The sequence below is a fragment of the Micromonospora sp. NPDC049559 genome (assembly GCF_040676675.1).
GTDB lineage: Bacteria > Actinomycetota > Actinomycetes > Mycobacteriales > Micromonosporaceae > JBFAPK01.
The window spans coordinates 312546-541050 of record NZ_JBFAPK010000001.1; the positions used below are offsets into that span (position 1 = coordinate 312546).

Annotated in this window: 204 protein-coding genes, 4 tRNA genes, 2 pseudogenes and 1 riboswitch (2 of these 211 only partly in view); of the genes and pseudogenes, 98 read left to right on the top strand and 112 right to left on the bottom strand. The window is 73.1% G+C overall.

The annotated features are described in order from the left end of the window. From AB0J86_RS01380 to AB0J86_RS01390, 3 genes are all read left to right on the top strand, one after another. Positions 1-1526, top strand: partial view of a hypothetical protein gene (locus tag AB0J86_RS01380; RefSeq protein WP_363850675.1) — the 3' portion only. The gene continues 475 nt to the left of window position 1, outside the view; 1526 of the gene's 2001 nt are visible here — the last part of the coding sequence; the start codon falls outside the window, past its left edge; the stop codon is at positions 1524-1526. A gap of 379 nt (positions 1527-1905) precedes the next feature. Then, a complete protein-coding gene (locus AB0J86_RS01385; RefSeq protein WP_363850678.1) occupies positions 1906-4671 on the top strand; it encodes an RICIN domain-containing protein in 2766 nt (921 codons plus the stop codon). Between the two features lie 33 nt (positions 4672-4704). After that, positions 4705-5604 carry an aminoglycoside phosphotransferase family protein gene (locus AB0J86_RS01390; RefSeq protein ID WP_363850681.1) on the top strand — a complete coding sequence of 300 codons (900 nt, stop codon included), beginning with the start codon at positions 4705-4707 and terminating at the stop codon, positions 5602-5604. 9 nt (positions 5605-5613) lie between these two features. Here the strand turns inward: AB0J86_RS01390 and AB0J86_RS01395 are convergent, their stop codons facing one another. The 5 genes and pseudogenes from AB0J86_RS01395 to AB0J86_RS01415 all read right to left on the bottom strand — a co-directional run bounded on the left by AB0J86_RS01395 (position 5614) and on the right by AB0J86_RS01415 (position 11373). Beyond that, the gene (locus AB0J86_RS01395; protein WP_363850684.1) at positions 5614-6369 is read right to left on the bottom strand and encodes a 2-phosphosulfolactate phosphatase; all 756 of its coding nucleotides are present in this window, start codon (positions 6367-6369) and stop codon (positions 5614-5616) included. Between the two features lie 574 nt (positions 6370-6943). Next, a pseudogene (gene purL, locus AB0J86_RS01400) lies at positions 6944-9406 on the bottom strand (phosphoribosylformylglycinamidine synthase subunit PurL); the annotation flags it as partial. 64 nt (positions 9407-9470) lie between these two features. Then, positions 9471-10154: a phosphoribosylformylglycinamidine synthase subunit PurQ gene (gene purQ, locus AB0J86_RS01405; protein WP_363850686.1), complete on the bottom strand. Its 684-nt coding sequence runs from the start codon at positions 10152-10154 to the stop codon at positions 9471-9473. Beyond that, positions 10151-10414: a phosphoribosylformylglycinamidine synthase subunit PurS gene (gene purS, locus AB0J86_RS01410; RefSeq protein WP_363850688.1), complete on the bottom strand. Its 264-nt coding sequence runs from the start codon at positions 10412-10414 to the stop codon at positions 10151-10153. The genes purQ and purS overlap by 4 nt, the downstream gene beginning before the upstream one ends. Before the next feature lie 170 nt (positions 10415-10584). Continuing rightward, entirely contained in the window at positions 10585-11373 is a 789-nt protein-coding gene (locus AB0J86_RS01415) for a TMEM165/GDT1 family protein (RefSeq protein WP_363850691.1), read from the bottom strand. 365 nt (positions 11374-11738) lie between these two features. Between AB0J86_RS01415 and AB0J86_RS01420 the strand changes: the two genes are divergently transcribed. Then, positions 11739-12422, top strand: a complete 684-nt coding sequence (locus AB0J86_RS01420; protein ID WP_363850694.1) for a DUF1986 domain-containing protein — start codon at positions 11739-11741, stop codon at positions 12420-12422. A 226-nt stretch (positions 12423-12648) separates the two neighbouring features. Continuing rightward, positions 12649-13110 (top strand): YbjQ family protein, encoded by a 462-nt coding sequence (locus AB0J86_RS01425; RefSeq protein ID WP_363850697.1) that lies wholly within the window; start codon positions 12649-12651, stop codon positions 13108-13110. A 101-nt stretch (positions 13111-13211) separates the two neighbouring features. Here AB0J86_RS01425 and purB read toward each other — a convergent pair whose 3' ends face one another. The 3 genes from purB to AB0J86_RS01440 form a co-directional block, all read right to left on the bottom strand. Continuing rightward, positions 13212-14657, bottom strand: coding sequence for an adenylosuccinate lyase (purB, locus tag AB0J86_RS01430; protein WP_363850700.1), 1446 nt, complete (start codon positions 14655-14657; stop codon positions 13212-13214). A 94-nt stretch (positions 14658-14751) separates the two neighbouring features. Next, positions 14752-15498, bottom strand: coding sequence for a Clp protease N-terminal domain-containing protein (locus AB0J86_RS01435; RefSeq protein ID WP_363850703.1), 747 nt, complete (start codon positions 15496-15498; stop codon positions 14752-14754). A gap of 84 nt (positions 15499-15582) precedes the next feature. Then, complete coding sequence (locus AB0J86_RS01440; RefSeq protein ID WP_363850706.1) at positions 15583-16056, bottom strand: Clp protease N-terminal domain-containing protein; 474 nt, start codon at positions 16054-16056, stop codon at positions 15583-15585. Between the two features lie 94 nt (positions 16057-16150). Here AB0J86_RS01440 and AB0J86_RS01445 point away from each other — a divergent pair, with 94 nt between their 5' ends. Then, entirely contained in the window at positions 16151-17272 is a 1122-nt protein-coding gene (locus AB0J86_RS01445; protein ID WP_363850709.1) for a DUF4037 domain-containing protein, read from the top strand. A 12-nt stretch (positions 17273-17284) separates the two neighbouring features. Here AB0J86_RS01445 and AB0J86_RS01450 read toward each other — a convergent pair whose 3' ends face one another. Both AB0J86_RS01450 and AB0J86_RS01455 read right to left on the bottom strand, forming a co-directional pair. Continuing rightward, positions 17285-17443 (bottom strand): hypothetical protein, encoded by a 159-nt coding sequence (locus tag AB0J86_RS01450; protein ID WP_363850712.1) that lies wholly within the window; start codon positions 17441-17443, stop codon positions 17285-17287. Beyond that, positions 17440-17580, bottom strand: coding sequence for a hypothetical protein (locus tag AB0J86_RS01455; RefSeq protein ID WP_363850714.1), 141 nt, complete (start codon positions 17578-17580; stop codon positions 17440-17442). Before AB0J86_RS01455 ends, AB0J86_RS01450 begins: the two co-directional genes overlap by 4 nt. A gap of 182 nt (positions 17581-17762) precedes the next feature. Between AB0J86_RS01455 and AB0J86_RS01460 the strand changes: the two genes are divergently transcribed. After that, entirely contained in the window at positions 17763-19730 is a 1968-nt protein-coding gene (locus AB0J86_RS01460) for a discoidin domain-containing protein (protein ID WP_363850716.1), read from the top strand. A gap of 69 nt (positions 19731-19799) precedes the next feature. Here AB0J86_RS01460 and htpG read toward each other — a convergent pair whose 3' ends face one another. From htpG to AB0J86_RS01475, 3 genes are all read right to left on the bottom strand, one after another. After that, positions 19800-21728: a molecular chaperone HtpG gene (gene htpG, locus AB0J86_RS01465; RefSeq protein ID WP_363850718.1), complete on the bottom strand. Its 1929-nt coding sequence runs from the start codon at positions 21726-21728 to the stop codon at positions 19800-19802. 109 nt (positions 21729-21837) lie between these two features. Further along, on the bottom strand, positions 21838-23763 hold the full coding sequence (locus tag AB0J86_RS01470; RefSeq protein ID WP_363850721.1) for a sugar ABC transporter permease: 1926 nt from the start codon (positions 23761-23763) through the stop codon (positions 21838-21840). Positions 23764-23838: 75 nt separating this feature from the next. Continuing rightward, the gene (locus tag AB0J86_RS01475) at positions 23839-25131 is read right to left on the bottom strand and encodes an acetyl-CoA C-acetyltransferase (protein WP_363850723.1); all 1293 of its coding nucleotides are present in this window, start codon (positions 25129-25131) and stop codon (positions 23839-23841) included. Between the two features lie 55 nt (positions 25132-25186). Here AB0J86_RS01475 and AB0J86_RS01480 point away from each other — a divergent pair, with 55 nt between their 5' ends. Genes AB0J86_RS01480 through AB0J86_RS01490 form a run of 3 tightly spaced genes read left to right on the top strand, consistent with a single transcriptional unit; the run spans position 25187 to position 27880 of the window. Continuing rightward, on the top strand, positions 25187-26560 hold the full coding sequence (locus AB0J86_RS01480) for a 3-oxoacyl-ACP reductase (RefSeq protein WP_363850726.1): 1374 nt from the start codon (positions 25187-25189) through the stop codon (positions 26558-26560). Continuing rightward, positions 26560-27486, top strand: coding sequence for a MaoC/PaaZ C-terminal domain-containing protein (locus AB0J86_RS01485; protein WP_363850729.1), 927 nt, complete (start codon positions 26560-26562; stop codon positions 27484-27486). Before AB0J86_RS01480 ends, AB0J86_RS01485 begins: the two co-directional genes overlap by 1 nt. 10 nt (positions 27487-27496) lie before the next feature. After that, entirely contained in the window at positions 27497-27880 is a 384-nt protein-coding gene (locus AB0J86_RS01490) for a VOC family protein (protein WP_363850732.1), read from the top strand. A gap of 76 nt (positions 27881-27956) precedes the next feature. Here the strand turns inward: AB0J86_RS01490 and AB0J86_RS01495 are convergent, their stop codons facing one another. Then, positions 27957-29582, bottom strand: a complete 1626-nt coding sequence (locus tag AB0J86_RS01495; RefSeq protein WP_363850735.1) for an alkaline phosphatase PhoX — start codon at positions 29580-29582, stop codon at positions 27957-27959. A 355-nt stretch (positions 29583-29937) separates the two neighbouring features. Between AB0J86_RS01495 and AB0J86_RS01500 the strand changes: the two genes are divergently transcribed. Next, entirely contained in the window at positions 29938-30915 is a 978-nt protein-coding gene (locus AB0J86_RS01500) for a pectate lyase (RefSeq protein ID WP_363850738.1), read from the top strand. Between the two features lie 275 nt (positions 30916-31190). Then, positions 31191-33143, top strand: coding sequence for an amino acid transporter (locus tag AB0J86_RS01505; RefSeq protein ID WP_363850741.1), 1953 nt, complete (start codon positions 31191-31193; stop codon positions 33141-33143). Here the strand turns inward: AB0J86_RS01505 and AB0J86_RS01510 are convergent. After that, a complete protein-coding gene (locus tag AB0J86_RS01510) occupies positions 33140-34165 on the bottom strand; it encodes a YafY family protein (RefSeq protein WP_363850744.1) in 1026 nt (341 codons plus the stop codon). The two genes, AB0J86_RS01505 and AB0J86_RS01510, sit on opposite strands and share 4 nt — an antisense overlap. A gap of 62 nt (positions 34166-34227) precedes the next feature. Between AB0J86_RS01510 and AB0J86_RS01515 the strand changes: the two genes are divergently transcribed. Further along, positions 34228-35343 (top strand): epoxide hydrolase family protein, encoded by a 1116-nt coding sequence (locus AB0J86_RS01515; protein ID WP_363850747.1) that lies wholly within the window; start codon positions 34228-34230, stop codon positions 35341-35343. 117 nt (positions 35344-35460) lie between these two features. Next, positions 35461-35685 (top strand): hypothetical protein, encoded by a 225-nt coding sequence (locus tag AB0J86_RS01520; protein WP_363850750.1) that lies wholly within the window; start codon positions 35461-35463, stop codon positions 35683-35685. 108 nt (positions 35686-35793) lie between these two features. On the opposite strand, the gene AB0J86_RS01525 is transcribed toward AB0J86_RS01520, so the two are convergent. Together AB0J86_RS01525 and AB0J86_RS01530 are read right to left on the bottom strand one after the other, a co-directional pair. Then, complete coding sequence (locus AB0J86_RS01525; protein WP_363851588.1) at positions 35794-35985, bottom strand: DUF397 domain-containing protein; 192 nt, start codon at positions 35983-35985, stop codon at positions 35794-35796. Then, positions 35982-36731, bottom strand: coding sequence for a DUF5753 domain-containing protein (locus AB0J86_RS01530; RefSeq protein WP_363850753.1), 750 nt, complete (start codon positions 36729-36731; stop codon positions 35982-35984). Before AB0J86_RS01530 ends, AB0J86_RS01525 begins: the two co-directional genes overlap by 4 nt. Positions 36732-36936: 205 nt before the next feature. Here AB0J86_RS01530 and AB0J86_RS01535 point away from each other — a divergent pair, with 205 nt between their 5' ends. Beyond that, complete coding sequence (locus AB0J86_RS01535) at positions 36937-38181, top strand: helix-turn-helix transcriptional regulator (RefSeq protein WP_363850756.1); 1245 nt, start codon at positions 36937-36939, stop codon at positions 38179-38181. A gap of 51 nt (positions 38182-38232) precedes the next feature. Here AB0J86_RS01535 and AB0J86_RS01540 read toward each other — a convergent pair whose 3' ends face one another. After that, positions 38233-38787 carry a helix-turn-helix domain-containing protein gene (locus AB0J86_RS01540; RefSeq protein WP_363850758.1) on the bottom strand — a complete coding sequence of 185 codons (555 nt, stop codon included), beginning with the start codon at positions 38785-38787 and terminating at the stop codon, positions 38233-38235. A 78-nt stretch (positions 38788-38865) separates the two neighbouring features. Here AB0J86_RS01540 and AB0J86_RS01545 point away from each other — a divergent pair, with 78 nt between their 5' ends. Continuing rightward, positions 38866-39720: an alpha/beta hydrolase gene (locus AB0J86_RS01545; RefSeq protein WP_363850761.1), complete on the top strand. Its 855-nt coding sequence runs from the start codon at positions 38866-38868 to the stop codon at positions 39718-39720. Between the two features lie 43 nt (positions 39721-39763). On the opposite strand, the gene AB0J86_RS01550 is transcribed toward AB0J86_RS01545, so the two are convergent. Then, on the bottom strand, positions 39764-40213 hold the full coding sequence (locus AB0J86_RS01550) for a carboxymuconolactone decarboxylase family protein (protein ID WP_363850764.1): 450 nt from the start codon (positions 40211-40213) through the stop codon (positions 39764-39766). Between the two features lie 83 nt (positions 40214-40296). Here AB0J86_RS01550 and AB0J86_RS01555 point away from each other — a divergent pair, with 83 nt between their 5' ends. Next, the gene (locus AB0J86_RS01555; protein ID WP_363850767.1) at positions 40297-41172 is read left to right on the top strand and encodes a sigma-70 family RNA polymerase sigma factor; all 876 of its coding nucleotides are present in this window, start codon (positions 40297-40299) and stop codon (positions 41170-41172) included. A gap of 27 nt (positions 41173-41199) precedes the next feature. On the opposite strand, the gene AB0J86_RS01560 is transcribed toward AB0J86_RS01555, so the two are convergent. Continuing rightward, positions 41200-41835: a TetR/AcrR family transcriptional regulator gene (locus tag AB0J86_RS01560; RefSeq protein WP_363850770.1), complete on the bottom strand. Its 636-nt coding sequence runs from the start codon at positions 41833-41835 to the stop codon at positions 41200-41202. Positions 41836-41906: 71 nt separating this feature from the next. Between AB0J86_RS01560 and AB0J86_RS01565 the strand changes: the two genes are divergently transcribed. The 3 genes from AB0J86_RS01565 (at position 41907) to AB0J86_RS01575 (ending at position 45273) form a co-directional block, all read left to right on the top strand. Further along, positions 41907-42359, top strand: a complete 453-nt coding sequence (locus tag AB0J86_RS01565) for an SCP2 sterol-binding domain-containing protein (protein ID WP_363850772.1) — start codon at positions 41907-41909, stop codon at positions 42357-42359. A 2-nt stretch (positions 42360-42361) separates the two neighbouring features. Beyond that, positions 42362-43576, top strand: a complete 1215-nt coding sequence (locus AB0J86_RS01570; protein WP_363850775.1) for an acyl-CoA dehydrogenase family protein — start codon at positions 42362-42364, stop codon at positions 43574-43576. A 92-nt stretch (positions 43577-43668) separates the two neighbouring features. Then, complete coding sequence (locus AB0J86_RS01575; protein WP_363850778.1) at positions 43669-45273, top strand: AMP-binding protein; 1605 nt, start codon at positions 43669-43671, stop codon at positions 45271-45273. A gap of 145 nt (positions 45274-45418) precedes the next feature. Here AB0J86_RS01575 and AB0J86_RS01580 read toward each other — a convergent pair whose 3' ends face one another. After that, a complete protein-coding gene (locus AB0J86_RS01580; protein WP_363851591.1) occupies positions 45419-46297 on the bottom strand; it encodes an endonuclease/exonuclease/phosphatase family protein in 879 nt (292 codons plus the stop codon). Positions 46298-46572: 275 nt separating this feature from the next. Here AB0J86_RS01580 and AB0J86_RS01585 point away from each other — a divergent pair, with 275 nt between their 5' ends. Genes AB0J86_RS01585 through AB0J86_RS01605 form a run of 5 tightly spaced genes read left to right on the top strand, consistent with a single transcriptional unit; the run spans position 46573 to position 48799 of the window. Next, positions 46573-47019 carry a YbaB/EbfC family nucleoid-associated protein gene (locus tag AB0J86_RS01585; protein WP_363850781.1) on the top strand — a complete coding sequence of 149 codons (447 nt, stop codon included), beginning with the start codon at positions 46573-46575 and terminating at the stop codon, positions 47017-47019. Further along, a complete protein-coding gene (locus AB0J86_RS01590; RefSeq protein ID WP_363850783.1) occupies positions 47019-47348 on the top strand; it encodes a hypothetical protein in 330 nt (109 codons plus the stop codon). The genes AB0J86_RS01585 and AB0J86_RS01590 overlap by 1 nt, the downstream gene beginning before the upstream one ends. 4 nt (positions 47349-47352) lie before the next feature. After that, positions 47353-47847 (top strand): hypothetical protein, encoded by a 495-nt coding sequence (locus AB0J86_RS01595; protein WP_363850786.1) that lies wholly within the window; start codon positions 47353-47355, stop codon positions 47845-47847. A 3-nt stretch (positions 47848-47850) separates the two neighbouring features. After that, positions 47851-48357, top strand: a complete 507-nt coding sequence (locus AB0J86_RS01600) for an EndoU domain-containing protein (RefSeq protein ID WP_363850788.1) — start codon at positions 47851-47853, stop codon at positions 48355-48357. Between the two features lie 40 nt (positions 48358-48397). Further along, on the top strand, positions 48398-48799 hold the full coding sequence (locus AB0J86_RS01605) for a hypothetical protein (RefSeq protein WP_363850790.1): 402 nt from the start codon (positions 48398-48400) through the stop codon (positions 48797-48799). Between the two features lie 108 nt (positions 48800-48907). Here the strand turns inward: AB0J86_RS01605 and purD are convergent, their stop codons facing one another. Next, positions 48908-50161: a phosphoribosylamine--glycine ligase gene (purD, locus tag AB0J86_RS01610; protein ID WP_363850792.1), complete on the bottom strand. Its 1254-nt coding sequence runs from the start codon at positions 50159-50161 to the stop codon at positions 48908-48910. A gap of 133 nt (positions 50162-50294) precedes the next feature. Then, on the bottom strand, positions 50295-51581 hold the full coding sequence (locus tag AB0J86_RS01615) for an adenylosuccinate synthase (protein WP_363850795.1): 1287 nt from the start codon (positions 51579-51581) through the stop codon (positions 50295-50297). Positions 51582-51705: 124 nt separating this feature from the next. Between AB0J86_RS01615 and AB0J86_RS01620 the strand changes: the two genes are divergently transcribed. Continuing rightward, on the top strand, positions 51706-52698 hold the full coding sequence (locus AB0J86_RS01620) for a hypothetical protein (RefSeq protein WP_363850797.1): 993 nt from the start codon (positions 51706-51708) through the stop codon (positions 52696-52698). 115 nt (positions 52699-52813) lie between these two features. On the opposite strand, the gene AB0J86_RS01625 is transcribed toward AB0J86_RS01620, so the two are convergent. Beyond that, on the bottom strand, positions 52814-54397 hold the full coding sequence (locus AB0J86_RS01625) for a hypothetical protein (protein ID WP_363851666.1): 1584 nt from the start codon (positions 54395-54397) through the stop codon (positions 52814-52816). Here AB0J86_RS01625 and AB0J86_RS01630 point away from each other — a divergent pair. Beyond that, on the top strand, positions 54288-56096 hold the full coding sequence (locus tag AB0J86_RS01630) for a chromosome partitioning protein (protein WP_363850800.1): 1809 nt from the start codon (positions 54288-54290) through the stop codon (positions 56094-56096). The two genes, AB0J86_RS01625 and AB0J86_RS01630, sit on opposite strands and share 110 nt — an antisense overlap. A gap of 101 nt (positions 56097-56197) precedes the next feature. On the opposite strand, the gene AB0J86_RS01635 is transcribed toward AB0J86_RS01630, so the two are convergent. Next, on the bottom strand, positions 56198-56626 hold the full coding sequence (locus AB0J86_RS01635) for a DUF3151 domain-containing protein (protein WP_363850803.1): 429 nt from the start codon (positions 56624-56626) through the stop codon (positions 56198-56200). A gap of 278 nt (positions 56627-56904) precedes the next feature. Between AB0J86_RS01635 and AB0J86_RS01640 the strand changes: the two genes are divergently transcribed. Continuing rightward, positions 56905-58278: a hypothetical protein gene (locus AB0J86_RS01640; RefSeq protein WP_363850806.1), complete on the top strand. Its 1374-nt coding sequence runs from the start codon at positions 56905-56907 to the stop codon at positions 58276-58278. A gap of 136 nt (positions 58279-58414) precedes the next feature. On the opposite strand, the gene fbaA is transcribed toward AB0J86_RS01640, so the two are convergent. Continuing rightward, complete coding sequence (gene fbaA / locus AB0J86_RS01645) at positions 58415-59440, bottom strand: class II fructose-bisphosphate aldolase (protein WP_363850808.1); 1026 nt, start codon at positions 59438-59440, stop codon at positions 58415-58417. 133 nt (positions 59441-59573) lie between these two features. Continuing rightward, positions 59574-59957 (bottom strand): phage holin family protein, encoded by a 384-nt coding sequence (locus tag AB0J86_RS01650; protein WP_363850811.1) that lies wholly within the window; start codon positions 59955-59957, stop codon positions 59574-59576. Positions 59958-60160: 203 nt separating this feature from the next. On the opposite strand from AB0J86_RS01650, the gene AB0J86_RS01655 reads away from it, so the two are divergent. Then, a complete protein-coding gene (locus AB0J86_RS01655; RefSeq protein WP_363850814.1) occupies positions 60161-60376 on the top strand; it encodes a hypothetical protein in 216 nt (71 codons plus the stop codon). Positions 60377-60478: 102 nt separating this feature from the next. Here AB0J86_RS01655 and AB0J86_RS01660 read toward each other — a convergent pair whose 3' ends face one another. The 3 genes from AB0J86_RS01660 to AB0J86_RS01670 form a co-directional block, all read right to left on the bottom strand. Further along, positions 60479-61558, bottom strand: coding sequence for an LCP family protein (locus AB0J86_RS01660; RefSeq protein ID WP_363850817.1), 1080 nt, complete (start codon positions 61556-61558; stop codon positions 60479-60481). Next, the gene (locus tag AB0J86_RS01665; RefSeq protein WP_363850820.1) at positions 61558-62046 is read right to left on the bottom strand and encodes a SigE family RNA polymerase sigma factor; all 489 of its coding nucleotides are present in this window, start codon (positions 62044-62046) and stop codon (positions 61558-61560) included. The genes AB0J86_RS01660 and AB0J86_RS01665 overlap by 1 nt, the downstream gene beginning before the upstream one ends. Positions 62047-62161: 115 nt before the next feature. Further along, on the bottom strand, positions 62162-62749 hold the full coding sequence (locus AB0J86_RS01670) for a helix-turn-helix domain-containing protein (protein ID WP_363850822.1): 588 nt from the start codon (positions 62747-62749) through the stop codon (positions 62162-62164). Positions 62750-62904: 155 nt separating this feature from the next. Here AB0J86_RS01670 and AB0J86_RS01675 point away from each other — a divergent pair, with 155 nt between their 5' ends. From AB0J86_RS01675 to AB0J86_RS01690, 4 genes are all read left to right on the top strand, one after another. Beyond that, positions 62905-63975, top strand: a complete 1071-nt coding sequence (locus tag AB0J86_RS01675) for an alpha/beta hydrolase (protein ID WP_363850825.1) — start codon at positions 62905-62907, stop codon at positions 63973-63975. Between the two features lie 53 nt (positions 63976-64028). Beyond that, complete coding sequence (locus AB0J86_RS01680) at positions 64029-65534, top strand: 3' terminal RNA ribose 2'-O-methyltransferase Hen1 (RefSeq protein ID WP_363850828.1); 1506 nt, start codon at positions 64029-64031, stop codon at positions 65532-65534. Further along, the gene (locus AB0J86_RS01685; protein WP_363850830.1) at positions 65531-68059 is read left to right on the top strand and encodes a polynucleotide kinase-phosphatase; all 2529 of its coding nucleotides are present in this window, start codon (positions 65531-65533) and stop codon (positions 68057-68059) included. The genes AB0J86_RS01680 and AB0J86_RS01685 overlap by 4 nt, the downstream gene beginning before the upstream one ends. A gap of 127 nt (positions 68060-68186) precedes the next feature. Further along, positions 68187-68993 carry a DedA family protein gene (locus AB0J86_RS01690; RefSeq protein WP_363850833.1) on the top strand — a complete coding sequence of 269 codons (807 nt, stop codon included), beginning with the start codon at positions 68187-68189 and terminating at the stop codon, positions 68991-68993. Positions 68994-69606: 613 nt separating this feature from the next. Here AB0J86_RS01690 and AB0J86_RS01695 read toward each other — a convergent pair. The 9 genes from AB0J86_RS01695 to AB0J86_RS01735 form a co-directional block, all read right to left on the bottom strand. Beyond that, positions 69607-69984: a metalloregulator ArsR/SmtB family transcription factor gene (locus tag AB0J86_RS01695; protein ID WP_007073957.1), complete on the bottom strand. Its 378-nt coding sequence runs from the start codon at positions 69982-69984 to the stop codon at positions 69607-69609. Positions 69985-70041: 57 nt separating this feature from the next. After that, positions 70042-70581 carry an orotate phosphoribosyltransferase gene (gene pyrE, locus AB0J86_RS01700; RefSeq protein WP_363850835.1) on the bottom strand — a complete coding sequence of 180 codons (540 nt, stop codon included), beginning with the start codon at positions 70579-70581 and terminating at the stop codon, positions 70042-70044. Positions 70582-70771: 190 nt separating this feature from the next. Then, complete coding sequence (locus tag AB0J86_RS01705; protein WP_363851594.1) at positions 70772-71581, bottom strand: SDR family oxidoreductase; 810 nt, start codon at positions 71579-71581, stop codon at positions 70772-70774. A 64-nt stretch (positions 71582-71645) separates the two neighbouring features. Beyond that, on the bottom strand, positions 71646-72293 hold the full coding sequence (locus AB0J86_RS01710) for a hypothetical protein (RefSeq protein WP_363850837.1): 648 nt from the start codon (positions 72291-72293) through the stop codon (positions 71646-71648). A gap of 87 nt (positions 72294-72380) precedes the next feature. After that, positions 72381-73199: a hypothetical protein gene (locus AB0J86_RS01715; RefSeq protein WP_363850840.1), complete on the bottom strand. Its 819-nt coding sequence runs from the start codon at positions 73197-73199 to the stop codon at positions 72381-72383. A gap of 285 nt (positions 73200-73484) precedes the next feature. Then, complete coding sequence (locus tag AB0J86_RS01720; protein WP_363851596.1) at positions 73485-74012, bottom strand: DUF2617 family protein; 528 nt, start codon at positions 74010-74012, stop codon at positions 73485-73487. A gap of 64 nt (positions 74013-74076) precedes the next feature. Then, on the bottom strand, positions 74077-74460 hold the full coding sequence (locus AB0J86_RS01725) for a hypothetical protein (RefSeq protein ID WP_363850843.1): 384 nt from the start codon (positions 74458-74460) through the stop codon (positions 74077-74079). A gap of 114 nt (positions 74461-74574) precedes the next feature. Then, a complete protein-coding gene (gene clpB, locus AB0J86_RS01730; protein ID WP_363850845.1) occupies positions 74575-77166 on the bottom strand; it encodes an ATP-dependent chaperone ClpB in 2592 nt (863 codons plus the stop codon). 235 nt (positions 77167-77401) lie between these two features. Beyond that, the gene (locus tag AB0J86_RS01735; protein WP_363850848.1) at positions 77402-78625 is read right to left on the bottom strand and encodes a hypothetical protein; all 1224 of its coding nucleotides are present in this window, start codon (positions 78623-78625) and stop codon (positions 77402-77404) included. Between the two features lie 79 nt (positions 78626-78704). On the opposite strand from AB0J86_RS01735, the gene AB0J86_RS01740 reads away from it, so the two are divergent. Next, positions 78705-79205 (top strand): TrkA C-terminal domain-containing protein, encoded by a 501-nt coding sequence (locus AB0J86_RS01740; RefSeq protein ID WP_363850851.1) that lies wholly within the window; start codon positions 78705-78707, stop codon positions 79203-79205. A 7-nt stretch (positions 79206-79212) separates the two neighbouring features. Beyond that, positions 79213-80418: a cation:proton antiporter gene (locus tag AB0J86_RS01745; protein WP_363850854.1), complete on the top strand. Its 1206-nt coding sequence runs from the start codon at positions 79213-79215 to the stop codon at positions 80416-80418. Between the two features lie 114 nt (positions 80419-80532). Here AB0J86_RS01745 and AB0J86_RS01750 read toward each other — a convergent pair whose 3' ends face one another. After that, the gene (locus AB0J86_RS01750; protein ID WP_363850857.1) at positions 80533-81399 is read right to left on the bottom strand and encodes an SDR family NAD(P)-dependent oxidoreductase; all 867 of its coding nucleotides are present in this window, start codon (positions 81397-81399) and stop codon (positions 80533-80535) included. 118 nt (positions 81400-81517) lie between these two features. Between AB0J86_RS01750 and AB0J86_RS01755 the strand changes: the two genes are divergently transcribed. Together AB0J86_RS01755 and AB0J86_RS01760 are read left to right on the top strand one after the other, a co-directional pair. After that, positions 81518-82045, top strand: a complete 528-nt coding sequence (locus AB0J86_RS01755) for a helix-turn-helix transcriptional regulator (RefSeq protein ID WP_363850860.1) — start codon at positions 81518-81520, stop codon at positions 82043-82045. A gap of 269 nt (positions 82046-82314) precedes the next feature. Beyond that, positions 82315-82746 (top strand): hypothetical protein, encoded by a 432-nt coding sequence (locus AB0J86_RS01760; RefSeq protein ID WP_363850863.1) that lies wholly within the window; start codon positions 82315-82317, stop codon positions 82744-82746. A 39-nt stretch (positions 82747-82785) separates the two neighbouring features. Here AB0J86_RS01760 and AB0J86_RS01765 read toward each other — a convergent pair whose 3' ends face one another. The 4 genes from AB0J86_RS01765 to dnaK all read right to left on the bottom strand — a co-directional run bounded on the left by AB0J86_RS01765 (position 82786) and on the right by dnaK (position 87404). Next, a complete protein-coding gene (locus tag AB0J86_RS01765) occupies positions 82786-83229 on the bottom strand; it encodes a helix-turn-helix transcriptional regulator (protein WP_363850866.1) in 444 nt (147 codons plus the stop codon). Between the two features lie 26 nt (positions 83230-83255). Further along, complete coding sequence (gene dnaJ, locus AB0J86_RS01770) at positions 83256-84455, bottom strand: molecular chaperone DnaJ (RefSeq protein WP_363850869.1); 1200 nt, start codon at positions 84453-84455, stop codon at positions 83256-83258. Positions 84456-84527: 72 nt separating this feature from the next. Further along, positions 84528-85469, bottom strand: a complete 942-nt coding sequence (gene grpE / locus AB0J86_RS01775; protein WP_363850872.1) for a nucleotide exchange factor GrpE — start codon at positions 85467-85469, stop codon at positions 84528-84530. Positions 85470-85514: 45 nt separating this feature from the next. Next, positions 85515-87404, bottom strand: coding sequence for a molecular chaperone DnaK (dnaK, locus tag AB0J86_RS01780; RefSeq protein WP_363850875.1), 1890 nt, complete (start codon positions 87402-87404; stop codon positions 85515-85517). Positions 87405-87629: 225 nt separating this feature from the next. On the opposite strand from dnaK, the gene AB0J86_RS01785 reads away from it, so the two are divergent. The 9 genes from AB0J86_RS01785 to AB0J86_RS01825 all read left to right on the top strand — a co-directional run bounded on the left by AB0J86_RS01785 (position 87630) and on the right by AB0J86_RS01825 (position 100884). Beyond that, entirely contained in the window at positions 87630-89507 is a 1878-nt protein-coding gene (locus AB0J86_RS01785; RefSeq protein ID WP_363850878.1) for a GTPase domain-containing protein, read from the top strand. Next, positions 89504-91207 (top strand): GTPase, encoded by a 1704-nt coding sequence (locus AB0J86_RS01790; protein WP_363850881.1) that lies wholly within the window; start codon positions 89504-89506, stop codon positions 91205-91207. Before AB0J86_RS01785 ends, AB0J86_RS01790 begins: the two co-directional genes overlap by 4 nt. Positions 91208-91518: 311 nt before the next feature. Beyond that, entirely contained in the window at positions 91519-91980 is a 462-nt protein-coding gene (locus tag AB0J86_RS01795) for a hypothetical protein (protein ID WP_363851599.1), read from the top strand. Next, positions 91980-93482: a hypothetical protein gene (locus AB0J86_RS01800; RefSeq protein ID WP_363850884.1), complete on the top strand. Its 1503-nt coding sequence runs from the start codon at positions 91980-91982 to the stop codon at positions 93480-93482. Before AB0J86_RS01795 ends, AB0J86_RS01800 begins: the two co-directional genes overlap by 1 nt. After that, a complete protein-coding gene (locus tag AB0J86_RS01805) occupies positions 93479-94948 on the top strand; it encodes a VWA domain-containing protein (protein WP_363850887.1) in 1470 nt (489 codons plus the stop codon). Before AB0J86_RS01800 ends, AB0J86_RS01805 begins: the two co-directional genes overlap by 4 nt. Before the next feature lie 13 nt (positions 94949-94961). After that, entirely contained in the window at positions 94962-96080 is a 1119-nt protein-coding gene (locus AB0J86_RS01810; protein WP_363850890.1) for an AAA family ATPase, read from the top strand. Further along, complete coding sequence (locus AB0J86_RS01815; RefSeq protein WP_363850893.1) at positions 96077-98950, top strand: DUF5682 family protein; 2874 nt, start codon at positions 96077-96079, stop codon at positions 98948-98950. Before AB0J86_RS01810 ends, AB0J86_RS01815 begins: the two co-directional genes overlap by 4 nt. A 181-nt stretch (positions 98951-99131) precedes the next feature. Next, positions 99132-100349 (top strand): hypothetical protein, encoded by a 1218-nt coding sequence (locus AB0J86_RS01820; RefSeq protein ID WP_363850896.1) that lies wholly within the window; start codon positions 99132-99134, stop codon positions 100347-100349. Positions 100350-100422: 73 nt separating this feature from the next. Continuing rightward, positions 100423-100884: a tetratricopeptide repeat protein gene (locus tag AB0J86_RS01825; RefSeq protein WP_363850899.1), complete on the top strand. Its 462-nt coding sequence runs from the start codon at positions 100423-100425 to the stop codon at positions 100882-100884. 11 nt (positions 100885-100895) lie between these two features. Here AB0J86_RS01825 and AB0J86_RS01830 read toward each other — a convergent pair whose 3' ends face one another. Together AB0J86_RS01830 and AB0J86_RS01835 are read right to left on the bottom strand one after the other, a co-directional pair. After that, the gene (locus tag AB0J86_RS01830) at positions 100896-101831 is read right to left on the bottom strand and encodes a hypothetical protein (protein ID WP_363850902.1); all 936 of its coding nucleotides are present in this window, start codon (positions 101829-101831) and stop codon (positions 100896-100898) included. Next, positions 101828-102889 (bottom strand): SPFH domain-containing protein, encoded by a 1062-nt coding sequence (locus AB0J86_RS01835; protein WP_363850905.1) that lies wholly within the window; start codon positions 102887-102889, stop codon positions 101828-101830. The genes AB0J86_RS01830 and AB0J86_RS01835 overlap by 4 nt, the downstream gene beginning before the upstream one ends. A 78-nt stretch (positions 102890-102967) precedes the next feature. On the opposite strand from AB0J86_RS01835, the gene AB0J86_RS01840 reads away from it, so the two are divergent. Continuing rightward, positions 102968-103660 (top strand): NUDIX hydrolase, encoded by a 693-nt coding sequence (locus tag AB0J86_RS01840; protein ID WP_363851602.1) that lies wholly within the window; start codon positions 102968-102970, stop codon positions 103658-103660. Positions 103661-103726: 66 nt separating this feature from the next. Here AB0J86_RS01840 and AB0J86_RS01845 read toward each other — a convergent pair whose 3' ends face one another. After that, positions 103727-104638 (bottom strand): hypothetical protein, encoded by a 912-nt coding sequence (locus AB0J86_RS01845; protein ID WP_363850908.1) that lies wholly within the window; start codon positions 104636-104638, stop codon positions 103727-103729. Positions 104639-105115: 477 nt separating this feature from the next. On the opposite strand from AB0J86_RS01845, the gene pdhA reads away from it, so the two are divergent. The 5 genes from pdhA (at position 105116) to AB0J86_RS01870 (ending at position 111534) form a co-directional block, all read left to right on the top strand. Then, on the top strand, positions 105116-106294 hold the full coding sequence (gene pdhA, locus AB0J86_RS01850) for a pyruvate dehydrogenase (acetyl-transferring) E1 component subunit alpha (RefSeq protein WP_363850910.1): 1179 nt from the start codon (positions 105116-105118) through the stop codon (positions 106292-106294). After that, complete coding sequence (locus tag AB0J86_RS01855) at positions 106294-107283, top strand: alpha-ketoacid dehydrogenase subunit beta (RefSeq protein WP_363850913.1); 990 nt, start codon at positions 106294-106296, stop codon at positions 107281-107283. The genes pdhA and AB0J86_RS01855 overlap by 1 nt, the downstream gene beginning before the upstream one ends. A 5-nt stretch (positions 107284-107288) precedes the next feature. After that, on the top strand, positions 107289-108761 hold the full coding sequence (locus AB0J86_RS01860) for a dihydrolipoamide acetyltransferase family protein (protein ID WP_363851605.1): 1473 nt from the start codon (positions 107289-107291) through the stop codon (positions 108759-108761). A 218-nt stretch (positions 108762-108979) separates the two neighbouring features. Continuing rightward, positions 108980-109117 carry a hypothetical protein gene (locus AB0J86_RS01865; protein WP_363850916.1) on the top strand — a complete coding sequence of 46 codons (138 nt, stop codon included), beginning with the start codon at positions 108980-108982 and terminating at the stop codon, positions 109115-109117. Between the two features lie 350 nt (positions 109118-109467). Beyond that, the gene (locus AB0J86_RS01870; RefSeq protein WP_363850919.1) at positions 109468-111534 is read left to right on the top strand and encodes a hypothetical protein; all 2067 of its coding nucleotides are present in this window, start codon (positions 109468-109470) and stop codon (positions 111532-111534) included. 97 nt (positions 111535-111631) lie between these two features. On the opposite strand, the gene AB0J86_RS01875 is transcribed toward AB0J86_RS01870, so the two are convergent. After that, positions 111632-113050: an MFS transporter gene (locus AB0J86_RS01875; protein WP_363850922.1), complete on the bottom strand. Its 1419-nt coding sequence runs from the start codon at positions 113048-113050 to the stop codon at positions 111632-111634. Positions 113051-113185: 135 nt separating this feature from the next. Here AB0J86_RS01875 and AB0J86_RS01880 point away from each other — a divergent pair, with 135 nt between their 5' ends. Continuing rightward, entirely contained in the window at positions 113186-115021 is a 1836-nt protein-coding gene (locus AB0J86_RS01880; protein ID WP_363850925.1) for an NHL domain-containing thioredoxin family protein, read from the top strand. An 88-nt stretch (positions 115022-115109) separates the two neighbouring features. On the opposite strand, the gene AB0J86_RS01885 is transcribed toward AB0J86_RS01880, so the two are convergent. After that, entirely contained in the window at positions 115110-115859 is a 750-nt protein-coding gene (locus tag AB0J86_RS01885) for a 5-oxoprolinase subunit PxpA (RefSeq protein WP_363850927.1), read from the bottom strand. An 89-nt stretch (positions 115860-115948) separates the two neighbouring features. On the opposite strand from AB0J86_RS01885, the gene AB0J86_RS01890 reads away from it, so the two are divergent. Continuing rightward, positions 115949-116626, top strand: coding sequence for a hemolysin III family protein (locus AB0J86_RS01890; RefSeq protein WP_363850930.1), 678 nt, complete (start codon positions 115949-115951; stop codon positions 116624-116626). A 139-nt stretch (positions 116627-116765) separates the two neighbouring features. Here AB0J86_RS01890 and AB0J86_RS01895 read toward each other — a convergent pair whose 3' ends face one another. Then, a complete protein-coding gene (locus AB0J86_RS01895) occupies positions 116766-117035 on the bottom strand; it encodes a DUF6458 family protein (RefSeq protein ID WP_363850933.1) in 270 nt (89 codons plus the stop codon). 115 nt (positions 117036-117150) lie between these two features. Between AB0J86_RS01895 and AB0J86_RS01900 the strand changes: the two genes are divergently transcribed. Continuing rightward, entirely contained in the window at positions 117151-117717 is a 567-nt protein-coding gene (locus AB0J86_RS01900) for a histidine phosphatase family protein (protein WP_363850934.1), read from the top strand. Between the two features lie 107 nt (positions 117718-117824). On the opposite strand, the gene AB0J86_RS01905 is transcribed toward AB0J86_RS01900, so the two are convergent. Both AB0J86_RS01905 and AB0J86_RS01910 read right to left on the bottom strand, forming a co-directional pair. After that, the gene (locus AB0J86_RS01905; protein WP_363850937.1) at positions 117825-118430 is read right to left on the bottom strand and encodes a dihydrofolate reductase family protein; all 606 of its coding nucleotides are present in this window, start codon (positions 118428-118430) and stop codon (positions 117825-117827) included. An 88-nt stretch (positions 118431-118518) separates the two neighbouring features. Beyond that, positions 118519-119295, bottom strand: a complete 777-nt coding sequence (locus tag AB0J86_RS01910) for a methyltransferase domain-containing protein (RefSeq protein ID WP_363850940.1) — start codon at positions 119293-119295, stop codon at positions 118519-118521. 204 nt (positions 119296-119499) lie between these two features. Between AB0J86_RS01910 and AB0J86_RS01915 the strand changes: the two genes are divergently transcribed. Then, positions 119500-120381 carry a helix-turn-helix domain-containing protein gene (locus tag AB0J86_RS01915; protein WP_363850943.1) on the top strand — a complete coding sequence of 294 codons (882 nt, stop codon included), beginning with the start codon at positions 119500-119502 and terminating at the stop codon, positions 120379-120381. Positions 120382-120386: 5 nt separating this feature from the next. Here the strand turns inward: AB0J86_RS01915 and AB0J86_RS01920 are convergent, their stop codons facing one another. The 4 genes from AB0J86_RS01920 to AB0J86_RS01935 form a co-directional block, all read right to left on the bottom strand. Beyond that, on the bottom strand, positions 120387-120656 hold the full coding sequence (locus AB0J86_RS01920; RefSeq protein WP_363850946.1) for a DUF6458 family protein: 270 nt from the start codon (positions 120654-120656) through the stop codon (positions 120387-120389). 140 nt (positions 120657-120796) lie between these two features. Continuing rightward, positions 120797-122653, bottom strand: a complete 1857-nt coding sequence (locus AB0J86_RS01925; RefSeq protein WP_363850949.1) for an acyl-CoA dehydrogenase — start codon at positions 122651-122653, stop codon at positions 120797-120799. 143 nt (positions 122654-122796) lie between these two features. Continuing rightward, on the bottom strand, positions 122797-123921 hold the full coding sequence (locus tag AB0J86_RS01930; RefSeq protein WP_363850952.1) for a PP2C family protein-serine/threonine phosphatase: 1125 nt from the start codon (positions 123919-123921) through the stop codon (positions 122797-122799). Positions 123922-124041: 120 nt separating this feature from the next. Further along, complete coding sequence (locus AB0J86_RS01935) at positions 124042-124671, bottom strand: septal ring lytic transglycosylase RlpA family protein (protein WP_363850955.1); 630 nt, start codon at positions 124669-124671, stop codon at positions 124042-124044. 155 nt (positions 124672-124826) lie between these two features. Here AB0J86_RS01935 and AB0J86_RS01940 point away from each other — a divergent pair, with 155 nt between their 5' ends. Continuing rightward, positions 124827-125405 carry a phosphoribosyltransferase family protein gene (locus tag AB0J86_RS01940; RefSeq protein WP_363851608.1) on the top strand — a complete coding sequence of 193 codons (579 nt, stop codon included), beginning with the start codon at positions 124827-124829 and terminating at the stop codon, positions 125403-125405. Between the two features lie 52 nt (positions 125406-125457). On the opposite strand, the gene AB0J86_RS01945 is transcribed toward AB0J86_RS01940, so the two are convergent. Continuing rightward, positions 125458-126342 carry an LLM class flavin-dependent oxidoreductase gene (locus AB0J86_RS01945; RefSeq protein WP_363850958.1) on the bottom strand — a complete coding sequence of 295 codons (885 nt, stop codon included), beginning with the start codon at positions 126340-126342 and terminating at the stop codon, positions 125458-125460. Between the two features lie 303 nt (positions 126343-126645). On the opposite strand from AB0J86_RS01945, the gene AB0J86_RS01950 reads away from it, so the two are divergent. From AB0J86_RS01950 to AB0J86_RS01975, 6 genes are all read left to right on the top strand, one after another. After that, positions 126646-127587 (top strand): SDR family NAD(P)-dependent oxidoreductase, encoded by a 942-nt coding sequence (locus AB0J86_RS01950; protein ID WP_363850961.1) that lies wholly within the window; start codon positions 126646-126648, stop codon positions 127585-127587. A 48-nt stretch (positions 127588-127635) separates the two neighbouring features. After that, positions 127636-128610: an aldo/keto reductase gene (locus AB0J86_RS01955; RefSeq protein WP_363850963.1), complete on the top strand. Its 975-nt coding sequence runs from the start codon at positions 127636-127638 to the stop codon at positions 128608-128610. A gap of 149 nt (positions 128611-128759) precedes the next feature. Next, complete coding sequence (locus AB0J86_RS01960; RefSeq protein WP_363850966.1) at positions 128760-129203, top strand: GNAT family N-acetyltransferase; 444 nt, start codon at positions 128760-128762, stop codon at positions 129201-129203. A 71-nt stretch (positions 129204-129274) separates the two neighbouring features. After that, positions 129275-129802, top strand: a complete 528-nt coding sequence (locus tag AB0J86_RS01965; protein ID WP_363850969.1) for a GNAT family protein — start codon at positions 129275-129277, stop codon at positions 129800-129802. A 156-nt stretch (positions 129803-129958) separates the two neighbouring features. Continuing rightward, positions 129959-130258, top strand: a complete 300-nt coding sequence (locus AB0J86_RS01970) for a muconolactone Delta-isomerase family protein (RefSeq protein WP_363850972.1) — start codon at positions 129959-129961, stop codon at positions 130256-130258. A gap of 120 nt (positions 130259-130378) precedes the next feature. Then, a complete protein-coding gene (locus AB0J86_RS01975) occupies positions 130379-130768 on the top strand; it encodes an SgcJ/EcaC family oxidoreductase (RefSeq protein ID WP_363850975.1) in 390 nt (129 codons plus the stop codon). Between the two features lie 9 nt (positions 130769-130777). Here the strand turns inward: AB0J86_RS01975 and AB0J86_RS01980 are convergent, their stop codons facing one another. The 4 genes from AB0J86_RS01980 to AB0J86_RS01995 all read right to left on the bottom strand — a co-directional run bounded on the left by AB0J86_RS01980 (position 130778) and on the right by AB0J86_RS01995 (position 133747). Then, on the bottom strand, positions 130778-131911 hold the full coding sequence (locus tag AB0J86_RS01980; RefSeq protein ID WP_363850978.1) for a hypothetical protein: 1134 nt from the start codon (positions 131909-131911) through the stop codon (positions 130778-130780). A 152-nt stretch (positions 131912-132063) separates the two neighbouring features. Next, the gene (locus AB0J86_RS01985) at positions 132064-132348 is read right to left on the bottom strand and encodes a hypothetical protein (protein ID WP_363850980.1); all 285 of its coding nucleotides are present in this window, start codon (positions 132346-132348) and stop codon (positions 132064-132066) included. A gap of 112 nt (positions 132349-132460) precedes the next feature. Further along, entirely contained in the window at positions 132461-133132 is a 672-nt protein-coding gene (locus AB0J86_RS01990; protein ID WP_363850983.1) for a hypothetical protein, read from the bottom strand. A 93-nt stretch (positions 133133-133225) separates the two neighbouring features. Next, entirely contained in the window at positions 133226-133747 is a 522-nt protein-coding gene (locus tag AB0J86_RS01995) for a GNAT family protein (RefSeq protein ID WP_363851611.1), read from the bottom strand. Between the two features lie 399 nt (positions 133748-134146). Between AB0J86_RS01995 and AB0J86_RS02000 the strand changes: the two genes are divergently transcribed. Further along, on the top strand, positions 134147-134518 hold the full coding sequence (locus AB0J86_RS02000) for a hypothetical protein (protein ID WP_363850986.1): 372 nt from the start codon (positions 134147-134149) through the stop codon (positions 134516-134518). A 1010-nt stretch (positions 134519-135528) separates the two neighbouring features. Here the strand turns inward: AB0J86_RS02000 and AB0J86_RS02005 are convergent. Together AB0J86_RS02005 and AB0J86_RS02010 are read right to left on the bottom strand one after the other, a co-directional pair. Further along, the gene (locus tag AB0J86_RS02005; protein WP_363850988.1) at positions 135529-135921 is read right to left on the bottom strand and encodes a hypothetical protein; all 393 of its coding nucleotides are present in this window, start codon (positions 135919-135921) and stop codon (positions 135529-135531) included. A 102-nt stretch (positions 135922-136023) separates the two neighbouring features. Continuing rightward, positions 136024-136097 (bottom strand) — tRNA-Gly (locus AB0J86_RS02010). Positions 136098-136293: 196 nt separating this feature from the next. Here AB0J86_RS02010 and AB0J86_RS02015 point away from each other — a divergent pair. Further along, complete coding sequence (locus tag AB0J86_RS02015; RefSeq protein ID WP_363850990.1) at positions 136294-137334, top strand: zinc metalloprotease; 1041 nt, start codon at positions 136294-136296, stop codon at positions 137332-137334. A 6-nt stretch (positions 137335-137340) separates the two neighbouring features. On the opposite strand, the gene AB0J86_RS02020 is transcribed toward AB0J86_RS02015, so the two are convergent. Then, positions 137341-137955 carry a pyridoxamine 5'-phosphate oxidase family protein gene (locus tag AB0J86_RS02020; protein WP_363850992.1) on the bottom strand — a complete coding sequence of 205 codons (615 nt, stop codon included), beginning with the start codon at positions 137953-137955 and terminating at the stop codon, positions 137341-137343. A gap of 112 nt (positions 137956-138067) precedes the next feature. Between AB0J86_RS02020 and dcd the strand changes: the two genes are divergently transcribed. Then, the gene (dcd, locus tag AB0J86_RS02025; protein ID WP_363850995.1) at positions 138068-138646 is read left to right on the top strand and encodes a dCTP deaminase; all 579 of its coding nucleotides are present in this window, start codon (positions 138068-138070) and stop codon (positions 138644-138646) included. Positions 138647-138768: 122 nt separating this feature from the next. Here the strand turns inward: dcd and AB0J86_RS02030 are convergent, their stop codons facing one another. Next, a complete protein-coding gene (locus AB0J86_RS02030) occupies positions 138769-139662 on the bottom strand; it encodes an NlpC/P60 family protein (RefSeq protein WP_363850998.1) in 894 nt (297 codons plus the stop codon). Between the two features lie 151 nt (positions 139663-139813). Continuing rightward, positions 139814-139953, bottom strand: a riboswitch (cyclic di-AMP (ydaO/yuaA leader). Positions 139954-140184: 231 nt separating this feature from the next. Between AB0J86_RS02030 and AB0J86_RS02035 the strand changes: the two genes are divergently transcribed. Next, positions 140185-142161 carry a peptidoglycan recognition family protein gene (locus tag AB0J86_RS02035; RefSeq protein WP_363851001.1) on the top strand — a complete coding sequence of 659 codons (1977 nt, stop codon included), beginning with the start codon at positions 140185-140187 and terminating at the stop codon, positions 142159-142161. Positions 142162-142364: 203 nt separating this feature from the next. Here the strand turns inward: AB0J86_RS02035 and AB0J86_RS02040 are convergent, their stop codons facing one another. Continuing rightward, positions 142365-143402 carry a hemolysin family protein gene (locus AB0J86_RS02040; protein WP_363851004.1) on the bottom strand — a complete coding sequence of 346 codons (1038 nt, stop codon included), beginning with the start codon at positions 143400-143402 and terminating at the stop codon, positions 142365-142367. 54 nt (positions 143403-143456) lie between these two features. Then, on the bottom strand, positions 143457-144773 hold the full coding sequence (locus tag AB0J86_RS02045) for a hemolysin family protein (RefSeq protein ID WP_363851614.1): 1317 nt from the start codon (positions 144771-144773) through the stop codon (positions 143457-143459). A gap of 227 nt (positions 144774-145000) precedes the next feature. Here AB0J86_RS02045 and AB0J86_RS02050 point away from each other — a divergent pair, with 227 nt between their 5' ends. Further along, positions 145001-145663: a DedA family protein gene (locus AB0J86_RS02050; RefSeq protein ID WP_363851007.1), complete on the top strand. Its 663-nt coding sequence runs from the start codon at positions 145001-145003 to the stop codon at positions 145661-145663. A gap of 187 nt (positions 145664-145850) precedes the next feature. On the opposite strand, the gene AB0J86_RS02055 is transcribed toward AB0J86_RS02050, so the two are convergent. The 4 genes from AB0J86_RS02055 to AB0J86_RS02070 all read right to left on the bottom strand — a co-directional run bounded on the left by AB0J86_RS02055 (position 145851) and on the right by AB0J86_RS02070 (position 150527). Continuing rightward, complete coding sequence (locus AB0J86_RS02055) at positions 145851-146495, bottom strand: response regulator transcription factor (protein WP_363851010.1); 645 nt, start codon at positions 146493-146495, stop codon at positions 145851-145853. Further along, positions 146486-147709, bottom strand: coding sequence for a sensor histidine kinase (locus AB0J86_RS02060; protein WP_363851013.1), 1224 nt, complete (start codon positions 147707-147709; stop codon positions 146486-146488). The genes AB0J86_RS02055 and AB0J86_RS02060 overlap by 10 nt, the downstream gene beginning before the upstream one ends. 99 nt (positions 147710-147808) lie before the next feature. Next, positions 147809-150022: a (Fe-S)-binding protein gene (locus AB0J86_RS02065; protein ID WP_363851016.1), complete on the bottom strand. Its 2214-nt coding sequence runs from the start codon at positions 150020-150022 to the stop codon at positions 147809-147811. Positions 150023-150263: 241 nt separating this feature from the next. Then, positions 150264-150527: a cell division protein CrgA gene (locus AB0J86_RS02070; protein WP_363851019.1), complete on the bottom strand. Its 264-nt coding sequence runs from the start codon at positions 150525-150527 to the stop codon at positions 150264-150266. Between the two features lie 276 nt (positions 150528-150803). On the opposite strand from AB0J86_RS02070, the gene AB0J86_RS02075 reads away from it, so the two are divergent. From AB0J86_RS02075 to AB0J86_RS02090, 4 genes are all read left to right on the top strand, one after another. After that, positions 150804-151610: a DUF881 domain-containing protein gene (locus AB0J86_RS02075; protein WP_363851022.1), complete on the top strand. Its 807-nt coding sequence runs from the start codon at positions 150804-150806 to the stop codon at positions 151608-151610. 1043 nt (positions 151611-152653) lie between these two features. Beyond that, entirely contained in the window at positions 152654-153544 is an 891-nt protein-coding gene (locus tag AB0J86_RS02080) for a class E sortase (protein WP_363851025.1), read from the top strand. 7 nt (positions 153545-153551) lie between these two features. After that, entirely contained in the window at positions 153552-153842 is a 291-nt protein-coding gene (locus tag AB0J86_RS02085) for a hypothetical protein (RefSeq protein WP_363851028.1), read from the top strand. A 4-nt stretch (positions 153843-153846) separates the two neighbouring features. Then, a complete protein-coding gene (locus AB0J86_RS02090) occupies positions 153847-154497 on the top strand; it encodes an aminodeoxychorismate/anthranilate synthase component II (protein ID WP_363851031.1) in 651 nt (216 codons plus the stop codon). A gap of 152 nt (positions 154498-154649) precedes the next feature. Here AB0J86_RS02090 and pknB read toward each other — a convergent pair whose 3' ends face one another. The 7 genes from pknB to AB0J86_RS02125 all read right to left on the bottom strand — a co-directional run bounded on the left by pknB (position 154650) and on the right by AB0J86_RS02125 (position 163683). Further along, complete coding sequence (gene pknB, locus AB0J86_RS02095; protein WP_363851034.1) at positions 154650-156470, bottom strand: Stk1 family PASTA domain-containing Ser/Thr kinase; 1821 nt, start codon at positions 156468-156470, stop codon at positions 154650-154652. A gap of 19 nt (positions 156471-156489) precedes the next feature. After that, positions 156490-157968 (bottom strand): protein kinase, encoded by a 1479-nt coding sequence (locus AB0J86_RS02100; RefSeq protein ID WP_363851617.1) that lies wholly within the window; start codon positions 157966-157968, stop codon positions 156490-156492. Between the two features lie 2 nt (positions 157969-157970). Next, positions 157971-159467, bottom strand: coding sequence for a penicillin-binding transpeptidase domain-containing protein (locus tag AB0J86_RS02105; protein ID WP_363851037.1), 1497 nt, complete (start codon positions 159465-159467; stop codon positions 157971-157973). Further along, on the bottom strand, positions 159464-160909 hold the full coding sequence (locus AB0J86_RS02110; RefSeq protein WP_363851040.1) for an FtsW/RodA/SpoVE family cell cycle protein: 1446 nt from the start codon (positions 160907-160909) through the stop codon (positions 159464-159466). Before AB0J86_RS02110 ends, AB0J86_RS02105 begins: the two co-directional genes overlap by 4 nt. Positions 160910-160988: 79 nt before the next feature. Further along, positions 160989-162419: a BofC C-terminal domain-containing protein gene (locus tag AB0J86_RS02115; RefSeq protein ID WP_363851042.1), complete on the bottom strand. Its 1431-nt coding sequence runs from the start codon at positions 162417-162419 to the stop codon at positions 160989-160991. Then, positions 162416-162898, bottom strand: coding sequence for an FHA domain-containing protein (locus tag AB0J86_RS02120; RefSeq protein ID WP_363851045.1), 483 nt, complete (start codon positions 162896-162898; stop codon positions 162416-162418). Before AB0J86_RS02120 ends, AB0J86_RS02115 begins: the two co-directional genes overlap by 4 nt. Before the next feature lie 5 nt (positions 162899-162903). Continuing rightward, positions 162904-163683: a DUF3662 and FHA domain-containing protein gene (locus AB0J86_RS02125; protein ID WP_363851048.1), complete on the bottom strand. Its 780-nt coding sequence runs from the start codon at positions 163681-163683 to the stop codon at positions 162904-162906. Between the two features lie 313 nt (positions 163684-163996). Here AB0J86_RS02125 and AB0J86_RS02130 point away from each other — a divergent pair. The 5 genes from AB0J86_RS02130 (at position 163997) to AB0J86_RS02150 (ending at position 168471) form a co-directional block, all read left to right on the top strand. Next, positions 163997-164079: transfer RNA gene (locus AB0J86_RS02130), tRNA-Leu, on the top strand. Positions 164080-164186: 107 nt separating this feature from the next. Continuing rightward, the gene (locus AB0J86_RS02135; protein ID WP_363851051.1) at positions 164187-165260 is read left to right on the top strand and encodes an NAD-dependent epimerase/dehydratase family protein; all 1074 of its coding nucleotides are present in this window, start codon (positions 164187-164189) and stop codon (positions 165258-165260) included. Positions 165261-165297: 37 nt separating this feature from the next. Next, positions 165298-166104, top strand: a complete 807-nt coding sequence (locus AB0J86_RS02140) for a WecB/TagA/CpsF family glycosyltransferase (protein WP_363851054.1) — start codon at positions 165298-165300, stop codon at positions 166102-166104. Between the two features lie 77 nt (positions 166105-166181). Continuing rightward, on the top strand, positions 166182-167603 hold the full coding sequence (locus tag AB0J86_RS02145; protein WP_363851057.1) for a hypothetical protein: 1422 nt from the start codon (positions 166182-166184) through the stop codon (positions 167601-167603). A 76-nt stretch (positions 167604-167679) separates the two neighbouring features. Next, positions 167680-168471 (top strand): 3-ketoacyl-ACP reductase, encoded by a 792-nt coding sequence (locus tag AB0J86_RS02150; RefSeq protein ID WP_363851060.1) that lies wholly within the window; start codon positions 167680-167682, stop codon positions 168469-168471. Positions 168472-168543: 72 nt separating this feature from the next. On the opposite strand, the gene AB0J86_RS02155 is transcribed toward AB0J86_RS02150, so the two are convergent. Further along, on the bottom strand, positions 168544-170412 hold the full coding sequence (locus AB0J86_RS02155; RefSeq protein WP_363851062.1) for a S8 family serine peptidase: 1869 nt from the start codon (positions 170410-170412) through the stop codon (positions 168544-168546). 183 nt (positions 170413-170595) lie between these two features. Here AB0J86_RS02155 and AB0J86_RS02160 point away from each other — a divergent pair, with 183 nt between their 5' ends. After that, positions 170596-171222 carry a hypothetical protein gene (locus AB0J86_RS02160; RefSeq protein ID WP_363851065.1) on the top strand — a complete coding sequence of 209 codons (627 nt, stop codon included), beginning with the start codon at positions 170596-170598 and terminating at the stop codon, positions 171220-171222. On the opposite strand, the gene AB0J86_RS02165 is transcribed toward AB0J86_RS02160, so the two are convergent. The 3 genes from AB0J86_RS02165 to AB0J86_RS02175 all read right to left on the bottom strand — a co-directional run bounded on the left by AB0J86_RS02165 (position 171190) and on the right by AB0J86_RS02175 (position 173036). Further along, positions 171190-171603, bottom strand: a complete 414-nt coding sequence (locus tag AB0J86_RS02165; protein WP_363851068.1) for a hypothetical protein — start codon at positions 171601-171603, stop codon at positions 171190-171192. The two genes, AB0J86_RS02160 and AB0J86_RS02165, sit on opposite strands and share 33 nt — an antisense overlap. Positions 171604-171963: 360 nt before the next feature. After that, positions 171964-172185: a DUF397 domain-containing protein gene (locus tag AB0J86_RS02170; protein WP_363851619.1), complete on the bottom strand. Its 222-nt coding sequence runs from the start codon at positions 172183-172185 to the stop codon at positions 171964-171966. After that, entirely contained in the window at positions 172155-173036 is an 882-nt protein-coding gene (locus tag AB0J86_RS02175; RefSeq protein WP_363851071.1) for a helix-turn-helix transcriptional regulator, read from the bottom strand. The genes AB0J86_RS02170 and AB0J86_RS02175 overlap by 31 nt, the downstream gene beginning before the upstream one ends. Before the next feature lie 466 nt (positions 173037-173502). On the opposite strand from AB0J86_RS02175, the gene AB0J86_RS02180 reads away from it, so the two are divergent. Beyond that, positions 173503-173802, top strand: a complete 300-nt coding sequence (locus AB0J86_RS02180) for a hypothetical protein (RefSeq protein WP_363851074.1) — start codon at positions 173503-173505, stop codon at positions 173800-173802. Positions 173803-173835: 33 nt separating this feature from the next. On the opposite strand, the gene AB0J86_RS02185 is transcribed toward AB0J86_RS02180, so the two are convergent. Then, on the bottom strand, positions 173836-174546 hold the full coding sequence (locus tag AB0J86_RS02185; RefSeq protein WP_363851077.1) for a PASTA domain-containing protein: 711 nt from the start codon (positions 174544-174546) through the stop codon (positions 173836-173838). A gap of 184 nt (positions 174547-174730) precedes the next feature. Next, positions 174731-175405 carry a PASTA domain-containing protein gene (locus tag AB0J86_RS02190; RefSeq protein ID WP_363851080.1) on the bottom strand — a complete coding sequence of 225 codons (675 nt, stop codon included), beginning with the start codon at positions 175403-175405 and terminating at the stop codon, positions 174731-174733. A gap of 269 nt (positions 175406-175674) precedes the next feature. Here AB0J86_RS02190 and AB0J86_RS02195 point away from each other — a divergent pair, with 269 nt between their 5' ends. Further along, positions 175675-177063 carry a hypothetical protein gene (locus AB0J86_RS02195; protein WP_363851083.1) on the top strand — a complete coding sequence of 463 codons (1389 nt, stop codon included), beginning with the start codon at positions 175675-175677 and terminating at the stop codon, positions 177061-177063. A gap of 84 nt (positions 177064-177147) precedes the next feature. Here AB0J86_RS02195 and AB0J86_RS02200 read toward each other — a convergent pair whose 3' ends face one another. Continuing rightward, the gene (locus AB0J86_RS02200; RefSeq protein WP_363851086.1) at positions 177148-178626 is read right to left on the bottom strand and encodes a glutamate-cysteine ligase family protein; all 1479 of its coding nucleotides are present in this window, start codon (positions 178624-178626) and stop codon (positions 177148-177150) included. A gap of 286 nt (positions 178627-178912) precedes the next feature. Beyond that, entirely contained in the window at positions 178913-179494 is a 582-nt protein-coding gene (locus tag AB0J86_RS02205) for a YceI family protein (protein ID WP_363851089.1), read from the bottom strand. A gap of 98 nt (positions 179495-179592) precedes the next feature. On the opposite strand from AB0J86_RS02205, the gene AB0J86_RS02210 reads away from it, so the two are divergent. Continuing rightward, the gene (locus AB0J86_RS02210) at positions 179593-180081 is read left to right on the top strand and encodes a MarR family transcriptional regulator (RefSeq protein ID WP_363851092.1); all 489 of its coding nucleotides are present in this window, start codon (positions 179593-179595) and stop codon (positions 180079-180081) included. A gap of 295 nt (positions 180082-180376) precedes the next feature. Here the strand turns inward: AB0J86_RS02210 and AB0J86_RS02215 are convergent, their stop codons facing one another. Beyond that, the gene (locus tag AB0J86_RS02215) at positions 180377-182956 is read right to left on the bottom strand and encodes a helix-turn-helix domain-containing protein (protein ID WP_363851095.1); all 2580 of its coding nucleotides are present in this window, start codon (positions 182954-182956) and stop codon (positions 180377-180379) included. A 473-nt stretch (positions 182957-183429) separates the two neighbouring features. Here AB0J86_RS02215 and AB0J86_RS02220 point away from each other — a divergent pair, with 473 nt between their 5' ends. Further along, a complete protein-coding gene (locus AB0J86_RS02220; protein ID WP_363851098.1) occupies positions 183430-184998 on the top strand; it encodes a helix-turn-helix transcriptional regulator in 1569 nt (522 codons plus the stop codon). A gap of 63 nt (positions 184999-185061) precedes the next feature. On the opposite strand, the gene AB0J86_RS02225 is transcribed toward AB0J86_RS02220, so the two are convergent. The 3 genes from AB0J86_RS02225 to AB0J86_RS02235 all read right to left on the bottom strand — a co-directional run bounded on the left by AB0J86_RS02225 (position 185062) and on the right by AB0J86_RS02235 (position 188909). Then, positions 185062-186210 carry an acyl-CoA dehydrogenase family protein gene (locus tag AB0J86_RS02225; RefSeq protein ID WP_363851101.1) on the bottom strand — a complete coding sequence of 383 codons (1149 nt, stop codon included), beginning with the start codon at positions 186208-186210 and terminating at the stop codon, positions 185062-185064. A 168-nt stretch (positions 186211-186378) separates the two neighbouring features. Then, positions 186379-187911, bottom strand: coding sequence for an acyl-CoA carboxylase subunit beta (locus tag AB0J86_RS02230; protein ID WP_363851104.1), 1533 nt, complete (start codon positions 187909-187911; stop codon positions 186379-186381). 35 nt (positions 187912-187946) lie between these two features. Beyond that, on the bottom strand, positions 187947-188909 hold the full coding sequence (locus AB0J86_RS02235) for a hypothetical protein (protein WP_363851106.1): 963 nt from the start codon (positions 188907-188909) through the stop codon (positions 187947-187949). A 153-nt stretch (positions 188910-189062) separates the two neighbouring features. On the opposite strand from AB0J86_RS02235, the gene AB0J86_RS02240 reads away from it, so the two are divergent. After that, positions 189063-190205 carry a histidine kinase gene (locus AB0J86_RS02240; RefSeq protein ID WP_363851109.1) on the top strand — a complete coding sequence of 381 codons (1143 nt, stop codon included), beginning with the start codon at positions 189063-189065 and terminating at the stop codon, positions 190203-190205. Further along, positions 190202-190852 carry a response regulator transcription factor gene (locus AB0J86_RS02245; protein WP_363851112.1) on the top strand — a complete coding sequence of 217 codons (651 nt, stop codon included), beginning with the start codon at positions 190202-190204 and terminating at the stop codon, positions 190850-190852. Before AB0J86_RS02240 ends, AB0J86_RS02245 begins: the two co-directional genes overlap by 4 nt. Before the next feature lie 59 nt (positions 190853-190911). On the opposite strand, the gene AB0J86_RS02250 is transcribed toward AB0J86_RS02245, so the two are convergent. The 6 genes from AB0J86_RS02250 to AB0J86_RS02275 all read right to left on the bottom strand — a co-directional run bounded on the left by AB0J86_RS02250 (position 190912) and on the right by AB0J86_RS02275 (position 199531). Then, positions 190912-191418 carry a hypothetical protein gene (locus tag AB0J86_RS02250; protein WP_363851115.1) on the bottom strand — a complete coding sequence of 169 codons (507 nt, stop codon included), beginning with the start codon at positions 191416-191418 and terminating at the stop codon, positions 190912-190914. A gap of 164 nt (positions 191419-191582) precedes the next feature. Continuing rightward, positions 191583-192488, bottom strand: a complete 906-nt coding sequence (locus tag AB0J86_RS02255; protein WP_363851622.1) for a hydroxymethylglutaryl-CoA lyase — start codon at positions 192486-192488, stop codon at positions 191583-191585. A gap of 137 nt (positions 192489-192625) precedes the next feature. Continuing rightward, positions 192626-193963, bottom strand: coding sequence for a biotin carboxylase N-terminal domain-containing protein (locus AB0J86_RS02260; RefSeq protein WP_363851118.1), 1338 nt, complete (start codon positions 193961-193963; stop codon positions 192626-192628). A gap of 53 nt (positions 193964-194016) precedes the next feature. After that, positions 194017-194628 (bottom strand): TetR/AcrR family transcriptional regulator, encoded by a 612-nt coding sequence (locus AB0J86_RS02265; RefSeq protein ID WP_363851121.1) that lies wholly within the window; start codon positions 194626-194628, stop codon positions 194017-194019. A gap of 129 nt (positions 194629-194757) precedes the next feature. Next, positions 194758-197733, bottom strand: a complete 2976-nt coding sequence (locus AB0J86_RS02270; RefSeq protein ID WP_363851124.1) for a hypothetical protein — start codon at positions 197731-197733, stop codon at positions 194758-194760. A gap of 4 nt (positions 197734-197737) precedes the next feature. Continuing rightward, positions 197738-199531 carry an HSP90 family protein gene (locus AB0J86_RS02275; RefSeq protein WP_363851625.1) on the bottom strand — a complete coding sequence of 598 codons (1794 nt, stop codon included), beginning with the start codon at positions 199529-199531 and terminating at the stop codon, positions 197738-197740. 236 nt (positions 199532-199767) lie between these two features. Here AB0J86_RS02275 and AB0J86_RS02280 point away from each other — a divergent pair, with 236 nt between their 5' ends. Continuing rightward, positions 199768-201156 (top strand): MFS transporter, encoded by a 1389-nt coding sequence (locus AB0J86_RS02280; RefSeq protein ID WP_363851127.1) that lies wholly within the window; start codon positions 199768-199770, stop codon positions 201154-201156. A 58-nt stretch (positions 201157-201214) separates the two neighbouring features. On the opposite strand, the gene AB0J86_RS02285 is transcribed toward AB0J86_RS02280, so the two are convergent. Then, entirely contained in the window at positions 201215-201784 is a 570-nt protein-coding gene (locus AB0J86_RS02285) for a VanZ family protein (RefSeq protein WP_363851628.1), read from the bottom strand. A gap of 119 nt (positions 201785-201903) precedes the next feature. Between AB0J86_RS02285 and AB0J86_RS02290 the strand changes: the two genes are divergently transcribed. The 3 genes from AB0J86_RS02290 to AB0J86_RS02300 are packed head-to-tail and all read left to right on the top strand — an operon-like array spanning position 201904 to position 204061. Then, on the top strand, positions 201904-202527 hold the full coding sequence (locus tag AB0J86_RS02290) for a TetR/AcrR family transcriptional regulator (protein WP_363851130.1): 624 nt from the start codon (positions 201904-201906) through the stop codon (positions 202525-202527). Continuing rightward, positions 202524-203159 (top strand): VC0807 family protein, encoded by a 636-nt coding sequence (locus AB0J86_RS02295; RefSeq protein ID WP_363851133.1) that lies wholly within the window; start codon positions 202524-202526, stop codon positions 203157-203159. Before AB0J86_RS02290 ends, AB0J86_RS02295 begins: the two co-directional genes overlap by 4 nt. 50 nt (positions 203160-203209) lie before the next feature. Further along, positions 203210-204061, top strand: a complete 852-nt coding sequence (locus AB0J86_RS02300) for an alpha/beta hydrolase (RefSeq protein WP_363851136.1) — start codon at positions 203210-203212, stop codon at positions 204059-204061. A 148-nt stretch (positions 204062-204209) separates the two neighbouring features. Here the strand turns inward: AB0J86_RS02300 and AB0J86_RS02305 are convergent, their stop codons facing one another. From AB0J86_RS02305 to AB0J86_RS02320, 4 genes are all read right to left on the bottom strand, one after another. Beyond that, entirely contained in the window at positions 204210-205112 is a 903-nt protein-coding gene (locus AB0J86_RS02305) for a sulfurtransferase (protein WP_363851139.1), read from the bottom strand. Between the two features lie 28 nt (positions 205113-205140). Continuing rightward, entirely contained in the window at positions 205141-205917 is a 777-nt protein-coding gene (locus AB0J86_RS02310) for an SGNH/GDSL hydrolase family protein (protein WP_363851142.1), read from the bottom strand. 244 nt (positions 205918-206161) lie between these two features. Then, positions 206162-207349 carry a hypothetical protein gene (locus AB0J86_RS02315; RefSeq protein ID WP_363851145.1) on the bottom strand — a complete coding sequence of 396 codons (1188 nt, stop codon included), beginning with the start codon at positions 207347-207349 and terminating at the stop codon, positions 206162-206164. After that, a complete protein-coding gene (locus AB0J86_RS02320; protein ID WP_363851148.1) occupies positions 207346-207876 on the bottom strand; it encodes a SigE family RNA polymerase sigma factor in 531 nt (176 codons plus the stop codon). Before AB0J86_RS02320 ends, AB0J86_RS02315 begins: the two co-directional genes overlap by 4 nt. A gap of 130 nt (positions 207877-208006) precedes the next feature. Here AB0J86_RS02320 and AB0J86_RS02325 point away from each other — a divergent pair, with 130 nt between their 5' ends. Further along, positions 208007-209776, top strand: a complete 1770-nt coding sequence (locus tag AB0J86_RS02325) for a proline--tRNA ligase (protein ID WP_363851151.1) — start codon at positions 208007-208009, stop codon at positions 209774-209776. A gap of 73 nt (positions 209777-209849) precedes the next feature. Here the strand turns inward: AB0J86_RS02325 and rfbC are convergent, their stop codons facing one another. Beyond that, a complete protein-coding gene (gene rfbC / locus AB0J86_RS02330; protein WP_363851154.1) occupies positions 209850-210473 on the bottom strand; it encodes a dTDP-4-dehydrorhamnose 3,5-epimerase in 624 nt (207 codons plus the stop codon). Positions 210474-210616: 143 nt separating this feature from the next. Between rfbC and AB0J86_RS02335 the strand changes: the two genes are divergently transcribed. Both AB0J86_RS02335 and AB0J86_RS02340 read left to right on the top strand, forming a co-directional pair. Next, the gene (locus tag AB0J86_RS02335; RefSeq protein WP_363851157.1) at positions 210617-211042 is read left to right on the top strand and encodes a CBS domain-containing protein; all 426 of its coding nucleotides are present in this window, start codon (positions 210617-210619) and stop codon (positions 211040-211042) included. A gap of 39 nt (positions 211043-211081) precedes the next feature. Beyond that, a complete protein-coding gene (locus AB0J86_RS02340) occupies positions 211082-211501 on the top strand; it encodes a SufE family protein (protein WP_363851160.1) in 420 nt (139 codons plus the stop codon). A gap of 134 nt (positions 211502-211635) precedes the next feature. Here the strand turns inward: AB0J86_RS02340 and AB0J86_RS02345 are convergent, their stop codons facing one another. After that, positions 211636-212187 (bottom strand): YbaK/EbsC family protein, encoded by a 552-nt coding sequence (locus tag AB0J86_RS02345; protein WP_363851631.1) that lies wholly within the window; start codon positions 212185-212187, stop codon positions 211636-211638. A 187-nt stretch (positions 212188-212374) separates the two neighbouring features. Next, a complete protein-coding gene (locus tag AB0J86_RS02350; RefSeq protein ID WP_363851162.1) occupies positions 212375-212533 on the bottom strand; it encodes a hypothetical protein in 159 nt (52 codons plus the stop codon). 111 nt (positions 212534-212644) lie between these two features. Here AB0J86_RS02350 and AB0J86_RS02355 point away from each other — a divergent pair, with 111 nt between their 5' ends. Then, positions 212645-213469, top strand: coding sequence for an alpha/beta hydrolase (locus AB0J86_RS02355; protein WP_363851165.1), 825 nt, complete (start codon positions 212645-212647; stop codon positions 213467-213469). 180 nt (positions 213470-213649) lie between these two features. Then, positions 213650-214084: pseudogene (gene soxR, locus AB0J86_RS02360) on the top strand (redox-sensitive transcriptional activator SoxR); the annotation flags it as partial. A 301-nt stretch (positions 214085-214385) separates the two neighbouring features. On the opposite strand, the gene AB0J86_RS02365 reads toward soxR, so the two are convergent. Continuing rightward, a complete protein-coding gene (locus tag AB0J86_RS02365; RefSeq protein ID WP_363851168.1) occupies positions 214386-215000 on the bottom strand; it encodes a TetR/AcrR family transcriptional regulator in 615 nt (204 codons plus the stop codon). Positions 215001-215046: 46 nt separating this feature from the next. Here AB0J86_RS02365 and AB0J86_RS02370 point away from each other — a divergent pair, with 46 nt between their 5' ends. Beyond that, positions 215047-216636 (top strand): FAD-dependent monooxygenase, encoded by a 1590-nt coding sequence (locus AB0J86_RS02370; RefSeq protein ID WP_363851170.1) that lies wholly within the window; start codon positions 215047-215049, stop codon positions 216634-216636. A 352-nt stretch (positions 216637-216988) separates the two neighbouring features. Beyond that, positions 216989-221602: a cation-translocating P-type ATPase gene (locus AB0J86_RS02375; RefSeq protein ID WP_363851172.1), complete on the top strand. Its 4614-nt coding sequence runs from the start codon at positions 216989-216991 to the stop codon at positions 221600-221602. Here the strand turns inward: AB0J86_RS02375 and AB0J86_RS02380 are convergent. Beyond that, positions 221599-222261, bottom strand: coding sequence for a permease prefix domain 1-containing protein (locus AB0J86_RS02380; protein WP_363851175.1), 663 nt, complete (start codon positions 222259-222261; stop codon positions 221599-221601). The genes AB0J86_RS02375 and AB0J86_RS02380 overlap by 4 nt on opposite strands. Before the next feature lie 206 nt (positions 222262-222467). On the opposite strand from AB0J86_RS02380, the gene AB0J86_RS02385 reads away from it, so the two are divergent. Continuing rightward, positions 222468-223763 (top strand): FAD-dependent oxidoreductase, encoded by a 1296-nt coding sequence (locus AB0J86_RS02385; RefSeq protein ID WP_363851178.1) that lies wholly within the window; start codon positions 222468-222470, stop codon positions 223761-223763. A gap of 73 nt (positions 223764-223836) precedes the next feature. On the opposite strand, the gene sigJ is transcribed toward AB0J86_RS02385, so the two are convergent. Beyond that, on the bottom strand, positions 223837-224715 hold the full coding sequence (gene sigJ / locus AB0J86_RS02390; RefSeq protein WP_363851181.1) for an RNA polymerase sigma factor SigJ: 879 nt from the start codon (positions 224713-224715) through the stop codon (positions 223837-223839). Positions 224716-224736: 21 nt separating this feature from the next. Then, positions 224737-225675: a LysR family transcriptional regulator gene (locus AB0J86_RS02395; protein WP_363851183.1), complete on the bottom strand. Its 939-nt coding sequence runs from the start codon at positions 225673-225675 to the stop codon at positions 224737-224739. A 79-nt stretch (positions 225676-225754) separates the two neighbouring features. Between AB0J86_RS02395 and AB0J86_RS02400 the strand changes: the two genes are divergently transcribed. Both AB0J86_RS02400 and AB0J86_RS02405 read left to right on the top strand, forming a co-directional pair. Next, on the top strand, positions 225755-226711 hold the full coding sequence (locus tag AB0J86_RS02400) for an EamA family transporter (RefSeq protein ID WP_363851186.1): 957 nt from the start codon (positions 225755-225757) through the stop codon (positions 226709-226711). After that, positions 226708-227346 carry an NAD(P)H-binding protein gene (locus tag AB0J86_RS02405; protein WP_363851189.1) on the top strand — a complete coding sequence of 213 codons (639 nt, stop codon included), beginning with the start codon at positions 226708-226710 and terminating at the stop codon, positions 227344-227346. The genes AB0J86_RS02400 and AB0J86_RS02405 overlap by 4 nt, the downstream gene beginning before the upstream one ends. Positions 227347-227425: 79 nt before the next feature. Here the strand turns inward: AB0J86_RS02405 and AB0J86_RS02410 are convergent. The 4 genes from AB0J86_RS02410 to AB0J86_RS02425 form a co-directional block, all read right to left on the bottom strand. Then, positions 227426-227498 (bottom strand) — tRNA-Ala (locus AB0J86_RS02410). A gap of 43 nt (positions 227499-227541) precedes the next feature. Then, entirely contained in the window at positions 227542-227670 is a 129-nt protein-coding gene (locus AB0J86_RS02415) for a DLW-39 family protein (protein ID WP_363851192.1), read from the bottom strand. Between the two features lie 42 nt (positions 227671-227712). Continuing rightward, positions 227713-227789: transfer RNA gene (locus tag AB0J86_RS02420), tRNA-Ile, on the bottom strand. 248 nt (positions 227790-228037) lie between these two features. Continuing rightward, positions 228038-228505 carry the 3' portion of a DUF3566 domain-containing protein gene (locus AB0J86_RS02425; protein WP_363851195.1) on the bottom strand. The gene runs 420 nt beyond the window's last position, so the window shows 468 of its 888 coding nt (coding positions 421-888); the start codon falls outside the window, past its right edge; its stop codon occupies positions 228038-228040.

The following is a 228505-nucleotide window of genomic DNA, read 5'->3' on the forward strand; positions in this document are numbered from 1 at the left end:
GCGTGGCGCTCAACGACGGCCAACACCAGCCGATCCTCATGACCACGGGTGGCAGCGGCACCTTCAAGTTCACCGGCACCGCCAGCAACCCGATCTCGCCAGGACAACTCGTGATCGGCGCGCGGAAGGGCAGCAGCCCGACCAAGAGCCTCCAGATCAACGCGAACGCCGGGCAACGGATCACCGGCCAGGTGATCCGGCTGGCCATCTCGCCCTCCCCGTCCGCCTCGGCCGCCGCGACGGAGGACGAGGTCGTCCCGACCGAGGACGAGGCCCTCCCGTCGGACGACGGCTCGGCGGCCGACGGCGCCACCCCCTCCGCCGGCGCGCAGACCCCGGCGAGCAACGAGGGCTCCGGCGGCATGGCCTGGCTGCTCATCGTCCTCGGCGGCCTGCTGGTCGCGCTCGGTGTCGGCGCCATCGTCCTGCTCTGGATGCGCCGCAAGGAGAACAACGAGGACGACGACGAGGACGACGACGACGGCAACAACGCTGGTGGTGGCGGCGGCCGTGGCTACCGGGGCGGCGACGCCACCCGGGTGGCGAACCGGGCCGGCGCGGGTGCCGACGCCACCATGGTCGCCGGGCCGTCGCTGGCCGACGCGCCGACGATGATGCACAACCGCCCGCTCGTCGACGACGAGTTCCCCGACCCGTACGGCGCGCCGCTGCCGCCCCAGGGCGGTCCGCAGGGGCCGGCGTACGGCGGCGCCCAGCAGGGCGGCTGGGACGACGGCGGGTACGGCAACGCCGGCGCCCCCACCCAGCCCGACTACGCCGCCGGCGGCGGCTACGGCAATGCGCCCTCCTCCGGCGGCCCGTACGGCAACGCGCCGGGCTCCGGGGCCGGCTACGGCGCCCCGGGCGGCGGCTACGGCAACGCGCCCTCCTCCGGCGGCCCGTACGGCAACGCGCCGGGCTCGGGCGCCGGCTACGGCGGCGGCCGGGACTACGGCGCACCCGCCGGGGCGGCCTCGGGCGGCTACCCGGGTGGCGGCGCCGGCGGCGGGTACGGCGACCAGCGGTACGACGAGCCCACCGGCCGCTACACCGGCGGCGGCGCGGAGGAGTACGCGCCTCCGGCCGACCCGTACGAGACCAGCTACGGCCAGCCCGGATCGTCGCGCGGCTACGGCGACGCCGGCAGCGGCGGCGGTGGGTACGACCAGCCCAACGCGGGCGGCGGCTACGGCCAGCAGGGCGGCGGCGGGTACGGCGGCGCGCCGAGTGCCGGCGGCGGCTACGAGGCCGGCGACGGGTACGGCCAGCAGGGCGGCGGCGGGTACGGCGACCAGCGGTACGACCAGCCCAGCGCCGGCGGCGGGTACGACGCCCAGGGCGGCGGCTACGGCCGGGTCCCCGAGCAGCGTGGCGACGGCTACGGGCAGCAGGGCGGGGGCGGGTACGGCCAGCAGGGCGGCGGCTACTACGACGACCAGCGGGATGCCGACGACCGGACCCGGGTCGACGGGCCACCGCCGCAGAGCCGCTCCGGCCGGCGTACCGTCGACTGGCTGGACGACTGAACACTCGCGCGAACAGAACCTCCGATGGGGTGACCGGGCTTTCCGGTCACCCCATCGCCGTCTCGGCCGCCGTGCGGTGGCGGGTCGTCCCGGCAACCGGTGGCGGTCCGGCCGGGTGTGGTCCGGAGCCGGTCGGGCCGCACGACCACGCGGTGGTGCTGAACCCGAACCACCAGGCCGCCGACCGCGCGGCCCCGGTCGTGCCCCGGGTCGTGGCCGAGGCGCTGCCGGCACGGGCCGCCGGAACTGGCAGCTTCTCCCCGTCCACCCGGGCCGGCGCGTCGGTAGCTTTCCTCCGGACCCGGCTGCCCCGGCCGGTCGGTCCCGGGTGGACCGTCCACCGTGGCGCGCCGGTCAGACAGGGGGAGGCGAGACCGGAATGTCGCAGATCTTGAGCCCGGCCCGTCGGCCGTACGCCGGCGTCACCGCGCTGGCGCTGGCCGCGACGCTGGCCGTGCCGGGCGCGGCCGGTGCCGCCCCGCCGGACGGCCCGTCCGGCCCCGGTCGCCCGGCCGCCGCGAGCGCCGCCAACGCGGACGGCTCCCGGGCCACGGCGAACTCCGGCGCCACGAACGGCGCCAGCGTCACTGCCGGCGCCGACGTCACCGCCGACGCCGGGCAGCGGCTCGGCAGCGACCAGGCGATGTACCCGCGCGCGATCAGGCTGGAGCACTCCGGCGCCGCCAACGGCTCGCTCGTCGCCAGCGTCTCGACCTCCTCGTCCGGCGGGGTCACCGACTCGGTCGCCTTCTTCGAGAGCGCGGACGCGGGAGCGAGCTTCCAGCGCGTCGGCACCCTCAGCGACCCGCAGGCCGCGCAGGGGCGCGGCTCCTGCTGCGGGAGCCTCTTCGAGCTGCCGCGACAGCTCGGTACGCAGCCCGCCGGGACCCTGCTCTACGCCACCACGGTCGGCCTGCCGGACGCCCCGGGCCGGGTACCCGAGATCCGGGTCTGGAGCAGCACCGACCGGGCCCGCAGCTGGCGCTACCTGTCGAGCTGCGCGAGCGCGCCCAGCACCGTGCCGGCCGGACGCGGGCTCTGGGAGCCGGAGCTCTCCGTCGACGCCCGCGGCTACCTCAACTGCTACTACTCCGACGACGCCCGGCCCGGTTCCGGGTACGACCAGGTTCTCGCCGTCGTGACCTCCACCGACGGCGGCGCGAGTTGGAGCGGCCCGCGCGACGTGGTGGCGATCCCGAGCACGGCCACGACGAGCTACCGGCCGGGCATGGCCGGGGTACGCCAGCTTCCGAACGGCAGCTACTTCATGTCGTACGAGGTCTGCGGCAGCGGCCTGCCCGACTCCTGTGTGGTGCGATACCGCACCTCGGCGGATGGCTGGAACTGGGGCGACCCCGGCGATCCCGGTACGGTGACGCAGACCGTCGGCGGGCGGCGCCTCTTCCACGCCCCCACCGTCGCCTGGGCGCCCGGCGGCGGCCCGAACGGCCGCATCCTGCTGATCGGCGGCCTCGTGAAAGACGCCACCGGCCGGATCATGCGCCCGAACAGCGGCTCGACCGTCCTCGTCAACACCGCGAACGGCGCCGGCGCCTGGTCCGAGGTGGACGCCCCGGTCACCGTCGAGTTCTCGCCCGAGCCGGACCACGAGGAGATCGTCTGTAGCAACTACAGCTCCAGCCTCGTACCGTCGGCCGACGGTACCCGGGTGTTGGAGCTGGCGACCCGACGGCAGGCCGACGGGACCTGTGCCGCGTTCTTCGCCACCGGCCCGGCCACCGCCACCCCCACCTCGCTGGCGGCCACCCGCACCTACCGCCTGCGCGCGGCGGTCAGCGGCCACTGCCTCGACGTCACCGGGGGCTCCGTCACCTCAGGCACCAAGCTCCAGCAGTGGAACTGCAACTCGCTCGACCCGCAGAACTGGAAGGTCACCGCCGTCGCCGGCGGCTACCTCACCCTCACGAGCGAACAGAGCGGCATGTGCCTCGACGTGCCCGGCAGCTCCACCACCAACGGCGTACGCCTCCAGCAGTGGACCTGCAACAACACCAGGGCGCAGCAGTGGCGGGCGGTGAGCGTGGGGCGGGACGCGTACACGATCGTCTCCGCGGTCAGCGGGCTCTGCCTGGACGTCGCCGACGCCTCCACGGCGCCCGCCGCCGCCGTGCGGCAGTGGACCTGCGACGGCACCAGGGGACAGCTCTGGGACGCCGAGCGGGCGCTGACCGTACTGCCGCTGGGCGACTCGATCACGGACGGGCTGGACGGTACCGGTGGCTACCGGGCCGACCTCTGGCAGCTGTTCCGGGCCGACGGCGGCTACGTCGACTTCGTGGGCTCGCAGTTCGCCGGCCCCGAGCGGCTGGGCGACCGGGACCACGAGGGGCATCCGGGCTGGCGCATCGACCAGATCGACGCCCAGGCCACCGCCTGGATGACGAGCTACCAGCCGGACGTGGTGCTGCTGCACGTCGGCACCAACGACGTGATCCAGAACTACGCGCCGAGCCAGGCGCCGAGCCGGCTCTCGGCCCTCGTCGACCACCTCGGCGCGGCGGTGCCCGCCGCCGACATCCTTGTCTCGACCATCGTGCCCTTCGCGGACGCGCCACGGGAGGCGCTGACCCGGGCCTACAACGCCACGATCCCGCCGATGGTGGCCGCCAAGGCCGGCGCTGGCAAGCGCGTCCGCCTGGTGGACCTGCACGCCGCCCTCACCCCGGCCGACCTGCTCGCCGACGGGGTGCACCCGTCCAACGGCGGATACTCCAAGATGGCCGTCGCCTGGTACGCGGCGCTGACCGGCCGGGTGACCAGCCGTACCGAGGCCGAGAGCGGTACGAACACGCTCGTCGACGCGGTCACCGTCGCCACCGTCAACGCGTCGGGGAACCTGAAGGTGGGCCACCTCGACAACCCGGGCAGCTACCTCGAATTCACCGTCACCGCCACCCAGCGCCGGACGTACCGGATGTACGTGCGGGCCGCCAACGGCACGGAGACGCCGTGCGGACACGCGGTGACCGTGAACGGGTCGGCGCCCCGGCGGGTGAGCTACCCGAACTACGGCTGGGACCAGTGGGCCGTGGTCGCCGTGAACGTCGCGCTGCACCCCGGTACGAACACGATCCGGTTCGCCCACGACACCTGCTACGCCGAGTTGGACGCCGTGAATCTGTGACCCCCGCGCGGGCCGGTACGCGATGATGTCGCGATGCGGACACCTCCGGCGGACATCGCCAGCGACGCCGAGCTGGTGGCGCGACTGGTCGAGGCGCAGCATCCGGACCTGGCCGGCCCGCTGACCCAGGTGGGCAACGGCTGGGACAACGCCGTCTACCGGCTCGGCGACGAGTACTGCGTACGCCTGCCGCGCCGGCGGGTGGCGGTCGAACTGGTCCTGAACGAGCAGCGCTGGCTGCCGCGGCTCGCCCGCCGGCTGAACGTACCGGTGCCGGAGCCGGTACGCGTCGGCGAGCCGTCCGACGGCTATCCCTGGCCCTGGACGATCACGCGCTGGCACGCCGGCCGGACCGCCGCCGACGTACCGCCGGTCGGGCGCGACGATCTCGCCCCCGGGCTGGCGGAGTTCATGGCCCGGCTGCACGTGCCGGCCCCGTCGGACGCCCCGCGCAACCCCGTCCGGGGCGTACCGCTGGCCGACCGTGGCCCGGCCGTCGCGGAGCGCCTCGCCTCCGGACTGCTGCCGCACTCCGACGAGCTGCACGGGCTCTGGGAACGGCTGGTGGCGGCGCCGCCCTGGACCGGCCCCACGCTCTGGCTGCACGGCGATCCGCACCCGGCGAACCTGCTGCTGCGGTACGACCCGGAGAACGGCCGGGCCGGGCTGGCCGCCGTACTCGACTTCGGCGACCTCACCGGCGGCGATCCGGCCACCGACCTCGCCGCCGCCTGGATGGTCTTCGGTCCGGCCGGCCGTGCCGCGTTCCGGGACCGCCTGGACCGGCTCGCCGCCGTCGACCGGCAGACCTGGGACCGGGCCCGGGGCTGGGCGTTGAACATCGGCAGCGCGATAGCGGTCCACTCGCACGACAATCCGGAGATGGCCGCGATCGGCCGGCACGCGCTGGAGCAGGTGCTCCTGGAGCCCTGAACGGCAGGGTCAGCCGGCGGAGAAGACACCGTTGGTGAGGACGGGCACCACCCGCGAGACGCCCAGTTGCACGGCCAGCTCGACGTCGCCCGCGTAGCCCCGCTCGACCAGTTCCCGCCCGGAGACGCAGGCCCGTACCGCCGCCGGCACGTCACCGGCGCTGGCGAGCGTGGCCAGCGCCATCGCCGCCTCGACCGAGAGCCCGCCCGGTACCCCGGACAGCGCGTCGAGCACCGCCGCCGCCCCGAGCAGGTCCTCCACGCAGGGGCGCAGCGAGCCGTCGGGCCAGCGCTCCCCCGCCGCGATCACCCCGACCGGGGCCTGCGACGTGCCGTACCCCTGGCGGCGCAGCCAGCCCCCGACGGCGGGCGCGTTGCGCAGGCTGGCCGCGACCACCGGTACGCCGGTGGTGCTGGCCGCCGCGCAGATGGCGGAGCCGTTCGGCGAGGGCAGTACCAGGTCGTCCACGACCGGCGCGGTGCTCAGCGCCGCCGGCGAGAGCGACCAGGGGTGTTCCCGCGTGACCGCGGCCCGGCCGACGGCCGCTACCGCCCCCAGCCGCTGGGCGTACTCGGCCGCCTGGGCGCCCCAGGGGAACGGGTGCACCCGCATCCCCCGGCCGACCGCGACATCCACCGACGTGGTGAACGAGAGCACGTCGACGACGACCAGCGCCGCACAGACGCGCCCCAGCTCCGTGGCGCCGACGAGACCCCACTCGAAGCGGGCTCCCGCCCCGGGCTGGCCCTGGATCGCGGCGACCAACGCCTCAGTCGTTATCCCGGGCGGGCGGCGCGTCGGCGGCTGGGTGCTTCGCGACCTGCGCATCGTCCGCCGCCGTGTCCTCTGCCGGGGTGGTGGTGGCCGGCGTCGCGGTCACCGGGGTCGTCGGGGCTCCGGTGGCCGAGGTGGCACCGGGCTGCGGCGGGGCCGCCTCCGCCACCTCGACCGCCGCTGTCTCCGCCGCCTCCGTCACCTCGGTGTCGGCTCGGCCGGTCGCCGTCTCCTCGGCGCCCGCCGTCCCCGTACCGGTGGCGTCCGTCGCCACGGCGTCGGCCGCCGGGGCGGGGTCGTCCGCCGCCGCGTCGCCGGTCGCGGTGGCGGGCGTTGCCTCGGCGTCCCCTCCCGGACCGGCCGCTGCCGGTTCGGCGGCTGCCGGCTCGGGTGTCGTCGGTTCGGCTGCTGCCGGCTCGGGTGTCGTCGGTTCGGCGGCTGCCGGCTCGGGTGTCGTCGGTTCGGGCGTCGCCGTCGGAAGGTCGGCGAGGGTGGCCGGCGCGCCGGTGGACCGGGTCGCGGCGACCAGGGCCGCGCCGGCGATGTCGCGCTGCTGCTCCTCGGTCGCGCCGCCGAAGAGCCGGGGCAGCGTACCGGTGAAGGCTCCGCGCAGCTCGTCGAGGCCGATCGTGAACTGCCCGCGTACCTCCAGCTCGCCGCCGGCCGCGTCGGTGACGCCGATCAGGGTCCACGGCAGGCCGTGCTCGACGCAGAGCGCCGTGAACGCCTTCTCGTGCCCGCGCGGCACGGTCACGATGGCCCGGCCGGTGGACTCGCTGAAGAGGTAGACGAACGGCATCGAGCCCCCGCCGAACTCCGGTGGGAGCGCGATCCGCGCGCCGACGTTGCGCCGCAGGCAGGACTCGACCAGAGCCTGGGCCAGACCGCCGTCGGAGAGGTCGTGCGCCGACCGGAGGTGCCCCAGCCGGGACGCGTCGGCGATCAGGTCGCCGAGCACCCGCTCACGGTCCAGGTCGACCCGGGGCGGGACGCCGCCCAGGTGCTCGTGGGTGACCCAGGCCCACTCGGAGCCGGAGAGCTCCACGGCGGTGTCGCCGAGCAGGAAGATCAGGTCATGGTCGCCGCCGGGGCTCGGGGCGAAGCCCATCGGTACCCGCTGCGTCACGTCGTCCAGCACGCCGAGCACGCCGACCACGGGGGTCGGGTGGATCGCCGCGGCGCCGGTCTGGTTGTAGAAGCTGACGTTGCCGCCGGTGACCGGGATGCCCAGCTCGGCGCAGCCGTCGGCGAGACCGCGGACCGCCTCGGCGAACTGCCACATCACGCCCGGGTCCTCCGGCGAGCCGAAGTTCAGGCAGTTGGTCACCGCCACCGGCTTCGCGCCGCTGACCGCCACGTTCCGGTACGACTCGGCGAGCGCCAGCTTCGCCCCGTGGTACGGGTCGAGGCGCGCGTACCGGCCGTTGCCGTCGACCGAGAGCGCGACGCCGAGGTTGGTCTCCTCGTCGACGCGAATCACGCCGGCGTCCTCGGGCTGGGCGAGCACCGTGTTGCCGAGCACGTAGCGGTCGTACTGCTCGGTGACCCAGGACTTGTCGCAGAGGTTCGGCGACGCGATCATCCGGAGCAGCGTCTCGCGCAGCGCGTCCGGGTTGGCCGGGCGCGGCAGCGTCTCGGCGCGGTCCGCCTGGAGCAGGATCAGGTCGGCCGGCTCCCGCATCGGGCGGGCGTAGACCGGACCGTCGTCGACCAGCGAGCCCGGCGGTACGTCGACCACGGTGTGGTCGTTCCAGGTGATCAGCAGCCGGCCCGGCCGGCCGTCGCCCTGGTCGGCGGTGACCTCGCCGATCGCGGTGGCGAGCACGCCCCACTTCTCGGCGGTCTTGAGCACGGCGTCGAGCTTCTCCGGCGCCACGATCAGCAGCATCCGCTCCTGCGACTCGCTCGCCAGGATCTCGTGCGGCTGCATCGACGGCTCGCGCAGCGGCACCCGCTCCAGCCACACCCGCATGCCGGTGCCGGCCGCCGCCGCGGTCTCCGTCAGCGCGCAGGTCAGCCCGGCGCCGCCGAGGTCCTGGATGCCGACGACGAGTTGGGCGTCGTAGAGCTCCAGGCATGCCTCGATCAGCAGCTTCTCGGTGAACGGGTCGCCGACCTGTACCGACGGGCGGCGCTGCTCGCTGCCGTCGTCGAAGGTGGCACTGGCGAGCACGGAGACGCCGCCGATGCCGTCGCGACCGGTCTTGGCGCCCATCAGCACCACGACGTTGCCGGCGCCGGCGGCCTCCTTCTTCTGCAGCCGGTCGACCGGCAGCACGCCGAGGCAGAGCGCGTTGACCAGCGGGTTGCCCTGGTACGTGGGGTCGAAGACCACCTCGCCGCCGATGTTGGGCAGGCCGAGGCAGTTGCCGTACCCACCCACGCCGGCGACGACGCCGGGCAGCACCCGGGCGGTGTCGGGGTGGTCGGCGGCGCCGAAGCGCAGCGGGTCCATCACGGCGACCGGGCGGGCGCCCATCGCCAGGATGTCGCGGACGATGCCGCCGACGCCGGTCGCGGCGCCCTGGTACGGCTCGACGAAGCTCGGGTGGTTGTGCGACTCGACCTTGAAGGTCACCGCGAGCTTGTCGGAGATCTGCACGACGCCGGCGTTTTCGCCGATCCCGGCGAGCAGCCGGTCGCTCGGCGGTGCCTTCTCACCGAACTGCCGGAGGTGGACCTTGCTCGACTTGTACGAGCAGTGCTCGCTCCACATGATCGAGTACATGGCCAGCTCGGACTGGGTCGGCCGGCGCTCCAGGATCTGCCGGATCCGCTCGTACTCGTCGTCGCGCAGGCCCAGCTCCGGATAGGGCTGGAGCTCGTCCGGGGTGGCGGTGGCGCGCTGCACCGTGTCCGGCCCGTCGAGGTACCCGTCGACCGTGATCGCGATGTCGTCGCCCGCGGGCGCGGAGCCGCCGTCACGGACGGCCGGTACGGGGTTCTCGGACTCGGGGTGGGCGGGCTGCTCGGCCGGCGTGGACACGGCGTTCGCCTCGCTCGACTCGGTGTCGGACTGGATGGTCATGACGTCTCCTCGCTGCACTCGTCGCCATGACGTCGAGGGTGGAACCGGTCGGTGGCCGCACCGGTCATGCCGGTGCTCCGGCCAGGTGCTTGAGGATCGAGGTGAAGAAGCCGAGGCCGTCGAGGGACGGACCGGTCAGCGCCTCCACCGCGTGCTCGGGGTGCGGCATGATGCCGACCACGTTGCCGGCCTCGTTCGTGATCGCCGCGATGTCGCGCTGCGAGCCGTTCGGGTTGCCGCGCAGGTACCGGGCGACCACGCGCCCGGTCGCCTCCAGCTCGTCGAGGGTGCGCTGGTCGGCGACGTAGCAGCCCTCGCCGTTCTTGACGGGGATGAGCAGTTCCTGGCCGGCCTGGAAGACGTTGGTCCAGGCGGTGCCGGTGGCCTCGACGCGCAGCCACTGGTCCCGGTTGCGGAAGTGCAGGTGCTGGTTGCGGGTCAGCGCCCCGGGCAGCAGGTGCGCCTCGCAGAGGATCTGGAACCCGTTGCAGATGCCGAGGACGGGCAGCCCGTCCCGGGCGCCCTCAATGATCTTCTCCATCACCGGGGCGAACCGGGCGATGGCGCCGGTACGCAGGTAGTCGCCGTAGGAGAAGCCGCCGGGCAGGACCACGGCGTCGACGCCGTGCAGGTCCGCGTCGCCGTGCCAGAGCCGTACCGCCTCCGCGCCGGCCAGCCGCACCGCACGGGCCGCGTCCCCGTCGTCGAGCGAACCAGGGAAGGTCACCACACCGATCCGGGCGGTCACGGGTGCGCGCCCTCGGTGTCGGCCGCGTCGGCCAGCCGGACCGAGAAGTCCTCGATCACGGGGTTGGCCAGCAGCTTGTCCGCGATCTCACGAGCCCGCTCCAGGTCCGGCTCGCCGGTGAACTCGATCTCGATCCGGCGCCCGATGCGCACGGACGAGACATCGCTGACGCCAAGCCGCGGCAGCGCGTTTGCGACGGCCTGGCCCTGGGGATCGAGGATCTCGGGCTTGAGCATGACGTCGACGACGACGCGAGGCACAGGGCACTCCTGACTGTGTGCGCAGCTGGGTGCCGGCCCACAAATGGGCGAGCGCAGCCAGCCTACCTGGCAGATGGACCGGCGGACGCACCCGGTGGTCCCGTTGGACGAACCCTGTGGGCGGTATCGCACCCGCGGCGGAGCGCGCCGGGAAAAGCCGGTGGGACAGCTCACAGCAGCCCGGCGACGACGGTCATGGTAGCCAGCGCCGCGCAGCCCGCCGCACCGAGGTACCGGAGCGCGGCGAGGCGGCTCACGCTCCGGTACCCGGCGAACCGGAGCCGGCCGGGCGGCCGGCCGCGGGACCCCGGGCCGGACGGCCGGACGTGGCGCCCCCGGCCGGACGGAGCGCCGGGGAGGAGCCCGCCGTACGGCCAGGGCAGCGCCGTCGGGACCACGAGTTCGTCGGCGGTGCCCGGCACCGCACCGGCGACCGCCACCCCGGGCCGCGCCGGGGCCCGGGTGACCGCCACGCGGGCGACCATGGCGCTCGCCAGCACCGCGCCGAGCAGGATCGGCGACGCGGGCCGCCCGGCGGCCACCAGGCCGGCCACGACCAGGGCCGAGTGGGCGTACCAGCGGGCGCCGAGCAGCATCCGGAAGCTGGCCGCGGCGGCACGCCAGCCATGCCGCCCCAGGGTGACCCGGTCGGCGTACCCCCGCTCCGCCTCGGCCCGGTCGACGTCGGCCTGCCGGGCGCCGCGCAGCAGCAGCGCCGCCGCGGCGGCGAGGAGCCCGGCGGCGACCAGCGCCCCGGGCCGGCCGGGGAGGCGGGCGAGCAGGCCACCGACGCCGACCGCCACCAGGCAGCGCAGACCGAGCGCGGCCACCGCACCGAGCCAGACCGCCAACGGGGCGAAGCGGGCGCCCAGGACCCGGATCGCGACGAAGGCGCGATCGGACAACTCGACCGGCAGGACCACGGCCAGCGCGGTGAGCGTCACGGGCAGGTACGACATCTGGGCGGTCCTCGTGGGCGGGCAGCGGTTGCCGGGCGGACCGCGCCCGCGGTTCGGTGACCCGGGGGCGGACGCACGGCACGCCCTAAGCGGAGCGGCCACGGCCCGCCCGGAATGGGCATCTCGGCCGACACCCGTCGGTCGGCACCCTACCGCCCGGCCGGGTACTCCCAGGGAGATATCGGTGAATCGGGTAAAGGCCACGCGGGGCCTTGAGAATCATTGATGAACGTCTTAGCGTGTGGCGTCGGGCGCCGGCTTACCTACGTCGCGCGCTTCGTGTCCGGATCCGTGGGCGGGCCATCCCAGCCGCCCCGGGCTTCACCTCGACCCGCAACCCGGGTTCAACCCTCGAAGGAGCCCCCATGCGCATCCGCCTCACGCTGGCGCTGCTCGCCGCCGGCCTGACCGGCGCGCTCGTCGCGCCCTCGGTCGCCGCGGCCGCACCGGCCGGCCCGCAGCCCATCATCGGCGGCGGTACCGTCTCCTCGGCGCCGTGGGCCGCCGCGGTCTTCGCCAACGGCTCGTTCACCTGCTCCGGCACGATCATCGCGTCCCGCTGGGTGCTCACCGCCCGGCACTGCCTCAACGGAACCATGTCGGTGCGCGTCGGCAGCGTCAACCGGACCTCGGGCGGCGTCACCAGCTCGGTGAGCGCCACCTACAGCCGCAGCGACCTGGCCCTGCTCTACCTCTCCACCGCGATCAACACGTCGTACGTCACGCTCTCCAGCAGCTACCCGCCGGTCGGCTCCACCAACTCCATCTACGGCTGGGGCATGACCTGCTACAGCGGCTGCGGCGCCTCGACCACCCTGAAGACCGCCAGCGTGCAGGTGACCAGCACCAACGTCACCGACGCGGCCGGCGGGCGGGCCATCCGGAGCACCGCGATCAACGGCAACGCCTGGCGCGGCGACTCGGGCGGTCCGCAGTTCTACAACGGGGCGCAGGTCGGCGTCGCCTCGACGGCCGACGGCGTGAGCATCCAGAACTACGGCAGCGTCGCGTACAACCGGGCATGGATCACGTCCGTCTCCGGCGTGTAGCGACCACCTCTTCCGCGATCTAGGGCAAATCCTCGTTAGATGATCTCCAATCACCGCGATTTGCCCTAGATCGACGAGACCCCCGCAGGGGTGCGGCGCGGACGGACGGGTACGCCCCGCCCGTCCGCGCCGTGCGGTTTTCGGCTCCCCGTACGGTTTTGCGGGATGCGGTGATGTGAACGAAGCTCACAATTGTCCGGGGGGCGCCTCTGCCAGCATTAAATACGTGCTGGTCGTCACGATGGACCATCTTCCTGGATATGAGATCAGAGCGATTCTGGGTGAAGTCGTGTCGTCGGTCGCCCGGACCCGTAATCCCTATCGCGAAGGGGTCAAGAACCTTCGCGGTGGGGCGTACGACCCGAAGGCACCCGAGAACCTCACCCGGTGGCGTACCGACGCCGTGGCCCTGCTCGGCGAGGAGGCGCGGCGGCTCGGCGCGAACGCGGTGATCGGCATGCGCTTCGACCACCGCGACGTCGGCGAGATGTGGATGGAACTCTGCGCGTACGGCACGGCGGTCGTGGTCTTCCAGGCCCCGGACGCGCTGCCGCCGGACAAGCCCGAGGTCGCGGCCGAGATCGCGCACGAGGCGACGATCGGCCCCGAGCCGCCCGGCGTCGGGAACCCGGCCACCGCCCCGGACCTGCGAGGCGCGGCCGGCGAGCCGACGCCCCGGGACAACTGAGATGCCCCGGCGTCCGCCCGCCCGCCGGCATGGGCCGGAGGTCGACGCGGGGCCGACGGTCCCCGGGCCCGGGCCCGGGGCGACGGTCGACGGGCCGGCGGTCAGAGGATCGGTGCGGGCTGGTACACCGCCGCCTCGGGGTGGGCCGCGACCACCGCGGCGACCCGGTCGGCGACCGCCCGTACCTGCGCGGCTGCGGCCCCGGCGAAGGCCGCCCGGTCGGCCACCAGCGCGTCGATCTCGGCGCGACCGAGCCCGAGCCGCCCGTCGGCCGCGAGCCGGTCGAAGAGGTCGTTCTCGGTCGCACCCTTCTCCCGCATCGCGAGCGCCACCGCCACCGCGTGCTCCTTGATCACCTCATGCGCGACCTCCCGGCCCACGCCCCGCCGTACGGCCGCGACCAGCAGCTTCGTGGTCGCCAGGAAGGGCAGGAACCGGTCCAGCTCGCGGGCGATCACCGCCGGGTACGCGCCGAACTCGTCGAGCACGGTGAGGAAGGTCTGGAACATCCCGTCCGCGGCGAAGAATGCGTCGGGCAGGGCGACCCGCCGCACCACGGAACAGGAGACGTCGCCCTCGTTCCACTGGTCGCCGGCGAGTTCGCCGACCATCGAGAGGTACCCGCGGATGATCACAGCGAAGCCGTTGACCCGCTCGCTGGAGCGCGTGTTCATCTTGTGCGGCATGGCGCTGGAGCCGACCTGGCCCGGGCGGAAGCCCTCGGTGACCAGCTCCTGGCCGACCATCAGCCGGATCGTGGTGGCCAGGCTGCTCGGCGCCGCGGCCACCTGGGCCAGCGCGGAGAGCACCGCGAAGTCGATCGAGCGCGGGTAGACCTGGCCGACGCTGTCCAGCACCCGCGCGAAGCCCAGGTGCTCGGCGACCCGCCGCTCCAGCTCCGCCACCTTGTCGGCGTCGCCGTCGAAGAGGTCGAGCTGGTCGGCCGCCGTACCCACCGGGCCCTTGATGCCGCGCAGCGGGTACCAGCCGATCAGGTCCTCCAGCCGCTCGTACGCGATCAGCAGCTCCTCGGCCGCCGAGGCGAAGCGCTTGCCCAGCGTGGTGGCCTGCGCGGCGACGTTGTGCGAGCGGCCGGTCATGACCAGCTCGTCGTGCTCGACGGCGAGCCGGGCCAGCCGGGCCAGCGCGGCGACCACCCGGTCCCGGATCAGCTCCAGCGAGGAACGGACCTGGAGCTGCTCGACGTTCTCGGTGAGGTCGCGGGAGGTCATCCCCTTGTGGATGTGCTCGTGGCCGGCGAGCGCGCTGAACTCCTCGATCCGCGCCTTCACGTCGTGCCGGGTGACCCGCTCGCGGGCCGCGATCGAGTCCAGGTCGACCCGGTCCAGCACCCGCTCGTACGCCTCGACGACCCCGTCCGGCACCGCCACGCCGAGGTCCCGCTGCGCCCGGAGCACGGCCAACCAGAGCCAGCGCTCCATCCGGATCTTCTCCTCCGGCGACCAGAGCCGGACCAGCTCGGTCGAGGCGTACCGGTTGGCAAGCACGTTCGGGATCTGCGGGCGTACCGCGTCGCTCTGGGTCACGTGCCGTATTGTCCCGCACCGCCCGCCGACGCCCCGACGCAGCCCGCACCGCCCGCCGGCGCCCGTACGCGGGGCGCCGGCGGGCGGGCGAGGATCACTCCGCGTCGTCCGGCCGCTCGGCCGCCTCGTCGGCGAGGGCGGCCGTGATGTGCGCCTCGGCGCCGGCTTTGTCGATGCCGAGGCCGGTGAGCAGACCGTTCCCGGCCTCCAACTCCAGCAGGGCGAGCAGGATGTGCTCGGTACCGACGTACTCGTGGCCGAGCCGCAGCGCCTCCCGGAAGGTCAGCTCCAGCACCTTCTTCGCCGACGCGTCGAACGGCACGAGGTCGGGCGAGGTGCCCGTCGAGGCGGGCAGGCTCGCGGTCGCCGCCTCCCGGGCGGTCTCCAGCGGTACGCCCAACGCGGTGATCGTGCGCGCGGCGAGCGACCCGGGAACGTCGAGCAGGCCCAGTACCAGGTGCGCGGTGCCGATGTTCTCGTTCCCCGCGTCCTGCGCCTCGTTCTGCGAGGCCACCACCACGGTGCGGGCCGCGTCGTCAAAGCGGCTGAAGCCCTGGCTTGGGTCGAGGTCCGAGGGTTCGCCCGGGTTCTTCGGTACGAAGCGCTTCTGCGCGGCCTGCTTGGTCACGCCCATGCTCCGGCCGATCTCGGTCCAGGAGGCCCCCGTCCGGCGGGCCTGGTCGACGAAGTGGCCGATCAGGTGGTCCGCGACCTCGCCGAGGTGGTCGGCGAGGACCATCGCGCCGGAGAGCTGTTCGAGCGCGGTGGGATGGGTCTTCGTGATCGCCTCGATCAGGTCGTCGAGGCGGACCGGTCGGGTCATGCGGACAGGATTCGTCATGCGTCAACCATAGGTTGACGCATGCGCTTTCGTCAACCGCAAGTTGACGCCCGTCCGGTCGACTTCCACCGGCGGCGCGCCCGGTCAGCTCGGTGGCTGCGCCGCCGTCCGCTCGGCGTGCGCGGCGTGGACGGCGGCGATGTGGGCCGCGGCCGGCGCCTTCTCCGCCCCCAGCGCGGTCAGCGGGCCGAAGCCGTTCTCGACCTCCAGCAGGGCGAGCAGGATGTGTTCGGTCCCCACGTACCGGTGGCCGAGGCGCTCGACCTCCTCGAAGGAGAGCGCCAGCACCCGCTGCGCCGACGCCTCGAACGGCAGCGGCGGACGCGCCTCGCCGGCCGCGGGTGGCAGCGCGGCGGTCCCGGCCGCCCGCACGGACTCCAGGGGTACGCCGAGCACGGTGATCGTCTGCACACCGAGCGACTGCGGCTGACCGAGCAGGCCGAGCAGCAGGTGAGCCGGGAGGATCTCGGGATTACCGGCCGCCAGCGCCTCCTGCTGCGCGGCGATGAGGATCTTCCGGGCCAGGGTGGTGAAGCGGGTGTAGTCCAGGCTCGTCACCCGTGGCACCCTAGGCGGGCCCGCGAAAAGACGCCGATGTGGGGCGGATCGATACTCGGTGTCGCTCTCGACCGCCGGCGAATAGCGTGGGCGGATGGCCGCCGTCCTCCAGGAACCGTCACCACCGTTCGTACCGGGGCTGCGGCTCTGCCGGGCGTTCTTCGCCGAGGCGGTACGTCCGCTGCTGGACGAGGCGTACCCGGACCTGCGGTACGCGGCGGCGCGGCTCGGTCCCGGATCGGACGTGCTCGGCTTCGACACCGAACGCTCGGTGGACCACGACTGGGGACCCCGGCTGGAACTGTTCCTGACCGCCGACGACGTGGACCGGTACGCCGAACCGCTCTCGGCGCTGCTGGCGACGCGGCTGCCGAAGCGGGTCCGGGGTTGGTCGACACACTTCGAGCCGCCGCAGGGCCGGATCCGAACGATGGCCGCGACGGACGGCCCGGTGGCGCACCGCGTGCTCATCACCGACGTGGGAAGTTGGTGCGAGGAGCGGCTCGGCTTCGACCCGCGCCGGGGCGTCACCACCTTCGACTGGCTGGCCACGCCGGGCCAGCGACTGAACGAGGTGACCGGCGGGGCGGTGTTCCACGACGGGCTCGCCGAGCTGGGCGCGGTACGGCACGCGCTCGGCCGGTATCCGGAGGACGTGTGGCGCTACCTGCTCGCCTGTCAGTGGCTGCGGATCGCCGAGGAGGAGGCGTTCGTGGGCCGCGCCGCCGAGGCCGGCGACGAGCCGGGCAGCCGGGTGGTGGCGGCGCGGCTGGCCCGCGAGGTGATGCGGCTGTCCCTGCTGCTGGCCGGCCGGTTCCCGCCGTACAGCAAGTGGTTGGGGAGCGCCTTCGCGGCGCTGCCGGAGGCGGTGGGCATCGCCGCCGCGCTGGACGAGGCGCTGCGCGTCGACGACGCCGCGCGCCGGCAGGCCGCGCTCTGCGCCGCGTACGAGGCGGCCGGCGACTGGCAGAACCGGCTGGGCTTGGCCGAGCCGGTCGACGCGGTCCGGCGCCCCTTCTTCGACCGGCCGTACCCGGTCATCGACGCCGCCCGGTTCACCACGGCGCTGCTGGCCCGCGTCGAGGACCCGGAGATCGCCGCGCTGCCGCCGGTCGGCGGGATCGACCAGTACGCGGACAGCACCGCGGTGCTGACCCGACCGCGACTGGCCCGGGCGCTGATGATGGCGGCCTGGTACGAGGGGAACGGTCGGTGAGCGGGCCGCGCCTCAGCCACGCGCCTCGACGACCCGTTTGAGTCGGGCGAGGTCGGCGGCGACCAGGTCCGAGGCGTAGTCGTAGACCTCGCTCGCCGGCCGGTCGATCCACTCGCTGAGGTACCGCGACCTGAGGTGCCGCGACGCGGTGCGCCTGGGTGCTGAGGTCACGCCGACACTCTGCCACCCACCACCGACACCTCCGCCCGGGCCGCCGCCCGTTCCTCCCGGGTCGGTACCCGCGCGCCCTCGGCCGGGATCGGGCAAGTCGAGAAGTTGCGGTCGGTGGTCCACAATGTTTCATACATCGATCGAAGTATTGCAATCACGTGAACAGAACTGGCACGATGACGGGCACCAGTTCCCCCACCACGGGCGGAAAGGAACAACCCCGCCCAAACGCCTCGGCCTGCCCGCGGAAGCGCCCACATCTTCCCGGGCGGGTGCGCACGTCTCCACGGACCTCACTCCTCGCGGAAGGGGAGCAGGCATGGCTCTCTCCCGTCGTACCTTCGTCTCCTCGGTCGCCGCGGGCTCCGCACTGGCCGCCGTCTCCGCATCGGAGCTGGCCAGCGCCGTGTCGAGCCCCGCGTACGCGGCCAGCCCGCCCGGCGACGTCGTCGGCAAGATCACCGTCGGCTACCAGGGCTGGTTCTCGTGCCCCGGCGACGGGGCGCCGATCGGCGGCTGGTGGCACTGGAGCCGCGACCGGTTCCAGCCGCCCTCGCCGAGCAACACCACCATCGTCTCCTGGCCGGACATGCGCGAGTACACCCGCGGCTACACCACGGCGTACCCCAACCTCGGCAACGGCCAGCCCGCCCAGCTCTTCTCCTCGTACGACCAGCAGACCGTGGACACCCACTTCCGCTGGATGCAGCAGTACGGCTGCGACACCGCCGCGTTGCAGCGGTTCAACCCGATGGGCGACGAGGGCCCGACCCGCGACGCCATGGCGGTCAAGGTCCGCAGCGCGGCCGAGCGCTTCGGCCGGAAGTTCTACATCATGTACGACGTCACGGACTGGACGAACATGCAGTCCGAGATCAAGACGGACTGGACGAACAAGATGCGGGCGTACACCTCCTCGTCCGCGTACGCGTTCCAGAACGGCAAGCCCGTCGTCTGCATCTGGGGCTTCGGCTTCAGCGAGCCCAGCCGGCCGTTCGCCCCGGCGCCCTGCCTCGACGTGGTCAACTGGTTCAAGGCGCAGGGCTGCTACGTCATCGGCGGCGTACCGACCTGGTGGCGCCAGGGCATCAACGACTCCCGCCCCGGCTTCCTCGACGTGTACCACGCCTTCAACATGATCTCGCCGTGGATGGTCGGCCGCGCCGCGAGCCCCGCCGACCTGGACTCGTACTACAACAACGTCAACCTCGGTGACCAGGCCGACTGCAACGCGCACGGCATCGACTACCAGCCCTGCGTCATGCCCGGCGACCTCTCCTCCGGCCACCGCCGGCACGGCGACTTCTACTGGCGGCACTTCTACAACATGGTCCGCCTCGGCTGCCAGGGCATCTACATCTCGATGTTCGACGAGTACAACGAGGGCAACCAGATCGCCAAGACCGCCGAGACCGCCGCCTCGGTGCCGCAGGGCTCCGGCATCCGCGCGCTCGACGAGGACGGCACCTTCTGCTCCTCCGACTACTACCTGCGGATCACCGCTGACGGCGGACGGATGCTCAAGGGCCAGCTCGCGCTGACCTCGGTACGGCCGACGCCGCCGGTGCTCGGCGGCGGCGCCGACACCACCGCGCCGACCACTCCCGGCGGGCTGGCCGTCACCGCCAAGACGGCGAACAGCGTCTCGCTGGCCTGGACCGCGTCCACCGACGACGTCGGCGTCACCGGCTACCAGGTGCGCCAGGGCGGTACCGTCGTCGGCTCGCCGAGCGGCACCTCGTACACCGTCGGCGGGCTCGCCGCGGCCACCGCGTACAGCTTCTCCGTGGTGGCCCGCGACGCCGCCGGGAACGTCTCGGCGCCGTCGAACACGGTGACCGTCACGACGGACGCCGCGCCCCCGGCCACCACCAACCTGGCCCGGGGCAAGCCGACCGCGGAGAGCGGGCACACCCAGAACTACGGTTCCGGCAACGCGGTCGACGGGGACGCGAACAGCTACTGGGAGAGTGTGAACAACTCCTTCCCGCAGTGGTTGCAGGTCGACCTCGGCGCGGCGACCGCCATCCGCCGGCTCGTCCTCAAGGTCCCGCCGCCCTCGGCCTGGCAGGCCCGGACCCAGACGATCGCCGTGCAGGGCAGCACCGACGGGTCCGGCTTCACCACCGTCGTCGGCGCGACGGGCTACACCTTCAACCCGGCCTCGGGAAACACCGTCACCGTGAACCTCCCCGCCACCACCACCCGGTACGTGCGGCTGGTCTTCTCCGGCAACACCGGCTGGCCGGCCGGACAGGTCTCGGAATTCGAGGTCTACTCGGCCTGACCGCCGTACGCGTCGCGGCCCCCGTACCGGACGAGCGCCGGGTACGGGGGCCGCGCGGACCTCCGGTCGTCAGATGGTACGGGCCAGGCGGTCGGCCAGGAGCCGGGCGAACCGGGCCGGGTCCTCCAGTTCGCCGCCCTCGGCGAGCAGCGCGGTGCCGTACAGCAGCTCGGCGGTCTCGCCGAGCGCCGGGTCCCCGGTGCTCTGCTCGTGCGCCTTGCGCAGGCCGGTGACCAGCGGATGCCCGGGGTTCAGTTCGAGGATCCGCTTGACCCGCGGCACCTCCTGCCCCATCGCGCGGTACAGCTTCTCCAGCGTCGGGGTCATGTCCTGCGCGTCGCCGACGAGGCAGGCCGGCGAGCTGGTGAGACGGGACGAGAGCCGCACCTCCTTCACCTGCTCCGCCAACCGCTCGGTCAGCCAGGTCAGCAGCGGGGCGAACTCCTCCTTCTGCTGGTCGAGCCCCGGCTCGTCGTCCGACTTCGCGTCCGGACCGTCGAGGTCCACCTGTCCCTTGGCGATCGACCGCAGCCGCTTGCCCTCGTACTCGCCGACGCCGTCGACCCACACCTCGTCGACCGGGTCGGTCAGCAGCAGCACCTCGTAGCCCTTGGCCTGGAACGCCTCCATGTGCGGCGAGTTCTCGATCGTCGAGCGGGACTCGCCGGTCATGTAGTAGATGTCCTCCTGGCCCTCCTTCATCCGCTCCACGTACCGCTGGAGGGTGACCAGTTCCTCGGGGTCGCGGCTGGTGGCGAACGAGGAGATGTCGAGGATGGCGCGCTGGTTCTCGAAGTCGTTGACCAGGCCCTCCTTGACCGCCCGGCCGAACTCGGTCCAGAACGTCCGGTACTTGTCGGCGTCCCGGTTCATCAGCTCCTTGACCGTCGAGAGCACCTTCTTGACCAGGCGGCGCCGCATCAGCTGGATCTGGCGGTCCTGCTGGAGGATCTCGCGCGAGATGTTGAGCGAGAGGTCCTGCGCGTCCACCACGCCCTTGACGAAGCGCAGGTACTCCGGCATGAGTTCCTGGCAGTCGTCCATGATGAAGACGCGCTTGACGTAGAGCTGGACCCCGCGCCGGCCGTCGCGGCTGAACAGGTCCAGCGGCGCCTGCGCCGGGAGGAAGAGCAGGGCGTCGTACTCGAAGGTGCCCTCGCCCTTCATGTGGATGATTTCGAGCGGGTCGTTCCAGTCGCGGCTGATGTGCTTGTAGAACTCGCGGTACTCCTCCTCGGCGACCTCCGAGCGCGGGCGGGCCCAGAGCGCCTTCATCGAGTTGAGCGTCTCGACCTCGGCGCTCGCGGCGGTCTCGCCCGCCGCGGTCTCGCCCTCAACGGCCTGCTTGCGCATCCGGATCGGCCAGGCGATGAAGTCGGAGTAGCGCTTGACCAGGTCCCGGATCCGCCAGTCGGCGGTGTAGTCGAAGAGCTGGTCCTCCTCGTCGGCCGGCTTGAGGTGCAGGGTGACGCTCGTGCCCTGGGGCGCCTCGGCGACCGACTCGACGGTGTACGTGCCGCCGCCGTCGGACTCCCACCGGGTGGCACCCTCCTCGCCCGCGCGGCGCGTCAGGAGGGTCACCTTGTCGGCCACCATGAAGGTCGAGTAGAAACCGACGCCGAACTGCCCGATCAGGTCCTGCGAGGCCGCCGCGTCCTTGGCCTCCTTCAGCTGCCGCAGCAGCTCGGCGGTACCGGACTTGGCGATGGTGCCGATCAGCCCGACCACCTCGTCGCGCGACATGCCGACGCCGTTGTCCCGTACGGTCAGCGTGCGCCGCTCCCGGTCGACCTCGATCTCGATGTGCAGGTCGGAGGTGTCGACCTGAAGTTCCTTGTCGACGAGCACCGCCAGCCGCAGCTTGTCCAGGGCGTCGGAGGCATTCGAGATCAACTCGCGGAGGAAGATGTCCTTGTTCGAGTAGATCGAGTGCACCATCAGTTGGAGGAGCTGACGGGCCTCGGCCTGGAACTCAAGCGTCTCGATCCCGGTACCCATGAAATCCCTTTCCCGACGGACGGACCATCCTCGACGGATGGTACGACGCCACGAGTGACGAACCGACTGCGGCCAGGCGTTTCCGGTGCGCTACGTCCGGCCTGTCCCGCTACGCGCCGGATCCGGACGGCGGGTCGGCGGCATCCGCCGGGCCGGCCGGCGCCGGCGTGGCGGGCCCTGGTGCGGGGGCCGGCGCCGGCGTGGCGGCCGGGACGGCGCGCGGGGCCGGCACGGCGGTCGCACCGGGCGTCGGCTCCGGGCCGGGCGTCGGCTCGGAAGCCGGCGTCCCGACCCGGATCGCGAGCCGGTCCAGGTAGCCGACCTGGAGCACGGCGAACGCCAGCAGCAGGAACATCAGCATCGGCAGCGGGAGGACCAGGCCGAGCGCGGACCCGTCCACCGTGAACCACCGCGCGGCGATCATCTGGATGAGGATCGGCCCCGGCATGTGCTTGACGTCGCTCGCCACCAGATACGCCCAGAGCGGCTGTTCGGCGTTGAGCAACCAGGTCAGCAGGAACGCGGCGGCGAGCAGCGGCAACGCCGGCAGCAGCAGTGTCTCGGCGAACCCACGGCCGGCCCGCCACTTGCGCTGCTGGCCACGGAAGAAGAGCGCGAAGACGAAGAGCGCCGGGATGCTGAGCCAGGACGGCGGGATCAGGCCGAGGAACGAGTTCACCTGGTCCAGCTCGGCGGTGCGCTTGAAGAGCGCGACGGCCAGCGGCCCGACGCCGACGAAGAGCCACGGTGCGAACGGCACCAGGAGCAGTTCGCTCCACCGGCCGAACGGGCGCAGCGCGCCGATGCCGAAGCCGGCGAGCGCCGCGAGGCCGACCGAGACCAGCGCCGAGACGAGCGGTGGTAGCCAGGTGTTGGCGAAGACGGTCGTACCGTCCACCGCCGAAGGCAGCGCCTCGCCGCCCCCGAAGATGTGGCCCAGCCAGGGCGCGAGCGCCCAGCCGACAACGCCGACGAAGGCGGCCAGCGCCAGTACCGCAAGGCCGACGAAGACCGGGCGGGCCGCGTCGCTCCGGCCTTCCGGCCCGGCCGAGCCAGCGGATACGACCAAGTCGGCCGAGCGTGCCGGCGGCCGGTCCCACCAGCCGTCGAACTCGATCCGGGTGCGGGTCGCCAGCAGCAGCGCCAGCGCCGCGAGGCCGAGCACCCCGAGCACCACCAGTAGCAGCCAGGAGGTGGCGGCGGAGGGCCCCAGTCGCGCCTGCCGCACGGTCGTCAAAATCGCGCCGAGCAGCGGCGTGGTGGTTTCCTGTTCCCGCCCGCCGCCGGTGAGCAGCGCGGGCGCGGTGAAGACCTGCAACGCGAGGGCGAGGGTGCCCAGGGCCAGGAGACCACCGACGGTCAGCAGCGCGGGTACCCGGCGAGCCCCGGCCCGCTGCCGCAGCGCGCTCAGGAACGCCGTCGCCGCCACCGCGACGACCAGCCCGAAAGTCGTCGTCGCGAGCAGCCGTACCAGCGAGCCGCCGTCACCGGTGCCAGGGCTGGAGTCAGGCCGGTAGGCCCGCCAGGCGAGGAGCACCGCGACCGGGGCGTAGGCCGCGACGGGCAGGGCGAGCAGACCGCGGGCGACCAGCCGGGCCGCCCGGCCGGCCCGGTCCACCACCAGCGCGAGCAGGGGCGCGACCAGCAGCGCGAACACGAGCGGCAGCAGCGCGAGCAGCAGGGCGAATCCGAACTGGCCGGCGAGACCGTCGTCGATGACGTACCGGTAGTTCTCGTAGCCGATCCACTCGGCCGACGACCCGAACAGGGTCTCCTGCCGGAAGCTGGTGACCAGGGTGGAGATCGTGGGCACCAGGTACGACCAGAGCCAGGCGACCAGCGCCGGCAGCAGCAGCGCCAGCCCGATCAACGCCCGCGCCACCGGGGAGAGGCCCGGCCCACGGTACGGCGCCGGGACGTGGCCCGGCGGAGCGGAGCTGTTGCCCGGCGGAGCGGAGACGTGGTCCGGTGCGACACCGGCGGTTGTCGGCGGTACGGGCTGGCCCATCGCGTTTCCCCCATGATCGATCGACATGTCCGGGGAGACGATACTCAACCCGCCAAAGCGGCGAGATCAGGGCAATACGCCGTAGTGTCCGACGAGTCGGAATCACCGTTCCAGGATCGCGACCACGCCCTGGCCGCCGGCGGCGCAGATGGAGATCAGGCCGCGTCCGGAGCCGCGCTCGGCGAGCAGCTTCGCCAGGGTGGCGACGATCCGGCCACCGGTGGCCGCGAACGGGTGACCGGCGGCGAGCGAGGAGCCGTTGACGTTCAGCCGGGTGCGGTCGATCGCGCCCAGCGGCGCGTCCAGGCCGAGCCGCTCCTTGGCGAACTCCGGCGACTGCCAGGCGGCAAGGGTGGCCAGCACCTGCGAGGCGAACGCCTCGTGAATCTCGTAGTAGTCGAAGTCCTGGAGGGTCAGCCCGGCGCGCGCCAGCAGCCGCGGTACGGCGTACGCGGGCGCCATCAGCAGTCCCTCGTCGCCGTGGACGAAGTCGACGGCCGCGACTTCGGAGAAGGTCAGGTACGCCTGCACCGGCAGCCGCCGCTCGGCGGCCCACTCCTCGGAGGCGAGCAGGACCGTGGCCGCGCCGTCGGTGAGCGGGGAGGAGTTGCCGGCCGTCATGGTCGCCCGGTCGGCGTCCGGTCCACGGGTGCCGAAGACCGGCCGGAGCGCGGCCAGCTTCTCCAGCGTGGTGTCCGGCCGCAGGTTCTGGTCCCGGGTCAGCCCGAGGTACGGCGTGACCAGGTCGTCGAAGAACCCGCGCTCGTACGCGGCGGCGAGTCGCTGGTGCGAGGCGAGCGCCAGCGCGTCCTGCGCCTCCCGCTCGACGCCCCACCGTACGGCGGTGCGCGCGGCGTGCTCGCCCATCGAGAGCCCGGTGCGCGGCTCGGCGTTGCGCGGGATCTCCGGGCGGAACGGCTGGAGCGGGCGCAGCCTGCTGGCCGCGCGCAGCCGGCCGCCGAGCGTCCGCGCCGCGTTGATCTCCAGCAGCGTCCGCCGCATCTCCTCGTTCACGGCCAGCGGCGCGTCCGAGGTGGTGTCGACGCCCCCCGCGATGCCGACCTCGATCTGCCCCAGCGCGATCTTGTTGGCGACCAGGATGGTCGCCTCCAGCCCGGTGCCGCACGCCTGCTGGATGTCGTACGCCGGGGTGTGCGGGTCGAGCCGCGAGCCGAGCACGGTCTCGCGGGTGAGGTTGAAGTCGCGGGAGTGCTTCAGTACGGCGCCCGCCACCACCTCGCCGACGCGTACCCCGGCGAGCCCGAACCGGGCGACCAGACCGTCCAGCGCGGCGCCGAGCATGTCCTGGTTGGACGCCTTCGCGTAGCGGCCGTTCGAGCGGGCGAACGGGATCCGGTTGCCGCCGAGGATCGCGACGCGACGGATGGTCTGCACACCGGCCTCCTCTTTCAGGACTTGCACCTAACCTACCCGCCAGTAGGCTACGCCTATGAGCGACAGGTACGCGAGCTTCGCCAACTCGGTCGCCGGCCATGCGCTGATCAAGCGTCTCGGCCTGCCCGACCCGCCCCGGCTGCGGCGGTACCGGCCGGGAGATCCGCTCGTACCCGGCCCGGTGCTGCTCGACGGCGCGCCGGGCGGACGGCTGCGCGAACCCGTCGGCAAGCTGCTGGCCGCGGCCGGCATCGAGCAGCGGGACGCCGAGACGGTCACCGCCGACCCGACCACCGGCCGGATGCCGCTGAACTCCGCGCTGGTCTACGACGCGTCGGGGATCACCGACTCGACCGGGCTGCGCGCGCTCTACGACTTCTTCCACGCCCAGGCGCGGGCGCTCCACCCGAGCGGACGGGTGATCGTCTTCGGTACGCCACCGGAGGCCGCCGGTTCGCCGCGCGAGGCGGTCGCGCAGCGGGCCCTGGAGGGGCTGACCCGCAGCATCGGCAAGGAGTTCGGCCGCGGCACCACCGCCCAGCTCGTCTACGTGCACCCCGGCGCCGAGTCGGCCGTCGAGTCGACCCTGCGCTTCCTGCTCTCCGGCCGCTCGGCGTACGTCTCCGGCCAGGTCGTCCGGGTCGGCGTGCCGCCGGCCGGCACCTCGGCCGCCCCGCCGGCCGACTGGCTGCGCCCGCTCGACGGACGGGTGGCGCTGGTCACCGGCGCGGCGCGGGGCATCGGCGCGGCGATCGCCGAGGTGCTGGCCCGCGACGGCGCGCGGGTGGTGGTCCTGGACGTACCGGCCGCCGGCGAGGCGCTGGCCGGGGTGGCCAACTCGATCGGCGGTACGGCGCTCCAGCTGGACCTGACCGCGGCCGACGCCCCCGCCCGGCTCGCCGACCACTTCGCCGAGCGGCACGGCCGGGTCGACGTCGTCGTGCACAACGCCGGCATCACCCGCGACAAGACCATCGCCAAGATGGACGCCGCCCGCTGGGACTCGGTGCTCGACGTCAACCTCTCCAGCCAGGAGCGAATCAACGACGTGCTGCTGGAGCGGGACCTGATCCCCGCCGGCGGCCGGCTGATCGGCGTCTCCTCGATCGCCGGCATCGCCGGCAACCGGGGCCAGACCAACTACGCCACCTCCAAGGCCGGCGTGATCGGGCTGGTCCAGTCGATGGCGCTGGTGCTGGCCGAACGCGGCATCACCGTCAACGCGGTCGCGCCCGGCTTCATCGAGACGCGGATGACCGCCCGGATGCCGGTGCTGATCCGCGAGGCCGGGCGGCGGATGAACAGCATGTCGCAGGGGGGTCTGCCGATCGACGTGGCCGAGACGATCGCCTGGCTCGCGGCGCCGGCCTCGGGCGGGCTCACCGGCAACATCGTCCGCGTCTGCGGCCAGAGCCTGCTGGGGGCGTGATGCCGGGTCGGGTGGAACTGCCGGCGCTGCCCCCGGCCGGCCCGCTCTACCGGCGGGCGGTCGTCGGCATGCTGCCCGGCCGGGGCGGCGACCGGCACGGCGCCGGGCTGCCCGACGTCGAGCTGCTGGTCCGCGGCGTCACCGTCGACCGCGCCCACCTCGCCGCGTACGACCGGGTCTGCGGGTTCCGGCTCACCGACGCGCTGCCCGCGACGTACCCGCACGTGCTGGCCTTCCCGCTGGCGCTGCGGCTGATGACGGCGCCGGAGTTCCCGTTCCCCCTGGCCGGCCTCGTGCACATCGCCAACCGGATCACCGTCATCCGCCCGCTGGACGCGGGCGAGCCGCTGGAGCTCTCGGTCCGCGCCGCCGACCTACGCCCGCACGACCGGGGCCGGCAGGTCGACGTGCTGGCCACGGCGACGGTCGACGGCGAGGTGGTCTGGCGGGACGTCTCCACGTACCTGCACAAGGAGCGGGCGGCCCCGGACGGTGGGCGGCGCGAGGTGGGCGACCGGCCCGAGCCGCCGGCCGCCACGGCCCGCTGGCGGGTCGAGCCCCGGGTCGGTACGGAGTACGCCCGCGTCTCCGGCGACCGCAACCCGATCCACACCTCCCGGCTCGGCGCCCGGATCTTCGGCTTCCCGGGCCCGATCGCACACGGCATGTGGAGCAAGGCGCGCTGCCTCGCCGCGCTGGAGGGGCGGCTCCCCGACGCGTACACGGTGGCGGTCTCGTTCAAGCTGCCGGTACGGCTGCCGGGCACGGTCGCGTTCAGCGCGAGCCCCGGCTGGACCTTCGCGCTGCACGACGCCCGCTCCGGCCGGCCGCACCTGGCGGGTACCGTCACGCCGGGCGATCATGACGCGGCGGGCGGAGAATACGGCGGGTCAGCGCACGAACCCGACGATTCCGCCCATCGGTAGGAGGCTCAGGATGGCTTCGCCACCACGGATGCACCTCTCCGGCGTCGCCCTCGACGCACCGGACGCCCGCGCGCTGGCGGACTTCTACCGGCGGTTGCTGGGCTGGTCGGTGGAGCAGGACGAGCCGGACTGGGTGAAGCTGCGTTCCCCCGACGGCGGCGCGGGCCTGTCGTTCCAGACCGAGCCGAACCACGTACCCCCGAACTGGCCGGCGGGCCCGGGCGACCAGCAGATGTCGATGCACCTGGACATCGAGGTCGACGACCTCGATGTCGCGGGCGCGCACGCCGTCGCCGCCGGCGCGACCCTGGCGACCTTCCAGCCCCAGCCGGACGTACGGGTCTACCTCGACCCGGCCGGGCACCCGTTCTGCCTGTTCCTGCCCGGGGCCTAGCGGTACCGCCCCCGGAGCGTGGAGGGACCCCGGGACGTCGCGTCGAGCGGCGACCAGGGATCCCTCGCGACCGTGGTCAGTTGGTGCTGGTGATCTCCCAGAGCACGTTCTGGCCGTGCTGCTGGGTCCAGAACATGCGCCACCCGTCCTTGAACGGCTTCGGGTCCTGCGCGCCCAGGATGCCGTTCACGCTCGGGTCACCGTTCGACACGTGGATGCCGGTGATCTCGTTGTCGTCGTCGTTGTGGAAGCCGGCGCTGCCGATGAGCAGCGCGTCCATGGTGGCGTCCTCGTCGCGGCCCTCGGCGAGGAACCGGACCGGGTCACCGGCCTTGCGGTAGTCGGTCCGCACGTCGAAGAGGTACGCCGAGTCGAAGGCGCCGCGTTGGTTGTGCACGGTGGCGCTGGCGTCCTCGACCGCCGCCACGTGGTCGGCGTCGACGAACGTGATGTTGTCCAGGCCGGTGTGCTCCTGGTCGCCGCCGTAGAACATCTTGAGCTTGCCGTGGTCGGAGGCCGGGTTGTCCTGGGTGAGCTGGTACAGCCCACCCCAGCCGCCGTAGCCGGCGTTGGCGTCGCTGGTGGTGTTGGTGTCACCGGTGACCGTGAAGAAGAACTGCCCGAACTTGGTACCCGGCCGGAACACGCCGTTCTCCGGCCGCTTGAAGGGCGTGGCCTGGGCCGCCTTCGCCGCGGCGTTGGCGTCGAACGGCTGCCCGGACCTGTCGGTGGCGGTGTCGTGGATCGTCACCCACCTCGTGTCGAACACCTGCCCGTACGAGCTGATGTCCTTCTGGTCGTCGGTGCGGATCCCGCCGGTCGGGTGGGTCGGGTCGATCGCCTGGAAGGTGATCGGGGTACGGGTCCGGTTGGAGGTGACCTGGAGCGCCTGGAGCTTGCCGCCCTTCTTCAGGTCGGTCCGGTCCACCGGGACGAAGCGGTAGACGAAGCTGTTGGGGTTCTTCGCCGTGCTGCCCGTGGGCGAGGAGCCACCGCTGTCCTCGACGAGCCAGAGGTTGCCGGCGGAGTCGTTCTGGATCCCCTCGTAGCCGGCCCGGCCGAGGACGTCGGAGATGTCCTCCACCGTCGAGTCGATGTCCGGGGTGGCCTGGAGCACCCCGCCCTTGTTGCCGTTCTCGGAGGTCAGTAGCAGCCGCTTGGCCCACGGGTCCCAGGTGGAGCCGTCGATGTTGGGGATCGGCGTGGTGCCGTCGGCCAGCGTGGTGGCCAGGAGCGTGACCCGGTGCGCCGGGTCCGCGTCGAGGTTGACCCGGGTGATGTACCCGGCCTTGCCGCCCTCGTGGCCCTGGAAGACGAACTCCTGGCCGTAGTTGTAGTGCGGGTCGGCGCCGTGCAGGCCGCCCAGCCGCAGGTAGGTGTTCTTGTCCGGCTCCGTCTTGGACGCCTCGGCGGAGCCGTTGGCCGGGTCGGGCACCAGGGTGCCGTCGTTGAGGTAGCCGAAGTACCTGACCAGGTCGGTCGGGTTCTCCAGCCGGTTCGACCCCTGCGCGGCGATGAACTCGCGCAGCTGGGGGGAGAGGCCGTTCGGCGCCGCGACACCCCGGGCGACCGGGGCCGCCGGCACCGAGGTCCAGTCGATCTTCGTGTTCGCGTTGGCGGAGCCGGCACCGAGCGCGCCCACGCCCGCGGCGACGACCACGAGCGCAGCGGCGCCCGCGACCGATCGTTTCCGTGCGGTCATGATCTGCCCTTCTCTAAATGCGATAGCAGCAACCAGGGCAATGTTGATCCCGCCAAAGCGGGCCTTTGACCACCGGAAGTTGACCATCACCCAAACTATTGATCAACGCAAGGAACCCTGCTGACCTGCCGTAATGCATCAGATGGCAGGGCGCGACGGTACAGATATGCATTGAAATCTGTCGTTGACATACCGGCAATCTGTCGATACGCTTCGACAACTAGGAAAGCGCTTTCCAGTACCCCGCCCGGGATCCGTCCCCCCGACGCCCGGGCCACCCGGTGGCGTCCGCGACCCGGGCAGCGCGCCGCCACCGGCCGCGTACCCGTACACCCCCTCTCCAGGAGGCTCCCTCGTGAACGCGAACGAATCGCCAACCCCCGCCCGCCGCCGGTTCGGCCGGGCACCGCTGCTCGCCGCCGCCACGGCGGCGGTGCTGGCCGCCACCTCCCTCGCCTCGATGCCCGCCGCCTCCGCGGCGACCTTCAACCTCGAAGGCTGGGGCACCCAGTGCGGCGGCACCTCCGGCGGCGGCAGCACCTCGCCGGTCACCGTCACCACCGCCTCCGCCCTGATCAGCAACATGCAGGCCAGCGGCGCCCGGGTGATCCGGGTCTCCGGCACCATCGCGATCAGCGGCATGCAGAAGGTGGCGGCCAACAAGACGATCATCGGCGTCGGCAGCAACGCGGCCATCACCGGCGGCGGCCTCAACGTCGCCAGCGTGAGCAACGTGATCATCCGGAACATCAACTTCCGGGACTGGAGCGACGACGCGATCAACGTCCAGTACTCCACCCGGGTCTGGATCGACCACAACAACTTCAGCAACGGCAACGACGGCGCGGTCGACATCAAGCGCAGCTCCGACTGCGCCACGGTGTCGTGGAACCGGGTCTTCAACCACGACAAGTCGTTCCTGCTCGGGCACAGCGACGACAACGCGAGCGAGGACGTCGGCCGCCTGCGCGTGAGCTACCACCACAACTGGTTCGACGGCTCCAACCAGCGCCACCCCCGGGTCCGCTTCGGCAACCCGGTGCACGTCTACAACAACTACTACAACGGCAACGGCGGGTACGGCGTCGCCTCGACCTGCAACGCCGGCGTACTGGTCGAGGGCAACTACTTCGAGAACGTCGACGACCCGTACCACCGGGGTGAGGGCAGCTCGCCGGACGGCAACCTGGTCGCCCGCAACAACCAGCTGGTCAGCTCCGGCAGCGGCGAGACCGGCGGCAGCGTCGCCGGCATCCCGTACTCGTACACGCTCGACGCCGCGAGCAGCGTCAAGTCGATCGTGACCGGCGGCGCCGGTACCGGCAGGATCTAGCCGCCTCCGCCACCGATCCGCACGGCGACGCCAGCGGGCCCCTTCCGGTCGCGCCAATCGACCGGAAGGGGCCCACCGCGAGCCTAGGGCCCGCCCGGCCGAGGCCGGCCCGGTGAACAGCCCCTCGATCGCGCCCGTCGGCCGATGCCGCGCCGGGCGATGCCGCGCCGGGGCGATTCGCACCCTTGCTGCCGGTTCGGGTACGCGGGCCACCCACTCCGGGTGACGATGACTCGCGGCGGACCATCAGTTCCGCCGGGCGGGGGAGCGACGTGGTGGGTCAGTCGGGGGAAGGCGCGCGGCGGGCGCGGCGGCCCGCCCGTGGGCTGCGCGCCTGGCTCCTGCACGGCATCGAACCGGGCCGGGTCAGCGGACCGCACACCGCGCCGCCCGAGCACCAGCGGCGCTGGTGGCAGGTGATGTGCCTGACCGGCCTCGACTACTTCTCCACCCTCGGCTACCAGCCCGGCATCGCCGCCCTCGCCGCCGGGGTGATCTCCCCGATCGCCACCCTGGTCCTGGTCGCGCTCACCCTCTTCGGCGCGCTGCCGGTCTACCGCCGGGTCGCCCGGGAGAGCCCGCACGGCCAGGGGTCGATCGCCATGCTGGAGCGGCTGCTCCCCCGCTGGAACGGCAAGCTGCTGGTCCTGGCCCTGCTCGGCTTCGCCGCCACCGACTTCATCATCACCATCACGCTCTCCGCCGCGGACGCCAGCGCGCACATCCTGGAGAACCCGTATCTGCCGCAGGGGATGGAGGACCAGCAGATCCTGGTGACCCTGGTGCTCGTCGCGGCGCTCGGCGCGGTCTTCATCAAGGGGTTCCGCGAGGCGATCGGCATCGCGGTGGTGCTGGTCGCGGCCTATCTCGTACTGAACGTGATCGTGATCCTGGTGACCCTCGGGTACGTCCTCGAACACCCCGTCCTCTTCTCGAACTGGCGCGCCGAGCTGTTCCGGGCGCACCCCGACCCGCTCGCCATCGGAGTGATCGCCCTGCTGGTCTTCCCCCGGCTCGCGCTCGGCCTCTCCGGCTTCGAGACCGGCGTGGCGGTGATGCCGCTCATCCGGGGCGAGCGGGGCGACCGGCCCGAGTTGCCGCACGGGCGGATCAGGGGCGCGCGGCGCCTGCTCACCGCAGCCGCCGTGATCATGAGCGTCCTGCTGATCACCAGCAGCTTCGTCACCACGGTCCTCATCCCCCAGCACGAGTTCGAGGCCGGAGGCGAGGCGAACGGGCGCGCCCTGGCCTTCCTCGCCCACGCCTACCTCGGCAACGGCTTCGGGACGGTCTACGACATCAGCACCGTGCTGATCCTCTGGTTCGCGGGGGCCTCGGCCATGGCCGGCCTGCTCAACCTCATCCCGCGCTACCTGCCCCGGTACGGCATGGCCCCGTACTGGGTCCGGGCGGTCCGGCCGCTGGTGCTGGTGCTGACCCTGGTCGCGTTCCTGATCACGATCTTCTTCCGCGCCGACGTCACCGCCCAGGGCGGCGCGTACGCCACCGGCGTGCTCGTACTGATCACGTCGGCGGCGCTGGCCGTCACCCTCTCGGCGCGCCGCCACCGCCAGCGTCGGCCGGCCCTCGCGTTCGGCGTGATCACCGTGGTCCTCGGCTACACCACCATCACCAACATCATCGAGCGGCCGGACGGCGTACGGATCGCCTCGCTCTTCATCGTCGCGATCATCATCACCTCGGTGCTCTCCCGGGTGTCCCGCGCCACCGAGCTGCGCGTCACCGCCGTGCACCTCGACCCGCTCGCCCAGCGCTTCATCGCCGAGGAGGCCGCCGGGGAGATCCACATCATCGCCAACGAGCCCAACGAACGCGACGAGGTCGAGTACCGCGAGAAGGAGGCCGAGCAGCGCACCACCAACCACATCCCGGACGGCGAACCGGTGCTGTTCCTGGAGGTCACGGTCCGCGACCCGTCGGAGTTCGAGTGGACCGTCAACGTCACCGGGGAGGAGCGGTACGGCTACCGCATCCTGCGGCTGGAGGGGGCGAGCATCGCCAACACCATCGCCGGCTTCCTGCTCTACGTACGGGACATCAGCGGCAAGCTGCCGCACATCTACTTCGCCTGGACCGAGGGCAATCCGGTGATCTACCTGCTGCGCTACTTCTTCCTCGGCGAGGGCGAGGTGGCCCCGCTCACCCGGGAGATCCTGCGCGAGGCCGAGCCGGACCTGCGCCGCCGCCCGCTCGTGCACGTCGCCTAGCGGAAGCCGGCCGGTCGGCGGCCGGGCGGTGCGTCGGCGGGCGGTGCGTCGGCGGGCGGCGCGTCGGCGGTCGCGCGGGCGTACCGGTCGGTCAGCACGCGCAGCCGCGCGACCAGCTCCGGCGGCTCGGTGACCTCGAAGTCCAGGTCGAGCAGGCCGAGGTGGACGGCGATGGTGTGCGGGGTGTCCGCGCCGGTGTCCAGCACGCAGCTCCGCTCGTCGCGCGCCTCCACCACCCCGACGGCCGGATTGATCCGCGCGGTCACCACCTCGGCGGGCGCGTGCACCAACACCCGGGCCCGGTAGCGCCAGGCGGCGGCCGAGACGCCGCGGGTCACGTACGCGGCGGCGCCGCCCTCGGGCGGCTCCCGGGGCGGGAAGCGCGGGCCGGTCGGGGTGCGCGGCTGGACCCGGTCCACCCGGAAGGTACGCCAGTCCTCGCGGTCGACGTCCCAGGCGACCAGGTACCAGCGACGGCCCCAGGAGACCAGCCGGTACGGCTCGACGGCGCGGACCGTCGCCGACCCGTCGTGGCCGCGGTAGTCGAAGCGCAGCCGCTCCCGGTCCCGGCAGGCCGCCGCGAGCACCGTGAGCACGGCCGGGTCGACGACCGGACCGGGCCGGTCCGGGGGTACCGGCTCGGTGTACGCCTGCAACGCGCCGACCCGGGGCCGCAGCCGGGCCGGCAGCACCTGTTCGAGCTTGGCCAGCGCGCGCAGCGAGGTCTCCTCGATCCCCGCCACGGTGCCGCCGGCCGCATGCCGCAGCCCGACCGCCACGGCCACCGCCTCGTCGTCGTCGAGCAGCAGCGGCGGCATGGCCGTACCGGCGCCGAGCCGGTAGCCGCCGTCGGTGCCCCGGGTGGCGTGCACGGGATAGCCGAGGTCGCGCAGCCGGTCCACGTCGCGGCGTACGGTCCGCTCGCTCACGCCCAGCCGCTCGGCCAGCGCCGGGCCCGGCCAGTCGCGTCTGGCCTGCAACAACGACAGCAGCCGCAGCAGTCGCGCCGAAGTCTCCAACATGTTTCGAGTCTGCCAGGGCTTCAGGACAGGACCTGACCGGAAGCCCCCGTAGCGTTCCTGCCATGAGCGCTGACGACGAGATCAAGCCCTTCCGCATCGCCGTACCCCAGGCCCAGCTGGACGACCTGGCCGCCCGACTCGACAACACCCGCTGGCCGGACGAGATCCCCGACGCCGGCTGGGACTACGGCGTACCGCTCGGGTACGTCCGGCGGCTGGCCGAGTACTGGCGCGACGGGTACGACTGGCGCGCCTGGGAGGCGAAGCTCAACGGGTACCCGCAGTTCACCACCGAGATCGACGGGCAGAACATCCACTTCCTGCACGTCCGCTCGGCGCGCGAGGACGCGCTGCCGCTGGTCCTGACCCACGGCTGGCCCGGCTCGGTCGTCGAGTACCTGCGGGTCATCGAGCCGCTCACCGACCCGGCGCCCGACCAGCCCGCCTTCCACCTGGTCATCCCGTCGCTGCCCGGCTTCGGCTTCTCCGGGCCGACCCGGGAGCGGGGCTGGAACCGGTACCGCACCGCGCGGGCGTGGGCGGAGCTGATGCGGCGGCTCGGCTACGACCGGTACGGCGCGGCCGGCAACGACGGCGGCTCGTTCGTCGCCCCGGAACTGGGGCGGGTCGACCCGGAGCACGTCGTCGGCGTGCACGTGACCCAGATCTTCTCGTTTCCCTCCGGCGACCCGGCCGAGTTCGAGAGGATCACGCCGGAGGAGCAGAAGGCGCTCGAAGTGCTCCAGTGGTTCCACGACAACAAGATGTCCTTCAACATCCTGCACTCCCAGCAGCCGCAGACGCTCGCGTACGCCATCTTCGACTCGCCGGTCGGCCTGCTCGGCTGGAACGCGCAGCTCTTCGGCGACGCGGCCGACGTCGACGACGACTTCGTGCTGACCAACACGATGCTCTACTGGCTGACCGGTACGGCCACCTCGGCGACCCGCTTCTACTACGAGGACGCGAAGGCCGAGCACCCCACGGAGCCGACGACCGTACCGCTCGGGCTGGCGATGTTCGCGGGCGACTTCGTCTCGATGCGTACCTTCGCCGAGCGCGACCATCGCAACATCGTGCACTGGCGGTCGTACGACCGGGGCGGCCACTACGCCGCGCACGTCGTCCCCGACGTCCTCGCCGCCGACCTGCGTACCTTCTACGCCGGTCTGAGCTGACCGAACCGATGCCAGCGCTGGTGCTGCGCATCGCCGGGCGCTCAGCCTCGTCGGCCCACCGCTGCTGCGGCCAATGGAAAGGGCTTTGGCAAGGGGTCGGAGGAATCCTGGTACCCGATGAAGACCTCATCGAAGGTGACCTTGTCGGGTGCGGCCGTGGTACTACTACTGCTGGTTGGCGCCATCACGGCCTTTGTGATCTTCGCTAACAGCTTTGCGACCGACCCGATCGAGGGATGGCTGGACGACCCGCCTACCCCAAGTCCGGCACAGACGGCCGCGGTCGAGCCTGGCGCGCCGGCCACGGCGAAGCCGACCAGCGGGATGACCCAACATCCCTGAGGACCGCTCGGAATCTATCGAGGGCGTTGCTCAACAACGACAGTCAGGCCCGACGAGCATGGCTCGATTAGCGAGGTGTTCTGATTCGAGCATGTCCGGCGGACCAGCTCAAACGGGCCTGGCTGTCTTAACCAGATCGACAAAGGCCCGCCAGGCGGTGGGGGCGAAGGTGAGGGTGCCGCCGTCGCGGTCCTTGCTGTCGCGTACGAGGACGCGGCCGGGGAGGTTGTCGGCGACCTCGACGCAGTTGCCGCCGTTGGAGCTGCTGCGGGTGCTCGTGCGCCAGCGGGCGCCGGTCACTTCATCCATGTTCGCGCCTTCAGGAGGTCTCTCGACATGTCGCGCGGAAGCGCCACCGACCTCAGAGTGTCCCAGACCCGCCAGAGGGCGGCAACGTCGTCGGTGACTCGGCCGGCCGCCTGGTCGTCCAGGTAGCCGACGTCGCCCTCGCCGTCGAGGGTGGCGATGACGAACGGCCCGGCCTGCCCGGCGTGCAGGCCGGCGGTGAGCGGCAGCACGTGCACCATGACGAGCGGGCGGAGCGACATCTCGATGAGGTGGTCGAGCTGCGGGTGCATGATCTCCGGCGCGCCACGCCGCAGCGCCGCCTCGTCGATGAGGAAGACCGCGAGCGGCGGGTCGTCGCGGTCCAGGACGGCCCGCTGCCGGTCGAGTCGCGCCTCGACGTGTCCCTCGACCTCCGCGCCGGCCAGCGGCCCGCTGCTCAGCACCGCGCGGGCGTACGCCTCGGTCTGGAGCAGCCCCGGCAGGACGCTGGACTCGAACGACCGCAGCGACGACGCGGCCTGTTCGATCTGGGCCCACGGGCGGAACCACTCCACGTCCCGCCGCCGGACCGCCTCCGGCCAGAGGTCTCCGATCTGCTGACCGAGCAGCTCCGCCACCGCCGCCCGGTGCCTCGGCTGCGGAACGCGCCCAGGCGAAAGCCACCGCCCCGCCGTCTTCGGATCAACCCCCACCTTGGCCGCCAGCGACTCGCAGGTCTCGCCCGCTGCCGCCATCGCCACTCGCAGCGCCTCTTGCATGGTTACCTCCACACCGGACGATCGGGACGTCCCAAAAGTTATATCGACGTCGTGTGACAATCCGGCGACACACGGCAATCTCGGCTGAGCGGAACCGCTCGGATCTGTCGGCACCGGAAAAGACGGGCGGAACCGTACGGGTGCCGCCCCGGGTTGAAGGGGTCTCGGGGCGGCACCCATCCACGGACCAGCCGAGGGGGAGCCGATGTCGGAGAGCGCTGCCAGCGAGGGGTCCGGGTCGTCCGTGGGGCGGCGGGTGGCGTACTGGCGGGTGCGGCGGGGCATGACCCAACAGATGCTCGGCGACCGGGTCGGCCGGTCGAAGAGCTGGGTGGAGAAGGTCGAGCGGGGCGTGCGGCGCCTCGACCGGGTCTCGGTGCTGCACGAGATCGCCCGGGTGCTGGAGATCCCGGTCGAGCAGCTGCTCGCCCCGGCCGCGCCCGAACAGGCGGCGGACCAGGGGGAGGTGGAGGACATCCGGGCCGCGCTGGCCCGGTACACCTGGTCGGAAGACCCCGACGACGCGGACGCCGTGCCGGCCGACCTGGGCGAGTTGCGCGGCGCCGTCGACCACGCGTGGCTGAGCTTCCAGCACGGCGGCTACGACACACTCACCCGGAGCCTGCCGCAGCTGCTGCGCCGGGCGCAGCACGCCGACACACACCACCGGCACGACGACGACCACGCGGCGCGGGCCGCGCACCTGCTGGCCCAGTCGTATCAGATCGCCTCCTCGACGCTACGCAAGACCGGGCAACCCGAGCTGGCCTGGTTCGCCGCCGACCGGGCCCGCGCGGTCGCGGTCCGCGCCGGCGATCCGCTGCTCGCCGGTACCGCCGACAGTCGCGCCGGCAACGCCCTGCTCACCCTCGGCCGCCCCCGCCCAGCCCTCGAAACGCAGCTCGTCGCCGTCAACCGGCTCGCCCCCGGCGACGCCCGCACCGCCACCGGCCAACAGCTCTCCGTGTACGGATCGCTGCTGCTCCAGGCCGCGATGGCCGCCGCGCACCTCGCCGATGATGCCGGGGTGCGGGACCTGATCGGCGAGGCCGCACGGGTCGTGCGCGACCTGCACCCGGCCGCCAACCACTACTGGACCAGCTTCAACGCCACCAACCTCAGCCTGCACCGGATCGCCGCCGACGTGGAGTTAGGCGAGCACCGCCGGGCCGCCGACGCCCACGACCGGCTCGACGGCCACGCCTTCCGGGGGCTGGCGCCGGAACGCCGCGCCCAACACCTGCTCGACGTCGCCCGCGCCTACTGCCACCTCGGGCGGGCACGCGAGGCGGTACCACTGCTGCTGGAGGCCGAACGGCTGGCCCCTGCCGAGATCCGCCACCGCCCCGCCGCCCACGCCGTACTACGCGACCTCACCCGCCGCATCCCGGGCCGCATCCCCGGACCCGTCACCGACCTCGCCCGCCGCAGCGGAATCCACCCCGGCTGACCGGCGGCCGGGTCACGCGGCCGAGTTTGGAGATCGGCTTTCCCCGGCAGGTCAGAGCCCGAGGAACCGCCGCAGCACCCGGCGCGATGCCGGCAGCCGGTGGCCGGCGTCGAACTCCCGTACCGAGATCTCCCGCGTCATCGCGCCCAGCAGCCGCGCCGCCTCCTCGGCGTCCTCCCAGCCCATGGCCTGCAGGTCGGCCACGCCCGCCGCCGCGAGCCGCTCGCGCCGCGCCTCCATCGAGCCCTGGGCGGCCGGGTCCGAGCGGGCATCCAGCGACAGCGCCTTGACGCCCCGGTTCGCGAGCGAGACGTCGAGGTAAGCCTCGCTACCTCGAAAAAGTCGCTCGGCGCCGGGCGGCAGTCCGGCGATCGCCGCGCCGACGGCGGCCTCGACCCGGGCGTGGAAGCGGGCGTGCATGGCGTCGACGAAGGCCGCGCGGTCCTTGAAGTGGACGTAGAAGGTTCCCTTGGCGACCCCGGCCCGGGCGACCACCATGTTGACGCTGACGCCGGCCAGGCCGTGCTCCTCCGCCAGCGCCGCGCCCGCGTCGAGCAGCGCCTCGCGGGTCTGTTGCGCGCTGGTCGCCCTGGTTCCCTCTGCCATCGCCCGGAGTATAGGCCCGCCGAAATCGGAGAACGGGCGAACTGACCGACCGGTCGGTCATCGTGCTAGGTTGAGCGCATGACCACACTGTCGACATCCGCGGGGACGGTCGGGTACGACTCCCGGGGCAGCGGCGACCCGATCGTCCTGCTGCCCAGCGGCGGGCACGACCTGCACGACTACGACGAGATCCGCGAGCTGCTCCCCGACGGGCTGCGCAGCATCGGCGTGGACTGGCCGGGCCACGGCCGGTCTCCGGCCGGGACGGCGCCCTCGACCGAACTGCGGCTGACCCGGATCGTCGAGGAGCTGCTCGACTCGCTCACCCCCGACGGCGCCGTACTGGCCGGCAACTCGGTCGGCGGCAACGTCGCCGCCCGGCTGGCGATCAGACGGCCCGACCTGGTCAGGGGACTGATGATCATCGACGGCGGCGGCTTCGAGGACACCACGCTCACGGGCCGTGCGTTCTGCGCGCTGATGAGCCGCCCCTGGTTCGTCCGCCTGGTCTATCCCCTCTTCTCCCAGGCGTACCTGCGCCCGCGCAGCACGGCCGACCGTCGGGCGCGAGCCGCCGCCATCGCGATCACGCGCACCACGCCGGGAGTGACGGCGGTCACCGAGATCTGGCACAGCTTCCGCCTTCCCGAGCACGACCTCCGGGCCGAGGCCGGGCGGATCACCGCCCCGACCGTGCTGGTCTGGGGGCGGCACGACCCCGTCCTTCCGCTCCGCGCCGCCGAGACGGCCAGGGACCTGATCCCCGGATCGAGGCTCGTGGTCGTCGACAGCGGCCACCTTCCGCACACCACCGACCCGGCCGCCGTCGCCGCCGAACTCACCGCCCTCGCGAGCGTCGCGTTCCAGGGCGGGGGCGGGACCGACCACGCCCCGCGCCTCCCGTCGGCCAGCGGCGGGGACGCCATCCCTTGAAGTCGAGAAGGCGCGGCCTCCCGGGGATGACGCCCCCGCCGGCTCACCAGGTCTTGCCGGCCTGCTCGCGGACCGCGCGGTTGATCCGGTTGAAGAAGTTGGTCAGCGCGATCTCCAGAATGATGGCGCTCAGCTGACCCTCGCCGAAGTGCTCCGCGGCGGCGTCCCAGATCTCGTCGGTCACGCCGGGCGCGCCGTCCTGGATCCGGGTGGCGGCCTCGGCCAGGGCGAGGGCCGCCCGCTCCTGCTCGGTGTAGAAGGGCGTGTCGCGCCAGGCGACCAGGTTGTGCAGCCGCTCGGCCGTCTCACCCTCCTTCTGCGCCGACTGGACCGAGGAGAAGACGCACGGGCTGCAGCCGTTGATCTGGCTGGCACGCAGATGGATCAGTGACAGCAGGCGCTTGTCGACGCCCCCGGCGTGAATCGCCTTGTACAGGTGCTGGACCGCCGTGATCACGTCGGGGTTCGCCGGGCCGGTCATGCGTGGTTCCATCAGTACTGCTCCTTCATCGGTTACCTGAGCCCCCTGGGGCCCGTCATCACGCATGACGGAGCAGAGCCGAGGAAGGTAACAACATGTCCGACACCAGCCCGGTGGGCCCGATGGTCGAGGCGTTCGAGGCCCAGCGTGACCGCCTGCGCGCGGTCGCCTACCGCATGCTCGGGTCGCACGCCGACGCCGAGGACGTGGTCCAGGAGGCATGGCTGCGCCTCTCCCGCCAGGACGGGGCGACCATCGACAACCTCGCCGGCTGGCTGACCACGGTGGTCGGCCGGATCAGCCTCGACGTCCTGCGGTCGCGCCGGGCCCGCCCGGAGGCGCCCTACGACGACCGCATGTCCGAACTCGTGGTGACGCTCGACGACGGTCCCGTTCCCGAGGACGACGCGGTGCTCGCCGACTCGGTCGGGCTCGCGCTGCTCGTCGTCCTGGACTCGCTCGGGCCGAGCGAGCGGCTGGCATTCGTGCTGCACGACCTGTTCGCGGTGCCGTTCGACGAGATCGGCCAGATCCTCGGCAAGTCCAGTGCCGCCACCAAGATGCTCGCCAGCCGCGCCCGCAGGAAGGTGCAGGCGGTCGAACGGCCGTCCGCCGCCGGACGGGAGCAGCGGGAGGTGGTCGGGGCCTTCCTGGCGGCGGCCCGCCACGGCGACTTCGAGGCGTTGCTGCGGGTGCTCGACCCCGAGGTGAAACTGACCGTCGACACCCCGTCGGGCGTGGTCGTCACCCTCGGCGCCACCCGGGTCGCGGCCGGCGCGCGCCTGTCCAGCACCGGGGTTCACGGGCGCGCGGCGCTCGTCAACGGCCTCCCCGGGGTCATCGCCTGGCGCGAGGACGGCACTCCGCTCTCGGTCGTCGCGTTCACCGTCGTCGACGGCCGGATCACCGAGATCGCGGTCGTGGTCGACCCGGCCAAGCTCGCGCTGATGAACCTGCCCGAGCCGGCCTGAGTCCCTACCGAACGGGTCGCGGCCGGGTCAGGAACCGGGGCGCCAGACCGATCCGGAGAGCAGTTGCGCGCCGCCGAGCCACGCGACGTTCATGAGGCGGGTCGCGGTGCGGTCCGGGTCGGCGTCCGGGTGGTCGGCGAGCCAGTCGGCCAGCGACTCGGCCGCGCCGACGAGGGCGTACGCCATCGTCTCCAGCTCGTCGGCGCGTACCTCGGGGTGCTCCGCCCGTACCGCGCGGGCGAGCATGCCCGCGACCACCTCGACCATGCGGGCCCGCATGGCGGTCACCTCGGCGGCGAAGGGGCGCTCGCCGCGGGCCTGGCGGTAGAGCACGGCCCACCCGTCGCGGTGCGCGCCGACGAAGCCGAAGAACGCCCGTAGCCCGGCCCAGAGCCGCTCGTCCGCGGGCTGGGCGGGGTCGACCGCGCCGGCGATGGTCTCCAGCAGCCGGGTGCCCTCGCGGTGCAGGCAGGCGATGAAGAGCTCCTCCTTGGTGCCGAGGTACGCGTAGACCATGGGTTTGGAGATCCCCGCGTCCTCGGCGATCTCGTCCATGCTGGCGGCGTGGAAGCCGCGCCGGGAGAAGACCCGTACGGCCGCGTCGAGCATCTGCTGTTCGCGTACGGCGCGCGGGAGCCGCTTGAAGGTGGGGGTGCTCGGCACCTTGCGAGCATACCTACTCGTGCGTAAGGTTACGCAGGAGTAACTAGACTTTGCCCGGAAGGTATGACTTCATGACTGACTTCGATCCGGCCACCTTCTCGTCGGTCGATCCCAAGCAGTTCGCCCAGATCGTCAAGTCCACTCCGGACGACAAGATCGCTCAGGTGATGGCGACCGACGTGCGGGGCAAGGTCCTCGGCGAGGTCTTCAACCGGATGCCGTCGCTGTTCCGGGCCGACCGCGCCGGCTCGACGAACGCCGTCATCCACTGGAACATCACCGGCCGCCCCGACGGCGGCACCGACACCTACGAGGTGATCATCGAGAACGGCACCTGCCGGGTCTCCGAGACCCCGGAGCAGGACCCGAAGCTCTCGCTCACCATGGGCCCGGTCGAGTTCCTCAAGGTGGTCTCGGGCGGCGCCAACCCCGTGATGATGTTCATGACCGGCAAGCTCAAGGCAAAGGGTGACCTGGGGCTGGCCGCCAACATCGCCAACCTCTTCGACATCCCCAAGGCCTGACCATGGTCGAGTTCTCGCTAGACCTGAACGAGGAACAGCGGGACCTGCGGGACTGGGTGCACGGCTTCGCCGACGGGGTCGTGCGCCCGGCCGCCGCCGAGTGGGACGCCCGGGAGGAGACGCCCTGGCCGGTGATCCAGGAGGCGGCCAAGGTCGGACTCTACGGCTTCGAGTTCCTCGCGAACTGCTGGGCGGACCCGACCGGGCTCTCCCTGCCGATCGCCAACGAGGAGCTCTTCTGGGGCGACGCGGGGATCGGACTGGCCATCTTCGGCACCTCGCTGGCCGTGGCCGCGATCTACGGCAGTGGCACCCCGGACCAGCTCGTCGAGTGGGTTCCGCAGTGCTTCGGCACGGTGGACGAACCGGCCGTCGCCGCGTTCTGCACCACCGAGCCCGAGGCCGGCTCCGACGTGAGCGCCATGCGCACCCGGGCCCGCTACGACGAGGCCACCGACGAGTGGGTGCTGAGCGGCCAGAAGGCGTACGCCACCAACGGCGGGATCGCCGCCGTGCACGTGGTCACCGCGTCGGTCGACCCGGCGCTCGGCTCGCGCGGACAGGCCGCCTTCGTGGTACCGCCCGGCACGGCGGGACTCGACGCCACCCGCAAGCTCAAGAAGCTGGGGCTGCGCGCGTCGCACACGGCCGACGTCTTCCTCGACGACGTACGCGTGCCGGGGCGGTGCCTGCTCGGTGGCCGCGAGGCCCTGCTGGAGCGGCTCGACCGGGCCCGCTCCGGACAGCGGGCGGCCGGCCAGGCGGCGATGCGTACCTTCGAACTGTCCCGCCCCACCGTCGGCGCCCAGGCGATCGGGGTCGCCCGCGCCGCGTACGAGTACGCGCTGGCGTACGCGAAGGAGCGCGTCCAGTTCGGACGGCCGATCATCGAGAACCAGGCGGTCGCGTTCGCGCTCGCCGACATGAAGATGGAGATCGACGCCGCCCGACTGCTGGTCTGGCGGGCCGCCTGGATGGGCCGGAACAACCGGCCGTTCGAGGCGGGCGAGGGCTCGATGTCCAAGCTGAAGGCCGGCGAGGTCGCCGTGTCGGTGACCGAGAAGGCGGTACAGCTGCTCGGCGGGGCCGGCTTCCTGCGCGAGCACCCGGTCGAGCGCTGGTACCGGGACGCGAAGATCTACACGATCTTCGAGGGGACCTCCGAGATCCAGCGCCTGGTCATCTCCCGTGCCATCTCCGGGATGCAGATCCGCTGACCCGCCGGCAGACTCGTGTGGAAGGGCCTCTTCCCGCACAAAACGCGACAGCGGAGGGGCCCTTCCTGAACCACTGAGGAGGTGGCCCAGCGATGGCCCTGCCGTTCGTCGTCGCCACGATGACCCGCCGGGGAATGCTCACCCCGGGCTCCCCGGTCCGGATCGCGGCCCAGCTCAACGCCCTGCGCAAGTGGGGACTCAGCCTCGCCGGCGAGCTGCGCCAGGCCGCCGCCCGCGACCCCGACCGGACCGCGCTGGTCGACGCGGGCCAGGGTGAACTCACCTACCGCGAGCTGCTGCACCGCTGCGAGCGGCTGGCGGTGGCGCTGCACGGCGCGTACGGCATCGCGGCCGGGGACCGGATCGGGGTGCTCTGCCGCAACCACAGCGGCCTGGTCGAGTCGGCGGTCGCCGGCACCATGCTCGGCGCCGACACGGTGCTGGTCAACACCGGCCTGAGCGCCGCGCAGCTCGCCGTCGTCGCCGAGGAGCAGGGGCTGCGGCTGCTCATCCACGACGTCGAGTTCGCCGAGCGGGTCGTCACGGTGCCGGCGGCGGTGCCCCGGGTGGACGAACGGCAGCTGGCGCGGCTCATCGAGGAGGCGCCCCCGGACGAGCTGCGCCCGCCCGCGCGGGACGGGCGCACCATCGTGCTGACCTCGGGCACCACCGGCACCCCGAAGGGCGCGCAGCGGCGTACGCCCGGCGGGTTCGGGCCGTTGGTCTCCATCATCGACCGCATCCCGCTGCACGCGCGCGACCGCGTGATGATCGCCGCCCCGGTCTTCCACACCTGGGGGTACGCCGCTCTCCAGGTCGCCTTCGCCATGCGCGACACCGTCGTGCTCCAGCGCCGGTTCGAGCCCGCCGAGGCGCTGCGGATCATCGCCGAGCAGCGGTGCGTCGCGCTCTTCGCGGTACCGGTGATGCTGCAACGGCTGCTGGAGGTACCGGCGCCGCCGGAGCCGCTGCCGTTGCGGATCGCCGCGGTCAGCGGGTCCGCGCTCCCCGGCGGGCTGGCGACCCGGTTCATGGACCGCTTCGGCGACATCGTCTACAACCTGTACGGCTCGACCGAGGTCTCCTGGGCCTCCATCGCCACCCCGGCCGACCTGCGCCACGCCCCGGCCAGCGCCGGCCGCCCGCCGTACGGGACCCGCGTGGCGATCCTCGACCGGCAGGGCGAGCCGGTGCCGGCCGGGCACGTCGGGCGCATCTTCGTCGGCAACGAGATGCTCTTCGAGGGCTACACCTCCGGCAACGGCGGCGAGAGCCGGGACGGGCTGCTGGGCACCGGCGACCTCGGCCACGTCGACGCCGACGGGCTGCTCTTCGTGGACGGCCGCGAGGACGACATGATCATTTCCGGTGGCGAGAACGTCTTCCCGTCCGAGGTGGAGGACCTGCTCGCCGGACTGCCCCAGGTACGCGAGGTCGCCGTGATCGGCGTACCAGACCCGGAGTTCGGTCAGCGGCTCGCCGCGTTCCTGGTGCTGCACGACGGCGAGGCGCTCGACCCGGAGGCGGTACGCGAGTACGTCCGCCACTACCGGGCCCGGTTCTCGGTGCCGCGCGACGTCACGTTCCTGCCGTACCTGCCGCGCAACGCCACCGGCAAGGTGCTCGCCCGGGAGCTGCGGCGCTGGTCGGAGGCGGGCCGGCTCGGCGGCGAGCGGTGGGACGGACCGAACCCGTAGGGGCCGCGATCCGGGTAGGACCGGGGCTGCGGCCCGGATGCCGGTACGGCCGGCGACCGACAGGCTGTCAGCGGGGGACGGGCCGGGCGCGACCGGTACGCCCGGCGCAGCATCGGGGGAGCTGGGCCGGGCGTACCGGTGCCGGTCAGGCGGTGACCGAGACGGTGACCGTGCCGATCAGGATGCGGTGGTCCGAGCAGGGGCCGCCGCAGCTGGTGGCGATGCTGAGCGAGTCCCCGTCGTACGCCCCGGCGAGCCGGTCCTCCCGTACGAAGATCAGGTCGATCTTCTTGCCCTGCCCGCAGAGCCCCTCGGTGTTGCCGTCGGCGACCGTCGTCTCGCCGTAGCCGACGCAGCGCGAATCGGTGTCGTCCAGCTCCCGGTACGCGCCGGTGTTGCCGGAGTTGTTGGCCACGTCGAGGCTCGGCGCGTACCACGGGTTCAACCGCCCGTAGTGCGGCTGGGCGTTGAAGTCGCCCGCGATGATCACGGTGTCGCCGGCGGCGTGGAACGCCTCCACCCGGGCCAGCACCTCGCCGAGCTGGGTCTCGTTGATTTTCTCACCGTTGATCACATCGTTCGACGGGGTGATGTGCGTGGTGCAGAACCGCAGGTGCGGCCGCGCCTCCAGCGGGGCGCAGAGCAGCTTGCGCCGCTCGGAGCTGCCGTCCTCGGCGAGCGCGTACCGGTTCGCCGCGCCCAGCGGCGCACGACTGAAGATGGCCAGCCCGAACGGCTCACCGCCGCACGCGGTGTCGTTGTGCGGCTCGAACCGGGAGAAGTTCTCCACGTCCTGCGGCCAGCCCGAACCGCGCAGGTTCGACTGCACCGCCTTGTACTGGCTCCAGCACAGCTCGTTCAGCGCCGCGAAGTCCGAGTCCCGGTTACGGATCGAGTTGGCCAACGCCGTGATCAGACCGTCCGTGGTGGAGCCCCGGTGCATCTTCCAGCCGGCGACGTTCCAGGTCCACGCGTCGTACGTGGCGGTCACGGCCGCCGCCGGCGCCGCTACCGCACCGCCGATCGGCGCCGCGACGGCCGGTACGGCGACGGCGGCCGACGCCGTGAGACCGACCGTCAGCACTGCGAACACCCTGCCGAGTCGCATAAAATTCTCACTTCCTCCCCAGTGGAGCCGCGCTCGGGCGGCTCGTCCGTCCGTCACCGGCGGACCCGTCCGGCGCGCGCCGGAGCTACGTCGGGCTGGCGCGCGCCGCCTAAGATCAATTGCATCCACCCCGGAGGGTGCGCGAGAAGGCTCGACCGCTCGAACACCCGCTCGCACGCCAAGGACTATCGATGACCAAGCCCGTCGATTCAAGCGGTACCGGCCCGGCCGGGATCGATTCCACCGGCATCGAGCGCATGCTCGCCGACGCGACCTCGGCGCTGGAGAGGTTCCAGGCGAGCGGCGCCGACGCCGAGCCCGTCGAGGGCACCGGCGAGGCGGCCGACGGCATGATCCGGGTCCGGGCGGCCGCACCCGGCCAGCTGACCAGCCTCACCCTCGATCCCCGGGTGCTGCGGCTGGACTCCGAGACGCTCGCCGAAGAGCTGCTCTCGGCCGTGAACGCGGCCCTCGCGGACCTGCGCTCGCAGGCCGGCGGTGGCGGCGGTCTGGCGGACTTCAGCGGGCTGAACGAGCGGCTCAAGGAGATCCAGGAGAACGCGAGCCGGCAGCTCAACGCCTTCGCCAGCGCGCTCGTCGACGCGCAGCAGCGCATGGCGGGCCAGGGCGGCAAGTGATGGGTGACCTCTCGGTCGACCCGGACCGCCTGGACGAGTCGGGCCGCGCGCTCGAACAGGTGGCCGCCCGCCTCGGTGACGCGCTCCAGGCGTTCCAGGCCGAGTTGCAGGGCTTCGGCCGCCCGTGGGGGTCCGACGACATCGGCTCGCTGATCGGGGTGGCGCACGACGAGGTCTCCTCGTACGCCTTCGAGTGCTACCAAAGCGTCCTCGACGAGATCGCCTCGGCCGGGGAGGACGTCTCCGGCATGGCCACGCTGCACCGGGTGAACGAGGCCGAGATCCACCGCCGGTTCACCTCCATGCACGACTCGCTGGGCCGGGGCTGATCCGGTGGGACTGCAGTTGCCGGGCGAGTTGCGGTCGCTGCTCGACCTCCTCGGTTACTCGTGGCCCGAGGCCGACGAGGAGAAGCTGCTGGAGATGGGGCAGGCGTGGATCCGGTTCTCCGGCACCCTCTCCGGCATCGTCGACGAGGCCAACGGGAGCGCCGCGGCCGTCTGGTCCGGGCAGCAGGGCCGCGACATCCAGGCGTTCCAGCAGTGGTGGTCAAACCAGGAGAGCCCGATCGCGAACCTGGGCGACGGGGTCACGGCCGCCCTGCTCACCGGTACCGGGCTGATCATCTGCGGGGTGATCGTACTGGCGCTCAAGATCTCGGTGATCGTGCAACTGGTGATCCTGGCCATTCAGATCGCCCAGGCGGTCGCCACGGCGGTGGCCACCTTCGGCGCCTCGCTCGCCGAGATCCCGATCTTCCAGCAGCTCGCCCGGACCATCATCAACAACCTCTTCCAAGAGGTCGTCTGGCAACTGATCGACGGGTAGCGGATGGCGCAGCGGCACAGCCAGCGGAAGGCGACGGGAAAGCTCCTCCGGGCCGCCCTGCGGTACCTGCGCAAGCAGGACGCGCGGGTGGCGAAGCGGGCCCGGCCGGACCGGATGACGCCGGAGCGGTTGCGACACATGATGGAGGGCGAGAACCGCAAGGGCTACCACTACCGCCCCGGCGGGTCGGACTTCCCGGACCGCAGGATCACGCAGGTGGTACGCCGCAACCCGACCACCAAGGTCTACGAGGCGAAGGTCGAGTTCTACAAGGACCCGCCCGGACAGTGGGTACCCAAGGTCGGTCAGGGCCGCAGCACGTTCTTCCCGGACCACTGGACCCCGAAGCAGGTCGACGACGCGGTCACCGACGCCTTCAACCACGCCGGCGCGAACAACACCAGGTTCCCGGACGGCACCTGGACGGGCACGTCGAAGGAGGGCGTACCGATCATGGGATATTACGATTTGGCGACCGGCGCGCTGAAGCACGGCTTCCCGTACCTGTAGCAGCCCATTCCCACCCGCGGCAGCCAAGGAGACGTTGGCGTTGAGTTCCATCAGCTTCTACACGGACGAGAACGGCTTCCCGCGGTACCGGACCGAGGACGACCGGTACGTCCCGCTCGGCGTGTGGTTCGTGATGGAGCTGCGCAACTCGCCGTACCAGTGCCTGGACCTGCTCGCCATCGTCGACGACGTGGTCAGCGGCCGGGCCGAGGCGACGGAGTGGGAGGGCGAGGCCTTCGAGGTACGGGTGACCAGGGCCGGCGCCACCGCGCGCAACACCATCCTCGAAGACCAGCGGGGACAGTACTCCCTGGCGGAACTCCAGCGGGCGGCCGAGGACTACTGGCGCTACGTCTCCGACCGGCCCGAGACCGCCGCCGACATCGCGGACTGGGAGAAGACCTGGCAGCGCAGCCACCCGTACCGGGGGCGGCTGTTCTGAGCCGTCCGCCGGACGGTGAGTCGCCGGCCTCGTTCCGGCGCGGCGGGTGAGCCGGCGTCGTGTCTCCGTCCCGGTGCGGCGGGTGAGCCGGGGGCGTTCCCGCGCGGCTCAGCGGTCGGGCAGCTCCACCCGGCCCTCGACCGCGGCCAGCGCGATGTCCCGGCGGTGGTGCGAGCCGTTCAGGGTCACCCGGTCGACCAGCGCGTAGGCGGCCTCCCGAGCGGCGGCCAGGTCCGGGCCGGTCGCCGTCGCGCAGAGCACCCGACCACCGGCCGAGATCAGGGCGCCGTCCTCGGCGCGGCGCGCGGTGCCGGCGTGCACGATCCCCGGGGCGTCGGCGCCGTCGATCACGTCACCGGTGCGCGGGCTGGCCGGGTAGCCGGCCGAGGCGACCACCACGGTCACGGCCGCGCCCGGCCGCCAGCGCAGCGGCGGGTGCGCGGCGAGCGTACCGGTCGCGGCGGCGTGCAGGAGGCCGCCGAGCGGCGAGTCCAGCAGCGCGAGTACGACCTGCGTCTCCGGGTCCCCGAACCGGGCGTTGAACTCGATCACCTTGGGCCCGTCGGCGGTGAGCGCCAGGCCGACGTAGAGCAGCCCGGCGAAGGGCGTGCCCCGGCGGCGCAGCTCGGTCAGGGTCGGCCGGACGACGCGGTCGAGCACGTCGTCGACCAGGTCCGGCGGGGCCCACGGCAGCGGCGCGTACGCGCCCATGCCGCCGGTGTTCGGGCCGGTGTCGCCGTCCCCGGCGCGCTTGAAGTCCTGAGCCGGGAGCAGCGGAAACGCGGTCTCGCCGTCGGTCACCACGAAGAGCGAGACCTCGGGGCCGGCCAGGTACTCCTCGACCACGACCCGGCCGCAGCGCTCGGCGTGCGCGAGGGCGGCGGCCCGGTCGGCGGTGACGACCACGCCCTTCCCCGCGGCGAGCCCGTCGTCCTTGACCACGTACGGGGCGCCGAACTCGTCCAGCGCCCGCTCGATCTCGTCCCGCCCGGCGCAGGCGTACGCCCTGGCGGTCGGTACGCCGGCCGCGGTCATGATCTCCTTGGCGAACGCCTTGGAGCCCTCCAGCCGGGCGGCGGCGGCCGAGGGGCCGAAGACGGGGATGCCCTTGGCGCGTACCGCGTCGGCGACGCCGGCCACCAGCGGCGCCTCGGGGCCGATCACCACCAGGTCGGCCTCGGTCTCCACGGCGAGCGCGGCGACGGCGGCCGGGTCGGTGGCGTCGACCTGGCGCAGCTGGGCGACCTCGGCGATGCCGGGGTTGCCGGGGGCGGCGACGAGCTGATCGACCGAGGGGTCAGCGGCGAGTCCGAGCGCGAGCGCATGTTCCCGCCCGCCGCCACCGATGAGAAGTACGCGCACGAGGCCCGATCGTACGCGACCGCCCCCGCCCCTCTCGTCGATCATGGAGTTGTGGCGCCGACAAAAGCCGCCACTCGGGGCATACCGCCGACCACAAGTCCATGATCGACGAGGATGGCGGCGGGCGGGGCCGTCAGATGAGCGGGTGCCGGACCACGTTCTCGTCCCGGCCCGGACCGACGCCGACCACGGAGACCCGGGTGCCGCAGAGCTCCTCGATCCGGGCCAGGTACCGGCGGGCGTTCTCCGGCAGCTCGGCCTCGGTACGCGCCTTGGAGATGTCCTCCCACCAGCCGTCCAGCTCCTCGTAGACCGGCACGGCGTGGTGGAACGCGGTCTGCGTCATCGGCATGTCGTCGAAGCGCTCGCCCTCGATCTCGTACCCGACGCAGATCGGCACCTTCTCGAGCCCGGTCAGCACGTCGAGCTTGGTGATCACCAGGTCGGTGATGCCGTTGAGGCGGCACGCGTAGCGGGCCACCACCGCGTCGAACCAGCCGGTACGGCGCTCCCGCCCGGTCGTGGTGCCGTACTCGACGCCGACCTTGCGCAGGTGCTCGCCCTGGGCGTCGAAGAGCTCGGTCGGGAACGGTCCGGAGCCGACCCGCGTCGTGTACGCCTTGCTCACCCCGATCACCCGGGTGATGGCCGTCGGCGGGATGCCGGCGCCGACGCAGGCCCCGCCCGCGGTCGGGTTGGACGAGGTCACGAACGGGTAGGTGCCGTGGTCCATGTCGAGCATGGTCGCCTGGGCGCCCTCCAGCAGCACCGTCTCGCCCCGGTCCAGCGCGTCCCAGAGCATGGCCCGCGTCTCCGCGATGTACGGCCGCAGCCGCTCCGCGTACTCCAGGTACTCCTCGGTCACCGCGTCCAGGTCCAGCGCCTTGCGGTTGTAGACCTTGAACAGGATCTGGTTCTTCTCCCGGAGCACCAGCTCCAGCTTCTTGCGCAGGATGCCCGGGTCGAGCAGGTCCTGGAGCCGGATGCCCATCCGGGCGACCTTGTCGCCGTACGCCGGGCCGATACCCCGCCCGGTCGTACCGATCCGGGACGAGCCCAGGTAGCGCTCGACGACCCGGTCCAGCGCGCGGTGGTGCGGCATGATCAGGTGGGCGTCGCCGGAAATCCGCAGCCGGGAGACGTCGACGCCGCGCTCGGCCAGTCCGTCGATCTCGGCCAGCAGCACCTTGGGGTCGACCACCACCCCGTTCCCGATGATGATCATCGCGTTCGGCGACAGCGCCCCGGACGGCATCAGGTGCAGCGCGTACTTCTGCCCGTCCGGGGTGATGACGGTGTGGCCGGCGTTGTTGCCGCCCGAGTAGCGGACGACGTAATCGACCTCCCCGCCGAGCAGGTCGGTAACCTTGCCCTTGCCCTCGTCGCCCCACTGAGCCCCGATGAGCACGATCGCTGGCATCTTTCCCCGCCTCCAAGGGCTCGGGTGCCAGGTGGCGACCGCGCGGCGAGCCCGAGGTGTCAGGCTAACAAGAAGTGACGACCGGCCCGCACAGGCCGTGGTGGAAGGCAGGAGGCCTCCTCCCGTGTACGACGTGGTACTGCTCACCCTCGGCTCCGGGCGCGACGAAGCGCCGGGCTGCGGCGGCGGGGACGCCTGCTGCGGATCCGCCCCCGAGGACGGCCGCGGCTGCGGCGACACCCCTCGCGTACCGGTCCTGACCTGTGCGGACGCGCTCACGGCGCGCGGCGCCCGGGTCGAGACGGTGACCGCCCATTCCGACGCGGAGATCGACAAGGTACTGAGCAGACTCGATGGACCCGCGCGCGCCGACGGGTTGGACTGGCCGGAGGCCGACGGGAAGACCCGGCTCGTGGTCGCTACAGCCAGTGACGGCCAGTTACGCGCCGTGCTGCGCCGGCTGGTCCGCCGGTACGCCCCGCCGCCGAGCCGCCGCCCGGCCGAACTCGCCGCGAACCGCACCATGCCGGATCTTCCGCCCATCGGGCTGCTCCCCCTGGACCCCGCCCGTACGGCCGGCGCCGGATCGCCGAGCGACCTGGCCGGTCAGCTCGGGCTGCCCCGCGACCCGGTCGAGGTGGCCGAGGCCGTGCTCGACGACCGCGTCCGCCGGCTCGACCTGCTCCGCAACGACGGCGGCTCGGTCACCCTGGACGGGGCCCTGCTCGGCGGGGCCGACGAGAACGACCGCCCGCTCGCCTGGCGCGGCCGGGTGGAGGTGGACGACGCCGTCCTCTCCACCGGCGACGACCCGCTGATGGCCTGCGTGGTCGGCAATGCCGGCGGCTACGCCGCGCTGTCCGGGCTCGCCCTGCTCAGCGCCCCGGACCCCGCCGACGGGCTGATCGACGTCGCGGTGGCCGTACCCGTGGTCACCCGATCCGGGTTGGGCAGGAGGCGGGTACGCCTCGAGGTACGGCGGGCCCGGGGCCGCGCCGTCTCGGTGACCCCCCGCGACAGCGGGCTGCCCTATCTGGACGACGGGGTCGCGGGCGAGCTGAGCCGGAAGCGGTCCTGGTGGATCGAGCCGGGCGCATGGGCGGTCTTCACCCGCTGAGGCGCGGTACCGACGCTCAGTGGACCTCCGTGCCCGGCCGGTGCTGCCGCACCGGCATATCCTCGGGGGGCGGGGAAAGGGGGAGGTAAGCCGTGGACGACTATGCGGACCGGGTCTACGTACCGGGCCAGGGGCCGGCGGTGCCACAACGGGACGTCGAGCCGTTCTGGCCGCCGGAGGAGATCACCCCCGAACCTCGGGGCGATACCACCGGCGCGCCGCTCGGTGCGCCGCCGCCGGTACCCATGCCGCCGGGCGCGGTCCCGCCGGGCGCTGCCGTTCCGCCGGGCGCTGCCGTTCCGGGCGCGGTTCCGCCGGGCGCTGCCGTTCCACCGGGCACTGCCGTTCCGGGTGCCGTCGCACCTCCGCCGCCGGCGCCCCCGATGAACCCGCCGCCGCTGCCGCCCGCGGTGCTGGCGGCCATGCCCTCCGCGCCGCACGCCACCCCGCCGCCCGGACCGAACCCGCCGTCGGTGCACCCGCCGGCCGGGTCCCCCACGTCGTCGCGGCCCCCGGGCCTGCCGGCCCAGGCCGCCCTCTCCGGTCCGGCGTCGCCCGCGCAGGAGATGCCCACCCGCGCCTGGCCGATGCTGGGCAGCAACAACGGCGCCGGCGGTCCGATCGCCCGGCCGCCGGTCGCGGCCCCGCCGAGCACCCCCGCCGGGGACACCCCGGCACCCGGTGCTCCCGCCGCACCCGGCGCTCCGGCTGCTTCCGGTGCTCCCGCCGCGTCCGGCACCGCCACCCCGCCGGTACGCGCCGCCGGAGTCGCCCGGCCGGCCAGCGCCGCGCCGGACGCGCCCAGACCCGCCGCGCGGGCGGCCGTACCGCCCGCTCCGCCCGTCGGCCCGGGCGAACACTCGACCGCCAACCCGTCGGCCGGGTCGGAGTCCGCCGGATCGGGCTCGACGGTGCCGCCCGCACGGGCCGCCGGATCCGGCGCGACCGGAGCGGAGCCACGGTCGGAAACCGCGCCGCGGCCCGGTACGGGACCGGCGTCGGCGAGCCCGGGCGGCCCGACGAGCCCGGGCGGCCCGACGAGCCCGGGCGGCCCGACGAGCCCGGGCGGCCCGACGAGCCCGGGCGGCCCGACGAGCCCGGGCGGCCCGACGATCGCCGCCTCGCAGCGGGTACCGGCCGGACCGCGCAGCCCCGTACCGCCGGCCGCCGCCGTCGACCTCGACCAGCCCTTCACGCTGGACCCGCCGATCTCGGCCGCGCCCGCCCCCGTCCCGCCGACCGCGCCACCACCACCGCTGACCTCGGCACCGCCCACCCCGGCATCGGCGCCCCCGGCATCGGTGACTTCCGCGCCGCCGGTCCCCGGTTCCGGGCCCGGCCGTGGCTCCGGCTCCGACACACCCGCGCCCACCGGCACTCCGAGGAGCCCGGCCGGCAGCGCGACGCCCGCGCCCGCCGGGCCGGCCGCCACGCCGGCCGATCCCTCGACCGCCGGCGCGTCGGCGAATTCCTCGACCGCCAACCCGCCGACCACTCCCGCGCCGGGCAACCCGTCGGCGGCCAACGCGCCGGGTAATACCTCAATCGCCAACGCGCCGGGGGACACCTCGACCGCCGGCGCCGGCCCGGTGGCGGCCGACGGCGGTCCGGGGCGGCTTCCCCAGGCGCCCGCCTCGCCCTGGGCACAGCCGCCACAGCGGCCGCCCGTCCCGCCGACCAACGCCTCGGGTCGCGCCACGCCGCCGCAGCCGCCCGGGCCGCCGTCGGCTGCGGCACAGCCCTGGCCGGCCGCGCCCGGTACGGCGGCGCCCGAGCCGGAGGGCTCCGGGTGGCCCGGTACGGCCGGCTACCCGCCGAACGCGGAGTCGAACGGCCCACCGCAGCCCGGCGCCCCGGGGTATCCCGGGCAGCCTGGCACCCCGGGGTATCCCGGGCAGTCCGCCGCTCCCGCCCAGCCGGGCGGCGACTACCCGGGGCAGCCCGGCGGCCCGACCGGACCCGGCCCGGCGGGGCAGCCGGGCGGTCCGCCGGGCCCGCCCGCTCCGGCGGGCTATCCGCCCGCGCCCGGGTACCCGCCGGCCACGCCGGGCTATCCGGCCGCCCCCGGCTACCCGGCGACCGCCGCCGGCTGGCCCCCGCCACCCGGTGCGGGTCCGTACCCGCCGGCACCGCCACCGGTCGGTCCGGGAACGCCGCCCGGGATGCCTCCGGCGGCGCCCGGTACGCCCGCCGGCCCGCCGCAGAACACGCCACCGGCTCCGCCGTTCCGGCCGGACGGCTCGGCTCCGGGCGTACCGTCGTGGCCGGGTCAGGCCGCGCCGCCGTGGCCGCAGGCGGCACCCGTACCGCCGGCTCAGCCGGGCGCGCCGGGCGACCCGCTCCCCGAGGTCTTTCCGGGCGTGGCCCAGGTGCCGCAGCAGCCGTACGCCGAGTCCGGCGGGGTCGCCCGGGTGCCGGCGCAACCGGCCACGGGCTTCCCGGAACCGATCTGGACGCCGGACGGTTCGGCTCCGACGGCCGAGGAGTTCGCCCGCCGCCGCGCCGCCCGCCCCGCTGACCCGGTCGCCACGATGGGCGTACGCGCGGCGGTCAACAAGACGACCATGGGTCTCGTCCGGCTCGCCCCCGGCCGGCACGAACAGGAGATCAAGCAGGACGTCGAGATGGTCCGCCGCAACTTCGGCGGGCTGCGCCAGGTCACCGTGGTGAACCCGAAGGGCGGTGCCGGCAAGACCGTCGCGATCCTGCTGCTGGCGATGACCTTCGGCCAGAAGCGCGGCGGGTACGTGCTGGCCTGGGACAACAACGAGACGCAGGGCACCCTCGGCATGCGGGCCCAGCAGGACTTCCACTCCCGTACCGTGCGGGACCTGCTGCGCGACCTGGGACAGTTCCAGGGCGCGCACGGCCGGGTGGGGGACCTGTCGCAGTACGTCCGCTCGCAGGGCGAGGGGATGTTCGACGTGCTCGCCTCGGACGAGTCGGCCACCGGCGGCGAGATGCTCACCGCCGGCGCCTTCGCGGAGATCCGCGAGGTGGTGAGTCGGTTCTACAAACTGATCTTCGTGGACACCGGGAACAACGTCCGGGCGCAGAACTGGCAGGCCGCGATCGACGCGACGGACCAGCTGCTGGTCACCATGTCCGCACGGAACGACTCCGCGGAGACCGCGGCGCGGATGCTGGACCACCTGGAGCAGAGCGGGCGGCAGCGGCTGGTCCGGCAGGCGGTGACGGTGGTGTCGATGCCACCGTCGCGCAAGGAGATCGACCTACCGGCGATCCAGCGGCACTTCGCGGCCCGGACCAGGGCGGTGCTGCTGGCGCCGTACGAGCGCCTGATCGACACCGGCGAGCCGATCCGGTACGGGCACCTCAGCTCGGCGACCCGGGACGCCTGGCTCAAGATCGCCGCAGCGGTGGCCGAAGGGCTCTGAGACCGCCGGGCCCCGAGCGGGTCTGGCCACCACCCGTCCGCGGTCGACCGCCGATCGCGGACGGGTGGGAGGCAGGGTACGGGCGGCGGGGCGCGGCGGGGTCAGCTGCTGGCGAGCGCGTCGCCGGCCGCCGGGTCGCAGTCGCGGAGGAACTGGGCGCACCGGGCCGCCTCGTCCGACTCGCCGATCTCCCCGGCGGCCCGGGAGAGCACGTACAGGCAGCGCAGGAAGCCCTGGTTCGGCACATGACCCCAGGGCACCGGCCCGTGGCCCTTCCAGCCATTGCGCCGCAGCTGGTCGAGGCCCCGGTGGTAGCCGGTACGGGCGTAGGCGTACGCGGGCACGACCTGGTCCGCCGCGAGCGCCCGCGCGGCCAGTGCCGCCCAGGCCGCGCTGAACGTCGGGAAACGCGCCGCGACCGAGGCGTACGCCTCGTCTGTCTCCGCCGCGGTCGCTTCGGCCAGGGCGGCCTCCGCCTCCTCGTCACCGGGCAGGAGCGTGGCCGGCGGTTCGGGCAACAGGTTCTGCATCGGACCATTCAACCTGGCCGCGACGCTCCGTGGCGAGTGGGGGCGGATCTCGGGATGGCTGAACGGCCGAGGTGTTCGTCACGCTTGCGGCGGGTGCGGACCGTGCCGGACTCGACTACAAATAGAGGTCCGGAGCCTCCCCAGGACCCGGTAACGAGAGCCCGGCGAGTCTCCTCGCCGGGCTCTCCCCTTTCGCCGGCCCTGATACCGCGCCCGGAACGGGTGATCCGCCCCCACCCCCACCCACCCCACGCGGGCAAGATCGAGGGCAGGGGAAAATGTCGGGCGTGCCGACCCCACCGCCGATCGACGTCCTCGAACCCTCGTCCGACTCCTCGCCCCGGGAGGTCGAGTCCCGGGCCGAGCTGGAGCTGCACCTCGCCACCGGCAGCCTCGCCGGGCTGACCGTGCAGGGGCTCCGGCTGGACGTCGAACCGATCCCGGACGTGCTCTCCGCCGACCTGACCGGAACCCTCTTCGTCGGGTGCCGGTTCGCCTCCCGGGAGGTCGAGGCGGAACTCGTCCGGCGCGGAGCGTACGTGGTGCCGCCCTTCGCCACGGTGCCGTACGCGACCCAGCCGCCGTACCTCTACACGCCCGAGGACCTGGCCGCCGGTTTCGCGACCGAGGGCTTCGCGGGGATGTACGACAACGTGATCTACCAGCACTTCCGCGCGACCGGCGGGGCGCTCCCCGAGGTACGGGAGGCGCTCGCGCAGCGGTTGCACGACCACGGGATCGACAACGCGCTCGCCGACGCGACCCGTACCTGGCTGAAGGCGCACGGGCCGGAGTCGGTGGTGGGGGTGATGGGCGGGCACGCGGTACCGCGCGGCGCCTCGGCGTACCGGATGGCGGCCCGGCTCGGCCGGGAGCTGGCCCGGGCGGACCGGCTGGTGGTGACCGGCGGCGGCCCCGGCGTGATGGAGGCGGCCAACCTCGGCGCGTACCTGGCCAATCGGGCGCCCGACGAGTTGGAGACCGCGATCGACCTGCTCGCCGCCGCGCCGGACTTCACCGACCACGACCGGTACACCTCCGTCGCCCTGGCGGTACGGGAGCGCTTCGCGCCGGCGCCCGCACCGTCGGCCGCCCCCGCACCGTCGGCCACGCCGGCACCGTCGGCCGCGATCCCGGCGGCGCGGGTGCCGGCGGCGCGCGTACCGGTGGAGGCGGCACCCGGCTTCCCGGCGGCGGTCTCCCCCGCCGCCTCTCCGGCAGCCTCACCGGCGCGGCCGGTCGCGGGCGGCCCGCCGCTGAACTGGGCCCGGCTCGGCGGCCTCGCCATCCCCACCTGGCTGTACGGGCACGAGCCGGCGAACCTCTTCGCCGGACAGATCGCGAAGTACTTCTCGAACGCGATCCGCGAGGACACGATCCTGCGGTTGGCCCGGGGCGGCATCGTCTTCGCCCCCGGCCGGGCCGGCACCGTGCAGGAGGTCTTCCAGGCGGCCACGATGGCGTTCTACGCCACGGAGGGCCCGTCCGGCCCGTTCGTCTTCCTGGACACCGCCTTCTGGGGCAGCCTGCCCGTGGCGACGCTGCTCCGGTCGCTGCTCGCCGGCTCACCCCACGGCGACCTCTCGGACCTGGTACTCGTGACGGACTCGGTCGACGAGGCCGTCGCCCGGCTGGTCGGCCCGACCGGCTGAGCCGTTCGACCGGGGCGCGGGCGGGACGGAACGCGGAAGGCCGGCCTCCCCGGTCGGGGAGGCCGGCCTTGCGTCCCGGCGCCGGCCGGGTACGTCGTCGAGCCCGCCGCCGGGCTCGTTCAATGGGCCAGGATCGTCACTTGGCCATCGTGGTGCCGGTGGAGCGCAGGTGCTCACACGCCTCGACGACGCGCTGGGCGAGGCCGGCCTCGGCCTGCTTGCCCCAGACGCGCGGGTCGTACATCTTCTTGTTGCCCACCTCGCCGTCGACCTTCAGTACGCCGTCGTAGTTGCGGAACATGTGGTCCGCGACGGGCCGGCTGAACGCGTACTGGGTGTCGGTGTCGATGTTCATCTTCACCACGCCGTAGTCGAGCGCCTCCCGGATCTCGGAGAGCAGCGAGCCGGAGCCGCCGTGGAAGACCAGGCTGAGCGGCTTCTCCTTGCCGTACTTGGCACCGACCGCGTCCTGGATCTCCTTGAGGATCTCCGGACGGAGCTTCACGTTGCCGGGCTTGTAGACGCCGTGCACGTTGCCGAAGGTCAGCGCGGCCATGTAGCGGCCCTTCTCGCCGAGGCCCAGCGCCTCGACCATCTGAAGCCCGTCGGAGACGGTGGTGTAGAGCTTGTCGTCGATGGCGCCCTCGACGCCGTCCTCCTCGCCGCCGACGACGCCGACCTCGATCTCCAGTACGACGTGCGCGAGCGCCGCGTCGTCGAGCAGCCCGGAGGCGATCTCCAGGTTCTCGGCGACCGGTACGGCCGAGCCGTCCCACATGTGCGACTGGTACAGCGGCTCCTCGCCCCGGGCGACGCGCTCCTTGGACATCTCCATGAGCGGCCGGACGAAGCCGTCGAGCTTGTTCTTCGGGCAGTGGTCGGTGTGCAGGGCGATGTTGACCGGGTACTTCTTGGCCACCTCGCGGGCGAACGCGGCGAACGCCACCGCACCGGTGACCATGTCCTTGATCGTCGGGCCGGAGAGGTACTCGGCACCACCGGTCGAGACCTGGATGATGCCGTCGCTCTCGGCGTCGGCGAAGCCCCGCAGGGCGGCGTTGAGGGTCTGCGAGGACGTCACGTTGATCGCCGGGTACGCGTACCGGCCGGCCTTGGCGCGGTCCAGCATCTCCGCGTAGACCTCGGGGGAAGCGATGGGCATGTCGAACGCTCCTTCTTACTAACCGCTCTCGGCCGCTCAACGGCCGCTGTCTCACGTGGGTGCGCCGGACCGCGCTGTCCTCCGCGGGCAGTATCCCGTAGGACGCCGGCCGTGGCACAACCGGCCCGCGGGCTCAGCGGTCGTCGGTCCGGCCGGGCACGACGATGCTGATCAGCCAGCTCACCACCGCCATGACGATGGCGCCCCAGAACGCCGGCCAGAAGCCGTCCACCTGGAACGGAAGGTCGAACAGCCCCGCGATCCAGTCTGTCAGCAGGAAGAGCAGCGCGTTGACGACCAGCGCGAACAACCCGAGCGTGAAGACGTAGAAGAAGCAGCCGACCACGTGGATGATCGGCTTGAGGACGGCGTTGACGACACCGAAGATGAGCGCCACGAGGATCAGAGTCACCGCGTCGCTGGTGGCCGACTCGCCGGTCACCTCGATGCCCGAGACCACCATCGTGGTGATCCACAGGGCGATTGCGTTGATCACTAGCCTGAGCAGGAACCACACGCTGCCAGTCTGGCACCACGGTTCCAGCGGCACCCGCCGTTCCCGGCGCCGGTCGAGGCGGTCCGGGCGATGATCGGAGTGGTTTGGCGGTCGTCGTACCAGGGCAGGAGAGCACGTACCAGGGCAGGAGAGCACGGTACGGCGGCCTGCGGCAGCCCGTACGGTGATGAGGCAGGCAGTGGCGGAACCCGAAGGAGGCGACGATGGCGCAACCCGACGAGGAATTCGCCCCCGGCGAGCATCTCGTACCGGAGGAGCGGGATCCTGAGGCCCCGCCGGACGACGCGCTCGAACAGGCCACCGTCGCGGACCCGGCCACCGAGGAGGGGCTCGACCTGCACCGTGGGCTGGAGGTCGACGACTGGGACGCGATGGAGCAGGCCCGCGTCGTCGGCCGGGACGACGACGACTACCGCTGACCGGCGCCGACCCGCCGACCCGGCGAACGGCGCCGACCCGGTGACCGCCGCCCGTCGGGCGGCAGGGCCGACCCGGTGAGCAGGGCCGACCCGGTGAGCGGGTCAGCGGGTGACGTGCCCCGGATTGGCCGCGACCCACGCTCCGAGCGTGTCGTTGCGCAGCGCCTCGAAGAGGCTCCGGCTGACCGCCGGGTCCAGTCGCTCGTACGCCCCGCCGCGAGTGCGGTCGGTGTTGAAGCTCCAGCCGATCCCGACGGTCTCCGCGCCGTCGACGGCGCCCGCCACGGCGAGCAGTTCCGGTAGGGCCCGGACGCCGGTGTCGAGCACGAGACCGTCCCCGACCTCCTTGATGACCGCCGACAGCCGGGCCGGGTCGGTGAGCGTCCGCCGGCTGGCCAGCTCGCCCAGCAGCGCCTTGGCGAAGCGTTCCGCGTTGCGGTCCCGGTCGTGCGCGCCGGCGCGCAGGTCGTACCGCTGCCGGAGCAGGTCCAGTGCCGCCGAGCCGCCGAGCCGCTGGCAGGCCGCCGGGAAGACGCGGTCGGTGTGGACCGACCGTACCGGCTGGTCCAGGCAGATCGACACGCCGCCGACCGCGTCGGTCAACCGGCGCAGACCGGTGAAGGTCAACGTCGCCCCGCCGTCGAAGCGCACCCCGACCAGTTTGCTGATGGTCTTCGCGGTCAGCTCGGTGCCGCCGGCCAGGTCCGGCTTGCCGCCGGGACGATGGCTGCCGTAGTAGAAGGCGCTGTTGAGCTTGTCGAAGCCCTGGCCGGGGATCTCGACACCGAGGTCCCGGGGCAGGGCGACCAGGTAGATCCGGTCCCGGTCGCGGGGCACGTGGACCATGAGCACCGAGTCGGCCCGGTTGCCCTCCGCCCCGGCCTCGCCGTCGATGCCGAGCACCAGGAAGTTCAACGGGCCCTCGACGACCGCCGGGGCGGGGGTCGAGGACGAGCCGGTGCCGCCGAGCCGGGGCGGGTCCGGCGCCGCGGCGAGCGTACGCGCCATCACGGGTACGGAGACGGTGACGAGTACCGCCAGCACGGTGCCGGCCGCGCGGAGCGCGAAGCGGCGACGGCGACGGCGTACCGCGAGCCGGTCGATGGCGGCGCGCAGCGGGCCGGGCTCAGGGGTCAGCGTCTCGTGCCGGGCGAAGGTCGCCCGCAGTTCGTCCTCGATCATCAGCAGGTCTCCACGAGTTGGGCACGAAGGGTGGCGAGGGCACGGGAGATCGCCGCCCGCACGGTGCCGACCGCGCAGCCGAGGATCTCGGCGATCTCGGCGTCGGGCAGGTCCTCGTAGTAGCGCAGCACCAGCGCCGCCCGCTGGCGGCGGGGGAGCCGGCCCAGCCAGGACCAGATCTGGTCCCGGTCCGCGGTGGCCTGGGCGTGGTCCACCGGTACGGCCAGCGTCTCGTCGGGTTCCGACCGGAGCAGGACCCGCTTCACCCAGGAGCCGCGCCGCCAGTCGACGAACTGGTTGGTGAGCATCCGGCGCACGTACCGTTCGGGCGAGTCGGCCCGGACCACCCGCCGCCAGTTGAGCTGTACCCGCACCATCGTCTCCTGGACCAGGTCCTCGGCGAGGTGCGGGTCACCGGTCAGCATCACGGCGTACCGCAGCAGCACGGCAAGTCGGGAGTCGGCGAACTCCTCGTACGTCACTGGCACCTCCGGGTGTCCTCAACCGTCAGACGGTTCGGACCGCCGGAAACATTGCCACCCGCGCCACATCCGCCCGGCGTCCGAACGGCGGGCCGGCGTCGGTCCCCCGGATAAATCCGCGTCAGTCCCGGGACGGCTCCAGGCTGGCGGCGGCGATCCGCAGCGCCCGGGCCAGGTCCTCACCAGACGGCGCGTGCTCCGGGTCGACGAGCCACTGCATCGCCACCCCCGCGAGCAGCGCCTGGTAGAGGGTTCCGACGAGGCGCGCGGCCTCCGGGTCGGCCGCCGGGTCGGCCGCCCGGAACAGGCCGGCCAGCTCGGGCCGCGCCTGCTCCTGCGCCCGGGCGTAGAACTCCCGCAGCTCGGGCAGCTGCGCGGCGAGGGTGACGAACTCGAACTGCGCGCTCCAGATGCCCCGCTGCGCCGCGAACGACTCGATCATGCGCCGCCAGATCGTGGCGAACCGCTCGGCCGGCGGCGCGTCGGGATCGCCGTCCTCGCCCAGGTTCCGGCCCAGCTCCTCGCCCCACTCCCGCATCGCCTCGAAGAGCGCGGCGTTGAGCAGCGCTTCGGTGGTCTTGAAGTGGTAGCCGATCGCCGCCAGGCTCGTGCCCGCCGTCGCGGCGATGTCCCGCGCCGTGGTCCGGGCGTAGCCCTTCTCCAGCAGGCAGCGCTTCGCGCCGGCCAGCAGGTCCTCTCGATTTCCCATGCCGTGATCGTAGCGAGTCCCTTGAACGGTTGTCTTGGACAGGCGTCCTAGACATCTGTCTCAGACTCGCGTACGGTCTGCGGCAGACCCGCCGGAGACCGGCGGAGGCGGACCGCGAGCCCTGAAGGTTCCGGCCCCGGAGAAGGAGGAAAGACATGACCGTCATCGCGCTCCTGGCATCGACCGCGGCCCTCGTCGCGCTCGTCGGTGGTGCGCTCGGCTACCGGGCGCTGCTCCGTCGGCGGGTGGCCCGCGCGCTCGCCATCGACACCCCGAACGGCATCGATGAGGAGCGCTTCGTCCGGATCGGCGGGATCGACCAGTGGGTCCAGATCCGCGGCGAGGACCGGGACAACCCGGTACTGCTCGTCCTGCACGGCGGTCCCGGCTCGCCGTACGCGATCTTCACTCCGCTGCTGCGCTCGTGGGAGAAGCACTTCACGGTGGTCCAGTGGGACCGGCGCGGGGCCGGCAAGACCCTGCGCCGCAACGGCCGGGCGGGCTGCGGCGAACTGACCTTCGCCGGCATGGTCGACGACGCCGTCGAGGTGACCGAGTTCCTGCTCCGGCACCTGGACAAGGAGAAGGTGATCGTGCTGGCCGGTTCGATGGGCACCCTGGTCGGCGTGCCGCTGGTCCAGCGCCGCCCCGACCTCTTCGCGGCCTATGTCGGCACCGACAACTACGTGGACATGCTGCGCAACGAAGCCGTCTCGTACCAGAGCGCGCTGGAGCGGGCAAGCGCGGCGGGCAACGCCAAGGCGGTCGCCGCGCTGGAGCGGATCGGCGCCGACCCCACCCGGTGGGACCTGCGCGCCTGGGGCGTCAAGATGCGGTGGGCCATGGCCACCGACCCGGTCACCCCCGACGCGGCCACCAAGCTGATCTTCCCGCTCGTGCTGACCGCCCCGTTCTACTCGCTGCGCGACGTGCTGGCCGTCGGCTCCGGCTTCGAGTACACGAAGCGCGAGATGTTCACGCAGTTCATGGCGTACGACGCCCGCCGCTTCGGCACCCGCTTCGAGGTGCCCTTCTTCCTGCTCCAGGCCGATCGGGACGTGCTGACCGTGACCGGACTGGCGGAGGAGTACTTCGCGGAGGTCGAGGCGCCCACCAAGGCACTGGCGCTGATCGAGGATGCCAGCCACTTCTGCGCGTTCACCCGGCCGGAGCGCTTCCTGGCCGCGCTGCTCACCCACGTACGCCCGGTGGCCGCGCCCGCGTGAGGCGGGCAAAAAGCGGGCGACCGGGGGGCGGCGCGACTGGGATCATTCTCGCCGTGCTGCTCACGGTCACCACCACCCACCGGCCCGCCACGGACCTCGGTTACCTGCTGGTCAAGCATCCCGACCGGGTCCAGTCGTTCGACGTGCCCACCGGGACCGCACACGTCTTCTACCCGGAGGCGAGCCAGGACCGGTGCACGGCGGCGCTGCTGCTCGACGTCGACCCGATGCGGCTCGCCGCCGGCCGGGGACGGGGCGGCGCGACCCGTACCCCCGACGGTTTCACCCTGGGCCAGTACGTCAACGACCGGCCCTATGCCGCGTCGAGCCTGCTCTCCTCGGCGCTGGCCAAGGTCTTCCGCTCGGCGCTACGCGGCGACACCCGGGACCGCCCGGAGCTCGCCGCCACCGCGATCCCGCTGGAGATCCGGGTGCCGGTGCTGCGCTGCCGGGGCGGCGCCGCGCTCGCGACCAGCCTCTTCGCCCCGCTGGGCTGGGCGGTGACCGCGACCCCGATACCGCTCGACGAGCGGTACCCCGAGTGGGGCGACAGCCGCTACGTCGACCTCACCCTCACCGGCACGGTACGGCTCGCCGACGCGCTCAACCACGTCTACGTCCTGCTGCCGGTGCTCGACGACGCCAAGCACTACTGGGTCGCCCCGGACGAGATCGACAAGCTGCTGCGCGCGGGCGACGGGTGGCTCGCGGGGCATCCGGAGCGGGGCCTGATCGCGCGGCGCTACCTCGCCCACCGCCGCGCGCTGGCCGGTACGGCGCTCGCCCGGCTGGACGAGGTGCGCCTGGCCGAGCTGCGGCTCGCCGACGACACGGCCGACCCGGACAGTGTCGACGCGCCGGTCGCCGCCGGTACCGCGGACGAGGACTCCGCCCTGCCGGCACCGGCCCGGCGGCAGCCGCTCGCCGCCCAGCGGCGGGCCGCGGTGCTGGCCGCGCTCGCCGCCAGCGGCGCCGGCCGGGTGCTCGACCTCGGCTGCGGCGGCGGGGCGCTCCTCGCCGACCTGGTCGCCGACCGGCGCTACACCGAGATCGTCGGCACCGACGTCTCGGCGGGTGCCCTCGCCGTGGCGGAGCGCCGGCTGCGGCTGGACCGGCTGCCGCAGCGCCAGCGCGAGCGGATCAAGCTCTGGCAGTCCGCGTTGACGTACCGCGACGACCGGCTGCGCGGCTACGACGCGGCCGTACTGATGGAGGTCGTCGAGCACCTCGACCCGCCCCGCCTCCCGGCGCTGGAGGCGGCGGTCTTCGGGTACGCCCAGCCGGCCACCGTGGTCGTGACCACCCCGAACGTCGAGTACAACGTCCGGTACGAGGGGATGGCGCCCGGCTCGCTGCGTCACGCCGACCACCGGTTCGAGTGGACCCGCGCGGAGTTCGCCGACTGGACCGCCGCGGTCGGCCGGCGGTACGGGTACGCGGTCCGGCTCGACGGCGCCGGCGTTCCCGACCCGGAGGTCGGCGCCCCCACCCAGCTGGCCGTCTTCACCCGTACCGCGCAGTCCTCCGCCACGGAAACCACTCCGGAGGTGGCCGCATGAGCACGATCGACATCCCCGAGCTGGCGCTGGTCGCCCTGATGGGCATCTCGGGCTCGGGCAAGTCCACCTTCGCGCGCCGGCACTTCGCCCCCAGCCAGGTCCTCTCCTCCGACGCGTTCCGGGCGATGGTGGCCGACGACGAGAACGACCAGTCCGCCTCGAAGGACGCCTTCGACGTGCTGCACTACGTCGCGGGCAAGCGGCTGCGCGCCGGCCGGCTCACCGTCGTGGACGCCACCAACCTCCAGCCGCACGCCCGGGCCGGGCTGGTCACCGTCGCCCGGGAGCACGACGTGCTGCCCGTCGCGGTGGTGCTCGACGTGCCCGAGCCGCTCTGCTGGGAACGCACCCGGCAGCGACCGGACCGCACCTTCGGGCGCCAGGTTCTCGGCCGGATGCAGCGCGACCTGCGCCGCTCGGTCGGACAGCTCGCCCGCGAGGGCTTCCGCAAGGTGCACGTACTGCGGGGCGTCGAGGAGATCGAACAGGCGACGATCCGGTACGAAAAGCTCTTCAACGACCGGAAGGAACTCACCGGGCCGTTCGACATCGTGGGCGACGTGCACGGCTGCCGCGCCGAGTTGGAGGCGCTGCTCACGCGGCTCGGCTGGACCCTGCGCCGCGACGCGGCCGGCCGGCCCGTCGGTGCCGCCCACCCGGCCGGCCGTACCGCCGTCTTCGTCGGTGACCTGGTCGATCGCGGACCGGACTCGCCGGGGGTGCTCCGCCTGGTCATGGGCATGGTCGCCGCCGGCACCGCGATCTGCGTACCGGGCAACCACGAGCAGAAGCTGCTGCGCAAGCTGCGCGGGCGCGACGTGCGGGTCAGTCACGGGCTCGCCGAGACGCTGGCGCAGCTCGACGCCGAGGAACCGGCGTTCACGGCCGAGGTGGCGTCCTTCATCGACGGCCTGGTCAGCCACTACGTGCTCGACGGCGGCCGGCTGGTGGTGGCGCACGCGGGGCTCAAGGAGGAGTACCACGGCCGCGCCTCGGGCCGGGTACGCGCGTTCGCCCTCTTCGGGGAGACCACTGGCGAAACCGACGAGTACGGCCTGCCGGTGCGCTACCCCTGGGCGCGCGACTACCGCGGCTCGGCCATGGTCGTCTACGGCCACACCCCCTCCCCGACCCCGGAGTGGGTCAACAACACCATCTGCGTGGACACCGGCTGCGTCTTCGGCGGCTCCCTCACGGCGCTGCGGTACCCCGAACGCGAACTCGTCTCGGTCCCGGCCGCCCGGGAGTACTACCCGCCGGCCCGGCCGCTGGTGACGCCGGAGCCGGCCCGACCGGACGACGTACTCGACCTCGCCGACGTCACCGGCCGCCGGCACGTCGACTACGGCTACGGCACCACCACGGTCGCGGCCGAGAACGCCGCCGCCGCGCTGGAGGTGATGAGCCGCTTCGCGGTGGATCCGCGCTGGCTGGTCTGGCTGCCGCCGACCATGGCGCCCTGCTCCACCTCCACGGTCGAGGGGTTCCTGGAGCATCCGGCGCAGGCGTTCGACGACTACCGGGCCGCCGGGGTACGGCGGGTGGTGTGCGAGGAAAAGCACATGGGCTCCCGCGCCGTGGTACTGGTCTGCCGGGATCCGCACGACGGTCCGTTCGGCCCCGGCGGCGGCGTGGTGCACACCCGCACCGGCCGGCCGTTCTTCGGCGCTCCGCTGGACGAGGCCCTGCTCGCCCGGGTCCGGGCGGCGGTCACCGCGGCCGGCCTCTGGTCCGAGCTGGGCACCGACTGGCTGCTGCTCGACTGCGAGCTGCTGCCCTGGTCGGCCAAGGCGGCGGGCCTGATCCGCGAGCAGTACGCCGGCGTGGGCGCCGCCGGACGCCGGGCGCTGCCCGCGGTGCTCGACGCGCTCGACCGGGCCGCCGGACGCGGGCTGCCGGTCGGTGAGCTGCGGGAACGAGTGGCACGGAGGTCGACGGACCTGAGCCGCTACACCGACGCCTACCGCTCGTACGTCGGGCACAGCGACGGCCTCGACGGGGTCACGCTCGCGCCGTTCGCCGTACTGGCGAGCACGGGGGCGTCGCACGCCGGGCGGGACCACGGCTGGCACCTGGCACTGGCCGACCGGCTGCACGCCGCCGATCCGGCGTTCTTCACCCGGACCCGGCGGCAGGTCGTCGACCTGACCGACGAGGCGGCGGTGGCCGAGGCGACCCGGTGGTGGCTGGCGCTGACCGCGGCCGGCGGCGAGGGGATGGTGGTCAAGCCGTACGCGGGGCTGGCCGCCACGGACGCCCGGGGGCGGCTGCTCCAGCCGGGCCTCAAGTGCCGGGGCCGGGAGTACCTGCGGATCATCTACGGGCCGGAGTACACCGAGGCGGAGCAGTTGGAACGGCTCCGGCAGCGCTCGCTCGGGCGCAAGCGCGGGCTGGCGCTGCGCGAGCACGGTCTCGGGCTGGCCGCGCTGGACCGGCTGGCGGAGGGTGCGGCGCTGTGGCGCCGCCACGAACTGGTCTTCGCCATCCTGGCCTGCGAGTCCGAGCCGGTGGACCCCCGGCTCTGAGCCGATCCCGGGTCCGTGGCGAGGGGCTCCCGTCGCTCACGGGGGCCCGCCCGCCGCCCCGACCACCGGGTACGGGCGCGAGGAGGCGAACTCGCCCGCAGGCACGGCCCCGGTCCCGGTACCCTTTGTGGCCGTGGACACTGCCGAGAAGACCCGTGTGCTCTCCGACAGCCTTGCCCTGAACCCGCTCGACCCCAAGGACCTGCTCCAGACCTTCGGGTTGATCGGGGTCTGGGCGATCCTCTTCGCCGAGACCGGGCTGCTGATCGGCTTCTTCTTCCCCGGCGACTCGCTGCTCTTCCTGGCGGGCGTCGCCGCCTCGCCGGTGGCGGACGCCATCTTCGGCGACGGAACGAAGCTCTCGCTGGCCGGTTTGCTCATCGGCGCCCCGGTCTGCGCCATCCTCGGCGCCCAGCTCGGCCACTTCCTCGGCGCCCGGTACGGCCGCCGGATGTTCGACCGGCCGAACTCCCGCCTCTTCAAGCGCGAGTACGTCGAGAAGGCCGAGTACTACTTCGAGAAGTTCGGCCCGGCCAAAGCGGTGGTACTGGCGCGGTTCATCCCGATCGTCCGTACCTTCCTGAACCCGGTGGCCGGCGTGCTCGGCATGCCCGCCCGTACCTTCCTGGTCTGGAACATCGTCGGCGCGGTGCTCTGGACCGACGGCATCATCCTCATCGGTTACCTGCTCGCCGACCGGATCTACGCCGCCATCGGTGACCAGATCGACCACTACATCCTGCCGGTGGTCGCCCTGATCATCGTCATCTCGGTACTGCCGATCTTCTTCGAGTTCCTGCGGGACCGGAAGGCTCGCCGCCGGGCAGCCGCGGTCACCGTGGTGGCGGCGTCGGGTGCGGCGGGCGCGGCCGAATCGGCGAAGGACGCGATCGAGCACCACCAGCGCCACCAGCGCCCCGACGGCGGACGCTGAACCGCTTCCGAGCGGACGCACACGCGGCGAACCGACCGACGGCCTCGGGCTCCACGGAGTCCGGGGCCGTCGCGTTCCGGCGAGTAATGGGACCGCCGCGGCGAGGTGCGCGGGGCTCGGCCGCGAGGGCCCGCTCGGGTGGCGTGGGTACGGCACGACGACATGGCCGTCGAGCCGTCACCGACTCCACGGCGGGTAGGAGCGCCGCACGGATGGCAGGTCCGAACCGGACGGGCACTCCCACCGAAGTCGCGAGTCGGCGAGACCGCCCGTCGCCGAAGTCGCCCGTCGACGGAGCGACGACCACGACGACGGTCGGCGGGTCCGGCCGCGTACGTCCACCGCGCGTGGGTCCACTCACGCGCGGGTCACCGCCGGCGCGCGCCCGATGCGGGCGCGGGACCAACTGTCGCGGCGCGGCCGGCGGGGACAGCCGTCGCGGTACCCCGAGACGGAGCCGCCTGCCGTGACGTGGCGGCGGAACCCGGGCAGGCTTGTCAGCCGGGACGTCGCGCGTCCCGTCAGGTACCGCCGGGTCGCCCCGTCCGCCGACCTGTACCGAACCGCCTGGCGCCGCCCGCGGACGGGGGACACCAGACGGGTCGGACGAAGGTCAGCGAGCCTTCTTGGTGGCCCGCTTGCGCGGCGGGGTGAGCAGATCGGCGATCGTGGCGATCGCCGTCGGCACCAGCCGGTAGTAGGCCCACACGCCGCGCTTCTCCCGCTCCAGCAGGCCAGCCTCGGTGAGGATGCGCAAGTGGTGGCTCACCGTCGGCTGCGAGAGGCCGAGCGGCGCGGTCAGGTCACAGACGCACGCCTCGCCCTCGGGCGCCGACTGGATGAGGCTGAGCAGCCGCAGCCGGGCGGGGTCGGCAAGGGCCTTCAAGACCCCCGCGAGACGCTCGGCGTCAGCACGTTCGATTGGCTCGCCGGCAAGCGGCGAGATCTGAGGCATAGTCATTTCAGCCAACGCAGTTCCCACGTATTCCATCCTTCCACCAGCAGCATCGACCCGCCTGCATATCAGCAGATCCGAATCGGCAAACTTTTAGGCCACTAGGCCGAGGTCAGCCAACGTATAGGCCGCTCGGTATGGCAGTCCGGCCGCTCGCACCACGTCGCCCGCGCCACGATCAACAATAACGGCCACACCCACCACCTCGGCCCCCGCCTCCTGCAACGCCTCGACCGCGGTCAGCACACTGCCTCCCGTCGTCGAGGTGTCCTCGACCGCCAGAACCCGGCGGCCGACCACGTCCGGACCCTCGATCCGTCGCTGCAAGCCGTGCGTCTTTTCGGCCTTGCGAACCACGAAGGCGTCCAACTCGCGCCCGGTCGCCGCAGCGCCGTGCAACATCGAGGTCGCCACCGGGTCCGCACCCAACGTCAGGCCGCCAACCGCATCGAACTCCCAGTCCGCGGTGAGGTCGAGCATCACCCGCCCCACCAACGGTGCCGCCGCGTGATGAAGCGTCACGCGCCGCAGATCGACATACCAGTCCGCTTCGCGACCCGAGGACAACACCACCCGTCCATGCACCACGGCAAGGTCAGTGATGAATTTACGCAGGTCGTCGTGGTCCCCCATGTCGCACAAGGGTACTGCGCAAGTCTGGATGCCGGACGCTGGGTCTGCCCGGACACACCCCGAAGGCGGTACCGGGGCAGCAAAAACGAGCGCGAACGGCTACGTTCCGTAATGGAACGTTGCCTCACCCCGTCGACCTGGCGGCCGTTTTTGATCATGGCCTGGGCGGTGGCGGTACCGCCCCGTCTGGTCACGCCACGTCGCGGCCGATCCGCCCGCGGGTGTCCCCGGCGACCCGGCGCAGCAGCCCGGCGGGGCTGTGCCGCAGGCCGAAGACGGCCAGCTTGTACTTCCAGTCCGGGACGCTGATCAACTTGCCTTTTTGCAGGTCACGAAGGGCATCCCGGACCACGTCGTCAGCCTGGAGCCAGAGCCACGGCGGGGTCTTGGACATGTCGATCCCGGCTCGGTCGTGGAACTCGGTACGGACGTAGCCGGGGCAGAGCGCCATCACGCGTACGCCCTGGGAGCGCACCGAGAGGGCCACCGACTCGCTGAAATTGGTCACCCAGGCCTTGCTCGCGGAGTACGTCGAGCCGGGCATGAGCGCCCCGAAGCCGGCCACGGAAGAGACATTTATCACTGCCCCGCGTCCGCGTGCGGTCATCGACGGCAGGGCCGCGCGGGTCAGCCGCATGACGGCGTGCACGTTGAGCCGCAGCAGCCGCGCCTCGTCCTCCGGGTCCGACCGGACGAAGGACCGGTTCAGGCTGATACCGGCGCTGTTGACGAGCAGGTCGAACGGCTCGCGTAGTCGCTCGGACACCACCGCGCAGCCGTCGTCAGTGGACAGGTCGGCCGGCAGCGGGTCGGCCGGAACGCCGTACCGCCCGGTCAGCTCGGCGGCGGAGCCGGCGAGGCGCTCCCCGTCCCGCGCCACGAGGACCAGCGCGTACCCGTCCGCCGCGAGCCGCCGCGCGAAGGCCGCCCCGATCCCCGCGGTGGCGCCGGTGACCAAGGCCCGGGGCCGCGCGCCGGCGGACTCCGGTACGCCGCCCACCGGTGCCGCGGCCGCCGAGTTCGAGGGGGGCGGCGGCTCGGGCGCTGCGGTCACGAACGTCTCCTCAGCTGGGCGGGACGCCGGCGGTGGGGTACTGGTCCTGCCCGGTGAACATCCGTGGTCCGGCCGGTGACCGGTTGAAGAACTCGTTCGCTCCGGGAAGCGCCAGCAGTACGGCTACCACAAGGTAACCGAGCGCCTGTGCCGCCGAAAGTCCCGCCCCGAGCGGGACCCACCAGGACGGGTACGACTCGGTGAGCGCCGCGAGGAGCTGCGGGGCGGTCGGGTCGGCGCCGGTGGGCCACTCGACGGCGCGCTGCACCACGATCAGCGCCAGCCCCCAGCAGCCGCAGAGCAGGCCGAGCAGGCAGACCACCCAGGTGGCGACCCGGGCGTTCCGCCGGCCCCGCCAGTCGCCGGCGGCCAGGACGAGCAGCAGGCCGGCGACCGCGACGGCGACCACCGAGGCGGCGATGAGGCCGCCCCGCAGCGCGTCGACGACCCCGTCGATGTCCGACCGCTCGGCGCCGTCGGCTTCGGCGGCCTGCCGGAACCGCGTCACGATCCCGTCCAGACTCGCGAGTACCGCGACGGCATGTCCGAGTCCGACGGCGGCCATGAGGCCGAGCAGGCCCACCGCGGCGACCACCGGGGCCCGCCGGATCGGGACCGGGGGCGTCCCGCCAGGGGCCGGATTTCCTGGGTACGACACGAGAGATCCCCCCGAGTAGTCCGTCCTACTGGAACCTACTCGGGGGGATCTTCGGCAACTCCGCTTTCGCGGTATCGACCCGCCGGATCAGTGCGACGGCGGCGACGGCGGGCCGGCGGGCGGCTCGCCCGACGGTGCCGGCGGCTGCGACGAGTCGGCCGGCGGGCCGCTCGACGGCGGCGCCGGCTGGCCGGGGATCTGCGGGTGGCCCGGCGCCTGCGGCTGGTCCGGCGCCTGGTACTGCGCGGGCGTCGAGGGGTAGCCGGGCTCGCCCGGGGCCGACGGATAGCCGGGCGCGCCCTGGTAGCCGGGCGCCCCGGACTGCGGGTACGACGGGTAGGCGGGGTAGGCGGCGCCCGGCACCGGCGGCTCCCAGGCGGGCGCGGCCGGCTTGCGGAAGAACGCGTTCGAGGCGGGCAGCGCCAACAGGATCAGCGCGGCCACGAGCGCGATCATGCTGATCACCGCGAGGGTCGTGGTGACCGCCTGGTACCAGGCGGGCAGCACCTCCTCGAGGCGGCGCTGGACCTCGGCGGCGCTCGGCATGTCGGCGCTGGTCGAGCCGGTGTCGAAGCCGGTCAGCGCGTTGCCGGCCAGCCCCACCACGTTGCAGCAGAGGGCGAGGCCGCCGAGGGACCAGGTCACGATGCGGGCGACGTTCTTGCCGCGGTTGTTCAGGAACGCGAGCACCACGAGCCCGGCGGCGAGGAGCAGGCCGACGATCGCCCCGCCGATGGCTCCGCCCGTGGCCGCCCCGGTCACGAAGCCAGAGGCGCCCTCGGCCGAGGTACCGGAGTAGAGCTCCCGGTACACCTCCTGGACCTTCGAGACCGTGGAAAGCGACAGGATCTGGCTGATCACCTGTACCACCGCGCAGAGGATGAGCAGGTAGCTCGAGATCGTCACGGTGACCGGTCGGGAAGTGGCGGGTGGCCCGGCCGATGGGGGTACCGACACGGCTCTCCCTCCTATCTGACTCGTCGCTGCCGTCCGAGCGGCCCGAGCGAGATCCACGGAACAACAAGGGTCGAGCGCACGTCCCGGAAGGCCAGGCCCTCGAAGACGCGCGCCGGTGCAGGGGAACACCGTATCGATACCCGGCAAGCGCGCCAGGTCAAACCGCCGCCGGGCGGCACACCGTGGCCGAACCGGTACGTCGGGTGGCGCCGGCGCCCGGGCCGCCGCACCCGGTCACCACCGCACCACCGTCGCGGTCCGAACCAGCTCACCGGCCTGCGGGTACGCGTGCCAGGTCCGCCAGCCCACCGTCCCGCCGCGCCCGCCCCGGCCGCGTTCCTGGTGCTCGGGGAAGCGCACCCGGAGGGCGGTGATCGCCTCCGGGCCGCCGGGGAAGACGCCGACCAGCGCGGCCGGGTCGTCGGCCAGCGCGGCGCGCAGCGCGGCGACCCGACGGCCGAACTCCGCCCCGGCGAACCGCAGCACCCGGGCGGAGAAGTGGTACCGGCCGTCGGGCTCGCGCAGCGTGCCGGGCAGGCTCGGCCGGGTACCCGGCAGGCAGGCGACCGTCTCGGTGCGGCCCGTACCGGCCGCGGTCAGCAGCACCTGGTGCGACGCGCCGAGCAGCCGGAGCCCCACCACCACCCGGCCCGGACCGGTCACGTCCAGCCCGTGCAGGGCGGGCAGCTCGACGTCGTCGAGCGTGAGGCTGAGGTCGGCGGCCCGACTGTCGGCGTACGGGGTGTCCAGGGTGACGATCATGTTGCGGTAGACGGTAACAACCGGACGCACCGGTCCGGCGGTACGCGAGCCGGCGGGGTCGTGGTCAGGGTGTACCGGCGGTGAGCTGGCGGACGGCGTACTCGGCCAGGCTGACCCGGTGGCGCAGGCAGCCGTGGGCGGTGGTGAACTCCGAGTGGTCGCGGGTCAACGACTCCCAGGCGGCCCGCCCGGCGGCCGGGTCGAACCGGGACAATAGCGTGGCCGCGTACGCCCTGCCGGCGGGCGAGCCGTGCGCGAGCAGCCAGGCGAGCCGGGGCTGGAGCTCCTCGACCCGGTGCGGCAGGGCCGCCTCGACGGCCAGGTACGCCTCGGTCACCGGTAGCAGCTGGCCGGCGAAGCCCACCCCGGCGAACGCGACGGTCTCGGCGGCGGCCAGTTCCCGTACCGCCGCCGCGAGTCCGTCGCTCGACTGCGCGGTCCCGGCCATGCGTACATCTTTCCCTGGTCGGGCGGTCCCGACACGGGAGTCCGCGTGATCGCCGCGGCACCGGCGCGGCGCGCCGGTGCCGCTCCCCGACCACGTGGACCAGGGTCGGGCGGGTCAGGCGGCGCTCACCGTCAGCCCGTCCTTGTCGTCGTCCAGACCGACCCGGACCACGTCGCCGTCGCGCACCTCGCCGGAGAGGAGCGCCTTGGCCAGCCGGTCCCCGATCGCCGACTGCACCAGCCGGCGCAGCGGCCGGGCGCCGTAGATCGGGTCGTACCCGTGCTCGGCCAGCCAGACGCGGGCGGCGTCGCTGACGTCGAGGGTGAGCCGGCGGTCCGCCAGCCGCCGGCGCAGCCGGTCGAGCTGGATGTCCACGATGGAGCGCAGCTGCTCGCCCGCGAGCGCGGCGAAGACGACGATGTCGTCCAGCCGGTTCAGGAACTCGGGCTTGAAGTGCGAGCGCACCACGGCCAGCACCGCCTCCCGGCGCTGCTCCTCCGTCAGGGTCAGGTCGGAGATCACCGACGAGCCGAGGTTGGAGGTGAGGATCAGGATCGCGTTGCGGAAGTCGACGGTACGGCCCTGGCCGTCGGTGAGCCGGCCGTCGTCGAGCACCTGGAGCAGCACGTCGAAGACGTCCGGGTGGGCCTTCTCGACCTCGTCCAGCAGGATCACCGAGTACGGCCGGCGGCGCACCGCCTCGGTCAGCTGGCCGCCCTCCTCGTAGCCGACGTACCCGGGCGGGGCACCGACGAGCCGGGCCACCGAATGCTTCTCGGCGTACTCGCTCATGTCGATGCGTACCATCGCCCGCTCGTCGTCGAAGAGGAACTCGGCGAGCGCCTTGGCCAGCTCGGTCTTGCCCACACCGGTCGGGCCGAGGAAGAGGAAGCTGCCCGTCGGCCGGTCCGGGTCGGCGACCCCGGCGCGCGAGCGGCGTACCGCGTCGGAGACCGCGCCGACCGCCTCGGCCTGCCCGACCACCCGGGCCGACAGCGAGGACTCCATCCGCAGCAGCTTGGCGGTCTCGCCCTCCATCAGCCGCCCGGCCGGGATGCCGGTCCAGGAGGCGACGACCGTGGCGATGTCGTCGGCGCCGACCTCCTCCTTGAGCATCGCGCCGTCGGCCTGCAACACGGCCAGCTCGGCCTCGGCCCGGGCGAGGTCGCCCTGGAGCGCGGGGATGCGGCCGTACCGCAGCTCGGCCGCCCGCTCCAGCTCGCCGTCGCGCTCCGCGCGCTCGGCCTCGCCGCCGAGCCGCTCCAGCTCCTCCTTGGCCGTCGAGATCCGGGTGATGTGCTCCTTCTCCAGCTTCCACCGCTCGCTGAGGGCGGTGAGCTGCTCGCGCCGGTCGGCCAGCTCCTTGCGCAGCCGTTCGAGCCGCTCGGCCGAGGCCGCGTCGGGCTCCTTGGCGAGCGCCATCTCCTCGATCTCCAGCCGGCGTACCGCCCGCTCGATCTCGTCCACCTCGACCGGCCGCGAGTCGATCTCCATGCGGAGCCGGGAGGCCGACTCGTCGACCAGGTCGATGGCCTTGTCCGGCAGGAACCGGTCGGTGATGTACCGGTCGGAGAGGGTGGCGGCGGCGACCAGTGCGGCGTCGGTGATCCGGACGCCGTGGTGCACCTCGTAGCGCTCCTTGAGGCCGCGCAGGATGCCGATGGTGTCCTCGATGGTCGGCTCGCCGACCACGACCGGCTGGAAGCGGCGCTCCAGCGCCGGGTCCTTCTCGATGTTCTCCCGGTACTCGTCGAGCGTGGTCGCGCCGACCATGCGCAGCTCGCCGCGGGCCAGCATCGGCTTGAGCATGTTGCCGGCGTCCAGCGAACCCTCGCTCTTGCCGGCACCGACCACGGTGTGCAACTCGTCGAGGAACGTGATGACCTGGCCGTCCGAGTTCTTGATCTCTTCGAGCACGGACTTGAGCCGCTCCTCGAACTGACCCCGGTACTGCGCGCCGGCCACCATCGCGCCCAGGTCGAGCGAGACCAGCTTCTTGTCGCGCAGTGACTCCGGCACGTCGCCGGCGACGATGCGCTGGGCCAGGCCCTCGACGATCGCGGTCTTGCCGACGCCGGGCTCGCCGATGAGCACCGGGTTGTTCTTCGTACGCCGGGAGAGCACCTGGATGACGCGGCGGATCTCCGAGTCGCGGCCGATGACCGGGTCGATCTTGCCTTCCCGGGCGCGCTCGGTCAGGTCGACGCCGTACTTCTCCAGGGCCTGGTAGGTCTGCTCGGGGTCGGCGGTGGTGACCCGCCGGTCGCCGCCCCGTACCGTCGGGAACGCCGCGACCAGGTTCTCCTCGGTCGCCCCGGCGGCCTTGAGCGCCTGCGCCACCACGCCGCCCACCCGGGCGAGGCCGGCGAGCAGGTGCTCCGTCGAGGTGTACTCGTCGCCGAGCGGGCGGGCGATCTGCTCGGCCGCGCCGATGGCGTTGACGAACTCGCGGGACAGGGTCGGCTCGGCGACGCTGGCGCCGCGGGCGGCCGGCAGGTTCTCCACGGCCCGCGCGGCGGAGCGGCGGATGTCAGCCGAGTTGGCGCCGACGGCGCGCAGCAGCCCGGCCGCGGTCGAACCGCCGGTGTCCAGCAGTGAGAGAAGCAGGTGCCAAGGTTCCACGGTGGCGTGCCCGCGCTGGTTGGCCAGGGCGACCGCACCGGTGATGACTTCGCGGCTCTTGGTGGTAAGGCGTTCGGTGTTCATGGGCTCCCCTGATCGGCGTGTCCACTGATGTCGACACAACCAGACTTGAGCCTATTCCACTCAACTCTCACCCTGTGACCCGCATCACTCTATTAGTGGGCCTCGCTCCGCTCGGGCGGCTCGCGCGCCTGGAGAGCCGCCCTGTAGGCGCCAGTCGCTTCAGTCGCTGCGCTCCTTCCGCTTGGTGGCGCCTGCGGGCGGCGGCGCGACTCGCACGCTCCCTCCGCTTATCCAGCTAGTTGGCGAGTAGGAGGACTCTGATCCAGCGGCGGTCGAGGTAGCGGCCCGGGCCGAGCCAGCCGCCGCCCGAGGACGCCGGGCCGAAGAGGGTGCCGTCGTCCAGGCGGCGCAGGCCGGCCAGGTCTCCGGGCCAGTCCGTCGGCTGGTAGGCACCGCCCGACACCAGCCCGGTGCCCTCGGGTGTGGTCACCGCCAGCGTCCAGCCGCCCAGGGCGACGAGCGAGGTGAACCTCGCCGGATGCCCGGTCGCCGGCACCGGTTCCCACCGCCCGGCGGCGTACCACCAGAGGTACGGGAAGTCCAGCCGGCCCTGGCGGTAACCGACGAGCCAGGCGTCCCCGTCGGCGGCGACCAGCGGCCGTACCATCGCCAACTCCTCGCCGGGCGCGGGCGCCGGATCTCCGCCCGGGACGGGCACCGCCGGGCGCGCCCAGGTCCGCCCGGCGTCCCGGGAGACCGCCCCGTACGGCCGGCCGTCCCGGAAACCGGCCGCGACCAGGTGCTCGCCGGCGTACGCGACGTCGCCGAGGCCGGGCAGTTCGGGCTGGGCCGGCACCGGTCGGGACGACCCGCCGGTCCACTCCACCACCCTCGGTACCGGATCACCGTCGCAGCAGACCTGGAACCGCCCCAGCAGGCGGCGGTACGCGGCCGGCGGGTCCGGCGTGATCGGCAGGTGGGTGAAGCTCCGCCCCCGGTCGCCGGAGGCGTACCAGCCGTGCGGTTCGGCGAGCAGCAACAGTTCGGTGCCGGCGGCGTAGAGCTGCGGGCTGCGGGAGACCGGTCGCGGGTGGCGCAGCGGCTGCCAGGACCTACCCCCGTCGGCGGTGGCGAAGAGCAGCGCCGCGCACTCCGGATCGCGTCCGCCCGGGGGCTCCGCCGGCTCCGACCCCGCCCCGCCTCCCGTGGGCGGCGGCTCCCCGCCCGAGGGCCGCACGGGGCAGCGGGTGAAGAGGACGTACCCGTGCTCGGCGTCGACGAACTCCAGGTGCTGCTGCGCGTACCCGTCGGGCACGGTGACCCGGGCCCGCCGTACCTCGGCCGGCTCCGCCGGCACCGGCCGCGACGCGACCGGTGGCGGCGCGACCGGTGGCGGCGCGACGGCCGTGTGCCGCGGCGGTGGCTGGCGGATGTCGCCGACGTCGCAACCCGCCAGCAGGGCGGCGGACGCGGCCAGCACCGCTAGCGGAGGCGTCAGGCTCCGGGCTCCCTCACTCACGGTATTGCCGAGCGTCCGGAGGGGCGCCCGGTTCCCCGGCCATCCCATCGGATCGTCACCGGCCGGTAACCTGGCCGCCGTGCGAGTACGCGTGGAACAGACAGCCCTGCCGGGGATCGGCGTCCGTCACGACCTCGTGACGGCGTCCGGCCGCCGGGTCGGCGTGGTCACTCATCGCAATGGCCGACGCGACCTGGTTCTCTACGACGACGACGATCCAGATGCGGGTGACGTGGACATTCCCCTGACCGACGACGAGGCCGAGGCGCTCGCCGACATTCTCGGTGCCTCCCTGATGCTCGGCCAGCTCAGCGGGTTGCGGCAGCAGGCCGCCGGGCTGCTCACCGAGCAGATCTCCATTCCGGCGAGTTCGCCGTACGTGGGCCGCAGGCTGGGCGACACGAGGGCTCGTACCCGGACCAGCGCCTCGATCGTGGCGGTGCTCCGCGAGCGTGAGGTGATCGCCTCGCCCGATCCGACGTTCCGTTTCGAGGCCGGCGACGTGGTGGTCGTGGTCGGTACCCGACAGGGCCTCGACGGCGTCAGCAAGATCCTTGCCCACGACGACCCGGACGGCTGATCCCTATATGCACGCACAGACGGTCCTGCTCATCGAGGTCGGCGCCCTGCTGTTCGCCCTCGGACTCCTCGGTCGGCTCAGCCGGCGGATCGGGCTCTCGCCGATCCCGCTCTACCTCCTCGCCGGGCTCGCGTTCGGGCACGGCGGTCTGCTTCCGCTGTCGGCGAGCGAAGAGTTCTTCGCCGTGGGCGCCGAGATCGGCGTCATCCTCCTGCTGGTCATGCTCGGCCTCGAATACACGGCCAGCGAACTCGTCGGGAACCTGCGCTCGGCCGCCCCGGCCGGGCTGGTCGACGGGCTGCTCAACGCGTTGCCCGGAGCGATCTTCGGCTTACTGCTGGGCTGGGGCTGGGTCGCCGCCATCGTGCTGGCCGGCATCACCTGGGTCTCCTCCTCGGGCGTGATCGCCAAGGTGATCGCCGATCTGGGCCGGCTCGGTAACCGCGAGACCCCGGTCATCCTCTCCGTACTGGTCATCGAGGACCTGGCGATGGCCCTGTACCTGCCGCTCGTCACCGCCGTACTGGCCGGCAGCGGGCTGGTCGAGGGCGGGCTCGCGCTGGTGATCGCCGTCGGTACGGTCGTGCTGGTGCTGGTCCTGGCGGTCCGGTACGGCAGGGTGATCTCCTCACTGGTCTCGGCGCGGGACCCGGAGGCGCTGCTGCTCGGCGTGCTCGGGCTGACCCTGCTGGTCGCGGGCGTCGCCAACAAGCTGGGCGTCTCGGCGGCGGTCGGCGCGTTCCTCGTCGGCATCGCGCTCTCCGGACCGGTGGCCCACCACGCCACCGAACTGCTCTCCCCGCTGCGCGATCTCTTCGCCGCGGTCTTCTTCGTCTTCTTCGGGCTCGCCACCGACCCGGCGCAGATGCCGCCGGTGCTGCTACCCGCGCTGGGGCTCGCGGTGGTGACCATGGCCACGAAGGTCCTCACCGGCTACATCGCGGCGAAGCGGGCGGGCATCGCGCTGCCCGGCCGCTGGCGGGCCGGGCTCGGGCTGATGCCGCGCGGCGAGTTCTCCATCGTCATCGCCGGGCTGGCGGTGGTCACGCCCGGCATCGAGCCGAGGTTGGCGCCGCTCGCCACCGCGTACGTGCTGATCACCGTGGTCTCCGGGCCGATGCTCGCGCGACTGCCCGACACCGCCTGGTTCAAGGCGTGGCTGCGGCGGCAGGCGACGGCCCGACGGGCCGCACCGGTGCCGACCGGCGACTGAGCGACTCTCCCCCGTCGCACCGGCGCCGCCCGGCAGTTCGGCGCCGGTGCGACGGCCGGGCGCGGCCCGGTGCGATCGAGTCCGGCCCGGCGCCGTCCCGGACCGCGCCCGGCATCAGCGGGTCACCGGCTGCGGCTTGATCCCCTGGAGACCGAAGGCGGTGGCGACCAGCCGTTCCCGCAGGCCGGCGGGGAGGCGCGAGAGCACGCCGAAGAGGCGTACCCCCGACCCGGCGGCGTAGTGCCGCCGGGGGTTGGCCGCCTCGACCGCGGCGACCACGGCCTTGGCGACGAGGTCGACCGGCCCCAGCTTCTGTTTGGCTGCCGCCTCGGCGACGACGGCCAGGTGCTCGCGATACAGCGCGGCCCGGTCCGGGGCGACGCCGGCGAGCGCGGCGCGGGCGGCCTCCTCGGCCTTGGCGAAGATCGCGGTCTGCGTCCCGCCCGGCTCCACCACGACGACCGGTACCCGCCAGCGGCGCAGTTCCAGCCGCAGGGCGTCGGAGATCGACGCGAGGGCCGCCTTGCTGGCGCCGATCGGACCCATGAACGGAACCGCAACCCGGGCGGTCGGCGCGCTGATGTTGACGATGCGCCCGGCTCCGGCACGGAGCAGGGGCAGGAACGCCTGGGTCACGTAGACCGGACCGAAGGTGTTGACCTCGAACTGGCGCCGCAACTCGTCGGGCGGAAGCAGTTCGAGCGGCCCCTGCACGATGACCCCGGCATTGTTGATCACCGCGTGCAGTCCCCGGGCACCCACCACCCGCCCGATCTCGTCGGCCGCGTCCGCGACGCTCGCGGGATCGGTCACGTCGACCGGCACGAGACGTACGTTGCCGAGCCCGGAAAGCGTGCCGGTGTTCCGGTGCACCCCGGCGAAGACGGTGTAGCCGGCCTCGGCGAGCCGGATCGTGGTGGCCGCGCCGATGCCGGCGGCGGCGCCGGTGATGAAGACGTTGCCCCTGCGGCTGTTGGCCATGCCAGCCCTCCAAATGTTGACGATGACATGTCAGGACGAACAGGTGAAGGGTTGCAGGCCCGGAACTAACATGTCAAGACGAACATGTCGCGGATGACGAACGGTGGGTGCGGGAAAGATGTCGCTGAGGCACGCGCTGATCGGCCTGCTCGCGGAGGAGCCGGCGAGCGGCTGGGATCTGAGCCGCCGCTTCGAGAGCGTCCTCGGCGGGGTCTGGCCGGCCGGGCACCCGCAGATCTACCTGGAACTGCGCAGGCTGGAGCAGGACGGGCTGATCGAGGTCGAGTCGGAGGGACCCCGCCGGCGCAAGGCGTACCGGGTGACCGGCGCCGGCCTGGCCGAGGTCCGGCGCTGGCTCACCTCGGTCGAGGTCGACCACACGCTCCGGCTGGAGCCGCTGCTCCGATCGGTCTTCTTCTGGCTGATGACCCCCGAGGAACTGGCCACACACCTCGACCGGGAGGCCGCATACTTCCACGCCCTCGCCGCCAAGTACCGCGAGTTGGCCGCCGCGAAGGACCGGGGCGAGTTCGGCCAGAGCCCGCAGACGCGGTCGCTGCGCGTGGCCGCCGAGGCCGGTGTGCGGCTCAACCAGGCGCTCGGCGAGTGGGCCGACTGGGCCAAGGGCAACCCGCCCGAGCGGTAGGGCGCGTTCGGGCCGTCCAGGCGGGTCGCGGGCTGACCGCACGCGGGTCGCGGGCGAGCCCTCGGTCGGGTCACGCCGCCCGGGGCGGGAGCCGCGATCCCGGCATATTACCGACCAGTATCCCGAAGTCCCCCATAACGGCTGGATGAATGGCACTCGCGTACCCTTCCGCAGGCTGGCTGCGGCGCGCTACCGTGTCGCCGCAGCCGGTGGGGTAGGCGTGGGGGCGCCGTTGCCACCTGCAGGTGCGAGCGAAGGGTCAGCCCGGGGTGAGCTTGCAAGAGTCATCGTTCAAGGGGTTCGCCAACCCCGTCGATCCGTCAGCCGCCGAGCTTCGCGCCTGGGCGTACCAGCCGGACTCGGTGCCGTTGCAGTCGATGCCGCAGGACTGGGACCTGCTGGTCTCCGGCGACCGGTTGATCGTGACGTTGTTCGAACTCGCGATGGACCGCGGCTGCCCGGCCCGCCGGTTCGCGCTGCACTGCCTCTACATCTACGCGGCCGACGGCATCCGCACGAACTTCCGGGCGCATCCGAAGCGCCGGCTGCGCAAGCTCATCGAGCAGGCCGAGGAGCTGGGCGACGAGCCGATGATGGTCTGGGCCCACAACAGCCGCACGCTGATGGCCCGGCCCGAGCTGTTCGACTACCACGACTGGTGCGAGGGGGGCCTGGTCCGCCAGTCCCGCCGGCTCGGCTGACCCGCCGGCCCGGCCCCGCCCGCACGGCCGCCGCCGACGTCAGTCCCGACCGCTGCGGCGTGGCCGCCAGACCACCAGCGCCGTGGAGGTACGGCTGGTCGGCACCAGGTCCCGGCGCGGGAACGCCGAGATCGCCTCCAGCTCGGCGACCCGGCGCGCGGCGGCCGTCAGCTCCGCCTCCAGCTGCGCCACCCGCTGCTGCAGCTCACCGAGGAGCTGCTCCAACCCGATGATCCGCTTGATCCCGGCCAGGTTGACTCCGTCGTCCTGGCTGAGCCGCTGCACCTCGCGCAGCAGCACCACGTCCCGGACGCTGTAGCGGCGACCGCCGCCCGCGGCGCGGCCCGGCTGGACCAGGCCGAGCCGGTCGTACTGGCGCAGCGTCTGCGGGTGCATGCCGGCCATCCGGGCGGCCACCGAGATCATCAACACCTTGGCGTCGTACGCCGGGTCGGTCGAGGAGGCGATGAACTCCTCAGCCATCGTGGGTCACCTCCGCACAAGAGCCGTCAGCTGACACGACGCACGCGGGCGTCGAGATGTTCCCGGGCCGCCGGTGGAGTCTGCGCCGCGAACGTCTCCAGCGCCTCGCGGGCCTCGTCGGAGACGTGCCCCGGTACCACCACCTCGACGGTGACCAGCAGGTCGCCGGCCTGGCCGTCGCGGCGTGCCACGCCCTTGCCTCGGGCGCGCAGGGTACGGCCGCTCGGGGTGCCCGGCGGCACCCGCAGCGTGACCGCGCCGTCCAGCGTCGGGACCCGCAGGTCCGCGCCGAGCACCGCCTCGGCGAACGTGATCGGTACGGTCAGGGTCAGGTCGTCCCCGTTGCGCCCGAACAGCTCGTCGTCGCGGACCTTCACCAGGACGTACAGGTCACCCGCCGGACCGCCGCGCTCGCCGGGCTCGCCGCGCCCCGCCAGCCGGATCCGCTGCCCGTCGGCGACGCCCGCCGGGAAGCGGACGTTGAGGGTACGCGTCTTGGTGACCCCGCCGGTGCCCCGGCACTCGGGGCACTTCTCGTCCACCACCGTGCCGACGCCCTGGCACTCCCGGCACGGCTCGGAGAAGCTGAACGAGCCCTGGTTGCGGGTGACCACGCCGGCGCCGTGGCACTGCGGGCAGGCCCGGGGCTGGGTACCCGGCTTGGCCCCGTCGCCGTGGCAGGTCTCGCAGACCCCCGGCGCGCGCAGCGTGAGCGGCAGCGTCACGCCGTGCACCGCGTCGCCGAAGTCGAGCATCACCTCGGTCTCGACATCGCGGCCCCGGGCCGGGCCACGGGGCCGGGCCGCCGGACCGGCCCCGCCGCCCGAAAAGATCGAGCTGAACAGGTCCGAGAAGCCGGCACCGCCGAACCGCCGGTCACCGGCGCCGCCGGGCTGGCCGCCCATCCCGCCGAAGATGTCGGAGACGTCGAACGGGTAGCCGCCGGGCTGCCCGCCCGCGCCCCGGGCGTTGCGCCGGAACGCGCCCGAGCCGAAGAGCGACCGCATCTCGTCGTACTCGCGGCGCTTGCGCTCGTCGGAGAGGACGTCGTACGCCTCGGAGACCGCCTTGAACCGCTCCTCGGCCTCCGCGTTGCCGGGGTTGCGGTCCGGGTGCAGTTCCCGGGCCAGCTTCCGGTACGACTTCTTGATCTCATCCGAGGAGGCGGACTTGTTCACCCCCAGTACGGCGTAAAAGTCCTTCTCCAGCCAGTCCTTGGAACTCATCGTCCACCCCCTTCCTCGTTGCGCGATCGAGGTGCCCCGCGCGTACGGGACACCTCGATCAGCGCGGTTGACTCACTCCGGGTCGGCAACGGCGACCAGTGCCGGCCGTAGCAGCCGCTCGCCGAGCAGGTAGCCCCGCCGCATCACGTCGACGCAGGTCGGCTCGGTGACGTCGGCGGAGGTCAGGTGCGCCACCGCCTCGTGCCGGGTCGGGTCGAACGGGTCGCCCTTCTCCCCGAAGGCGGTGAGGCCCAGCTTGGTCACCACCCCGGTGAGCTGCTCGGCCACCGTGCCGAACGGCCCGACCAGGTCGCCGTGCTCGCGCGCCCGGTCCAGGTCGTCCAGGATCGGCAGCAGCGCCGCGAGCACCGAACCGGTGGTCTGCTCGGCCACCAGGCCGCGGTCCCGGTCCACCCGCTTGCGGTAGTTGGCGTACTCCGCCGACACCCGCTGCAGGTCCCGGGTCCGCTCGTCCAGCTCGGCCCGGAGCGCCTCCAGCTCCGCGCCGAGCGGCCCGGACCGGTCGGTCCGCGTACCGTCGACCGGCGCGTCCTCGGCTGGGGTGGTGTCCAGCGGCGTACCGTCGGCGGGCTCCGCCGGGGCGTCGACCACCGCGCCGGCGGCACCCTGCGGCTGGTCCAGCCGCGGCACCCGCGCCTTGCCGTCGCCGACCTCGGCCTCCGACTCGGCCTCCTCGACCATCTCGTCCAGCACGGCGACGGTCTCGGCCGCCTGCTCGGCGGGGGTCTCGTCCGCCTCGGTGGCGGCCGGGTCGGTCACCTGGCTCTCCGCCGGCTCGACCTGGTCGTCGGGTGCGGTGGCGGCCGGTGCGGCAGCCGCCGCCGCCTCCCCGCCGGACTCCGCGCCGGACCTGCCGCCGGTCGGGTCGATCTTGCGCTTGTCTCGGATGACGATGCGACGGTCGCTCGGGCCCTTGGCCGAGTCGCCCGGCGCGGAGCCACCCGGCGCCGACCCGGTGCTGCCCGGGTCGGCGGCTCGTGGCTGTTCCGTCATGCGGCTACCTCGTTCCGTTCGCTCGGTGGGGGTGGCGGGAACAGGTCACTTCTTGTCGTCCTCGTCCACGATCTCCGCGTCCACCACGTCGTCCGCGCCACCGGCGGTACGGCCACCGGCCGCCCCACCCGCGGCGCCAGCGCCGGCCCCACCGGCCGCACCGGCCGCACCCGGCTGCTCACCCTGCTGGTAGAGGAGCGAGCCGGCCTGCTGCGAGACCTGCGCGAGCTTCTCGTGGGCCTGCTTGACCTTCTCCAGGTCGGTACCGCCGAGGGCGGACCGCAGGTCACCGAGCGCCTCGTTGAGCTGGTCCCGGTTCTCGGCCGGCAGCTTGTCGCCGCTCTCGGCCAGGAACTTCTCGGTCTGCCACTGAAGCTGTTCAGCCAGATTGCGGGTCTCCGCCTCCTCGCGCCGCCGCTTGTCGTCGTCGGCGTGCTCCTGGGCGTCGCGCATCATCCGCTCGATGTCGTCCTTCGGCAGCGCCGAGCCGCCGGTGATCGTCATCGACTGCTCCTTGCCGGTACCGAGGTCCTTGGCGTTGACGTGCACGATGCCGTTGGCGTCGATGTCGAAGGTGACCTCGACCTGCGGCACACCGCGCGGCGCCGGGGGAAGCCCGGTCAGCTCGAAGGTGCCGAGCTTCTTGTTGTAGGCCGCGATGTCCCGCTCGCCCTGGAAGACCTGGATCAGCACCGAGGGCTGGTTGTCGTCGGCGGTCGTGAAGACCTCCGAGCGCTTGGTCGGGATCGTGGTGTTGCGCTCGATCAGCTTGGTGAAGATCCCGCCCTTGGTCTCGATGCCCAGGCTCAGCGGGGTGACGTCGAGCAGCAGGACGTCCTTGACCTCGCCCTTGAGCACACCGGCCTGCAGGGCGGCGCCGACCGCGACGACCTCGTCCGGGTTGACGCCCTTGTTCGGGTCCCGACCGGTGAGCTGCTTGACCAGGTCGGAGACGGCCGGCATCCGGGTCGAGCCACCGACCAGGATGACGTGGTCGACGTCCGAGACCTTGATCCCGGCGTCCTTGATCGCCTGCTCGAACGGGCCCTTGCAGCGGTCCAGCAGGTCCTGCGTCATCCGCTGGAACTCGGCCCGGGTCAGGGTCACGTCCAGGTGCAGCGGCGCGGAGGGGCCACCCTCGGTGGCCGCCGGGCCGGCGGTGATGTACGGCAGGTTGATGCTGGTGGTGGTGGCGGCGGACAGCTCGATCTTGGCCTTCTCGGCGGCCTCGCGCAGCCGCTGCATCGCCATCTTGTCCTGCGACAGGTCGACGCCGTGCTGGCCGCGGAAGGTCTTGACCAGGTGGTCGATGATCCGCTCGTCCCAGTCGTCGCCACCGAGGTGGTTGTCACCGCTGGTCGACTTGACCTCGATGACCCCCTCGGCCAGCTCCAGCAGCGACACGTCGAAGGTGCCGCCGCCGAGGTCGAAGACCAGGACGGTCTGCTCCTTGGAGCCCTTGTCGAGCCCGTAGGCCAGGGCCGCCGCGGTCGGCTCGTTCACGATCCGCAGCACGTTGAAGCCGGCGATCTCACCGGCCTCCTTGGTGGCCTGACGCTGGGCGTCGTTGAAGTACGCCGGCACGGTGATGACCGCGTCGGTGATGCGCTCGCCCAGGTACGCCTCGGCGTCGCGCTTGAGCTTCATGAGGGTACGCGCCGAGATCTCCTGCGGCGTGTACTTCTTGCCGTCGATGTCGATCGACCAGTTCGTGCCGATCTCCCGCTTGACCGACCGGATGGTCCGGTCCGGGTTGGTCACCGCCTGACGCTTCGCGACCTCACCGACGAGCACCTCACCGTTGCGGGCGAACGCGACGATCGAAGGAGTCGTCCGCGAGCCCTCGGCGTTGGCGATGACGGTGGGCTCACCGCCCTCCAGGACGCTGACGCAGGAGTTCGTCGTGCCCAGGTCGATACCGACCGCACGTGCCATCTTCGCTTCCTCGCTTCGTTACTAGAGCAGGTGGCGGGCCCCGCCCGCGTGAGCGCCCACCACAAGTTGAGTGGACCGGACTCAATAGTGCCACGGTGATCGGAGACGTCAAGTCGGGGTTGAGTCTGCCTCGCGCAACCCCCATAATCATGCGCTGCCCGGCGCGTTCACACCGGGTCGGGGGGCGCGGTTGTCTGCCGTGCATAGATCGGGCACGCTTTACCCGTGACTACGCGTGGCGAGCCGGCCAACGGCCCTGGCGCGCCCGCGGTCGAGCCCGATAATCGGGACTTCCGACCGAAGCCGGGCCGGCGCGGCGCCAATCCGCTCAGCGGGAACAACCCTCCCGAACCAGGCGCGCGCGGGGCGTCGAGGGACGAACCGGATCTCCGTACCGCCCTGGTGCGGCTCCGTACCGCCGTGAACAGCGGCACGTATCCGCTGGTGCTCCCCTCGGCCAAGCGGGCCGCCGAGGCGGGCGCCGCGCTCGTGGCCCAGCTGGACGACTACCTGCTGCCCCGGCTGGCCCGGCTCGACGCGCCGCTGCTCGTGGTCGTCGGCGGCTCCACCGGCGCCGGCAAGTCGACCCTGGTGAACAGCCTGGTCCAGGCCCGGGTGAGCGCCACCGGCGTACTGCGCCCGACCACCCGCTCGCCGGTGCTGGTCTGCAACCCGGCCGACTCGACCTGGTTCCGGCAGGGGGAGCTGCTGCCCGGGCTGACCCGGACCAGCCAGGCCACCGACCGGCCGGACGCGCTGCAACTGGTCACGGCGCCCGCCCTGACGCCCGGGCTGGCCTTCCTCGACGCGCCCGACATCGACTCGGTCGTCGACGCCAACCGCGCCCTCGCCGGGCAGCTGCTGGCCGCCGCCGACCTGTGGCTCTTCGTGACCACCGCCGCCCGGTACGCCGACGCGGTCCCCTGGGAGATGCTCCGGACCGCCCGCAACCGCGGTACCGTCATCGCCCTGGTCCTGGACCGGGTGCCGGCCGAGGCGACCGACGAGATCGCCGACCACCTGGTGGAGATGCTCGCCGCCCAGCAGCTCGGCGCAGCCCCGCTCTTCGTCCTGCCGGAGACCGCGGTGGACGGGCAGGGGCTCCTGCCCGACCGGGCGATCGCCCCGCTGCGGGACTGGTTCGGCCGGCTCGCCGCCGACGCCGAGGCCCGGGCCGCCGTGGTGCGCCAGACCGTCGACGGCGCGCTGACCGCGCTGCCGGCGACCGTGGAGCTGTTGGCCGAGGCCGCCGAGGAGCAGGGCCGGGCCGCGGTCGACCTGGAGGAGCGGGTCGACGCGGCCTACCGGGGGGCGCGGCGCACGGTGGAACAGGGGCTCCGGGACGGCCGGCTGCTCCGCGGCGAGGTGCTCGCCCGGTGGCAGGAGTTCGTCGGTACCGGGGAGCTGTTCCGCACGCTGGAGGCGCGTATCGGGCGGCTGCGGGACCGCATCGTCTCCGCGCTGACCGGTCGCCCGGCGCCCGCCACCCAGCTGCAGAACGCGATCGAGTCGCAGCTGGTCACGCTGCTGCGCGCGGTCGCCACCGAGGCGGCCGAGAACGCGTACGTCTCCTGGATGGCCCACCCCGCCGGCGCCCCACTGGTCGAGCTGACGTTCGGCCGGCCCAGCGACGGCTTCACCGAGCGCGCCGAGCGGCTGGTCCGGGACTGGCAGCGGGACGTGCTGGAGCTGGTCCGCACCCAGGGCGGCGAGAAGCGCTTCGTGGCGCGTACGGCCGCGTACGCCGTCAACGCCGCCGGGCTGGCGGTCACCATCGCGGTCTTCGCCTCCACCGCCTTCATCCCCACCGGCCTGGAGGTCGTCACCGGGGCCGGCACCACGGTGGCCGCGCAGGCGGTACTCCAGGCGATCTTCGGCGACCAGGCCGTGCGTACCCTCGCCGAGCAGGCCCGGCGGGACCTGCTCGCCCGCGTGGGGCGGCTGCTGGACGAGGAGCAGGCACGCTACCTGGGGCGGCTGGCCGAGGCCGGGATATCCGAGCAGCCGGGCCGCCGACTGCGGGAGGCCGCGGCCGACGTCGAGCGGGCCCGGGCCGCCGCCGCACTGACCGAGCACCTCACCTGGCCGGGAGTCCAGCCATGACCGACCTCGTGGGCAAGGTACGCGACGCGTTCCGCGGCGACCGGCGGGTCGACCCGGACGCGCTCATCGCCCGGGTGGAGGCGCTGGGCGAGTTCCTCCGCGCGGTCGACGGCCACCTGCCGGACGACCGGCTGGTGGCCGGACACACCCTGGTCGAGCGGGCCGGAGCCCGGCTCGCCCTCTCCCGGGACCACACCGTGGTGGCGCTCGCCGGCGCCACCGGCAGCGGCAAGTCCAGCCTCTTCAACGCGCTGGCCCGGTTCCAGATGTCCCCGGTCGGCGTGCGCCGGCCCACCACCGGGGTCGCCCACGCCTGCGTCTGGGGCGCCCTGGACGGCGCGGCCCGGCTGCTGGACTGGGTGGGCGTGCTGCCCCGGCACCGGTTCGTCCGGGAGAGCCCGCTCGACGGCGAGGACGAGGCCCGGCTGCGTGGCCTGATCCTGCTCGACCTGCCCGACTTCGACTCGGTCGAGCGCGGCCACCGGCTGGAGGTGGACCGGCTGCTCGGCCTGGTCGACCTGGTGGTCTGGGTGGTCGATCCGCAGAAGTACGCCGACCGGGTGGTGCACACCGACTACCTGCGCGAGTTCCACCGGCACCGGGACGTCACCGTGGTCGTGCTCAACCAGGTCGACCGGCTCTCCCCGCAGGACTCGGCCCGGGTCCTGGGCGACCTGCGCCGGCTGCTCGACGCCGACGGCCTCGACGGCGTACCGCTGCTGGCGACCTCGGCGCTGCACCAGGCGGCCCTGGCCGAGCTGCGGGCCACGCTGGAGCGGACCGTCGCCGAGCGGCAGGCGGCGCTGCGCCGGCTCGCCGGCGACGTCGACACCGTCGTCGAGCAGCTGGCCGAGGTGATGGGCCCGCCGGTCGACGCCGACGGGGTGGCGCCGGAGACCGAGCGGCTGCTGGTCGACGCGCTCGCCGCGTCCGCCGGGGTACCGGCGGTGGTCGAGGCCACCGAGCGGGCGTACCGGCAACGGGCCGCCGCCGCGACCGGCTGGCCCGTGGTGCGGGGCTGGCACCGGCTGCGCCCCGACCCGCTGCGCCGCCTGCACCTGCCCGGCGGGCCGGGCGCCGGCCGCGCCGACGACGACCCGGGTCCGCTCGGGGCGAGTTCGCTGCCCGACCCGACCGTCGCGCAGCGCGCCGCCGTCGGGCTCTCGGTCCGGCAGGTCGGCGAGCGGGCCGGCGCCGAACTGCCCGCGCCCTGGCCGGCCGCGCTGGCCGCCGCCGCCCGCTCCCGCCTCGGCGACCTGCCCGACGCGCTGGACCGCGCGGTGGTCAACACGAGCATCGTCGGCGAGCACCGGCCCTTCTGGTGGCGCCTGGTCGGCGGGGTGCAGTGGCTGGTCACGCTGGCCGCGGCGGCCGGCGTGGCCTGGCTGGTGCTCGGCTACGCGGTCCGGGCGCTCGGGCTGCCGGCCCTCGACTATCCGGCGGTGGGCGTGGTGCCGCTGCCGACCGTGATGCTCCTCGGCGGGCTGCTCCTCGGCGTGCTCGTCGCCCTGGCGGTCCGGCCGATCACCAACTGGGCCGCCGGCCGCGCCCGGCTGCGGATGGAGCGCCGGTTGCGCTCCGCCGTGGCCGCCGTCGCCCGGGAGTACGTGCTCGCGCCGGTCGGCGCCGTGCTGGCGTCGTACGCCCGGGCGAGCGCGGCGCTGACCGCCGCCGGTGACCGCGGCTCTCGGAGCAGGTGAACGGCACAACACGGGCGTTCGACGATCGTTAGTCGTAAACCGGCGTCCCCCGGCCTCGGAGGCGCCGGAATTGGACTAAGGATCAGTGACTACGCGGCCGGTCCCGTTCCGGTCCTCGGGCCCGACCAGTGCGGCTGTGTTCCTGTCGGACGGGCACGGTAGAACTTCCCGCGTCACGGATCACCCGTCCGCGGGTGGCGCCGCCGATGTCCCGGGCGGAGCTCTGCGGACCGGCCGGTGGGAGGTCGAAGGTCGTGGATGCGGATGCCGTCGCCCCGGAGGGGGGCGCGGCCGACTGGGAGCGGCGCAGCGTGGTACCGATGCTGCCTGTCGCGCGGCCCCGCAAGCTCTCGAAGGTCCCCTTCGTGGAGATGGCGGACGGGGCGTTGCAGGGGGTGGTGTCGAGCGGTTCCGACATCTCGCGGGTGTACGTCTCGGCGATCACCGCCGGCAGCCACGAGGCGTCGTGCAGCACCAACAACAACCGGCCCTGCGGCGGTGGCGGCGTGCAGTGCAACCACATCTGGGCGCTCGTCGACGAGGCGGTGGAGCGGTTCGGCCTCCACCGGGTGGCCCGCTTCCTCCAGGTCGACCTTGAGGAGAGCGACACGTACGGCGGTGCCCTGATCCGCCGGATGCGCCCGAAGCCCGGCCCGAAGGTCGCGGCCCGGGTGTTCAGCCGGTTCCTGGCCCACCTGACGTACCTGGAGGTGCCGGCGACCGTCGAGCCGCTGCCGGAGCTGCACTGGTTCCCGTCGGGGGTGGGTCGCTGATGCGAGGCGTACAGCTCGCCGAGCTGACCGGTACCGCGCCGTCCGGGGTGGAGGCGGCCCTCGACGTGGTCGCCGGCTTCGACGGCGCCCTGCTCCAGGGCCTGGGCCGGCTCGACGCGACGGGAACCTCGGCCCTGGCCGGTCTCGCGGGCGCGGTCGCGGCCACGCCGCTCGGCCCGAGGGTGGCCGAGGCGGTGGAGAAGATCACGGCGGGCTCGATCGCCGACGACTCCCTCGCGCTGCTCGCCGGGGCCAGGTCCGCGCTGCTGGGGGCGGTGCACGACGCGCTCCTCGCCCAGCTTGACGCCGCCCGTGGGCGGGAGCGCCGGCCGTGGACGCCGCCCGCCGGCGGCGCGCCGGAGGGTTCCGCCGGCGCTGCCGCGCCCGGCGGCGAAGGCCCGCTCGCCGGGGCCCGCTCGTGGCTGACCGAGGTCGCCATCACCGGCTGGCGTGGCGTGGACGCCGACTCCGTCGCGGCGGCCGCCCAGGTCGTGTCGGGCCTGCTGGCCGCGCCGGGGCGGCGCCGCCTCGCGGTGCTGCTCGACGGGCTGGTGGCGGAGCTGCGGGCGGGTTCGCCGCTGGTCACCCTGGACCGGGTGCCGGCGCGCCGCTGGGGTGACCTGTGGAGCCGCGCCGTGCTGCTGGCGCGCCCCGGCGACGGCGCGCCGTCCGGCGGCAACCCGGCCGGGACGAACGACGGCGCAACGGACGGCGGCGACGCGGTCCCGGCCGGGCCGGGCGGCAGCGGCGGTGAGACCGTCTCCGGGCGGTTGCTGGTCCTCGGCGTCGACGTGCACGAGCATCCCACCGCGGTGCAGGCGCAGGTGCACGCCATCCTCGAACCGACCGGTGGCGCGCCCAGCCGACTGGTACGCACCAGCGTGGCGGCGGCGAAGGTCGACACCGTCCTCGGGCCGACCATGTGGCAGCTGCTGGGCGACCATCCCGTACTGCTCGGGGCGCTCGCCCACGGCGTCGGCCTGGAGGTCACCGACCTGGTCCTGCGCCCCGGCGGCGACCTGATCTGGCGGGACGACCGGGCCCGTCCGGCCGAGCCGGCCGACCCGTTCGCGGTGGCCCGGGTGCAACTCGGCGACGTGCTCGCCGACGGCGCGCCGCCGCTGGACCGGCATCCGGCGGGCATCGCCGAGCCGGTGCTGCTGGAGGGCTACACCGCGAGCCGCGATTCCGACGGCGGCGTCACCTTCGACGTGGACGGTACCGCCATCGGCGCCACGATCGACCGGCTGCCGACCTGCGGGCCGCTCACCCCCGAGCTGGTCGCCGCCTCGTCGGCCTGCATCGGCCTGCTCCGGTGGGACGCCGGCCGCTGGCTGGTCCAGCCCCTCGCCGTGCAGGTCGCCACCAAGCGCAAGACGACGGTGGCGCAGACCGGGGACTGGGCGCTGGGCGCGGACGGCCCCCGGGCGAGCAAGGCGGCGAAGGCGACCGACGCGGTGTCGGTACTGCGCGAGCGGGCGGGACGGTTGCTGCGGCGATGAGCGGAGACGACATCAACCCGGTCGAGACCGACGAGGCCAACCCCGCCGGGACCGCCGAGACCGATCCCGCCGGGACCGCCGGGACCGACCCCACCGCGAACGGGGCGGCCGAGCACGGTACCGCCGAAACCGACCCGGCCGAGACCGGGGTGGCCGAGCACCGCCGACAGGTCCTCTACTGGCGGCTGCTGGCCCGGCTCTTCGACCCGGAGGAGCAGCCGGGGCTGGAGGCGGCGAGCGTCGCGGTCGTCGAGGACCTCGGCCTGCCGACCGCCCTGCTGGACCCGAGGGTGTCGGTGGACAACGTGGTGCAGCGCCATCCGGAGCTGGCCGACGAGCTGGCCGGGGTGATGGCGCCCCGGGAGGCGGACGCGGACGACCACTCGATCGGCTCGGCGGCGGTACGCCGGGCCGCCCTCGCCTCGAAGCTGCTGCTCAACGTCTTCGGCACGGGCAGCGGCAGCGTCAGCGCGGGGCAGCTCGCCGACTGGCAGTCCGACGCGGGCTGGCTGGAGCGGGCCCTCGGCCACGAGCCGGGCGAGCTGCGCGGCCGGCCCGGCAACGGCGACGGCGAGGGCATGTCGGGCGTGCTGGCCGAGCTGGAGGGCGACCTGGTCCGCCGGATGCGGCTGCGCGAGGTGCTGGCCGACCCGGCCCTGGCGAGCAAGCTCACGCCGAGCATGTCGCTGATCGAGCAGTTGCTCCGGGACAAGCACAACCTCTCGGGCGTGGCGTTGGCCAACGCGAAGGCGCTGATCCGCCGCTACGTCGACGAGGTCGCCGAGGTGCTGCGTACGCAGGTGGAGCAGGCGAGCGCCGGCACCGTCGACCGCTCGGTACCGCCGAAGCGGATCTTCCGTAACCTCGACCTCGACCGCACCATCTGGAAGAACCTGCCGAACTGGAACCCGGAGGACGAGCGGCTCTACGTCGACCGGCTCTTCTACCGGCAGACCGCCCGGCGCACCACCCCGGCCCGCATGATCGTCGTGGTGGACCAGTCCGGGTCGATGGTCGACTCGATGGTCAACTGCACCATCCTCGCCTCGATCTTCGCGGGGCTGCCCAAGGTGGACGTCCACCTCATCGCCTTCGACACGAGGGCGCTGGACCTGACCCCGTGGGTGCACGACCCGTTCGAGGTGCTGCTCCGTACCAAGCTCGGCGGCGGCAACGACGGGCCGGTGGCGCTCGCGATGGCCCGGCCGAAGATCTCCGACCCGCGTAACACGGTGTTGGTCTGGATCTCGGACTTCTACGAGTTCGGCCAGTCCCAGCCGCTCTTCGACGGGCTGGAGGCGGTGTACCGCAGCGGGGTGAAGCTCATCCCGGTCGGCTCGGTCAACAGCAGCGGGCGCGGCGAGGTGAACCCCTGGTTCCGCCAGCGCTTCAAGGACCTCGGTACGCCGGTGATCTCCGGCCACATCCGCAAGCTCGTCTTCGAACTCAAGAACTTCCTCACCTAGGAGAAACGCGAGAATGACCACCACTGAGATGCTGCGCGCCCCGGCAGAGGTCAAGTTCGCCGAGGAGCTCGACTGGCTGGAGTCGGTCGACGACGGCCCCAAGCCGTACTCGTGGCGGCTGAGCCCGCGCATGGTCCGGCTCTTCATCCTCGGCTCCGAGCGCGCGGACGGCCTCGACCGCGAGATCTCGCAGAAGTGGTTCGGCGACCGCAGCTTCGTGGAGCGCAGCATCGTCACGCTCGCCTCGGACCGCGGCCTGCTGCTCATCGGCGACCCCGGCACCGGCAAGAGCTGGCTGGCGGAGCTGCTCTCGGCCGCGATCTGCCGCAACTCCACCCTGGTCGTGCAGGGCACCGCCGGCACCACCGAGGACCACATCAAGTACTCCTGGAACGTCTCGATGGTGATCGCCCGCGGGCAGTCCCGCGAGTCGATGATCCCCTCGCCGATCATGACCGCGATGGAGCAGGGCGTGATCGGCCGGTTCGAGGAGCTGACCCGCTCCACCAGCGACGTACAGGACGCGCTGATCTCGATCCTCTCCGAGAAGTACGTCTCCATCCCGGAGCTGGACGAGGACAACATCGTCTTCGCCAAGCCGGGCTTCTCGATCATCGCGACCGCGAACAGCCGGGACCGGGGCGTCAACGACCTCTCCTCGGCGCTCAAGCGGCGGTTCAACTTCGTCCGCATCCCCGTGGTCACCAACAAGCGCAGCGAGGCGGAGATCGTCCGGTTCCGCACCACCGAGCTGCTCCGGCGGCACCGCATCGAGCTGGACGTACCGCCGACGCTGCTCGACATCCTGCTCCAGTCCTTCGCCGACCTGCGTACCGCCGCGGCGGCCGCGACCAGCGACGACGAGAAGCTGGAGTCCGCCCTCTCCACGGCCGAGCAGATCGGCGTGCTGGAGGACGCCATCCTGCACAGCAACTTCTTCGGCGACCGCACGCTGCGCGCCGAGACGCTCGCCAGCTCCCTGGTCGGCTCGCTCGCCCGGCGCAGCCCCGAGGACCTCGCCATCCTGAACAAGTACTGGCACGGGGTGGTCGAGCCGCGCAGCAAGGAGGCCGGTGGCGACTGGTCCGCCTTCCTCGAGGGCGGCCGGCAGACCATCGCGACGCTCTCATGACGGCCTTCGGAGCGCTGCGCCAGCAGCTCCGGGACGCCGCCGCGACCTTCGCCGACGGCCCCGACGCCCTCGCCGGGATCCTCACGGGGCTGGTCGACGACGTGGACCGGGCCCTCGGTGAGGAGCTGGAGATCTTCCCGGTCTGTCACCACTCGCCCTCGTCCGCCCTGGCTATGGTGCGCCGGCTGCGCGAGAAGCAGCCGAAGGTGATCTACCTGGAGCTCTGCGAGGACCTCCAGCCGCTCCTCACCGAGCTGCGCAACTGCCAGCTGCCGGTGGCGCTGCAGGCGTTCGCGAGCGAGTTGGACGGGCACCCGCCGCAGTGGGGGCCGCTCAGCGTGGTGGCGCCGATCACTGAGGCGTCCGCCGAGTACCAGGCGATCGCGTACGCGCTGGAGACGCCCGGCGTCGAGCTGGTGCTGGTGGACCGCTCCACGGACCACGTCTTCCAGTGGGAGCCGCGCGACCGGTCCCGGCCCGGTGACCCGACCGAGGCGAAGGGGCCGGACGGCGCCGAGGAGCCGGAGCCGTCCGGTGAGACGCCGCCGGCGCGCGGCGAGGATGTCGACCTGCACGGCGACGCGGTCGGTATCGAGATCGGCGACCTGCGCCCCGGCTTCCGCGAGTTGGAGGAGTACCTGCTGCACCACGGCCGGGTACGGCACTGGTCCGAGTGGTGGGACCAGTACGTCGAGCAGCCGCTGGTGGACGCCGACTACGACACGTACCGGCAGGTCATGGTGCTGATCGGCAGCCTGTTCCGGCGGCTGCGGCCCGGCGACGCGGCCCGGCTGGGCTCCGACGAGGATCGCGAGCGCTACATGTGGACCCGGATGCGCGAGCACCGCGCCGCCACCGGCGTGGCGCTCTCCGACTGCCTCTACGTCTGCGGGGCCTTCCACGCCGCGAGCCGGGTCGAGCAGTTCGGCTCCGCCTCCACCGCGCCGTTCGAGATCACGCCGCGGACCGGCACCAGGTGGCTGTACGGCCTGGTCCCCTCCAGCCACTCGGCGATCGAGGCCCAGTTCGGGCTCGCCTCCGGCAGCGTCTCGATCGCGGCCACCACCTTCAGCCGGGCGGTGGCCCGGGGCGGGGTGAAGACGTTCCGGCTGGCCGGGCAGAAGGAGGGGGGCAAGCGGCCGGCGCGCGCCAGGAAGACGGCCGCGCCGGCCGCGACCGGTCCCGCCGCGCCGGCCGTCACCGACCGGCTGACGGGTTTCCTGTCGAACCCACCGGTCCCCGGCGGACTCGACGAGGACGAGCTGCTCGGCTGGTGCGTCGACATCGTCCGGTTGGCCCGGCGCAACGGCTACCTGGCGAGCACGGCGGACGCGATCGCGGTCTTCGAGACCTCGATCCTGCTCGCCGGGATGCGCAACCGGGCCCGCCCCACCCCGTACGACTTCGCCGACGCGGCCGTGACCTGCATCGAGAAGGACGTGGTGCCGGGCCGGCGGGACGTACGGCGGCTCTGCGAGATTCTGATGGGCGGCGACCGGATCGGCAAGGTCGGGTACGACGCGCTGCCGCCGCTGGCCCGCAACGTCTACGACCGGCTCGCCCCGCTCGGCCTCGAACTGGAGCGGCGTACCGTCCAGCGGGCCCTGCTGGACCTCGCCGCCCGGCCCGAGCTGCGGGCCGCCTCCGACCTGCTCTGGGTGCTGCGCGCGCTGCTGCCGGAGCAGACGGTGCGGCCGGTGATGGGCGAGCGCCGCCTCGGCGGTACCCCGCCGATCCAGGAGAGCTGGGACCTGGCGATCGGCCGCGACCAGCGTGCGCTGATCGAGCTGGGCTACGAGGGGGTGACCGTCGAGCAGGTGCTGGAGCAGCGGCTGCGCAAGGCGGTGTGGGATCCGCAGGCCACGGCGGCCGTCGCGCTGCGGGCGGTCGAGGACTCGCTGCTGTACCTGCGCAACCCGCGGTTCACCGACGAACTCGGCGCCCGCGCGGTCCAGTTGCTCGGCGCCGAACGTACCGTCGACGACGCGCCCGAGGTGCTGACCCGGATCCGCCGGCTCCTCGCGTACTACCGCTCGACCGACGCGGGGCTCCCGACCTGGTGCGAGAACTTCGGCTCCACGGGGTACGCGCACTACTGCACCCTGCTGCCGACCGCGTTCGTGGCGGAGGAGACCGGGGTACGGCAGGTCGCGGCGATGCTCGGCTTCCTGTTCAGCATCGAGAGCCTGGCCCTGGCGCTCGGCTGCGACCGGGCCCAGCTGGAGATCGCCGTCGCCCAGTCCCACCCCGAGACGCCGGCCAAGGTCGCCCTGCTCTGGGCGGCCCGCTTCCACCTCGGGCTGCTGCCCCTGGCCGAGCTGCGGGAGCGCGCCGCGGGGCTGCTGGAGAACCCGCTGGTCGTACCGGCGTTTCCGCAGTACCTGACCGGCTTCGTACAGGCGCTCGAACCGGTACCGGCCCTGGCGCCGTTCGTGGTCGAGGTGCTCTCCCGGGCGTTCGGGGAGCTTCCCGACCCGGTCCTGCTGCCGTGGCTGCCCACGCTGATCACCACGCTGCGCAAGGAGGCGGGCGAGCTGGTGCCCCGGCTCGTCCGCGAGGCGGGCCGGACCTTCCCGGCCGGTCTGGCGGCGCTCGACGCCTGGACGCCGCCGTGGTACGAGGCCCCGGCGCCGGCCGGTCAGCCGGCCGTCCAGGGGGTGGGCGTCCCGGAGACCGGCGCGGTGGCCGGCCCGGCGGCCGAGCTGCTGGCGGGCCACCCCGAGTCCTGCGACGCCCTGGCCGGGCTGCTCGGCTGCGACGACGGGTGGCGGGAGTTGCCAGGCCCCGCCGGCGGGTCCGCCGACGCCGAGTTGCTGGCGCTGCTCGCGCGCCATCCCGAGCCGGCGGAGGCCATCGCCGCGCGGCTCTGAGCGGCCGGAGCGAGGGCGCGAACACCCAGGAAGAGTGGCCGGAGCGAGGGCGGAACGCTCAGGAAGAGTGGCCGGAGCGAGGGCGCGAACGCTCAGGAAGAGTGGCCGACCGCGATCGGTCGGCCACTCTTCTGGGTATTTGATCGGACCCCGCGGGCGCCGTGGGGCGTAGGGTCGATCCATGGCCACGCCTCAGACCCCTTACGAAGCGGTACTCCACGCCGCCCGCGACGTGACCAAGCTGCCCTGCGCCCTGGACGCGGAGATGCTCGGTACGGCCCTGCTGGGCAGCGTCTACGCGATCGCGGAGGAAGATCGGGCGCGAGCGGTCCGTGACTTCGTGGGCGAGTTCCTCTCGGCCACGTCCCGGCGACGCACCGCCGCGGCGACCACCATCCGGAACGTCTTCGCCACCCTGGTGCCGGACGCCACGGGCGCCGCCACCGTGAAGCGTGGGGCGCAGGCGCCGTCCTGGTCCGACCAGCTCGGCAAGGTACGGCTGACCGGCAGCTACGCCTACGGCGACGTGTACGGCGACCAGACCTCGTACCTCGCCACGTTCGCGTACGCCGACGGCGAGTCGGGCGGCCCCGAGCACGCGGTGGTGGCCCTGGTCGACCACAACATCGGCATCACCAAGGACATCTTCGTCGGCGGTCCCGCCGAACGGATCCTGGAGCAGGTCCGCCAGATGTGTGCCGGCGACGAGCTGACCTGGTTCCGCGAGGAGGACCCCCGGCGGCTACGCGGCGAGGTGGCGCGGCACCTGAGCGTCACCGACGGGCTGGGCGACCTGCCCGGGGAGGGATCGCTCGCCACCGACCGGGCCCTGGTCGGGGCCCGGCTCGCGCTGCTGCCGGCACCGCCGTCGGAGGTCCCGGCGGAGCCGGAGCCGCTCTCGCCCGACGAGCGCACCACCCTGGTACGCGGGTTCCTCGACTCGCCCGAGGCCGCGCGCTTCGGCCTGAACCGGGTGGGCGACGACGACCTGGCCTCGCTGCACTTCTGCCTCAGCCTGGTGCTGGACCACTCGGCGAGCTTCACCGACCCCGACCCGCTGCGCTGGAGCCCGGCGGTGGTCGGGCTCTTCCTGCTGGACTGGGTGCACCGGCGGGCCGTGCTGGACATGGACGACGCCGCCATGTTGCCGCGGGTCGTGCGGGCCTGGGCCGGGTACGCCGCCGCGCGGCGGGGCCTGCCCGCCCGGGCGGCCACGGAGACGGACACGGCGATCGAGGAGATGGTGCCGGAGTTCGTCCGCCTCTACCGGACCGGCGAGCGGCGCAGCCCGGCGACCGCCGCGGTGGCGCAGCTCGTGGCCGAGGGCGTCGACCCGGACGACCCGGACGCGCTGGACGCGTGGATCGAGGCCAACCGGCAGCGGCTCGCCGACGACTGAGCCGCTCAGCGGTGGGGTCACTGTCCAGATCCGGTGCGGGTGCGCGCGGTAGGCGCGCCGTGAGGAGCAGCCGATGACCATCGACGCGACGCTCGCCCGGATCAACCAGGGGGTGCAGTTGCACCACCAGCAGGGCCGGCGCGAGGCCGCTCGCGACCTGTTCGCGCGGCTCTGGGACGAGATCGGCGGGGAGCGAGGCGATCCGTTGCACGTCTGCGTCCTCGCGCACTCGATGGCCGACGTGCAGGACGACGTCGACCAGGAGCTGGTCTGGGACCAGCGCGCCCTGGCGGCGGCCGACCTGCTCACCGACGACCGGGTGGCGCGGGCCGGGGTGGCGCTGCCGGTGGCCGGCCTGTATCCGTCGCTGCACCTCAACCTCGCCGAGTGCTACCGCAAGCTCGGCGATCTCGACCGGGCCCGCGAACACCTCCAGCGTGCGCGGGCCGGGATCGGCGCGCTCGGCGACGACGAGTACGGGCAGCTGATCAAGGGCGGCCTGGATCGGTTGACGCAGCAGCTGGCCCCCGAGTAGGCGTACGCCACTCACGGGGACGGGACAACGAGCCGGAGCCGGCGCTCGGCGGGGCCGACCGTCACCCGCTGGCCCCAGCTCATCGGCAGGTGGTCGTCCTCCACCCCGTCGGCGAAGACCACCAGACCGTCGCCCTCGGCGACCAGCTCCAGCTCCTCGCCCGCGCCGAGCCGCCCCTCGGTCAACGTCACCCCGGTCACCGGCGAGGGCCACGCCTCGCGTACGTACCAGCAGAGCTGCCCCTGCTCCGGGTCGGGCGGCTCCGGCGCGCCCGGACGGTCACGCCGGATCGACGCGCACCAGCCGGTCGCCCCCGTACCGGTACCGACGACCAGCCCCGAGGAGGACTGCCGCTCGCGCCTCGGGCCGCCCCGCCCGGGACGACCGGTACCCGCCGGCGCGGAGAGCAGGTACCGGGCGGACTGGTGGCCGCGGTGCCCGATGTAGACCTCGTTCAGCCCGGTCAGCTCCTGACCGTCGTCGAGGCGGGCCCGCACCATGGTGCGCCGCTCGGTACGGGCCCGCCCGACGGCCACCGCCGGCAGCAGCCGGGCCAGCTCCGCCGGGGCGACCCGGACGAGCACGCCGGCGTTGCGGCCGGGCTCGGGATCCACCCCCACCACCGGCTGCCGGTCGAGGTACTTCGCCACGTTGGCCACCAGCCCGTCCTGGCCGACCGCGACGACGACGTCCTCCGGACCGAACAGGAACCGGGGCAGGTCGTCCCGGTCGACCCGGCCGCGCCGCCAGTCGGCCGGGATGGCGGCGCCGACCGTGGTCAGCGCCGCCATGAGGCCGTCGTGCCGGTCGACGACCTCGTCCAGGTCGCGCCCCCGCTGTCGCAGGTAGTGCGCGGCGGCCGCCCGGGTGCCGTGCCGGGCCAGCAGCTCCTCCAGCTCGCTGCGCCGGCTCACCACGACCACGCGGGGCGCGAGGGTGCCGCTCATCGACCGGCTGCCAGCCGGGTCAGCAGCTCGGTGACGACGTCCGGGGTGACCGTGAGCTGGTGGATCTCGGGCAGCTTCCCGGCCAACTCCTTCATCGCCAGCGCCTGGAGCACTCCGGCGGGCAGGCTCGCGTACGCGGCCAGCTTCGCCGCCTCGGTCTCCGCCTCGGCCAGCCCGACCGCCCGTACGCCGTCGGCGCGTCCCGCCGCCAGGCTGCGCTCCTTCTCCGCCTCCGCCTGGGCGAGCAGTCGTACCCGTTCGGCGGCGGCGGCGTGCACGACCCGCTCCCGCTCGACCTTGCCCTGCGCGGCGGCCAGCTCGGCGGCCGCGTCCAGCTCGACCTTGCGGCGGGAGTTGGCGCCGTGCTGCTCGACGAGCTGCTGTTCCCGGCGGGCCAGCTCGATCTTGTTCTGGAGTTCGTTCTCGGCGATCGCCCGCTCCTGCTCGACGGCCTGCGCCCGGCGGGCGTAGGTGGCCCGGTCCGCCTCGACCTGCACCCCTTCGCGGGTGGGGGTCTGCAGGGCGCGTTCCAGCTCGGGCTCGGGTCGGATGGCGACCACCCGGGCGCTGACCACGGTGACCCCGATGTCGGCGAGGCGGGGTTCGGCACCCAGCGCCGCCGAGACCGCCTCGCGCAGCGGGGCGACCCCGGCCAGCGCGTCGCCGAGCGGCAGCCGGGCGACGAGGTCCAGCGCGGGCTGCTGGGCCAGCTCGGCGAGGAGCGTGGCGATCTGGTCCAGCGGCCGGGACCGGGGAGCGCCGCGCCGCGGGTCGAGCGAGAAGTCGAGGCGCGTGGCGGCCAGCGCCGGGTCGGCGACCCGGTAGGTCACCGTGGCCTGGACGGTGACGTCGGCGAAGTCGGCGGTCCGGGCGTGGAAGAGCAGCGGCAACTCGCGGTCGTCGACCGGTACCTCGCTGAGCACGGCGACCAGCGGTCGGTACCAGAAGGACTGGCCGACCCCCTCGTGCCGGACCCGTCCGCGGACGTGGTGGCGCACCCAGCTCGTCTGGGCGCCGCGCAGGTGGCGCAAAAACAGTCTTCTCGTCACGTCGGCCATCTCGGCACACCCTCCCCTTTTTCGTCTTCACGACGATAACTCTCGTGATACCTTATCGTCAAGGTGGTGATAATTCCGATGGCCGAGTCGTACCCTCCCTTCGCCGTCACCGTGGACCTGGTCGTGCTCACCGTGCGCGCCGGCGAACTCTGCGTCCTGCTGATCCGTCGCGGCGTGGCGCCGTACCGGGACCGCTGGGCGCTGCCCGGGGGATTCGTACTGGTCGACGAGGACCTGCCCGACGCCGCGCGGCGGGAGCTGACCGAGGAGACCGGGCTGCCCGAACCGGCCGGCCACCTGGAGCAGCTCGGCAGCTACGGCGCGCCCGGGCGGGACCCGCGCGGCCGGGTGGTGACCGTCGCGTACCTGGCGCTCCTACCCGACCTGCCGGTACCGGTCGCCGGCACCGACGCGGCGTCGGCCGACTGGGTACCGGTCTCCCGGGTACCCGACGCGCGGCTCGCCTTCGACCACGACCGCATCCTGGCCGACGGGGTGGAACGGGCCCGGGCCAAGCTGGAGTACACGCCCCTGGCCACCGCGTTCTGCCCGCCGGAGTTCACCGTGGCGCAGCTGCGCGCCGTCTACGAGACCGTCTGGGCCGCCCCGCTCGACCCGAGGAACTTCCACCGCAAGGTCACCGGTACGCCGGGGTTCGTGGCACCGGCCGGCCGGGCCACCGAGGGCGACCGGGGCCGGCCCGCGCAGCTCTTCCGGCGCGGGCCGGCGGAGGCGCTGTACCCGCCGATGCTGCGCCCGCAGGCGCGCTGACCCTCGACCCCCGCGCCTGGGAGGCGCGCCGACCCGCGCCTCGGCGGCGCGTCGAGCGGGGAGACGTCAGGAGGCGACTCCGGGCACCGGCCCGGGTGCGGGCCGGGGCGCGGGGCGCGGCTTCGGCGCCGCCGGGCCGGCGGGGACGACCGACCGGGCCGGGCTCGCGTACGGACTCGGCGGCACCGGGTTCGGGGTGGGATCCGGCTCGGGACTCGGTCCGGGCTCGGGCTCGGTGGACGGCGGCGGGCTCGTCGGCGGCTCCGTGGACGGCGACGGGCTGGCCGGCGGCGCGGAGCCGGGCGGCGTACCCGGGTCGCCGCCGCTGGGCGACGGCCCCGGACCCGGTGGGGTCGGCGTGGGCGTCGGCCCGGCGCTGGGCGAGGGCGACGGGGTGGGCGTGCCGTCCGGGGTCGGCGACGGACTCGGGGTGGGGGGAACGGGTACGGGCGGCTCGACCATCGGCGGGTCGGGACGCCCGGGCGCGGGACGGGGCCGGCCCCGCGGCGGGTCCTGCTCGCCCGACGCGTCCCGGCGGCCCGGCGCCCGAGCGGTGACCGAGGAGGGGGCGATTCGGTCGCTGACCCGCACCGGCGCCTGCTGGACCGGGACCGGGGCGGGCGGCAGGGGCACCACGACGGGCCCGTCGGGGGGCGGCGCCACGAGCGGCACGACCCCCTCGGGCGCCGCGCCGCCGGTGACGGTGGCCGAGCCCGTGCCGATCGCCGCGAGGATCGGCATCGAGGCGGTACCGGCAAGCAGCCCCACGACGAAGAGGTAGCGCCGGGTCGGGCCGGCGAGCCCGACCGCCCGGTGCACCCCGGTCACCCGCCGATGGTCGGCGTGGGCGCCGCCGCGGCCACGGTGGCGGGCCAGCAGCGAGAGCGCGCGGTCGGCACCGCGGTCGGGGCCGGCACCGGAGTCGAGGCCGGCGCGGTCGAAATCGGCGGGATCGAGGTCGGCACCGGGGTCGGACACGGCCACCTCCACGGGAACGGTACGGATCGACCGGACGGGTGGAGGGGCACCGCGACGGCGTTGTTTCCGCTCGACAGCCTGACCCAGTGACGCGGGGTTGGCCAGCCTCACGGAGCGTGTCCGCGCGCCGATTTCGCCCGGCCGTCCCGAGTAGGGCGACAAATCGGCCCATCTCGGCCGGGCCGCGATGGCACTCGATCTTCTCACCGGACCGAACTGTGGGTCCGCTCACCACCTCTGCGAATATGGACCTCACGGCAACGTGGCCCCGACCTTCGCGCACCCCTTCGGCGAAACGTGGCCCGTCGCCAGCGCTCCCGGACCGGCGTCCACCAGGCCTCCGGTCCACCCCGCGCGACAGCCCTCACCCGGGCGAGGCGCGGACGACAAGGCCGGCCCGGCGGCAGCCGGGCGGGCGTACGAGTTGCGCGGTCGGGACACCCCCGCTGCCGACGCACGAATGACAGGGAGAGACGGATGGCGAAGGGCGACCGCGGCACCACTGTCCGCGGCAGGCGGGCCGCACCCCGGTCGGGGCAGGCGGCGGCGGGGGGCGACCCCGCACTTGTGCAGCTGCTCACCCCGGAGGGCGAGCGGATCGAATCGGTGACCGGGCCGGACGGGACGACGTACTCCGTCGACTTCACCGACGAGGAGTACCGCGGGCTGTACCGGGACCTCGTCGTGGTCCGGAAGCTGGACGCCGAGGCGACCGCCCTGCAGCGCCAGGGCGAGCTGGGAATCTGGGCCAGCCTGCTCGGCCAGGAGGCCGCCCAGGTCGGTTCCGGCCGGGCCCTGCGACCGCAGGACATGGCGTTCCCGACGTACCGGGAGCACGGCGTGCTCTACTGCCGGGGGATCGACCCGATCATGCCCCTCGGCCTGTTCCGCGGGGTCGACCAGGGCGGCTGGGACCCCAACGAGTTCAAGTTCAACATGTACACGATCGTCATCGGGGCGCAGACCCTGCACGCGACCGGGTACGCCATGGGCATCACCATGGACGGCAAGACGGGTACCGACGACGGCGAGGCAGTGATCGCCTACTTCGGTGACGGCGCCACCTCGCAGGGTGACGTCAACGAGGCGTTCGTCTGGTCCGGCGTCTTCAACTCCCCGATCGTCTTCTTCTGCCAGAACAACCAGTACGCCATCTCCGAGCCGCTGGAGCGCCAGACCCGCATCCCGCTGTACCGGCGGGCCGCCGGCTTCGGCTTCCCCGGCATCCGGGTGGACGGCAACGACGTGCTGGCCACGTACGCGGTGACCCGGACGGCGCTCGACAACGCCCGGCACGGCCAGGGCCCGACGCTGATCGAGGCGTTCACGTACCGGATGGGCGCGCACACCACCACGGACGACCCGACCCGCTACCGGATCGCCAGCGAGGTCGAGGCGTGGCAGGCCAAGGACCCGATCGCCCGGGTCAAGGCGTTCCTGACCAAGCAGCAGATCGCCGACGAGACCTTCTTCGCCGAGGTCGACGAGGAGGCCAAGCGCGAGTCCCTGCACCTGCGCGAGCGGGTGCTCGCCATGCCGGACCCGCCGCCGTCCACCATCTTCGACCACGTCTACGCGCACGGCTCCCCGCTGGTGGACGCCCAGCGCGACGAGCTGGCCCGGTACCTGGACTCGTTCGAGGGGAGCAAGCACTGATGGCCACCGAAACGCTCACCCTCGGCAAGGCGCTCAACCTCGGACTCCGCCGGGCGCTGGAGAACGACCCCAAGGTCATCATCATGGGCGAGGACGTCGGCAAGCTCGGCGGCGTCTTCCGGATCACCGACGGGCTGCAGAAGGACTTCGGCGAGAACCGCGTCGTGGACACCCCGCTCGCCGAGTCCGGCATCATCGGTACCGCCGTCGGCCTCGCCATCCGCGGCTACCGCCCGGTTTGCGAGATCCAGTTCGACGGCTTCGTCTACCCCGCCTACGACCAGATCGTGTCGCAGGTGGCGAAGATGCACTACCGCTCGCAGGGCAAGGTCAAGCTCCCCATCGTGATCCGGATCCCGTACGGGGGCGGCATCGGCGCGGTCGAACACCACTCCGAGTCCCCCGAGGCGTACTTCGCCCACACCCCGGGCCTGAAGGTGGTCAGCTGCGCCTCGCCGCAGGACTCGTACGCCATGATCCAGCAGGCCATCGCCTCGGACGATCCGATCGTCTTCCTGGAGCCGAAGCGCCGGTACTACGAGAAGGGGCCGGTCGAGGTCGACGCGCCGGTCGGCACGGCGTACCCGCTGCACGCCTCGCGGCTGGTCCGGCCCGGTACCGACGCCACCGTGCTCGCGTACGGGCCGATGGTGCGTACCGCGCTCGACGCGGCGACCGCGGCCGAGGAGGACGGCCGGGCGTTGGAGGTCATCGACCTGCGCACGCTCTCGCCGCTGGACCTGGCCCCGGTCTACGAGTCGGTGCGCCGCACCGGCCGCTGCGTGGTGGTGCACGAGGCACCGGGCAACAATGGCCTCGGCGCCGAGATCGCCGCCCGGATCACCGAGGAGTGCTTCTACTCGCTGGAGGCACCGGTGCTGCGGGTGACCGGCTTCGACACCCCGTACCCGGCGGCCCGGGTCGAGGAGGAGTACCTGCCGAGCCTCGACCGGGTGCTCGACGCCGTCGACCGCACCTTCGAGTGGTGAGCACGATGTCCCGGATCAAGGAATTCAACCTGCCCGACCTGGGCGAGGGGCTGACCGAGGGCGAGATCCTGAAGTGGCTGGTCTCGGTCGGCGACATGATCGAGCTGAACCAGCCGATCGTCGAGGTGGAGACGGCCAAGGCCGCGGTGGAGATCCCCGCCAAGTGGGCCGGCCAGGTACAGGCGATCTTCCACGCCGAGGGGACCGTGGTCGAGGTCGGCGTGCCGATCATCGCGATCGACACCGAGCCCGGCGCCGGGGAGCTGCCGCCCGGCCCGGCGGCGTCCGGGTCGACCCCGTCGGCCGACGCGCTCGCCGCCGTCGAGGTGGTCTCCGGTGACGGCCCGGTCGAGCCGGGCCTGATCGGTGGCCCGGCGCCCGGCGGGCGCACGGCCGTGCTGGTCGGCTACGGACCGCGTACCGGGGTGGCCAAGCGCCGTCCCCGCAAGACGGAGGCGGCACCCGCCCGGACCGCCGCCGCGCCGGCCGCCGCCGCGCCCGTGCCCGCGCCGCCGGCCCGGCCCGTCGTGACGCCGGCCCCGGCGCCCGCTCCGGTACCGGCGGCGCCCGCGCCCCGGTCCGGCACGGCGGCCGGAGTGCTGGCCAAGCCGCCGGTCCGCAAGCTGGCCAAGGACCTCGGCGTCGATCTCGGCGCGCTGACCGGTACCGGCCCGCTCGGCTCGATCACCCGCGACGACGTGCAGCGGGCGGCCAGCGCCGCGGCGGTACCCGAGCCCGCCCCGGTCGGCGCCGCGGCCGTCGCCCCGTCCTTCGGGCCGGACCGCGAGCAGCGGATCCCGGTCAAGGGAGTACGGAAGCTGACGGCGGAGAACACGGCGCGCTCGGCGTTCACCGCGCCGCACGTCACCGAGTTCCTGACCGTCGACGTGACCCGCTCGATCAAGGCGATCGGCCGCCTGCGCAACGACCCGGACTGGCGGGACGTACGGATCTCGCCCCTGCTGTTGGTCGCCAAGGCGGTGCTGCTGGCGGCGCGGCGCCACCCGATGGTCAACTCGACGTGGGCCGGGAACGAGATCATCGTCAAGGACTACGTCAACCTGGGCATCGCGGCGGCCACCGAGCGGGGCCTGATCGTGCCGAACATCAAGGACGCCGGCCGGCTCTCGCTGCGCGAGCTGGCCGACGCGATGACCAACCTGGTGCAGACCGCGAAGGCGGGGCGTACCACGCCGGCGGAGATGTCGGGGGGCACGCTTACGATCACCAACGTCGGCGTTTTCGGCGTCGACACCGGTACGCCGATCCTGCCGACCGGCGAGTCGGCGATCCTGGCGTTCGGGGCCGTCAAGGAGATGCCCTGGGTGCACAAGGGCAAGATCCGCGTACGGCAGGTGACGACGCTCGGACTCTCCTTCGACCACCGAATCATCGACGGTGAACTCGGGTCGAAGTTCCTGCGCGACGTCGGCGCCTTCCTGACCGACCCGGAGGCGGCCCTGCTCGCCTGGACCTGACCGACCGACCAACCGGTTACGGCCGGTGTGTCCGGGTTTGCCGGGCACACCGGCCGTTCTGGTTAACGCAAAGAAAACACCGCTCGACCACGCCTTGCACCTTCGATTGTTCGGCTCGTGGCCCAACTCACCTAAGATTCGTTGGAATCCTGGCTCCCGGTGCGCTTTACTAGAGGGGCCAGGGAGACGACAACCGAATAGCAGGGAGCAAGACCGAAATGAGCATGATCGACCGACTCCGCCACCGCCGCGACGCCGCCCGCCGCGCCCGCGCCATCGAGCGTGCGCTGCGCGAGGCGAACTCGCCCGCGGTACGCGACGAGATCCTCGCGATGGCCCACCGCCAGTTCCGCTGAGGTACGCAGACCACTCCTCCTCTCTCTCCAGACCGATGACCCGCCCGGGGCGACCCGGGCGGGTCATCGGCGTTTCACAGCCCTTGACACCGCCATTCCCCCCTCCGGCGTCGCCCGGTACGGTTGGGCTCGGTCGCTACCCGACCGGTCGCACGAGATGCCCGGCGTCGATCGACGTCGCGGGCGCCCCGGGGCCGGCTCGGTACCGGCGGCCGGCGCGACCCGGCACCACCGGCGCGGACCGGTTACGGTGCGGGGAGCTTGCACGGCCGGTTCCGCCGGCGCCCGGTGAGCACGCCGGAGACGCCCGATCGGCATCGGCGGCCGACATGTGATGAGGAGGCGCGCGCATGACGTCCGATGGCCTACAGCATTCCGGCCGCGAGCCGGACGAGGCCGTGCCGGGCGCCGCTGGACCAGCGCCGCACGGCAACTACCCACCAGAGACTGAGCATCGATTCCCGCCCCCGTCCGGTGCGCCGGGCGGTGACCCGGGCTGGCCGGCGCCGCCCGGCGCGCCGTCCGGGTGGGGCGGTTCCGCCGCTCCGGCGGATTCCTGGGCCCCGACGGCCGGCCGGCCCGACCCGGCCCCGTGGGGCGGCACCGGAGGCGCCCCCGACGCCCAGCCGGGCGCGAACGCCTGGGCCCCCCAGGGTGGCCCGTCCTGGCCGGAGCAGCAGGGGGCACCGCAGGGCGGCAGCGCGTCCTGGCCCGAGCAGCAGGGCGCACCGTCCTGGCCCGAGCAGCAGGGTGCGCCGTCGTGGCCGGAACAGCCGGCCGCGGGCGGGAGCGGTTTTCCGCCGGAGCGCGGCGCGTCGGCGGCAGCGTCGCCGTCCGTACCACCGCGCTGGCCCGGTGAGGGTGGCGACCTGCCCGCCCGACCGGTCGTACCGGACGCCACCCCCTGGCCGGCGGCCCAGGCCTGGGGCACCGCCGACACCTCGTCCCGGGGCGAGCCGTCCGCCGGCGGCCCGTCCGGCGGCGACGTCCCCGTCTACCAGCCCGCCCCGGGTCCGGGCATCTCGCCGGCGAACGCGGTCCCACTGCCGCCGCAGGAGACCCGCGTACCCGGGGCGAGCCTCGCCGCCTCGCCCCCCGCCGACTACGTGCCGCCGAGCGGGTTCGGCCCGGCCGGCGGCTACTCGGGCGGCGGCTACCAGGGCGAATCCGGCGGCGCCGGGTCCGATCCGCAGCCGGCGTCGTGGGCGCCCGAGGGCTTCGGCTCGTCCGGGCGCGACGAGCCGCACCAGGCGTCCGCCGCGGTACCGCCGTCGGTACCGCAGCAGCGCCCGCCGAGCGAGTCCGCGGTGGCCGGCCGGGTCTCCATCCCCCAGCCGGGGCAGCCGGAGTCGGCGGGAGCCGGCGAACCGGCCGCCGGATCGCAGAAGGGCATCACGGCGAGCGCGTCGGTGCCGGTGGCGAGCCGGGTCCTGCCGTCCCAGACCGGTCCGCAGCCCGCCGGCATGCCGGCACCGAAACCGCGCGTCTACGGGCGGCCGGCCGGCGACTCCCCGGCGGAACCGGACCAGCCCGGCGAGGCCCCGCCCCAGCGGGGTACCGGCTACGGCGAGCCGTCCGGCCTGCCCGGCGGCTTCGGCGAGCCCCCGTCCCCGCCCGGCGGCTTCGGCGATCCGGGCGCCACGCCCGGCGGCGGGTACGGGCAGCCCGGTGGCGGACCCGCGCCCTTCGGCGACCGCTTCCCGCAGGCCGGTGCGGCGGCCGCCCGGGCCACTCCGCCCGCCGCGCCGCCGGCCTTCCCGGGGCAGCCGCCCGTCGGTTCGCCCTTCAACGGCACGGGCGCACCTCCCTTCCCCGACCTGCCTGACCAGAACCGGCCGGTGAACGGTACGCACCTGGGCGGTCCGGCGCGGGCGAACGTCCCGGGCCGGTTCGACGCGCCTCCGGGCGCGCCGGCGGCGGGCCTGGACCACACCGCGCTGGCTCCGGCGGTCCCGCCGGGCGGCGCCCCGGGCTATCCGCCCGCGGGTCCGCCGCAGTGGGGGCAGCCGGCCGAGGCGGACCAGGGTCGCTTCGACGCGTTCAAGCCGGACGGTGACGCGGCGACCGAGCCGAAGACCGAGGCGCCGCCCACGCCGAAGGTACGCAACGGGCGGGTACTGCTCGCGGTCCTGGCGGGCGCCGTGCTGCTGCTCGTCATCCCGCTCGGCACGCTCTGGCTGCTGGGCAAGTTCGGGGGCGGCTCCGACAAGGGGTTCAACCCGGAGGTGGGCGCCTGCGTCCGGCAGGAGGGCGCCAAGCCGGCGCCGGCCAACTGCAGCGACGCGGGGGCCTTCAAGGTGGTCTCGAAGGTCTCCGACAAGGAGAAGTGCGCCGATCCGGCACAGCCGCACATCGTCGTACCGAACGGCGGGGACAAGTCGGTCCTCTGCCTGCAACCGGCCGCCGCCGGCCAGTAGCGGTCACAAGTCCCACCGGGGTGGGCGTGCTCCGTCACGCCCACCCCGTACCGTGTCCGGACGCCGTCGCACCGCTCTCGGGCGCCGTCGCACCGCCTCAGGACGCCGAAGCACCGTTCGCGGGCGCGGGTCGTCGCCGCCGGGCCGTGGCCAGCAGCAGCACCGCCCCGGCCAGTACGGCGAGCGCCACGGTCGCCACGCCCGAGGCGAGAAGCGTGCCGCCGGCGCCGAGGAGCACGACCAGGGGACCGCCGACCAGCATTCCGGCGGGTCCGGCGGCGGTGGTGAGGGCACCCCGGGCGGCCAGCACCGCCGGCAGGTCCGCGGGCCGCACCGCGTTCTGGAACAGCGCCAGGTTGAACGCCGGGAACGGGCCGTAGACCAGGCCGCCCACGGCCAGGCAGAGCATGGTCGGCCAGCCCGGCCCGAGGAAGCCGAAGGGGAGCAGCGCCAGGCCCCAGCCGGCGACCACCGCGAGCGCGAACGGCCACGGGCGGACCCGTAGCAGCAGCCCACCGGCCCAGCCGCCGACCAGGGCACCGACCCCGAAGAGCGTCCAGTACGCGCCGAGCAGTCCGGCCGAACCGTCCCGCCCGTCGACGGCGTACAGCGGCAGGGCCACCTCGACCGGGCCGTAGAGGAAGAAGAAGACGGCGGTGACGACGATCAGGCCGATCAGGTCGGGCCGCCGGGCTAGCAGCCGGAAGCCGTGCCCCGTACGCCGGCCCTTCGCCGCCTCGCCCTCGCCCACCGCCGGACCCTCGTTCGCCGCTGGGCCCTCGTTCGCCGCCGCTCCGCCGGTACCCGCCCCGGCGGTCGCGATCCGGCGCAGCTGGAGGGCGAGGAAGAGGTAGGTGAGCGCGTCGACGAGCACGATCGGGCCGGGACCGGTGACCGGCACCGCCAGCCCGGCGATCGCGGGACCCACGATGATCGCCGCGGTCTGGCCGGTCACCACCAGGGCGTTGGCGGGCAGCCGGTCCGCCCCGCGGAACAGCTCGCTGAGCATCGTGTACGTGCCGGCGTTCCCCCACGCCCCCAGCAGCGACGAGACGCCCAGCAGGGCGACGTACCCGGCCGGGCCGAGCCGGTCGGTCAGGGCCAGCACGGCCGCCGCGCCGATCGCGACCGCGCGCAGCATCGCGTGGGCGACCAGCAGGGAGCGCGCGTTGGCCCGGCCCAGCCAGGGCGCGAGCACGACCGCGCCGAGGGCGGCCGGCAGGGCGTACGCGGCGAGGGAGGCGCTGACCACCAGCTCGGCGGAGCCGGCCGGCGCGATCCGGATGGCCAGCAGCGATATCCCCACCACGCTCAGGCCGTCCCCGAGGTACGAGACGAGCAGGGCCGCCAGCAACCGCCGGAAGTCCGGTTGCCGGAGCACGCCCCGGTACGTCCGGGGGACCAGTCGGGCGGCGAGGCCGCTGGCCGGCGCGGCCGGCGCGGCCGGCGCGGCCGGTTCGGTCAGTTCGGCGGGAACAGCCGGTTCGGCCGGCTCGGCGGTGGAGGTCGCGCTCATCGCGGAAGCGTGTCAATTGAAGCCCGGTTGAGGTCAAGCGCCACGGGAAAGAAGAGCCCCAGGGATGGTCCGCTCGCCTATGTGGCTTTGCCCCCAATCGTCGGCCCCGCCGGCCAGGTGAGGGAGGATGGGATCATGAGTGCACGGGTACGCGCGCCGGAGCTGCGCGGGCGCGGCTGGCTGAACACGGGCGGGAAGTCCCTCTCGCTGAAGGACGACCTGCGGGGCCGCATCGTCCTGCTCGACTTCTGGACCTTCTGCTGCATCAACTGCCTGCACGTCCTGGACGAGCTGCGCCCGCTGGAGGAGAAGTACGGCGACGCCGTGGTCATCGTCGGGGTGCACTCGCCGAAGTTCGAGCACGAGCGGGACCCGGAGGCGCTCGCCGCCGCGGTCGAGCGGTACGGCGTCAGCCACCCCGTGCTGGACGACCCCGACCTGTGGACCTGGCAGCAGTACGCGGCGAAGGCGTGGCCGACCCTGAGCGTGGTCGACCCCGAGGGCTACGTGGTGGCCACCATGGCGGGCGAGGGCCACGCCGAGGGGCTGGCCCGGCTGATCGACGAGTTGATCGCCACCCACGAGGCCAGGGGCACCCTGCGCCGGGGCGAGGGCCCGTACGTGCCGCCGGCCGAGCCGGCCACCGCGCTGCGCTTCCCCGGCAAGGCCGTACCGCTGCCGGGCGGCACCCTGCTCGTCTCCGACTCCGCCCGACACTCCCTGGTCGAACTGGCCGCCGACGCGGAGACCGTGCTGCGGCGGATCGGCTCCGGTTCGCGCGGCCGGGCGGACGGCACCCCCGACGCGGCGAGCTTCTCCGAGCCGCAGGGGCTTTGCGTCCTCCCCCCGCACGTCGCCGAGATCGCCGGGTACGACGTCGTGGTCGCCGACACCGTGAACCACCTGCTCCGCGGCGTACGGCTGGAGACCGGAGAGGTCACCACGGTGGCCGGTACGGGGCGGCAGTGGCGCTCGACGGTCGACGACCACGCGCACGACGCGCTCGCCGTCGACCTCTCCTCCCCCTGGGACCTCGCCTGGTACGACGACCGGGTGATCGTCGCGATGGCCGGGATCCACCAGCTCTGGTGGTACGACCCGGTGAAGCGGACCGCCGGCGTCTACGCCGGTACGACGGTCGAGTCGCTGCGGGACGGGCCGCTGCCTGACGTCTGGATGGCGCAGCCCTCCGGCCTCTCCGCCTCGACCGACGGGAGCCGGCTCTGGATCGCTGACAGCGAGACCAGCGCCCTGCGGTTCGTCGCCGAGGGCGAGCTGCACACCGCGGTCGGGCAGGGCCTGTTCGACTTCGGGCACGTGGACGGTCCCGCCGCCGAGGCGCTGCTCCAGCACCCGCTCGGGGTCTGTGCGCTCCCGGACGGCTCGGTGCTGGTGGCCGACACCTACAACGGCGCGGTGCGCCGGTTCGACCCGGCCACCGGTACCGTCTCCACGGTCGCCGCGGATTTGGGCGAGCCGAGCGACGTGGTGCTCACCGCCGACGGCGAGGTGCTGGTGGTGGAGTCGTCGGCGCACCGGCTGACCCGGCTCGCGCCCGGCGCGCTCTCGGCCGTCGGCGCCCGTACCGTCGACGGCGGCCGGCGCCGCGCCGAACGTCCGCCGACCGCGCTGGCGCCGGGCGAGGTGACGCTGGAGGTCATCTTCACCCCGGCGCCCGGACAGAAGCTGGACGAGTCGTTCGGCCCCTCGACCCGGCTGGAGGTCTCGGCCTCCCCGCCCGAACTGCTCGTCGAGGGGGCGGGCGTGACCACCGAGCTGTCGCGCCGGCTGGTGCTGAACGCCGAGGTGCCGGCGGGGGTGCTCCAGGTGGTGGCGCAGGCCGCGACCTGCGACGCGGAGGCCGAGCACGCGGCCTGCCACCTGACCCGGCAGGACTGGGGCGTACCGGTACGCGTCGGTCCGGGCGGCGCGGGCCGCCTCCCGCTGGTCCTGCGCGGTCTCGACGCCTGAGCCCCGTCGGGGTCGCCGGCCCGGCCGCCCCTGGGCCACCGCGGGGGTAGGACGAACGCCGACCGGGGTACGCCGGCGCTCCGGGCGGTCAGACGAACGGCGCCAGGGGTACACCGGCGCGCTCCAGCGCCGCGCGGACCGCCCGGGCGTGCTCGACCGCGCCCGGCGTGTCCCCGTGCAGGCAGATCGAGTCGACCGGGCAGGGCACCTCGGTGCCGTCCACCGCCACCACGCTCCGGTCGGTGGCCATCCGGACCGCCCGTGCGGTCACCTCGTCCACCCCGGTCACCAGCGCCCCGGGGCCGGTACGCGGCACCAGCGTCCCGTTCGGCTGGTAGCCCCGGTCGGCGAAGCCCTCGCCGACGACCCGCAGCCCGGCACCGGTCGCGAGCTGCGCCAGCACCGAGCCGGGCAGGCAGAGTACGGGCAGCCGCCGGTCGTACTCGGCGACCGCGGCCACCACCGCCGCCGCCTCCGGCTCGTGTACCGCCGCCGCGTTGTAGAGCGCGCCGTGCGGCTTCACGTACCGGACCGAGGTGCCCGCGAGGCGGCAGAACACCTCCAGCGCGCCGATCTGGTACAGGATCTCGTCGCGCAGCTCCGCGAAGGCGTACTCGATCCGCCGCCGGCCGAAGCCGGCGAGGTCGCGGTACCCCACCTGCGCGCCGACGGCGACACCGCGCCCGGCGGCGGCGGCGCAGACCCGCCGCATCGTCGGCGGGTCGCCGGCGTGGAATCCGCAGGCGACGTTGGCCGACGTGATCGCGTCGAGCAGCGCCTCGTCGTCGCCGAGGCGCCAGACGCCGAAGCCCTCGCCGAGGTCAGCGTTGAGGTCCATGAGAACGGACAGTAGTCCCAGGGTGGCGCGAAGGTGTCGTGACGCGTTCCACTACCCACAAGTAACCTACGGTCCCGTAACCTGTCGTGGTGACCATCTCCACCCCGGGCCGCGTCAGACCGGTCGACATCGGCAAGCCGCGGATGCGTGGCTGGCTGCACGCGTACGCGTTCTTCGTGGCGGCCGTCTGCGGCATCGTGCTCTGCTCGCTCGCCGCCGCCCAACCCGGCTGGAAACCCCTGGTCAGCTGCGCCGTCTACAGCGTGACGGTCTGCGGGCTCTTCGGCACCAGCGCCCTCTACCACCGCCGGGTCTGGTCCGAGCGCGGATACCAGATCATGCGCCGGCTCGACCACTCCATGATCTTCGTCTTCATCGCCGGTACCTACACCCCGTTCTGTCTGCTTCTGCTGACCGGACGGCCGGCGACGGTGGTGCTCGCGGTGGTCTGGTCCGGCGCGCTGGCCGGGGTCGGGGTCAAGCTGATCTGGCCACACGCGCCCCGCTGGGTCTCGGCACCGCTCTACCTGGCGCTGGGCTGGGTGGCGATCGCGGTGCTCCCCGACATCCTGCGGCACGGCGGGGTCACCGCCCTGGTGTTGCTGCTCGCGGGCGGCGCCGCGTACAGCGTCGGGGCGGTCTTCTACGCCCTGCGCCGCCCCAACCCCTGGCCCACCGTCTTCGGGCACCACGAGTTCTTCCACGCCTGCACGCTGGTCGCCGCCATCTGCCACCACGTCGCGATCTACTTCGCCCTCTTCTCCTGACCCGGACGGCGGCGACCGGCCCGTCCCCACCTCGGGCGGGGTCGGGCCGGTCTCGGGTCGCTACGGCGTCGAAAAACTGCGGTGCCGAAAACTGCGGTGCCGGGAGAAACCGGGTCGCTACGGTGCCGGGGCGCCGGGGTCAGACGACCGGGCCGCTCGGGCGCCGTACCTCGCGGTACTCCTCGACCACCCGGTCGCGCTGGACCGGTACGCGCGGCGCCGGCGCGGTGGTGACGACGGCGCGCCGCCGGCCCCGCCAGAACCAGGCGGTCATGATCAGACCGACCACGCCGGCGAGCATCAACACCCAGCCGACCACGCTCAGGTCGAGCCAACCCAGGTCGACGTGGAGCGCGAATGCGAAGATCGCGCCCAGCGCGATGAGGAAGATACTTCCGCCGATGCCCACTTGTCGCCCTCCTTGGCTTTAGCTGGCGTCCGCCACGCGCCGCGGCCGTGTGCGAGGTTGCGGCATCCATCGACTTACCCAGGCGCCGCGATCGCCAATCAGGCAAGCTGGGGCAATGACCGATCGCACTATCGTGCTGTTGCGCCATGCCAAGGCCGAGGGCCCCACGGGCACCCCCGACATCGAGCGCCGGCTGAGCGCGCGCGGGCACGCGGACGCGGCCGCCGCCGGGGCCTGGCTGGCGTACGGCGGGTACCTGCCGGAGTTGGTGGTCTGCTCACCGGCCAAGCGCACCCGGCAGACGTGGCACGACGTGGCGCTCGGCATGGCGGCGCCGCCCACGATCGGCGGGGCGCAGCCGTCCGCGCGGGGCGAGGAGGCGGCCGCGGAGGCGGCCACCCAGGCCCGCGCGCCGGTCGTCCGGTACGAGACGCTGGTCTACCAGGGTGACCCGGACGACCTGATGGAGATCGTCCGGGCCACCGAACCCGAGATCAGCACGCTGCTGCTGATCGGGCACAACCCGAGCATCTCGGGCCTGTCGAAGCTGCTCGACCCGATCCACGCCGATCCGGAGGGGCTGCGGACCAGCGGAATCGTCGTGCACCGCGTCCCGACACAATGGTCGGACCTGGCCGAACGCGAGGCACCCGTGCAGAAGTGGCACACCGCTCGCGGCTGACCACCACCCACCAGCCCACCCCGGCAAAGGCCAAACCGCCCGGAGTGCGGCGCCCGCGCGGCCGCAACCCGAAGCTCTCACGGGCTGCGGCGCCTGTGTCACGTGCTTCAGGCGGTGGCGTACTGCGGGCGCCCGGTGGGTCGGTAGACCTGGAGCGTTATGCCCCTCGGGAAGGCTCGCGAGTCGATCAGGTCCAGCGCGATGTCTGGGCCGGTCTCGGGGAACAGCCGCGCGCCTTGGCCGACGACCACGGGGACGATGAGCAGGTTCATCTCGTCGACGAGGTCGTTCTCAAGCAGCCACCGGATCAGGGCAGCGCTGCCGTGCACCTGCAGCTCACCACCCGGTTTGGCCTTCAGTTCGCCGATCGAGGCCGCGAGGTCGTCGGACAGGACCGTCGTGTCCGCCCAGCGCGGTTCAGTGAGCGTGGTCGACGCTACGTACTTGTGCTTCGTGTTCAACGCGTCTGCGATGGGACCGCTGCCGGGACCCATCGCGCCCCAGTAGCCGGCGAACATCTCATACGTCCGTCGGCCGAACAGGAACGCGTCGGCATGCTCGTAGACCTGGTCGACGTACGTCATGGCCTCGTTGTCGAAAAGCGGCCGAGCCCACCCGCCGCGTTCCATTCCAGGGTCGAGGATCGGATGCCGCCCGCCGTTTGCCTGCATCACGCCGTCGACGGTCATTTGCGTGGTGGTCGTCAGTTTCATGATCGTGGTCCCCTCTCGCGGGTTTACTTGTCCCTGGTAGAGATCGTCACTCGGTAGGACCGGACCGGCCGCTCCGAATTTCGTCGGGTCATCGCGTCCGCTGCGCGAGGTAGCAGCGGAAGACGAGACCCATGCGCACGGTCCCGTCGGTGCGTGATCGTGGTGCGAAGAAGGACCGCAGCGCCGCTTCGACGGTCGCGCGGCCGGAGTGCCGTATCGCCGCGGCGACCGGGCCGGCCGGTAGTTGGGCGGCGACCGCGTCGTTCTCGCTCGTGAAGTCGACGTCGAACGCGATGTCCGCCACGGCCACGGATGCGAACCCGGCATCGAGCAGCGCGCCGCGAGCCGCGTCCGTGTCGGCAAGGTCGAACATGCTGTGGTCGGGCACCTCGTCGTGGTCAGCCAGCGATCTGATCAGCGCTGCGCTCTCGGCCTGCTCTGGACCGGCGCCCACCGTCACGACGGCCCTGCCTGACGGCGCGGTCACGCGCGCGACCTCGGCGAGCGCGCGGCGCGGATCGGCGGCGTAGAGCACCGAGTTGAAGGCGGTCACGACGTCGAAGGCACCGTCACCGAACGGCATGTGCTCGATGTCGTCGATGACGTAGCGGGCCGTGGGGCGCCGGCGCTGCGCGTACTCGACGAGTCCCGGCGCGGCGTCCAGCCCGATGACGTCTGCGCCGCTCTGAGCGGCCAGTTCGGCGAAGAGCCCCGATCCGCAGCCGGCGTCGAGCAGCCGCATACCGGGGCGAAGGTGCAGGCGTTCGAGCACCCGCTCGTACAGCGGCCGGATGCGCCCTTCCGCGCTCTCTGCCCAGGCTCGCGGATCGCTGCTCCAGAGCTCGCCCTGGACGGTCGCGTTCATCGGCGGCTCCCACCCGCCGGACTCGGTCGTCGATCGTGCGACGACCGACCGGGGCCCGATCGGCGGTCGGGTGCCGGCAGCTCCGCCGAGCAGGAGGTCGTAAAGCTAAACATGGCCAAACCGTACGGCCGGACCCGCCGCGGGATCTTGAACAAACCGGGCGTCCTTCTCGCGGCAGACCAACCGGGCGGCATACTGAGTCGCGTGATTGGCGATCCGTTCTCCGCCCCCGCCTCAGGCGGGCAGAGCTACGTCGAGCGCTCGCCCGTCCCGGCATTGCGCGGGATAGTCTCCTCGGTCTGGGTCCAGCGGGTCGGTCGCGACGCCGCGCCGTACGTCCACCGGCGCATCCCCAACGGCGCCGTCGAACTCGTCTGCCAGGTCGGCTCGACGCCACAAGTGATCGGCCCGCTCACCGAGCCGCTGGTCGAGGTACTCCAGCCGGGCACCACGATTGTCGGCCTACGCTTCGTGCCGGGCGCCTTTCCGGTCGTCGCGGGGCAGCCCGCGTCGGAGGTGGCCGGAGTGGCGCTCAACGCCGAGCAGTTGTGGGGCCGCTCGGCCGCCACCCTTGGCGAGGTGGTCGGCACGGCAGCCTCGCCCCACGAGGCGCTCGCCGCCATGCAGCTCCACGTGCGCGAACGCGCCGGTGCCAGCCAGCCCCCAGACCCGCTCGTGTCCAAGGTGGTTCACGGTCTCATGCCGTGGCGCACGGTCGACGTGACGTCGCTGAGGGCGTCTCTTCACATCTCCGAGACGCAGCTGCGGCGCCGCTGCCACGCCGCCGTCGGGCTCGCGCCAAAGGCGCTGCACCGGCTGCTGCGCTTCCAGGGCTTCCTCGCGCTCGTCCAGCAGGCCATCGCCCGGGGCCGTGCGGCGACGGACGACGGGCTCGGGCTGCTCGCACTACGCGCCGGCTACGCCGACCAACCCCACCTCACGCGCGAGTGCGTCCGGCTCACCGGCGTTTCGCCGCGAGTGTTCGTCGCCGAGACACAACGGGCCTGCGCCTGCGGGCACGATCACTCGGCGTCATTCGTGCCCGTGTTGCGCGCCGAGACGGAAACACACCCCACCTGGGCATAACACGGTCAGGAGGGTGGCGCGCTCGGAGGTGGCGGATCGGGAGGTGGCGGCATCACGGCGGTCGGATGGGACAACCGGTTCTCCTCGACGATGAGCGTACGGGCCCGCCGCCGGCGGTCGTGCCAGAACCAGAAGGTGGTCAGCAGTACGGCCAGCCCGGCGAGGATGAAAACCCAGCCGACCGCGCGCAGGTCGATCCACCAGACATTCGCCCTGATGGCAAATGTCAGGATTGCGCCCACGGTTATGAGAAAAATACCGCTACCGATGCCCATGCGCTGCACTCCCCCTGTGCGATGCTTCTGGGCTTTCAAGGAGAAACCAGGTCAAACTGCTCCTGGCGCCGCCTCAAGGATAGCGCGACGGCCGGCGAGCAGTCCTCGCCGGCCGCGCTACGACCGTGGTACGGCAGCGGTCAGAACGCTTCCTCCGGCAGGTCCATCACGTCGAGGGTGGTCGACTCGATGATCCGGCGGTCCGCGCCGATGCGGGGCAGCACCTCACGGGCGAAGAACCGCGCCGCGGCCACCTTGCCCTCGTAGAACGACTTGTCGCTGGCCGAGACCTCGCCGGCCAGCGCGCCCAGCGCCACCTCGGCCTGCCGCTGCAGCAGCCAGCCGACCATCAGGTCACCCACCGCCAGCAGCAACCGCCGGCTACTGAGACCGACCTTGTAGACCGCGCGCGGCTCGCCGGCCTGCACCTCGGCGAGCCAGCCGGTCATGGTGCCGACGATGGTCTGCACCTCGGCCAGCGCCTTGCCGAGCGCGACGCGCTCCTCCTTGAGCTGGCCGTTGCCGCCCTCGGCCGCCAGGAATGCCTGGATCTCGGTGGCCACCGTGAGCAGCGCCTTGCCGCCGTCCTTGACGATCTTCCGGAAGAAGAGGTCGAGGCTCTGGATCGCGGTCGTGCCCTCGTACAGAGTGTCGATCTTCGAGTCGCGGACGTACTGCTCCAGCGGGTAGTCCTGGAGGAAGCCGGAGCCGCCGTACGTCTGGAGCGACTCGTGGCCGAGCAGTTCGTACGCCCGCTCCGAGCCGCACCCCTTGACCAGGGGCAGGAGGAGGTCGTTGACCCGCTTGGCGAGCTTGACCGCCTTCTCGTCCCCGGCCGCCGTGGCCAGGTTGACCCGGTCCTGCCAGCTCGCCGTGTAGCAGACCAGCGCCCGCAGCCCCTCGGCGTACGACTTCTGCAGCATCAGCGAACGGCGTACGTCCGGGTGGTGGGTGATGGTGACCCGGGGAGCCGTACGGTCGCCGGAGGCGAGGAGGTCGGCGCCCTGCACCCGGTTCTTGGCGTACTCCAGCGCGTTCAGGTAACCGCTGGAGAGGGTGGCGATCGCCTTGGTGCCGACCATCATCCGGGCGTACTCGATGATCAGGAACATCTGCCGGATGCCGTCGTGCACGTCGCCCATCAGCCAGCCCTTCGCCGGCACCCCGTGCTCGCCGAAGGTCAGCTCGCACGTGTTGGAGACCTTGAGCCCCATCTTGTGCTCGACGTTGGTGGCGAAGACGCCGTTGCGCTCGCCCAGCTCGCCGGTCTCCTCGTCGAAGTGGAACTTCGGCACGATGAAGAGCGACAGGCCCTTGGTGCCCGGGCCGCCGGCACCCTCCACGCCGACCGGCCGGGCCAGTACGTAGTGGACGATGTTCTCGGTCAGGTCGTGCTCGCCCGAGGTGATGAACCGCTTGACGCCCTCGATGTGCCAGGAGCCGTCGGGCTGCGGGACGGCCCGGGTACGGCCGGCGCCGACGTCGGAGCCGGCGTCCGGCTCGGTCAGCACCATCGAGGAGCCCCACTGCTTCTCGACGAAGAGCTTCGCCCACTTCTTCTGCCGCTCGGTCCCCTCGCGGTACAGCGTGGTGGCGAAGGACGGCCCGGAGGCGTACATCCAGATCGGGGCGTTCGAGCCGAGCACCAGCTCGGCGAGGGACCACCAGAGCGCGCGGGGGGCGTTCGTACCGTCGAGGTCGGCGGGGAGGTCCAGCCGCCAGAACTCCGACTCCATGAAGGTGCGGTACGACTTCTTGAACGACTCCGGCAGCGGCGCGCTGTGCGTGGCCGGGTCGAAGACCGGGGGATTACGGTCGCCGTCGGTGTAACTCGGGGCGAGCACCTCGTGGGCCAGCCGGTCCACCTCGGCGAGGATGCTCCGGGCCGTGTCGGCGTCGATCTCGGTGTACGGCTCCTGGCCGAACGTCCGGTCCGCACCGAACACCTCGAAGAGGTTGAACTCCAGGTCCCGAAGGTTGCTCTTGTAGTGGGTCATGTTGCTGGCCCCCGCTTCCGGACACGCGTTACCGATCAGTAACCCCCACCATATTACTGGCCGGTAGCTAAGGACAAGTTAACGGCCGAGGTGACGCGCGTTACACGAGCGCTCGTCCCGCCCGGCGCCCGGAGACGCCGCGCTCAGCCGTCGGCGGCGCCGACCTCCCAGCTCGGTACCGCCGTGCTGGCCGCACGCTGGCCCGAATACTCCAGCAGTACCAGCGCGATATCGTCGTCGAGCCGGCCGTGCACCCACTCGATCAGCGCGCTCTCCAGCGAGGCGAGGCCGTCCGCGACCGTACCGTGCCCCAGCAGTCGCCACGCCCGGTCCACCGTCGGGAAGAACTCGCCGTCCCGGCGCGCCTCACCCAGGCCGTCCGTGAACAGCAGCAGCCGGTCGCCGGGCTCCAGCCGTTCGACCCGTGGCTGCACCACCGGCATGAAGCCCAGCGGCGGCGCCGGGGCCGGGGGCTCCAGTGTGATCACCCGTCCCCGGCGCAGCAGCAGCGGTGCCGGATGGCCACAGTTGACGATCGTCAGGGTGCCGCCCCGCTCCTCGACCAGCGCGGCGGTGACGAAGTCCTCGTCGCCCACGCTGCGGGCCACCGCCCGGTCCAGGTCGGTGACGATCGCGCGCAGGTCGGCGCGCTCGTACGCGACGTGCCGGTACGAGCCGAGGACGATGCTGGCGAGCCGGACCGCGTCCAGCCCCTTGCCCCGTACGTCACCGATCAGGATCCGCACGCCGTACGGGGTGTCGATGGCCTCGTACAGGTCACCGCCGATGTCGGCGGCGGCGGTCGAGGAGATGTAGTGCCCCGCGACGGCGAGCGACCCGACCCTCGGCCCGAGCGGGCGGAGCACCGCCTGCTGCGCCACCGACGCGAGCTTCGACAGCTCCCCGATCCGCTCGTCCTTGCGCTGCCGGATGAGCGCGACCGCCACTCCGATCGCCGTGGCGAACACGATCGTGACCACGTTCACCCCGGTCACCAGCGGGATCGTCCGGGCGGTGAGGGCGAAGGCGAGGCCGATCACCGTCGCCGCCGCGCCCACCCCGACCACCATGCGCCAGGACGCGAAGGGGGCGGCGAGGAACGGCGCCACGGCGGCCAGGCCGATCCAGTTGGTTACCGGACCGTCGGCCAGTTCGAGCGCGGAGACGAACGCGAGCAACACGAGGGCCGCGCCCAGGCTGGCGCGGGATCCGGTACTCAGCGGGCGGCGGCCCGTCGGCATCAGTTGCATGGGTACGCGAAACAGCATGCCCGATAGACGAGGGCGATTGAACGAAGTTGACCCCTCGTCCGACCCGGTTCTGTCCACCTGGCTGCCCCGCGAACCAGAGCGACCGGCGCCGAACGGCTCACCGGTCGTCACACCGGGTCAGCCGAGAACTTCGTACCGTACGGTCGCCTCGCCCTGGCTCAGCGGCGCGATCGCCTGGAACGCCGCCCGGGACAGGTCGAGGCAGCGCCCGTCGACGTACGGCCCGCGGTCGTTGATCCGTACCACCACGGACTTGCCGTTGGCGGGGTTGGTGACGCGTACCCGGGTGTTGAAGGGCAGGGTCTTGTGCGCGGCGGTGAGCGCGTCCGGGTCGAACGTCTCCCCGTTGGCGGTCATCTGCCCCTCGTCGTAGAAGGACGCGCCGCAGGACCCGCTGCTGACCACCTTGGGGCTCGGCTTGACGGTCTTCTTGACCGTCGGGGTCGGCGAGGGCTTGCGGGCGATGCCCCGCGAGGCGTGCTGCGGGGAGCGGGTCGCGGCCGGGCTGGTCGGGGCCGCGGTGGCGCTCGGCGTCGCGGTCGCGGTCGCGGTGGCCGTCGGCGTCGCTCCGGCCGGCTCGACGGTGGCGACCGCGGTGGCCACGGTCGGGCTGGCGCTGTCCGTACCGCCCGCGGCCAGGTGGATGCCGCCGACCGTGCCGCCGACCGCGAGGGCCGCGCCCACCGCCGCGGTGGCCGCGAGTCCGGCCGGCGACCTGAAGATCCGGCTACGGCTGTGCTTTCCCACCGACCTCTCCCTCCGAGGACAACAAGATCGGTGGACCGTAGCCAGTGCCGCACTTCGAAGGTCAACCTGATCATGCCGATTCGCGGCGATTTGAGGGGAAACGTGTAGCCGATCATCCGACCCCGCCTGGGTCGGACGTGCCCATCGACGTCAGGATGGGTGGGGTGGGCATCGACCTCGGCAAGAGACTCGCCCGGCGGTTCCGCTGGATCGACCCCGGTCCGGACGTCACGCACCTGGTCAGCGACGTCTCCGGGTGGTGGCGGGACGCGGAGATACTGGCCGGACTCGGTCCGGCGCTGGCCGAGCCGTTCCGGGCCGACCGCCCCACCGTCGTCGTCTCTCCCGAGGTCACCGGACTGCTGCTCGGGCCGCTGGTCGCGGTCGCGCTCGGCGCCGGCTTCGTCCCCGCGTACAAGGACGGCGGCGACCGTTGGATCGCCGAGCCGACGACCTGGGCCGAGACGGACGCGGACTACCGCGGCCGGCGGCTGCGCCTCGGGGTGCGCGACCGCCACCTCACCCCCGGCGACCGGGTGCTGGTGGTCGACGACTGGATCGCCACGGGCGCGCAGGCGCGCGCCCTGCACCGGCTGATCGCGGCGCGCGGCGCCGAGCCGGTCGGCACCGCGGCCGTGGTCGCCGACTGCCCGCCCGAGCTGGTGGCCGAGCTGCGGCTGCACGCGTTGCTCACCGCCGACGCGCTCGATCCCGACCGCGCCGACACGGCCTAACGGGCTCCCGCCCGGATCGGCGCGCAGTCCCTCGATCTGCCGGCGTTGAAAGTCAGGCGGATTGCCGCAACTGGGGCAGGACCTCGGTCGCCACCCGTTCGAGTACGGCCTCGTCCCCGGCGTACCAGCTGGACCGGCGCGGCCAGTGCGTGATCACGTCGGTAAAGCCCAGCTCGGCCGCCCGGCCGACCGCCTCGGTGAAGTACCCGACGCTGGAGAGCGAGAAGAGCGGCGCCGCGTCGAGGGAGAGGTACCGGTCCAGCGTGGCCGGGTCACGGCCGGTCGCCGCGAGCACCTTGTCGAGCCGACCGCTCAGCTCGGCCACCGAACGCCACCATCCGTCCAGGTCGTCGGCGTCGGCCCCGGTGGTCACCCAGCCCTGGCCGTACCGGGCCGCCAGCCGCATCGAGCGAGGCCCGTTGGCGGCGACCACGAACGGCACCCGGGGGCGCTGCACACAGCCGGGGTTGCTCCGCGCGTCGACCGCCGCGTAGTACTCGCCGCGCCAGGTGACGCCGTCCGAGCGCAGCACCAGGTCCAGCAGCTCGGTGAACTCGCCGTACCGGTCGACGCGGCGGCGGGGCGGCAGCGTCTGGCCGCCGAGGACCTCGGCGTCGAACCCGATGCCGCCGGCCCCGAGGCCGAGCAGCAGCCGGCCGCCGGAGACGTCGTCGAGGGCGGTGACCTGGCGGGCGAAGTGCACTGGGTGCCGGAAGTTCGGCGAGGCGACCAGGGTGCCGAGCCGGATCCGCGAGGTCACCGTCGCCGCGGCGGTCAGCGTCGGTACGGCGTCGAACCAGGGGCCGTCGACGAGGTCCCGCCAGCCGATGTGGTCGTACGTCCAGGCGTGGTCGAAGCCCCAGCGCTCCGCCTGCCGCCAGCGGTGCTCCGCCTCGGACCAGCGCTGGTCAGGAAGGATGACGATGCCGACGCGCATGATCGGCAGCCTACGCGGTGCCGGACGGCGGCACGCCGGCCGGACGGTGCCAGGACGGTGCGCGGTGCCAGGACGGTGCGCGGTGCCGCGCCGCGCCGCAGGCCGGCGGCCGGACCGGAGGGTTGCCTCCAGATGGACTTGATGCGGGAGGGAGGCGCGGACTAGTCTCGGAGGCGTAGCGGAGAACCCTCTCCGGATATCCGATGCCACGCCCGGGAGCCCGGTCATCGGTACCCTGACCAGGGCCGGCCGGGTGGGCCCCGCCGTGGGCCGGCGAATCGCGCCGGCGGAAACGGGAGCACCGTGAGCGACAGCCGTATCAGCACACCCTTCGGGGCCGAATCCACGGCGGACGAGGTCATCGCCGGCGTCGACCTGGCCGGCCGGCGCGCGATCGTCACCGGCGGCGCCTCCGGCATCGGCGTGGCGACCGCCCGCGCGCTGGCCCGCGCCGGCGCCGAGGTCACCCTGGCGGTACGGGACGTCGAGGCGGGCCGGCGCACCGCCGCGGAGATCACCGCCGGTACCGGCAACCGCAGGCTCCTGGTCGCTCCGCTCGACCTCGCCGACCGGGCGTCGGTCGCGGACTTCGTCGGCGGCTGGCACGGACCGCTGCACATCCTCGTCAACAACGCCGGCGTCATGGCCCCGCCGCTGCGGCGTACCGCCGACGGCTGGGAACTGCAGTTCGCCACCAACCACCTCGGCCACTTCGCGCTCGCCACCGGCCTACACGGCGCGCTCGCCGCGGCCGGCGACGCCCGGATCGTCTCGGTCAGCTCGGTGGGGCACACGGTCGCCGGCGTCGACTTCGACGACATCAACTTCGAGCGGCGCCCGTACGAGCCGTTCGTGGCGTACGGGCAGTCCAAGACGGCCAACGTGCTCTTCGCGGTCGAGGCGAGCCGGCGCTGGGCCGCCGACGGGATCACCGCGAACGCGCTGAACCCGGGCCGCATCATGAGCACCGGGCTCACCCGTCACCTCGACCAGGAGGTGGCTCTCGCCTCGGCCCGCTCGACCAGCGCCGGGGTGTCGGAGAAGAGCCCGGAGCAGGGCGCCGCGACCTCCGTACTGCTCGCCGCGTCACCGCTGGTCGCCGGGGTCGGTGGCCGGTACTTCGAGGACTGCGAGGAGGCGGAGCCGCACCGGCCCGGCGTACGGCGGGGCGTCGCCGCGTACGCGTTGGACCCGGAGGCAGCCGTGCGGCTCTGGGACGTTTCCACCACAATGATCAACAGCTAGACCGCCCTGGACGACAGGTAATCCCCTCAGCGACTGGAGTCCGAATCCATGCAGTACGTCAAGCTCGGCAACACCGGACTCGACATCTCCCCCCTCTGCCTCGGCTGCATGACCTACGGCGAGCCGAACCGCGGCAACCACCCCTGGTCGCTGCCGGAAGAGGAGAGCCGCCCGCTGATCAAGCAGGCGATCGAGGCCGGCGTCAACTTCTTCGACACCGCGAACGTCTACTCGGCCGGGTCCAGCGAGGAGATCGTCGGGCGGGCCCTCAGGGACTTCGCCAACCGCGACGAGATCGTCCTCGCCACCAAGGTCCACGGGGTCATGCGTCCCGGCCCCAACGGGGGCGGGCTCTCCCGCAAGGCGATCTTCGCGGAGATCGACGCCAGCCTCACCCGGCTCGGCACCGACTACGTCGACCTCTACCAGATCCACCGCTTCGACCCGACCGTGCCGCTGGAGGAGACGCTGGAGGCGCTGCACGACGTGGTGAAGTTGGGCAAGGCCCGGTACATCGGCGCCTCGTCCATGTGGGCCTGGCAGTTCAGCAAGGCCCTGCACCTGCAGCGCCTGCACGGCTGGACCCGCTTCGTCACCATGCAGAACCACTACAACCTGCTCAACCGGGAGGAAGAGCGGGAGATGCTGCCGCTCTGCGCCGACGAGCAGGTCGCGTCCATCCCGTGGAGCCCGCTCGCGCGCGGCCGCCTCACCCGGGACTGGGACGAGGTGACCGAGCGGTCGGAGACCGACGAGTTCGGCCGCAAGCTCTACGGCCAGCAGGAGAGCGACCGGGCGATCGTCCAGGCGGTCGCCTCGGTGGCCGCCGCCCGCGGCGTCTCGCGGGCCCAGATCGCGCTCGCCTGGGTCTCCCGCAATCCCGTCGTCTCCGCCCCGATCTTCGGCGCGCGCACGCCGGAGCACCTCACCGACGCGCTGGCCTCGCTCGACATCGAGCTGACCGACGACGAGGTGAAGCAGTTGGAATCCCCGTACACCCCACACGCGGTGGCCGGTTTCTGAGCCGACCGCGCCCAGCCGTACCCGGAGACCACACCCCGCTGCCGCCGTCACCGCTGGTGACGGCGGCAGCCGCGCCTCCCGGGCGGCGCGCGGGCCGACGCGTCCGGTCGCGCCACGAGCGCGGCCCTCCGGTCGCTATGGTTGCGATCATGACCGTCGAGATCCAGGCCGTCCGGGTCGCCACCGACGAGGTGGTACGCGGACTCGCCCGCCTCATCCCGCAGCTGTCCCGGTCCGCCCCGCCGCTCGACCTGACGGCGCTGGTCAGGCTGGTGGAGCGGGAGGGGAACACCCTCCTGATCGCCCGGTCGGAGGGTGAGATCGTCGGCGCGCTGACGTTGGTGGTGTTCCCCATCCCGACCGGGACCCGGGCCCGGATCGAGGACGTCGTCGTCGACGAGTCCGCCCGCGGTCGCGGCGTCGGGGCGGCGCTGACCCGGGAGGCCGTCACGCTGGCCACGGCCGCCGGCGCCCGTACCGTCGATCTCACCTCGCGGCCGTCCCGGGAGGCGGCGAACCGGCTGTACGAACGGCTCGGCTTCCAACCGCGCGACTCCCGGGTCTACCGGCTGGTCGTGGCGGAGGCGCCGTAGCGCGCTCGCGCGGCATCGGTACCGTTGCCCCGGACCGGTGTTCCGCGGCTGGCGCGAACGGGGGCGGCGACGTGAGTGAGATCGAAATTCGACTACGGCCCGTGGTCGAGGAGGACCTGGCCATGTTCCGCCGGTTCGCGACGGAACCGGGGCTCATCGGCCTGGACTGGACCGGCTTCCGGGACGCCCAGGGTCCGGCGCGGCGGTTCGCCACCGACGGCTACCTCGGTACGGAGCACAGCCGCCTCATGGTCGAGGTGGAGCGGGAACGGGTCGCGGCCGGGTTCGTGGACTGGTCGTTGCGGGACTTCGGCGGTCCGACCAAGCACTGGGAGATCGGCATCGTGCTGCTGCCGGAGTGGCGGGGGCGCGGGATCGGCTGGCGCGCCCAGGCGATGCTCTGCGACTACCTGTTCACGCACACGCCGTTGCAGCGCATCCAGGCCGGCACCCATCCGGAGAACATCGCGGAGCAGAAGTCCCTGGTGAAGGCCGGGTTCCAGCTGGAGGGCGTGGTACGCGCCTGCGAGTTCCGCGACGGTCGCTGGTGCGACGGATACTTCTACAGCCGGCTGCGGGACGATCCCTCGCCGCTGTGATTCCCGGCGCCGCCACCCGCGCCCCCGCGCCGTGATTCCCGGCGCCGCCATCCTGCGCCCCCGCTGACGGGACGAGGGTCACCGGGTCGGTGGGGTGGCGGGGCCGCGCCGAACATATCCTCCGACCAAGGAAGAATTACCTGGTCAGGAGTTTTCATGGAGTTCTTTGTCGAGATGGTGACCACCGTGCCCGCGGGAACCAGCGAGGAGGAGGTCGACGAGATCCGGGCGCGCGAGGCAGCCAACTCGGCGCGGCTCGCCGAACAGGGACACCTGCTCCGGCTGTGGCGGCCGCCGCTGGGGCCGGGCGAGTGGCGCACCTGGGGCCTGTTCCGCGCCGACGACGCCGAGCAGCTCGAACGGGTGCTGGAGACGATGCCGCTACGCGTCTGGCGCCGCGACACCGTGACCCCGCTCTCGCCGCACCCGAACGACCCCGCGCTCAGGAACTCGTAGCCACCCGCTGGTACGGGTGACCGTCATCGCGGCCGCCGCGCCGCGCCGTGGACCCAGAATCGAGATCGCCACCCGGCACGACGGCGCGTCCGGAGAGCCGGCATCGACAGGAGAACCGACATGACCAATGCCCCGACCGACGAACAGACCGCGCTGCGCGGCGCCCTCGACCGATGGAAGGCGGCCGTCGACGCGCACGACCCGCAGGGGGTCGCCGCGGTCTTCACCGCGGACGCCATCTTCCAGGGGCTCCACCCGTACAGCGTGGGGCGCGCCGGCGTCGCCGCGTACTACGACTCGCAGCCGCGCGGCATGACCGCCGCCTACACCATCCGGGAGACCCGGCGGCTCGCGCCGGACCTGGTCCTCGGGTACCTGACCGTCGACTTCGCCTTCACCGACCGGCCGACGATCGCCGTCTACCTCGGGGTGATCGTGCGCCGCGTCGGCGACGCCTGGCTCGTCGACCACTATCAGGTCTCACGGCTCGACCCGCCGGCCGCAGGATGACCCCTCGCGCTACTCGGCGTTGAGGGCGCGTAACGCGCCTTCGGCGAGGACGTGACCCGCCTTCACGGCAGCGGTGAGACCAGCGGCATCGAGCCAGCCCGGGTCGAGGGAGTCCTCCCAGGCGACGATGTCGGCCGCGATCGCGAGCGCCCGATCGTCCCGGCCGTCCACGAGCGCGCCGGCCAGCAGCAGGTACGCGCCCGGCCGGGTGCCGTCGAACTCCCGCGCCATGGCCTGCACCCGGTCCCCGATCCGCCGGCCGTACCGGGGATACGACCCCGCGAGGCACGCCAGCACGAACCTCACCCCGGGCGGCTCGGTCTCCCAGCGGTCCAGCAGCGCCGGGAGTTGCTCGCCGACGGTGTGGTGCACCGCCTCGGTCCAGCCCGCCGGTTCGGGCCGGCGGCCCTGAACCAGCGCGGCGTCGGCGTCGGCGAGCAGGCCGTCCGCCCATCGAGCGGACGCGATGAGCAACCACACGTACAGGTCGAGTCGCTGCCTGGCGGGCAGCGCCCCGGAGACGATCATGCGGGTGAGGAAGGGCAGCGCCGGCGCGGTGGCCGAGTAGCAGTCGCCCTGGTGCAGCAGGTCGTCGCCGAACAGCTCGTCGAGGACCTCGTCCCAGTCGTTCCCGAAGGGATCCGCCAGCGTCCGCAGCAGTTCGGGGACGTCCTCGGCCGAGCCGTGGGCGTGCTCCAGCTCGGCCCACGGGATGTCGTCCAGCCCGGAGAGGTCGATGGGCCGGTCCTCGGCGTCGTCGGGAGCCAGCGGCAGCGGCGCCGGGGGCGGCGGAGCGACGACGGTGACGGAGGGAACCGGCGGACGCGCGCCAGGGTTGGTGGCGACGATCGGGGCGTCCGGCCGACGGAGCACGCGCAGCTGGCTGACATCGCACCGGGTACCCCCGCCGCCGTAGCCGTCGTGCTGCCGCGCGATGGCGGCGGCGGCGCGGGCGACCGCCTCGATCTGGCGGTGGCCCACGGCGTCGACGGGATACGGTCCCTCGTCGAGCGCGGTCACGCGCCAGCCGTCGCCGTCCGACGGCCAGGCCGTGACCAGGGCAAACCCGTACCCCGCCAGGGCCCGCGCCAGTTCCCGGGCGCGCGCCTCGTCGGGCACCACGAACTCGTGCGTACCCGCCATCGCGGACCAACCCGCCACGTCACCGGTCCCCTCTGCGTCGTTCCGATTCCCGAACCACCTGCGTCACGCGCGTGCGTCGTCGCGCGTGCGTCGTCGCGCGTGCGTCGTCGCGCGTGCGAACCCTCTCCGTCGCGGGGCACGAATCACTCGTCTCACTCGTCGCCGCGAGGTACGGAGACGAAGCCCTCCGTCCACAGGTCCTCGTCCAGCTCGTACCTGTTGATCATGAAGCAGTCCGGCTCCTCGCGGAAGCCCGGCAGGAGGCGAGCCTCGCGGATGCGCTCCTCCGCGCGCCGCTCGCTGGAGTAGACACCGAGGATTTTGAGGTCGTCGCCGTCCTCCTCGTCCCAGACCAGCTCGCCGTGTTCGCGGTGGGCCGTCTGGCTCCCATCGAGGTTGCGAGCGTGCCGGATGTGCCAGAGCGCGAAGACGTCCACGGGCGCGACGGTAACCCTCCGGCTCCGCCGCCCGGCCTCGGGTCGGCAGTGGCGGACCGGCCGGGCTCGGTCCGGCAGCGGCAGACCGGCCGGGACCTGGTCGCAGGCGTGGTCACGAGTCCTCGACGAGCAGACAGCCTTGGCGGCCGTCGGCGGAGAGGAAGGCGGACGCCACCGGCGCGGCGCCGAGGTTGAGATAAAACGGCGTCCAGTTCGTCGCCAGCCGCAGCAGGGGCCGCCACGGCCCACCCGCGGGCCAGTCATCCTCGTGCAGCAGGGCCGTACCGCCGATCTTGTCGTGGTCGAGCGCCTGGAAATAGCGTTCCCGCTCGTCGGGCGGTAGCGCGAGGTACTCCGCGGAGGACATCGGCTCGGGATCCTCGTCGCGTACCAGGTCGACCGTGTACTCCGCGGGTGATCCGTCCTGGTGGTAGAGCGTCGGGCCACTGGCCAGCGGGGCGACTGGCCGGGCGAAGGCGCCGGGCTGGACGATCACGCCGTTCTCGCCGCCCGCCGGCAAGGTGACGTCCGGGTCGAACTCCTCGACATCGCGCCCGTGGTCGCCGTGGCTGACGAAGACGTACGCGAGCCGTCCGGGGCCGTCGCCGACAAGCTCCGGCTCCAGCGCGATCTGGCACAGGAAGCGCATCGGCGTACCCCAGGCCGCGCTGAGCGGCCACTGCGGCTGGCCGAGCCAGGTGGGCTGGCCGCCGAACTTGGTGACCAGCCCGGTCACGGGCGCCTCGGCCCGGCGGTAGTTCTCGATCCGCCATACGGCAACCACGGCGTGGACCGTAGCAAACCTTGCGATTGGGTGACGGCGGCCGTCGGTGGCCCGCTCTGCCTTGAGGCCCTTGAGAGCGCTCGGTTCCGTCGGTTACCGGGAAGGCTTGACGACCTGGAACATGAGGTGGTCCTGCCACCGGCCGGCGATGTTGAGGTACTCCGGCGCCAGACCGAACCGTACGAATCCGTTGCGTTCCAGCACCCGCTGCGAGCTGGCATTGTGCAGCAGGGTCTCTGCCTGCACCCGGTGCAGGCCCAACTCGTCGAAGGCTACCCGTACGATCTCGCGCACCGCCCTGGTCGCGAACCCTCGGCCGTTGTGACTGGCGCTCACCCAGTAGCCCAGGGAGCACGACTGGAAGGGACCACGCACTATCCCGCTGAGCGTGATGCGGCCGATCACACAACCGGAGTCGTCGAGAATGACGTGGGGCAGCTTCGATCCCTGCTCATGCTGCTTGAGATCGGCTTCGATGACGGCCTGCTGGCCCTCCGCCGTGAAGTAGTCGTCGCTCCGGAGCGGCTCCCACGGAGCGAGGAACTCACGGTTGACGCGGAACAACTCGGCCAGGACCGGCGCGTCCTCCAGGGTGATAAGTCGCGTGATCTTCACCCACGCATCGTCCCAGGTGGGCACGTCTCCTCTTCCGGCCGGGCTACTGCGGTGACGGGGAAGGTGATCACGCACGGCGGCGCCGTCCAGTGCGGCAGCCCAAGATCGCAGTGTGGCTGCCCACGCGGCGCCCGCCGGCAGCCCCACCAGCCTGCGGCAGGTCGGCAACATGATCCGCGCCCCGTTCCCTCTCGTCCATTTCGAATACCGATGCCGAACCCTTGTCGACATCACGCCGTTACCGCGTCAATCTCCGAGATCGCGCTCGCGTCACCGCCTTGCCGCCGGGTATCCATCCACCAAGATCATATGTATGATCCACGATCAACCTGGCAGCCTGCCAAAATTCCTATCAAAGGATGCACTTTGAAACTCCGACGCCTGCTAACCGCCACCGGCATGTCCCTGGTCGCCGTCGTCACGTCGTTCGCGATGACAACCACCGCCCAGGCGGCCCCCCTGTTCACCATCAAGACCACTGACGACAACCCCGGCGGGACATTGTCCTTCACGGCTTACGGCGATATCGTCACGATCTGCGATGTCCAGGCGGACGGCAAACCGGCTGTGGGTACTGTGTGGACAACCGGCGGCGTCCAGCTCTACACGTTCATGGCCAGCGGAAACGGTACCTGCAACACCAGGCGAGCCTCCGACGGAGGCGTTTTCGACCTCGTCGAGGGCAGAGAATACGGGTTCGAGGTGTGCCTGCAGAACGACAACGGTACGTGGAGTTTCTGCCGGACGAACTGGGCCTTCAACAACAACTAGCGCACCGTACGCGGTACGAATGAGCTCTCCGGCCGGATGAAGATCTGAACGGAGAGCTCATTTCCCGACCCGCCCCCGGGTCACCCAGCGCTCGGACACGGTGGCGAGTCGTAACTTTCAAGCCACGGATTCGGACCGACAACACACGCCGACTACCCGGTGACGGGGCGGTCCGTACGGCAAGCGCAAGACACGTGGGCTCGCCTGGCCTTTACCCGTTAGCGGAAGGCCTGCAGGATTGCTCCGTGTTCACCACGAGGCGGCGACGCGAGCGCGCGGCGCGACGTGCAGCAGTTGGCCTGCTCCACCACGGGTTACTTCGGATTCGTATGTTGGCGGCGCTGAGACAGGACCCGAAGGACCCAACAGCGGACTACATCGAAGAAATCCGCATGATCGCCGACATATGCCACGATCTTCCGGGTAGTCTCGACTCACGACGGTGGCGCACGGACATCCCCCCGTTTCTATACATTTGGCTGACGGCTTCCGCCGAAAAGCGTTCATGGCTACGGAAACAGTGGACGCGAATGGGTTACGATTTCGGCGACCTCGAAAAACGACCCGGGGGCGGCTCGTGGGAGTTGAAAGACGTCTTCCCAAAGCTGAAAACCCGGGACACCGATCAACACGCCTAGCAACGCGCTTATTCTTCGCTAGCGTCAGCAACTCGGCGAGGAACTGTCGAAGCCTTGCGGAGGCGGGAACTAACCTGCGGTGAGTTCAGCTCTCGGCCCGGCCGTGTCAACGGTGTGACCGAGGGATTCCGGCCCGCTTCGGCGAAGGACCTGGTGTGCCTCCTCGCTGAAGACGCTGCTCATGTGCTCGATGAATGGAACGCAAGTCACCGGTCGAGCGACAGCTGAGACCGATCCGCCAAGCATCTGGTGGGACGAGGTACGCCGCTCCCCACTCAACCGCCGCCGCAGGGCTCGGCATGGCCGAGACAGAGTGGGCATCGGTTGCCATCAGGTCTAGGGCGGCCACAAATTCTGCAGCGAAGCCTGGAGTTACACCGGCTTATGGCCCGTGGATGGCCCGACGCCCTCGTGTTCCTCGTCGGCTGGCCGTAGATGCCCCCACTGTGGGTCGTAGCAGACTAGACCGTGCTCGGCAGCCAGTCGGGCCGCCTCGGCCGACAACTCCTTCGACCTCCCGTAGGGGATTGTCAGATAGATCATCGGCCCGGAAACGCTGTCGATCATCGGACCCCAACGCGAAGTCTCGACTCCGGTCAAGTCCGCCCAGCGTTCGGCCAACGCCGTCGCATAGGCGAGGACGCGCGGGGTGGGGGCGACTTCCTCGTCCTCCATGTACTTGTCGCATAGCCGTTCGTAAACGGCGCCGCCCTCAGCTTCGTCAGTGGGCCAGGGGCCCTCCCACACCGCCAGGTCATAACTCATGTCGGCAGTGTGCCGCCCGATACCGGCGTCGCCAACGTCCCGGCTCCCGATCATAACGAAGGCCCAGTGCCAGGAATCGCTTCCTGACCAGGGCCTTTCGGTTGGAGCGGGTGACGGGAATCGAACCCGCACTGTCAGCTTGGGAAGCTGATGTTCTGCCATTGAACTACACCCGCAAGCGGATCCCACTGTACCTGGTCCGTCCCGGACGTGCACCCGGGCATCCCCCTCAACCGAGAAACTCGCCTCCGGAGGCCCGCGCCGCACCGTACGGCCTCGTTTGAAACGTACGCCCCGGACGGTAGCGTTCGTCCTAGATGTCCCGGTGGCGTGCTCACCCCTCCGCGCTGTCCCCGAGCGAAGAGGTGAGGCATGCGAGCGCAGCGCATCGTGGATGCGGTCGGCCGGACCGCTCGGTTGATCGCGGTCGTCGTCCTGTTGCTGACGGCCGCGACGGCGAATCCTCGCCCGGCCTCGGCAGCCGAACCGGGCCTCGGGACGCAGAGGCCCGCCGCGCAGGGACCCGCCGCGCGGGGAACGACGCACGGCAGCGCCGCGCCCGCCGACCACTGTCTCCAGCCGGCCGCCGGCAACGCGAAGGTACGCCCCGGCGGCGCCGGCCGGCACGATCCGAACGAGCTGGCCCCGGGGGAGGCGGCCGAGCGCGATCGGGCGCTCGACGCGGCGTACGCGGAGCGGGTCGGCCCGGGCCCGTACGTGCTTCCGCACCCCGGGGCGTACCGGATCCCGGTCGTCGTGCACGTGATCGCGAAGGACCGTACCCGGCCCGGGGGCAACATCCCGCGGGCGCTGATCGAGGCGCAGATCAAGGTGCTGAACGACGCCTACTCGGGGCGTACCGGCGGGGCGCCGACCCCGTTCCGGTTCGAGCTGCGCCGGATCAACCGGGTCATCCACCCCGCCTGGTACCCGATCGTGGTGGAGAGCCCGGCCGAGCGGCAGATGAAGACGATGCTCCGGAGCGGTGGGCCGGGCACGTTGAATCTCTACACCGGACTGCTCAGCGAGGGACTGCTCGGCTGGGCGACCTTCCCTGAGCGCCGGCTCGACCGGTACGACGGGGTGGTGGTGCTCGCCGAGTCGCTGCCCGGCGGCACGGCCGGCCCGTACGACGAGGGGGATACCGCCACGCACGAGGTCGGGCACTGGCTGAATCTCTACCACACGTTCCAGGGCGGTTGTGCGGGCGCGGGCGACGCGGTCGCCGACACTCCCGCGGAGGAGGGGCCGGCGTTCGGCTGCCCGACCGGGCGGGACTCGTGCGCGCAGGATCCGGGCGCCGACCCGATCCACAACTTCATGGACTACACGACCGACGCCTGCATGCACGAGTTCACGCCCGGCCAGGTACGACGGATGGCGCGGGCCTGGCGGGCGTACCGCGACCGCTGAGCCGGGCTACGGAGCCGGCACGGGCGCGCTGAGGGGTACCGCCGTGTTGAGCGGTATCGGCGTGTTCAGGGGCACCACGGCGAGCCGGCGGGGTCGGCGTGATCGGCGGGGCGCCACGACGCCGCTCACCGGCGGCGCGGCGGCCGCCGCCGGATCGAGCCAGACCTGGACGTCGGGGCGGCCGGTGCGGGTGTCGCCGAACGGGTCGGCGCCGCCCCGCCCGTAGCGGGTCAGCATGGCGACGTCGACGCTGAACTCGAAGATGCGCCAGTCGACGTGCGGCGCGGCCCGCAGGCTGCTGGCGAGTTCGTCGATGCGGGCCTGGTCGGTGACCGGGCGGGCCCGGCCGGCGAGGTAGGCCTCGTCGTCGCTCTCCTCGGGCGGGAACGAGTGCAGCGCGTAGCGTCCGTCGCGTTCCAGGTCGCGGCGTTTGGGCGAGTCGACGATGAAGCAGAAGAGGCCGTCGTCGGTGATCACCGGGGAGACGGGGTGCACCCGGGGACCCCCGTCGGCGCGTACGGTCGCCAGATAGCCGTAACCCGGCCCGTACTGCTGCATGAGGAGACGGATCGCCTCGGCGAGCCGGGGCTCGTCGGCGGCAAACTCGGACCAGGAAGCCATGCGATCATTCTATCGAACATACGTTCGAGATCGTAAGTGCGACGCGCCGATCGCCCAGATCTCGGGCAAACCCCCGTGAGCAGCGCTCAAGCACCCCGCTAGGGTGGTCGGCATGCTGCTCTCCGACCGCGACCTGGTCAGCGAGATCAAGTCGGGTGCGCTCGCGCTGGAGCCGTTCGAACCGTCGCTCGTACAGCCGTCGAGCATCGACGTGCGGCTGGACCGGCTGTTCCGGGTCTTCAACAACCACCTCTACACGCACATCGACCCGTCGGCCCAGCAGGACGATCTCACCTCGGTGGTCGAGGTGCCCGACGGCGAGCCGTTCGTGCTGCACCCGGGCGAGTTCGTCCTCGCCTCGACGCTCGAAGTGATCACGCTCGGCGACCAGCTCGCGGGCCGGCTGGAGGGCAAGTCGAGCCTGGGCCGGCTCGGCCTGCTGACCCACTCGACCGCCGGCTTCATCGATCCGGGCTTCTCCGGGCACGTGACGCTGGAGTTGTCGAACGTGGCGAACCTGCCGATCACCCTCTGGCCCGGCATGAAGATCGGCCAGCTCTGCATCTTCCGGCTCTCCTCGCCGGCGGAGCACCCGTACGGCTCGGCCGTCTACGGCTCGCGCTACCAGGGACAGCGCGGCCCGACGCCGAGCCGATCCTGGCAGCACTGGCGGACCTGGCCCACCCGCTGACCCTCCCGCGCCGCCAGGGCCGTCCGCGCCGGCGGTGCGCCCGCAGCCGGGAGGACAAAACCGAACGGCCCCTCGACCACGGATTCCGTGGCGGAGGGGCCGTCAGTGTGACGGTCGAGCGGTCAGTCCGGTCGGCCGTACCCGACGATGCTGCCGTCGTCGATCTTCTTCATCCGGACGTGGTCCCCGGTGTGCGGCGCGTGCACCACGAACCCGCCGCCGACGTACATGCCGACGTGTGCGAGCCCGTTGTAGAAGACCAGGTCGCCGGGCTGCAGTTGCGAGCGGCTGACGTGCCGCATGGTGTTGTACTGCCGGGCCGCGTTGTGCGGCAGGCTGACCCCGACCTTCGCCCAGGCCGCGAGCATCAGGCCGGAGCAGTCGTACGTGTCGGGCCCGTCGGCGCCCCAGACGTAGCGCTTGCCGATCTGCGCGCAGGCGAACTTGGCGACGGTGAGCTGCTTGCCGCCGGTGTACTCGGTGGGGCAGAGGCCCAGCCGGAAGTTGCCGTCGCCGTTGCCGCCGACCTTGACCCGCAGCGCCTGCAGCCGGTCGACCTCGGCGTTGATCTGCTTCTTCTTCACCGCGAGCTCGGCGTCGGTCTTGGCGAGCTGGGCGATCAGCGCGTCCAGCGGCGCCTTCTTCGCGGCCAGCTGGTCCCGCAGGTCCATCGCGGCCTGCACGTCGTTGCGCTGCTCCTTGGCGAAGTGGGCGAGCAGTTCCAGCTGGTCGGTGAGCTGGGTCGGCGAGCCACTGCTGAGGATCGCGTTCACCGCGGAGGTGGTGTTACCCATGTAGGTGCGGGCGGCGAACTGGCCGACCTTGCCCATCGCGAGGTCCACCTGCAACTGCAGGGGCTGGAGCTGCTTGGCGAGGCCGTCGGCCTGCTTCTGCTTGGCGACCAGGTCCTCGTGCGTGGCGTTGTACTGCTCGATCACCGGCTCCAGCTTGTTCCAGGCCGTGTCGATCTGCTTCTCGATCTCGGTCACCGAGGGCTCGGCGACGGCGGGCGTCACGCCCGTGAGCAGGACGGCGATGCTGGCAGCTGCGGCGAGAGCAGCGGTGATGAGAGGCCGGCGCGGGCGCGGCGCGGCGATTCGGTGACCGGCGGAGGCCGGCTGGTCGAATCGCGGCCGCGGGGCGGTATGTGCCACCGGGGTCCGTACTCCTTCTTCCCCTGGCCGCCTACCGAGTTAGCTGACGGGTTCGGGCGGGAAGAGTTGCGCCCTACCGCAGGTTCGCGGATTCACCCCGATGTGGTCCTGGGTCCCCGGTTCGTGCTCGTGACGATTCGGCGGGTCGGGCCGGCCGCCCGGTTGGGCGAACTACCGACGGCTCGACGGTCACCAAGGTTAGGGAGAAGCTTTCTCGGAAAGCAAGCCGGCGCGGGGGGCAATTCGTTAGGTATATGCGCCGGTCGCGGAGGGTGCCGCTTCGCGAAGCTTTTTTTCGGCTTTGTTGCAGTCTTTGGCAGCTATTGACCAGGCCCGAGATGTCGGGTCAGGGTGAGGCGTAGGTCGATTCCCCATGGAGGTCCCATGCACCCTCCGAACGTCCCCCTCGGCAGGCGAATCCTGCTCAGTACCGCCCTCGTCGGCGCCGCGACGCTCGCGCCGACCCTACCCGTCCAGGCCGCGGCCACCCCGGTGGACAGCCGGCAACAGCTGTACGCCGCCGCGGCCGCCGAGTACGGCGTGCCCGAGGCCGTCCTGCTCGGCGTCTCCTATCTGGAGTCCCGCTGGGACGGCAACGCCGGCACCCCCAGCACCAGCGGCGGCTACGGTCCCATGCACCTCACCGACGCCCGCCACGTCGCCGGCCTGCCCGGCGGGGGCCACTACGACGCGGGCGAGGACCCGCGCGGCGACTCCGCCCGCCCGGCGCTCGCCGTCCAGCACCCCGAGGCCGACGCGCCGCCCGCCGCGGCGCTGCAGACCCTCGACAGCGCGGCCCGGTTGACCGGTACCGCGGCGGAGGCGCTGCGAAGCGACCCGGCCGCCAACATCCGCGGCGGCGCGGCGCTGCTCTCGTCGTACCAGCGGGCCCTGGCCGGACCGACCGGGAACGCGAGCGACCCCGCGGCCTGGTACGGCGCGGTGGCCCGGTACTCCGGCAGCGACAGCGCGGACGCGGCGGCGGCCTTCGCGGACGAGGTCTTCACCACCATCCGCGACGGCGCCAGCCGGACCACCGACGACGGACACCGGATCACGCTCGCCGCGCACCCCGGCCTGAACCCGGCCCGGTCCTGGCTGGACAAGCTCGGCCTGCGCGAGCTGGCCCGCCCGGACGGGCTGGAGTGCCCGCCCGAGCTGCCGTGCGAGTGGATCCCGGCGCCGTACGAGCAGTTCGGCGACGGCGACTACGGCAACCACGACCTCTCCGACCGGCCGGGCCGGCAGAAGATCGAGTACATCGTCATCCACGACACCGAGGGCAGCTACGCCGGCACCATCAACATGGTGCAGGACCCCACGTACGTGAGCTGGAACTACACGCTGCGCTCGGTGGACGGTCACATCGCCCAGCACGTCAAGGCCAAGGACGTGGCGTGGCACGCCGGCAACTGGTACGTCAACGCCAAGTCGGTCGGCCTCGAACACGAGGGCTTCGCCGCGCAGGGCACCTGGTACACCGAGGCGATGTACCGCAGCTCGGCGAAGCTGGTGCGGTACCTGGCGCTGCGGCTGGGCATCCCGCTGGACCGCCAGCACATCATCGGCCACGACAACGTCCCCGGCATCCTGCCCGGCAACGTCGGCGGCATGCACTGGGACCCGGGCCCGTACTGGGACTGGTCGCACTACTTCGACCTGCTCAAGGCCCCGTTCCGGACCCTCGGTACGCCCCGCACCGGGCTGGTCACCATCGATCCGGACTTCGCCACGAACCGGCCCGCCTTCACCGGCTGCGACACCGCCGGCGTACCGTGCCCGTCGCGCGGCTCCTCCTCGGTGATCCTGCACAGCGCGCCGAGCGCCGACGCCCCGCTCGTCAATGACCTGGGGCTGCGGCCGGACGGCACGCCGGACACCATGCACATCTCCGACCACGGGGCCCGCGCCTCGGCCGGCCAGACGTACGCGGTCGCCGACCGCCGGGGCGACTGGACCGCCATCTGGTACCTCGGTCAGAAGGCCTGGTTCCACAACCCGCCGTCGGCGCCGGCCGCGAAGTGGTCCACCGGCCTGGTGGTCACCCCGAAGCCGGGCCGGGCCACCATCCCCGTGTACGGCAGGGCGTACCCGGAGCAGGCCGCCTACCCGGCGGGCGTGCCGTACCAGGCGATCACCCCGTTGCAGTACACGCTCGCCGCCGGCCAGCGGTACGCCGTCGGCGCGGTGCTGCCGAGCGAGTACTACCGCGCGGTCACCTTCGACGGCTCCTCGCCCGGTGACTGGACCGTGATCCGCGGCGACACCACGTACGTCCAGATCCAGTTCGGACACCGGATCATGTTCGTGAACCTGGCCGACGTGCAGATCCTGCCGTCCCCGGTCGGCGCGCCGCGCTAGCCCGGGACGCCCCCGGACGGGGACGTTCGAACGACGGCGGCCCCCTGTCCCTCGCTTCCCTTGAGGGACAGGGGGCCGAGTTCGCGGACGCGTGTCGAGGCCGGTGGCCGGCGACGTCGACGCGTTCGTAAGCGCGGTCGGTGCAGAGATTAGGTAACCGGGGCGATTCGAGCAAGGCGGGACAGGTCGCGACAGCGCCCGATTCACATCTGGGCAGGTTGCGTACCGGCGGCGTCCGCGTCCCGGCCGACCACCGCGGTCAGCACGTCGTCGAGGGTCACCACCCCGAGCGGCGAACGCCCGTCGCTGACGAGCATCATGTGCCGCCGCTCCCGCCGCATCGCCAACAGCAGGTCCGCCAGGCTGCGCTCCGGCGCCACCACCGCCAGCGGCCGGACCACCTCCGGCGGTACGGGCGCCCGGCGGCTCGCCCCCTCGTACCCAAGGACGTCCTTGACGTGTACGAAGCCGAGCACCCGGCGGGTCGACCGCTGGACCACCGGGAAGCGCGAGCGCCCGGTGCGCGTGGCGAGCACCTCCAGCGACGCCGGTGAGACATCCTCGGCCACGGTGGTCACCGTGGACCACGGCCGCAGGGCGTCCGCCGCGGTACGGCTGTGCAGCGCCAGCGCGGCGGTGATCCGCGCGTGCTCCTCCGAGCCGAGCAGCCCCTCGGTACGGGCCTGGGAGACCAGTCCGGCCAGCTCCTCCGCCGTGAAGACGGTCTTGACCGCGTCCGTGGCCTCGATCCGCCACAGCCGCAGCACCTGGCGCGACGCCCACTTCATCGCCACCAGCAGCGGCTTCGTCGCGTTGCAGAAGGCCAGCATCGCCGGGCCGAGCACCAGCGCGGAGGGCTCCGGCCCGGCCAGCGTGATGTTCTTCGGCACCATCTCGCCGACCACGGTGTGCAGGAAGACAACCACACCGAGGGCCAGGACGAAGGCGGTCGGGTGCACCGCCCGCTCCGGCAGGCCCAGCGTGTGGAACGGATGCTCCAGCAGGTGCGCCAGGGCCGGCTCGGCGATGGCGCCCAGCCCCAGCGAGCAGATGGTGATGCCGAGCTGCGCGCCGGCGATCATCAGCGGGATCTGGTTCATCGCCGACAGCGCCCACCGGGCCCGCTTCGAGGTCGCGGCGAGCGGCTCGATGACGGTACGCCGGGAGGCGATCAGCGCGAACTCGCTGCCCACGAAGAAGGCGTTGCCGAGCAGCAGGACGACGGTGACGACCAGGCTCACGCCACACCCGCCGGTGTCACGGGGTCCTGGCCGGCGCCCGGTGTCGGGGCGGGGTCAGTCGTGGTCGCCATGGGACTCCTCCGGCCGCAGTACCCGCACCTGCTCGATCCGGTGCCGTTCGACCTCGACCACGGTGAACTCGTACCCCTGTTCCTCGACCGTCTCGCCGGCGACCGGGATGTGCCCGAGCCGGGCCAGCAGGAACCCGGCCAGCGTCTCGTACGGCCCCTCGGGCAGGCGGAAGCCCGTCTGCTCGGCCAGTTCGTCCTCGCGCAGCACGCCCTCGACCAGGACGGTCCGTTCGCCGCCCGGCACGGTCAGCTCGACCCGGCCGCTGTCGGCCACCACGTCCGGGTCGAACTCGTCGGCGATCTCGCCGACCAGCTCCTCCACCAGGTCCTCGACCGTGACCACGCCGTCGGTGCCGCCGTACTCGTCGACGACGATCGCGAGGTCCGCGTCGGCCGAGCGCAGCGCCGCCAGCACCCCGTCGAGGTCGAGGCTCTCCGGTACGTAGACCGGCTCCCGCGCCACGGCGGCGACCCTGGTGGCGGCGCGCCGGGCCGGCGGTACGCCCAGCGCGTCCGGCACCCCGGCCACCCCGGTGACCAGGTCGAGCGTCTCCTCGTACACGGGGAACCGGGTCCGGCCGGTCTGCCGGGCCAGTTCCAGCAGCTCCGACACGGTCGCGGTGGCCCGCAGCGCGACCACGTCGACGCGCGGGGTCATCGCCTCCGCGGCCCGCTTGTCGCCGAAGCGGATCGTGCGCTGCAGCAGCATCGCGGTGTCGCTGGGCAGCGCGCCGGCCCGCGCCGAGATCGCGGCGAGCAGTCCCAGCTCCTCGGGCGAACGGGCGCTGGCCAGTTCCTCCTGCGGCTCCACGCCGAGCCGCCGGACCAGCCAGTTCGCCGAGTTGTTCAGGCCCCGGATCAGCCAGCCGAACGCGGTCGAGAAGCCGCGCATCGGCGCCGCCGTGGCCAACGCGGCGGGCATCGGCCGCGCCAGCGCCCCGTTCTTGGGCACCAGCTCGCCGAAGAGCATCGACAGCAGGGTCGCCAGTGCGAGCGCCAGTAGCGACGTCACCGTCTCGGTGTGCGTACCGGCCAGCGGCCGGATCAGCGGGCCGAAGAGCTTGGCCAGGGCCGGCTCGGCGAGATAGCCGGTGAGCAGGGCGGTGATGGTGATGCCGAGCTGCGCCCCGGAGAGCTGGAAGGAGAGTTCGCGCAGCGCCTGCCGTACGGTCCGGGCGCGCCGGTCGCCGCCGGCCGCCCGCTGGTCGATCTCGGCGCGGTCCACCGTGACGAGGGCGAACTCGGCCGCCACGAAGAAGGCGTTGCCGGCGGTCAGCAGCGCGAAGCCGACCAGGGGCAGGAGTGTCGTCAGTACCAGGCTATCGATGATCGGCTCACCTCGGTGCAGATTGTTCCATGCCAGAGCCGGCAACCGCAGGGCCCGGGTCTCGCCCGTCGTCACCGCGCCGTCGCGGCGGGATGGAGGCGGGCGTGGTTTTCCGCAACGGCACCGGTGGGGTAGCCGGGCGGTGGAATCGAGGGACATCCCCAGGGTTCATCCAGCTTGCAGTGATTAGCGTCAGAGCAATGACCGAACTTGCGCACCCGCTCGCCGGCCCGCCCGAACCCACCGGCATCGCCGGCTGGGCCACCGGACTGATGGAGACCCTCGGCGCGCCGGGCGCCGGGCTGGCCGTCGCGCTGGAGAACCTCTTCCCGCCCCTGCCCAGCGAGGTCATCCTGCCGCTCGCCGGCTTCGCCGCCAGCCAGGGCGACATCCACCTCGGCGCGGCGATCTTCTGGACCACGCTCGGCTCCACGGTCGGCGCGGTCGCGCTCTACTACGTCGGCGCCCTGCTCGGGCGGGACCGCACCCGGGCCATCGCGGCGCGGTTGCCGCTGGTGAAGGTCGCCGACGTGGACCGTACCGAGGCGTGGTTCGCACGACACGGCACCAAGGCGGTCTTCTTCGGGCGGATGATCCCGATCTTCCGGAGCCTCATCTCGGTACCGGCCGGGATCGAGCGGATGCCGATAGCGACCTTCCTCGGCCTCACCGCCCTCGGCAGTCTGATCTGGAACACCGTCTTCGTGCTCGCCGGCTATCTGCTCGGCGAGAACTGGTGGCGGGTCGAGGCGTACGTCGGGATCCTCCAGAACGTCGTGATCGCGGCGGTGGTGCTCGGCGTCGGGTACTTCGTCGTCTCCCGCGTGCTCCGCGCCCGCAGCCGGGGCCGGCGCGGCTCCTGAACGCCGCGCCCGGGGCCCTGCCGTCCGCAATCCCGGACGGCAGGGGCCCGACGGCGGAGGCGCTGGCGGCAGGGACCCGTCTGCGGGGGCCCGGCGGCGGAGGCGCTGGCGGCCAGGAGCGGCTCGGCGGCCAGGGCCGGTCGACCGGAGGCCGCCGAGGGCAGGCCGTGGTCACAAGGGCGGGCTGTCAGGAGCCGAGATAGCGCAGGACCGCCAGCACCCGGCGGCTGTAGCCGCTCACCCGGGACAGGTCCAGCTTGTCGAAGATGGCGTTGACGTGCTTCTCCACCCCGCTCTGCGAGATGTGGAGCTGGCTCGCGATGGTGGCGTTGGTGTGCCCCTGTGCCATGTGGTCCAGCACCGCCCGCTCCCGCTCGGTCAGCCGGCTCAGCGGGTCGGCGTGGCTGGTGCGCGCGAGCAGCTGGCGTACCACCTCGGGATCGAAGGCGGTCCCGCCGTCACTGACCCGCCGCAACGCGTCCAGGAACTCCTCCACCTGTACGACCCGGTCCTTGAGCAGGTACCCGACCCCCTCGGTACGCGTGCTGAGCAGCTCGACGGCGTACCGCTTCTCCACGTACTGGGAGAGGACCAGCACCCCGACGGCGGGCCAGCCGCGGCGGATCTCCAGCGCGGCGCGCAGCCCCTCGTCGGTGTGCGTGGGTGGCATCCGTACGTCCGCCACCACCACGTCCGGCTGTTCCGCCGCGACCGCCGCGACCAGCGCGTCCCCGTCGCCGACCGCCGCCACCACCTCGTGGCCCTCGTCCGCGAGCAGCCGGACCAGCCCCTCCCGCAGCAGGGTCGAGTCCTCGGCCAGGATCACGCGCACGGCAGCTCCGCGGTCAGCGTCGTCGGTCCGCCGGGCGGGCTGACCACCCGGAACTCCCCGTCCAGGGCGGCCACCCGCCGGGCCAGTCCGGCCAGCCCGCTGCCGGCCGGGTCGGCCCCGCCGATGCCGTCGTCGCGCACCGAGACGACGAGGAGACCGTCGCGGGCGCCGACCTCGACGGTGACCTGGCTGGCCCGGGCGTGCTTGGCCGCGTTCGTCACCGCCTCCGAGACGACGAAGTAGGCGGCCGTCTCGACCGCGCCCGGCGGGCGGTCCGGCAGGCGGCAGTCGAGGCGTACCGGCAGCCCGGCGTGCTCGGCCACCCGGGCGAGCGCGTCGCCCAGCCCCAGGTTGTCCAGCGCGGTCGGGTAGACCCGCCAGGCGACCTCGCGCAGTTCGTCGAGGATCTGCCCGGACTGCTCGTGCGCCTGGCGCAGCAGCTCGGCGGCCCTGGCCGGGTCGGCGGTACGGCGGGCCCGCCCGAGCAGCATGCCCATCGCGACCAGCCGCTGCTGCACCCCGTCGTGCAGGTCCCGCTCGATCCGCCGGCGCTCGGCATCCACGGCGGCGACCACGCCGGCCCGGCTGGCGGCCAGCTCGGCGATGCGCCGCCGCAGCAGCTCCCGGTCGCCGGGGCCGAGCAGGCGCCGGGCCAGCCGCCGGTCCAGGCCGCCCCAGCCGGCGAAGCCCTGGATGATCAGAAAGCCGAGCAGCACCGAACCGACGAGTTGCTGGGCGACGTCGGAGAGGGTGCTGCGGCCGGTGCAGAGGTCCCAGGCCCAGACCAGCCCGGAGGTCAGCCCCCAGGCGAAGAGCAGCAGCAGGAATCCGCCGAGCAGCCCGACGAGCCAGCGCAGCGCCAGGTACCGGCGGGCGCGCGGCAGGTCGTACCCGCCGGGAACCTCGGCGCCCAGGAGACCCGCGAGGCGCCGGCGGTGCAGCTCGACCAGCGGGCGGGCGAGCGCGTCGTAGCGCTCCGCCGGCACCGGGTGGCCGGCCGGGCGGTTCCGGCGGCGCAGCGGCAGGAGCAGCCCGTACCCGACGAGGTAGGCGACGTCGAGCGGCACCGTGAGCGCGCCGAGCAGGGCGCCGGCGAGCAGCCGTACGCCCGACCGGGCCGGCCGCGCGACGCGCGCCCGCCACCGGCGCGGCGGGGCCGGGGCGGGCGGCCCGGCCGGCGGCGGTACGGGTGGGGCGGCGGGGAACGGTGGCACGAGCGCGAGGCTACCGCTGCGGTTTTCCGCAGTACGCGAGCTGTGACGCGCCCCAGCCCGCGGCACGGCGGGCTCGGCTGCCCGTCGCGACCGGTCGGCTCAGCTGCCCGTCGCGGCCGGTTCGGGTCGGGTCTGCGGCTCCGGCTTGACCGAGCGGAGCAGCACGGTGGCGACGTCGACGACCTCCACGTCGTCGGCGACGCCCTTGCCGGTGACCCCGTCGGTCAGCATGGTCTTGCAGAACGGGCAGCCGACCGCGATGGTCTTCGCGCCGGTGGCGATCGCCTCCTCGACCCGCTCCACGTTAATCCGCTTGCCGATCCGCTCCTCCATCCACATCCGGGCGCCGCCGGCGCCGCAGCAGAAGGAGCGCTCGCTGTTGCGGGGCATCTCGACCAGCCCGTCGGCGGTGGGCGTGCCCGTACCGGCGACGGCGCTGCCGAGCACCTCGCGCGGCGGGCTGAAGATCCGGTTGTGCCGGCCCAGGTAGCACGGGTCGTGGTAGGTGACCCCGCCGTCGACCGGCTTGACCGGGGTGAGCCGGCCGGTGGCGACCAGGTGGGCCAGCAGCTGCGTGTGGTGCACGACCTCGAACTCGCCGCCGAGCTGGCCGTACTCGTTGGCCAGGGTGTTGAAGCAGTGCGGGCAGGTGGCGACGATCCGGCGCTTGGCCCGCTCCCGGTCGCCGAACGCCTCGTTCAGGGTCTCCACGTTCTGCTGGGCCAGCATCTGGAAGACGAACTCGTTGCCGATGCGTCGGGCGGGGTCGCCCGTGCAGGTCTCGCCCTCACCGAGGATCGCGAAGTTGACCTCGGCCTGATGCAGCAGGGTCGCGACGGCCTGCGTGGTCTTCTTGGCCCGGTCCTCGAAGGCACCCGCGCAGCCGACCCAGAGCAGGTACTCGAAGTCGTCCACCTCGCCGACCCGCGGTACCTCGAAGTCCAGGCCCTTGGTCCAGTCCTCGCGGGTGTTCTGCGGAGCGCCCCACGGGTTGCCCTTGTTCTCCAGGTTGCGCAGCATCACGCCCGCCTCGGACGGGAAGCTGGACTCGATCATCACCTGGTAGCGGCGCATGTCGACGATGTGGTCGACGTGCTCGATGTCGACCGGGCACTGCTCGACGCAGGCGCCGCAGGTGGTGCAGGACCAGAGCACGTCCGGGTCGATCACGCCGCCCTCCGCGGCGCCGCCGATCAACGGGCGGTCCGCCTCGGCCAGGGCGAGTACGTCCATGTGCGCGAGTTGGGCGGCGGTGGCCTTCTCCTCGCCGGTGAGGTCCTTGCCGCCGCCGGCCAGCAGGTAGGGCGCCTTCGCGTACGCGTGGTCGCGCAGGCTCAGTACCAGCAGCTTCGGCGAGAGCGGCTTGCCGGTGTTCCAAGCCGGGCACTGCGACTGGCAGCGACCGCACTCGGTGCAGGTGGTGAAGTCGAGCAGCCCCTTCCACGTGAACTGCTCCACCTGACCGACGCCGAACTGGTCGGTCTCCGGGTCGGCCTCCTCGAAGTCCAGGGGCTTGCCGGCGCTCATCATCGGGCGCAGCGCGCCGAGCCCGGAACCGCGCCGGCCGGGGTTGCGCTTGAAGTAGATGTTGAAGAACGCGGCGAAGCGGTGCCAGGCGACGCCCATCGTCACGTTCAGCGCGATGACGATCACCCAGGTCATCGAGATAGCGATCTTGACGAGGGCGACCACGCTGACGCCGGCGTCCCAGTCGGGCAGCACCGCGCCGACCGCGTGGCTGACCGGGGTGGCCCAGGCCGGGAACTCGAAGTGGCCGGTCGCCACCTTGAAGCCGCGGATCAGGAAGCCGCAGACCAGCACGGCCAGCACGACGGCCTCGACGAAGTACCCCTGCCACATGGTCGAGCCGGTGAAGCGCGAGCGCCGTTCCGGGTTGCCGGGGCGGTTGCGCAGCCGGATGGCGATCAGCACCAGGATGCCGGCCAGTCCCAGCACTCCGATGACCTCGGTGACCAGGCCGTAGACCACCCAGCCGCCGATCAGCGGGAGGCCGCCGCCCGGCGTCACCACCTCGAAGTACGCCTCGAGGACCAGCAGCGAGAGGACGACGAAGGCGACCATGACGAACCAGTGGGCCGCCCCGACCACGCTCCACCGGAGCATCCGGGTGTGACCGGCCGTCTCGGCCAGCATGGTCCTGGTGCGGGTGGCCGGGTCGGTGAATCGTTCCGGGTCCGGCTGGCCCAGCCGTACCACCGCAACCATCCGCAGCACGGCGCGTACCGCCAGCCACGCCGCGACGGCGGTGACGGCGGCGGCGAGGACCGTGGTGACGATCTGGACGCTGCCCATGGGTTAGAGCCTCCGGGTCTACTGCGTGGTCGTGCGGCTGGGTGACCGCCGAGGCGGTCGGGGCCGCGCCTTGAGCCGCAGCCTACCCGCTAGGTTACCCATGAGTAACGTGAGGAACCTCGCAAGCCCCGCGCCGGGGGGTGCAGAATGGCCCGCCCAACGACGGGCGGGCCGGCTACGACGTGATCGGTCGGCGCCGCGCTCCGCGCGGCGCCGGGTCAGCGGGAAACCGTGGCGAGGGTCAGCGCCAGCGCGAGAGCAGGATCAGCGACGCCACCATCGCGCCGAACCCGACCGCGAGGTTCCAGTACTGCCAGCTGGCGACCGGGTACTCCGTCTCGGAGAGGTAGTAGACGACCAGCCAGCCGATACCAAAGACGATCAAAGCCACCGCGGTGATCGGCAGCCAGATCGGGCTAGGCTTGCGCGTCGCCGCGGTTGCCACCGGCCGTACGTCGGTCGGCGGGGTGTACACCTTCTTCTTACGTACCTGAGACTTTGGCACGACGCTCTCCTGAGGGGGTGGTGATCCTCGTCCGGCCTGACAACCGGGCACGGGGGCGACGGTCCATGGCCAATAATGTTCGACAGCTAGCGTAGTCGCGAGAGCCCGCTCAGGCCATGAACGGGGGCAAGCGAGTACGGGCGGTAACCGGAGCGGGCCCGTCAACCGAGTGCCCGCACCGGCGGCGACCCCGCCCGGGGTCGCCGGAAATGGTGACCGGCACGGCCTCGCCCGGGGCGGCCGGCACGGCGACTGGTGCGAGAGAGGGCAGACTCGGTGGAGTACACGTCCGGCGCGGCTTCCTGGCGCAAGGTCATTCGCCGGGCCGTCGTGGGGTTGCTACCCCGACGATCATGGCAGCGTCGTCCTGGCTGGTCAATGGCGGTCCCCGTGATCGCCCTGGCGGCCGGGCTGCTCTTCACCACAACCGCCACCAGCGCCGGCGGTACGGCCCTGCGGGAGGACCGCCGGCCGCAGCTGGCCCAGCTCATCAAGGACCGCCGCGACCAGGTGGCGGCCAGCGAGGCACGCGCCGCGGCGCTGCGCGCCAAGGTCGAGAGCCAGACCGAGGCGCTGGCCGGATCGGACGCACCGATCGCGGCGCAGCGTAGTCGCGCGAACGCCAGCCGCCAGGCGGCCGGCCTCACCGCGCTGAGCGGGCCCGGCATCACGGTCGAACTGAACGACGCGCCGCAGCTCGGCGACGGCAGCCTGCCCGACGGGGCCAGCAACGACGACCTCGTGGTGCACCAGGGGGACGTACAGGCCGTCGTCAACGCGCTCTGGGCCGGCGGAGCCGAGGCCATGTCCATCATGAACGTCCGCGTACTCGCCACGAGCGCGGTACGCTGCGTTGGCAACACGCTGCTGCTACACGGGCGGGTCTACTCGCCGCCGTTCAAGATCATAGCAATCGGCGATCCCGCGGCCATGCAGCAGGCACTCGCCGCCTCCGAGGGGGTCCGGTTGTTCAAGGACGCCGTTGATCACTATCAGCTCGGCTACCGGGAAACCGTCTCCGAGGTGACCGTTCCGGCGTACGACGGATCGACCGCCCTGCGCTTCGCGAAGGTTCCCGAGTGAGCTGGCCCCCGGACGAAACGTCCCCCGAGCGCGGGCGCCACCGCGCCGCGCAGGCCGACGACTCGACCGCCCTGATCCCGCGGCTCGTCGAGCCGGAGCACCCCGTACCGCCCGGTGTAGCGCCCGGCCATTCCGTAGCGCCCGGCCAGGCCGTACCGCCGAGCCCGCCGGAGCGTCCGGCGCCCGGCGCGGTACCCCCGACGGCGCCGGACCGGGACCCCGCCGGGTACGGCGGGGAGCGCCCAGCGGTCCCGCCGCCGGCCTGGCCCGGTGCCGCCGCGGCCCGGAGCACGGCCGACCCGTCCACCGCCAGCTTCCCGACGACCGGCTCGCCGGGTTCCGGCCCGGCGCGCGGGACCCGGCCGCCCGCGCCGGGCTACCCCGGCGCCGAGTCGCTCCCGCCCGGCTACCCCAGGGCCGGCGCGCCCGGCTACCCGGGCGGCGGCCCGCCCGGCGAGCCCGGAGCCGGCGCGCCCGGGTATCACGAGGCTGGCGCGCCCGGGTATCACGGGGCTGGCGGGTCCGCCGCCGGCCATCCCGCCGCCGACTCCTTCGCCGGCTCTCCGGGCACCGGTTTCGGATCCACGCCCGCGTCGGCCGGTTCGGAGCCGACCGCGAACTTACCCACAATCGGTTCCCGCGGCGGCGGACCGGCGGCCGGCTCTCCGATTCCCGCGCCCGGTTCGCCGATCCCGGCCGGCCCCCCGGTCCCCACGGCGGGCGAACCGACGCCGGTCCGGGGCGACCATGCCGGCGGGCGGGTCCAGCCGCCGCGGTCCGCCGCGCCCGAGACCCTGGGATGGCCGGCAACGTCCGCTCAGCCCGGTAACTGGGGTGCGCCGACCCCACCGCGCGGGCCGGCCCTACCGCAACCGTCGGCGCCCGGGTCGGCCACGCCGGGCGGCCCCGCCGGCGCAACCCGGCCGGGCCAGCCGTCGACGGCCGGCGCCCAGGAGAGCGCTCCGGCGGCGCGCCCCAAGCCGAGCGACACGCCCACCACCGTCATCTCCGCCATCCGGGACGACCAGATCCAGTCGACCGCGGTGATTCCCGTCGTGCCGGTACGCAAGCCCGCCCCGGACGAGACCGCGCTGATCGGGGCCGTTCCACCGGTGGACCCGAAGGCGGCCGAGCCGGACGCCGCCGGAGCGGCCGGGGACGACGGCCCGCGGCGCGGCGAGCGGGTGGTCAAGCTCCGGCCCGAGCGCACGGACGAGGGGTACCAGAGCGTCTACTCCGAGCTGACCCGCCCCACGGTGGGCTCCCGGATCCGCGGCACCGTACGGGTCAGCGGCGAGCTGCTGATCACGTTCGGCCTGGTCGTCCTCCTCTTCGCGGGCTACGAGGTCTGGGGCAAGTCCGCCATCGTCAGCGCCCACCAGGACGACCTCACCTCGCAGCTGGCCCAGGCGTGGGACGACGGCGGCACCGATCCGACGGTGGGTCCCACCGCCTCGGCCGCACCGCTCGCGCCGCCGGCCGAGGGCAAGCCGATCGCCGGTCTCTACATCCCGAAGCTGGACAAGCACTGGGTCGTGGTGCAGGGCGTCAGCCAGAAGGACATCCGGTACGCGCCCGGGCACTATCCGCAGAGCGCCCTGCCGGGTCAGATCGGCAACTTCGCGGTCGCCGGGCACCGCAACCGGGCCACGTTCTGGCGGCTGGACGAGCTCAAGAACGGCGACCCGATCGTGGTCGAGTCGCAGACCGACTGGTTCGTCTACCACGTGGCGCAGACCCGGATCGTACGGCCGAACCAGATCGAGGTGGTCGCGCCGGTACCGGGCCAGCCGACCGCGACGCCCACCAAGGCGATGCTGACGCTGACCACCTGCAACCCGAAGTTCAACAACTACCAGCGCCTGATCATCCATGCCGAGTTGGTGAGCACGGCGCCGAAGTCGGCCGGGCGCCCGGTCGAGCTGGGAGACTGAGCCTGCGATGTACGCCTGGATCTGGCGGCGCCTGCCGTTCGGGCTGCCCGGCAAGCTGATCGGCTCGCTGCTCATCGCGGGGGCGGTGGTCGCCCTGCTCTGGTACGTGGTCTTCCCCTGGGCCGAGCCGCTGCTGCCCTTCGACGACGTCCAGGTGACCCAGGACTCCGGCGTACCGGGGGATCCCGCCGGGGGCGGCCCGGGCGTCGAGGGTGACGTGCCGGGCAGCGACCACGACATCCCGTACGACACGACCCACCAGAACACCCCGCCCCCCTCCACCTCGCCGAGCAGGTAATCGGATGCGCATCCTGGTCATCGACAACTACGACTCGTTCGTCTTCAACCTGGTGCAGTACCTCGGCCAGCTCGGCGCGGAGTGCGACGTACGACGGAACGACCAGGTCACCCTCGCCGAGGTCGGCCGGGCGGGCGCGGACGGCGTGCTCCTGTCACCCGGCCCGGGTACGCCCGAACGCGCCGGGATCTGCCTCGACGTGGTCCGCGAGTACGGCGGCAAGCTCCCGATCCTCGGCGTCTGCCTCGGGCATCAGGCGATCGGCGCCGCCTTCGGAGCGACCGTGGACCGGGCACCGGAGCTGCTGCACGGCAAGACCTCCGAGGTGCGGCACGACGGGGCCGGGGTGCTCGCCGGCCTGCCCGATCCGTTCACCGCGACCCGGTACCACTCGCTGGCGGTGCTCTCCGAGACCCTGCCGGACGAGATCGAGGTGACCGGCCGGACCGGATCGGGCGTGGTCATGGCGATGCGGCACCGTACGCTGCCGATCGAGGGGGTGCAGTTCCATCCGGAGTCGGTACTGACCGAGGGTGGGCACCTCATGCTCGCGAACTGGCTGGCGGGCTGCGGCCTGGCCGAGGCGCTCGACCGGGCGCCCGCCCTCGCCGCCGAGGTGGATGCCCGCCGCCGTGCGGCCTTCGCCACCGTCTAGGCACTATCCGGGGCAGCCGGGCGCCACCGCGACGCCGGCCGCGTCGCGATCGCGGGCGGGCCCCGCGCCTCAGGTGCTACCGGCGTCGGCCGGGGAGGCGATTGCGAGGCCGACGCCGGCCGGGCGCGATCGCCGGCCGGCGCCAGCGGCGCTCAGTGTCGGGACGAGGGCGTCGGGGTCGGAACGGCCGCGCCGCCGCCGGACCCGCCGAGGCCGGGAAAGAGACCCCCCGCACCCGTGCCCGGCTGCCCGGTCGTCGCGCTCGGGTCCGGGCTCGGATCGTCCTGGCCCTCGATGACGACGATCGTGACGGTCGAACCCGCGGGAAGCTTGACACCCTGGCCCGGATCCTGGTCGACCACCTCACCGTCGGAGTCCGCCGAACCGCGCTGTGGTTCGACGTCCACCTTGAAGCCGGCCCGCTCGATCTCGCGCTTGGCGTCCGCCTCCGACTTGCCGACCACGTACGGCACCGTCTTGAGGTTGCCCTTCGAGTAGGTGACCGTGACCTGGCTGCCGGCGTCCACCGTCTGGCCCTCGTCCGGGCTCACGTCGAGGACGGTGTTCTCCTTCTTGCTGCTCTCCTGCGCCACCGGCTTGACCTTGAAGCCCTGTCCCTCCAGGGTGCCCGTGACGTACTGGAGGTCCTTTCCGACCAGGTCGGTCGGAATCTTCACGCTCGGCTTGCCGCCGCAGACCACGATCGCCACCTGTGCCCGCGGCGCCACGGCCGCGCCGCCGATCGGGTTCTGGCTGATCACCTGGTCCTTGACGCAGTCGTTGTTGAAGGTCGGCGACGGGCTCGGCAGCAGGTTGGCCTGCTGGAGCTGGGCGATCGCGTCGGCCTGGCTGCGGCCCTGGACGTCCGGTACCGCGATGTCGTCGGGCTTCTGGTTCTGCTGCGACAGCAGCGCGGCGACCAGCGCGACGACCGCCAGCACGCCCAGGCCGCTCAGCGTGGCGAGCAGCCACGCCGATCCGCGGCGGCGGCGCGAGTCGCCGGGACGGCTCGGCATCGGCCGGGTGCCCGCGCCCATGCCGCCGCCCGCCGGCATGCCGCCGCGGGCGATGTTCTGCGGCATCGCGACGGTCTCGTCCTGCCGGAGCACCGGGGTCGCCATGACCGGCCGGCCGGCGGCCGCCCGGAGCAGGTCGGCCCGCATCTCCGCGGCGCTCTGGTAGCGGTTGAGCGGGTTCTTCGACAGCGCCTTGAGCACGATCGAGTCGATCGCCGGGGTGACGTCCGGGTTGATGTCGCTCGGGGTCGGCGGATCCTCCCGCACGTGCTGGTACGCGACGCTGACCGGGCTGTCGCCGACGAACGGCGGGTGCCCGCAGAGCAGCTCGAAGATCACGCAGCCGGCCGCGTACACGTCGGAGCGGGCGTCGACCGCCTCGCCCCGGGCCTGCTCCGGGGAGAGGTACTGCGCGGTACCGATCACGGCGGAGGTCTGCGTCATGGTGGTGGCGCCGCTGGCCAGGGCCCGGGCGATACCGAAGTCCATGACCTTGACCTGGCCGGTCAGGGTCAGCATCACGTTGCCGGGCTTGATGTCCCGGTGGATGATGCCGTGCCGGTGGCTGAACTCCAGCGCCGCGCAGATGTCGGCGGTGATCTCCAGCGCCCGGCGCGGCATGAGTCGTCCCTCGGCCGCCAGCACCTCCTTGAGGGTGCGGCCGTTGACGAACTCCATGACGATGAAGGGCAGGGTCTCGCCGGTCGGCGCGATCTCCTCGCCCGTGTCGTAGACCGCGACGATGGCCGGGTGGTTGAGCGAAGCGGCATTCTGCGCCTCGCGGCGGAAACGCATCTGGAACGTGGCATCGCGGGCCAGGTCGGTACGAAGCATCTTGATCGCGACGTCCCGGCCGAGCCGGAGGTCGCGCCCCCGGTGCACCTCGGCCATGCCGCCGTAGCCGAGCAGCTCGCCGACCTGGTACCTGCCACCGAGCAGGCGGGCCTGCGCAGTCATCTCGTCAGTCGTCCTTCGCTCATCTGGTCATCCCGCCGGCCAGCACGACCCGCTCACTCCGACGGTACGGCGCGTTTGGCGAAACGTCGCGTCCAGTTACCTGCCGCGACCCTAGCGACACGTTCTGCTGGGGGGTAACGGCCATCCCGGCCGTGGTGTCCCGATTGAGGTTGTAGGAAATCACGCCTGAGCAGATCAGCACGATCAGGCCCACCACGACCGCGAGCAGCACCAACAACGGGCGGCTCAGCCCGGAGTCCTGGGGTGGCGGCGCCGACGGCCGGGCGTAGCCCGGGTACGAGGGCGCCTGCCGGGGCGGTGCGGCCGGCGGCACGGCGGCCGCGCCGCGCCCGTACCCGGGGGTGGTCGCACCGGGCGGGGTCGGGGTCGCCGAGCCCATCGGCCGGGGCGGGACGGCCACCGGCGAACCCGGCGGTGGACCGCCGACCGGTGGTTGCGGCGGCGTCGCCCGCCCCCGCGTCGGGGCCACGGGCGAACCGGGTGCCACGGGCGAACCGGGCGCGACGGGGGAACCGGGCACCGCGGCGGTGCCGGTCGGCTGCCCGACGCGCGGCGGAACGCTGGTCGGCCGCCCGGGCGGGGGCACCGGGGCCGCCACCGGCGAACCGTGCGGGACCGGCGCTCCGGGCACCATTCCCCGTCCCGCGTTCGCCGGCACGGCCAGCGTCGCGGCGGCCTGCCGGGCCACCGCCGCCAGGCTGGAGGCGCTCGGCCAGCGGGCCGCCGGGTCCTTCGCCATGGCACGTTCGACGATGGCCCGTACCGCCGGCGGGATGTCGGCCGGCAGCGGGCGCGGCGCCTCCCGTACGTGCTTGATGGCGATTTCGAGCGGGTTCTCGCCCTCGAAGGGGCGCCGACCGGCAAGGCACTGGTACGCGACCACGCCGAGCGCGTACACGTCCGAGCTGGGCGTCGCGACCGCGCCCGACGCCTGCTCCGGGGAGATGTACGAGGCGGTGCCGAGCACCGAACCGGCCGCGGTGAGCTGCCCCACCATGTCGGAGCGGGCGATGCCGAAGTCCGTGAGGACCAGCGTGCCGTTCGGCCGGACCAGCAGGTTCCCGGGCTTCACGTCCCGGTGCACGATGCCCTTGTCGTGGGCCGCCTGAAGCGCGTCGGCCGCCTGCGCGACGAGCGCCATGGTCCGGGCCGGGGTCAGCCGGCCCACCCGGCCGAGGGTCCGCGACAGCGCGTCGCCCTCGACGTACTCCATCACCAGGAAGGCGATCTGGTTGTCGCTGCCGTAGTCGTAGACGTCCACCACGCCCGGGTGGTTGATGGTCGCCATGGTCCGCGCCTCGCCGCGGAAGCGCTCGGCGAAACCGGGCTCGTCCAGCAGCGCCGGGAGCAGCACCTTCACGGCGACCGTACGGCCCAGCACCTCGTCGGTACCGCGCCAGACATCGCCCATCCCGCCGCTGGCGATGCGCTCGTCGAGCAGGTACCGGTTGCCGAGCTGGACCCCGGGGCTGAGCATCGTCACTTGCCTCCGCGGATCACGGAACGCATGATCTGGCCGGCGATCCGGGCCGCCTCGGCGCTGCCGCCCGGACCAGCCTGCTCCAGCATGACCGCGACCGCCGAGATCGGCTGGCCGTCGCGCATCGCGAAGCCGATGAACCAGCCGTGGTCGTCGACGTCGGCGCTGGACTGGGCGGTACCGGTCTTGCCGCCGACCGTGTAGCCCTCGATCCGGGCGTTCTTGCCGGTGCCGTTCTGCACCACGCTGACCATCATGTCCTGCAGGTCGCGGGCGACCTGCCCGTTGACCGGCTGGCGCAGCGACTTGGGCGCCGCCTTGTAGTAGGTGGTGGTGCGATCCGAACCCCGCAGCTGGTCGACCAGGTACGGGCGCATCTGGGTACCGCCGTTGGCGACCGCCGCGGCGATCATCGCGCCTTCGAGCGGCGTCATCCGTACGTTGTTCTGGCCGATCGCCGACTGGGCCAGCGCGGCCGGGTCCTCGCCGCCGTCCGGATTCTGGATGTCACCGGTGTGGCTCGCGGCGACCGGCAGCCCACCCTCGTTGAGCTGGCCGACGGTGAGGTCGTCCTGCTCGAACCCGAACTGGCGCGCCTTCTCCTTGATCTTGTCAGCCCCGAGCTTCACGCCGAGCTGCGCGAATCCGGTGTTGCAGGACTCGGTCAGCGCCTCGATCAGGCTGACCTGCGGCTCCGGGCAGATCGACGGGGCGGCGTTGCGGATGTCGCTGCCGGAGGTCGGGGCCCGGTAGACCGGGCCGGCCGGAATCTGCGTCTCCTTGGTGTAGCCCGACTCCAGCGCGGCGGCCGCGTCGATCACCTTGAAGGTAGATCCCGGCGGGAACGTCTCGCTCAGGGCGCGGTTCTTCAGCGGGCCGTTCTTGTCCGCGGTCAGCTTGTCGTACTCCGCCTGCGCCACGTCCGTGTCGTGGTTCGCGAGCGGGTTCGGGTCGAAGCTCGGCATGGAGACCAGCGCCTGGATCGCCCCGGTGCGCGGGTCGATCGCCACCGCCGCGCCCTTGGTGGCGCCCACCTTGTTGTTGCTGAGCTGGTTGTAGGCGGTCTCCTGGGCGGCGGTGGAGAGCGTCAGCAGCACGTTGCCGCCGGCGGTCTGGTCGCCGGTGAAGAGGTCCCGGATCCGGTCGGCCACCAGCTCGTCGCTGTTGCCGGCGAGAAAGTCGTTCTCGGTGCGCTCGATCCCGGTGGCGGCCAGGTTGACCGGCTGGTAGCCGAGCACGTGCGCGTACGCCGGGCCCTTCGGGTAGGTGCGCAGGAACTTCAGCTCGCCGCTGGTCTCCTTGCTGGTGGCGATCGGAATGCCGCTCGCCTCGATGTTGCCGCGCTTGCGGTCGTACTCGGCGACCTGGACGCGGCCGTTGTAGTCGCTGTTGCGGTACTCGTCGGCCTTGTAGGCCTGCACCCAGTTCAGGTTCGCGAAGAGCAGGCCGAACAGGATCATGACAACCACGCCGACCCGGCGCAGGGGCGCGTTCACGGGCGGATCACCTCCGTCGGGGCGCCGTGCAGCTGTTCCGGTACCGCCGGACCGGCGTTCGCCGGGCGGGCCGGCGAGTTGCCGGTCACCGGGCGGCGGGCCGCATCGGAGACGCGGAGCAGGACGGCGATGAGCAGCCAGTTCGCCATGAGCGACGAACCACCGGCGGAGAGGAACGGGGTGGTCTGACCGGTCAGCGGGATGAGCTTGCTGATCCCGCCGACGATGACGAAGACCTGCAGCCCGAGGGTGAAGGCGAGACCGCCGGCGAGCAGCTTGCCGAAGGAGTCCCGTACCGCCAGCGCGGCCCGCAGCCCGCGCTCGACGACCAGCAGGTATATCACCAGCAGCGCGCTGAGGCCGAAGAGGCCCAGCTCCTCGCCGAGTCCGGCGAAGATGAAGTCGTTCTGCACCTCGGGCACCTTCAGCGGCTGGCCACCGCCCGGCCCGGCCCCGAAGAGGCCGCCGGTGCCGAGCCCGAGCAGCCCCTGCACCAACTGGTACCCGTCGTTGTAGGGGTCGGCGAAGGGGTCGAGCCAGATCTCGGCACGCAGGTGGAAGTTGGCGAACGGGCCGCCGATCGTGCCGCCCAGGAAGTACGCGAGGAACGCGCCGCCGAAGAAGAGCAGCAGACCGATGATCAGCCAGCTGACCCGTTCGGTCGCGATGTAGAGCGTCACGACGAACATGCCGAAGTAGAGCAGCGAGGTGCCGAGGTCCTTCTCGAAGACCAGCACCATCAGACTGACCACCCAGACCCCGACGACCGGACCGAGGTCGCGGCCCCGGGGGAAGTCGATGCCGAGGAAGCGGCGGCTGGCCAGGGAGAGCACCTCGCGCTTGCGCACCAGGTAGTACGCGAAGAAGACGAGCAGGGCCAGCTTGGCGAACTCACCCGGCTGGATCTGGAAGCCGCCGAACTTGATCCACAGCTTCGCGCCGTTGACCTCGGACATGCTCCCCGGGAGCACCGCCGGTATCAGCACCAGCACGATGCCGGCGAGCCCGATGGTGTAGGGGTTGCGCGAGAGCGAACGGTGGTCGCGGACCACGACCAGCAGCGCGGCGGCGAGGATCACCGCGGCCAGGGTCCAGGCGAGCTGCCGCCCGCCGATGCCCGCGAAGATCGGGAAGTGCATCCGCTCGTCCGGGTCGGCCTTGGCCAGGTCGATCCGGCGCAGGAAGCCGACGCCGATCCCGTTGAGCAGCGCCACCGCCGGCAGCAGCACCGGATCGGCGTACGGCGCCAGGAAGCGGATCACCACGTGCAGGCTGAGGAAGACCGCGGCGAGCGCGGCGGTCGGTACCCAGAAGTCGGGCGTGACCGTGTCGAACAGGTTCGCCTCGATCGTGGCCGAGTAGACCGCCACCAGCAGCATCGCCAGCAGCAGGAGCGCCAACTCGGCGTTGCGCCGGGACTTGGAGATCCGGACACGAGGCATCTCGCCCGTGGCTGCGGGCGTCGCCGCCGGTCTGGCCGGAGCGGTCACAATCGATACCTCGGATCGTTTGAACTGGCGCTCACTCCGCCGAGCGGCAGGCCGTCGGATCGATGCCCGGCTGGACCGCGTCGGAGGGGAGAGCGTCGGGACTGTCTGATGGGTCGGGGGTCTCCGGGGGGTTGCTGGCGTCGGGGGTGGCGCTCGGGTCGGTCCCGGTGCCGGCCGGCGGTGCGGGCGTGCCGTTCACCGTCGAGGGGGTGGCCGTCGGGCTCGGCGGGCAGGTCGGCTTCAGGTTCGGGTTGGCCGGGTCCTCGCTGGTCAGCTCGGCGAGCCGGCGCTCGGCGTCCGGCTCGTCCTTGGCCGTGATCCCCTGCTTGACCTGCTCCTGCGCGGCGGCCGTGAGGTCGTTGAGCTGCGCGTCGCTGGTCGAGTGCACGCTGGAGAGGTCGAAGCCGGCGATCTGACCCGGTACGCCCCGGAACACCGCGAGCCGGCCGTCGTCGGTCGCGCCGACGTAGTACTGCCGCTGCGTGTAGTTCCAACCGAACCAGAGGCCGCCGCCGACGAGCCCCAGCAGTACGACGAGGAGCGCCGCCGTACGCACCGGGTGCCGCCGGGGACGCTCCGACTCGTCGTCGCGACCGTTGGCGGGCGGGTCCGGCTCCGGACTGGCCGGGCGGGGGGCGTTCAGCGCCGAGGCGCGGGCGGCCGGGGTCGACCGGTCGGCCGAGGTCGCCATGCCCCGGTCCCGGGCCGCGGCCCCGCCGACGATCGGCGCCGCCTCGACGATGTCCTGGTCGGTGGCGTCGGCGACGACCACCGTGATGTTGTCGGGGCCACCGCCGCGCAGCGCCAACTGGACGAGGCGCTGTACGCACTCCTGCGGGTCGGAGTACTCCCGCAGGGTGTCCCCGATGGTCTCGGCGCTGACGACGCCCGAGAGACCGTCGCTGCAGATCAGGTACCGGTCGCCGGGAAGCACCTGGCGTACCGAGTACTCGGGGTCGATGTCCCGGCCGTCCAGGGCCCGGGTGAGCAGCGAGCGCTGGGGGTGGCTGCTCGCCTCCTCCAGGCTGATCCGCCCCTCGTCGACCAGCATCTGGACGTACGTGTCGTCCTTGGTGATCTGGTTGAACTCGCCGTCCCGGAGCAGGTAGGCACGGGAGTCACCGATGTGCACCATGCCGATCTTGCTGCCGGAGAAGAGGGTCGCGGTGAGCGTGGTGCCCATGCCCTCGAGCTGAGGGTTGGCGTCCACGGTGTCGCGCAGTTGTTGGTTGGCGGTGTCGACGGCTGAACGCAGCGCGTCCACGAGGGCGTCGCCGGGGACGTCCTCGTCGAGGGGAGCCATCGCACCGATGACGATGTTGCTCGCGACGTCACCGGCGGCCATGCCGCCCATGCCGTCGGCAACGGCGAGTAGCCGCGGGCCTGCGTAGACGGAGTCTTGGTTTCCGTCTCGGATCAGACCGCGGTCGCTGTGGGCCGCATAGCGAAGGGTCAGAGTCATGGCCGTAACTCGAGGGAAGTGCGGCCGATGCGGATCGGCACGCCGAGGGGGACGGGGGTTGGTCCGGTGACCTTAGCGCGATCCAGGTAGGTGCCGTTAGTCGATCCGAGATCTTCTACGAACCACTGACCGGACCGGGGTACGAGTCGTGCGTGTCGGGCCGACGCGTAGTCATCGGTGATGACCAGGGTCGAATCCTCCGCGCGCCCGATGGTTATCTGGGCCTCGCCGAGGGTGATCCGGGTACCGGCGAGCTGTCCCGCGGTGACCACGAGTTGGTGAGCGGTGCGCCCGCGTTTCACCCTCGCCGGCTTTCCCTGCGTCATCGCCGCTCCTACCCCCCGTGGCGCGGCGACGAGACGGCTGGACTTGGCACCGGCGAACAGGTCACGGCGGATCACGCCGACCACCGTGAACACGAAGATCCACAGCAGGATGATGAACCCGAACCGGGCAACGGTGATGACGAAAGGGGGCAAGGTTCCTAGCCGTCCACTCGGAACGTGAGGGTGGTCGTCCCGAGCTGGATCATGTCACCGGGGTTGAGCGCCACGGCCGACACGCGCTGGCCGTTGACCATCGTCCCGTTGGTGGACCCCAGATCGGTCAGAACCACCTGGGCGCCGTCGAAGTCGAGCCGCGCGTGCCGGCGGGAGATGCCGACATCGGGCAACCGGAGGTTGGCCTGGTCGCCGCGGCCGATCACGGTGGAGCCCATCTGCAGGGGATAGGTGCGCCCGTCGCCGGAGACGAGGCGCACGTTGCGTCCGCCGCCGTGTCCGGGGGGCGGACCGTAGCCGCCGCCCTGGTCGTAGGGCGGGTACTGGGGAGCGTCGTAGCCCTGCTGGGCGGGCGCGACCTCCCCGCCGGTGAAGACCTCGGCGGTGACCCGGAACATCCCGGTGTCGAGCCCGTCGCCGCGCTCGATCTCCACGATCACGTCGCCGTAGACCGTCCACGCCTGCTCGCCGATGAACTCGGCCTGGGACTGCGCCAGCTCCTGCGCGAGCGCGGCGGCGTACGGCGCGAGCCGGCTGTGGTCGTACGGCGAGAGATCGATCACGTAGCGGTTCGGTACGAGAGTGCGCCCACCGGCCAGGATCGCCTTGTGGGCCTCAGCCTCCCGCTGCATCGCGTTGAGGATCTCGACGGGGTGCACTACCCCCTTGAACACCTTCGCGAAGGCCCCCTCAACCAGGCCTTCCAGACGCTTCTCGAAGCGTTGCAGCACGCTCACCGGCTCCTCCTCGGGTCCCGAGGACATGATGGTATCCGGCCGTCGCACGTGCAGCTCGCACGCCGCTCGACCGCCTTGTGCCGGCCTGTCCCTGGGGGCCGGGGTCGTCGTGCTAGTGTTCCATCCGCCGGGAGCGGAAATCACTCTCGGTGGCAATACGGACAGCGTAGTATGTGCCGGCACCCCGCCGAGGGGCGGGTACCGGGACAGGGCTACTCTGTTCCGCAGCCGCAGGGCAGAGCGACTTCTCCCCCGCCATGGGCGAGGGTTACTCTGTTCGGCACCACTTCGGGGCCAGATCTCATCTGTCCCCACGGGGCAGATATGATCTCTTCCCCAGGGGGAAGTGGCGGAATGGCAGACGCGCACGGTTCAGGTCCGTGTGCCCGAAAGGGCGTGGGGGTTCAACTCCCCCCTTCCCCACCCTGAGGAAGGGCTCCGCGAATCGCGGGGCCCTTCCTTCGTATCAGGCCGCGGTCGTCGCCGCGTTATGCTCCCATGGTTTTCAGCCCAGACCCCAGGAGTGGCGTGTGAGTGTCGCGTTGGTGACCGGATCGGGCGGTCTGATCGGTTCCGAGGCGGTCCGGCACTTCGCCGGCCTCGGCCTCGACGTGGTCGGTATCGACAACGACATGCGCCGCCAGTTCTTCGGCGCGGAGGCGTCGACCGCCTGGAACGTGCTCCGGCTCACCAGTGAGCTGGGCGCGAGCTACACCCACCAGGACGCGGACATCCGGGACCGGGACGCGCTGGCGAAGATCTTCCAGCGGTACGGGCGGGACATCGCCGTGGTGATCCACACGGCCGCGCAGCCCTCGCACGACTGGGCGGTCCGCGACCCGTTCACCGACTTCGACGTCAACGCGGGCGGCACGCTCAACGTGCTGCAGAACGTCCGCGATCACTGCATCGACGCGCCGGTCATCCACTGCTCGACCAACAAGGTCTACGGGGACCGGCCGAACAGCCTGCCCCTGGTCGAGCTGGAGACCCGCTGGGAGATCGAGGCGGGTCACCCGTACTCGGGGGGCATCACCGAGGACATGTCGATCGACGCGTCCCTGCACTCGGTCTTCGGCGCCTCCAAGGTCGCCGCGGACGTGATGGTGCAGGAGTACGGGCGGTACTTCGGCATGAAGACCGCCTGCTTCCGGGGCGGCACGCTGACCGGGCCGGCACACTCGGCGACCGAGCTGCACGGCTTCCTGGCGTACCTGATGCGCTGCAACATGGAGCGGCGGACGTACAAGATCTTCGGCTACAAGGGCAAGATGGTGCGCGACGCCATCCACAGCCACGACGTGGTCGCCGCGTTCGAGGCGTTCTTCCGCAACCCCCGGTCGGCCGCGGTCTACAACCTCGGCGGCGGTCGCCACTCCAACTGCTCCCACCTGGAGGCCTTCGCCCTGGCGGAGAAGATCTCCGGACAGGAGATGATCACCGAGTACCACGAGGCCAACCGGGTCGGCGACCACCAGTGGTGGATCGGCTCGAACGCCGCCTTCCAGCGGGACTACCCGGACTGGAAGCAGGTGTACGACGTACCGATGATCCTCCAGGAGATCTACGAGGCGAACGTGGAGAAGTGGGTGCCGTCAGCATGAGCGCACGCATCGGCGGCAGCGGGAACGGGGCGGCGCGGTGATCGCCCAGGGCAAGCGCAACGTGCTGGGCGTACTGGTCGACGCGGTGGACTACGAGGCCGCGACCGAGCAGGTCCTCGCCGCCGCCCGCGAGCGCCGTCCGCTGGCGCTGACCGCGCTCGCGGTGCACGGCGTGATGACCGGGGTGCTGGACCCGGCCCACAACGCGCGGCTCAACTCCTTCGACGTGGTCACCCCGGACGGGCAGCCCGTCCGCTGGGCCCTCAACCTGCTGCACCACGCGGGGCTCGCCGACCGGGTCTACGGGCCGACGCTGACGCTGCGGGTGCTGGAGCGGTTCGCCGCGGAGGGGCTCCCGGTCTACCTGTACGGCTCCACCGACGAGACGCTGGCGCGCCTGATCCCGGCGCTGGAGCGGATGTTCCCGGCGCTGAAGATCGCCGGCGTGGAGTCGTCCAAGTTCCGGCAGGTGCAGCCGGGCGAGGATGCCGAGATCGCGGACCGGATCCGCTCCTCGGGCGCCCGGCTGGTGCTCGTCGGGCTGGGCTGCCCGCGCCAGGAGGTCTTCGCGTACGCCATGCGGCCGCTGCTGGACATGCCGCTGATGGCCGTCGGTGCCGCCTTCGACTACCACGCGGGTCTGCTGCGCAAGCCGCCGCCGTGGATGCAGCGGGCCGGCCTGGAGTGGCTCTGGCGGCTCGGGCTGGAACCCCGGCGTCTCTGGCACCGCTACGTGGTGCTGAACCCGGCCTACCTGGCCCGGCTCGCGGCGCAGAAGACCCGCCTCTGGAAGGCGACCCCGCCGCCGCCCGCGGCCGAGCGCCCCGCCAGCTTCGCCGTCTGACCCGCGCCCCGATCTGGGAGGACCCGGATCGGGGCGCGGGTCTACCCCTCAGGCAAGCGCTTTCCTATGCTGGGCCGATGATGAGGATCGACGACGAGCTGACCCCGGCTCGGCTGATACCCAAGATCGACCGGCTCTGGGACGCCTCCGCCGAAAAGATCGACTCGATCGAGAAGACCTGCCCGCCCGGATCGGCCTCGCCGGTCTTCACCGTCGAGGGGCGGTACACCGCCCGCGGCTGGACCGAGTGGACCCAGGGCTTCCAGTACGGCTCGGCGCTGTTGCAGTTCGACGCCACCGGCGAGCGGCGCTTCCTGGACTCCGGCCGGGAACGGACCGTGGCGGTGATGGCCAGCCACGTCAGCCACATCGGGGTGCACGACCACGGCTTCAACAACGTCAGCACGTACGGGAACCTGTGGCGGCTGATGGCCGAGGGGCGGATCCCGCACCAGCGCACCGAGCGCGACTTCTACGAGCTGGCCCTGAAGCTGAGCGGCGCGGTGCAGGCCGCCCGCTGGGCCCGTACCCGCGACGGGGGCGGCTACGTCTACTCCTTCAACGGGCCGCAGTCGCTCTTCGTCGACACCATCCGCTCCTGCCGGGCGCTGGCCGTGTCGCACCTGCTCGGACACGCGCTGATGGGCGAGCGGGACGAGCGGATCTCCCTGCTCGACCGGCTGGTCGCGCACGTGCTCAGCACCGCCCGGTACAACGTCTTCTACGGCGAGGGGCGGGACGGCTACGACGTACGGGGCCGCACCGCCCACGAGTCGATCTTCAACGTGAACGACGGCGAGTACCGCTGCCCGAGCACCCAGCAGGGCTACTCGCCGTTCAGCACCTGGACCCGGGGCCTGGCCTGGGCCATGGTCGGCTTCCCCGAGCAGTTGGAGTTCCTCGACCTGCTCTCCGACGAGGAGCTGCGACCGTACGGCGGGCGCGCCGAGCTGACCGGGGTGCTGCTCCGGGCCGCGACCGCCACCTGCGACTTCTACCTCGCGAACACCCCGGTGGACGGGATCCCGTACTGGGACACCGGCGCGCCCGGACTCGCCGCGCTCGGCGACTACCTCGACCGGCCGGCGGACCCGTACAACCCGCACGAGCCGGTCGACTCCTCGGCCGCCGCGATCGGCGCGCAGGGGCTGCTCCGGCTCGGGCGGTACCTGACCCGGACCGGCCGGGCCGACGAGGGCCGGCGGTACTGGCAGGCCGGGCTCACAGTCTGCGACACGCTCTTCGACGAGCCGTACCTGAGCACCGACCCGCGGCACCAGGGCCTGATCCTGCACTCGGTCTACCACCGGCCGAACGGTTGGGACCACGTACCGGCCGGGCAGCGGGTGCCGAACGGCGAGTCGAGCATGTGGGGCGACTACCACGCCCGGGAACTGGCGCTCTACCTGGGACGGGTCGCCCGCGACGAGCCGTACCTGACCTTCTTCGGCCCCGCCGAGGCGCACCCGGCGACGGAGCGCAGTGGAGTCGGGGCATGAGCGAGCGGAGCGAGCGAATCATCGAACTCAGCGCGGTCGAGCCTCATGCCGCGACGGAGCGCAGCGGAGTCGGGGCATGAGCGAACAGGCTTCCGCCCGGCCGGCGGCGGTGGTGACCGGCGGGTCGCGCGGCATCGGGCGGGGCATCGTGCTCGCGCTGGCCGGCGCGGGGTACGACGTGGTGGTCAACTACGCGCGCAACCGTGACGCCGCGGCGGAGGTGGGCGCGCGGGTCGAGGCGCTCGGCGCGCGGGCGCACCTGGTACGCGCCGACGTCTCGGAGGCGGACGACCGGCGGCGGCTCGTCGACGAGACGCTGGCCGCCTTCGGCCGGCTCGACCTGCTGGTCAGCAACGCCGGCGTGGCGCCCGACGTGCGGGCCGACCTGCTGGAGGCGGGCGAGGACTCGTTCGACCGGTTGATCGACATCAACCTCAAGGGGCCGTACTTCCTGGTCCAGCTCGCCGCCCGCACGATGATCGAGCAGCTGGCGGCCGGTACGGTGAGCCGACCGAAGATCGTCATCGTCTCCTCGATCAGCGCCTACACGGCGAGCGTCAACCGGGGCGACTACTGCGTGGCGAAGGCGGGGTTGGCGATGACCACGCAGCTCTACGCGGCGCGGCTGGCCGAGCACGGGATCAACGTGTACGAGATCCGGCCCGGCATCGTCGAGACGGACATGACCGGGCCGGTCAAGGCCCGGTACGACGATCTGATCTTCAATCAGGGGCTGACCCCGATCCGGCGCTGGGGACAGCCCGAGGACGTCGGTCGGGCGGTGGTGGCCGTCGCGACCGACCTGCTGCCGTTCAGCACCGGTCAGGTGATCGACGTGGACGGCGGGTTCCACCTGCGCACCCTCTGAGGGCGGGGAAGGGCTCCCTGTCGTCCGAGCCGCGACGACAGGGAGCCCTTCCCTACGGTGCTGCCCGTTCGCTCAGAGGGTGAGCGTCCAGGTGTTGAGGTAGCCGGTGTCGCCGGAGTAGACGTCGCGCACCTGGAGGCGCCAGGTGCCGTTGCCCGCCTCGCTGGAGAGGTTGACGGGGTACGTCGTGTTGACGTTGTCGGCGCCGTCGAGCGCGCTGGAGTTCTTCAGCCGGTACGCCGAGCCGTCCGGGGCGAGCAGGTCGATGACCAGGTCACCCCGGTAGGTGTGCACGATGTTCACGGCCACCGTCGCGGCCGACGAGGCGTTGCGACCGCAGCCGGTGATGGCGATGGCGCTGGTGACCGTGCCGAGGTCCGGGATCGCCACGTCGGTGCCGTTCGTGCCCGAGCAGCCGCCCCCGCTCCCGGTCACGGTGAGCGTGTAGGTCGCCGTCCGGGCGCCGGCCGCGCCGGTGCCGGTGACGGTGACCGGGTACGTGCCGCCCGGCGTGCTCGCCGAGGTGGTGATGGCCAGCGCGGACGTACCGCCGGAGGTGACGGTGGCCGGGCTGAACGTCGCGGTGGCCCCGGCCGGCAGGCCGCTGGCCGTCAGCGCCACCGACTGGGCCGAGCCGGCCGTGGTCGTGGTCGTCACCGTGGCGCTGACCGAGCCGCCGGGCGCGGTGGAGCCGGAGGTCGGCGAGACCGAGACGGCGAAGTCGTTGGTGGGCGGCGCACCGCCACCGACGAAGAGCAGCCGGTTCGGCGTGCCGGTACCGACGTTGCTGATCACGTTCGGGGTGGCGGCGTTGACCAGCTGGTCCCGTACCTGCTGCGGGGTGGCCGTCGGGCTCGCCGAGAGCAGCAGCGCCGCGGCGCCCGCCACGTGCGGGGTCGCCATGGACGTGCCGCTGATGGTGTTCGTCGCGGTGTCGCCGGTGGCCCAGGACGAGGTGATGTTGACACCCGGCGCGAGGATGTCGACGCAGGTGCCGTAGTTGGAGAAGCTCGCCGCGGCGTCGTTGTTCTGGGTGGCGCCCACGGTGATCGCGGCGGGCACCCGGGCCGGCGAGTAGTTGCAGGCGTCCTGCCGTACGCCGAGCGCGTTGCCGTTGCCGGCGGCGATCGCGTACGTCACCCCGGAGTTGATCGAGTTGGTGACCGCCGTGTCGATCGCGGCGTTGGCCGATCCGCCGAGGCTCATGTTCGCCACGGCGGGCTTCACCGCGTTCGCGGTGACCCAGTCGATGCCGCCGACCACCTGGGCGTTGGTGCCGCTGCCCTGGCAGTCGAGCACCCGTACGGCGACCAGCTGCACCGCCTTGGCCACGCCGTACGACGTCCCGCCGACGGTGCCGGCCACGTGCGTACCGTGCCCGTGGCAGTCGTCCGCCGGGCCGCCGTCGACCGCGTCGTACCCGGAGACCGCCCGGCCGCCGAAGTCCGTGTGGGTGGTCCGGATGCCGGTGTCGATGATGTACGCCCGCACGTTCGGCGCGGTGGTGGGGTAGGTGTACGAGCTGTTCAGCGGCAGGTTGCGCTGGTCGATGCGGTCCAGGCCCCAGGACGGCGGGTTCGGCTGGGTGTCGGTGATCCGGACCGTGTGGTTCTGCTCCACGTACGCGACGGCGGGGTCCGCCGCGATCCGCTTGGCCATCCGCTCGCTGGCCTTGACCTCGAAGCCGCGCAGCGCCGCACTGTAGGTCCGGGCGACGCTGCCGCCGTGCCGGCCGGCCAGCTCCTGCGCCGTCGCGCCGACCCGGGTACGGCTGACCGCGGTTTCCTTGAAGACCACGATGTAGCTGTCGGCGACGGCGGTCTCCCCGCCGGCGCCGAGGATCGTGCCGGTCGGTTCCGCGGCCACGGCGGGCGTCGCCGCGACGGCCGCCATGGTCATCGCTACCGCACCGACGAGAACGGATCCGTGTGGGAGTCGCATGGCTCCCTACCTCCCCTCTGACCGGCGCCCGACCGTCCGCCCGGTGATCCGGGGGATCGGCGACGGCCGATCATGCTGAGGTTAAACGTGAGACCTACTCGAAAACAGATGTCGATTCTTCAATAGCGCGACGGGATGGCCCCTACGGGTGACCGATCCGGGTAGCAGGGGGGCCGGACCCGGATGTCCGTGGGCGGCTTCGGGACGAGGCTCTACGGCATGGACCTCGACCTCGCCGTACCGCTCGCCGCCGCCGGCATCTGGCTGGCGGCCGGGGCCGTCGCCGAAGGGCTGCCACAACCGCGTACCGCCCCGTCGCTGCGGCGCCGGACCGGATGGCTGCTCGGCCTCACCGGGCTCGGGATCGCCGCGCTGGTGCTGCCGCGGTTCGGGGTACCGGGCCTGGCACCGGCGGACCGCGGCGGCGTCGCGACCGTCCTGCCGGTTGTCTCCGCCGCGCTGGTGCTGGCGCTGACCGTACGCCGGCTGCGGCGGCTGCGCGCCGGTGCCGCGATCCTCGCCCCGGTGCCGGCCACCCCGATGCCGCCGGCACTGCTGGCCGGCGCGGCGCACCCGATGGTCGCGGTACCGGTGCAGGTCACCGCGGTGGCGACCCTGCTCGCCGCGGCCGTCGCCGCGGACCTGGTCCCGCCGGACGCGGCGCACTCGACCGGGTTCGCCGTCACGGCCGCCGTGCTGGCGGCCATCGTCGCCGGGGTACGGCACGGCCTGCGCCACAGCCGGCTGGCCGAGTCGGCCGTGACGGTACGGCCGGGCTCAGCGCGCCCGGTGGGCGTCCTGCACGTATAGCAGTTCGAGGATCGACCGGGCCGCCTCGAACCAGCGGTCGAGCCACTCGGGCGCCGGCAGCGTGCCCTTCGGGGGCAGTTCCAGCAGCAACCCGCGCAGCAGCGGGTGGTCGGCCAGCGACTCCGGCGCCGGGTCGGACCAGTTGGACGACGGGAAGACCGGCTCGGAGAGGCCGCTCAGCTCCAGCACCGGCAGCGACGACGCCGACGCCTGCGTGTCCACGAGCTCCAGTCCGGGCGTACCGGTGTCGCGCGGGCCGAGCACGTCGGTGGACGTGTTCTCGTCGGCCAGTGGTGTGTTGCGGCGGGCACCGCGGTATTTGCCGCCGAACCGTTCCGGCTTGCCCGATCCGTTGCCCAGGTTTTCCGACTCAATCGTCATCCTCGCCTGCCTCGCTCCATGTGGGAACCCTTGCGACTGCGAACCCTGCGACCGCGAAACCCTGCGACTGCGAACCCTGGACGGGTTGGCGGGCCTTCGCGCGCCGCCTGGTACAACGACGCGGACGAGAACTAGCGACGCTACCATCCGACCATTCACGGGACGTATCCGGGAGCGTACGTAACGTTGCGAGAGGTTATTGACGCGACGACCCGGCCGACTTCTCACCGGTCGGGCCGGTCGAAGCCGCACCGGGGTGGTCCGCGACTGCCGGGCGGACGGGAATTAGGAAAGTGCGGGCACCTGCCGGCCGCTGGCCGGCGGATGACCGCACTCGCTTGGTGATCTGGCCGTCCGACCTCAGTTCAGGTCGAACTCGCCGTCCTTCGCGCCGCCGACGAAGGCGTTCCATTCGCCGGGCGTGAAGATGAGCGCCGGTCCGGTCGGATTCTTCGAATCACGAACGGCGATCGCCCCGGGAACGAAGGCGACCTCGACGCAGTTGTCGCAGTTGGGCCCGCTACGCGAGCTCTTGTACCAGGCCGCCCGGGTCAGGTCGACGCGGAACCCCTTTGTCTCCAGTTCCACATTGGCTCCTCTGTCAGCTTCGCGATCAGAGCGACGGACTCCTCCGGGCGCATGGCCGCTGCTCGGATGTGGTCGAAGATGAATATGTACTTCTGCAGTTCTTCACTCTTTTCCAGGAAGAGCCCACCCGTGGCGTTTTCGGCATACACCACGTCCGGATCGCCCGGCTCCGGAAATTCGAGGATCGAGAACGTGCCGTCCATCCCGGCATGTGCCCCCACCTCGAACGGCAGGATCTGAATGGTCACGTTCGGCAGGTCGGCCGCCTCCACGAGCCGCGCCAACTGCGCGCGCATGACGGCGTCGCCACCCACCGGCCGACTCACTACCGCCTCATCGAGCACCACCCACAAATCGATCGGATCGTCTTGGCTCAATAACGACTGACGACCCAACCGGACACGGACCCGCTGCTCCACCTCTTCGTCGCTGATGTCCGGCCGGGCGGCACGGATCATCGCCTTCGCGTACTCCTCCGTCTGCAACAGGCCCGGTACGACCTGCTGTTCGTACGCGCGCACCGAGCCGGCCGCCGCCTCCAGGCCGACGTACGCGCCGGTGAGCACCGTGCTGTACGGGTGCCACCAGCCCTTCTGCCGCGCCTCGCGGGCGATCTGCACCAGCTCGTCGCTCTCGGTCCCGACCACGCCGTAGATCCGGAGCATGTCGCGCACGTCGCGCGGCGTGGCCGAGGTGTGTCCGGTCTCGATTCGTGAAATCTTGGAGGCGGAACACTCCAGTTGCTCCGCGACCATCTCGATGGTGATACCGGCCGCCTCCCGTTGCCGGCGGAGTTCCGCACCCAGCCGGCGGCGGCGAATGGTCGGGCTCCGGCGCTCGGTCACCGGGTCACCTCCGGTCGATCGCGCGTCGTGTCGGCACCCGCCGCGGGCGCGACCGTCGGAACGGCGGGTGATTGTTCGCGGCGGTCCGGTCCCGGTCAGCCGGCCGCGACGGCGAGACCGGCGTCAAGTCTGCCGCGCTGCCGAGCGGGACTTCAAGCGGCCATCGGACTCATGCAAGCAAACGTCGAGGTGCAACTTGCATTGATCATGTTCTTGATGCAGTCTGTCCCTGTGGCCGTTACGCTGCGTTCCGGTCTGGACTACGGAGGAGCACCCCTCCCGAGGTCTGGGCCGCGCCGACGGCACGCTCCATGACGTACCCCATCGCGCTCCACCACCGGCCCAGCCCGCCGGCTGGCACCACGGGTCCGGCTCGACCAGCCGGTACCCGGACAGCACACGGACCCACCGCCTCGACCGTAAGCCCCCGCCGGACCCGCCGCCGGCCCTTCGGACAGGAGTCGATGTGTTGCCCCGCTCCGGTGATGTCCTGCACCTGACCAGCGCGGCGAGCGTGCAGTTCGCCAACCCGATCCTCTTCCGGGTGATCCGGGTGCACGACTGGCCCACCTACCACGGCTGGATCTGGCTCGACGGGTACGAGTTGAACGCCCAGGGCGACGCGGTCGAGCGGCGCTCGATCTTCGTACAGCTCGCCGGGCTGCGCCAGGTACGCCCCAACTTCGACGCGCGCGCGAGGGCGGCTCGACCGGCGCGTCCGGTACGCCGCCCGACCCCCGCCCAGCGACCCGTCCGGGTCGGCTGAGCCGGCGGGGCGGTCGCAGCGCGACGGCGTCGCTCAGCCGAACGGCGCCGGCCAGGCGAACGGCGTCGGCGGCTGCGACGCGCTGCCGTTGTCGCCCGGCGAACCGCTCGGCTCCTCGGCGATCACCAGCGTGACGAGGTCACCCGGGCGGAGCAGGGTGCCGGCTTTCGGCTCGGTGTCGACGACCGCACCCGGTTGCTGCGGCGCGGCCCGGAACCGGAGCCGGTAGGTGAGCCCGAGCTCGTCGAGCAGTTCGCGGGCGGCGACCTCGTGCAGCCCGACCAGCGGCGGCATCGGCACGGCGGCGGCGCCCGTCGGAAGGGTGCTCGGTAGCCCGGCGCTCGGGGTCGTGCCGGCCGGCGGCTCCGGACGGGGCGCCTCGCTGCTCGGCCCGGTCGCGGTCAGGGCCGGCGCCGGCCCGGTCCGGCGCGACTCGGCGACCGCCCAGAGGGCGATGCTCAGCAGTCCGAAGAGCAGCGCCACGGTACCGACCAGGATCGGCAGCCACCAGGGCCGGTACTGCCGCTGCTCGGGGCCGGTCTCCCAGTCCGGTACCGGTGCGGCGTAGCGGACCTCGGGCGCCTCGCGCCGGGGCACCTCCGCCCGCCCCAGCCACGTCGTCGGCCGTCCGCTCGCCGGGACGGCGCCCGGCTCGGCGACGCCGGCGGTACCGGACTCGACTCCGCCACGCTCGACCCCACCCTGCTCCGGACCGGTCTCCGGCTCCCTGCGGCTGTCGGACATGGCACGCCCTCCCGTACCGAGGTGGACGGCGACGCCCACGTCCGTCCAACGTATCCGCCCTGCCGGTCCGCCGTGGCGGGATCAGCACGGATCGGCGTCAGATCGGTACGTTCGGTATCCGGATGGCCGGGTGGGTCGCGTGCGGAGGGTTCCGCGCGGTGGTCGTACCGAGGTCGTGACCCGGTCAGGGTGTCGGCGAACCGGGCGTGCCGCAGTAGACCCTGACCTGGTCGTTCCAGCGCGCCTCGGCCTTGGCCTCCGGCTCCTGCCGGATCACCTCACCGCGCTGGCCGGTCGGGTACCTCGGTGAGAGCCCTTCGTCGTCCAGTTCGTCCTTGGCCTCGTCGCAGTCCTTTCCGACCAGGTCCGGCACGGCCACCACCGGGGCCGCGCCGACGACCCTGATCTGCACGGTGATCCCGGCGCTCACCGGCGTGTTCGGAGCGGGGTCGGTGCTGAGCACGGTGCGGTCCTGCCCCGCGACCCCGAAGACCACGTGCGTACCGAGCTTGCGGTCGCGCAACTCCTCCCGGGCGTCCTCGAAGTCCTTCCCGACCAGGTTCGGGAGCAGGAACTGACCCGACTGGAGCCTCGGCGTGGTCTTCGTCGGCGCCGGGGGCGTGGTACGGGTGCCCTTCGTCGTCGCGACGGTGGACGGCGACAGCACCGGACCGCCGGTCTCCAGCGCGTTCGGGGACGTCCCGTTCTGCGACTCCGCGATCAGCCAGCCGCCGATGGCACCGATGGTGGCGAGCAGGACCACGCCGACGAGGGCTCCCGCCACCAGCGCCGTCCGGCTCGGACCCGACGGCGAGGTCCCCGCCGGAGGGGTCCCCCAGCCCGTGTGCTCGTCCGTCATGCGACCACCGCCTCACTCCCGGCGACCGTACCGCCCGCCGATACATGTGACCCGCCTCCGGCGGGTGCCGAGCGGAACGCGGACCCGGGAGCCCGGGAGGCACGCGTCCGGGCACCATCATGCGGTCCGGGTCCGACGGCCCGTCAGCCGGGCGCCCGCTTCCCGCCCAGCCGGCGGCGGCGAGGCCCGGCAGGTGCCGGTCGGGCCCGGTCGGTACGCCGCTTCTTCGCCGCTCGCCCCGCGGGCTGGCGACCGCTACGCTGCCCGGCATGGCCGTACGAGGCTGGGGAGGATCGGTCGCGACCGCGATCGGCGTTGCCGCTGGCGCCGGTGCCGCGCAGCTCGGGCTCGGGTACGGGCTCGGCATCATCGCGTGGATGCCGTCCACCGCCGGCCGGGGCGACGTGGCCTGGGTCGCCAGCCTGGCGTGGGCCGCCTGGATCGGCGCGACGTCGACGGTCGCCGGCGCGGTCTGCGCCCAGCGGCTGGTTCGGCCGAACGCACCGGCGCAGCCGACCGGCGGCGCGACCGTCCCGCCCGGCGCCGCCCCGCTCCTCGTCGCCAGCCTGCGCCGGCTGACCGTCGCGATCGCCGCCGCGTTCGGCGGTCTGGTCACGGTCGTGCTGGTGGCGGTACCGGCCCGGGGCGCGATCCCCGGCCAGGCCGCCTCGCCGCAGACCATCGCCGCCGGGTACGCGGTGATCGGCGTGATCGTCGGACTGCTGGTGGCGCTCTGGGCGCTCGCCTCCCCGGCGGTGGCCCGCAACGTCGTCGCGACGGTGGGGTGGCTCTGGCTGCTCGCGGTCGCCGCCGTGATCGACGGCGTGATCTCCGGCCGGGGCGTGGCCGGTGCCCAGCTCGGGGTCTGGCAGCTCACCCCGAACGACGACCGGTTCTGGTTCCGGGACTACTTCTACTGGCCGGGCGCGGCGCTCTCGCTCGGGTCGGCCCTGGTGATCGGGGCGCTGACGGCGCGCGCGGCGGCCCGGGTACCGGCCGCCCGGGTCGGCACGGCGGTCTCCGGGGTGGCCGGTCCACTGCTGGTGGCGGTCGCCTACTTCCTGGCCGCGCCGCAGCTCGTCGGCATCCGGGCCGAGCAGATGTCGGCGCACCTGATGGCGCCCTACGCGGTCGTCGCCGGGTTGGCCGGTTCCGCGCTGGTGACCGCGCTCGCCCAGCGGGCCGAGCTGGTCGCCGCGCTCGCCCCCGCCGCCGACCCGGCCGGGACGGGCCGGTCGGACGCGCTCGCTACCGGCGGCCCGGACGCACTCGGCACCGGCGGGTCGGTCGGCGACGCGACCCGGACCGGCGGGCCGGACGGCGACGGGCTCGGGAAGGGAGCGCCGCTGGCGCTGCCGGCCGGCCGGCCGAAGCGGGCCACGAATGCGGTACCGGCGGCGCGCCGACCGGCCGGTACCTCCGCCGACCGACCGGGGAAGGCCCCGGACGGAGGGCCCGCCGGGACGCCGGACGAGCCGGCCGGCGACGTCGCGGACCCCGGCGCGTCAGCGCCGGGCGGCCCGGACGCCAGCACCGCCAGCGGCTCCGGGGCGAACGGCGGTGAGACGAGCGGCGGCGGTGCCGCGCCGGCCGACGGCGGTGCCGCGCCGGAGCGGCCGAAGGGGCGAGTGGGCCGACTCGGCCGGCGCGGGCGCTGACCCCGTCCCGGCGGCACGGCCCGGACGGAGGACCGCCACCCCTACGGCTCCCCGATCCGGCCCTGCCGGCCCTCGACCCCGGGTCTACTCGACCGGCCAGGTGTGCACGGGCTCGTTGGTCGCCTGTAGCTCCCGGTAGCGCTGCACCATGTGGTGCAGCGCCGCACCGCGGTCCATTCCCCGGCCCCGTTCGGCGGCCCAGACCGTCTCCGTCTGCCAGACCGACCCGTTGCGTCCGGTACGACAGCGCTCCTCGATGACGCCGAGCAGCCGGTCGCGGTGCGTCGGGCTGACCCCGAACCGGTCCAGCCCGCGCGCCGCCCGGGGCAGCAGGACGTCGAGCACGAGGTCGGTGACGCGTACCTCGCCGAGGTCGGGCCAGCTGACGGTGGCCTCGATGCCCCGGCGGGCGGCGGCGTGGAAGTTCTCCTCGGCGGCGCTGAAGCTCAGCTGGCTCCAGATCGGTCGGTCGGCCTCCGCCAGGTCCCGGGCGAGCCCGAAGTAGAAGGCCGCGTTGGCCAGCATGTCGATCACCGTTGGTCCGGCCGGCAGCACGCGGTTCTCTACCCGCAGGTGGGGACGGCCGTTCATGATGTCGTAGACCGGCCGGTTCCACCGGTAGACGGTGCCGTTGTGCAGCCGCAGCTCGGCGAGTTGGGGTACGCCGCCGTTGTGCAGGACCTCGACCGGGTCCTCGTCCTCGCAGATCGGCAGCAGCGGCGGGAAGTACCGGACGTTCTCCTCGAAGAGGTCGAAGATCGAGGTGATCCAGCGCTCACCGAACCAGACGCGGGGGCGTACCCCCTGGGCCTTGAGCTCGTCCGGCCGCGTGTCGGTGGCCTGTTCGAAGAGGGCGACCCGGGTCTCGGCCCAGAGCTGGCGTCCGTAGAGGTACGGCGAGTTGGCGCCGAGCGCGACCTGCACGCCGGCGATGGCCTGGGAGGCGTTCCAGTAGTTGGCGAAGCTGTCCGGGGCGACCTGGAGGTGGAACTGCACGCTGGTGCAGGCGGCCTCGGGGGCGATGGAGTCGGTGTGGGTCTGCAACCGCTCGACCCCGCGGATGTCCAGCTCGATGTCCTCGCCCCGGGCCCCGACGATCTGCTCGTTGAGGACGCGGTACCGGCTGTTCGTGGAGAGGTTGTCGAGGATCAGGTGCCGGGGCGTGAGGGTCGGCAGGATCCCGATGAGGATGATCCGCGCGTCCGACTTGGCCGCCCGGTCCTCCGCCCGGCCGAGGCTGGCCGTCAGGTCGTGCTCGTAGTCGGCGAAGCCGGTCCCCTCGATGAGTCGGGGGCGGGCGTTGAGTTCGAGGTTGAACTGACCGAGCTCGGTCTGGAACGTCGGGTCCGCGATGTCGGCGAGGACCTCGGCGTTGCGCATGGACGGTTCCGCGGCGGGGTCGATCAGGTTGAGTTCGATCTCCAGTCCGGTCATCGGCCGGTCGGCGTCGAACCCGAAGTCGTCCAGCATCAACGCGAAGACGTCCAGGCACCTCCGCACCTTGTGCCGGTACCGCACCCGATCCTCGCGGGTGAACGCATCCCGGGAGACATCCTGGCCCATGTGATCCTCCGGGCATAGCCGCTTACGGGCACAGCCGGACTCCCCAGGCATCCAACTGCGCGTGGAACTTCCACGGTAGGAGCGCCGACCACGCGCCGACCAGGGACGAATAGACCCCTGCCACGCCCTGGATGGGCAGAGATCAGCTCTCGGTCCACCATTTCACACTCCGGTCACGGCCCGGCGACGGGGCCCTCACCGAGTGACACCGGACGCTAACGCACACGAAACACCCCGGCGACCGGGCTGGGGTCGTCGGGGTGTTCGCGGGTCGCGTCCGGAGGCGTCAGGCCTGGCGTACGGCCTCGCCCTCGATCTCGATCTTCACCTTCTTGCCGACCAGCACGCCGCCGCTCTCCAGCGCCACGTTCCAGGTCAGGCCGAACTCCTCGCGCTCGATCTCCGTGCTGGCCGAGAAACCGAAGATGTCCTGGCCGTACGGGCTGCGCCCGACGCCCTCGAACTCGACCTCCAGCTCGACCGGCCGGGTGACGTCGCGGATGGTGAGCTCACCGACGAGGACGAACTCGTTGCCGCTGTGGGACTTCACGCCGGTGCTGCGGAACTCCAGCGTCGGGAACTTCTCCGCGTCGAGGAAGTCACCGCTGCGCAGGTGGTTGTCGCGGTCCGCCTGGCCGGTGTTGATGCTGGCGGCCTGGATGGTGGCGGTGACCGAGGACTGCAACGGGTCCTCGCCGACCGTGATGGTCGCCGTCGCCTCGGCGAACTCGCCGCGCACCTTGGAGACCATCATGTGGCGGGCGACGAAGCCGACCCGCTTGTGGTTCTGGTCCAGCTCGTAGGTGCCGGCCGTCGGGATCGTCAGGCCGCTCCACGTACGGGTGTTCTCGGCGGTGCTGCTGGTCATGGTCCTAGCCTTCCCAGATGGTTGATGGGGCCAACGGCTGCGTCAGCAACTATAAGAGTCTCAGTATTCCCCTTGTCAAGTATTGCTAGGCTGAACCGGTGTCCGACGAGTTGCTCGACGATCCCCGGCTCACCGCGGTCGGCCTGCTGGCCGAGACCTTCATCGGCCTCATGAACCGGCTCACGGCCCAACTGGAGACGCACGGGCTCTCCGGGATCGCCTTCGAGGTGCTGCTACGCCTCGCCCGCTCACCCGGCAACCGGCTCCGGATGTCCGATCTGGCGGCCCAGACGTCGCTCTCCACCAGCGGCGCGACCCGGGTGGTGGACCGGATGGAACGCGACGGCCTCGTCACCCGTACGCCCTGCCCCACCGACCGCCGCAGCTCCTACGCCGTGGTCAGCGAGGCGGGGATGGCGCTGCTGCACGAGGCGCTGCCGGGCCACCTGGAGCTGGTCGAACGGTGGTTCACCGGACAACTCGACCCCGCCGCGCTCCGCGCGCTCCTGGACGGCCTGCGGACCGTACGCGACGCCATCCACCCGGACGCGGTCGCCGGTGCCGCCGCCGAAACCGACGGAACCTGAACGGTGACCCGCCGCTGAACCCCCGCGCGGGGTTACCGACGGTTCACCGGCAGAAAGACCGGCAGAACTCATTCGCGCACTACGACAACTGGTACGGAACGGACAAGTACGGTGGCATGTCCTGGCTAGTGTTCAGCCACGGGGGGCGCCGGGGGCGTGGCGCGAGCGGATACGAGCGAGGGGGAATCCGGGGGGCTGTTCCGCTCGCGCCACACCGGCCGCCACCCGGAGCGGCCCATCGGCCCATTCGCGGCCGTCACCCGGAGCCGCCCCGTTGGAAGCCGCCCGTGGAGAGTCACCGGTCGAGAGCCGCCGCGATGAGCTTGCGCTCCCGAGGTAGCAGGGTGATCCCACCCTCCCGGCAGACCTGGGTCAGCCGGTCCTGGGCGACCGACCGGGCCCGCGGATCCTCCGTACTCGCCACGAGCCCCACCAGCGACTCCGCCACGTCCCGCAGGTCGCGGCTGCCCGCGTACGCCTCGGCCGCGGCCGCGTACCACTCCGCGGCCCAGTCCCGGTCGCCACGGCGCAGCGCCAGCGTCGCCTCGATCAACGCGCAGATGCCCGCGTCCCGCTCGGCCGGCCCGGTCGCCCCGCCGGGCCCCTGACCGCGCGCCGCGGCCGGGCCGGTACCGTCCCCGGGCTCGGTCCGCGAGCGCAGCTCGTCCAGCACCGCGCCGGCCTCGTCGAACCGTCCCTGCTCGGCCAGGGCCAGCCCGATCGTGCCGAGCACCCGCCGGTGGTGTCCCGGATCGCCGAGATCCCGCAGGGCGGAGAGCACCCGCCGACCCTGCTCCACCGCGTCCGCGTACCGGCCGTCCAGCCGGGCCAGCTCGGCGAGGTTGGCCCGCGCCAGCACCCGCAGCCGCTCCTCGCCGCACTGCGCGCTCAGCCGGTCCACCGCCGCCAGCCGCCGCCGGGCCGCCCGCAGGTCGCCCACGCGGATGTCGTGCCAGGTCAGATTGTTCTGGGCCACCGCCATGTCGCGGACCCGTCCGGTCCGCTCGGCCAGGGCGAGCACGGCCTCGCCGTGCCGGCGCGCCTCGTCGTGCCCGCCGAGCGCCACCCAGAGACCGCAGAGCACGCTGCGCGCGGCCAACTCGCCGGCGACGTCCTCGACCCGCTGGAACGTCGTGAGCGCCGCCTGCGCGGCCGGCAGCTCCTCCGGCCCGGCGGAGTGCTCCTGGGCCAGCTGCGCCACGCCCACCTGCGCCCAGGCCCGCCGCACCGGGTCGGCGTCGGCGGTACGGGGATCGTCCAGCAGCCGACGCAGCCACTGCCGGCCCGCCACGTCCCGGCCCCGGAAGCGCCACCACCGGGGCAGGCTCGCGGCCAGCCGCAGCGCGGTGTGCGGGTCGTCCGTGGCCGCGTGCGCCAGCGCCGCCCAGAGGTCGCTGGAGACATCGTCCAGCCGGCGTACCGCCGCGGCCAGATTCGCGCCGACCAGTTCCTGCGCCGCCGACTCCGCCAACCGGGCGAAGAGCACGGCGTGCCGGCGGCGGATCTCGGTCAGCTCCGCGTTGACCGCCGCGCGTTCCGAGGCGAAGTCCCGTACCACGTCGAGCAGGCGGAACCGGAACGGACCGGTCCCGCGCGAACTCAGCAGCCCCAGCGCCAGGAGCCGGTCCAGCAGCGGTACCGCGTCGACGCTCTTCTCCACCTCGCCGGAGCGCTCGCGTTCGTCGGTCAGCATCCCCTCGGCCAGCTCCACCGACCAGCGGTTGCGGAAGGCCGAGAGGCGCCGCAGCGCGGCCCGCTCGCCCGGGTCCAGCAGGCGGTAACTGGCCGCCACGGCGTCCCGCAGGCTCACCCCCACCGCCTGCCGGGTCGCCGGCGGTCCGGCCAGGTCGAGCAGCCGGTCCCCGTACCGGTCGATGATCTCGTTCAGGTCGAGGATCCGCCCCCGGGCCGCGGCCAGCTCGATCGCGAGCGGCAGGCCGCCGAGCCGCCGAACCAGTCCGACGAGCGCGCCGACCTCGTCGGGGCGCGGCGGTTCCCGGCGGACCTGGCGCAGCCGGGCCAGGAAGAGCGCCACCGCCGGATAGCCGGCGACCGTGCCCAGATCGCCGGGTGGCCCGGCGGGCGGCACCTCCAGCGGCGTCACCGGCCAGACCCGTTCGCCGGGCAGGCCGACCGGGTGGCGTCCCATGGCGAGCACGCGCAGCGTCGGCGCGGCCCGCGCCAGCTGCTGCAACGCCTCGGCGACCGCGTTGGGCGAGCGTTCGACCGCGTCGACCAGGAGCAGGGCCGGTGCCGCGGCGAGCCGCCCGGCCAGGTCCGCCGGTCGGCCGACGGTGAAGACGGTGGCGACGGCCGAGAGCACGTCGCTGGTGGTGGAGAGCTCCGAGATCACGATGCCGGCGGCGCCGCCGGGGAACTGCTCGACCACCCGGTGGGCGACCGCCAGGCCGAGGGCCGACTTGCCGACCCCGGCCAGCCCCACGAGGCTGACGAGTGCGGGGACGGCCCCGTCCGCGCCGGTCAGCATCCCGGCCAGTTCCAACACGTCCCGGTCCCGCCCGATCAGTTCGCCCACCGGCGGCAGCGCGAGCGTCGGCGCCGCGGTCCGGGTCCCGGAGGCGGCGTCGGCCGGTACGCCGGAGACCGGCTCGTTCCCCGGCGTGCCCTGGTTGCGCGCCGCGGCGACGAAGGCCGACCGGTCGGCGCCGGTCAGTCCCAGCGCGGTGGCGATGAGCTCGACGGTGGTCCGCTGTGGCCGCATCGACCGGCCTCGTTCCAGGTCACGCACCGTGCGTACGCCGACCCCGGCCCGCGCCGCGAGATCCGCCTGGGTCAGGCCGGCCGAGCGCCGGACCCGGCGCAGCAGTTCGTCGAAGCCGGCCGGGCCCTGGTCGAGACCATGATCCGGAGTCATGGGGACGAAGACTACGCATCCCTACCGGCGCCGGGCAGGCTTCCGTCCAGGTCTTGACCGGCATCGACCGGATATCCGACAGAATCCGGCGCACGGCCCGGGCGGGCACGATTTGCGAGCCGCGCCCCCGGGACGGCCGGGCCGCCCGACGCACAGCCGGGCGCATACGGATCCCGGCCGCCGGCGGGGCGCACGGCATCCGGTGCGCGACCGGAACCATTGTCCGAACAGGACTTCGCCTCGACCGGTGCGAATGGGTCATCCATTGTGGAGCTGAACGGTTTCGCGCAGCCGCCCGTTCGATTGCTGTTCGCCGCGGTCGCCCCGACATAGCATGTGCCCGCCGATCAACCGGGTCACCACCACCCTGGTCACCCGCGCTGGTACGGCCCGAGCCGCGTCCTGTCGACCACGACGAACGGGTCCATGTTGTCGGTACAGGGCACAGGGGTCGTTAGGAGATCTGGGCTGACATGCTGATTCTGGACGACAGGACGACCGATTCCCGCGAGCGCGAGAACCTCATGCCCGGGCCGGACGAAGCGGGGAGCCCGGCCGAGTTCGTGGCGGCGTTGCGCGGACTCAAGGAATGGTCCGGGCTGACGTACCGGCAGTTGCAGCGCCGAGCCGACGAGGCCGGTGGTGTCCTGCCGCACAGCACTCTCGCGGCGGTGCTGAACCGGAGCACCATGCCGCGCGAGGAACTGGTCGCCACCTTCGTACGGGCCTGCGGCGGGGACGACGCCGCGGTCGCCACCTGGCTCGCCGTACGGCGACGGATAGCGGTCGCGGCCACCCGGTCGCGCCCCGACGGCGCCGGGCCGCCCCGCGACGAGGCATCCGGCGTACCGGGAACGGACGCGCCCGCCGCCGCCGAGCCGCCGCCCGGCGGGGCACTACCTGACGGGCCGGCGTTCGGCGAACCGGTGCTCGACGGGCCGCTACCCGCCGAACCGATGCCGCGCGGGCCGGCGCTCGGCGAACCGGCGCTCGGCGGGCCGGTGCTCGGCGGGCCGGCGCTCGGCACCGCGCCGTCGACCATCCACATCGGAGCCGAGCACCCGGGCGGGGCCGGAACGACGCCGGTCGGGACCGGTGACGCCGAGGCCGCCACCGAGGTCACGCCGACGGTCGTGCCGCCGGCCGAGACGTCGACGCCCGCCGGCGCGGCACCGACGGGCCGGGACGCCGGACCGGGGCTCGACGGCGGGACGGGGCTCGACGGCGGCCTCGGCCTCGACGACGGGGCCGGGCTCGACGGTTACGGCGGCCGCTCCGCGACCGACGACGGCGCCGGGAGCGGCCGGGAGACCGGTGCCACGGCGACCGCGGGTGCCACGGTCACGGCCGGCGGCGCCCGGCACCGCCGGCAGGTCCGGGTCGCCGGGGATGGTGGCAGCGCCCTCGTCGCCGCAACGGCACGCCAGCAACGGTGGAAATGGACCGGCATCCACCGCTACGACCCGGCCGACGAGGTGCCCCGTCCGGCGGGGTTCCGCTGGCTGATCCCGCCGATCATGTACCGCACGGGCTGGGCCGCGCGGGTCCTCTCGGGCGTACTGGTGCTGCTGCTGATCCTGCTCGGCGTGGCCCTCGCGGTACGGATGTTCCGCGGTTGGGGCGACGAGCCACGGCCGGGCATGCCGAACGATTCCGTCGTGGAGGCGACCGAGGGACCGCAGCCGTCGTCCCAGCCCACCACCCCGGCGGCGAAACGGACCGACTCCACCGCGAACGGGCCGGCGAAGCCGAGCGCCAAGCCGACCCCGTCGCCGACCCCGCCCGCCGCCGGTACGGTCGGCGGCAACGGCGGCTCGACCGGGCAGACGCCCCGTCACCGCGGCACCGGTGGCTACGACCCCGACGACGAGTACTACTACGAGGAACCGACCAGCACCTGGAGCGATCCCGCCGAGCGGGAGGCGTGCTTCCCGGACAACTACTACTGCGGCTACGACGGTCCGGAGCCGGACAACACCATCGGCTACAACACCCCCGGCTGCACCTATCCCTGCGTGGTCATCACGACCGGTCGGCCGTGAGCCCTCGGGGCCGGCACCCGGTCGGTGCCGGCCCCTGGCGGATCACCGGCGGGCGCTCCGCCGCTACAGCCCGAGATCCCGGGCGATGATCATGCGCTGCACCTCGGAGGTACCCTCACCGATCTCCAGGATCTTCGAGTCCCGCCAGAACCGGGCCACCGGGTACTCGTTCATGAAGCCGTACCCGCCGTGGATCTGGGTCGCCTCGCGGGCGTTGTCGACCGCGCTCTCGCTGGCGTAGAGCTTCGCGATCGCCGCCTGCCGCTTGAAGTCCTCGCCCGCCAGCATCCGCGCGGCGGCGTCGTAGTAGGCGAGCCGGGCCGTGTGCGCCCGCAGCTCCATGTCGGCGATTTTGAACTGGATCGCCTGGTTACGGCCGATCGGCCGGCCGAACGCCTCGCGGTCCTTGGCGTAGCGCACCGACTCGTCCACGCAGCCCTGGGCGAGTCCGACGGCGAGCGCGGCGATGGCGATCCGCCCCTCGTCGAGGATCTGGAGGAACTGCGCGTACCCGCGACCGCGCTCGCCGAGCAGGTTCTCCGCCGGTACCCGGCAGTCGTCGAAGGTCAGCTCGTGGGTGTCCGAGGCGCACCAGCCGACCTTGGAGTACGAGGGCGCGACGGTGAAGCCGGGCGTACCCGAGGGGACGATGATGGTGGAGAGCTCCTTGGAGCCGTCCTCGCGTACCCCGGTCACGGCGGTCACGGTCACCAGCGAGGTGATGTCGGTGCCGGAGTTGGTGATGAACGCCTTCGCACCGTTGATCACCCAGTGGTCGCCGTCGAGCACCGCCCGGGTGGTGGTACCGCTGGCGTCCGAGCCACAGCCCGGTTCGGTCAGCCCGAACGCGGCCAGCGCCTCGCCGGTGACCAGCTTCGGCAGCCACTCCGCCCGCTGCCGCTCGGTACCGAAGCGGTAGATCGGCATGGCGCCGAGCGAGATGGCCGCCTCCAGCGTGATGGCCACGCTCGAATCGACCCGGGCCAGCTCCTCCAGCGCCAGGCAGAGGGCGAAGTAGTCCCCGCCCATGCCGCCGAACTCCTCGGGGAAGGGGAGCCCGAACAGCCCCATCTTGCCCATCTGGCGGACGATCTCGTACGGGAAGGTGTGCTGCTTGTAGTGGTCGGCGATGACCGGAGCGACCACCTCGCGGGCGAACTCCCGCACGCTGGACCGCAGTGCCTCGTGCTCCTCGGAGAGCCGGAAGTCCATTTTTCCTCCTGTGACGCGATGGGTACGCGGGGTGGTGTCCGCGCCCCCGGCGCTCGTGGCGCCGGAAGAGCGGGTCGGTGCGGTGGGCCGGCTTGCCTGGGCGGGCCGGCTGTGTGGGGTGGGCTGGCTGCGTGGGGTGGGCTGGCGCCGGGTGCGGCGGTTCGCCGGTCAGACGGGGGTGACGCCGTGCCGGCGGCGGGAGAAGTGGCGCTCCTTTCCGCGGGCCGCGGCGAACCGGCGGATCAGGTCGGCCCGCAGTTCTCCCGGCTCGACGACGGCGTCGACCACGAGTTCGCTGGCCAGGCGCATGAGGTCGATGTCGCGCTCGTACTCCTCCCGCCGGGCGGCGACGAAGGCGGCCCGCTCGTCGGGGTCGGCGATGGCTGCGATCTTGTTGGCGTACACCGCGTTGACGGCGGCCTCGGCGCCCATCACCGCGATCTTGGCGGTGGGGAGCGCGATCGTCGCGTCGGGTTCGAAGCCGGGACCGGCCATCGCGTACAGGCCGGCACCGTACGCCTTGCGGACCACGACGCAGATCTTCGGTACCGTCGCCTCGGAGATCGCCGTGATCATCTTCGCGCCGTGCCGGATGATCCCCTGCTTCTCCACCGCCGTGCCCACCATGAACCCCGGCACGTCGGCCAGGAAGAGCAGCGGCACGTTGAACGCGTCGCAGAGCTGGACGAACCGGGCCGCCTTGTCGGCCGAGTCGACGAAGAGCACGCCGCCCTTGAACATCGAGTTGTTGGCGACCACGCCGACGACCTGGCCGTCCAGCCGGCCGAGGCCGATGGTCAGCTCCCGGGCCCAGAGCGCCTGGATCTCCAGGAACGACCCGGCGTCGAGCAGGCCCTTGACGTACCGGCGCATGTCGAACGCCTGCCGCTCGCTCGCCGGCACCAGCGCCGCGAGGTCCACGTTGGCCGGCGCCTCGGCGGCCGGCGCGGTCGGCGGCTGCCGCGTCCAGTTCGCCGGCAGGTACGACAGGTAGCGGCGGACCACGTCCAGCGCCTCGGCCTCGGTCTTGCAGAGGAAGTGGCCCACGCCGGACTCGGCGCAGTGCACCCGCGCCCCGCCCATCTCCTCCAGCGTGGTCTTCTCGCCGGTCACCATCTCGACCATCCGGTCCGAGCCGAGGTACATGCTCGCGTTGCCGTCGACCATGGCGACCACGTCGCAGAAGGCCGGGATGTAGGCGCCACCGGCCGCGCTGGGCCCGAACAGGGCGCAGACCTGCGGGATCGAGCCGGAGGCGCGTACCTGGTTCCAGAAGATCTTGCCGGCGCCGCGCCGGCCGGGGAAGAGATCGACCTGGTCGGTGATCCGGGCGCCGGCGGAGTCGACCAGGTAGACCATCGGCACGCCGGAGGCGTACGCCCGCTCGATGATCCGGATGATCTTCTCGACCGTACGGGCGCCCCAGCTGCCCGCCTTGACCGTCGAGTCGTTCGCCATCAGGCAGACCTGCCGGCCGTCGATGGTGGCGACCCCGGTGACCACCCCGTCGGCGGGCAGCCCGTCCGCGAGCGCGTTGGCGAAGAGCCCGTCCTCGACGAAGGAGCCCTCGTCGACGAGGAGCGCCACGCGTTCCCGGGCGAAGAGCTTGCCCTTGGCCGCGTTGGCGGCATGGTATTTCTCCGCGCCGCCGGCCCGGGCCCGCTTGCGCAGCTGCTCCAGCGCCTCACCGTCGAGCGTCACGCCGCCCCCTCGCCGCAGACTGACCTAAACGATCGTTAGGTTACTGCATCTCGGTGACTCCGGGCCACCCGCACCGGCGCGGCGGGCCGATCCACCGGGATACCGCGCCGCTCCCCCCTCTCCCGGGCGTCGGCTGCGCGCCCCCAGCGGGTCCTGCCCCACGGCTTGAACACAGAGAGGATGGTGGCGGCCCACAGCGCGACGGTGAACCCGCCCAGGCAGGCGGTCAGCGCGGCACCCGCGCCGCCCACCCCGGCGGCCGGATCGGCCGTACGCAGCGCCAGCTCGTCGGCCAGCGCGCTCTCGACGGTACCGGCGACCAACGGGATGCTCACCGACACCGCGAACTTGGCGATCACCCACCAGTGCCGCACCAGACCCCACTTCGTCCCGAGCGAGACCACCAGACCGGTGAGGATCGACAGGAACATCGAGGGGATCGCCGCCGCCAGGTCGACGACCCGCAACAGCTCGTACGCGCCGTGCCGGACCGGGTGGGAGTCGGTGGCCACCGCCGTCACGGCCAGCGTGGTCATGGTGAGGGCGACGCCGAGCCACCCGACGCTGAAGCCGACGTGCAGGGTCAGCCAGACCCGACGGGCCCGGGGCGACATGCGGGGAAACCGGGGCCGGCTCAACGCCAGGATCGCCACGGACAGCGGTATGCCGAGCAGCGCGACGGACACCGGGATGCTGAACACGAACTGCAGCACCGCCATCGCGAGGTGCAGAACGATGGTGATCCGCCGCCCCCGCTCCGGGCCGCCCAGCGCGGCGACCACGGACAGCACCACCGCCGCCGCGTAGCCGAGCACCGCCATGAGCCGCAGCGGCGGCACGTCGGAGCCGTTCGACAGCAGCGCGAGGTTCAGCCCGGCGAAGCCGACGAAGACCCAGCGCAGCGTCGCGAGCGCGCGGCCGCCACCCGGGTGGGCCGGCGCGGGCGCGTCGCCGACGACCGTGGTCCGGCCGGTCGGGGATCGGGTATCGGAATGCATGAACCCGACGCTAGGTACGGCCGGAGCGGCCCACATCGGCCAAGATAACTGGGCTCGGCGCTCGATGGTGGTCGGCCGGGACGGCGGGACACCACTTTCGGATGAGTCCAACGGCGGAGGCGCACCGCGCTTGGCCTGCCTAGACTTCCCGGCATGTGGCACCGCCGGCAGGGCCAGTTCGGGACCGCGCTGCTGGCCGCGACCTGCGTACTGGCCGGGGTCTGGGACGGTCTCCAGTCCGGTCTGTTCGACGGTTCTCCGATCGTCGACCGGCCGGCGCCGTTGGCCGTCGACGCGGCGCTCGGCGTGGTCGCCGGCCTGGCCGTGGTGGTCCGGCGGCGCCGGCCCCTGCCGCTGTACGGTGCCGCCCTGCTCTCCTGGGGCGTCACGGGCGCGTACCCGGCCCTGTTGATCGCGCAGTTCGCGATCGGCGCCCACCTGCGCTCGGCGCGGCTGCAGATCGTGCTCACCGCGGTCATGCTGGCCGCCGTCTCCGGTCCACTGTGGGTCGTGAGCGGCGGAGACGGGGCGGTACCGGTCAGCTTCGCGCTCTGCGTGGTACCCGTGCTGGTCGGCCTGTACCTGACCTCCCGCCGCGAGGTGATGACCAACCTGGAGGATCGGGCCCGCCGCAACGAACGCGAGGAACTGCTCCGGATCGAGCAGGCCCGGGCCGAGGAGCGTGCCCAGATCGCCCGGGACATGCACGACGTGGTCACCCACCGGGTGTCGCTGATGGTGCTGCACGCCACCGCGCTCGAATCGGCGCGGGGAAAGGACGCCGCCGCCATCGCGGCCCAGATCCAGGGCATCGGACGGGCCGCGCTGGACGAACTCCGTACGCTGGTCGGGGTGCTGCGCGACGGTGCCGCCGCCCCGCTGCGACCGCAACCCGGGCTCGCCGACCTCGACGAGCTGGTCGCCTCCTCCCGGGCGCTCGGCCTGGCCGTCGAACTCCACGTCGAGGACGGGTTACGGGCGCCGGCCCTGGTCGAGCACGCCGTCTACCGGGTGGTGCAGGAGGCCTTGACGAACGTGCACAAGCACGCCCACGACGCCCGGACCGTGGTCACCGTCCGCCCGATCACGGACGGCCTCCGGGTGGTCGTCCGGGACAGCGGCGGCGGCCGCGCCACTCCGGCCATGGCGAGCGGCGGCGGGCACGGACTGCTCGGCATCGGCGAACGGGTACGGCTCGTCGGTGGCACCCTGCGCACCACCCGGCTGCCCGGCGGCGGTTTCGAGGTGTGCGCCGAACTGCCGGCGACCTACCCGGCCGAGGAGCCGGCACGGTGATCCGGCTCCTGATCGTGGACGACGAGTGGATGGTCCGCGCGATGCTGCGCACGATCATGGCCGCCTACCCCGACATCGAGGTGGTCGGGGAGGCCGGGGACGGGGACGAGGCCCTGAGGCAGGCCCGGACGCTCCGTCCGGACGTGGTGCTCATGGACATCCGGATGCCGCGCCGCGACGGTCTGGCCGCCACGGCGGCCCTGGCCCGGTTCGCGGCGCCGCCCAAGGTCGTCGTGCTCACCACGTTCGACCTCGACGAGTACGTCCGGACGGCGCTCCGGCACGGCGCGGTGGGCTTCCTGCTCAAGGACGCCGCCGCCGACCAGATGGCCGCCGCCGTGCGAAGTGCGGCGGCCGGGGACGCCATGCTCTCCCCGCAGGTCACCCGTAGGCTGCTGCACCGGTTCGCCGAACCGGCCGGACCGCAGCGCGCCGACGCCGTACGGCGGCTCGCCGTCCTCACCGGCAAGGAGCGGGAGGTTCTCGCGGCGCTCGGCGAGGGGCTGACCAACAGCGAGATCGGCCGGCGGCTGCACCTCAGCGAGGCGACCGTGAAGAGCCACGTCAGCCGGCTGCTCGCCAAGCTGCAACTGACGAACCGGGTGCAGGCGGCGATCCTGGCCCACCACGCCGGCCTGGTCGACTGACCGGCCACGAACCGGTCGCGGGGCGACGGCCGGGGCGCCGCCTGCCGTACCCGCCCCGGTCAGAAGGTGTCGACGTCGAAGCGGCTCGCCCGAGCGCTCACCGGCCCCGTGCCGGTCACGTTGCCCTCGATGTCGAGCCCGCGGTACGTGCCCCGGCTGACCAGGGTGTCGCCGTACACCCGGGCGTGGTGCAGGGCCCGGACCTCGCCGTTGTAGCGCTGCGGCAGGCCGTGCAGGTCGTGCGGCAGGACCTGCCACAGCGTGAAGCTCACCCGGTCCTTCCCGGTCGCCCTCCACCGCCCGGTGGCGATGTGGATCCCCTGGGCGAAGGAGAGGAAGAAACCGCCGGGCAGGAAGGTGAAGAGCGCCACCTCCTCCTCGTGCGGCAGCGTCACCACGCCGCGCCAGGTCCCCACGACCCCACCACCGGGCCTCCGGTCGCCCGCCGGGGCGCCCTCGGCCGCACCGGCGACGCCCACCGCCGCCGCGGTCGCCGCCGCGCTCAGGGCGACGGTCGTTCCGGCGGCCCCTCGGAGGAACCGCCTCCGGTCAACCTCACCGATCATGATGTCCTCGCAGGTCACTCGTCGTGATTGGTGGCGAGGACGACCGTATGACGAGCCGGCGGGACGGCACATCGGCCGATGGAGGTCGGTCGGGCCCGGCAGCCGCGACCTTCGACTGATCCGTCAGCTCACCCGACGGCCGGCCGGACGCCCGCTCGGATGGATCAGTCCCGCGCCAGCCGGGTACGCGGGCCGGCCCGGAGCACTCCGGACGGGAGCTGCCGACCGACCAGCTCCTCGGCCAGCCGCGCGGCCTCCAGCAGGGCGGTCAGGTCGATGCCGGTGTCGATGCCCATGTCGTGCAGCATGTGCACCACCTCCTCGGTGGCCACGTTGCCGCTCGCCCCGGGCGCGTACGGGCAGCCGCCCAGGCCGCCGACGCTCGCGTCGAACTCGGTGACCCCCAGCTCCAGCGCGGTGAGCAGGTTCGCCAGCGCGGTACCCCGGGTGTTGTGGAAGTGCAGCAGCACCGGAATGTCGGGCTGGGCGGCGCGGACCGCGGTCAGCAGTTCGCGTACCCGGCGGGGCGTGGCCATCCCGGTGGTGTCGCCGAACGCCACCCGGTCCGCCCCGTCGGCGACCACCCGATCCACGATGCGCGCCACCCGGCCGGGGTCGACGTCCCCCTCGTACGGGCAGCCGAAGCTGGTCGCGACGATCACCTCGGCGCTGGCGCCGGCCGCGTGCAGCAGGGCGATCAGCCCGGCGATGTCGTCCAGCGACTCCTCGGTCGAGCGGTTGACGTTGCGCCGGTTGTGCGTGTCGCTCGCCGAGACCACCACCTCGACCTCGGTGAACCCGGCCGCCAGGGCCCGCTGGGCGCCGCGCGAGTTCGGTACCAGCGCGGAGTAGCGCACGCCCGGTGCCCGGGTCGCCCGCTGCCAGACCTCGTCCGCGTCGGCCATCTGCGGGATCGCCTTCGGGTGCACGAAGGAGACCGCCTCGACGCGCCGTACGCCGGTCGCCGAGAGCGCGTCGAGCAGCCTCACCTTCGCGTCGGCCGGTACCGGGTCCTCGTTCTGGAGCCCGTCCCGGGGACCGACCTCGCGGATCGACACGAATGCCGGCATTGCTGTCATTTGTCACCTCACTGTGACGTCATCGGTCCCGCCATTGTCGCTCGCCGCGCCGGGGACTCGCCGTTCCCGGATAGCCGAAGGGCCCCCGCCGTCGGCCGGAGCGCGACGGCGGGGGCCCTTCTCGGCGTTCAGCGCATGCGCGAGACGATCCCCGTGTCGTAGTCGCCCGCGACGAACTCGGCGTTCTCCAACAGCTCCGCGAAGAACGGCAGGTTGCACTTCGGACCGGTGATCTCGAATCCGGCCACCGCCGCCCGGGCGCGGGCGATGGCCTCCGCCCGGTCGGCGCCGTAGACGACGAGCTTCGCCATGAGCGAGTCGTAGAAGGGCGTGACCGTGGTGCCGGCGGCGTACCCACTGTCGACGCGGACACCCTCACCCTGCGGCTCCACCCAGGTCTTGACCGCCCCCGGACCCGGCAGAAACCGCTTCGGGTCCTCGGCGTTCACGCGCAGCTCGATGGCGTGCCCGCGCGGCGTCAGGGCGTCCGGGTCGAAGTTCGGGGCCAGGCCGGACGCGACCCGCAGCTGCTCCTCGACCAGGTCGAGGCCGTACACCAGCTCGGTGACCGGGTGCTCGACCTGGAGCCGGGTGTTCATCTCCAGGAAGAAGAACTCGTTCGTGGTCGGGTCCAGGAGGCACTCGACCGTACCGGCGTTGCGGTAGCCGACCGCCTCTCCGGCGCGTACCGCCGCGGCCAGGAACCGCTCGCGCAGCTCCGGCGAGACGGCCGGCGACGGCGACTCCTCGACCAGCTTCTGGTTGCGGCGCTGCACCGAGCACTCCCGCTCGCCGAGGGCGACGACCCGACCGTCGGCGAGACCGAGGATCTGCACCTCGACGTGGCGTACCCGGGGGAAGTAGCGCTCGATCAGCACGGCGCCGTCGCCGAACATCCGCTCGGCGAACCCGCGCACCTTCTCGTACTCGGTGCGCAGAACGTCCTCGTCGGCGGCGACGGCCATGCCCATCCCGCCGCCGCCCGCGGCGGCCTTCACCATCACCGGGTAGCCGATCTCGGCGGCGGCGGCCAGCGCGGCCGTGACGTCGGCGGCCGGGTCGGTGGTGCCGGGCGCGACCGGCACGCCCGCCGCCGCCATCAGGTTCCGCGCGTTGATCTTGTCACCCATCGCGGAGATCGCGTCGGCGCCGGGTCCGACCCAGATCAGGCCGCTGGCCTCGACGGTACGGGCGAACTCGGCGTTCTCGGACAGGAAACCGTAGCCGGGGTGGATCGCCTGCGCGCCGGTCGACTTCGCCGCGGCGAGGATCGCCTCGGTGTTGCGGTAGCTCTGCGCGGGGTTCGCCGGGCCGATGCAGACCGCCTCGTCGGCCTCCTTGACGAACGGCAGGTCGGCGTCCGCCTCCGAGTAGACCGCGATGGCGCGTACTCCGAGCCGCCGAGCGGTACGGATGATCCGGCGGGCGATCTCGCCCCGGTTCGCGACGAGCAGCGACTCGATCATTCTTGCCTCTCCTGAGGGGGATCTCTCCCGAGGGGATACGGGGTTGTGGTGTGTCAGGCGTCCGGGTCCACCAGCAGCGCGGCGAGCGTCGCCGCCCGCAGCAGCGCGGCCCGGCGGTGCCGGTCCACCTCGCCACCCAGGAACGGGGTGGAGTTCATCAGGCCGAACGCGGCGTGCGCCAACACCCGCGCCTCGGCCGCCGAGACCCCGGGGTGCAGCGCGGTCAGCGTCGACACCCACTCCTCGACGTAGAGCCGCTGCAACCGGCGGATCTGCCGGCGCGGCTCCTCGGGCAGCCGGTCCAGCTCGTGCAGGTGCAGCGCGATGACCGCCGGGTTGGCCAGGGCGAAGTCGAGGTGGAAGTCGATCAGCGACTCCAGCGTGGCCCGGGCGTCGCCCGGATGCTCGGCGACCCGCTGCCGGCCCCCGTCCAGCAGCCCCTGGCTCACCGGGATCAGGGCGGCGACGAGCATCGCCTCCTTGCCCGCGAAATGGTGGTAAAGCGCCGGACCGGTGACGCCCGCCGCCGCGCCGATGTCGTCCATCGATACGCCGTGGTAGCCGCGCGCGGCGAAGAGCCCCACCGCGATCTCCAGGATCTCGTCCCGGCGCGACCGCCGTCGCGACCCGGCCGGTGCCACCGTTCCGCTAGCCGAATCTGTCACCTGCTGATCCACCGTCACGCGGTCAGCCTAGTCAGCCTCCGCCGATCAGCCACCGGTGACGTACGTCGCTCGCTCGCCCCGCCGCCGGGATTCCGGCCCGGCGGCGGCACCCCGGCCCGCCCGGCCGGCCTACTCGTCGTCCGCCAGGTCGTGCTCCGCGCGCAGCGCGTCCGCCTCGCCCGTACGGCCCAGCGCCGCCAGCGCCTGGGCCAGCAGCCACGCGGCGCGCCGTACCGGCTGGGACTCCGCCGGCAGCCCGCCCAGCACCCGCCGCAGCAGCGCCTCCGCCTCGGCCGGCCGGTCCAGGCGCAGCAGCACCTCGCCCACGAAGAGCTCCACCTGGGCCGCCTCGCCGAACGCCTGGATCTCGCGGAGCCGCTCCGGTACGCCCGCCAACCGCTCCAGCGCCGCCTCGACCCGCTCGTCCCCGTACAGCGCCCGCGCGGCGCTGTGGTCGAGCATCGCGCGCTCCCAGACCGTACCGGGCTCGTCGGCGATCTCTCCGGAGAGCCGGCCGGCGAGGGCGTCCGCGCGTTCCACCGCCGCCAGCGACTCGGCGGTCTCACCCGCCCAGTACCGGGCGTCCACCTCCCGTCGCCGGGCGCGCAGCTCGTCCAGGGGGAGACCGGCGAGCCGGTACGACTCCGCCGCGGCCGCGAACCGTCGAGCCGCCTGACCGTCCCGGTCCCCCCGGTAGAGCAGCTCGCCCGCCTCCTCGGTGACCTGTCCCCGCGCGCCCAGGTTGTCCGGCCCGTCCAGGTTGCCGGCCAACTCGTCCAGGAGCGCGAGCGCCAGATCGTCCTCGCCGAGCCCGACGTAGACGTTGGCGAGCAGGTGCCGGCAGCGGTCGGCGTCGCCCTGGAACCCCAGCTTGTCCAGCTCGGCGACGGCCTCCTCGGCCGCCTCGGCCGCGTCCAGCAGCCGCTCGGCGTGCCGGTACGCCTCGGCCAGCTCCCAGCGCAGGAACGCCGCCGGCTCGGTGAGGCCGCGCTCGGCGCAGAGCGCCACCGACTCGACGAAGTCGTCGACCGCCGCGTCCGGGCGGCCGGCGGCCAGCAGCGCCCGGCCCCGGGCGATCCGGGCCTGGAGCAGCTGCTCCCCGTCCGCCAGCGAGACCGCCTCGTCGAGCGCGGGCACGGCCTCGGCCGGGTCTGCCAGCGCGCGGGCGTACAGCACGGCCGCCGCCGCCCGGTACTCGGGCAGGTCCAGCTCGCGGGCGAGGTCGAGCAGCGCCCGCCCCCGCGCCGCGCGCTCGTCCCGGGGCCGGTCCAGCAGTTCCCGGCACCGGCCGAGGTGCAGCCCCACCCGGACCACCTGGTACGGGTCGCCGTCCGCCGCCGCCTCGACGCCGGCCCGGTCGAGCGCCTCGTACGCCTCGGCGAAGCGCTCCAGCTCGACCAGGGCCAGCCCGAGGCGGTCGTACCCGTCGGCCCGCTCGGCCGGCGTACCGTGCTCGGCCAGGAACGCAACCGACTCCTCCAGCAGCGGCAGCCCCTCGTCGGCCGCCCCGTCCCGGCAGAGCTGCAGGCCCAGCCGCCCGGCGGCGATCCGCTCCCGGACCGGGTCCGGTACCCGCCGGAACAGCTCGATCGCGGCGCGGCCGGCCTCCCGCGCGCCGGCCGGATCCTCGGCGGCGTACCGCTGCACCGCGCGCAGCGCGAGCCGCCGCCCGGCGACGTCCGGCGGCAGGTCCTGGGCGCCGAACCGCTCGTCGAAGGCGTGCAGCACGGCGTCGAAGTGGTCCCGACGTACCGTCCGCCACGCCTCTTCGGCGAGCCGGAGCAGCTCCGCCGGTCCCGCGTCGGCCGGTACCTCCGACGGCGCCGGCCGGCGGAGGTCCGGCTCGGCGGGCGCCGCCGCACCGGTCGTTCCCGCCTCGGCGGTCACGGCCTCGGAAGTTGCCGACTCGGACGTCGCCGGGCCGGGCGTCGCCCGAGCGGCGGTCGCGGCGACGTCACGCCGGGCCGTCGCGGCGACGCCCCGGCGGGCGGTGGCGGAGAGCGGCAGGTGGGGGCCGATCGGCTCGCGCGCCATGCGCCGCTCGACCCAGCGCGACTGCGCGTCCGTGCCGTTGCGGGCGTCGAAGCGCGCCGCGATGGCGGTCGCCAGCTCGGCCAGCTCGGTGGCGAGCCGCGCGACCGGCACATCGGCGGCCGGCCGGTCGCCGTGACCGCGCCGGTGCACGGTCAACCCGCCGTGACCGGCCCGGTCGAGCCGGCGCAGCAGCAGCGCCGACGCGGCGGCGAAGTCCATCGCGGCGCTCGGCGACGGCGCCCGGTCCAGCCACTCCAGGTGCCGCTCGACCAGCTCCAGGCCGCGCGCCTCGTTCCCGGTCAACGCGCAGAACTCGACGTGCTCGCCGATGTCCCACAGGTCCGCCAGGTTGCCGCGCACCCGGCGGTACGCCTGCCGGTGCGCGTCGCGGGCCGCCTCGCGTCGCCCGCTGCGCAGGTACGGCAGGAGCAGCGAGGTAAGAATGCCGTGCGGCTGTTCGGTGCAGCTCAGCTCGCCCGCGAGGACCGGTTCGGCCAGCGCGATCGCCGCCTCGTCGTCGCCGACCTCGGCCAGGTAGTGCGCCTGGCTCGACGGGTCGCAGCCGGCGCAGTCGGAGAGGTCGTCGCGCGGGGTGGTGGTCCAGAGGCGGTACCAGTGCGCCGCCTCGTCGGCCGCACCGATGTGCCGGGCCACCCGGTGCCGGCACTTGTAGACCGCCTGGAGGCTGTGCCCGCCGTCGCGGTACCGCCGCTCCATGTCGTCCAGCACCGCGTACGCGCGGTCCAGCGGCACCTCGGGGAAGCTGGTCAGCCCGTTGACCATCCACTTGAACTGCCAGAGCAGGCTGTGCCGGTGCCGCTCGTGGTACGGCTGCGGGTTGCGGTCGTAGTCGGCCAGGCACCAGGAGAAGGTGACGAAGGACTTGGCCGGCTCCCCGCCCAGCCGGTATGCCGCCGTGGCGAGCATCCGGACGGCGAAGGCGAGCTGCGCCTCGCCGGCCGCGTCGACCTGCCGCATCAGCCGCTCCACCGCGGCGATCTGCGCGGGTCCGCGCGGCATCTCGTGCGCCTGCGCGAGCTGGCTCCACAGCTTCGGGTCCCCGAGGCTCATCGGCTCACTCCTGTCCGGCCACGGCCCGGCCGAGCAGGCCGAGGAACGAGCTGTTGAGCAGGGCGGCGTCGGCCGGGCGGATCGGGTGGTAGCCGAGCAGCAACGCCTGCCCGTACAGCGCCTCGACCGCGAGCCCCACCAGCTCCGGGTCGGCCAGCGTGGTGACCCGGCGGACCAGCGGATTGCGGTGGTTGAGCACCAGCTGGGGCCGTTCGGGCGGGCCCGACGCCGCCAGCGCGTCCAGCACCCCGGCCCAGACCTCGTCAGCCTGCTCGCGGGTGGACTGGAGCTCGTCGTGGAACGCCGCCGCCCGGCTGACCAGGTAGAGGGCGGGCAGCGACACCGGGTCGTACGCCCGCAGCACCACCTCGCAGCCGAGCCGGTCCAGCACCCGCTGCGCGGCGGCACGGAACGGCTGCAGCGCCAGCTCCACGCCCGGGTCGAGGGCGTCGAACCGGGTGGTCAGGTCGCTCGGCTCCAGCCGCTCGATCAGCGCCGATCGCTCCACCCTCGGCAGCCGCTCGATGATCTCGGTGTCGTACGTGTAACCGGCGTTCACCACGGCCAGGTCCTGCGCCGCCGCCACCGCCGCCAGCTGGCGGAACTCGTCGATCGTGGCCGCGTACCGGACCAGGCCGTGCCGCTCGCGGAACTCGGCCAGGGTGAGCTGCCCCAGGTTGGTCTCCATCGGCCACCAGCGCTCGACCAGCCGGAGCATCTCGTCGTCGTGCAGCGCCAGCGCCTTGACGCCGAGGTGGTGCACCCGGAGGAAGTCGGCGAGCCGACGCGGGTCGCCGTCGGCCAGCCGGACCAGCCACCCGCGCAGCTGGTCACCGAGCGCCTCGCGGGTCGTCTCCAGCAGGGCGTCGTCGTAGAGCGCCTCCCGGCTGGCGGTCGGGCGCAGCTCACCGGCGTCGACGACGCAGCGGGCGAAGAACGCCCAGTCCGGCAGCAGCCCCTCGGCACCCTCGCTGAGCAGCATGCGCTTGAGGTAGACCCGGTGCCCGGCGCGGGCCGCCGGGTTGCTCGGCTCGGGCAGCACGAAGGCCGCTCCGGTCAGCCCGGCCTCCGGTACGGCGAGCGGGATCACGTCGAACGGGGTGAAACCGAGCGTCTCGCGGGCGTACCGGAGCAGCTCCCGCCGGCGCGTGGTCGCCGGCCGGTCCGGCGACGCCGACCACGGCGGCTCACCGGTGGTGGTCTCGACCTCGCCGACCAGCACGGTGACCGGCAGCAGCGACCCGAAGAGGCGGGCCAGCTCCGTCACGGTCGCCACCTCGAACCACTGCTCGGCGCCGCGCCGCGGCACCAGCGTGACGGTGGTCCCCGGCTCGTCCCGCTCGGCCGCGTCGCCGGCCAACTCCACCCGGTAGCGCCCGTCGGAGTGCCCGGTCCAGAGCACGGTCGGGTCGTTGCCGCGCCGGGTGCGCACCCGGATCTCGTCGGCCACCAGGAAGCAGGAGAGCAGCCCGATGCCGAACTGGCCGAGGAACTCGTGCCGGGCGAAGCCCAGCTCGTCCCGCTTCGAGCTGCGCCCGATGGTGGCGAGCAGTTCGTGCACCTGCGCCTCGTCGAGGCCGATGCCGGTGTCGTGTACGCGCAGGGTGCCGTCGCCGGTCAGCGCAGGCGGTTCGATCCGCACCACGGCGGGCGCGCCCGGCTCCACCGCGCGGCGCGCGGTGATCGCGTCTACCGCGTTCTGCAGCAGCTCGCGGACGTACACCCGTGGGCTGCCGTAGAGGTGGTGGCTGAGCAGGTCGACCACGCCACGCAGGTCGACCTGGAAGGTACGGTCCACGATCGTTCGCTCCCCCGGTCCGATGCCGGCGATCACCGTACCGGTGATCACCGACACCGTGCCGTCCCCTCGCGCCGCCCGATCCGCTCGTCGGCGCTCGGCGCCGCTTCGGTCGGTGCCCGATACGGCGCTTCCGGTCGGCGCGCGATCCGGCGCTTGACCCTCGACCCGATCGAGCCCGCAGGCTCGCTCCCGGCAACGGGCACCGGCATCGGGCCGGGCGGAGAGGGGCGAAGATGGGCGGGGCGTACTGGCGACTCTGGACCGCGGCGGTGGTCTCCCGATTCGGGGACGCGGTGCGCGCGCCCGCGCTGGCCCTGCTGGCGGCGTCGCTCTCCCGCGATCCGCGCACGGTCGCGGTGGTGGTCGTCGCCGGGCAGCTGCCGCCGCTGCTCTTCGGCCTGCTCGGCGGCGTCTGGGCGGACCGCTGGGACCGGCGCCGCACCATGGCCGCCATCGACGGGGCGCGGGCCCTGCTGGTGGCCGGGTTCGCGGTGCTGCTCGCCACCGGGTACGCGGGCGTCGCGGCCCTGGTCGCCTGCGCCTTCGCGCTCGCCACCCTCGGCACGCTCTTCGACGCGTCCGCGTTCGCGCTGCTCCCCTCGGTGGTACCCGCCGAACGGCTCGCCGCCGCGAACGGGCGCCTCCAGGCCGGTACGTCCGTGGCGGGCGGCTTCCTCGGCGCGCCGGTCGCCGGGGTGCTCTTCGCGGCGGCCGCGGCGCTGCCGTTCGCCGTGGACGCCGCCTCCTTCGCGATCGCCGCGCTGCTCGCGCTGACCCTCGGCCGAGCCGCGCCGGCCGGTGCCGCGCGCGGCGCGGTTCCGGCCACCCCGGTCGACACCCCGGCGGGGCCGGTTGCGGCCACCCCGGCCGGTGCCGCGCGGGGCGCGGCCACGCCGGCCCGGGCCGGGGGTCGGCCGGCGCGGGGCGGAATCTGGCGGGAGGCGGCCGAGGGGCTGCGCTGGATCGGCCACGACCCGACGCTGCGGCTGCTGACCGGGCTCACCGCGGCCACCAACCTCGCCATCAGCGGCGTCATCGCGGTCGTCGTGCTCTACGCGCTCGACGTGCTGCGGGTACCCGCGCCCGCGTACGGGCTCTTCATGTCCGCCGCCGTGGCCGGCGGGTTGCTCGGCGGGCTCGGGGCGGGTCGGCTGGCCGGCCGCTTCGGCACCCTGCCCGGGCTGCGGGTGGTCCTGGTGGCACAGACCCTCGCCCTGGGCACGCTCGCGCTGGCCCGGCAGCCGGTGCCGGGCGCCGTCGCGCTCGCGGTCTTCGCGGCCGGCACGGCCGCCTGGAACGCGCTCTGGTCGGCGTACGGCCAGCGCAACGTGCCGGCCGAGCTGCTGGGTCGGGTCGGCGCGGCCCAGCGCACGGTGGGCCTGCTGGCCGCGCCCGCCGGCGCCCTGCTCGCCGGCTTCGGCGCCGACGCCTACGGCCTGCCCGCCGTGGTCGGCGCCGCCGCGACCGTCTTCGCCCTGGTCACCGCCGCCTCCTGGCGCGTTCTGCGACACCGGCGCGAGCAGCCGGCCCCGCTCGCCCCGCCGACAGCCCCGCAGGCCGAACCGGCCGCCCGAGAGGACGGCCTGGCTACCGCCGAGCGGGGCGAACCGGCCGGGAGTTGAGCGGGGCGGCCCGGCTACCGCCGAGCGCGGCGGGCGGGCCGGGAGGTACCCGGCGACCTCACCGGCGCGCCGCGGCCCCGAGCGTCGCGCGCGCCGGCGGGGGCGGTGGGACCTCCGTACGCCACCAGGGGCGGGAGAGCAGGCTGGCGAGGGCGGCGCCGGCCGCGTTGAGCAGCACGTCGTCCACGCTGGAGACGCGACCGAGATCCAGCACGTACTGGAGGGTCTCCACGAGGGCCGAGCCGGCGGCGCCGAGCAGGAGGAGTCGTACCGGCCCGGCCAGGGCCGGGAACCGGATCGGGCCGAAGAAGCCCAGCGCGGCGAAGACCAGTAAATTCCCGCCGGCCTGCACCGCGACCTCGACCGGCGGCGTGTGCAGCACCTGGTTGGCGAGATCCGTCAGCGGCACCAGCCAGGTCTGCCGGGGCGCCCGGCGCGGGGTGAGGATCATCCAGATCCAGGGGACCGTACCGACGACCATGGCGACCTCGGCGAGGCTGTGCCGCCGGGCGAGCCGGGCCGGTACGCCGCGCCGGCGACGCCAACCGGCGAGCACCAGCACGGCCAGTACGGCCAGGGGCAGCCCGGCGACCGACGCCAGGACCACCCCGCCCCACTCCTGCCACATCCGCCCCACCAGCGCAGGGTAGCCGCGCGGTCCGGCACCGCCGGACCCGTTGGCGCTTTCGTCCCGGAACGCATCGGCGCCCGTTGACGGATGTTACTCAGCCGAGTAACTTCTTACTCATGCAAGTAACGGATGGACCACCCGAGCGACAGAGCCACGCCGCGGCGGCGCGGCGGGCACAGATCGTCGAGTCCGCCATCGAGTGCCTCGCGGAGCTGGGCTACGGGCGAACCTCGTTCGCCCAGATCGCCAACCGGGCCGGAATCAGCAGCACCCGGCTGATCTCGTACCACTTCGCCGGCAAGGACGAGCTGATGCGGGCGGTCGTGCAGGAGGCGCTGCGCGCGGCGAGCGCCTTCATGCGCCCGCGCATCCGGGCGCAGCGGGACGCACCGGCGATGCTGGCCGCGTACGTCACCTCGAACCTGGAGTTCATGCGCACCCACCCGGCGCACATCCGCGCCGTGGTGGAGATCGCCGCGAACGCCCGGGCCGCCGACGGCACGCCGCTCGTTGTGGCGTCCGGGCCGGAGTCACCGGTGGCCCTGCTCGAACAGCTGTTCCGGCAGGGACAGGAGGCGGGCGAGTTCCGCGCCTTCGACCCGCACGTGATGGCCGTGACCCTGCGGGCCGCGATCGACACGGCGGCCGGCGAGTTGGCGGCCGATCCCGGGCTCGACCTCGACCGGTACGCCGCGGAACTGGCCACCCTCTTCGAGCGGGCCACCCGGAGCGACCGATGACCGCGCCGGCGTCCGCACGCGCGGCGCTCGTGCGGAGCGTACTGACGGACCTCGTCGCACCGCTGGCCGTCTTCTACGGTCTGCGCGCTATCGGCACCGACCAGTGGTGGGCGCTGCTCGCCTCGGCGGCGGTACCGGCCGCGGTGCTGGTGTACCGGTTCGTCCGGCGCCGCCAGGTCGAGTTCTTCGCCCTCTTCGTGCTCACGGTCGTGGCGCTGGGGCTGGTGCTGTCGGCCCTGACCGGCGATCCGCGCACCATGCTCGTCCGCGACGCCTGGACCGGCATGGTCGGCGGGCTCGCCGGGGTCTGGATGCTCGGTTCCATCCGGTACGGACGGCCGGCGCTGATGGTGCTGTTCCGCTCCTTCGTGCTGACCAAAGCGGGCCCGGACGGGCTACGCGCCTGGGAGGCCCGGTGGGACCGGGAACCACAGTTCCGCCGCGGGCTCCGTGTGCTCACCGCGGTCTGGGGCGTCGCCTGCCTGCTCAGCGCGGTGGTGCAGCTCTGCTTCGCGTACGCCCTGCCCGTCGACGCCGCACCCGGGGCGATGCAGGCCACCTGGCCCGTCATCGCCGTACCGCTGCTCGTCTTCCACCTGGGCTACACCCGGCGGCACGACCTGCGTGCCTGAACACCCCCCGGCCACCGCCCCTTCCCCCGTCGACCGGCCGAGAGGAAAGCATGTCCCGCCCCACCTTCGTCCTCGTGCACGGCGCCAACGGCAACGCCGGGGTGTGGAGCCCCGTCGTCCTGGAGCTGGCCATGCTCGGGCACCGCGCGGTCGCCGTGGACCTGCCCGGTCACGGCCTGCGGGCCGGCTATCCGCCGTCGTACCAGGCACCCCAGGACCTGGCCGCCTTCGCCGTCGAACCATCCGAGCTGGCCGGGCTCACCCTCGACGACACCGTCGGCTTCGTGACCGACGTCGTACGCCGGATCGCCGCCCACGGGCCGGTGGTCCTGGTCGGCCAGAGCCTCGGCGGGGTCACCGTCACCGGCGTGGCCAACCGGGTACCCGAGCTGGTCGACCACCTCGTCTACGTCTCGGCCTTCTGCTGCGTACGGCTGCCCACGGTGTACGACTACTACCTGACGCCGGAGGGCGGCCCGAGCGCCGTCCTCGCGGTACCGAAGGTGGGTGACCCGGCGCGGACCGGCGCGCTCCGGACGAACTGGCGCTCGGCGGACCCGGCGTTCCTCGCCGCGGCCCACCGGGCCTTCCTGGCCGACGGCAGCGAGGCGCAGCTGCGCGCGATCGTCGCCGGTTGCCAGCCGGACGAGTCGGCGCTCCTCTCCTTCACCGACGCGCGCATCGATCCGGCGGCGTTCGGCCGGGTCCGGCACAGCTTCGTACGGTTGACGCGGGACCTGTCGATCCCGCTCGCCCTCCAGGACCGGATGATCGGCGAGGCGGACGCGGCCACGCCGGACAACCCGTTCCGGGTGCACACCCTGGACTCCAGCCACCTCGGCTACCTGCTCCGCCCACAGGCGATCTCGGCCGTCCTCGCGGAGTTGGCCGGGACGGGCTGATCCCTCGTACCCCGTTGGCCCGGCCCGGGCGGGCAGGTCGCCGGCGCGGGCCGACCCGGCGGGGCGAGCCCGGTGACGGGAAGCGGCCGGCCCCGGCGCGGCTGCCGCGCCGGGGCCGGCTGGCAGGGTCCGCCCCGAGGGGGTGCGGTCAGGGGATCAGCTTGCCCGGCTCGCTGCCCTTCACGACGGGGGCGCGGACCAGGTTGCCCCACTCGGTCCAGGAGCCGTCGTAGTTGCGCACCTGCGGGTATCCGAGCAGGTGCCGCAGCACGAACCAGGTGTGGCTGGACCGCTCGCCGATCCGGCAGTACGCGATCACGTCGTCGTCCGGCGAGAGCCCCAGCTGGTCGGCGTAGATCGCCCGCAGCTCGTCCGGGCGCTTGAACGTGCCGTCCTCGTTGGCCGCGGACTTCCACGGCTTGTTCACCGCGCCAGGGATGTGTCCGCCGCGGAGCGCCCCCTCCTGGGGGTAGTCCGGCATGTGCAGCATCTCGCCGGTGTACTCGCCGGGCGAGCGGACGTCGACCAAGGGCCGGCCCGCCGAGATGTGCGCCAACACCTGGTCCCGGAAGGCGCGGACCGGGGCGTCGTTGCGCTGCGGTACCGGGTACTCCGCCGGCGGGCGCCCGGTCCGTTCCCGGGTCAGCTCCCGCCCCTCGGCGATCCACTTCTGCCGGCCGCCGTCGAGCAGCCGTACGTCCGGGTGGCCGAAGAGGGTGAAGACCCAGAGCGCGTACGCCGCCCACCAGTTGAAGTTGTCGCCGTAGAAGACGACGGTGTCGTCCCGGCCGATGCCCTTGCGGGCGCAGAGTTCGGCGAAGCCCGCCGCGTCGAGGTAGTCGCGGGTCACCTGGTCGTTCAGTTCGAGGTGCCAGTCGACCTTGACCGCGCCGGGGATGTGACCGGTGTCATAGAGCAGCACGTCCTCATCGGACTCCACCACGACCAACCCGTCGGAGCCGAGGTTTTCGGCCAGCCACTCGGTGGTGACCAGCCGCTGCGGATCGGCGTAGTCCTGGAGGTTGGGCGCGGGATCGCTCGGTACAGGCATGGACCCCACCGTACGCCGGCCGGCGGGGTCAGCTCGGCCGGTCGGTGAACGGGGTGAGCAGCGGGCGCTTGGCGGTGATGTTGTCGCCCGAGGAGCGGCCGGTGAGCCGGCGCCTGACCCACGGGACGAGGTGCTGACCGGCCCAGCGCAGGTCGGCGCCACGAGCGGCGAGCCAGGGCGTCGGCGCCGGCCGGGGCGGCACCACCAGCCACTGCTCGTCGGGGGTGAGCCCGAGCGCGCCGAGCACGTGCGCGGCCACCCGCCGGTGCCCCGCCGGGGCGAGGTGCAGCCGGTCCACGCTCCAGAGCACCGGGTTGAGGAACTCGTCGTCGGCGTAGAGGTCGACCACCCGGGCGCCGTGCCGGCGGGCGGTCTCGCCGATCGCCTCGTGCAGCATCGCCACCCGGGGCCCGACGAGGCGCTGACCGGGCAGCCGGGCCATCACGTCGGCGAACCGGAAGATCAGCACGTCCGCGCCGGTCGCGCGGAGCCGGCCGACGACCTCGTCGAACTCCTTGATCAGCTTCGGCCCGTCGAAGTTGCGCCGCAGCACGTCGTTGCCGCCGGCCGCGAAGCTGATCAGATCCGGCTGCATGTCGAGCGCGGCGGGAACCTGCTCGGCCACGATGTTGCCGAAGAGCCGGCCACGGATCGCCAGGTTGGCGTACCCGAAGTCGGGGCCGGCGTCGACGGCCAGCCGGGCGGCCACCAGGTCGGCCCAGCCGCGGTACGTGCCGTCGGGGTACGGGTCGTCCAGGCCCTCGGTGAAGCTGTCTCCGACCGCCACGAACTTGCGCCAGCGCACGTGCCGCCCCCTACGCCTACCCGGGAAAGCTCCCGCGCCCAGCGGGACCTCCCCACGCCTACCGGAGGCCCCGGCGTACCGGGGCCCCTACCTACCGGGAAGTAATGCGTCGGCCAGTCTGGCACCCGGAGCCCATCCTCCGCCCGCCCGCGCGCCCGCAACGTGGCGTACGCCGCACCCGGCGCGGGCGCCGGCCGTCACCACGGCCGGCGCCCGCTGGTCCGGGCCGCACGCCCGGCCCGGCTCACCCCGCCAATTTGATCGAGTACGCGATCGTGTTGTCGACCTTCGTCCGCTCCTGCTGCGCGGCGAAGAACTCAACCTTGCCGCTGGCCGGCGTCGCCGTCCCCCGATACACGAACTGGAACGTGTAGGTCCTGCTTCCCTGCGCCGGGATCTGCCCGAACTTGGCGAGGTCGCAGATCATGACCCGCGGCGGCCCGGCGTCGTGCACCCCACAGCCCTCGCCGGCGCCGCTCCGCACGCTCATCAGCTCGACCCCGGCCGGCAGAGTGACGTGGCTCGCGACCTGCGTCGCGGCGGCGTCGTCGTCGGCGTTCCGGACGGTGACCACCAACTCCCCCCAGTAGGCCCCCTCCGCGCCCTTGGTCAGGGTGAGGGTGCGGTCGGCCTGCGGCTTGAGGTCGATGCTCGCGTCGGGGAACGAGGTCGGGCCGTCGGTCTGGCGAAACCGGCCGTCGCTGAACCTGTACGTGCGCCACTGGTCCGGGGCCGAGGAACCGAACTGGTTGTCCTGCCAACGCACCCGGACCGTGCCGGACGCGCCCGCCCGCACCTCGGTCATCATGCCGCCGGCCTGGGTGGAGACCTCCGCGACCTGGCCGACGGTTTCGATCGTGCCATCGGTCCCGTGGCGCAGCGCCAGCACCTGCTGAGCGTTGACCGCGAACGGGCTGCAGACGATCTCCACGATCGCCTCCTTGCCGCCGTCGCCGTCGACGTCCACGAAGACCGGGTCGCCGTGGAAGCTGAGCGCACCGGGCGAGTCGGCGCGCGGCGCGTAGACGTGGTTGCCCTTGCTGAACTGGAACGTGCCGGCCTTCGGGCAGAAGTCGTCACCCCAGGCCGGGATGCTGATCTTGCCGTTCTTGATCTCGTTCACGGTGAGCTGCCGGGGCGGTGCCGCGTTTGCCGACCCCGAGGGCGCGACGGAGGGGGTCCCGGACGGGGTCGGCACCACGGTGACGGACGGGGTGACCGCCGGGGGCACCGGCGCCCCCTTGTCGGGGGTGATGAGGGCGAAGGCGGTACCGGTCGCGGCGCCGAGCATCACCACGGCGGCGGCGGACATCGCCAGGGTGCGCTGCACGCCGAGGCGGCGGGAGGTGGCCAGCGCCCGGTCGCGCAGGTCGACCGAGATCACGTCCTCGGCCAGGTCGGCCAGGTCCTGCCGGAGTCGGTCGGGGGTCATCGGGCGCTTCCTTCCAGGACGTACAGCTCGGCGAGTTCCGGGGCGACGGTGCGGAGTCGGGCCAGCGCGCGGGCGGTCTGGGACTTGACGGTCCCGACCGTGACCCCGAGCAGTTCGGCGGCTTCGGCTTCGGTGCGGTCCTCGAAGAAGCGCAGCACCAGGACGGCACGCTGCTTCGCGGAGAGCTTGAGCAGGGCAGCCCGCAGGGTCAGCCGGAGCGTCGTCTGCTGGGCGTGGTCACCCTCGCCCGCGTACCGCCGGGGCTCGGGAAGCTCCCCGGACAACGACTCCGGTACCCGCCGGCGTCGCCACCAGGAGACCTGCAGGTGGTACATCGTCTTGCGGGTGTACGCCTCGGCGTTGCCGCTGTGGTGCAGCCGCTTCCACGAGCGGTGGGTACGCGCCAGCGCCGACTGGACGAGGTCCTCGGCCAGGTGCTGGTCGCCGGTGAGCAGGTACGCGGAGCGTAGGAGAGCGGCGGTACGGGCACGGACGAAGATGTCGAACTCATTCAGCAGGGGGTCCACACGAGCCGATCCTCAAGGTCGATGGTGCGTGGTCGATTGATGCCACCCAAGACGTCGCCCTCGTCGGGAAGGGTTGGCGACCTCCCCGAAATTGTTCGACGTCGCCTTTCCGACATGTCACGCTGCCCGAATGCTGCTACGGATGTCCCACCTGCTGCTCCGTACCCTGCGGGAGGATCCGGCGGACGCGGAGGTGCCGAGTCACCGCCTGCTGCTGCGCGCCGGCTACCTGCGCCGGGCCGCCCCGGGCGGATACAGCTGGCTGCCGCTCGGCAAGCTGGTGCTGGACCGGGTCACCGAGGTGGTCCGCGCCGAGATGAACGCCATCGGCGACCAGGAGGTACAGTTCCCCGCCCTGCTGCCGCGCGGCCCGTACGAGACCAGCGGCCGGTGGACCGAGTACGGCGACGAGATCTTCACCCTGGCCGACCGGCGCGGCGCGGAACACCTGCTCGCGCCGACCCACGAGGAGCTGGCCACCCTGCTGGTACGGGATCTCTTCACCTCGTACCGGGACTTCCCGGTGGTGCTCTACCAGGTGCAGACCAAGTTCCGCGACGAGGCGCGCCCCCGGGCGGGGCTGCTGCGCGGCCGGGAGTTCCTGATGAAGGACGCCTACTCCTTCGACCTGGACGAGGCCGGGCTCCGGGCGGCGTACGACCGCCACCGCGACGCGTACCGGCGGATCCTCGACCGGCTCGGGCTCGACTACACCATCGTCTCCGCGACCAGCGGCTCGATGGGCGGCAGCGCCTCGGAGGAGTTCCTCGCCGCCGCGCCGGTCGGCGAGGACACCTACGTCGGCTGTACCGAGTGCGGGTACGCGGCCAACACCGAGGCGGTCACGACGCCCGCCCCGGCCGCCGGCGACCCGCTGGCACACCCGCCCGCCGAGGTCTTCGCCAGCCCCGGCACCACCAGCGTGGCGGAGCTGGTCGAGTTCGCCAACGCGCGGCGAGTCGGCGGGCGGGACGACTGGTCCGCGTCCGGGGTACTCAAGAACGTGGTGCTCGACCTGCACCGGCCCGGCGCCACGGCGCCGGAGACGATCGTGATCGGCCTGCCCGGCGACCGCGAGGTGGACCTCAGGCGGGTGGAGGCCGCCCTGCACCCGGCGACCGTGACCGTCTTCGAGGACTTCGCCGCCCACCCCGAGCTGGTACGCGGCTACATCGGGCCGCAGGTGCTGGCGAAGCTCGGCATCCGCTACCTGGTCGACCCGCGGGTGGCGCCCGGCACGGCGTGGCTCACCGGCGCCAACGAGCCGGACCGGCACGCCGTCGACGTCGTCTGCGGGCGCGACTTCGCACCGGACGGCACGATCGAGGCGGCCGAGGTCCGGGCCGGCGACCCCTGCCCGGCCTGCCCGACCGGGCGGCTGGTGATCCGCCGGGGCATCGAGGTCGGGCACATCTTCCAGCTCGGGCGCCGATTCACGGACGCGTTCGAGGTCGACGTCTCCGGTCCTGACGGCCGGCCGGTGCGGCCGACCATGGGCTGCTACGGCATCGGGGTGTCCCGGCTGGTGGCGGCCATCGCCGAGCAGCACCACGACGACCGGGGCCTGAGCTGGCCGGCGGCGGTCGCGCCGGGCGACGTACACCTGATCGCGGTGGGCCGGTCGACGGCGGACCCCGACGGACGGCCGAGCCCGCAGGTCGAGGCCGCACTGCGCGTCGGCGAGGAACTCGCCGCGCGCGGGCTGCGGGTGCTGGTCGACGACCGGGCCCAGGTGTCGGCCGGGGTCAGGTTCACCGACGCCGAGCTGATCGGCGTACCGCGCGCGGTGATCTTCGGCCGCCGCCTCCCGGAGGGGTACGTGGAGCTGCGGCACCGCGCCACCGGCGAACGGTCGGAGCTGCCGCTCGACGCGCTGGTGGAGCGGCTGCTGGCCGGTTGACGGGCGGGCCGCGTGGGAGCACCCGGCCCGTGGTGGGGGCCCCGGCGTGACCGGGGCCCCGGTCAGGCGCCGGTCAGTGTTCGGCGGCCGGGCGGGCGCCGTTGCGCAGCGAGCGGTAGTGCTCCTGGCAGGTCTCGTACGACGGCAGCAGGCCCGCCGCCCGCAGCTCGGCCAGGGTCGGGCCGTTGGCGTCCCGCTCGGAGAGCATCGGCGTGATGCCCTCGGGGATCGGCAGGGCCAGCTCCTCGTCCCGGACGTTGACGATCCGCTCCTTCGGCGGGTTGTACCGGGCCGAGCAGAGGTAGCTCAGCACGGTGTCGTCCTCCAGCGCCACGAAGGCGTGCCCCAGCCCCTCGGCGAGGTAGACGGCGCGGTAGTCGATGGTGTCGAGCCGGACCACCTCGTGCTGACCGAAGGTGGGCGAGCCGACCCGCAGGTCGACGATGATGTCGAGCAGCGCGCCCTGCGGGCAGTAGACGTACTTCGCCTGCCCGACCGGTACGTCGGCCCAGTGCACGCCCCGGACCACGCCGCGACGGGAGACGCTGTGGTTGGTCTGGGCTAGGTTGAGTTCGAAGCCGAGCGCGTCCGCGAACGCCTCGGCGTCGTACCAGACCAGGAAGTTGCCACGATCGTCCGGGAACTGCTGTGGAACGAACTCCCAGGCACCGGAGATCGACAACTCGGTGGCTTTCACCTGTTCACCTCTCGCACGGGGACGACTGCTCACGATACCGGCGGGTCGGCGGGAGCAGCCCGCCGACGGGCGGCGACCGGGTGTAGCGGTCCGGCGACCGGGTAACCCGAGGGGTTGACGCACTAGTCCAGCTGGAGGCGCGGATGAGCGGCTACCGGGTCGCCGACGTGATGACGAGACAGGTTCTCTACCTGGCCGCGGAGACGACGCTGGACGAGGCGGCGAAGGCGATGCGGGACGCGGACGTCGGCGACGTGGTGATGACCGAGGGCGCCACGCTGGCGGGGATGGTGACGGATCGGGACATCGTGGTCCGCGCGGTGGCCGAGCGGCTCGATCCGGGGCGGACGACCATCGGCCAGGTCGCCACCCGGGACATCGTCATGATCGAGCAGAACTCCACGGTCCTCGACGCGGCGAACCTGATGCGGGAGCGCGGCGTACGCCGGGTGCTCGTCTGTGACGCGGACCGCAACCTGGTCGGCATCGTCTCGCTGGGGGACCTCGCGGTACGCGCCGAGCCGGCGCCGGCCGCCGGCGACGCGGCCCAGCGGGTGCTCGGCAACTGACCGGACGGGCCCGCCCCGGGGCGGCGGTAGCCTGGGATCATGCCGCCGAAGCTCGCCGCCATCGTCGAGGAGTTCGCCTCCGCCCCGCGCGACGTGGTGCTGGAGATGCTGCTGGAGTTCTCCGACGCGGTACCGCCGCTGCCCGCCGCGCTGGCCGACCGGACCGGCATGGAGCAGGTACCGGAGTGCCAGACGCAGTTCTTTCTGAAGGCCGAGGTGGCCGCCGACCGTACCGTCACCACCTGGTTCGACTGCCCGCCCGAGGCGCCGACCACCCGGGCCTTCGCCGGCATCCTCGCCGAGGGGCTCGCCGGTGCCACCGCCGACGAGGTGCTCGCGGTACCGGACGACCTCTACCAGCGGATGGGGCTGGCCGAGGCGATCAGCCCGCTGCGGGTGCGCGGCGGTACCGCGATCCTGGCCCGCCTGAAGCGGCAGGTCCGGGAACAGATCGCCTGAGCCGGCCCGGCGGCGGGACGCGACGCCGTCCGCGCGCGGGCCGGCGGCGGTCAGGTGCTTGACGGCGCCGTCCGCGCGCGGGCCGGCGGCGGTCAGGTGCTTGACGGCGCCGTCCGCGCGCGGGCCGGTGGCGGTCAGGCGGCCGGCCGGGCCAGCCCCTCGACCACCCGCGCGTTGGGCAGCGCCCCGAGCGCGGGACCGGGCAGCGCGATCTTGCTGTGCCGTACGCCCGAGCCGACGATGACGTGCGGTGTGGCGATCACCCGCTCGTCGACCAGGATCGGCCACTCCTCCGGCAGGCCGATCGGGGTGATGCCGCCGTACTCCATGCCCGTCAGCTCGACCGCGTCCGCCATCGGGGCGAAGCTCGCCTTGCGTACGTCGAGTTGGCGGCGTACCACCCCGTTGACGTCCGCCCGGGTCGTGGCCAGGATGACGCACGCGGCGTAGCGCACCTCGCCCTCCCGCTTGCCCGCGATCACCACACAGTTGGCGGAGACGTCCAGCCCCACGTCGTACGCCTCGCAGAACGCCGCCGTGTCGGCGAGCGTCGCGTCGATCGGGGCCACCAGCACCTCGTCCACGTCCACCGGCGCGTCGGCCGGCCAGCCGGCCAGCGCCTCGGCGACCGGCGCGGCGAGCAGGTCCAGCCGCGTCCGGGCGGGTTCCGTCTTCAGCGTTCCCATCACGACCGCGATCCTCGCACCCGTCGGGACCGCACGCCCAGCCAGCCGTACCGCCGGCCCGCACGCCCGCCCGGTCCGCGCCTTCGCGGACCACGCGTGCCTGGCGGGCCACCGCGTCCGGGTATTCGCGGGCGGCCCCGCGCCCGCGCGGGGCGTCTCGTCCGGGTTCTCGCCGCTTCGGTGCCCGTCAGCCCCGGAGCCCGGAGATCTCCTCCTGCCAGACCGCCGTCTCCCGCGGCGCCTCGGCGGCGTCCCTGATCCCGTGCCGCACCGCCAGGCGCACCACGCCATAGAGGAAGGGGAATGCCGCGACGTACAGAACGATGGTCAGGGCGATGGCGAACATGCCGGAACTGTAGGGCCGGCGGCGGCCCGGGATCCGGCCATCGCACGGGCTGTCGCCCGTACGTGTGCCCGGGCGTTGACGGCTCTAGCTAATGCTGTTAGCTTTGCGGCTATGAGCGCTAGCTATCTTGATCGCGGTACGGGTCGGATCGCCTACGACGTACGGGGCGAGGGCCCCCTGGTCGTCTGCGTGCCCGGCATGGGCGACCTCCGTTCCGCCTACCGATTCACCGTCCCCGCCCTTCTCGACGCGGGATACCGGGTCGCCACCATGGACCTGCGCGGTCACGGCGACAGCGACGACGGATTCGACCGCTACGACGACGTCGCCCTCGCCAGCGACGTGATCGCGCTGGTCGAACAGCTCGGCGGCCCCGCCTTCCTGGTGGGCAACTCCATGGCGGCCGGCGCCGCGGTCCTGGCCGCCGCCGAGCGGGCCGAACTGGTCACCGGTCTCGGCCTGATGGGCCCCTTCGTCCGCGATCCGCAGTCCGGCTGGCTGACCATGCTCGCGTTCCGGCTGCTCCTACTGAAGCCCTGGGGTCCGGGCATGTGGCGCTCCTACTACCGCCGGTCCTACCCGGGACGCCCGCCGGCCGACCTCGCCGAACACCAGGCCCGGATCACGGCGAGCCTGCGCCGGGGCGACCACTGGCGCTCCTTCGTACGGACCAGCCACACCACGCACCGGCCGGCGGAGGAGCACCTGGACGACGTACGCACGCCGACCCTGGTGGTGATGGGCGAGAAGGACCCGGACTTCCCCGACCCCGCCGCCGAGGCGCGCTTCGCGGCCGAGCGGCTGCGCGGCGAGTTGCTGCTGGTACCGGAGGCCGGTCACTACCCGATGGCGGAGTACCCGGAGACGGTGAACCCCGCGCTCGTCCGGTTCGTCGGGCGCGCCTTCGCCGCCGCCCGGCCCGGAGCCGACCGGTAGCCGACGCAGATCGGTAGCCAGACGCGGACCGGTAACCCGACGCCGGGCCGGGCGCCGACGGGCCACGCTGCCGCCCCCCGTGCCGCGGCAGCGCCCGCCCGCCGACTCCCGGGTGCCGTGTCGCCCACCCACTCCAGCCTCATACCTGAACCAACCTTGAGGTCAAGGTATCGTTCCGACATGACCGCATCCGGACACGAACTCACCGTCGGGCAGCTCGCGGCGCGCAGTGGAGTGGCTGTCTCGGCGCTGCACTTCTACGAGGCCAAGGGTCTGATCAGCAGCGTGCGTACGCCCGGAAACCAGCGGCGGTACGGGCGCGACGTACTCCGGCGGGTCGCCTTCATCCGGGTCTCCCAGCGCGTCGGCGTACCCCTGGCGGAGATCCGAAAGGCGCTCGCCGGACTGCCCGAGGGACGGACCCCGACCCGGGCCGACTGGACCCGGCTCTCCCAGGTGTGGCGGCGGCAACTCGACGACCGGATCGACCAGTTGCTGCGGCTCCGCGACGACCTCGACGACTGCATCGGCTGCGGCTGCCTCTCCCTCGACCGCTGCGCCCTCTCCAACCCCGGGGACCTGCTCGGCGCGACCGGCACCGGCCCGCGGCGGCTGCTCACCGAGGCCGTGGCCGCGACCCGCGAGCAGAAGGCCGTGGCCGCCTCCAGCCGCGAGCAGGAGGCCGCAGCCACCCCCGGCCACGAGCAGGAGGAGGCCGCCGGCGACTGCAGCGGCGGCCCGTGCGGCAACGACGGTCCGCGCCTGCTGCGCACCGCGTAGGCCCCTCCGGCCGGGCCGCCTTTCTCGCGGGCGCTCCCAACCGGTGCCGGCGGATCTGGTCGAGCCGACCCGGGGGTCGCGCCAGGCGGCACCTGGGCGCCGCCTGCCGCGACCCATCGGCGGATCCGCCGGCCTCTCAGAGTCGCGCCAGCCCGTGTTCGAGGTGGTCGAGGGCGACCGTGACGTGTCGCCGCAGCTCGTCCACCACGTGCGGCTCGATCGGATCGGGACGGCCGAGTTCGCGTACCACGACGTCGAACACGGCCAGGATCGCTCCGGCGAGAATGCGTGCGGTCGGTACGGACAGGGCGCCGGCCGACTCGTCGACGAGCGTACGGGCGAGCGAGTCGGCGTGCTTGTCGATCAGGTCGAGCCACGACCGGCGGAGGGCGGGGCTGACCGCCACGAGCCGGGGCATTCCGCCCGGGCTCGGGGACCGGATCGCGTCGTCGATGAAGCGGGCCACACCTGGTCGAAGCCCGCCGAGCAGCCGACCGCCGGCCGGCCGGTTGATGATCATTTCGCGGAGCGCCGCCTCGAAGGTGTCGGCTTTGTCGAAGACCAGGTGCTCCTTTGTCGGGAAGTAGTTGTAGACGGTCTGCTCCGAGACGTCGGCGGCGCGCGCCACCGCGCCGACCGTGACCGCGTCGTAGCCGCGTTCGGCGAAGAGGCGGGCGGCGGTGGTCGCGATCGCTTCCCGGGTCAGCCGCTTCTTGCGGGCGCGCAGTCCCTCCGTGGGGGTCGTCTCCATCAGCCCATTATGGTCCTACCAAAAACTTTGGGTTACTCTAATTTTCGTGACTCAACAAGAACGTTTCGACGTGGTGGTGGCCGGCGCCGGCCCCGTCGGTCTCTTCCTCGCCGGCGAGCTGGCGCTGGCCGGCGTCTCCGTACTGGTGATCGAGCGGCTCGCCGAGCCGAGCGAGACGATCAAGGCCGGCTCGGTCGGTCCGCAGTCGGTCGAACTGTTCGACCGGCGCGGCCTGCTGGCGCCGCTGCGCGAAGCGAGCGCCGCGATGTTCGCCTCGATGGCCGGCAAGCTCGGGTCGCCCGCGCCAGGTCCGGCCACGCCCAATTCGCCCGTGCCGGTCGCGTCCGGATCGCCCGCAGCGGCCGGCCCGACGTCACCCCCCATCTCGACGCGCGGACACTTCTCGGGTCTCTGGATCCTGCGCGGCGGTTCCGGCCCGCGGTTCCGTACCCCCGCCCTGGCCGCGCCGCAGCAACTGGTCGAGCGGGTGCTGAAGGAACACGTCGACCGGCTCGGCGTACCGGTGCGCCGATCGCACGAGCTGGTCGATCTCGACGCCGACCAGGACGGCGTCCGGATCACCTGCCGGACCGATGCCGGGGACGTCGTCATCCACGCGGGCCACCTCGTCGGCTGCGACGGCGGACGCAGCACCGTACGGAAGCTCGCCGGGTTCGACTTTCCGGGCACCGCGCCCACCATCACCGGCCGGCAGGCGGCGGTCGTGATCGCCGAGCCGAACCCACTTCGGCCGGGCTGGCACCGTACCGAACGTGGCATGGTGGTCTTCGGCCCGGGACCCAACCGCGTCCTCACCGTCGAATTCGACGGCCCGCCGGCCGACCGGGACACCCTGGTCACGGCGGAGGAGATCCAGGCCAGCCTCCGCCGGGTCAGTGGCACCGACGTCACGGTCACCGCCCTGCTGAGCGGCACCCGCTGGACCGACAACACCCGCCAGGCCGACAGTTACCGGCGCGGGCGGGTCCTGCTCGCCGGCGACGCCGCGCACGTACACCCGCCCTTCGGCGGCCAGGGACTCAACCTCGGGTTCCAGGACGCCGCCAACCTCGGCTGGAAACTCGCCGCCGAGATCGCCGGGTGGGCGCCGGAAGGACTGCTCGACAGCTACACGGAGGAACGTCACCCGGTCGCGGCGCGGGCGCTGGAGAACACGAGGGCCCAGGTCGCGTTGATGCGTCCCGATCCGCAGACCACCGCGCTGCGCGAGCTGTTCACCGAACTCCTCGCGTACGACGAGCCGAACGCGCACGTCACCGCCCTGATGGGGAGCCTCGACATGCGCTATCCGGTGGGCTGGGACCAGCCCAGCGCCGGCCACCCCGTCGCCGACCGGGAACTGCTCACCGAGACGGGCACCGTACGCCTCTTCGACCTGCAGCGGGACGCCCGAGCGGTACTGGTGGACGCCTCCGGGACGGATGCGCTGGCCTCGATCGCGCTGCCCTGGGCCGACCGGGTCCGGCTCGTACGCGCCACGCCGACCGGAGCGGACGACCTGGAGAGCCTGCTGGTCCGGCCCGACGGGATCGTCGCCTGGGCGGCACCGGCGGGCTCGGCGGAGGAGACCGCGGGCCTGGCGGAGTCGCTCCGGCGCTGGTTCGGCAAGGCATAGCGGCCGGGCCTGTCCGCGCCGCCCGGAGGCCGGCGGCGCACAGGCCGGCGGCACAGGCCTGCGGCGCACAGGCCGGCGGCGCAGGCCTGCGGCGCCCGGGCTGACCAACCTCCGTCGACCGGCCCGTCGGGGCCCGCTCCAGGGTCCGGAAAGTTCGCCGGTCCGGGGCATAACCGGACGCGAGCCGGGAAGCCATCGCCGATCGAGGCACGGAGGGCGATATGGCGTACACGACGGGCAACGGCGAGGGCTTCGTACGGTCGGTCTCGGGCCCGCTACCCCCACGGGTGCCGGCCCGGTCCTCCGCGCACCGGCCCCCCGCCGCCCGATCGCACGGTGCCGTCGGATCTCCATGACGCCCCTCCGATGGCCCGGCATCCGGGCGCTACCAGCACTCCCCTCGCTCGCGCCACCCGCGCTACCCGCGCTGCCCGATCTCGTCACGACGGTCTCCCAGAACGCCGGCGCGGCGCTGCACCGGGCCGCCCGGGCGGCGGGGCTGAGCCGGCGCGGGGTCTGGTCCCGCGACGGCCGGCACCACATCGAGGTACGCGGTGTCGCGGAGCCCGACGGCGAACCGCTGGCCCGCCGCGTCGAGGAGGAACTCGGCCAGCTGACGGGGGTCGCCTGGGCCCGCGTCAACGCCCCCACCGGCCGCGTCGTGGTCGCCGTCGAACCGCCGGAGCCCCGGCTGCGCGACCTGATCGCCACGATCGCCCGGGTCGAACGTACCGACGGGTTGCGGCCCGACGGCGACACCGCCCGCCCCCATCCGCCCGAGGAGGGCCCCCGGACCCGGCGCGCCCTCTCCACGATCACCGCCGACGCGGTCGGGCTGGGGCTCTCGGCGGTGACCCGCATCCTCCCGTTCACCCCGGTACCGGGCGAGGTGGCCGGGCTGCTCGCCGTGGTCGAACTGCATCCCCGGCTGCGGGCGCTGGTCGGGCGCGGGCTCCCCGGCGACCAGCGGGCCGAGTCGGTCCTGCCACTCGCCGAGGCGCTGGTCCAGGGCCTGGCCGGCGGGTGGACGGGCATCGCGGTCGACGGCCTGCAACGGGCCCTCCAGTGGGGCGAGGCGCGCGCCCAACTCGCCGCCTGGCGGGCGGCCGAGCCGCAGCTGGCCGGGGACCCGGAACGCGCCGTCGCCGGGCCGGTCGTGCAGCGCTCGTGCCCGAAGCCCAAGGACCCGCTGGAACGGTACGTGGTGCGCAGCCTCACGGCCGGCGCGGCGGCGGGCGCCATGGCGCTGCCCATGGTCGGGCCCAAGCGGGCCGCCTCCCTCGCCCTGGCGGGCCTGCCCAAGGCCGCCCTGGCCGCCCGCGAGGGGTACGCCGCCCACCTCGGCCGGATCCTCGCCCGGCGGGGAGTGATCGCCATGGACCGCGCGGTCCTGCGCGAGCTGGACCGGATGGACACCCTCGTGCTCGACGCGGACGTGCTCCGCTCCGAGCGCGCCGTCCTCAGCGACCTGGTACCGCTGCCGGGGCGGGACGCCGAGGAGATCGCGGTACGGGCGTTCGAGCTGTTCGAACCGGACGACGCGGGGGCGGTACGGGACGCCGACGGCTGGCGGCTCGGCCCGCTCGACCGGCTCGGGGTCGGTACCGGCGGCGCGGAGGCCGAGATCGCCCGGCTCGGCGCCGACGGCGGTACGGTGCTCGGGCTGGTTGAGCGGGACGTGCTGGTGGCCGTGGTCCGCGTCGACGCCGAGCCGGCCCCGGGACTGGAGGCGCTGCCCGCCGCGGCGCGCCGGTCCGGCCTGCGCGTCGTGGTCGCGACCACCGACGGGCCGGGCCGGTACGACTTCGCCGACCGCGTGATACCCGGCGGCGACCGGCTCTGCTCCTCCGTGCGCGAGCTGCAGGACGAGGGCGCGATGGTGATGCTGGTCTCCCGCTCGCCGGCCGCCCTCGGCGCGGCGGACTGCGGTCTTGGGGTCTGGCGGCCGGAGCAGAACCCGCCCTGGGGCGCGCACCTGCTCGTCGGCGCCGACCTCAAGGTACCGACCCTGGTCGTCGAGGCGGCCGGCATCGCCCGCGTGGTCGCCCGGCACGGCACGATGTTGGCCGGCGCCGGGTCCGGCCTGGGATCGCTCACGGCGCTCACCGCCCCGCGGACGCACCTGCCCCGGCAGGCCATGTCCGCGGTCAACGGCGCGGCGGCGCTCTCGCACGCGTACGGGGCGTGGCGGGCGCGGAACCTGCCCCGGCCGTCGGCGGCGCCGACCCCGCCGAGCACCCCGTGGCACTTGATGCCGACCCGCGCCGTGCTGGCCCGCCTCGACACGACGCCGGACGGGCTCGGCACCGAGGAGGCGGTACGCCGCCGGCGGGAGCCGACCGACGGATCGGCCGACGGGCTCACCCTCGGTCGCGCCTTCGTGGAGGAGCTGGCGAACCCGCTGACCCCGGTGCTCGTCGGCGGTGCCGGCCTCTCGGCCGCGGTCGGCTCGCTGGTGGACGCGGCGCTGGTGGGCGGCGTGATCGGGCTCTCCGCGCTGATCGGGGCCGGGCACCGGATGCGTACCGAGCGTTCGCTGGCCGCGCTGCTGTCCCGTTCGGCGGTGACGGCGCGGGTCCGGCGCGACGGCGAGGAGCGGGTGGTCGCCGCCGACGAGCTGGTACCCGGCGACGTCATCGCGCTCGCGCCGGGCGACGCCATTCCGGCGGACTGCCGGGTGATCGAGGCCGAGGGGCTGGAGGCGGACGAGTCGTCGCTGACCGGGGAGTCGCTGCCGGTACCGAAGACCGGCCAGCCGGTGGTGGCGGCGGCCGTCGCCGACCGGCGGTCGATGCTCTACGAGGGGACGACGGTGGCGGCCGGCCGCGGTACGGCGGTGGTGGTGGCGACCGGCGCCGGGACCGAGGTCGGCCGGGGCCTGGCGATGGCCCGCGAGGCGGCGCCCAGCAGCGGGGTCGAGGCCCGGCTCGGCGGCCTGACCCAGAAGTCGATCCCGCTCGCCGCCTCCTCCGCGGTCGCGGTGGCCGGCGCGGGCCTGCTGCGCGGCGTACCGCTGGCGCAGAGCGCGGCGACCGCCGCGAACCTCGCCGTGGCCTCCGTACCGGAGGGGTTGCCCTTCCTGGTCAGCGCCGCCCAGCTGGCCGCGGCCCGGCGGCTCGCCGAGCACGGCGCACTGGTGCGCAACCCCCGTACGGTCGAGGCGCTGGGCCGGGTGGACGTGCTCTGCTTCGACAAGACCGGCACCCTCACCGAGGGGGAGCTGCGGCTCGCCGGGGTTGGCGACGCGCGGCGGTACGCCCGGGTCGACGCGCTCGACGAGCGGCTCCGCCCGGTGCTCGCGGCCGCCCTGCGGGCCACGCCGCCGCCCGAGGGCGACTCGGAGGGGATCCAGCAGACCGACCGGGCGGTGCTGACCGGTGCCGAGCGGGCCGGTGTCGAGGTGGGGACCGGCGCGCGCGGGTGGAGTCAGGTCAGCGCGCTGCCGTTCGAGCCGTCCCGCGGCTACCACGCCACCGTGGGCGACGGGCGGGGCGGCCGGTTCCTGCTGAGCGTGAAGGGCGCGCCGGAGCGGGTGCTGCCGCGCTGCGCCCGGCGCCGCACCGGCGGCGGCGACGAGCCGCTGGACGAGGGCGGGCGGGAGGAGCTGCACCGGATGGTGGGCGAGCACGCCGGCGCGGGGCACCGGATCCTCGCCGTGGCCGAGCGGGACGTGTCCGCCGGCACGGTCACCGACGAGGACGTGCGGGACCTGACCTTCGTGGGTTTCCTGACCCTCGCCGACGGGGTCCGCTCCAGCGCGGCTCCCGCGGTGCGGCGGATCCGGGCGGCCGGCGTGCACACCATCATGATCACCGGCGACCATCCCGCCACGGCCGCCGCGATCGCCGACATCATCAGCACCGACGGCGGTACCCAGCGGGTGGTGACCGCCGCCGAGCTGGAGCAGCTCGACGACGAGGCGCTGGCCGAGCTGCTCACCCGCACCGACGTGGTCGCCCGGTGCACGCCGACGCACAAGGTACGCATCATCCAGGCGTTGCAGAAGTGCGGGCGTACCGTGGCGATGACCGGTGACGGCGCCAACGACGCCCCCGCGATCCGGCTCGCCGACGTCGGCATCGCGCTCGGCCAGCGCGGCACGCCCGCCGCTCGGGCCGCGGCCGACCTGGTGGTCACCGACGACCGGCTGGAGACGATCATCGCGACCCTGGTCGAGGGGCGGGCGATGTGGTCGTCGGTACGCCACGGGCTGAGCATCCTGGTGGGCGGGAACCTCGGCGAGATCGCGTTCAGCGTGCTCAGCGCCGCGGTGACCGGGCGCTCGGCGCTCAACGGGCGGCAGCTGCTGCTGGTCAACCTGCTCACCGACCTCGCGCCGGCGATGGCCATCGCGGTACGCCCACCGGCCGACGGTTCCGCCGACGACCTGCTGACCGAGGGCCCGGACACCTCCCTCGGCGCCACCCTGAACAAGGAGATCGCGCAGCGGGCCGCCTCCACCACGCTCGGGGCGACCGCGGGCTGGACCCTGGCCCGCTTCACTGGCCGCCGGCGCCGGGCCGGTACGGTCGCGCTCGCCTCGCTGGTCGCCACCCAGCTCGGACAGACGGTGGTGGACGGCGGCGCGAGTCCGACGGTGCTGGCCTCCGCCGCCGCCTCGATGGGCCTGCTCGCCGCGGTGATCCAGACGCCGGGCGTGAGCCAGTTCTTCGGCTGTACGCCGCTCGGTCCGGTCGGCTGGGGCATCGCGGCGGGCAGCGCCTTCGGTGCCACCCTCGGCAACACGGCGATCGGCCGGCTGATCCGCCCGGAGCCGGACGGAACCCCGGACGCGGTCCCCGACACGGCTCCGGAGCCTGCCGCCCAGCCGGCGCCGGAGCCGGGCCCGGCGCCCCGGTCGGAGTCCACGCCCCACCCGGAACCGGAGCCCGGGCCGGGGGCGAAGCCGGCGCCGGAGCCGGGGTCCCGGCCGGAGGGATCCCGCGGCGGGGTGGGGCAGGGTTAGCCCGTCACCCCGGCGGCGGCGCGCCAGGTACGAGCGGCGGAGAAGAACACGGCGGCGAACGGTGGTGCCCACCAGGCCAGCGCGCCGCCCAGGTCGGCGAGGCCCACCCGGGGCGCCGGTACGGTCAGCAGCGCCGCCGCGAGCAGCGTCGTCCCGGCCGTGGCGACCGTGAGCAGCGCGGTTCCACGTACCGCCGCGCGGCCGAGGTCGACGACGCGCGGACCCCAGCGCAGCAGTATCCAACTGCCCGCCGCGCCCGCGAGGGCGACGAGGTTGAACAGGTCGACCGCCCGGGCCAGCCACAGGTACGCCCCGCCGGGCGACACGCCGCCCCAGGACTGCTCCCAGTGCCCGTGCCGGCTCGCGTACTCGGCCGCCGCGTACGGGGCGAGCAGCACCCAGAAGAGCAGGCAGGCGGTACGGCGCCCCTGCGCGACGGCGAGCGTGTCCTGTAGCCCGGCGGCGATCCGGCGGGCCGGACCGAACTCGGCCACGGCCGCCCGCCGCGCGTCCCCGTCGGCCAATCCCGCGTCCCGGTACGCGTCGGCGGCGTCGTCCAGCGCGTCCCGGATCTCGGCGAGCATGTCGGCGCGAACCCGGCCCGAGCCGTACAGCCGCCGGTCGACCGCGATCACGTAGTCGTCGATTGCGTCCGCCACGCCGACGAGTCTGTCGCCCACCGCCGCCGCGCGCCATCATCCGGACGACAGAATCCCCGACCGCGCCCGGGCCGACCCGCGACGACCGGCGAGAGAGTCGGCGGGCGGCGTGGTGGAGGTCACCCGCCGCCCGGCTCACGTGGCGGGCGCCGACGCCGTCCGTGCGGGTGAGGCGCCCACCCGGGGCGCCGGCCACCGGAGGAGACATGTCGAGCAGCACGAGAATCCACCGCATCGTGGTACTGGGCGCGGGTTACACCGGCGTGGTCTGCGCGATCCGGGTCGCCCGGCGGACCCGGCGCGCGGGCGGCCGGGTGACCCTGGTGAACCCGTCCGAGCGCTTCACCGAGCGGCTGCGGATGCACCAGCTCGCCACCGGCCAGGAGCTGGCCGAACACTCGATCCCGCGGCTGGTCGCCGGGCTCGGCGTCGAGTTCCGGCGCGGTCGGGCCACCGCCATCGACCCGCGACGGCGTGAGGTCACGGTCAGCACCGGCAACGGCGAGGCGCGCCTGGGCTACGAGACCCTGGTGTACGCCATCGGCAGCGTCGCCGACCCGGCCCCCGTACCGGGCGCGGCGGAGCACGCGTACACCCTGGACAGCCCGCGGAGCGCGGCCCGGCTCGCCGCCCGGCTGGCGGACCTGGCCGGCGCGGCGGCGGGCGGTGCGGTCACGGACGAAACAGGTGCCGGCGGGACGGCCGTCAGCGGGACGGACGCCGGCGGGACGGCCGTCAGCGGGACGGCGGCCGGCGGGACGGTGGCGGTCTGCGGCGCGGGTCTCACCGGGGTCGAGGCCGCCACCGAGATCGCCGAGCGCTACCCGCGGCTGCGGGTGGTCCTGCTCAGCCGTGGGGCGCCGGGGCCGCTGATGCACGACCGGGCCCGCCGGTACCTGGACCGGGCGCTGCGACGCCTCGGCGTCGAGGTACGCGCCGGAGTCGAGGTGACCGTGGTCCGGTCCGACGCGGTCGTGCTTGCGGACGGGGAGCGGGTCCCCGTGGACGCCTGCCTCTGGACCACCGGCTTCACCGCGCATCCGCTGGCGGCCGAGTCGGGGCTCGCCGTCGACGACCGGAACCGGATCGTCGTGGACCCCACGCTGCGCTCGGTATCGCACCCGGAGGTGTACGCCATCGGCGACGCGGCCGCGATCCGGGAGCCCTGGGGCACGATCCACGGCACCTGCCAGAGCGGCATCCCGAGCGGGATCCACGCGGCCGACGTGATCGCCCGGGACCTGCGCGGCCGGCGGGGACGGCCGTTCCGCTTCGGGTACGTCCACCAGCCGGTCAGCCTCGGCCGCGGCGACGCGGTCATCCAGTTCACCCACGCCGACGACTCGCCGCGCCGGTGGTACCTCGCCGGGCGCTGGGCGGTCGCGTACAAGGAGTGCGTCACCGCCAGCCCGACCGCGACGTACCGGCTGCTGCGGCGCGTGGATCTGCCCGGCCGGTTCCTCTCCCTCCCGGGCGGCCGGGCGACCCGCCGAGCGCGCTGACGGCGCCCCGGCGGGCGCGCCGCCGGACCCGGGGTTTCAGCCGGCGCCCCGGGGGTTCAGCCGGTGCCCGGGTTCAGTCGGCGCGCAGGCCGGCCAGCTTCTCGGGGTTGCTCACCAGGTGGATGGTGTCCACGACACCGTCCACCAGGTGCAGGCTGATCGCGACCACCGGCGTGGCACCGGAGTGGACGACGATGCCGGGACCGCCGTTGAACTGGACGATTTCGGTACGCGGGTCCGGTGGCATCCGGCCGGCGAAGGTGAGCAGGGCCCGGGCGACCAACTCCAGCCCCTCGACCGTCCGGCGCGGTGCCGGCGCCAGGCCACCGCCGTCGCTGACCAGCCGCACCTCCGGCGCGAGCACCTCCATCAGCCGCCTCAGGTCGCCGCCGGCGCAGGCGGCCAGGAAGCGTTCGGTCACCTCGGCCCGGGTGGCCGGGTCGGTCTGGTAGCGGACCCGGTGCTGGTCGACGTGCTCGCGGGCCCGCCGGGCGGTCTGCCGTACCGACGCCTCGCTCCGGTCCACGATCCCGGCTATCTCCGCGAGGCCGTAGCCGAACGCCTCGTGCAGCACGAAGACCGCCCGTTCCAGCGGGGTCAGGCTCTCCAGCACCAGCAGCATGGCGCTCGACACGGACTCCGCCAGCACCACGTCCTCGGCGACGTCGGGGCTGGTCAGCATCGGCTCGGGCAGCCACGGACCGACGTACAGCTCGCGGCGGGACTGGGCGCTGCGCAGCCGGTCGATCGCCAGCCGGGTGGTGACCCGGACCAGGAACGCCTCCGGATCGCCGACCCTCGCGACGTCGACGGCGCTCCAGCGCAGCCAGGCGTCCTGCAACACGTCCTCGGCGTCGGTGAACCGGCCGAGGATCCGGTAGGCGATCGACCGGAGCCGGCCGCGCTGCGCGTCGAAGATCCGCGTCGCGTCTTCCCCGCCGGCCGTACGCATCGAGCGGATCGTACCGTCCGCTCACGCACCGGACGGCAGCCCGCCCGGTCCGGGTCGCTCCGGTCCGGGTCGCTGCGGGCCGGGCCCGGTCGCGACCCCGAGTACGGCGAGGAACGCGTTCACCGCGGGCGTCCGGCCGAGGCCGTTCCAGACGAGATACTCGACCCGGGCCGGCGCGTCGACGACCTCGATCGTGGTCACGCCGGTGAGCTGCGGCACGTAGGCGGAGGGGAGCATGGCGACGCCGAGGCCCTCGGCGACGAGCCGGGCCATCAGGTCGGCGGCGGCGGTCACCTCGAAGGCGACGTCGCGGGCGAGGCCGGCGGCCGAGAACGCCTGATCGGTCTGCGCCCGCCCGGCGCTGCCGGCCGGGAAGTCGACAAAGGTCTCGGCGGCGAGCCGGTGGAGGTCGACCGCCGGTTCGTCCGCGAGCGGATGGTCCGGCGCGACCACGGCGACCAGCCGGTCCCGGGCGAGTTCGTGCGCCTCGACCCCCCGCGGTCGCGCGGTCGCCGGCAGCCCCAGGAACGCCACGTCGAGGAGGCCCTGCCTGACCTGCTCGACCAGTTCGCCGCTCGCGCCCACGCGCAGCCCGACCCGCACGTACGGGTACCGCCGCCGGAACTCGCGGAGCCTGGCCGGGATGTCGACGGCCGCGACCGTGGGGATCAGGCCCACCGCGAGCCGTCCCCGTACCTCTCCCACCGCCGCCGCGACCTCGGCGGCCGCGCGTTCGGCGGCGTCCACGCACTGGCGGGCGGCGGGGAGGAACGCCGCGCCGGCCGGGGTCAGGCGCACCTGGCGGCTGGTCCGCTCGAAGAGCCTCGCGCCGAGCTCCCGCTCCAGGCGCGCGATCTGGTGGCTGAGCGCGGACTGGACGACCAGGCACCGTTGCGCGGCGCGGGTGAAGCTGTTCGTCTCGGCGACGGCGAGGACGTACCGCAGTTGCTGGAGCTCCATCGATCAATCTTCTCCGTAGATGGATGGGATGACAAACATGTGTTGGACTCATCGATGGCTCCACGGCTGAGATGTCCGTATGACAAGTTCCGGAACGGAGAGACTCTCCGCCGGGGCCGGTGCCGGCGCCTTCCACGCCAACCTGCCGCGCACCGCCCTGACCGCGCTCGCCCCGCTCTCCTGGGGCACCACCTACGTCGTCACCACCGAACTCCTTCCGGAGGGGCACCCGCTGTTCGCGGGGCTCCTGCGCGCGTTGCCGGCCGGCCTGGTCGCGCTCGCGATCACCCGTACGCTGCCGCGCGGGGCGTGGTGGGGAAAGGCCGCCGCGCTGGGCGTACTGAACATCGGGCTCTTCTTCCCGCTGCTCTTCGCCGCGGCCGAGCGGCTGCCGGGCGGTGTCGCGGCGACCCTCGGCGCGGTACAGCCGCTCGTCGTCGCCGTCCTGGCCGCGACGGTCCTGCGGGAGGGCACGTCCGGCTGGCGGATCGGCTGGGGCGTGATCGGCGTTCTCGGCGTCGGGCTGGTGGTGATCGGGCCGGACGCCGCGCTCGACGCCGTGGGGATCGCGGCCGGCCTCGGTGGCGCCGCCACGATGGCGCTCGGGGTGACGCTCACCAAGCGCTGGGGGCGTCCCGCCGGAGTGAGTCCCACCGCCTTCGCCGGCTGGCAGCTCAGCGCGGGCGGTCTCTTCCTGACGCCCGTCACCCTCCTCGTCGAGGGGCCGCCGCCGGCGATCGACCCGCCCGCCGCCCTCGGCTACCTCTGGCTCGGCCTGGTCGGCGGGCTGGCCGCGTACGTCCTGTGGTTCCGTGGCGTCACCGCGCTGCCGGTCACCTCGGTCGCGGTCCTCGGACTGCTCTCGCCGCTGGTCGCCGCGCTGCTCGGCGCGGTCCTGCTGGGCCAGACGCTCGGCCCGGTCGAACTCCTCGGGTTCGGGCTCTCGCTCGCCGCGATCGTCGCGGGGCAGTTGCCCGCACCCGCCCGGCGACGCCCGGCCGGCCCGCGGCTGGTAGCGGAAGGAGCGGTTCGATGAGAATCGTCGTCGTCGGAGCGGCCGGCATGGTCGGCTCGCGCGTCGTCCACGAGGCCGCGACCCGGGGGCACGACGTCGCCGCCGTACTCCGGCGCCGCCGACCGGCGGCACCGCCGCCGCCCGGCGTGACCTACGTCGAGGGCGACGCCACCGATCGCGGCGCGCTGCGCAGGCTCTTCGACGGTACGGATGCCGTCGTGGCGGCGACCCGTCCCGCCCCCGGGTACGAGCACACCGTCACCGCGACCACCACGTCGTTGCTCGACGCCGCCGCGACGGCCGGGACCCGCGTCCTCGTCGTCGGTGGTGCGGGCCCGCTGCGGTCGCCGGGACGCCCCGACCGGCTCGTCCTGGACGACCCGGAGTACGTGCCGGCGGCCTGGCGGACCATCGCCGCCGCCAGCGTCGCCCAACTGGACGCCTGCCGGAGGCACCCGGCCGACTGGGTCTACCTCAGCCCGCCCGCCATCCTCGAACCCGGAACCCGCACCGGGTCGTACCGCCGGGGCACGACGACGCTCGTCACCGACGCCGACGGCGCGTCCCGGATCTCGGCCGAAGACCTCGCCGTCGCCGTCCTGGACGAGCTGGAGAATCCGCGCGACGACCGACACTTCACGGTCGGGTATCGGTAGCCGCCCGGAAATCGATCGGTAGCGGCAGAGCCTGGTCCGGAGAACGATCACCTTCCGGGCCAGGCTCAAGGGTCACGGGTGGAGCCGAGGGGACTCGAACCCCTAACCCCTGCCTTGCAAAGGCAGTGCTCTGCCAGTTGAGCTACGGCCCCGCGGCGGCGCGGCCACCGGCGGGTGCGATCGCCTGCGAGGAAATTACCGCAGGTCGGGCGCGGTGGTGGCCTCGTGCCACAGCGCGCGCTCGTCGTTGGCGTCCTTGACCTTCTTCACGACGAGAGCCGCAACGCCGACCACGCCGACGATGATCAGAAGCTTCTTCAACATGAGGAGATCCCTCGCGCTCGGCTGGTGGTGTCCCAGTTGTGATGGTGGGGCTAGATGGAATCGAACCATCGACCTCAGAGTTATCAGCTCTGCGCTCTAACCGACTGAGCTATAGCCCCCCGTGCGCCGAGCAAGGTTACCGTACCTCGTGGGCTTGGCCCAACTCGGGGCGGGCACCTCGCTCCGACCGGCGATTCTCCGGCCGGCGCCGGGTCGGCCGTCGCCACCCGCCACCGGACCGATCCCGACCTGGCGGCCGGCCTCGCCGCGCAGACGCTACCGCGCGGCGCCACCGGTCCGCCACCGCAATAGAACGACGCCGGGGTGCCGCAGTGGCACCCCGGCGTCGTCAGCGCCTGTAGGAAGCTCAGTCGCGCTCGGCCAGCGTCAGCTCGATCCCGCCGACCAGGTCGGCGCAGACGTTGTAGACGAACGCGCCCAGGGTCGCGAGCGCGGTGAAGAGGACGACGTTCACCAGCCCGACGAGGACCGAGGTGAGGATGACTCCCTTGGCCGTGATCCGCAGGTCGCCGGAGGTCTGCCCGCTCGCGCTGACCAGGTCGGTCAGGCTGCTGTTCACGCTGTCGAAGACGCCCATCGCGTCCAGCGCGAGGTACAGCACGGCGGTGGCGACGACCACGACGATGAAGAGCACCAGCGAGACCGCGAACGAGAACTTCATGACGGACCAGGGGTCGATCCGCTTGACGTTCAGCCGGGCCCGGCGCGGTCCGCGGGAGGCGGCGGAACCGACGGTGTTGCGGGCCGCGCGTACGGCCTCGGTGACCCGGGCCGCGCCCACCACGGCGCTGCCGCCCGCGAGCGAGCCGACCAC

Coding starts and splice junctions, on each gene's coding strand:
- AB0J86_RS01385 (WP_363850678.1), top strand. CDS start 1,906: ATGTCGCAGATCTTGAGCCCGGCCCGTCGGCCGTACGCCGGCGTCACC.
- AB0J86_RS01390 (WP_363850681.1), top strand. CDS start 4,705: ATGCGGACACCTCCGGCGGACATCGCCAGCGACGCCGAGCTGGTGGCG.
- AB0J86_RS01415 (WP_363850691.1), bottom strand. CDS start 11,373: ATGTCGTACCTGCCCGTGACGCTCACCGCGCTGGCCGTGGTCCTGCCG.
- AB0J86_RS01420 (WP_363850694.1), top strand. CDS start 11,739: ATGCGCATCCGCCTCACGCTGGCGCTGCTCGCCGCCGGCCTGACCGGC.
- AB0J86_RS01435 (WP_363850703.1), bottom strand. CDS start 15,498: ATGACGAATCCTGTCCGCATGACCCGACCGGTCCGCCTCGACGACCTG.
- AB0J86_RS01445 (WP_363850709.1), top strand. CDS start 16,151: ATGGCCGCCGTCCTCCAGGAACCGTCACCACCGTTCGTACCGGGGCTG.
- AB0J86_RS01455 (WP_363850714.1), bottom strand. CDS start 17,580: ATGTATGAAACATTGTGGACCACCGACCGCAACTTCTCGACTTGCCCG.
- AB0J86_RS01460 (WP_363850716.1), top strand. CDS start 17,763: ATGGCTCTCTCCCGTCGTACCTTCGTCTCCTCGGTCGCCGCGGGCTCC.
- htpG (WP_363850718.1), bottom strand. CDS start 21,728: ATGGGTACCGGGATCGAGACGCTTGAGTTCCAGGCCGAGGCCCGTCAG.
- AB0J86_RS01470 (WP_363850721.1), bottom strand. CDS start 23,763: ATGTCGATCGATCATGGGGGAAACGCGATGGGCCAGCCCGTACCGCCG.
- AB0J86_RS01480 (WP_363850726.1), top strand. CDS start 25,187: ATGAGCGACAGGTACGCGAGCTTCGCCAACTCGGTCGCCGGCCATGCG.
- AB0J86_RS01485 (WP_363850729.1), top strand. CDS start 26,560: ATGCCGGGTCGGGTGGAACTGCCGGCGCTGCCCCCGGCCGGCCCGCTC.
- AB0J86_RS01490 (WP_363850732.1), top strand. CDS start 27,497: ATGGCTTCGCCACCACGGATGCACCTCTCCGGCGTCGCCCTCGACGCA.
- AB0J86_RS01495 (WP_363850735.1), bottom strand. CDS start 29,582: ATGACCGCACGGAAACGATCGGTCGCGGGCGCCGCTGCGCTCGTGGTC.
- AB0J86_RS01510 (WP_363850744.1), bottom strand. CDS start 34,165: ATGTTGGAGACTTCGGCGCGACTGCTGCGGCTGCTGTCGTTGTTGCAG.
- AB0J86_RS01515 (WP_363850747.1), top strand. CDS start 34,228: ATGAGCGCTGACGACGAGATCAAGCCCTTCCGCATCGCCGTACCCCAG.
- AB0J86_RS01520 (WP_363850750.1), top strand. CDS start 35,461: ATGAAGACCTCATCGAAGGTGACCTTGTCGGGTGCGGCCGTGGTACTA.
- AB0J86_RS01530 (WP_363850753.1), bottom strand. CDS start 36,731: ATGCAAGAGGCGCTGCGAGTGGCGATGGCGGCAGCGGGCGAGACCTGC.
- AB0J86_RS01535 (WP_363850756.1), top strand. CDS start 36,937: ATGTCGGAGAGCGCTGCCAGCGAGGGGTCCGGGTCGTCCGTGGGGCGG.
- AB0J86_RS01540 (WP_363850758.1), bottom strand. CDS start 38,787: ATGGCAGAGGGAACCAGGGCGACCAGCGCGCAACAGACCCGCGAGGCG.
- AB0J86_RS01545 (WP_363850761.1), top strand. CDS start 38,866: ATGACCACACTGTCGACATCCGCGGGGACGGTCGGGTACGACTCCCGG.
- AB0J86_RS01550 (WP_363850764.1), bottom strand. CDS start 40,213: ATGGAACCACGCATGACCGGCCCGGCGAACCCCGACGTGATCACGGCG.
- AB0J86_RS01555 (WP_363850767.1), top strand. CDS start 40,297: ATGTCCGACACCAGCCCGGTGGGCCCGATGGTCGAGGCGTTCGAGGCC.
- AB0J86_RS01565 (WP_363850772.1), top strand. CDS start 41,907: ATGACTGACTTCGATCCGGCCACCTTCTCGTCGGTCGATCCCAAGCAG.
- AB0J86_RS01570 (WP_363850775.1), top strand. CDS start 42,362: ATGGTCGAGTTCTCGCTAGACCTGAACGAGGAACAGCGGGACCTGCGG.
- AB0J86_RS01575 (WP_363850778.1), top strand. CDS start 43,669: ATGGCCCTGCCGTTCGTCGTCGCCACGATGACCCGCCGGGGAATGCTC.
- AB0J86_RS01585 (WP_363850781.1), top strand. CDS start 46,573: ATGACCAAGCCCGTCGATTCAAGCGGTACCGGCCCGGCCGGGATCGAT.
- AB0J86_RS01590 (WP_363850783.1), top strand. CDS start 47,019: ATGGGTGACCTCTCGGTCGACCCGGACCGCCTGGACGAGTCGGGCCGC.
- AB0J86_RS01600 (WP_363850788.1), top strand. CDS start 47,851: ATGGCGCAGCGGCACAGCCAGCGGAAGGCGACGGGAAAGCTCCTCCGG.
- AB0J86_RS01615 (WP_363850795.1), bottom strand. CDS start 51,581: ATGCCAGCGATCGTGCTCATCGGGGCTCAGTGGGGCGACGAGGGCAAG.
- AB0J86_RS01635 (WP_363850803.1), bottom strand. CDS start 56,626: ATGCAGAACCTGTTGCCCGAACCGCCGGCCACGCTCCTGCCCGGTGAC.
- AB0J86_RS01640 (WP_363850806.1), top strand. CDS start 56,905: ATGTCGGGCGTGCCGACCCCACCGCCGATCGACGTCCTCGAACCCTCG.
- fbaA (WP_363850808.1), bottom strand. CDS start 59,440: ATGCCCATCGCTTCCCCCGAGGTCTACGCGGAGATGCTGGACCGCGCC.
- AB0J86_RS01655 (WP_363850814.1), top strand. CDS start 60,161: ATGGCGCAACCCGACGAGGAATTCGCCCCCGGCGAGCATCTCGTACCG.
- AB0J86_RS01660 (WP_363850817.1), bottom strand. CDS start 61,558: ATGATCGAGGACGAACTGCGGGCGACCTTCGCCCGGCACGAGACGCTG.
- AB0J86_RS01670 (WP_363850822.1), bottom strand. CDS start 62,749: ATGGGAAATCGAGAGGACCTGCTGGCCGGCGCGAAGCGCTGCCTGCTG.
- AB0J86_RS01675 (WP_363850825.1), top strand. CDS start 62,905: ATGACCGTCATCGCGCTCCTGGCATCGACCGCGGCCCTCGTCGCGCTC.
- AB0J86_RS01685 (WP_363850830.1), top strand. CDS start 65,531: ATGAGCACGATCGACATCCCCGAGCTGGCGCTGGTCGCCCTGATGGGC.
- AB0J86_RS01695 (WP_007073957.1), bottom strand. CDS start 69,984: ATGGAATACGTGGGAACTGCGTTGGCTGAAATGACTATGCCTCAGATC.
- pyrE (WP_363850835.1), bottom strand. CDS start 70,581: ATGGGGGACCACGACGACCTGCGTAAATTCATCACTGACCTTGCCGTG.
- AB0J86_RS01720 (WP_363851596.1), bottom strand. CDS start 74,012: ATGATCGTCACCCTGGACACCCCGTACGCCGACAGTCGGGCCGCCGAC.
- AB0J86_RS01725 (WP_363850843.1), bottom strand. CDS start 74,460: ATGGCCGGGACCGCGCAGTCGAGCGACGGACTCGCGGCGGCGGTACGG.
- clpB (WP_363850845.1), bottom strand. CDS start 77,166: ATGAACACCGAACGCCTTACCACCAAGAGCCGCGAAGTCATCACCGGT.
- AB0J86_RS01745 (WP_363850854.1), top strand. CDS start 79,213: ATGCACGCACAGACGGTCCTGCTCATCGAGGTCGGCGCCCTGCTGTTC.
- AB0J86_RS01750 (WP_363850857.1), bottom strand. CDS start 81,399: ATGGCCAACAGCCGCAGGGGCAACGTCTTCATCACCGGCGCCGCCGCC.
- AB0J86_RS01755 (WP_363850860.1), top strand. CDS start 81,518: ATGTCGCTGAGGCACGCGCTGATCGGCCTGCTCGCGGAGGAGCCGGCG.
- AB0J86_RS01765 (WP_363850866.1), bottom strand. CDS start 83,229: ATGGCTGAGGAGTTCATCGCCTCCTCGACCGACCCGGCGTACGACGCC.
- dnaJ (WP_363850869.1), bottom strand. CDS start 84,455: ATGAGTTCCAAGGACTGGCTGGAGAAGGACTTTTACGCCGTACTGGGG.
- grpE (WP_363850872.1), bottom strand. CDS start 85,469: ATGACGGAACAGCCACGAGCCGCCGACCCGGGCAGCACCGGGTCGGCG.
- dnaK (WP_363850875.1), bottom strand. CDS start 87,404: ATGGCACGTGCGGTCGGTATCGACCTGGGCACGACGAACTCCTGCGTC.
- AB0J86_RS01790 (WP_363850881.1), top strand. CDS start 89,504: ATGACCGACCTCGTGGGCAAGGTACGCGACGCGTTCCGCGGCGACCGG.
- AB0J86_RS01800 (WP_363850884.1), top strand. CDS start 91,980: ATGCGAGGCGTACAGCTCGCCGAGCTGACCGGTACCGCGCCGTCCGGG.
- AB0J86_RS01805 (WP_363850887.1), top strand. CDS start 93,479: ATGAGCGGAGACGACATCAACCCGGTCGAGACCGACGAGGCCAACCCC.
- AB0J86_RS01810 (WP_363850890.1), top strand. CDS start 94,962: ATGACCACCACTGAGATGCTGCGCGCCCCGGCAGAGGTCAAGTTCGCC.
- AB0J86_RS01815 (WP_363850893.1), top strand. CDS start 96,077: ATGACGGCCTTCGGAGCGCTGCGCCAGCAGCTCCGGGACGCCGCCGCG.
- AB0J86_RS01820 (WP_363850896.1), top strand. CDS start 99,132: ATGGCCACGCCTCAGACCCCTTACGAAGCGGTACTCCACGCCGCCCGC.
- AB0J86_RS01825 (WP_363850899.1), top strand. CDS start 100,423: ATGACCATCGACGCGACGCTCGCCCGGATCAACCAGGGGGTGCAGTTG.
- AB0J86_RS01830 (WP_363850902.1), bottom strand. CDS start 101,831: ATGAGCGGCACCCTCGCGCCCCGCGTGGTCGTGGTGAGCCGGCGCAGC.
- AB0J86_RS01835 (WP_363850905.1), bottom strand. CDS start 102,889: ATGGCCGACGTGACGAGAAGACTGTTTTTGCGCCACCTGCGCGGCGCC.
- AB0J86_RS01840 (WP_363851602.1), top strand. CDS start 102,968: ATGGCCGAGTCGTACCCTCCCTTCGCCGTCACCGTGGACCTGGTCGTG.
- pdhA (WP_363850910.1), top strand. CDS start 105,116: ATGGCGAAGGGCGACCGCGGCACCACTGTCCGCGGCAGGCGGGCCGCA.
- AB0J86_RS01855 (WP_363850913.1), top strand. CDS start 106,294: ATGGCCACCGAAACGCTCACCCTCGGCAAGGCGCTCAACCTCGGACTC.
- AB0J86_RS01860 (WP_363851605.1), top strand. CDS start 107,289: ATGTCCCGGATCAAGGAATTCAACCTGCCCGACCTGGGCGAGGGGCTG.
- AB0J86_RS01865 (WP_363850916.1), top strand. CDS start 108,980: ATGAGCATGATCGACCGACTCCGCCACCGCCGCGACGCCGCCCGCCGC.
- AB0J86_RS01870 (WP_363850919.1), top strand. CDS start 109,468: ATGACGTCCGATGGCCTACAGCATTCCGGCCGCGAGCCGGACGAGGCC.
- AB0J86_RS01875 (WP_363850922.1), bottom strand. CDS start 113,050: ATGAGCGCGACCTCCACCGCCGAGCCGGCCGAACCGGCTGTTCCCGCC.
- AB0J86_RS01880 (WP_363850925.1), top strand. CDS start 113,186: ATGAGTGCACGGGTACGCGCGCCGGAGCTGCGCGGGCGCGGCTGGCTG.
- AB0J86_RS01885 (WP_363850927.1), bottom strand. CDS start 115,859: ATGGACCTCAACGCTGACCTCGGCGAGGGCTTCGGCGTCTGGCGCCTC.
- AB0J86_RS01900 (WP_363850934.1), top strand. CDS start 117,151: ATGACCGATCGCACTATCGTGCTGTTGCGCCATGCCAAGGCCGAGGGC.
- AB0J86_RS01905 (WP_363850937.1), bottom strand. CDS start 118,430: ATGAAACTGACGACCACCACGCAAATGACCGTCGACGGCGTGATGCAG.
- AB0J86_RS01910 (WP_363850940.1), bottom strand. CDS start 119,295: ATGAACGCGACCGTCCAGGGCGAGCTCTGGAGCAGCGATCCGCGAGCC.
- AB0J86_RS01920 (WP_363850946.1), bottom strand. CDS start 120,656: ATGGGCATCGGTAGCGGTATTTTTCTCATAACCGTGGGCGCAATCCTG.
- AB0J86_RS01925 (WP_363850949.1), bottom strand. CDS start 122,653: ATGACCCACTACAAGAGCAACCTTCGGGACCTGGAGTTCAACCTCTTC.
- AB0J86_RS01930 (WP_363850952.1), bottom strand. CDS start 123,921: ATGCTGTTTCGCGTACCCATGCAACTGATGCCGACGGGCCGCCGCCCG.
- AB0J86_RS01940 (WP_363851608.1), top strand. CDS start 124,827: ATGGGTGGGGTGGGCATCGACCTCGGCAAGAGACTCGCCCGGCGGTTC.
- AB0J86_RS01945 (WP_363850958.1), bottom strand. CDS start 126,342: ATGCGCGTCGGCATCGTCATCCTTCCTGACCAGCGCTGGTCCGAGGCG.
- AB0J86_RS01955 (WP_363850963.1), top strand. CDS start 127,636: ATGCAGTACGTCAAGCTCGGCAACACCGGACTCGACATCTCCCCCCTC.
- AB0J86_RS01960 (WP_363850966.1), top strand. CDS start 128,760: ATGACCGTCGAGATCCAGGCCGTCCGGGTCGCCACCGACGAGGTGGTA.
- AB0J86_RS01970 (WP_363850972.1), top strand. CDS start 129,959: ATGGAGTTCTTTGTCGAGATGGTGACCACCGTGCCCGCGGGAACCAGC.
- AB0J86_RS01975 (WP_363850975.1), top strand. CDS start 130,379: ATGACCAATGCCCCGACCGACGAACAGACCGCGCTGCGCGGCGCCCTC.
- AB0J86_RS01980 (WP_363850978.1), bottom strand. CDS start 131,911: ATGGCGGGTACGCACGAGTTCGTGGTGCCCGACGAGGCGCGCGCCCGG.
- AB0J86_RS02000 (WP_363850986.1), top strand. CDS start 134,147: ATGTCCCTGGTCGCCGTCGTCACGTCGTTCGCGATGACAACCACCGCC.
- AB0J86_RS02005 (WP_363850988.1), bottom strand. CDS start 135,921: ATGAGTTATGACCTGGCGGTGTGGGAGGGCCCCTGGCCCACTGACGAA.
- AB0J86_RS02015 (WP_363850990.1), top strand. CDS start 136,294: ATGCGAGCGCAGCGCATCGTGGATGCGGTCGGCCGGACCGCTCGGTTG.
- AB0J86_RS02020 (WP_363850992.1), bottom strand. CDS start 137,955: ATGGCTTCCTGGTCCGAGTTTGCCGCCGACGAGCCCCGGCTCGCCGAG.
- dcd (WP_363850995.1), top strand. CDS start 138,068: ATGCTGCTCTCCGACCGCGACCTGGTCAGCGAGATCAAGTCGGGTGCG.
- AB0J86_RS02035 (WP_363851001.1), top strand. CDS start 140,185: ATGCACCCTCCGAACGTCCCCCTCGGCAGGCGAATCCTGCTCAGTACC.
- AB0J86_RS02050 (WP_363851007.1), top strand. CDS start 145,001: ATGACCGAACTTGCGCACCCGCTCGCCGGCCCGCCCGAACCCACCGGC.
- AB0J86_RS02065 (WP_363851016.1), bottom strand. CDS start 150,022: ATGGGCAGCGTCCAGATCGTCACCACGGTCCTCGCCGCCGCCGTCACC.
- AB0J86_RS02085 (WP_363851028.1), top strand. CDS start 153,552: ATGTACGCCTGGATCTGGCGGCGCCTGCCGTTCGGGCTGCCCGGCAAG.
- AB0J86_RS02090 (WP_363851031.1), top strand. CDS start 153,847: ATGCGCATCCTGGTCATCGACAACTACGACTCGTTCGTCTTCAACCTG.
- pknB (WP_363851034.1), bottom strand. CDS start 156,470: ATGACTGCGCAGGCCCGCCTGCTCGGTGGCAGGTACCAGGTCGGCGAG.
- AB0J86_RS02100 (WP_363851617.1), bottom strand. CDS start 157,968: ATGCTCAGCCCCGGGGTCCAGCTCGGCAACCGGTACCTGCTCGACGAG.
- AB0J86_RS02110 (WP_363851040.1), bottom strand. CDS start 160,909: ATGCCTCGTGTCCGGATCTCCAAGTCCCGGCGCAACGCCGAGTTGGCG.
- AB0J86_RS02115 (WP_363851042.1), bottom strand. CDS start 162,419: ATGACTCTGACCCTTCGCTATGCGGCCCACAGCGACCGCGGTCTGATC.
- AB0J86_RS02125 (WP_363851048.1), bottom strand. CDS start 163,683: ATGTCCTCGGGACCCGAGGAGGAGCCGGTGAGCGTGCTGCAACGCTTC.
- AB0J86_RS02145 (WP_363851057.1), top strand. CDS start 166,182: ATGATGAGGATCGACGACGAGCTGACCCCGGCTCGGCTGATACCCAAG.
- AB0J86_RS02150 (WP_363851060.1), top strand. CDS start 167,680: ATGAGCGAACAGGCTTCCGCCCGGCCGGCGGCGGTGGTGACCGGCGGG.
- AB0J86_RS02155 (WP_363851062.1), bottom strand. CDS start 170,412: ATGCGACTCCCACACGGATCCGTTCTCGTCGGTGCGGTAGCGATGACC.
- AB0J86_RS02160 (WP_363851065.1), top strand. CDS start 170,596: ATGTCCGTGGGCGGCTTCGGGACGAGGCTCTACGGCATGGACCTCGAC.
- AB0J86_RS02165 (WP_363851068.1), bottom strand. CDS start 171,603: ATGACGATTGAGTCGGAAAACCTGGGCAACGGATCGGGCAAGCCGGAA.
- AB0J86_RS02185 (WP_363851077.1), bottom strand. CDS start 174,546: ATGTCCGACAGCCGCAGGGAGCCGGAGACCGGTCCGGAGCAGGGTGGG.
- AB0J86_RS02190 (WP_363851080.1), bottom strand. CDS start 175,405: ATGACGGACGAGCACACGGGCTGGGGGACCCCTCCGGCGGGGACCTCG.
- AB0J86_RS02195 (WP_363851083.1), top strand. CDS start 175,675: ATGGCCGTACGAGGCTGGGGAGGATCGGTCGCGACCGCGATCGGCGTT.
- AB0J86_RS02200 (WP_363851086.1), bottom strand. CDS start 178,626: ATGGGCCAGGATGTCTCCCGGGATGCGTTCACCCGCGAGGATCGGGTG.
- AB0J86_RS02205 (WP_363851089.1), bottom strand. CDS start 179,494: ATGACCAGCAGCACCGCCGAGAACACCCGTACGTGGAGCGGCCTGACG.
- AB0J86_RS02215 (WP_363851095.1), bottom strand. CDS start 182,956: ATGACTCCGGATCATGGTCTCGACCAGGGCCCGGCCGGCTTCGACGAA.
- AB0J86_RS02220 (WP_363851098.1), top strand. CDS start 183,430: ATGCTGATTCTGGACGACAGGACGACCGATTCCCGCGAGCGCGAGAAC.
- AB0J86_RS02225 (WP_363851101.1), bottom strand. CDS start 186,210: ATGGACTTCCGGCTCTCCGAGGAGCACGAGGCACTGCGGTCCAGCGTG.
- AB0J86_RS02235 (WP_363851106.1), bottom strand. CDS start 188,909: ATGCATTCCGATACCCGATCCCCGACCGGCCGGACCACGGTCGTCGGC.
- AB0J86_RS02240 (WP_363851109.1), top strand. CDS start 189,063: ATGTGGCACCGCCGGCAGGGCCAGTTCGGGACCGCGCTGCTGGCCGCG.
- AB0J86_RS02250 (WP_363851115.1), bottom strand. CDS start 191,418: ATGATCGGTGAGGTTGACCGGAGGCGGTTCCTCCGAGGGGCCGCCGGA.
- AB0J86_RS02255 (WP_363851622.1), bottom strand. CDS start 192,488: ATGCCGGCATTCGTGTCGATCCGCGAGGTCGGTCCCCGGGACGGGCTC.
- AB0J86_RS02260 (WP_363851118.1), bottom strand. CDS start 193,963: ATGATCGAGTCGCTGCTCGTCGCGAACCGGGGCGAGATCGCCCGCCGG.
- AB0J86_RS02270 (WP_363851124.1), bottom strand. CDS start 197,733: ATGAGCCTCGGGGACCCGAAGCTGTGGAGCCAGCTCGCGCAGGCGCAC.
- AB0J86_RS02280 (WP_363851127.1), top strand. CDS start 199,768: ATGGGCGGGGCGTACTGGCGACTCTGGACCGCGGCGGTGGTCTCCCGA.
- AB0J86_RS02285 (WP_363851628.1), bottom strand. CDS start 201,784: ATGTGGCAGGAGTGGGGCGGGGTGGTCCTGGCGTCGGTCGCCGGGCTG.
- AB0J86_RS02290 (WP_363851130.1), top strand. CDS start 201,904: ATGCAAGTAACGGATGGACCACCCGAGCGACAGAGCCACGCCGCGGCG.
- AB0J86_RS02295 (WP_363851133.1), top strand. CDS start 202,524: ATGACCGCGCCGGCGTCCGCACGCGCGGCGCTCGTGCGGAGCGTACTG.
- AB0J86_RS02300 (WP_363851136.1), top strand. CDS start 203,210: ATGTCCCGCCCCACCTTCGTCCTCGTGCACGGCGCCAACGGCAACGCC.
- AB0J86_RS02305 (WP_363851139.1), bottom strand. CDS start 205,112: ATGCCTGTACCGAGCGATCCCGCGCCCAACCTCCAGGACTACGCCGAT.
- AB0J86_RS02315 (WP_363851145.1), bottom strand. CDS start 207,349: ATGACCCCCGACCGACTCCGGCAGGACCTGGCCGACCTGGCCGAGGAC.
- AB0J86_RS02325 (WP_363851151.1), top strand. CDS start 208,007: ATGCTGCTACGGATGTCCCACCTGCTGCTCCGTACCCTGCGGGAGGAT.
- AB0J86_RS02335 (WP_363851157.1), top strand. CDS start 210,617: ATGAGCGGCTACCGGGTCGCCGACGTGATGACGAGACAGGTTCTCTAC.
- AB0J86_RS02340 (WP_363851160.1), top strand. CDS start 211,082: ATGCCGCCGAAGCTCGCCGCCATCGTCGAGGAGTTCGCCTCCGCCCCG.
- AB0J86_RS02345 (WP_363851631.1), bottom strand. CDS start 212,187: ATGGGAACGCTGAAGACGGAACCCGCCCGGACGCGGCTGGACCTGCTC.
- AB0J86_RS02350 (WP_363851162.1), bottom strand. CDS start 212,533: ATGTTCGCCATCGCCCTGACCATCGTTCTGTACGTCGCGGCATTCCCC.
- AB0J86_RS02355 (WP_363851165.1), top strand. CDS start 212,645: ATGAGCGCTAGCTATCTTGATCGCGGTACGGGTCGGATCGCCTACGAC.
- AB0J86_RS02365 (WP_363851168.1), bottom strand. CDS start 215,000: ATGGAGACGACCCCCACGGAGGGACTGCGCGCCCGCAAGAAGCGGCTG.
- AB0J86_RS02375 (WP_363851172.1), top strand. CDS start 216,989: ATGACGCCCCTCCGATGGCCCGGCATCCGGGCGCTACCAGCACTCCCC.
- AB0J86_RS02385 (WP_363851178.1), top strand. CDS start 222,468: ATGTCGAGCAGCACGAGAATCCACCGCATCGTGGTACTGGGCGCGGGT.
- sigJ (WP_363851181.1), bottom strand. CDS start 224,715: ATGCGTACGGCCGGCGGGGAAGACGCGACGCGGATCTTCGACGCGCAG.
- AB0J86_RS02395 (WP_363851183.1), bottom strand. CDS start 225,675: ATGGAGCTCCAGCAACTGCGGTACGTCCTCGCCGTCGCCGAGACGAAC.
- AB0J86_RS02400 (WP_363851186.1), top strand. CDS start 225,755: ATGACAAGTTCCGGAACGGAGAGACTCTCCGCCGGGGCCGGTGCCGGC.
- AB0J86_RS02405 (WP_363851189.1), top strand. CDS start 226,708: ATGAGAATCGTCGTCGTCGGAGCGGCCGGCATGGTCGGCTCGCGCGTC.
- AB0J86_RS02415 (WP_363851192.1), bottom strand. CDS start 227,670: ATGTTGAAGAAGCTTCTGATCATCGTCGGCGTGGTCGGCGTTGCGGCT.